Here is a 227264-nt window from a genome sequence, read left to right on the forward strand (position 1 = left end):
TTGGTCCGCTACAACCTGAAGCGCCTCCACAGCTACAACGGTTATCAAACCCCGGTAGCCATGGAGAAAAAGCTCAAGGATGCGGCATGAAACCTTAACTGGTGTCCAAAATAAGTTGACCAGTTCACTATACCGAATCGCGTTCGGAGCATGGCCTTGAATGAACAAAGTGCAGCCCATCCGATAGGCGGTTCAGAGGGCGCGATTGTGGATGGTTGCGCCTGCCCCATGACTTCCATAACGGCTGAGCAACACGTCGCATTTGTGCTACTTGGCCGCCTTATGACTTTAGGTTTAAAGTCAACTTCAAGGTCAATAGATTTTTCAGGGTGGGTTATGAGAATAGGCGAACTGTCGAAAATCAGCGGGTTGGCGCCGTCACGCATCCGGTTCTATGAGGCGAGCGGCCTGATCAGGTCCGTCGAGCGCAAAGCAAATGGCTACAGGGACTATGCGCCTGATACCGAGTGGGTTCTGGAGATCATCACCGGAGCGCAGGCGGCTGGTTTTTCATTGGAAGAAATCCGGCAATTGATGCCAATGAATGCCAGCGGCTGGCAGCACGATGAGTTGCTCAGTGGGCTCAAGCAAAAGGTTGAGGAAATCGGTGTTCTACAGGAACGGCTAGCCCAGAACAAAGCGCAACTTCTGCTCGTCATCAAGGGCATCGAGGGTAAGCCCGAAGGCATGGCGTGTGCGGACAATGCGCAAATGCTGATAAATCGTTTGCGTGAAGAAGGGGGTGGCCAAGCTTCCGGCAAGCGTGCGGTAACGTCTTCCACGAGAAAAAACGCCCGCCAGGCTTCCCGGGCCTGACAGGCGTAACAGGTTTCAGCGCTCGCCAACCAGAGTGGCAAGCGGTTTAGGCGCGTAGAGCGCACTCTGGAACTCAGGCACGTATTCGTACTTCATCATTTTCCCGAGTTTCAGGGCACGGAGGTAATTCGACAGGCTGCCGTCACCCAGGGTAAGGGTGGCCGAATCCGCATCGCGGCTGGAGCCGTGGCTGAGCTGGCGGGAAACAGCGTACCCATAGGCCAGTCGGCCCTGATGATCGAGGTTGGTGAAGCTGCTGGTGACGATATCGACATCATGCGAGAGGCCATTGAGCTTCTTCGCTTTGAAGGACACATCGACCTTGCCGGTCTGGCTGTCGGTGATGTCATAGACTACCGATTGCTCACCTTCTTTGCGGTCAATCCCGGTCAGCCATTTCGGCAGGTTATAGCCGACGACACCACGAACCCGCGCAAGCTCTGTATTGACAGGCAGCTTGAGCACATAGCCCCAGAAATCGCCAGACATCGACTGGCCAATCAGCGTGAACGGCCCCAGATTCGATTTGCCGGGCTTGTTGGTGATAATCGACACGGCCACTTCGTTATAGGCGTCGTTATCGCAATGTTCATACGTGTACGCGGTGAATGCTATCAAACCACGGCCCGGCCAGACTTGTAGGGGTTGCACGGTGGCCATTACTTCCGGAGGCATCAGGGCCCGCAGTGCGTCCAGATCGGCTGTATAGACCGCCGTAACGCGACTGTTCTGGTAGTAAAAGTTCGGGGAGTATGACTCGAAGCCAATGTCGACCTTGTGCTTTTCCAGTCCTTTGAACCAGCTCAAATCAACATCCGGCAGTTCTGCTGCAATCACTGACAAGGGCGGATTCGAGCGATAACGGTCGTACAGGCCGCCCTTGACGACCGGCACTGTGTGGCCTGCGATATCGATTGTGTTGGTTTCAGTCGGGCTGAGCATTTCAGGCGTCCCCGCCAACACAGAGTTGGCAATTGAGCTGAACAGCAATCCTGTTAATACGGCGCTTGCGAGTTTCAATCGGTCTTTCTCCGCGAGGTGGGAACTACTTCAGGGTTCAGCGAGTTACGTTTTCGCCAGAGAGCAACGCCATCACGGCTTCAGCTACAGCTTTGGGCGATTGAGGGTTTTGGCCGGTGACAAGCCTTCCATCCGTGATGGCAAATGACGTGAATGGCAGCCAGCCCTTGCGGTATCGCGCACCCTGGCTCACCAACTTATCCTCAAGGAAGAAGGGAACCTGGCTTTTCATGCCGGAGAACAGCTCTTCGCGATCAGAGAAACCGGTGATGTTCTTGCCCTTGATGATCAACTGGCCTTGTTCATCCTTCAGATCCAACAGACCCGCTACGCCATGGCAGACGGCCGAGACGATGCCACCTTGGTTGTAGATGGTTTCGGCGACACGCCGCAGGTCGGGATTATTGGGGAAGTCCCACATCACTCCATGGCCCCCGGTGAAGTAGATGACGCCGAACTGGGACGGATCGATATCGGCGATCGGCAGCGTGCTTTGCAGGCGAGCGCGAAAGACCGGGGACTGCAAATGCTCTCGGGCGGCCTTGTCCATGTACAGCCAACCTAGGCTGCGCTCGTCCAGTGGCACCGCTCCGCCTTTGGGACTGGCAAAAACTGTGCTGTAGCCAGCCGCCTCCACTACATCGGTGAAATGCGTTAGCTCAGTCAGCCACAACCCCGTGGTATCGGTTCGCGATGGATAGCTGGCGTGATTGGTCAGAATCACCAGAATTTGGCGATTCTTGGCAGTCATTGTGGAAGGGGCGGTGTCAGCATTTGCAAATGTCATGAAAGCGCTACCTATCAATACCAACGCATAAGAAACAAAGGTCTTGAGCATCATCCGGGTTCCATCAATCAAGCAGGTCAGCGCATGCTCACCTTAAACCTCGCTTTAAGGTCAATCCCCACTACTGCAAATAATTTCCGTCCGCAGTTGCTCACTTCCGCTTGACCCTCAACCTGACTTTAACGCTAGCGTCTGACACTGATTGGGCAAGGCAATAACGCACGTCATCAATACCGTCAGGAGCAATGCATGGGTCAGCAAGACAACCTGGATATGTTCAAATGGATGATCTATGGCGCCAATGGCTACACCGGCGAGTTGATCGCTCGTGATGCTGTTAAGCGTGGACTTAAACCTGTGCTGGCGGGACGCAACCGTGACAAGGTCGAAGCCCTGGGTCGGGAGCTGGGCGTTGAAACCCGAGTGTTCGGACTGGACGATGAAGTGCGGTTGCTGGCTCAGATCAAAGGCCATGGCTTGGTTCTGAATTGCGCAGGGCCGTTTTCAGCGACCGCCACCCCTATGATGGAAGCCTGCTTGCGCGCCAATGCCCACTACCTGGACATCACCGGCGAAATTGCCGTATTTGAGCACGCCCAGTCCTTGAGTGAACGGGCGCGCGCGGCGGGTGTGGTCATTTGCCCCGGCGTCGGCTTCGATGTGGTGCCGACTGACTGTGTCGCCGCTGCATTGAAAAACGCACTGCCGGATGCAACGTATCTGGCGCTGGGGTTTGATTCGCGCTCAAGCTTTTCACCCGGTACTGCCAAAACTTCGATTGAAGGCATGGCGCAGGGCGGCAAAGTTCGTCGTGACGGCAAAATCGTCTCAGTACCGCTGGCGTATCGGGTACGGCGTATCGACTTTGGCGCCGGAGAGAAATTGGCCATGACCATTCCTTGGGGCGACGTTTCCACAGCTTGGCATACCACTGGTATTGCCAATATCGAAGTGTTTATTCCAGGCTCTGCGGGGATGATTCGCGGCGCCAAATTCGCCAATTTCATTCGTCCACTGTTGGGTTTGTCCTTCGTGCAGAGCCTGCTGAAGGCGCGCATCGGCAAGACAGTAGTCGGCCCGGATCAGGAAAAGCGTGCCGATCAAGGCACCTATGTATGGGGTGAGGCTAGAAACGCTCGCGGCGAATGCAAAGTCGCACGCGTGCACACCGCAAACGTCTACAGTCTGACGGTCGACGCAGCCTTGGCTGTGGTCGACTACCTGCTACAGATGCGCCCAGCTGGCGGCGCCTACACACCCGCTCGGTTGTTGGGCGCCCATATGGTGACGCGCTTGCCAGGGTCTGGCGCGTTGAACATCGACTGACCTTGAAAAAGGTATTGACCTTAAAGTTTACTTCAAGCTTAAGGTGGCCTCATCTCCAGTTGAGGACTGCTCGATGAATGTGTTCAACACCCTGATGCTTCCCAACGGTTCGACCATCAAGAACCGAATCGCCAAAGCCGCCATGGAAGAGAACATGGCGGATGCTGACCAGGCACCCTCCGAAGAACTCATGCGTCTCTATCAAGCATGGGCCGACGGTGGTGCAGGCCTGATTATCACCGGCAACGTGATGGTCGACGGCCGCGCCATGACCGGGCCGGGTGGCGTGGTGTTGCAGGACGATCAGCAACTGGACAAGTTCAAGCGCTGGGCGCGTATTGGGCGATCTAGCGGTGCGCAGTTCTGGTTGCAGATCAATCACCCAGGTCGGCAGATGCAGTCCAATCTTGGGCAAAAAACCTGGGCACCGTCAGCCGTGCCGCTGGAACTGGGTAAAATGTCCAAGCGTTTTGCCACGCCTCACGCGATGACCGCTGGCGTGATCGAAGAAGTCATTCAGCGCTTTGCGAACACCGCACGTCTGGGCGAACAAGCCGGATTCACCGGCGTGGAAATCCACGCTGCCCATGGCTATTTGTTGAGCCAGTTTCTTTCGCCGTTGACCAACCAAAGGACGGACGAGTGGGGTGGTTCTCTAGAAAACCGGGCACGCCTGTTGCTCGAAATCGTCAAGGCCGTCAGGGCTGTGATTTCTGCGGATTTTGCAGTGGCGGTCAAACTCAACTCCGCCGATTTCCAGCGCGGAGGATTCACCGCCGATGATGCGAAAAAGGTAGTTGAGTTGCTCAACGACCTGGGCGTGGACATGGTGGAGTTGTCGGGAGGCAGCTACGAAGTACCCGCCATGCAGGGTGACGCGCGCGATGGTCGCACCCTCGCTCGCGAAGCTTATTTCCTTGAGTTCGCCCGTGATCTCCAAACCGTCGCCCAAATGCCGGTGATGGTCACCGGCGGTATACGTCGCCGCCCGGTGGCCGAAAGCGTCGTGCAGAGTGGTGTGGACATGGTGGGCATCGGAACGGCGTTAGCCATCAATCCGCACTTGCCTCGTGATTGGTTGCAGGGCAAAGAGAATGCCCCTCAATTGCCGCCGATCACCTGGAAAAACAAAGCCATCGCATCCTTGGCGAACATGGCAGTAGTGAAGTTTCAATTGCGCAAACTCAGCCGGGCTAAAAAGCCCGATCCGAGCGTTTCACCGTTGCGCGCGCTGATCCTGCAACAGCTCTTCATGGCCTTTCGCACTCGCCAGTACCGGAAATGGATTGAAACGTCTGCGCATTACAAAGGCCTGGGAGACGCAAGATGACCGTCGCTGTAGAAGACTCCCCAGTTATCGACATCGCCAATACGCTCGATCAACAAAGAAGGGCATTCCTTAACGACGGGCCACCCGGCCACAAACGACGCAGGGCCAACCTGATCAAATTGCGCGCGGTGGTGCTCGCTCACAGGCGTGAAGTAGAGGATGCGATCAGTACTGATTTCGGCAATCGCTCCAGGCATGAAACCGACATCATGGAACTGCTTGGCGTGGTTCAGTCCATTGACTACTTGTTACGACACCTGCGCCGTTTCATGAAGCCCGAACGTCGTCATGTCGCGGCGTTTCATCGCGCCGGCCGCGCCTATGTGGAGTACCAGCCTAAAGGTGTGATTGGAGTCATGGCGCCTTGGAACTACCCGTTCTCCCTAACCTTCATCCCATTGGCAACTGCGCTCGCGGCTGGCAACCGGGTGATGATCAAACCCTCCGAGCTTACGCCACGCACCAGCGAATTGATTCAGCGCATGCTGGCGAGCTGCTTTTCTGCCGATGAGGTAGCAGTGGTACCCGGCGGCCCTGAGACAGGCGCCTATTTCAGCAGCCTTCCGTTCGATCACCTGCTGTTCACCGGCAGCACTCAGGTAGGTCGAATGGTAATGCGCGCCGCCAGTGACAATCTGGTACCGCTGACCCTTGAACTGGGCGGCAAGAGCCCCGTGGTCTTGGCGCCAGGCCATACAGGGCGTAGCGCATTGGAAAGCATCGTCTTCGGCAAATTATCCAATGCTGGTCAGACCTGCGTTGCACCGGACTACGCCCTGGTTCATGAAGACGACCTGGGCAAGTTCATCACCCAATACCGCGACGCTGTTGCCCGTACTTATCCGCAAGGCCCAGCCAGTCCCGATTACACCTCGATCATCAGCGACAGGCATTACATGCGGTTGCATATGCTCATCAAAGACGCGCGCGCAAAGGGAGCAGACGTGATCGAGGTAGGAGTGACCCCAGAGCGTGCGACAGAGCGAACGCGGACATTGGCTCCGGTGTTGATCGTGGGAGCCGAAGACGATGCATTGGTCATGCAGGAAGAAATCTTCGGCCCACTGCTACCGGTTCGCACCTACCGCTCTCTCGACGAAGTAATTGACTACATCAACGCCAGGCCGCGTCCACTAGCGCTTTACTATTTCGGCAATATGGATGCCGATAGCGAGGCTGTGCTCAAGCGCACCACATCCGGGAATGTCGGCATCAACAACACTCTGCTGCACGTTGCTGTGGATGATCTACCATTCGGCGGCGTAGGGCCGAGCGGTATGGGGGCCTACCACGGTATCGAGGGGTTTCGCTCCATGAGCCATGCCAAGGGAGTATTCGTACAGGGTCGCTGGAGCCTACCTAGCCTGCTCAGAGCACCTTTCGGCAAACTGGCTAAATTCGCCATAGCAATCACGCTTCGGGCGCGGCCATAACTCCGAGTCGAGCGGTAGAGAAGTACACCAGCGCCAAGCTGTTTCAGTCCGTTGGCAGACAAGCTCCGCGACGAGGCATCTGGGCATCGTGGGCAACAACACGCCAGTGTGCTTCATTCGTGATCAGATAAAGCGCACTTTTGGCTGATTTTTGCCTGTCACGAAGGGCCGCTTCTGGCCGATTGCTGCCCTGCACGAAGGGCCGCTATGGGTCGAAAGCGGCCGGTCACCACTGTCCTCTGTCGACCCTAAGCTGCCCTTCACGAAGGGTAGGAGTCGACCCAATGCTGCCCTCTGGGAAAGGTGTCTCCACGCTGATCAATAGTGCATAGTGGCGACAGTGGTTCGGATTCAAAATACCGCCTCCGTCGACAGACTCCGGTGGACACGCAGTCAAATGCATCCACTATTAAATCTCCATGCCCCAATTGCAGAAACTTCTATGCATGAGCCATATTGAGGTGTTAGGTATTGGTTGGCACACTGAAGTGTGCCACTCTGATCATCACCGGCTGATTTCAGACTGTGAGCATAAAGTGCGGGCCAAGTCCATCAACTAAAAATATAATTGACACCTGACATGCGGTGTATGCGTCAGCTTGCTTCATTTGCTCTTTAATTGTGTTGTATACCTGCTCGCTGGCTTCGTGTCGTTGCGCGTCGATGTCACCTTTAGGCAGGGTGAGCGTTCCGCTAAATGCAGTTTCAATCCCTTCGGTTTTTACCCATCCGAGGACATCCATTTCGGCAATTTTTCGACGGCCGCGATCAGCTATCACTCTATCTTCATCTAAATACGCGGTCACGGTATATGTCATCAGAAAATTACGCTTCACGCTCATTTCGCGTTATCTCTTTATATATTCAAAATCTAAAACACTTATTGGCCGAATAGTTTCTACACTCGGATTACCGAATGCCATTAACGCCGACCGGATTGAGTGGGTTCGGCGCTGCCGCAAAGCTACCGTTTAAAGTACCGTTACGTAGCGGCAGCGTCTTTCTCAGCTAGTTTTCTCTTCCGGGGCGTTAAACAACGTACCAAGGCGATTCATGGTTTCCATAGCCGCCTCAACATGAGGTTCAGCTCGGTACCTGCAGTAGCCGGCGGTACTCATAGATTTCAGTTTACGCCCGCGCTCATATGCGATGCTTAGATGTACATCATTCTTTAGGCTCTCGAACTCCTCAGTTGGGACTAATTTGTGCTTATTGTTTAGGTTTCGCAACGTGTCGGTAACGTCTATGGCGAGGCCGGTTTCTTGGACGGCTATCATATCCAGGGCAATTTTTTTGAGCGCGCTATCAAGAAACGCACCTTTCAAGTTTTTCACTTTTCACTCTCCGCGAGGTTCAATGGCTTGTTGTGCTCACGCGTTACCGGTGCGGCCAAGCGCTGGTGACCGCGAGCTGAGGTATGATGCCGCCACCTAGGTAGGTCGTCTCGCCGGATTTTTAAGGAGCCTCTGTCATGGACCGATCGCATACAGCATTCCCCACCATCACCCTTCCCTCAGTGGATGGATTCGTCGAGAGGATCGGCGACATCTTCTGCGTAGGACGCACCCAGTCGGAAAAGCTATCTCTCGCTCGCAGCTACGCCACCAAGCAGGATCGCTATCAAGAGCTGATCAAGGGACGCAATTCGCTTCTTGACGCTATGATCGGACGCTCGATTTACGAGACCGAAGAAAACGTTGAATTAAAAAGCATTCTCGAGCGCCATTTCGGCCACATGCAACAATTGGTATCTTGGATTCGCTCAAGTCCTGTATATGAGAGCGAGACCCAAGGAGAAGTTAACCAACAGCTAACGATTGCGTTTGCAGCTCCTCAACTAGCAATGCTGCTGAGCCAAATTGAGCCCATGCTAAAAGATTTTAGCCCATTAAAACATGTAGGTGATTGTGTTAGCTTAATTGCTCATGCGAACAACGAACCTATTCGAGCCTGCCAGATAGCATTTCGAGATTTGCTAGGCCGTGCACTAAAAGACAAAAAAGCACCAGACCTTAGCATTAGAAAGAGCCTTAACTCTCTTGATTTTAAAACCTCAAAATTCACCGCCACGCAAATTTCCGAACTTATAACACTGGATCGAGAGCTTGTACAAATCTTAGACTCTGAGGAGCGAAAGAAGCTAGTCGACACTTTGGCAGGATTTTACTCAGCAACGATGGCACTGAATCGGCTAAAAAAAATAATGGACGGCTGGTCGCCGGATGCTTTTTCAGAGTTTGTTGCCGAAATGTCTAAGTTTATGTCGATATATAGCAAAATAGACAGTGACAACGTGCTAGCAATTTTCAATGATCAGCTACTCGGTGAGCTCTATGGTGCTGAAGATCCTAGCAAATGTCTGAATTTTACTCCCGAAACGTGCAGCCCTTACATTAATATACTCAGCCTGAGTAGAGCTTTCTCACCACCTAGCGGAATCAGTGGTCTAGTTAAACTCCTAGAGAAAGGAGCTCTAATTTCGGATAGCCGCGAACACTTTAAAAGATTGCAGCTCACCCTGCTTAATCTTAAGCGAAGGCCATTTTTTGAGGGGGCATCTAATTTCTTAGATGGGATATTGGCTTTATATGATGAGGATAGGGAGCGCGCTCAGTCGAGCTTTCAAAATTGCTTAACTGCCGCACGTCGTTGGCCCCTCGGCGTTCTAGAAAACCAGGCGGCGCTTTTTTGTATTGGTCTAGCCATGTCGGATGATCCGGGACGATCAGTAGCAAAAGTAAATCCGCTTCTGGCCATCTATTTGGAAAGTATGCCTCAGCTGTATACCATTCAGTTAGCCAACTTTACGAATGACATTGTTGATTATAATATTAAGAGGGCGCTTACCGAATACAATCGGTACTGTCTCAAGCTAGAGCTTGACCAGGAATTTATCTTCAATCCTTTAGAGAATATTGAAAAATTCTTTAAGAGAATATTTAGCTGGATCGACGAGAAGGGATTGGGCGATGAGGACACTAATATTGTTGAGGCAACTCGGGAAGTCGCTAACAAACGTGACATACAGCGTGTGCGTCCCTATCTGATATCTGAAAATAGTCTTATCGACTGGCTAACCTCCGATTCACCAGCCGGAGCGTTTGATTTTTTTCCGACTCCTGAGTCCCTCGAAATAATCCCTAACGTGTGTCGTTTATTTAGTAGGGGATGCCACTATCCTTCCCTTATTGCTCGCGAGCTCAATAAAAAAATGAGCGAGTAGTCATGCTTTACTTCGAAGGATCTGATCGTTTCTTATTCCGTAGGCGCTTTCGAATGGACACTTCTGGCCATTAGTTGCCAGTCGCGAAAGGCGGCTATGGGTCGATAGCTGACGGCCCGGGTGACGATATCGCCCCATAGCTGCCCTTCACCAAATACAGATGTCGGCCAAAAGCATCCACTTACTTCTCTTGAAGCTGGATCTACTTCCTGATTTTTTTTAGAAACTTAGTAGATACATACCCGTCTACCAGAAATCCTTCATGCTCATATCTGACGTAGAGCCAAGTACGGTCTTCCTTCCCCAAGACAACTACAGGAGCATATTTGGGCAGAGTTAAAATCACATCCGATTTCATCCCGGGTGCTACTCTCAGCCGAACGCTAGAACCCGTGACAAGACGAACATCTCCCGGCTTGCCAGCGAGGTTGGAGCTTATGAAACGCCTTAGGTTGGCGAAAGAATGCGTTTGCGGCATGCGTGCATTTATATCTACCAAGCCCGTTCGTATGGCCTCCCAATTAGCCAGCACAGTCAACATCGGCGCGATGCAAATCAGCCATAAATATAATAGCCAAGTAGGTATCTCAGAAAATTTTCGCCAGGTACTAGTGTCGGGATATATTTCTACGGTAAACAATTCTGCCGTCGATACCGTATTTTCAGTGCCAGCAACAACTGTGCCCGGCCTGCCCGCTGATCCGTGTACATCTTCGTTCTTATTAGAGCGAGCGACAAGCTCGCCTACCAGAACGTCGAAAGTCAGACTTGCAGGTAGCGTCTGTTGAGCGAAGCGGCTCAAATGAATGTTGTTACTCCAAGCTTTGGCCTGTTCAGCGATTTGCTTCAGTTGTGCACTGTCACCGAAAGCCTTAGCCTGTTCGGCGATCTGCTTCAGCTGAGCGCTGCCACCGAAAGCCCTGGCCTGTTCAGCGATCTGCTTCAGTTGAGCACTGTCACCGAAAGCCTTAGCCTGTTCGGCGATCTGCTTCAGTTGAGCGCTGCCACCGAAAGCCCCGGCCTGTTCAGCGATCTCCTCAGTTGAGCACTGTCACCGAAAGCCTTAGCCTGCTCGGCGATCTGCCTCAGTTGAGCGCTGCCAACGAAAGCCCTGGCCTGTTCAGCGATCTGTTTCATTTGAGCGCTGCCAACGAAAGCCCTGGCCTGTTCAGCGATCTGTTTCAGTTGAGCGCTGCCATCGAAAGCCCTGGCCTGTTCAGCGATCTGTTTCAGTTGGGCGCTGCTGCCGAAAGCCTTGGCCTGTTCAGCGATCTGTTTCAATTGAGCGCTGCCATCGAAAGCCCTGGCCTGTTCAGCGAACTGCTTCAGTTGAGCGCTGTCACCGAAAGCATTGGCCTGTTCAGCGAGCTGCTTCAGTTGAGCGCTGTCACCGAAAACCTTGGCCTGTTTAGCGAGCTGCCTCATCTGATCACCGCTAATGGGGTCACCATTTGAACCTGAGGGAGATGTACGCTCATCGACCATTTCGTTCATGCCAAGTCGCTCGTTGGGAGTCGTAAGAGCCTACGGTATCGCAGATCATTCATTTTTCGTAGACGGATATAAAGTGTCCGCTATGGGTCAGAAGCGGCTGGTCGTGAATGACCGCTATCGACCCATAGCGGTCCTTCAGGAAATTGTCTTGGAGAGCCGTAGTACCTTAGTACCCCACCTATGCCGGAAAGGAGAGCTAGCGAGCGAAATCTACGAAGGCAGTACACGCCGAATTTAGCGGCACACAGTTCCGGCTAAGCCACCTGTTGCTGCCATGCCTGAGGCGTTAGGCCTTCGGATTTCATAAACGCTCGGCAGAAATGTGGCTGATCGTAGAAGCCGCACTCTAGGGCGATCTCGGCGAGCATCATCGTCGATGTCTCTAGCAGTTCTTTACTCTTCCTCAGCCGCTGCTCACGCAACCACTGCTGAGGAGAGACCTGTGTGGATTCCTTGAACCTGCGCGAGAAATAGCTGCGCGACAGTCCGCATGCTTCCGCAAGTGCGGTGACCGAAATGCCGATATCCAGATGATCCAACATCAGCTGCTTGGCCGTTTTGACTTGCCATGGTTTAAGCCGCCCCGTCGACTTAATCGCGACGTAGGCTATAACGATGCCTTTAGCACTGTTCATGGAGATCAATTCGTCCTGAAAAAATCTGAAGATGAATTGATCCGGGCGGCACTATTCGGTGAAGCATCTTCTGAAGCTTCAAGCACTCCGTCATGACTGATCGCCCGGATCGGTTCGTTCCGGCCCCGCTTGTTGAGCATAAAATCAACTTTGGGGCTGATCAGGTCTCAGATCGATGCGGCCTCGGGCGCCAAGGTAGGGCCGTGCTGAACACGCTCTGGCGCTTTGTGCACCATGGTGTAGGCGTAGTCGACGCCCATGCCGTAGGCACCCGAATGCTCTTTGACCAGTTCCATGACCGCATCGTAGGTGTCGCGGTTTTTCCAGTCGCGCTGCCACTCCAGCAGCACCTGTTGCCAGGTTACTGGCACTACGCCCGCCTGGATCATGCGCTGCATGGCGTAGTCGTGTGCTTCCTTGGTCGTGCCGCCGGAAGCGTCGGCAACCATGTAGATCTCGTAGCCCGCATCGTGCATGGCGGACAGTGCGAAGGTGGTGTTGCAGACCTCAGTCCACAGGCCCGAAACAATGATCTTGTTCCGACCGTTCTTTTTCAGCGCGTCGCGAACCTTCTGGTCGTCCCAGGAGTTCATGGAGGTGCGCTCCAGCAACGGCGCATCAGGGAATACCGCGAGCAGTTCGGGGTAGGTATGGCCGGAGAAACTCTCGGTTTCGACCGTGGTGAAGATGGTGGGGACATTGAAGATCTTGGCTGCTTTGGCCAGGCCCACGGTATTGTTCTTCAACGTCTGCCGGTCAATGCTTTGTACGCCAAAAGCCATCTGCGGTTGCTGATCGATGAAGATCAGTTGGCTGTTGAGCGGGGTGAGGACTTCAGTGTGTGGATTGCTCATTGTTCTTCCCTTTTGTTGAACGGTGGCGAGAGTTTCCCCGGCGGGTTGTCGCCGAGTGCCAGCACAAGATAGCGAAACACTCAGCGAAACGGTGGCGCATTTTTGCGCTCTTGAGGGAGCATAACTGCACCACAGGTAGCGTCCAATCCGGTGCTAGGATCTCGGCCAGTCGGATCACGTCGATCCATTTTTCGCCAAGGAGAATCCAATGGCCGCTTCACGACCTTTCAACGACGACACCGCCTACTGGGGCGTTCCATGGGAAGAGGGCTACGGCTATCCGCAGGCGCGGCGAGTCGGGAACGAGATTTTCATCTCGGGGCAGTTCAACCATGACGAAGAAGGCAACCTGGTAGCGCCGGCGCCACTGGATGCTGACGGTCGTCCGAGCGATTTTTCGTCAATGGGCGAACAGATGCGGGTTTCCTACGACAACATTGCCAAGTTGCTCGCCCTGTATGGCGCCACGATGCAGGATGTCGTTGAGGAAACGCTGTATGTGCTGGACATGGACGCTGCTTTTGCGGTCGTCGGCAAGGTGCGTAAGGCAGCTTACGGCACAGAACGCCCGCAGGCGGCCAGCAATATCATTGGTGTATCGCGGCTCGCCCAGCGTCCCCAGCTGATTGAGATCGTGTGTCGAGCTGTCATCGGCGCCCACGCCAAATGAACGGTGCTCCCGGTTTCCGCTATGAAACCGGGATGGCCTGCTGACCTTCGACCAGCGGTTTGAGGTCGGCCACGGCAGCGGCGCAGAACGTCATGAATGCTTTCACCCGCCAGGATTTCCTGATGTCCTGGTGGGTAAGCAACCATAGCTCATCCTGAAGCTCCTGAACTACTTGGCCTGCCCGAACCAATCCTGGGGTAATGTCGCCCAGCATGCAGGGGAGGAAGCCAAAACCGAGACCTGCTGCAATAGCCGCGCTCGCAGCCGCCACGGAATCGGTGCGGTAGGAGATGAACTCAGAGGGCACCCGACATTCGACGTAGCTCGTTGCCTTCAATCCGCACAGGCCTCCCGAGTAGGATACCCACGACTGCCCCTCAGCGAAGGGGTCGGCAATCGCTGCCTGCTTGACGCTGCGATACGGCGCCCAGGCGATGTTGGCGAGCTTGCGACCCACTAGGGTATCTGCCGGTTTTTTGGTCGCACGTATCGCAATGTCCGACTCGTCCCTCGCCAAACTCAACGTCTGGTTGCCGACTAATACCTCAACGGTGATCCCCTCATTGAGGGCTTTGAAGTCCGCGATGATAGGCGTTAGAAAGTACAGCAGCAGCGAGTCGCTGGTGGTGATTCGCAGTTTCCCCAGCGGGCCTTGGCCGGCGCGAGAAACCCTGCGGGTGACACTGACGATGTCCAGTTCAACGCGCTCGGCCAGTGCACGCAGTTCGGCACCCTCGGCAGTCAGAAGATACCCCGCCTTACGATGATCGAACAGCGCGACCCCAAGCGTCTTCTCAACCTGCGCGACCCGGCGCGAGACGGTGGACACATTGATGCCGAGCTTCTTGGCCGTGGCCGCGCGGTTGCTACAGTCACTCAGCGTTTTGATGATACGCAAGTCGTCCCAGGAAAGCTGGCTTACAGCTTCTCCGGCATCCCATTTCGGTCCATTAGAATTCGATTGGATCGGCGAGACACTTCCAGGTGAAGGATTCACGAAAATCATTCCAGATGAGGAGGAGCAATGATACGAGAAGGGGATTAGTCTGCCCACCATTCTGGGAGTAAGTCACACTCATTCAATCCGAGACATATGCCAGCTTATTTTGAACGCAGTCAATCGCGAGCGTCCGCCTTCGACCCATTGCGGACGTCCGTCAGAGACTGCTTTCGGCTCATACCCGTCGTTCAGAAGGGGCCGCAAAGGCCTGAAACAGACTGTAGGCAATACTAGGGCGGTCTCTGAAGTACTGCGTTTGCATGTTGAGTCATAGGTCATCACGTTTTAGCGGCAGGTTTGAGTCGGAAGCTGACGCCCATACGGTTAAAAGCGTTCATTGCGGCAATGGCCGCTGTCAGGTCGACAAGGTCCTTTTCGGCAAACATTGCCGATGCTGCTGCGTAAGCTTCGTCGGATACATGTGTCTCGCTTACCCGCGTCACTTCTTCTGCCCAGGCCAATGCTGAGCGCTCCTGATCCGAGAACAAATAGTGCGCTTCATGCCATACTGGTACTAACAGCACTTTGTCCACTGAAATACCTGCTTTGATCAGATCGCGTGAGTGCAGATCGATGCAATGGGCGCAGCCGTTGATTTGAGACACCCTGAGAAACACGAGGTGAATCAACGGGGCTGGCAAATTTGTCGCGGTGGTCACGAAATGATGCAGCCCGCCAAGGGCCTTGGCTGCACCAGGCGAAGCTTCAAACCAATTGAGTCGACTCATGATTTCTTTTCCTGTCTTTGAGCAATGAAGAGGGTGACATGCGGATTGCCGCTTGACGGCACACCGCCCAGCTAATGTGCAAACCTATACGCTTGAATTCGATGATGTTCTTAAAGCGGGCTGCAGACTTGATCCACACCATGGCTATCCCTACCAAAGAACGTCTGCACCTCACCGTACCCTGTTTCCCTCCCAGTATTCAGTGACTCCACACCCTTGGCGGTACCTTCAACGGTGAAGTAGTACACGTGATTGAGACCGATGGTGGCGAGGACGGCGGACAGGTAGGGTCGCAGAAAGTCGGGTTGACGGGCATGCTGGCCGCTGATGTAGCCCCCGCAAGCTATTGCGACGTAAACCGGACGATCCGTCAGCGATCCGACTTTGCCTTTGGCGGTGCCCAGAAACGTTTTGCCCACGCGTACCACCTGGTCGATCCACATCTTGAGTGGGGCGGGCACGCTGTAGTTGTGCATCGGCGTGGCAATCAGCAGTACGTCGCATGCCTGCAGTTGGTCGATCAACTCGTCGGAACGGCTCAACGTACCCTCCTGACCGCTTGCTATGACTACGCGCTGATTGGCTAACGCCTGGGCGTAAGGCGCATCGACTGGGGCCAAGGAGTTGAGGTCTAAATCGGTCAACTGGATACCCCTTCTGCCGGCCTGACTGGCCAAGGCAAACAGGATCTGCTGGGACAGTTTCAGACTTTCCGAATCCTCTGCATTGGGGCTGGCGACCAGGCGAAGAATGCGCAAAGGAGCAAGTGGCTGTTGTGACGATGTCATGAGGTTCGCCTCCTTGGATGTGCGTGCGGGTTATGGCGTATCGAACTGTTTCTGAAAGCGCAGTGCACCCGTCAACAGGCCTTCACGGAAGTAGAAGCGTTGCGCGCGGGCGTTGGCCAAACCCGTGTCGAGCACCAGGCGTGCACAACCGCTGGCGCGGGCCAGTCGCTCCAAGGCTTGCAATAAGCGCGAGCCCCACTGACCTCCCCGCTGAGCCTCGGCGGTTACAAGGTCATCGACATACAGGAATGCGCCGTAGACCAGGTTTTCCTGTAAGCGGTAACCAGCCAGTGCCACAAGAACGCCTAAGTCATAAGCACCAATCAGGCGATAGCCTTCAACGCGCATACGCTCGATGCGGCTGACGAAGTCAGCTTCGCTCGTCAGATGAGGGCGCAATTGCTGCATTACCGGGAATGCGCTGCAGAGGTCATGGGTGCTGTCCAGGGGGCGCAGGGACGTGTCGGCCAGGTCGAGCACGCTGGGTATGAAGTTGTGCAAAGGGGATGTCATGGGAGTTGCCCTCATGAGTAGGTGATGGCGCTATATTGGACTACCATTGACCCACTTGATTGAGCCAAGAAATGGGATATGAACTAGGCCATGATGACCTCCCCTAAGCCGCCTTTTGCTCCCTTGGAAGAGCAGTCTGCCTTGCCTCTGTATCGTCAACTGTACGACCGCGTACTGGCCGCCGTTGCCGCAGGCACGTTGTCCCCCGGTGACCGCTTGCCGTCGGCGCGCGCCATGGCCAAGGAGCTGGGGGTGGCCCGTGGCACCGTCGAATTGGCCTATTCGCTGCTGGCCAGCGAGGGTTACCTCCTGGCGCTCGGGCAGAAAGGCACCGTAATCAATCCTGAACTGCAGAAGCCCGTGTCGGAGGCCACCGCATTACCAGTCAGCAGCCAAGTGATCGAAGACGCACCTGATTCGCTCTGGCGTCCACCGCAGCTGTTGCCGTTCCAGATGGGGGTACCGGCGCTGGATGCATTTCCGCGCAAGATATGGGCGCGTCTCGGTGCTCGGTATCTCCGTGGGATGCGTCTTGGAGATCTGGACTATCCGGCACCCCACGGCCTGGCAGCGTTGCGCAGCGCCATTGCTTCGTATCTGCAGGTGTCCCGAGGTATCGATTGCGGTGCCCATCAGGTGTTTATCACCAGCGGTTGGCGCAATAGCCTGTCCTTAGTCGCACATACCCTGTTGCAGCCAGGCGAGTGCGCCTGGGTGGAAGACCCGGGCTATCCCACTACGCGCCAGGTGCTTCGCCAGTTCGGCCTGGACCTGGAAGCGGTGCCGGTTGATGCCGAAGGCATGAACGTAGAACACGCCATCGCGGGTTCTCGGACTGCTCAGGTCGTCATGGTGACACCAGGGCATCAGAGCCCGCTGTCGATGGCACTGTCGCTGCCACGCCGGCAACTGCTACTCGATTGGGCTGCCCGCACCGGTGGCTGGATTGTCGAGGACGATTACGACGGCGAGTACCGCTACGTCAGCCGTCCACTTCCAGCGCTGGCCAGCTTGGATCGCCATGGGCGCGTGCTGTATGCCGGCACCTTCAGCAAGGTGCTGTTTCCCGGTATTCGCCTGGCTTATCTGGTGGTGCCGCAGGCGCAGGTGGCAGCGTTCGAGCGCGTCGGCCGGGCCTTGTTTGCTGCCGGGTCACCGTCAATTACCCAGGCTTTGGTGGCGGAGTTCGTTGCCGAGGGACACTTCGCTCGGCATATCCAACGCATGCGCCGCCTCTACAACGAGCGACGGGCATTGACCATCGAAGCACTGGACCGGAGTTTGCCGAAGGGTCTGCAGGTGGAACGCTCGCCAGGCGGCATGCACTTAGTACTGCGTTTGCCGGAGGACGTAAGCGACACCGCCCTGGCCGAGCAGGTGCTGGCCAGGGGTATGTCGGTACAAGCGTTGTCGCGCTGGGCTGCGTCATCGCAGCGTCAGTCAGGTCTGCTTCTGAGTTTTACCAACTGCGCCACGACGGCTCCAGGCGAGCAGCTTGGCGCGTTGATCAGCAAGTTACTCAGTTGAGGTTGGCCTTGTTCAGGCCGAACAGCTCATCGGACGAGCCGGGGATCGCCTGGAAGGCCACATTGAGGCGATTCCAGCCATTGATGGCGACGATTAGGAACGACAAATCCGACAGCTCCTGCTCGGAAAACTGCTCAAGCGCACTCGCATACAGGCTGTTGGAGATACCATGAGGCGGCAGTTGGGTTAGGGCTTCAGTCCACTCCAGCGCCGCCCGCTCTACTGGCGAAAACAGCCCTGACTCACGCCATACGGCCACGTGGTGAAGACGCAGCTCGCGCTCGCCATGGATCTTGGCCTCTTTCACATGCATATCCACGCAGAACGCACAGCCGTTGAGCTGCGAAGCGCGCAACATGATCAGGTGGGCAAGATCGGCCAGTGGCGGTTTCTTGCTCAGTTGTAGGGTGAGTTCCACCAGTTTGTTGGACGCTTGGGGAGACAGCTTGAAGTAATCAAGGCGGTTGTTCATGGGTAGTTGCTCGCAGTGGGTGGAGTTTGTTGGAGCCCACTGTAGCAACGCTTGGAATAGCCCCACAGGGCCAAGATGGTAGCTTCGAACTAGGCCATGTCTGTATCGAAGTACGCCATGAACACCCATCGAGCGGTATGGTCGAAGGGGCGCTATAGGCCGTTCATTGCCCTCCGCGAATGGCCGCAATGGGTCGATAGCGGTCTGTCGCGAACGGCAGCTATCGATCCAAAGGGAAGCGGAAATGGATTGGGTGCTCGCGTAATCCTGAAATAGGGTGGACTATTCACACTCAAAATGGCGCACGAGCAGTGAGCAATTCATGGAGCGCAAAGCAATCTCGTCAGCCACCACTGATTGGGTCATACGAAGCACAACACCTGGCAGTGTAGAGCGCATCGAAGCATGGTTTGGCGGCCATGGCTACGACCCGCATCGGCACGATACCTATTCGATAGGCCGTACCCTTGCCGGCGTTCAGAGCTTTCATTACAAGGGCGCGCTGTGCCACGGCATGCCAGGCAACACGCTTGTGCTGCATCCCGACGAAGTGCATGACGGCATGGCTGGCACGGATGTGGGTTTTCGCTACCGGATGGCCTACATCGACCCGTCGCTGATACAGAACGTTCTCGGGGGAGAAGCGCTGCCTTTCATTGCTGGCGGAGTATCCTGCGACCCGCGCCTGTACCACGCCAGCGAGGCTTTCGTGCAGGCACTGGATCATCCTCTGGAAACACTAGAGGAACAGGACGCCGTTTATGACTTGGCAATGGCGCTTCGTGCAGTCGGCGGCAAGCCGCGTGGCCGCAAACGTCTGGATTACCGCTCTGCCGAGCGCGCCAGGGCGTTCATCATGGAGCATCTTCACGTGGGCATCACGCTGGAGATGCTCGAACAGGCGAGTGGGCGTGAGCAATGGAGCTTGTCGCGAGACTTTCGGGCCCTCTATGGCACCAGCCCATACCGTTTTGTCACGCTAAGGCGCTTGGACTGTTTCCGCAGACTGATTCTGGATGGCTTCACACTGGTCGATGCCGCCCTCGCCGCGGGCTTTCACGATCAGAGCCACATGACCCGGCACTTCACGCGCACCTACGGCGTGCCGCCTCTGCGTTGGCTGGAACGCTTACGCACTGTTCGCTAAGTTGCAGGATCGTACAAGAACAGCGCGCTTCCCGTTCGATACGCTGGTCACTCCAATTTAGAGAGGATCAGCTATGTCCAGCATGCATCAGCAATTGACAGCACAGCCTGTGAACCTGACTCAAAAAGCGTCTTTGATCGAGCAGCAATGGAGTCCAAGGGTCGTCGCGGAAATGAACGACTACCAATTCAAGGTGGTACGCATCGAAGGTGAATTTATCTGGCATTCACACCCGGAAACCGATGAAGCTTTTCTTGTGCTCGAAGGCCTCTTGCGCATCGATCTCCCCGAGGGCTGCGTTCATGTGAAACCAGGCGAATTGTATGTCGTACCACGTGGTGTTGAGCACAGAACGGCGGCACAGACGGAAACAAAACTGATGATGATCGAGCCGCGAGGCGTGTTGAATACCGGTCACGAAGGCGGGAAGCGAACAGCGCTGAATGACGTCTGGATCTGAGTCGACATCGACAGCAGTGGCTAGCCTCATCAGGGCGTGAGGCGGACACCTATTCGAGACGGGCCGTGTCATGCCCATATCGATGAGCTGGTCAAGACTGGCACCGCCTCGAATCGAGGTAAGCCGCGGCACTCAAACACCCAGAATCGATAAGCCGTCAGGGCGCTCTACTGGTCCACGTCGGATTTACTAGCGCTGTCAGTATCTGCCCCAGCGCTTGCAACGGTAGCCGGCAAAGTGCCTGCGCAACGCCCGAGCGGTCAGCGCGCTACCGCTGTTTGCGTTGCACGCGTCTGATGAACAGCCCAGCGACGAGCCCCAGCAGTGCCGCGCCGATGATGAGTGGTGCCTTGCTTTTATGGTTTGGCCAACCGCCCATGACACTTGGATCTTGCTCTTCGCGGTGCGTCAGCGCGGTTTCCGGCTCACGCTGCGGCTGGCCGTGCGTAGTCTGACTCGCCAGCGTGGCACGGGCCTCGATCCTTGAAAGATCAAGGCGCGTTCCATCTATCAGGGTCAGCTTCAGGTCGTCGAGGGTCCCGGCTATCCGATCAGGAAAAACCGGGTCTCCCTGGGCATCCAGGCTGTCGTAGATGAACTGCCTACCTTCGAGCCAGCCCACAGCGGTCAGCAGCTCGGGCCCTAGGTAGTACTTGCCGTCTAGGAAGAACCCCGGAAACTGATGGGTGCGCTCGATGTTATCGACGCAGTAGCGCTCCCCTGGTTTCATACCGGTCGCTTTATCGAGCATGGTGCACCCCTCTTCAGTAGGCGGCAGACATTGTTCAGCCCTTGCTGTGTTCATCCGAAGTCGGTCCGGTGCCGCGTTTGATCCCGCGTGGACCGGCGACACCCCAGATACCCAGGCCAACCAGGGGCAGCGCGAGAATCACCAAGGCCCAGAGCGCTTTGGTCGCATCGGATTTGTCGCTTCTGAACACACTGACGATGGCCCACAGGTCAACGAGCAAGACAATTGCCGCGACGGCAATCCAGTAGTACATGGCAAGATCTTTCATCAGCTGATCTCCTATGAGCTTGGCGTTACTGGGACTGCTTGCGGCCTGAAGCTGCGTGCAGCGGGCTGAGCGCGGAACCTGTGCCTTCGCCAGACGCCTGGTAACTCGCGCCCCCTGAACGGAAGGCCAGTGCAAACCGGCGAAAGTTCACACGAGGTTCCAAACGCCCGTCTCAGTCGCACAGGGGGCGAGTCAATCTGGGCTTAGCGCCTAGAGCACCTTGTCGAGGGTGATCGGAAACGCTCTTACCCGTATGCCGGTGGCATGGAAGACAGCATTGGCTATCGCCGCCGCCACGCCCACGATGCCAATTTCGCCCACCCCTTTGGAGCCCAGTTCATTGACGATGTCGTCCTGCTCTTCAACGAATATCACCTCGATCTCACCGCTGTCGGCATTCACCGGAATGTGGTACTCCGCCAGGTTGTGATTGAGAATGCGGCCCAGCCGATGATCGGTTAAGGTTTCTTCGTGCAAGGCCATGCCCAGCCCCCACACCACGCCGCCAAGGATCTGGCTACGTGCGGTCTTTGGATTGACTACACGTCCTGCCGCGATAGCGCTGACCACCCGGGTGACTTTGATCGAACCAAGCTCTTCATCAACCTGAACTTCGACGAATACCGCTGAATGTGTGGCAGTGGCGAACGGCTTGCGCTTGGCGCCCGGCTCGGCATCGACCTGTACTTCGAAAACACCATTGGGGGCGCTGGCGACGATGTCCGCCAGGGCAAAGCGATGATTGCCTGCGTGTAGGTAGCCGTCTGCGAACACGACCTGTTCCAGGGCTGTGCTGGCAACTGCGGGATAGGTCCTGCGCGCGTGTTCCAGCACTTTGCTCCGTAGCTCAAGGCAAGCTTGGCGCACTGCCGAACCGACCGACGACACGGTGAAAGAACCACCCTGAAGCGGCGCTGGAGGCAGCGAAGAGTCACCTAGTACGAACGTGACGTCCTGTAGTCGGGCGCCGGCTGCGTCGGCTGCGATCTGGGTCATGACGGTGTAGGTGCCAGTACCGATGTCGGTGGTGGCGCTACTGACGGTCAGGTGCCCCTGGGCATCGATGCGCGCCTTGGCGCTGGCTTTCATCTGCATCGCTTCCCAGACGCCGCCGGCCATGCCCCAGCCGACCAACTGCGTGCCTTTGCGCATGCTCCTCGGTGCGGCGCTGCGTCGGTCCCAGCCGAAACGCTCGGCGCCTTGGGTATAGCACGCCAGCAGTTGCTTGCTGGAGTAGGGTTTGCCTTCGTTGCCATTGCTGGCGGCAAAATTGCGTCGGCGTAGCTCGACCGGGTCGATCCGGGCGGCCCAGGCGAGTTCATCCAGGGCGCACTCCAGGGCGATCATCCCGGAAGCGGCGCCGGGTGCGCGCATGTCCAGCGGGGTGTACACATCGAGCGGAGCCAGGCGATAGCTCAGGGCAACGTTGTCACACTGATAGAGCATGCCGCTCCACTCGACCAGATGCTCGGTAAAGTCCTCGAAGCGTGATGTTTGGCCAAGTGCATCGTGGGCGATTGCCAACAGCCGGCCGTCCGCGTCTGCACCTAGGCGCAAACGCTGCTCGGTGCGGGGCCGGTAGCCGAAGCTGAACATCTGCTGGCGGGTCAGGGTGACGCGCACCGAACGCTGCAAGTGCAACGCCGCCATTACTGCCAATGGCAGCTGGTACTGCGGGCGCAAGCCTGAGCCGAACGCGCCGCCGACGAAGGCTGCCAGAACCCTGATGTGCTCCTTGGGCAGACCGAAGACCTTGTGCAGGTAGTCCTGGCAATTCTGCGTACCTTGGGTCTTGTCGTGAATGTGCAAGGTGCCGTCGGGGTTGTAGAACACCGTCGATGCATGCGGCTCCATCGGGTTGTGATGCTCGTTGGCCGTCAGGTAGGTGGCATCGATCTGCACTGGCGCGCTGGCGAACTGCCCGGCAAAGTCGCCACGCGGTTCAGGTGTTTCGGCGGGTGCCTGATGGGCTTGGTTGCGTACATTGAGCAAATCCGTCTCGTGGGCCTGTTCGACGTAGTGGATGTCGATCAACGACCCCGCGTACCTTGCCAGCTCGAGGCTTTGCGCGACCACCAGTGCCAAGGGGTGCCCGCTGTACAGCACCTGATCGTTGAACAAGGGCCGAAATGGCGAACCTTCGGCCGAGTCGGCGTCACTGTAATCGTCGTCGTAACTGGAAATGTGCGGACGATGACTATGGTCGAGCACTGCGATCACCCCAGGCACGCGCAGGGCCCGGGAACTGTCGATCCGCAGTACCCGGCCCCGGGCGATGGTACTGGATACCACGCTGCCATGAAGCAGGTCGGCCTCGGGATACTCGCCCGCATAGCGCGCCTGCCCGGTTACCTTGGCTACGCCATCCACGCGGTCCAGAGGTGTTCCGACTAGCACTTTGGTGTTCATGGGCGTGCCCCCCGCGCCGCGGCATCGAGCACAGCATCGCCCAGTGCCCGCACAATGGCCCGCTGCGCCAGCGTCACCTTGAAACCGTTGTGGCTCAACGGCGTTGCACCTTGCAGCATGGTTTGAGCCGCGCGGGTGAACAGCGCTTGTGACGGGGGTTGGCCGATCAGCATCCGTTCCACAGCCAGGTCTCGCCACGGCTTGTGCGCCACGCCGCCCAGCGCCAGGCGGGCGAGCTGGATTACGTTGTTGTCCAGGCGTACGGCAGCCGCCACCGAAACCAGCGCGAAGGCATAGGACGCGCGGTCGCGAATTTTCAAATAACGGTAATGGTCGGCGAAGGCCGGGGGCGGTAACTCAATGGCGACCACCAGTTCATCGACTGCCAACTGATTGTCGCGCTGCGGTGCGTCCTGGGGCAGGCGGTGAAACTCGGCAAAGGCTATCTGGCGTTTACCGGACCGCCCCTCGACATGGACCACAGCCTCCAGCGCTGCCAGCGCCACACACATGTCCGATGGATGGGTGGCGACGCAGGCATCGCTAGCACCGAGGATGGCGTGGATACGGTTCAGCCCTGTTCGCGCCGGGCATCCGCTGCCGGGGTCGCGCTTGTTGCAAGGGGTGCCAGTGTCATAGAAGTAGTAACAGCGGGTGAGTTGCAACAGGTTGCCACCGGTACTGGCCATATTGCGCAGCTGCGGCGATGCCCCCGCCAGGATGGCTTCGGACAACAACGGGTAATGCTGTTCGATTGTCGAATCGGCGGCCAGCTCGGCATTGCTGACCAGCGCGCCTATCAGCACACCGCCGCTCGAGGTTCTCTCAATGCGGTTCAGTCCCAGATGGGTGATATCAATCAGGTGCTCGGGGCGTACCACGTTCTCCTTCATCAAATCGACGAGGTTGGTACCCCCTGCAATGAATCGCGAAGAAGGATCTGCCAGGTTGACGGCTTCGCTGACCGATGCAGGCTTGTGATAGCTGAAAGGCGTCATGGCTGCTGGTCTCCTTGCGCTTGTGGCGCAGCGCGCATCAGCGGCAGCGCTTCTTGCACGGCGGCGACGATATTGCTGTAGGCGCCACAACGGCAGAGATTGCCGCTCATTTGCTCGCGGATGACATCTGGCGTAGCGGCATGGCCTTCACGGGCCAGACCCACCGCGGAGCAAATCTGGCCTGGCGTGCAGTACCCGCATTGAAAGGCATCATGCGTGATGAAGGCGCGCTGCATGGGATGCAGTTGGTCGCCGCTGGCCAGGCCCTCGATGGTCACCAGGTCGGCCCCATCGCACATGATGGCCAAGGTCAGGCAGGCATTGATGCGCTTGCCATCGCGCAACACCGTGCAGGCCCCGCACTGGCCATGGTCGCAACCTTTCTTGGTGCCTATCAGGTCCAGCTGTTCACGCAGCAGGTCGAGCAGGGTGGTCCAGGGATGGACCTGCAGCGATCGGGCTTGAGCGTTTATGGTCAGGTCGATGGGGTGCTGTTGGCCGCCTTCGGGAAAGATCTCGCTCATGGTAGGTTCTCACGGTCAGGGTTGGCACAGTCGGCTGCGTCTCTGTGGTGCGACCGACCCGACTGTGCAAACGTTCAGCCTGTGCGCCGAGGCGTGCATCACTTCTTGCCGGGTAACACCGAACTGAGGACTTGCTTGGCCGTCTGCACGATGACCCCGGCCTGGTCCGGGTCGCCCTTGAGCAAAGTGCCGGCAAATTTCTTCGCCTGCTCCAGCTTGATGTGGGGTGGCAGCGGTGGCACGTTGGGGTCGGTCTTGAACTCGATCAAGACCGGCCTATCGGCGCTCAAGGCGCGTTCCCAGGCCGCGGCGACGTCGTCTTCGCGGTCGACGAAAATGCCCTGCAGGCCGATGGAAATGGCGAACAAGTGGTAAGGCACGTCAGGAATCGTCTGCGACGCCTCGAACTTGGGATCGCCTTCCATCACGCGCTGCTCCCAGGTGACCTGGTTGAGGTCCTCGTTATTGAACACCGCACAGATCCATTGCGGGTTTTCCCATTGCTGCCAGTACTTGGCCACGGTGATCAGCTCGGCCAGGTTGTTCATCTGCATCGCGCCATCACCCACCAACGCGATCACTGCGCGCTGCGGATGGGCAAACTTGGCGGCGATGGCGTAGGGCACGGCAGCCCCCATGCAGGCCAGGCCCCCGGACAATGAGCAGTGCATGCCCCGGCGAATCTGCAGGTCGCGGGCAAACCAGTTGGCGCAGGAGCCGGAGTCGCTGGTCACGATACTGTTGTCGGGCAGGCGAGGGGAGAGCTCGTACACCACACGCTGTGGGTTGATGGGGTCGGCCTTGACCTGCGCACGTTTTGCCAGGGTTTTATCCCAACGTGCGCGCCAGCCTTCGACCTTTTTCCGCCAACGGCGGTCGGTCTTGGACTCGAGTAGAGGCAACAGCGCGCGCAAGGTCTCTGCGGCGTCACCGACCAGGTTTACCTCCATCGGGTAACGTAGGCTGAGCATGTCTGCTTGCAGATCGATCTGCACAGCGCGGGCCTGGCCTTCCTTGGGCAGGAACTCGGAGTAGGGAAAGCCCGAGCCGATCATCAGCAGGGTGTCGCATTCGCTCATCAGCTGATAGCTCGGTTCGGTGCCGAGCAAGCCTATGGCGCCGGTGACCCACGGCAGGTCATCGGGCATGGCGGCCTTGCCCAGTAGAGCCTTGGCCACGCCTGCGCCTAATGTGTCAGCGATGGCGATGACTTCATCGGTGGCCTGCAGGGCGCCGGCGCCTACCAGTATGGCGACTTTGCGCCCGGCATTGAGGACTTCGGCGGCGCGGCGCAGATCGCTGTCATAGGGCACCACCTTGGGCTTGCTGTAGCCAATGCCCGAATGCACCGTGCCGTGGGCATGCGCCGGTTGCTGGTAGGGCAAGTCCTGCAGGTCGTTGGGCAGAATCACTGTGGTTACCCGTCGCTCGCCGATGGCGGTGCGCACCGCGCGGTCAAGCAGGTGGCGCACCTGCGAGGGCGTGGATGCCTGCTGGACAAATGCCCCGGAGACATCCTTGAACATCGACAGCAGGTCTAGCTCCTGCTGGTAGTGCCCGCCCAGTGCGGCCCTGGCTTGCTGGCCGACGATGGCCAGCACTGGCATATGGTCCATACGGGCATCGTAGAGACCGGTGAGCAAGTGCGAAGCGCCAGGGCCGGAGGTCGCGATACAGACGCCCAGCTCACCGGTGAATTTGGCATGGGCACAGGCCATGAATGCAGCCATTTCTTCGTGGCGGGCCTGGATGAATTCAATCTTGCCCTTGGCCCGGCTGAGCGCACCGAATACACCGTTGATACCATCGCCGGGGTAGCCAAAGATGCGCCGTACCCCCCATTGATACAAGCGCTCTACCAGAAAATCGCCTACCGTGCCCGTCATTGCCTTCTCCCGTTGATTGGTCGATAGGGGTCTGGACTTGACGCGGTTTGGGAAAGTTTCAACTATCTGGGTCGGTGGCGGGCTTCACGTCGTCACCGTGTGAGCTTACCCAGTCCATGTGAGCTGTACTGCAATCGAGCATGTCGGGTGAAAAGGCGGCAACGCTTGGAGTTCTTTGATTAGGGAGATAGCAGGCTATGATGCATTCCACCTTGGATCATCTGGTCATTGTGTCACCGACCCTGCCGTTGGGGGCCCAATTCGTCGAGCGTCAACTCGCAGTGCAGTTGCAGCCAGGTGGTAAGCACATGCGCATGAGCACTCACAATCTGCTCCTACGATTAGGAGAGTCGTTTTATCTTGAAGTCATTGCTCCTGACAGTGAGGCTCCTTTGCCTACGCGACCTAGGTGGTTCGGTCTGGATGAGCTAAGTGCGCAATCTTCGCCCTATTTAGCCCACTGGGTGGCGCGTACGGAGCGTCTGGATAGCGCAGACGAGAGCCTCAGGCAGGTTTTTGGAGAGATCGAACCGATGAGCAGGGGAGGTCTGTCGTGGAAAATTTCGATTCAGCCTGACGGGCATCTGCCTCTGCAAGGGGCTGTCCCTAGCCTGATCGATTGGGGCGAGTCGGAGCATCCCGCCAAGAGACTCGATGACAAAGGCTGTCAACTGCAACGTCTGGAAATTGCTCATCCCGAGCCCTGCGTAGTGGAACGCGAACTGCAATCTATCGGCTTTACCGGGCCGGTCAGTGTATTACGCAGTGAGCGATACGCATTGAAGGCCTACATCGCTACACCGCATGGCCTCAGGATTCTGTAGCTCACGCGGTGTGCGATCTGTACTGGGTGAATAGTCACTGACGCGGTAGCAGCCCGTCTTATCGTTTACACCGTCATAGCGCGACTCAGAACAGCCGCTGCACAGCTGGCCTTAGCTCAATGTTGCGGCGATGAGATTGCTTGGACGTTTCCTTGACTAATTTTTCACATCGCTTGGGAGACATTATCACCATCCCTACGTGTGATAGACCTTGCCCGCCTAGCAGCGGGCTTTCTTTTGCCCGCCATCTCACCCCGCCCGCATACCTTGGCCGTAGCTCGTTCACCTCTAGCAAATGCACTTGCACCTGAGTCCGCGGCTGATTGGCTTGGCCGTGCCGAGTAACGACCCTCAGTGCTTACCTCCCAAAAGAGGGAGTAAAACGCGTCGAGAGCAAAGGATGGACAGTGCTACGGCTTCGATGCATGCCCAGTGAGGGGAGGGTAAGAAATAGTCAGTCCCTGGGCAATGGCACTGGCTTCAAGCTTCACACGCTCTGCATCGAGAAAACCATACGTGGCTTGCAGATTGCTGATCTTCACTTGAATTTCAGCCATCTTGCTAGCGACCAAGGCAGCGCCTTGTGCGCAATCGATGGTATTACCCCGTTTGGCCGCGAGGATTTCCCCGATTGCCGAAAGGGAAAAACCCATGCTTTGGGCATTTTGAATAAACCCCAGGTCGACAACGGTCTGATCGCTGTAGCTGCGGTAGTTGTTCGCCTGCCGCTGGGCCACGATAAGCCCGAGTTTCTCGTAATAGCGCAATGCATGGCGGCCAATCCCACTTCGGCGCTCCAACTCTCCAATGTTCACAGTAAATTTCCTTGACTGTAGAGCAGACTCTACACCTTAGCCTGCACCCATCATCCAAACAAGGAGTCAGGCATGAGTGTGGAATGCTTCGTAACCGGCGGCACTGGGTTTGTGGGTCAACATCTGCTGGCCCGTCTCACTGCGACAGGGCACAAGACCTGGGTACTTATGCGCAGCCCTGAAAACATTGGGCGGCTTAGACAACAAGTGGAGCGACTGGGCGGTAACCCTACTTATGTTCATCCCGTTGAAGGCGACATTAGCAGGGAGGAGCTTGGGCTCAGCGAGGCAGACAAGCAGCGCGTGTCTTCGGCCGCAGTTGCCTTCCACCTCGCGGCGCAATTTACCTGGGGGCTAAGCATGGAGCACGCCCGCGCAGTCAATGTGCAGGGGGCGCTGAGGGTCGCCAGGCTTGCGGCAAACCAGCGCATCCGATTACTGATGGTGGGCGGCTACATGCTGCAAAACCTTACCCACCTTGCCAGTATCGGGGTTGATCATGAGCGCCCTGAAAACACAAACTGGCCCGCAGTCTACGACCGTGTGGGTGGCTACGAAGGCAGCAAGCTTGAGTCCCATTTCTCAGTTATGCGCTACATGCAGGAAGCGGGCGCCGATTACACCATCGTTCATCCTGCTACGGTGTGTGGCCACAGTGAGAGTGGGCACATCCTGGAAGGACAACCCCTGGCCGAACTCATTCGAAATCTGGCACAAGGCAGGTTCAAAGCTGTCCCCGGTTCCCCCGAGCACTGGTTGCCAGTGGTCAGTGTCGACTATCTGGTGGCGATGATAACCTGCGTGGCGTTCGACCCCTTGATGGCCAACCAGCAGGTGCTGGCACTCTATGAGCGCACACCAAATCTGCAGGAAATGCTTGGCCAGCTGGCAAACATGCTGGGGGTCAAGGCCCCCCGACGCCATGTAGCGATAGGTCTGCTTAGGTGGCTTTTGTCGATTCCAGGACTGGCGGCCCGATTCGCGATCAGCGCCGAGTCATTGAATTTCATTCAGACGCAGCGCTTCGATATGCGCCATAGCAAGCAACTGGAGCAGAGGTATCAGCTAACGCATCCCGACATGGCGCGAACCTTGGAAAACACAGTGCGATACGTCAAGGGTTACTTCATCAACTGAAACCAATCAATCTTGCAATCTTCGATGAGGTAGCAGGGTCTTATGTTCGCTGAGGTCCAAACCTATCGGTAGCAATCATTTGCAGCGGGAGCTTTTGACCGAGCGAAAACGATGTTGCGATCAGCAGAATTCTTGTGAGCATGTCTTAGGGCATCATGCCGAGTGGTTTCCTTGAAAGCTCAGGGCTTGGGACAGCGCCGAGCTTGATTTATCCTGCGCCGTCTCCATCAGGGTGCACAAGGACGGTCCCATGATTCCTGTCTCCATGCCGGCCATGCTGCTCGGCTACATGATCTACCTCTTTTCCGAAGTCTTTCTCTGGTTGCTCATCGCCTGCCTGCTGGCACTGCTGGTCCCCCGTTGCCGGCGCTATATGCTGGCCAGGCGTTGGCGCTTCGGCGTGCTCGTGGTGCTGCTGGCTGCAGGCAGCGGACTGTATGTCCAGTTCACCTACGAGCAATGGCAGGACTGGCGTGCGCACAATCCCCGCCTCGAGCACGAGGAAGTGCTTGGTGACCTGGTGCTTCCGGCCGGTACGCAGGTCCATTTGCGAAACCTGGAGCCTTTCAACGACCTGTCCGGCGATCCCGTGCCCTATGGCATGCAGAGTCTGGAGCAGGCTGATTTCGAGCGCACGCCAGGTCACATCTTAGGTATGCCCGTGCGTCGTCTGGAACTGGCGCAGGGGCACGGCTTCGCGACGGTCGAGACCCTGTCGGTCCATGCCCTGGCAGGATGGAAATGTGAGCCTGGGGAGGTCGAGTTCGGCTTTCCGTTCGGTGCTCACTTCACCTTTTCCGAATGGAAAATGCGCCGATGCACGCTGGCGCCAGGTACCCAGCTGGGCGGCATTGTCTGGCCTGGCCCGGTAAGGGTGTTCGCCAACACCACTAGCTGGCAGGCCAGGTCCGAGGAAAGCCCGGTCAGGGTACTGGGGATAGAACTGCGTTCACTGATCATGAAAGGTCGCTCGTGGGGAGGCTACTCGAACCAACCCTTCGCGTTCGGTCCTGTTCACTATCCTGCCGACATCCAGGTCAGCCATTATCAAGGCCAGATGCTGTTCAGCCTGCCACCGGACGCACACGCCCAGGATCGTCGTACTGGAACCCCCATCGAGGGCGGGCAGACGGTGGTGCAGAGCATGCAAGGGGAGGTGCTGGGGATACACAGCAACCGTTCAATGGGGGTTTATTTTCCTGATGAAATCATAGTGCGCTGAAATTCAATGAGCGGGGATAGACCGCAAGGCGGCCCCGGCATCTTTCAAGCTTCGTATGGCCGTGCAGCAGTTGAACCGCCCGCGGTTCCCCAACGGGCAGATGTCCACTTGCCGCATCCCCATTATCGCTGCCGGCGCTCGCAGTCAGCTTGCTGTATGAGGTAGTGGCGTCAAGCCGCTATCTTTGATCGCTGCGTCGGCTTCTGGCGATGCCAGATAGTCAAGGAGCGCCTGGGCTGCGGCATGATGCTGGCTCTTGCTGACGACAGCGCCCGAATACATGGTCATTTTCTGCGCTTGAGCCGGGATCAGGCCGACGATGTCGATACCCTTTACTGGCTTAAGCTCACTTAGCTGTTGGAAGCCGATCTGTGCTTGGCCGCGAGCGATCACTGCGCCTACGGGCTCGGCAGGGATCATGTGAGCCTTGGCCACGAACTGGTCGCCGAGTTGCATGCGAGGGAACAGGGTCTTGGAGAGATAGACGCCGCTTGCGCTGTCGGAGTAGGCGACAGACCTGCTGTTTTGCAGCACTGTGCGCAAGGACTGCATAGTGCCTATGTCCGGCTTCGGTTCGCCTTTGCGAACGGCCATGGCAATGAAAGACTTGCCGAGATCTATTCGGCTGGTTTTGTCGGCTAGACCGCTGGCGACCAGGTTGTCGAGCGCCGAACCTACCATCAGAACCACATCCGCCTGCTCACCGCGAGCGAGCCTGTTTGGTACGGCCTGCGGGGTCTCGCCCATCGAAGGTGCTGCGAGTACTTCCAGCTTCACGCCATATTTCTTCTCATAAGCTGGCGCTACTTCCCGGATAGCGCCCATGATTCCGCCGGAACTCAGCACGGTCAGCGTTTGCTCGCCCCCTTGTACAACGTCAGTAGCCGAGCAGGCGAATGAAATGGTCAAGAGGGCAGCACAGGACAGCATTCGAAGCATCGGAGCGTTCTCCACCTGTAAAAGCGCGAAATTTTACCGGGGCGTGGAGCAAGCTAATGGTTAATCAACTATTAAGAATGTTTTACATTTCTGTCCGCAGATGGCAGCGATGGGCTGAAAGCGGCAGAGCGCGACTCACCGCTTACGACGCTTTCTAGCCCTCACGGCGGGGTGGTAAGTCACTCCGAGCCATCACTGTTACTTTGCGCTGAGGGCTGCACGAACGTCGCCATGCCAAATGTCATTTCAACAGATCTATGGAGGGAAGCTAGGGTCCAGCACCGATACGGGTCTAGGCCGTGGACAAAGGCTCGCAACATAGAGCTGATTGATAGGTGGTGACCATATTATAGATTGGTCACTATCTGTCAATCAGCTCGCCACAGAGTTAAGCTTTGGACATGAATGAAGATATGAACACCTCGACCCAACGCGGCCCGCTGGATCATGAGATCCGCGACCAGATCATCAACGCGGCGACGCAGCATTTCGGCCATTACGGTTACGAAAAGACCACTGTCTCGGATCTCGCCAAGGCGATTGGTTTTTCCAAGGCCTATATCTATAAATTCTTCGATTCCAAGCAAGCCATCGGCGGGGTGATATGCAGCAATCGCCTGGCCATGATCATGCAGATCGTCGAAGCCGCCATTGCCGAGGCGCAGACCTCATCCGAGAAGCTAAGGCGGCTTTTCCGCTCCATTTCAAAGGCCGGCAGCGATCTGTTTTTTCACGATCGCAAGCTTTACGACATCGCTGCCGTCGCTTCGCGTGACGAGTGGCCATCGGTCAAGAATCATGAACTGCTTATCCGCCAGCTCATCCAGCGGATTCTCCTCGAAGGCCGGCAGTCTGGGGAATTCGAGCGCAAGACGCCCCTGGATGAAGCCGTCAATGCGATTTTTCTAGTCCTGCGCCCTTACGTCAACGCGGCTCAGTTGCAGTACAACCTCGATACAGCGCCTGAGGCCGCAGTGCTTCTGCCAGCACTGATACTGCGCAGCCTGGCGCCCTAGCCAATTAATTGTGACCATTGACAGATTTGGTCACAGGTCCAAGAATTGGGTTCCTATCTTGCTCTTGAGTAACGGAACCCATGCGCCTCAAGTCCGCCACCTTCGTCTTTTGCTTACTGCCTATCGTCCTGGTGGCGTGTGGCGAATCGTCAGTCAACAAAGACCCCCGCAACAAGCCGCCGCTGATCAGGGCGGCGGCGGTCCAGCAGTCCTCCGAGACGGGCCGTTCATTCACCGGCGTAGTGGTCGCACGTACCCAGAGTGACCTGGGCTTCCGGGTGTCGGGCAAGATTCTCGAGCGTTTGGTTGACACTGGTGAAACGGTCAAGCGCGGCCAGCCGTTGATGCGACTCGATCCCATCGACCTGCAACTGCAGGCGCGTGCGCAATTGCAGACGGTCGCTTCCGCTCGGGCGCTGGCCAAGCAGACGGCTGATGACGAGGCGCGTTATCGCGGGCTTGTAGCCGTCGGCGCGGTATCGGCGTCGCGCTATGATCAGATCAAGGCCGCCGCCGACTCCGCCAAGGCTCAGCTCAGCGCTGCCCAAGCTCAGGCTGATGTGGCGCGCAATGCCACGGGCTACGCGGTGTTGTTGGCTGACGCCAATGGGGTGGTGATGGACACTCTGGCTGAACCCGGCCAGGTGGTCAGTGCCGGCCAGGCGGTGGTGCGACTGGCGCGGGCGGGGCAGCGGGAAGCTGTCGTGCACCTTCCTGAAACCCTGCGCCCGACGCCGGGCTCCACAGCTCAAGCTACTTTGTATGGCAATAGCGGCGCTGCCGTGGCAGCCAAGCTGCGCTTGCTGTCGCAGGCCGCCGATGCCACCACCCGAACCTTCGAAGCCCGGTATGTGCTTGACGGCGCGTTGGCGAACGCGCCGCTGGGCTCCACCATTACCCTGAATATCGCAGAGGACAGGAGCGCCACTCAACTGCTGCAGGTACCTATCGCCGCGCTATACGATCCAGGCAATGGCACAGGGGTGTGGGTAATTGCCGGCGAGCCGGCGAAGGTCTCCTGGCGGCCCGTTCAGGTAATAGGTATCAGTGATGATACGGCGCGTGTCGCTGGCAAGCTCAAGGCTGGCGAGCACGTGGCTGCCCTAGGTGCCCACCTGCTGCGTGATGGCCAGGAAGTACGACTTGCCCAAGCGGCTGTCACGCCCGTAGCCGTGAGTCAGCCATGAGCAAGGGGCGTTTCAACCTGTCCGCCCTCGCGGTTCGCGAGCGCTCTATCACACTGTTCTTGATTTTGCTGATCGCGGTGGCCGGAACACTGGCGTTCTTTCAGTTGGGTCGTGCCGAGGATCCGCCGTTTACCGTCAAGCAGATGACCATTATCACTGCATGGCCAGGCGCTTCCGCCCTGGAAATGCAGGATCAGGTCGCCGAGCCGTTAGAGAAGCGCATGCAGGAGCTGAAGTGGTACGACCGCAGCGAAACCTACACTCGCGCGGGCCTGGCATTCACTATGGTGTCGTTGCGCGACAGCACGCCGCCGTCGCAGGTGCAGGAAGAGTTCTACCAGGCTCGCAAGAAGCTGGGTGATGAAGCCAAAACGTTGCCTGCCGGCGTTATCGGGCCGATGATCAATGACGAGTTCTCCGATGTGACCTTCGCGGTGTATGCCCTGAAGGCAAAGAGTGAACCACAGCGCCAGCTGGTGCGTGACGCCGAATCGCTGCGTCAGCGGCTGCTGCATGTGCCAGGGGTCAAGAAGGTCAACATCATCGGCGAACAGGCCGAGCGCATCTTCGTGTCGTTCTCCCATGACCGGCTGGCAACCCTGGGTGTGACGCCGCAGGATCTTTTTGCTGCACTCAATAGCCAGAACGCCCTGACGCCCGCCGGTTCGGTGGATACCAACGGACCGCAGGTCGTCATGCGCCTGGATGGTGCCTTCGACAAACTGGCAAAGATCCGCGAGACACCGATTGCCGTACAGGGTCGAACGCTGAAGCTGTCCGACGTCGCAACTGTGGAGCGCGGCTACGAGGACCCGGCCACCTTCCTGGTACGCAACGATGGCGAGCCCGCTTTGCTGCTCGGTGTGATCATGCGCGAGGGCTGGAACGGGCTTGACCTCGGCAAGGCGCTAGAGGCAGAAACCGCGAGCATCAACCACGCCATGCCGCTGGGCATGACGCTCAGCAAAGTCACCGATCAGGCCGTCAATATCGCCTCGTCCGTTGACGAGTTCATGGTCAAGTTTTTCGTCGCGTTGCTGGTGGTCATGCTGGTCTGCTTTATTAGCATGGGCTGGCGCGTCGGCGTCGTGGTTGCCGCTGCCGTGCCGCTGACGCTGGCCATCGTCTTTGTGGTGATGGCCGCCACGGGCAAGAACTTCGACCGCATCACCCTGGGCTCGCTTATCCTCGCATTGGGCCTGCTGGTAGACGACGCGATCATCGCCATCGAAATGATGGTGGTGAAGATGGAGGAGGGCTACGACCGCTTCAAGGCGTCGGCCTATGCCTGGAGCCACACCGCCGCGCCGATGCTCTCCGGTACGCTGGTCACCGCCATCGGCTTCATGCCCAACGGCTTTGCCCAGTCCACGGCGGGTGAGTACACCAGCAACATGTTCTGGATTGTCGGCATTGCCCTGATCGCCTCATGGGTGGTGGCAGTGGCGTTTACCCCCTACCTGGGCGTGAAGTTGCTGCCCGATATCAAGCAGGTCGAGGGTGGCCATGCGGCCATCTACAACACCCGCCACTACAACCGTTTCCGCGCGTTGCTGGCGCGAGTCATCGCCCTGAAATGGCTGGTGGCCGGGACGGTCATCAGCTTGTTCGTGGTTTCGGTACTGGGCATGGGGTTGGTAAAGAAGCAGTTCTTCCCGACGTCCGACCGCCCCGAAGTGCTGGTCGAAGTGCAAATGCCGTACGGCACCTCCATCGAGCAGACCAACGCCACGGCGGTCAAGGTTGAGTCATGGCTGCGCGAGCAGGAAGAAGCGAAGATCGTGACCTCCTATGTAGGGCAAGGCCCACCCCGTTTCTTCCTGGCCATGGCGCCGGAACTGCCCGATCCATCGTTTGCCAAGATCGTGGTGCTGACCGATGGCCAGCAGGCTCGTGAGGCCCTCAAGCTGCGTATTCGAGAGGCCGCCTCCGAAGGGCTGGCGCCCGAGGCCAAGGTGCGCGTCACGCAACTGGTCTTCGGCCCGTATTCGCCTTACCCGGTGGCCTATCGGGTGATGGGGCCAGACCCGATGCAGCTGCGCGAAATCGCCACCCGTGTGCAGCGCGTTATGCAAGCCAGCCCGATGATGAGAACCGTGAACAGCGACTGGGGCGCTCTGGTGCCAACGCTGCATTTCTCGCTAGATCAGGATCGCCTGCAGGCCGTTGGCCTGACCTCTAACGCAGTCGCCCAGCAGCTGCAATTCCTGCTCAACGGCGTACCGATCACCACGGTGCGCGAAGACATTCGTGCGGTGCAGGTGGTCGGCCGGGCAGCGGGGGATATCCGTCTCGATCCGTCGAAGATCGAGGGCTTCACACTGGTTGGCTCAGCCGGTCAGCGCATTCCGCTGTCGCAGATCGGCGAGGTCGATGTTCGTATGGAAGATCCGATTCTGCGCCGTCGCGACCGCACACCGACCATCACCGTACGGGGTGATGTTGCCGAAGAGCTGCAGCCGCCAGACGTCTCGGCAGCAGTGTGGAAAGACCTGCAGCCGATCATCGAAACCTTGCCAAATGGTTTTCGCATCGAAATGGCCGGCTCTATCGAGGAATCGGGTAAGGCCAGCCAGGCGATTCTGCCGCTACTGCCGATCATGATCGCCCTGACGCTGCTGATCATCATCCTGCAAGTACGCTCGATCTCGGCGATGGTCATGGTGTTTTTCACCTCGCCGCTGGGTCTGATCGGCGTGGTGCCGGTGCTTCTCATGTTCCATCAACCGTTTGGCATCAACGCTCTGGTCGGGCTGATTGCACTGTCAGGGATCCTGATGCGCAACACGCTGATCCTGATCGGGCAGATCCATCACAACGAGAAAGAGGGCCTGGACCCATTCAATGCGGTGGTCGAAGCCACCGTACAGCGCGCCCGCCCCGTGTTGCTGACGGCACTGGCAGCGATTCTTGCCTTCATTCCACTGACGCACTCGGTGTTCTGGGGAACCCTGGCTTATACCCTTATCGGCGGCACCTTTGTCGGCACCATCATGACCCTGGTGTTTCTCCCGGCGATGTACTCCATCTGGTTCAAGATCCGCCCCAGCCGCCTCGGCGATGATTCGAGCGTCACGGCGAAAGCCTGACGCAGCTCCCGGGCCCGCGTTCTCCTGCGGCCAGGGAGAACGCCGACCGACAAAGAGAGGTTCCAATGAGTAACGTTCAGCAGCAGAGACGCATTGTGGTAACCGGTACTGGCATCGTCGGGCCACTGGGCTGTGGTGTGAGTGAAGTGTGGCGCCGCCTGCTGGCCGGGCGCTCGGGCATTCGCACACTGCCCGCGCACATCACCGAAGGCACAGGCGTGACGGTGGGAGGACAAGTGCCCACGCTCGAAGAAGACGCGCTGGTGGGCTATCAACCCGAACAGATCATCGCGCCGAAAGAACGCAAGAAGATGGACCGCTTTATCGAGTTTGCGCTGATTGCCGCTCATGAAGCGCTGGAGCAGGCAGGCTGGCACCCGAGCAGCGAAGCCAAGAAGGCACGAACCGCAACCATCATCGCGTCCGGCGTGGGCGGGTTCGGAGCCATGGCAGAGGCCGTGCGTACGACCGACTCACGCGGGCCGCGCAGGCTGTCGCCGTTCACCGCCCCCTCATTCCTGGCCAACATGGCAGCGGGGCAGGTGTCCATTCGCAATGGCTTCAAAGGTCCGCTTGGCGCGCCGGTTACCGCCTGCGCCGCGGGTGTTCAAGCGATTGGCGATGCCGCTCGCCTCATCAGATGCGGTGAGGCCGATATCGCCATCTGCGGCGGTACGGAAGCGGCTATCGACCGCGTGACCCTAGGGTGCTTTGCGGCGGCGCGCGCGTTGTCTACCGGTTTCGCCGAGAACCCGCAGCAGGCCTCGCGCCCGTTTGATCGTGACCGTGACGGTTTCGTGATGGCCGAAGGTGCCGGGCTGCTGGTGATCGAATCACTGGAACACGCCCTCGCGCGTGGCGCCACGCCGCTGGCCGAACTGGTGGGCTACGGCACCAGCGCCGATGCCTATCACCTCACCGCCGGGCCCGAGGACGGCAGCGGTGCCCTGCGCGCCATGCAACAAGCGCTGCGACAGGCGGGCCTGAGCCCGGTCGATGTGCAGCACATCAACGCCCACGCCACCTCGACCCAGGTTGGCGACAACGGTGAGCTAACAGCTATTCAGGCGCTATTTGGCGCCGACGCAGGCGTGGCGATCAGCTCGACCAAATCCGCCACCGGCCACTTGCTTGGCGCTGCCGGCGGCATCGAAGCGATCTTCACGGTGCTGGCGCTGCGTGACCAGATTGTGCCGCCGACACTGAACCTGAACACTCCGGACGAAGCAGCGGCGGGTCTAGATCTGGTTGCGCTGAGTGCGCGCAAAATGCCGATCACCCATGCACTCTCCAATGGTTTCGGTTTTGGCGGGGTAAATGCCAGTGTGTTGTTCCGCCGCTGGGAGGCAACGCCGTGAGCGGGCAGCACCAGGCCGCGGGCGACAGCGTGATGCCTACAGAGACCGGCACGCCGCTGACCGGCCAAGTTGTGGCTTTGCTGGCTGCGCTTTCGGCGATCAGCATTTTGTCCACCAACATCATCCTTCCTGCGTTTCCGGACATCGGCCGACAGCTAGGCGTATCGTCCCGCGAGCTGGGCCTGACGCTTTCCAGCTTCTTCATCACCTTTGCGCTCGCGCAATTGGTGGTTGGGCCGCTGGCGGATCATTTCGGCCGCATGCGGCTCGTGCTCGGCGGCCTCTGGCTTTTCGTAGCAGGCACATTGGTCGCAGGCCTTGCCGGCTCACTGGATATGCTGATCGCCGGGCGAGTCATCCAGGCGCTTGGCGTTTGCGCTGCCGCCGTGCTGGCCCGCGCCATTGCACGCGACCTGTTCGAAGGCCAAGCCCTGGCGCGAGCATTGTCGCTGACCATGATCGCCACCGCGACAGCCCCCGGTTTCTCACCGCTGCTCGGCAGCCTGCTGACAACAACGCTGGGTTGGCGAGCGATTTTCGTGATGGTTGGCGTTGCAGCTGTTGTCATCGCGTTTTTCTATGCGCGTGGACTTGGCGAAACGCTGCCGCCAGAACGCCGAACCACCCGATCGGTACCGCAGGTAGTGGGCGCCTACTGGCGGCTGATCGCTGATGAACGCTTCATCTTTCCGGGTACTGCAGTGAGCTTGCTTATGAGTGGGCTGTTCGCATCCTTCGCAGCCGCACCTGCGATCCTGATGAGCGGCATGGGCTTGTCGTCCTTGCAGGCAGGGTTGTACTTCGCTGTCACAGTCTTTGTGGTATTCGCTGCCGGCATGGTCGCGCCGCGTCTGGCACGTCGTTTTGGCAGCCGCACGGTCGCTATCCTGGGTCTGACCACCGCAATGCTAGCCGGCTGCCTTCTGCTGGTCGGGCCGAGCGACCCAGGCCTTGGTTGGTACTCGCTTTCGATGGCGAGTTTTCTCTGGGGTATGGGCCTGGCCAACCCTCTGGGTACGGCCATCACCATGGAGCCATTCGGCAAGCAGGCGGGGCTTGCGTCGGCATTGTTTGGCTTTATGACCATGGGCGCTGCAGCGATCACTACTTGGCTGGTATCGATTCTGGAGTACCCGCCTGTGTCCAGCTTAGGGGTTATCCAGACGTCGGTTTGCTTCGTGGCGCTGACATTGTTCGTTGCGAGTAACCAGATCGAAAGTCGGACGGCCAGATCTTAGAGACTCAGAATTAAGCTCCAGTGGCGTGCTGCAGACCGCTTCTGGGCCGACAGTCAACTTGGACCAGCGGCAGCTATGGGTCGATTGCGGACGGTCGCGACAGACTGCTTTCGACCCGAAGCGGACAGTCACGACAATCAACGTTTGGCTTGCTGGCTGTTGCCGGAGTAGGAGGTTGGCGTAAAATCGCCCCCCCAAAAAAATGACGCGCATGGCGAGAAGGAGCTTCGGTGCAGCGGGTGATGATTATTGGTCAACCTGGGTCGGGCAAAAGCACTTTGGCGCGTGAGCTTGGTCTGCGCACGGGCTTACCTGTCGTTCATATAGACACTATCCACTGGCAGCCAGGGTGGGTTGAACGAAGTCGGGAAGAGAAAACGCGACTTTGTTCCGAGGTCGAGGCTCGTGATCGCTGGATATTCGAAGGCGGCCATTCCGTTACTTGGGCGAATCGGATGGCGCGGGCAGATCTTTTGATATGGATTGATCGTTCGGCGCCGCTTCGATTTTGGCGCGTGCTGCTAAGAACGCTGCTCCAGCGCGGCCGTTCTCGGGCCGATTTGCCGGAGAACTGCCCCGAACTGCTGGCGAATCTGCCAGCGTTTTTAAGATTTATGTGGCGGACGAGAAAATCAGCACGAGTCAATATGCAAAAGCTGGTGGCGACGGCCCCCTCGACATGCCGCGTTGTTCGCCTGCGCTCTAATCGAGATACATACCTGTTTCTTTCGGGGATTGGCCCACGAGATTGATCGACGAGCGGCTGCGCTATCGAAACAAGCGACGGCAATCGGCTAATAGGGGACGGCCAGCAGCAAATAAATCTGCCCCCTTTTCCATGTCCCCTTTCCGGTGGTTGACGCGTTTATGCGGAGCAACTACAGCTAGGCCGTTGGCACTGTCCCGCCGTCAATTACAAACTCGCTCCCCGTAATGGATGCCGCACGAGGCGATGCCAGGAAGGCAATCAGGTCAGCAACTTCTGACGGCGTGGAAGGGCGGCCAAGTGGAATACCACCAAGTGCATCCATGATGATGCGTTTGCCGCCTGCGTAGTCCGTACCGGCTTCCTGCGCCAGCCGCTCGGCCAAGGCGACCGACGCTTGGGTCTCGATCCAGCCCGGCGACACCCGTACAACACGCACGCCTTGTGGCGAGACTTCTTTCGACAGGCTTTTGCTGTAGGTCGACAGCGCCGCCTTGGCCGCTGCGTAAGCCGTAGTGGCTTCGGGCAAGGGCAGGCAGTTCTGAATCGAGGTTACATGGATGATCACGCCGCTCTTGCGCTGCAGCATCGATGGGAGCAGGGCGCGATCCAGGCGCACGGCCGGCATCAGGTTCAGGTCGAGCTCGCGTTGCCACTGCGCGTCATCCAACACCGCGAAGCCGCCGCTAGGTGCCGACGAACCACCCAGGACGTGGACGATGATGTCTATGCTGCCCAGCCGTTGCTTAGCTGCGGCTACCAGTGTTTCGCAGCCTTCTGGGGTCGCGAGGTCAGCCTGCACGAACAGCTCAGCCGGCAGATCGCTGGTTGCCTGCCGAGCCGAGGTCAGCACCTTGGCGCCCTCTGCGAGGAACAGCTCGACGACCGCGCGGCCGACGCCTTTGGTACCGCCGGTGATCAGCACTTGCTTGCCGCCAAGATCAAGGTTCATGGCGCAATCTCCAGTGAGCGGATCTGGCCGTCGTGCAGCAGGAATAGATGATTCAGCTGCAGCGGGCTGCCAGGGAAGTTACCGACCAGACGCGCCGTTACGCTCAGCGAATCGTCATTCTGCGTCGCCGCCAGCGGCTCGACGCTGTAGGTGAATGCCTGGCGGGCCTCCTGTTGCCAGGCTTCGATGGCTGCAATGCCCTGGTGCGTGCGGTTTTCGTCGGTCACCCTGGCGTGCGCCCAGAAGCAGGCGGCAAGGCGCGAGATGTCGCCGCCATTGCTGACATCGAAGTAGGTTTGTACGGCGTCAGGCAGTTGCAGGTTCATGGCCTGATCTCCTCTCACAGTGGGTTGGGGTTTACGACTGTGATCTTGCCGCTCAGTTGATAGTTTGCTCAACTGGGATAGACATTAACGACCTATCCCGAATATGAGGACAATTACGTGGCAGATTCGCGCCTTGCTCTCAATGAGCTGGAAGCTGTACTGGCCGTGGCGCGGAGGGCGTCGTTTCGACAGGCAGCCATTGATCTGGATGTTTCGACCACGGCATTGAGCAACACCATTGCCAAGCTGGAGGCGAGCCTCGAAACGCGGCTGTTCAATCGCACCACCCGCAGCGTGTCTCTGACCGAGGCGGGGGCTATGTACCTGGAGCAGGTCGGTCCGGCTCTGCAGGAAGTGCGAGCGGCGCTGGAAGCGGTGCGTTCGCACAATGCCGGGCCGTCAGGCGTGTTGCGCATCAATGCCTTCGCCAGTGCCGCCCGCGCCGCGTTGCTGCCGCTGGTGCTTGAGTTTCTGCAGCGTTACCCGAAGGTGCATATCGATCTGGTGACCGAAGGCCGCCTGGTGGACATAGTCGCGGACGGTTTCGATCTGGGCGTACGTTCTGCGAATCTTGTGCCCAGCGATATGATCGTTATTCCCCTCGGCCAGCCGCAATGCTATGCCGTGGTCGGCTCCCCTGCCTACTTCGCCAAGCACAGCCGGCCGCGTAGCCCGGTGGATCTGCTCCAGCATCAGTGCATGCGCATCCGCCTACCCAATGGGGCGATCTACCCCTGGCATTTTGAACGCGCGGGGGAGGTGACCCGGCTTGATGTGACTGGCCAGCTCACCCTGGACGAGCCTAGTGTCGCCAAGGCGGTGGTGCAGGAAGGCGTGGGGCTGGGCTTTTTTATGCAGCAGGACGTTCAGGCTGAACTGGACGCCGGACAGTTCGAGCGGGTGCTGGAAGAGTGGACGCCGCCCAGAGACAACCTGTGCCTGTACTACCCGAACCGGCGCAACCCCTCCGCTGCGCTCAAGGCATTCACTGCCCTGGCCCGCGACAATCTGCCGAGCAAAGACCAGCTATGATAATTCACCGACTGCCCCCAAGCGCCTGCTATCAGGCGATCAAGCCCAGGGTCAGCCCCTTCAAGGTGGCGGCCGCGCGGGTGGAGCAACCCAGCTTGCGGAAAATGCTTTCCATGTGGGTGCGTACGGTACTCGGGCTGATCTCCAGTCGCCGCGCCACTTCCTTGTTGCTGGCGCCACGGCTGATCTCCATGAGGATGGAGCACTCGCGGGTGGTGAGCAGCGTGCTTTTCGGCTGAGGCAGTCGGCGTTCGCCACGTGCGGCAGCGATTACCGCTGCGCAGATTTCGGCGTCAAACAGGCCGCGGCTGGCGTCCTGTTTGAGCAGCCGCGCCGCCTCCGATTCGTTATGCGCGGGTCGCCAGGGCCTGGCGCTTCTTAACGCTACCCAGGCGACAGCGCTGGCGAGCAAGCGAAAGGCGGCGCACTGGGCATCGGCCGATGCACCGCGAAAATAGCCGCTGCCGTCGAGCCGTTCGTAGGCATGGGCGGCAATTTCGCCAGGGATGGTCAGCTCAGTGATCTGCCGTGATGCCTTGTGCGTCCAGTAAGGGACGAGGTGGATACGTTCTGTGGCGCCGTAGGGTAGCGGCCCCGCGGTGTTCCACAATTGATTGGAGACGGCTGCACGCCCCAGGCCATGGATCAGCGCGGCTTTGCCAATCTCCGTCTGGTCGGGCTCTGGCAGTCCCCACAAGCGGGCGGCCTCGACGGCAATCTGCGCCACCTGCCGGGAGTAACCTGCCAGCCAGGGCAACTTCAGATCGATCACATCACCCACCAGCGTCAGTGACACGGGACGTTCGAGCCGGGTGTCGTCCAGCCCACCGGGCGTTGTTTCCAGTTCCGCTAACCATACCTTGGCATTGCGCACCAGCAAGGCGGCGAGGGCGGCGGGGTAGCGGCGGTCGGCCTGTTCGTTGATCCAGCTCAGCGCCGTGTCCAGGCCATGGGCGCGGCTGAGGATGTCCAGGTCTCCGGCCAGTACCACTTGGTAGGCCGCGTCCGGAATGTGCACATGGCTCACACCAAGCGGCCTGCCGGTTCCGTCAAAGGTTTCGAATATCCGGCACAAGCCGGCTTCGACCGCTGCGCCAAGTTCGAGCATTTTCGCGATCTGGCCAGACACCTCGCAGTGCACCACGGCGAGCGGTGCCGCTTGATGCACGGCGTTCATCTGTTCGGCGCCCAGGGTCTGGTCGAGCATCGCGCGGCGGCCATCGACATCATTGCCCAGCAGATGGGCGAAGCCATCGGCGTTGGCGGTGCAGCCGGACCAGCGCAGCAAGGCGACCTGCTGCGCTGTCACCAGATGCTCGCCTTCGCCGTGCATGGCGCGGGCTAGCATCTGCGCCAGGCGTGCAACACGTTGGGAGTGGCCAAGGGGCTGGCCCATGCTGAGGTCGCCGACCTGGGAGATAGCCCCCAGTGCGCCGCTCAATGAGATGTCGAATCGTAGCGCGCTATCCATGAAAAAAGCCTCAGGGTCGGATAAATGACCGATACCCGCCAAGCATGTGGGTCCGCAGAATTTGAACTCCCAACACAGGAGTTCAGCCCATGAAAGCATTCAAGTCGCAACTCGTCACCGTCGCCTTCGCCCTGACCAGCACCCTTATGGTGAGTGTCAGCCAGGCTGCCGAGGCAACGCCTTCGGTGGTCATCGTACACGGCGCCTTCGCCGACGGCTCTGACTGGGCCAAGGTAGTGCCGTATTTGCAGGCTGAAGGGGTGGCGGTGACGGTGGTGCAAAACCCGCTGACCTCGCTGGCCGACGACGTTGCCGCCACGCAGCGCGTGCTGAACAACCAGTCAGGCAAGGTGGTGCTGGTCGGCCACTCCTGGGGCGGCACCGTGATCAGCGAAGCCGGCGCCCATGAGAAAGTCAGCGCCCTGGTGTACGTCGCCGCCTTCGCACCTGATGCAGGCCAGTTCAGTGGCGAACAGGGCAAGGGCGCGCCTACCACGCCTGGCATCAGCCAGATCAAGGCAGACGGCAACGGTTTCCTTTACCTGACGGCAGAAGGCATGGCCAAGGACTTCGCCCAGGATCTCCCGGCGGCACAAACCGCAGTGATGACCGCTACCCAAGGCCCGATCAAGGCATCGGCCTTCGATGATCGGACCACGGTCGCTGCCTGGAAGACCAAGCCGTCCTGGTACCTGCTCGCCACTGACGATCGCATGATCCACCCCGACGTCCAGCGCTCCAGTGCCAAGCGGATCGGCGCCACCCTGACCGAACTGCGCGCCAGCCATGTGCCGCAGCAGTCACAGCCTGGCGAAGTGGCCAAGGTGATTCTCAAGGCGGTAAGCAGTGTTGGCGAGCGGTGATCGCGGCTGGCGCACCGCTATGAGCTGGCTGCCCTCAAGCAGCGCCTGTAACGCACCGTTGACGGTGTAATCAATGCAGGGATACCGCCCCACCCAATGGGGTAGATAAAGGCCAGGTGCTCGGCCCAGGTGATGTCGGCCCGGGCCCTGAGCAGATCGGGTACCAGTGGCTGCGCTTGCCGGTAGCCGCTGCGTAGTACCGGGTCAAAGCTCAAAGCATCAAGCCGTAGCACCCTTACATCATGGCCGGCACTTCTGGCCGCCTCGACATAACCCTCGGTCAGCGCTGCGCAGAAACTCTCGCTTGACGGGTGCCCCAGCACCACTAGTACTCGTTTGCTCATCATCACTTCATCCTGAACATGAAGCGTGCAGGGTAAAGCCTGACCATAACGGGAGAGTCAACTGCTCAGGCTGCTCTGGGGCCGTTGCAGTGCTGACGGCAGAATTCAGCTGGATAACCCTACATATTTTCAAACAGGCTGGGTGAGGAGAAGGCAATTCTCCGAAAATGCATTTGTTCTCGAATATCTACTGATCACTCGCCGCTTCCGACGCTTCATTGAAAGGCCTGATTTGATGAAACCTCCTAAATCAAGTGGGTGCATGAAATAAGTCGCAGTGCGATTTGAGTAGACTTTGGCAGTGCTCTCGGAGTCTTCCCTAACGCTATCGGCGTCGTCTAGTTCGCATGGCCAAGACCGCAATCATCAGAGGATGAACTACGCTTTTAGAGCAACACCGCAGATCGAAGAAACATTGCACGCGACCGCTACGGCCAGGTGCTGGTGGTAAGGGAATGCCCATTCTTCGGGATCCGACACCCTCAGCGCCATCAGCCGGGGTACGCACCGTGAGAACTAAACAATCTCTGCTTGCCCTTTTGTTATTCACGTTCCTGTTTGATGGCTGCACCACCCCTAAGGTCTTTCACGAACCGAGTCAGGCCTTGCCTGCCGAAAACTCGGCGTTCGGTCGTTCTATTCAGGCCCAGGTTGCTCCTCATCAAGGCCAATCTGGCTTTCGCTTGTTCTCCGAGAGTGCTGAAGCGTTCGCAGCCCGCGCCGAGCTGATTCGCAATGCTCAAAGCAGCATCGACCTACAGTACTACATCGTCCACGACGGTATCAGCACTCGAATACTGCTGAGCGAGCTGCTCGTCGCTGCCGATCGAGGAGTGCGCGTGAGAATTTTGCTCGATGACACCAGCAGTGATGACTTGGAGGAAACCATCGCGACACTCGCCAGTCATCCGCGTATACAGATCCGTGTTTTCAATCCGCTGAAGTTGGGTCGTAGTACCGTCGTGACGCGTACGATGGGCCGCCTGTTCAACCTGTCGCAGCAGCACCGGCGTATGCATAACAAATTGTGGTTGGTAGACAATAGTGCGGCTATCGTCGGAGGACGTAATTTGGGCGATGAGTACTTCGATGCCGAGCCCAATAGAAATTTTACTGACATCGACATGCTCTGCGTCGGCCCGGTCGCAGAACAGTTGGGACATAGTTTTGACCAGTACTGGAACAGCGCCCTGAGCAAGCCCATCGAGCAGTTCATAGCGTTCAAGCCGACCAGCAGAGACTTGAAAGATCTTCGCAGTCGGCTGGAGAAATCCTTGGAAGAAACGCGTAAACAAAACCATCGACTCTATCAACAGTTGATGACCTATACCTCTCACCCGCGCTTGAACAACTGGCGCCGGGAGTTGATTTGGGCCTGGAATAAAGCGATGTGGGATGCGCCAAGCAAGGTCTTGGCGGATGGCGAACCCGCTGCGTATTTACTGTTGACCACCCAGTTGACACCCGAACTTAACGGCGTCACCAAGGAGCTGATTCTAGTCTCGGCCTATATGGTACCCGGCCAACCAGGGGCGGTGTATTTGACACGTCGTGCCGACGCAGGCGTGTCGGTCAGCTTGCTGACCAATTCACTAGAGGCAAACGATGTTCCTGCTGCACATGGTGCCTACGCGCCTTATCGCAAGACCTTGCTCGAGCATGGTGTGCAATTGTTCGAACTGCGCCGCCAACCCGGTGCAAATAGCGACAGCAAGCCGCGTCTCTTTCACAAAGGATCCTCCAGCAGTTCCGACTCCAGCCTGCATACCAAGGCGATGATTTTCGACCAGCAGAAAGCCTTCATCGGCTCATTCAATTTCGACTCGCGCTCTTTGCTGTGGAACACCGAAGTCGGGGTGCTAGTCGACGATCCGGAGCTCGCCGGGCGGGTGCGTGAACTGGCTTTGGAGGGGATGGCATCAGCCCTCAGTTATCACGTCCGGTTGGAAGATTCGCAGCTAGTATGGGTCACCGAAGAAAATGGTAAACAGCATACGTTGACCAAGGAGCCGGGGAGTTGGTGGCGGCGCTTCAATGCGTGGCTCAGTAGCTCTATTGGACTGGAAAAGATGTTATAGCGTGGGAAACATAAATGATGCGGATGCGGACGAGAGACCCGAGTAGCGGTCAACTGGGTCGCCGTCGGCATCTTCTATGGCCTGCTGACGGCTTTCGCCAGTGAGGAATTCGAAAAGGGTTGAGAGCACCTACGCAGTGAGTGAACAGCGCCATTGCAAACGGCTCAGCAGCCGATCAGCCTCTATCAAGCCTTCCTGTTCTGGGCTTTGGCCGCGATAGTTGCCGTTCGCGGGTGGTTGCCATCGACCCCATGCAGACATGTAGATGTCCGGGCCGATACCGATGCTAGCGCCTTTGAGGGATTAGTTTCGATAGTTGATAACAGCCCTACATTTGATAGGGAAGTTGACCGAGTTGGCAATGAAACACTCGTGGTGAGCATCGTCATGCAAGCGCATTGCAAGATCTCTATCTGATTGCCTACTAATGACGACCTGAGGTCTCAGCTCTGCTTCCTTGAAATGGCCCTTGCGCTGGCCATCGCCTTCGATCATACGGCCCACCGGGTGGTCGACGTATTCCAGCACGCACACGTTGTTAACGGCGCACAGATGAAGATACCAGAGCTTGTGGCAGGCCGAGATCGATGCCAGCAACATGTCTTCAGGGTTCCAGCATTCGGGATTACCCCGAAAAGCAGGGTCGGCGGAACCAGGGATAGGCGCTTTCCCTGGCGACTCGACAGTGAAGTCTCTCTGGTAAGCGGTATAGCTGGCAGTACCCTCGCCGGTGTTGCCTATCCAATTGATGGTGACAGCATAATTGTGTTCTCTCATCGTCACTCCTGTGTTGAAAGATGCCCAGAAGATGATCCGCTCTTCTCGCGTCAGCACTGTAATCTTGCGCGTTAAGTGTGGCTCCCAACCAGCTTCTCTTGTTTGCATTGACGCATGCGTTGGTTGTGCGAAAGCAATGAGCCCGGCCAGCGAGGTAGCCTTATGGCTGGCTGGACAGTGCTTGCTGGCGTGTCGGTTCCACGCCTTACCATTTGCGTGCTCAGGTGATGTAAAGGCCTCATCGCCGGCGTACCGGCTGAGTTATGTCGTCATCTGCATCCAGAGCCGACAGAAATCGCACCTCAACCCAAGTAATCTTGTCATTTGCAATCGCTTAGGGCAGGGTCGATACCACGGACATCTCTGCCAAAGGAGTCACACCATGTCAAAGATCTATCCCGATATTGATCCAGAGGGACTGGTCGAGTACTCGGTGGTTTACACCGACCGCTCGCTCAACCACATGTCGCAGTCGTTTCAAGGTGTGATGAAGAACATTTCCAGCACCCTGAAGCAGGTCTACAACGCTAAGGCGGTTGCGGTAGTCCCCGGCAGTGGCACATTCGGCATGGAAGCGGTGGCGCGCCAGTTCGCCAACGGCCAGCAATGTTTGGTGATACGCAACGGCTGGTTCAGTTACCGCTGGAGCCAGATCCTTGAGATGGGCAACATCGCGGCGGCCACTGCGGTGCTAAAAGCCCGACCGGTCGATACCGAGCGCCAGGCTGCCTACGCTCCGCCCCCTCTGGACGAAGTGCTGGCAGCCATTGAGGCGCACAAGCCGCAGATTGTCTTCGCCCCCCACGTTGAAACGTCATCAGGGATCATCCTGCCCGATGAGTACCTGCGGGCGGTAGGCGACGCGGTGCATGCGCAGGGTGGCCTGTTCGTGCTGGACTGCATCGCCTCAGGCGCGCTTTGGGTTGATATGCACAAATGCGCGGTCGACCTGCTGATCAGCGCACCGCAGAAGGGCTGGAGCGCCTCTCCTTGCTGCGCCCTGGTGATGCTCAGCGCTTTGGCCCTCGAGCGCATCGGGCAGACGCAAAGCAGCAGCTTCGCCTGCGACCTGAAAAAGTGGCTTCAGATCATGCAGGCTTATGAACAGGGTGGACATGCTTACCATGCGACCATGCCCAGCGATTCTCTCGCGCGATTTAACGAAGTGATGAAGGAGATGCAAACCTACGGTTTCGACAAGGTCCGCGACGAACAGCAGGCCCTGGGTGATCGGGTGCGCGCAATGATGGCCGGCAAAGGTATCAAGAGCGTGGCAGCAGTCGGCTTTCAGGCCCCTGGCGTAGTGGTGAGCTACACCGATGATGCCGATATCAAGAGCGGTAAGAAGTTTGCCGACCACAGCCTGCAGATCGCCGCCGGTGTGCCGTTGCAATGTGACGAGCCGGCCGACTTCCAGACCTTCCGCATCGGTCTGTTCGGGCTCGAAAAGCTGCACAACATCGATCGCACAGTCGACATCCTTGAGCAAGCACTGGACGAGGTGATGGTTAACTAGACGCGCAGTTGGAGGACTTGCAATGACGACGAACGCTGTGAAGTCTCGATTCAAAGCAAAGCTTCTTCGTCCGGCAAAGCCCGGTGATGATACGTCGTGGGCCTTCGCAGTCCTTCCAAGAGACGCGAGTGAACGGTTCCCGAGGCGTGGAAGGACGACAGCCGAAGGCACAATCAATGGGCACCCTTTCCGCGCAACCCTTGAGCCCGATGGTCAGCTGAGCCATTGGCTGAAGGTAGGTCGCGAGTTACTCGACGCCGCAGGTGTGGCCGTTGGAGATATCGTTACCCTCGAGTTAACCCCTGTGAAGAAGGAACCTGAGCCTGATATCCCGGCAGATTTTGAGCAAGCACTGGCAGCCTGGCCTGAGGCTCGCAAAGGTTGGAACAACACAACGACCATCGCGCGCGTAGACTGGATCCACTGGATTACTTCAGCGAAGCAACTCAAGACACGCGAAAAGCGAATGGGTGATGCCTGCGATATGCTTGCAACCGGCAAGAAACAGGTTTGCTGTTTCGACCCGTCCGGCTATTACAGTAAAGCCTTCAGTGCGCCGGAGGCAGACAATTAACCCAGCTGATCTCCTGGCACGTCAACCACGTGGTCGTCACCCTCACACGCTGGGGATCAACTGCGAAGAGAATGAACACTCAAGCCACATCGTTGATACGTTGTGCCGATTCAGAGACTGTCCGGGTCGCCGAAGAACATTTTGACTGGGCTCTAGCGCAGTATTTTCAGGGCGGAAAAACTAAAATATGCCCCCAGTTTTGCCCCCAGTAGCGCGGGGATATGCGGGCGATCGAGATTGGCGATCTCTGAGGCGGAGCAGGGTGGTCGTCGATGGTTTTCAGTGTACGTCAGGCTCGGCTTGCACGGGGATGCCTCGAAGATTGGTTGCCCAGGGCAGGGCACCAAGCGCCTGGTAGGACTACACCGCTTCCGTCGTTCGCTGGCAGTTGCATTAATTCAATTTCAACTTGGCCGCTCGGGAAACCCGGACGCTTGGTTTGCGCAAGCCGCAACTTGCCGCGCTCGGCCACATGATGATGGCGCCGTCCACTATCGCCAAGATCGTGATGCCGAGATGGACCGGAAACCGACACCACCCTCGGGCTGCAATCGCCGGGTGGAATGGCCAGAGCCCTGGTGCCGGTGCCCTTTGGCGTGTTGCGTTTCCAGTAGGTCGAAAAATGCATTGAGCTGATATTGTCAGAGGTGCCGAAAACACCCCTTGCATGGGGTGCAAGGGGTCGAGTGTTCGAATCACTCCGTCCCGACCAAAAAACTCCAAAGAATCCAGTCACTTAACGGTGACTGGATTTTTTTATGGCTATGGTTTTTTGCGGTGAATTCATTTTTGCCCCACTTTTTGCCCCACCGCGAAATCTCTTGAGTTTGTTGGCTTGTTATTGGTTCCTCTTAGATTGTCTGACCTTCAGCCAAGTGCTTACTCAGGGTTTCGCGTGAAAATCAGGTGTTACCAGGTGGTGTACGCCTTTCAGGATGCGTCTATCGGCTGCTGACAATGACCGCGTGGCAGTCTGATCAATGCAGTTTTTAGGGCGACAACAAGGCTGGCTTATCCAGTCCGAGTATCCGAGTGCATGTGCCACTGCTTCAGCTCCAGACCCTGCTGAGCAAGCCAGGCTTTGAAGGCGGCATAGTCCTCGTCGAAGTCTGGCTCGTCGGGGTGGCTCCACCATCCGTCTTGGTCGCGCTCGACTGCCACACGTTGGATCAGCTTGATTCTTCAGGCATGACGTTTCCTTAAGCTGATGAATTCAGCTTTCTTTGGGAATAAGACAGGGGGTTTGATGGTCTAGATGGCAGACGGCCAGCAAAACCCTACTTAAACGAAAGTGGGCTGCGCGCGTTATGAGGAAAAATTAAATGCTTAATGCCGACCAGAAATATCGTGCATATCAGCTCCTAAAGGAGCTTGATAAGACGACTTCGTTGCTCATGAATCGTGTGGCGTACAGCCATGGCGCAAAGCTTTGCTGGAGTGAAGATCTCGAGTCTCAACGCAAAGCCTTTGAGGACTGGATGCATTTCGCTAGAACTATAAGCGACGATCTGTAAAGATTTTCGGAGAAAATTGTACAATAATATTAAGATGTACAGATTTTGGCCGATTGTCAGTTTCAGTTCTCAATGTTGCAATTTCCGCTTGTCTGTCGGGATATATTCGTTATTTTTGGTTTCTAGTAAGGAATACAGATCAAATTTAACGGAGGAATTATGAGAACTCGAGGACAAGCGTATTGGGATTGGGCAGACCCGAGTCTTCACCACCGCTCCCATGACGAGATCCTTGACGATGGCACTCAGATTGATGTGCAAGTCAGGTTATCTCGCACAGGCAACACGCAGATGTTCATCGGTGTCTATGCTCAATCAGGTATTGCATTGTACGAACAGGCTTTCGATTCCCGGCCCGGAGAGTCAATGACCAAAGCGCTGGCTTGGGGCGTGGGACGTGCTCGCGTATTCGCTTGTGAGCCATCTTCAACCAAATCTACGTCAGCTTTGGCAAGTGGAAGGTAGCGACAGGACGTTCGGAGGACAGACCAATGTCATCAGCCAACGAAGTGGAAATTCAGCTTGAGCAAGCGTTGCTCTCAGTACTTGCGGCAGCGGACCAGTTGGGGGTGGACCCGGAAGACCTGCGACTCGTAGCCATCGGCGGCATCTTGGGTCACGGCTCGTGGAGCTGGGTGGATAATGACCAGGCGCTAGGTACCGTTGCAGTCCTGAATCGTGCTGCGGAGACTTTGGAGTTACATTAGGTGGCGCATAGATTCCATTTCATGGCAGGAGTACAGATGTGCTCCTGCCAGCATTTTCGCTACAGGATAGCGTGCGGCTGTAGAGCGAGACCCTTCACTGCCTCGCGGTAAATGAATTTGATATTGTCCCAAAGGGATCGTCTGGCGCTGAGCATATTCACCCTCGCCATCGCAGATCTCGCACCCCTCTCTTGGCTCGTCCAGTTCGAGGCATTCAGGGCATTCGCGGGTTACCTTCAGCTTGAACTCGCCAAGCAATAGGGCTTTGGCTCCATTCTCGGCGATGGGCCGCCTGGGCATGATGCAGTACCCTTCAGGAATCAATGCAGCCGGCGCGCTCGATTCCGTCATCGGGCCAAGACCCACGACCGGCAGCCCAGTAGCCGCCGCATCCCTCTCTGCCTGGCGGTGCCGATCAGCAAAACATTACATGAGTGGATGTTGGCCCAGCGCCACCTAGTGCCCGACGGATCAGCCACGGCCAAAGCCCTCAATTACAGCCTGAATCGCTGGGTAGCGCTGACGCGCTACCTGGGCGATGGGGCTGTGCCCATCGACAACAACCAGGTTGAGAACCAGATACGGCCATGGGCGCTCGGACGCTCGAACTGGTTATTTGCCGGGTCGCTACGCAGCGGGAAACGGGCGGCTGCAATCATGAGCCTGATCCAATCGGCGCGAATGAACGGGCACGATCCCTATGCCCAATTGCCAGGATTGGTCTGAGCAGTACCACCTTGATGGCCACGATTGGTTGGGTTGTTAGCCATGATCTTTCACCTCATGTCGTCACACAAGTAAATCTGTGTTCAACTCGGACGTCGCGGCGCGGGGTGTTTGCTCCTTGGGTTTTGGCCAAGGCCGACGGGTTGCGCGAAAGAACCGGTGCAGGCGTGTGTGGCGTCCTTAAGCTTTGTTCGCGAACGTTTGGGAAGGATCAAGCTTGCATCCAGTCTGCAGACGCCGAACCTTCAGCCACGCCGGCGTGGTCAAGCGACCCTCTGGACGCTTCTACGCCGCTGACACCGCTCTACTGAACCTCTTGAATGTTCGTGACTCAACCTTTCATCAGCGTGTGAGGCTTCCTGATGCGAACGTTCGAGAAAAACCTTTGTGCTACCCAATTGCTGAAGCTCAACTGTTTGGCAGCGTGGTACCGCGTGCTGGAAAGTAGGGCTTTACGAATGGACTCGCCGGACGACTATCACGACGAATTGCTTCGCCAGGCGATGAGATGGATCGTCGGGGGATTATCTCCTGGCAGGAATGGCGCGATCTTCGTCTGGAGGCCGACGCTGCTTACCTGAGAGCGGTAGCAGGGGAGGATTATCGTCCGGTAAATCCCACGAATTCGACAGCAGGGTTGGGATCGAACGTGCTCTCGCATGAGACCACGCTCATTTCTCGGTACGCAGACCGTCTCTTGTATCCCTGCGTCGTGAATGCGTGATTGAAAAACCCACAAGGATTCCCAGCGCCGCTGCGCCGATCAGCAGCGGCGTATTGTCTTTCGGCTTTCTCCAACCTCCGTCGATACCCCTCCTGCCACTTGGAGGCAAAGCGGCCTGGGCCCAGCTGATCGTCGCGCTGCCGCTGGTTGGCCTGGGTGTCTGGGGCGTTGCTGGCCCACGCGGTATCAAGCGGCCGGATGTAGCCATGCAAACACGTAGCTCGCCGGTGAACTTGGCATGAGCGCTGGCCATGAAGGCGGCCATTTCCTCATGGCGGGCCTGGATGAATTCGATCTTGCCGTTGGCCCGGCTCAGCGCGCCGAACACGCCATTGATGCCGTCGCCGGGGTAACCGAAGATGCGCCGTACGCCCCATTGATTACAACGGTCCCACCAGAAAGTCGCCTACTGTGCCGGTCATTGCCTGCTCCCGTTCTGTTATCGATGGGTGTCTGGACTTGGCACGTGGCGGGAAATTTTCAACGGTACGTGCACCCGTCTGCCGGCTGGAACCTGGCAACAGCCGACGGGTTCGAAGGTGTACCGATAACCCCATCAGGATATGCATCATGACGCTCATGAATACGGAAGATGCAAGCGTGCAGGCCTTGTATTTCGAAGACGACGGCGCGACGCCAAACAGCCGTTTTCCCGTGCTGTTCTACCGGTTGAAGCTCGATCCGATGGGGGACACTGCCAGCGAATTCGAAGCGATGTTTGCCGCTCATCAATGGACCCCGCTCTGGCGCTTCGGGATTTTCGATTATCACCACTTTCACCCGAACGCTCATGAAGCACTCGGGATTGCCTATGGGCGGGCCCGATTGACGCTTGGCGGAGAATACGGGCAGAGCGTGAGCGTGGAGCGGGGTGATGTGCTGGTGCTGCCAGCAGGCACGGGCCATCGCTGTATCGAGTGCAGCGATAACTTCCTGGTGGTCGGCGCCTATCCCCATGGGCAGGAAGACTACGACATTCAGCGGCCCGACAGAGCAGCACACCCGCGCAATCTAGCGCGCATCGCCCAGGTGCCATGCCCTGAACAAGACCCCGTCTTCGGTATTCGGGGCATGTTGATGACGCAATGGAGTTGAGTGTGGGGCTAGTGAGCCTTACGCTGCGGCGACCTTCTCCGATCACCCCTGTTTTCGCAGGACTTCGACCAACTGGGCCTTGCTCATGCTCGAGCGCCCCTTGATGTCTTCGCTGCGCGCCTCCTTCATAAGGCTTTCTTTGCTTTGCGATTCCAGCGACGCGCGCGAAGAGCGTGAATGCCCCTGGCGAGACTCAGCGGCGCGCTTGGCTGAATCCATGCATGCGGTCTTCTTCTCGCGCGACGGAGGTCCTGCTCCCCGAGTTTCCCGGCTTTTCACCGCCACCGAATTGTTTGTTCACGGTGGCCCAGGCGCGCGCTTCGGCTTCGTCCTTGCCCACGCCCTTGTCCTCATAAAATTGCTCGATGTGCATGGCCCGGCGTTTCAGTTTCGCCATTGATCAAGCAACTCACTCAGGAGTGAATGCCATGCCACGCGGTGACAAAATATACGGACAAGCAGAAACGCAAGAACGGGAGATCCACCGCCATTTGGCCATCCACCTAGCTGCCCGATCCTGCACCTGATCCACTGCCGGTTGAGCCACTCGCCGGATCTGCACCGCTACTATCCCCCCGTTGACGCCGGAGCCCGAGTCAGCATCGGTACCGTACCTCCCGAGTTGTCCGTTCCATTGTCATGGGTACCGCCATTACCCGTGCCCATGCCAACGGCTAATGTTCCTGAGCCTGTCGCACCGCCTTGGCCGTTCATGTGCCCATTGCTGTGCGGTTGCGTTCCCGGGGCGCGCTGATCGTTCAGGTCTGTGGCGGCCAGGGCAAGTGGCGCCGCGCAACCCACGCACATTGCGAGCAGCAACGCGTACGTTTTTTCTGCTTTCATGTGAAACTCTCTGGTCGTTCACCTTGTGTTCGGCCTGCTGTTTACCGAAGGGTGCCCGCAGAGCGACGGAAGGTTCTGATGCAGAAAGGCCGGGTCAGGGTAAGGCCGATCGCGATCGACGGATTGGGAGGATCAAGAGCGCTTACCTCCCGAAGCGGGTGAACAGACGCCCCATTCTGATGAAAGGCGTTCAACTGAAAAGGCCCGACTTCGACGAGCTCGTACGCCACTTGTCTAGCTGCAGGCACTCCTGAGCCTCGCCCGCTTCCCAAGTTTAGGTGCAGATACCATCTGCCTCCGAACGGATAAAGGACATGGTCATTGAAGAAAAACGCTCCCGGTAAGGTATCGCAGCAGGGCAGAATTTTTGAACAGGCATGGGAGTTCAACCTCAAAATTAAAACGCCTGAGGGAATGATCATGGATCTGTATGGGCTATCTAATCTAGAAATTCTCCAGCTGATAGAGCGCGCGTTTCTACCAGATGTCTGCAGGTGCACGTTAGCTGGAGATCTCCTGAGCTTGAGCCTTACGAGCTATCGCGACCCCAAAAAAAGTGTTGTGCTGCAGGCGGTTGATTCACAGGTCCTTAATTCCGCCCGTGAAATTGTCGGTTTGATTGCAGATGCACGGATTCAACTCGCAGGACTGACGGCAGTAGACGTGGTGCACGTAGCTGTTTCTGTAGAAGTGGGGCCACGGCGCGACCCGTAGGCCGCCCTGGCGATAGAGTACGTTGCGGTTCGGCGGTGCTCACGGCTGAGCCTCAGTGGAATAACATATGAATTTACGAAATGCGTAATCCTTCGATAGTTTCTATCAGTACCTCATACTGCACAGGCTTGGTCAGGTGCTGATCAAATCCGGATAGAGTAGAGGATACCTTGTCACCATAGCCCGAAAGAGCGATGGCAGGCGTCTTCTGCAAATGGTTGATCTTGCGCAGTTCACCAACCAGTTGATGTCCATCCATACCCGGCATGCCAATGTCCGAGATAATGACATCGTAGTGGGTAACTTTGGCGTGCTCGACCACTTGCAAGGGATCATGAAATGCCGTCACCACTGCTTCTTCCATCTCAAGTAACTGTTGCATGACGTCCAATATTTCGGTCGAGTCGTCGACGAGCAAAATCTTGATGCCATGCAACCGCGCAGCTTGCACCGGATCCTGGGAAGGCCCATTGACCGATGACTGAGCACAAAGCGGCAAAGTGACGGTGAAGGTACAGCCAAGGCCGATACCTGCCGAAGAGGCCGCAACGCTTCCACCATGGGCTTCAACCAGCTGACGAACCAAAGACAAGCCAATGCCAAGGCCTTCCCGCTTGTGCGTGGAATGCTGATGCGTGGCTTGACTGAACAGGTTGAATACACGATCCAGATCCTGTTTCGTCAGCCCGACCCCGTTATCGACAAATTGCAGTTTCACCGTGTGGTTCACTTGCTTGACAATAATTTGGATGACGGGATGCGCTGCGCTGAATTTCAGGGCATTGTTGAGTAAATTCCAAATCACTTGTTCAAGGCGCGTGACATCGCCGTTCACCCAGCAGTCACCCCTGGCCTCAGGCTCGATCTCGAGCGTGAGGCGGCCTTCGGGAAATTCGCTGGAGGCGACGGCAAAGATTTCTTCCAGGATGGCCGTGATTTCAACCGGCTGCTTTTTGAGTTTCAGTTTGCCTGTGCGAATACGGGCGACGTCCAGCAAGTCGTCAATGATTCGCGCTTGGCTGGCAACCGCATCACTGATGGTATCCACGGCCTTGCTGGCGCGCTCCGCTGCCCGAACTGCGGGTACGCGTCGCAAGATTTCAGCATTGAGCTGTATCAAGTTTAACGGGTGCTTCAGCTCATGAGACATCACGGCGAAAAACTCGTCTTTCATGTGACTGCTGGTCTGGGTTTCTTTAAGGATACGGCTTTGCTGCTCTTGCATGCGCTTGTGCCCAGTGAGGTCGCGGGCGATTTTTACATAACCGGTGAGTGAGTCACTTGTCAAAGTGGCGACTTCGCCACTGCAGTAGAAGCGTTCCCCCCCTTTACGCACATGCCAACGCTCGTCTAAGCAGCGGCCCTCCAGGTGGGCCTTGCGCAGCTCCTCTGCCGGTACGCCGCTGGCGCGGTCTTCGGCGGAGAAGATCAGCTCGAAGTATTTGCCGATAACTTCCTCTTTGACATAACCAAAAATCATCTCTGCGCCCGTGTTCCAGTCGCTGATCATGCCGTGTTCGTCCATGACAATGATGGCGAAATCGTGAGTGCTTTCCGCTACCAAGCGCATGCGTTCCTGCCCCAGTCGCAGGCTTTCTTCAGCGGCGCGGCGCTTGGTAATGTCGATGAACGTCAGGACCGTCCCATTGATCAGGTTTTCGTTTGACCGGTACGGCAGCAAGCGGGCGATATACCAGCGCTGGTTGTTGCTGGGGACTTCGCGTTCGATGATATTCAACGTTTCAAATACAGCCGCCGCATCGTCGGTCAGCTGCGGATAATCCAGCCGGTGGGTAATGTCTAGCAAGGAGCGGCCCGTGTCGCTGGTCAACATGTTAAAAATATCGGTAGTACGAGGCGTGAACCAACGAATGCGCATACTTTTATCGACAAAGATGGTCGCGATGTCGGTGGACGCTATCAAATTGCTAAGGTAGTCGTTGACTTTGTCGGTTTCTTCGATTTTGGTCTTCAGCTCGTAGTTGACGGTCAAGAGTTCTTCATTGATCGACTGCAGCTCTTCCTTGCTGGTTTCCAATTCCTCCGTGGCTGAGCGCAGCTCTTCGTTGATGGCTTGGGCTTCCTCGTTCGAGGCTTTGAGCTCCTCACTCGAGACTTCCGACTGTTCAATGGTCTCCTGAAGTTGAAGTTTGGTTTGATGCAGTTCCTTTTCCAGCACGGTCAAGGCAGGGTCGCCCGCGCTCGACGATGCCTCTTGCCGCTCAGGCGAAGACGGCGGGCTAACCTGAAAGACGACCAGGAACACGTCATGATCGGTGGCTTCGTCGCGGTATGGCTCAATGAGCACGCGTACACGTTCGTTGCTGAGTGTCGCCACGCGCGAGCTCGCCCGCTTACCGCTTTGCTGGGCCTGGTAAAGCGTTGTGCGCAACTCCAGACGCAGTGCAGGGTCGATCAAATTGACCAGATTACGGTTAACTTCACCGGCGACATACCGCAGAAAACGCCCCACCCCGTTGTCCAGGTGCAGAATATCCAAATTGCCGTCGACCACCAGGCTGGGCGGCTGGATGCTTTCCAGTGCACGCCGATGGATATCGGCGAAGGAGATTTTCCCGGCACGTTTGGGCACTACGGGTACAGACTCATCGGTGCCGCTGCGCACATAGCCTGCGCGTGGAATCGTAGGCGAACGCCGTTCCGTACTGCTGAGCTTCGCGCGATAAATACGATTGCGCTTATCAATGGCGACAAACAGTTCAGGACACACATCGGCGGACTCGGATGAGCCCAGAAACAGGTAGCCACCGGTGCGAAGCGCGAAATGGAACATTTGAAGGATTTCACGTTGAACTTCGCGGTCCAGGTAAATCATCAAGTTGCGGCAGACAATCAAGTCGATTTGCGAGAACGGCGGATCCGCCAGGATGTTGTGCTTGGCAAACAATACGGCATCGCGCACTTCCTTGTTGATCCGGTAGTGCGATCCTTCCTTGACGAAGTAGTGGCGTAAACGGGTAGGTGGGACGTCGGTCAAAATGGCTTCGGAGAACTGCCCGGCGCGGCCTTTGGCAATGGCGCGCTCATCCACATCGGTGGCGAACAGCTGAATTTTGCGCTCGCTGTTTTCCAGCGACTGATGCTCCATTGCCAAGATCGCGAGGCTATAGGCTTCTTCACCGCTCGAACAACCTGCCGACCAGATGCGAATCTCTTCTCGCTGGGAAGGGTTCTGAGGCTTTCGTGCGAAAATTTCACCGAGAACGCTTCGTTCCAAGGCTTCAAATGCTTCGCGATCGCGGAAGAAATTGGTGACGCCAATCAACATGTCGCCTAGTAGCGCCTTGGCTTCTTCGGCATGGGTTTCAATGTAGTTGAGGTAGGCGGCCAGGTCAGCTTGCGTCGTCACCTGCAGGCGACGCTCGAGTCGCCTCAGCACTGTCGCGCGCTTGTAGTGTTTGAAATCATGCCCGGTACGGTTACGCAGCACAGCGAGTATTTGCCCCAGCAGGTGTTCATCGTCATATTCGGGTGAAACCGCGACGGCGTCGCAAGGCTGGAAGGCATTGGAGGCGGGGAGTCGAATCGTTTGAGCGTTGCGCCACAGATCGAGGAGTTTTTGTGGCATCTCGGCAACTGGCAATATCACATCCACCAACTGCGTTTCGATAGCAGCCCGTGGCATACCATCGAATTCCGCATCCTCCGGGTTTTGCACAAGCGTCACGCCGCCTTGCTCTTTGATTCGCGACAAACCCACCGCGCCGTCCGAACCAGTTCCCGATAGCACCAAACAAAATGCGCGGTGCTTGTGAACGTCTGCCAGGTCTCGAAAGAACAAATCGATGGCAACATGAGTCCCCTGAGGCCGGGTTGCAACATTGGCCTGCAGGTAGCCATCGTTCATCGCCAATTGCCTGGCGGGCGACAACACGTACACGTGATTAGGCTTGATCTCGCAGCGCCCGGTCACCTGTTGAACGGGCATTTTGGTGCTCGAAGCGAGAATTCTGTCAATGACGCTTTCGTGATCGGGCGAGAGATGTAGCACCACCACGAATGCCATACCGTTATCGGCTGGCATGTTCTCGAGAAATTTTTTGAGCGCCTGGATGCCCCCCGCCGACGCACCGATGCCAACCACCGGAAATGGCAGCTCGCTTGGCACTACGTCTTTGCGCTGCGGTAATACGGTTTTGTTATCGTCAGCGCTCATAGCAGGATTCTCATCGGAAGGACAAAAGCGGCCAGTCTAGTTCAGCCCGACGCGCAAAAAAACAGGCGTGTAAGGACGGCCCTTGTTCAATCGTTGAACGCGAGCGTACGCACGTGATTCTGCGCGTCGTTCGTGGCGGCCGGTGCCGGCGCCAGGGTGTGCGCAACGTCGTTGCTGGCCGGGGGCTCAGGAAAGTCCCTGTCGATAATAGCGAGGTGTTCTAGTGCTTCTGCGTAGCAGTGCAGGGCTGAAGCTTTCAGTCTTTTATAGCGTTCGAACTGCTCCGCATCCAATTGGGGGTGAGTCAACATTTGTTCCGCTTGCTGGATGCGTCGATGCGCCTCGCCGAGCAGCCGTTGATTCTGTTCAAGAGCAAGGGCTCGGCATCGTTTCAGTTCATTCGCTTCATCAGACTGCATCGCGGCGTTCTCCACAGAATACCCTTTAACTTGTGACTGGGTACGCATCAGTTGGGTGCTATGGAATGTGTTCGAAAATCTGCTACGTGTGAGCGCTTAATACATCGATTTTTTCAACCGATAAGCCGCCTATGGCTTGAGCATGCAAGTGAGCGAACAGGCGACGGAATATCCCTCGAATCGGATGCCGACGGATCAGGTACCTGCTGCAGCCGTTTGTCCATTTTTCGGCACTCTGCCGAAGGGCAGGTGTTCAACCGTTCACTTAGAGCCTTTCAGGAGTGACGGTCATGCCCCGTGGAGACAAAGACAAATACACCGAGAAGCAAAAACGCAAAGCTGAACACATCGAAGAAAGCTATGAGCACAAAGGCGTTTCCAAAGATGAAGCAGAGTCCCGCGCTTGGGCCACTGTCAACAAACACTCCGGTGGCGGAGAGAAAAAGGGCGGTTCGGGCAAGCAGACGCCGGCGAGCGAGAAGAAAACAGCGCGCTCCGATTCGGCCAGGCGCACAGCTAAAACCCGAGAGGGCCACCCACGCACATCGGGATCTTCGCTGCAAACCCAGACCAAGGAAAGCCTGATGAAGGAAGCCCGCAGCAAAAACATCAAGGGGCGCTCGAGCATGTCCAAGGCGCAATTGATAGACGCGCTGCAAAAACACGGCTGAATCGCCAGCAGGGATTGCTGCAAGGAGTTTGCATGACGGGCGCCGTTCGCTCACCGTGGTGAAAGCATGCAGTAAATTGCCTGCTTGAACGGGTTGTTGCGCGGGGCCTTCCATTTGCCCGGTCCAAGCGTCCCGTGCCAGCTTGCGATCTAGCAGCGCAGGAAAGAAGAGCGTGCCTATTTAATTGCAAGGCTCCAGCGCGTCGATGAGAGAGGGCACTGATCAGCCCACGCCAACGACCCGAGCTGATCAGCCATGCCAGCGTGAAGCCAGGTCAGCATGCTGACCTGGCCTCGGTCACGCGAGGTTATTCACTCTTGCGACCACCACCGTGGCTGTGCTGGCCGCCAACGCGGCCGGCTTCGGATGCACGTTCACGGTCATTGGCGAAATTGCCGCCTGAAGCTTGCCCCCCTTTGCGCCCGGCCTCGGACGCCTTCTCCCGATCATTTGCGAAATTGCCTGGGTTGTTTTGAGCAGTGCCGCCTTGATTGCCACGGTTACTTTGATTGTTAGCCATGATCTTTCACCTCATGTCAGCACACAGGAAAGTCTGTGTTCAACTAGGACGGTAGGCGCGGCGCGATTGTCTCGGGTGATGTGGACATTTGCCGATGAGTTGCACTAAAGATAAAGTCGGCAATGTGTTGCGCTCAAATGCTTTGGCATAAAGGTATTAGACAACGTCAACACGCTATTGGCTTGAACCTGCGCGGTGAGGAACCAGTCCATCGTAATATGAGAATGGTGAAAGGAGGTGGGCATGTCCAAGCCAGGCAAGCTCAGATCAAGAGCAACAGTGTTGTGCTTTCGCGGGGCCAGGGTATTGCTGGTGCGCCGCAAATCGCGCAAATGGAATTTTCCAGGGGGCGGCCTCAAGCCGCACGAGGCCCCGTTGAATGCAGCCATTCGCGAACTCCAAGAGGAAACTGGCATTTGCCGGGAGCGCCTGGTCCCGCTGTGTACCCTTCGTGCGGGCGATATTGTTCATCACATCTTCACGATGCAGATCAATGAGCGAGACCACCCTGAGCCGCAAAACGAGATCGTGGCGTGTAAATGGGTACAGCGCGACAAATTGGCACCGTCCCTGCTCAAGCCCGCTGCTGCCGCACTGCTGGCACGAGAGCTACCGGCACTGATCGCCTGACACGGCTCAAGGACTTGAGCGGCTGTTGGCATCGTTTGGCGTCGGGGATGCGGCAGGGCTATGCACATGCTGGCCGGTCGGGTCAGTGAGCTGAATGATTGTGCCATGCTCCCAGCCGTTGGCTGCGGGGTCGACAGGGGGGGTCGGTATATCCGCTCGTTGGGCCTTGCTCCTGCGAGTATCCAGCTGCAGTCGCTGGTTACGTTGCCGAACCATGGCTGGGTCGGCCTGCCCATCTGCGGTGAACCCCATCATCAATTGCGGCACACCCAAGGGCAGGCGCTTGTCCTGATCGGTATGCCAGGTATGCCAGGTCTTGCCATACGTATGGGCCAGCCGCGCCATCAAAGCGTGTTCGGCGCTTGCAGGGATGTTGGGTGCGCTCAACTGCCCGGATGACACTTCATAACCGTGGCTGTGCCACATGGCCTTTTCAGCAGCAGGCAGTTTGGCGAACAGGCTGGCATCGATGATGTACTCCACGCCCATGATCTTCGCGTCTTTGGTGGTGCCATCGTAGATCACGCATTGAATGACATCCTCGTTGAGGACAGCGCAGTAATGATGAGCCTCCATTTGTGCGTCTGGCTGGCCATTATAGAAATGAAACCCGTTGAGGTAGGCATTGAGGGCATCGATCGGGGGCTTGGCCTGAAGCAACCCAGCGCCTGCTTCAAGCAGCTGGGTGCCAGCGGTTTCCGGCCTTCCAGGTGCCTCTACGGGGGACTGCGTGGCGACACTGCTGCAGCCCCAGACAAACAGGCTGCAGGCAACAGGAAGGACAGCGCGGAAGGCTTGGATTGCGTGCATGAGACGTGTTCCAGGGCAGTGCGCGTCTCGCCGGGCCGAGACGCGTGAGAGTCAATGGGCGTTATCGTTCAGTGCGGTTGCGCAGCAGTGCGCAGGCGCAGGCGCCCACCAGCAACGACACGGCGACACCCACTAATACGGGTGCTTTTTGCTGGCCTTCACGCCATCCGCCATGTACCTGGCGCTCGCCGCTTGGCGGGGCGAACAGGTTTCCCGATGAAACACCGGCGGCGGGGCTGCGGCTCAATCCGAGACGCGCCAGCCAGCCTGCCATATGGCCAAGCCGTGGAACGATATAGCTGGCCAGGTGCGCTACGCGGGCTGCGCTTCCCACCGTCGTGGAAGCCCTCGGTGTGATCGCACAGTTCACCATCGCCTTGGCTACGCGCTCGGGGTCATAGATTGGCCCTGGCGGCTTGAGTGCATGGCCGGTGTAGTTGCCACCGTCACGAAACCCCGGGGTATCCATCACGGCGGGGTAGATATCGCAGACATGAATATCTGCAAACTCGGCGAGCTCGCCGCGCAGGGCTTCGGTCAGGCCACGCAAGCCAAACTTGCTGGCGGAATAAGCAGCCGCATAGGGTTGAGCGACCCAGCTTCCCAGCGACAAGGTATTGATCAAGATGCCACTTCGCTGCGCCTTGAAGTAAGGCAAGGCAACGTAGGCGCCGCGCAAGTAGCCGATCAGATCGGTCTGAATCACTTGCTCGTGGGCTTCAAGGGGTGTTTGGTCGAAACGCCCCACGGCACCCACACCTGCATTGTTGATCCATATATCGATGCGGCCTTTGCCGAATTCGGCGGCGCGCGCTGCCAACGCCTGCATATCCGCGCTTCGGGTAACGTCGGTGGTCACCGCAACGGCATCGGTACCGCACTCGGTGCATTCATCGAGTACTTCGAACAGGGCGTTTTCATCGCGTGCAGCGAGGACCAGGCGTGCCCCTTTGCAGGCAAACGCATGCGCTGCAGCGCGGCCGATGCCACTGGATGCACCGGTGATAACCACCACTTTTCCACGCAGTGGTCCCGTGAACGTTTTGCCGTTTGGCTCGCTCAAGGGTTGATCAGCCTCCGGCAATTCATCGTCCACACTGGAAGCAGGCACATCAGCCTCGATTCGCGACAGTTCGAGTGACGTCCCGTCGACCAGCTTCAACGTGAGGTTTTCAATGCGACCGGCAACCCGATCGGGGAAAACCGGTTCACCCTCGGCATCCAGGCTGTCATAGATGAACCGCTGCCCGTCGAGCCAGCCAACGGCGTTCAGCAGTTCGGGCCCCAGATAATACTTGCCGTCCAGAAAAAAGCCTGCAAATTGATGCGCACGTTCAACGTTCTCGACGCAATAGCGTTCCCCTGGCTTCATACCCGTTGCTTTATCGATCATGGCTGACACCTCTGCCTGGTTTCAATGGGTTATGGCGTGGGCATTGCCCAAGCGCATCAGCCATCGGATTGCTCTTCGGGGGGCACCTGATCGTCAGGCCAATCGGGAGCCTGTTGGCCAGGGTCGGGCTTGGGCGCGGGTTCACCTGGGTTCTCAGGGACATCATCGACATACGGGTCGTGTTCGTTGGGGGCTGCCATGGGGTGGCTCCTATGCAGTAGGTTTGCCTTCCATTAGGCAGCCGTTATGCCCTGGCTGTTCCATCTGATTGTTCGGCAATTCAACGGTTGCCGACCTCCGCGGTGGGCATGTGCAACGCGCAGGCCACCGGTTGTCATTTTTACCGATCGTTCTTCTTGGTCGGGCAGTCAATGGAAAGAACCCCTGGTGATGGTGACTGAATGGACCCAATTTCTGACAATGATCTGTCGACGCGCAGCCACGTGGTCCGGCAACTGATTGTCGTGTTTACCGGCCTGTTGATGGTGGTACTGATTGTCGGGTTGGGGGCTCTCTACCGGATTGCCGGGTCACTTGATCAACGCGAAATGGCGCAAAGCCGTTTTCATGCTGAGTCTGCAATGGCCCAGCTACAAAAAAATGAGCGCAGCTATGTCCTTACCCACGCCATCTGGCAATCTGCATTTGACCATCTAGGCCGCGGGGTGGATGTGCAGTGGGCTTTTGATGAAGATAACGTTGGCCCCACGCTGTTTACCGCTGACGGTTATGTGGGCGTGTTCGTACTCGATGATGACGGCAGCCGCTACGCCATGGTCGATGGCCAATTGAGCGATGCATCATTCGCCCACTACAGCCCCCAGGCTGACCTGATCCTCAGCCAGGCGCGGCAGGTTGCTGCCAAGCAACAAGCCACTTCAGGCTATTTCCAATTTGGTGGGCAGCCGGCACTGTACACGGCTGCGGTAATCCAGCCACCCTCGATGCCGCATCATCTACCGGCGCCCCGTGCGGTACTGGTATTTGTCCGGCGTCTCGATACCAGCCTGCTCGAGCCTTTGGGCCGTGCTGCTGGCCTGTCTGGCTTCGCCGTCGCGGATCGCATGGCCGCGGACGGGGCGAAGGGTACGCTGCCGCTTGAGGGCAGTGGTCATACGCTGACATGGCACATCGAACGCCCGGGCAGTGAGCTGGTTTCCACCGTGGTGCCTGCGCTGACCTTGGCGGGAGTGCTCATTGGCTTATTGATGACGCTGTTTGCCCGTTATGCCATCCGCGCCAGCACGGGCATGGACCGCAGCCATGAACAACTCGCGGCGTCCAAAGCGGCGCTCGAGACCAGCGAGGAGCGGTTTCGGGCTGTGGCCGAAGCGTCATCCGACTGGATCTGGGAAACCGATGCCGACTTGCACCTGAGCTATCTGTCGGCGCGGTTCGCTGAACTCACCGGGCACAAGGCAGACGCTTGGCTGCATCGACCGATTACCGAGCTGCTCGATTGCGACACCGCGCAGCTTGAAAACTGGCTGCACGGCCTGGCTGTCAGCCACGCTACGGGCAGCTTGCGCTGCCAGTATCATGATCACCTGGGGCAGCAGCGTATTTGCCGCATTGCGGCACGGGCAAGTTTCGATCGTGGTGTCTGCAAAGGGTTTCGTGGCACCAGCAGCGATATCACCGACGAGGTTGCCGCCCATGCACAGATACAACACCTGTCGCTTCACGACGCCCTCACGGGGTTGCCAAACCGCAACAAGCTCTTTCGATTCCTGGAACAAGCGGGGCAAGGCGCTGTGCCCCAAGCCATCGCGCTGATCTTGCTGGACCTCGACAATTTCAAGCCCATCAATGACAGCTTGGGCCACCCGGCCGGTGACGCTGTGCTGATCGAAGTGGCGAGGCGCCTGGGTGAGATAACGCGCGACACTGACTTGGTAGCACGCTCGGGGGGAGACGAATTCATCATCGTGCTCTCGCACCCCGGGCAGCGCGGCGACATGGACCGCTTTTGTGCTCGCGCCGTGGAGTCGTTGCAACAACCCATATTGGCTGAGGGCCATTCGGTGCAGATCGGGGTCAGCCTGGGGGTGGCACTGTCAGCGGAGTACCCGGGCACCCCCAGTGACCTGATCCGATACGCAGACATTGCGCTGTACAGCGCCAAGTCTGCTGGCAAACACACCTGGCGTTACTTTTCTGCGCAGATGAACGAGGCGCTGCTGGAAAAGCGCGTGCTTGAACGCGATTTGCGCGAAGGCATCGGCCGTGATGAGCTCGTGTTGCATTTCCAGCCGCGCTACAAGGTCGATGGCTCAACGGTCGCCTCGGTAGAAGCGCTGGTGCGTTGGCAGCATCCGCGTCAAGGTTTGTTACGCCCTGATCGCTTTATTGCCTTGGCCGAAGAATCCGACCTGATCGTGCAGTTGGGCAACTGGGTGATCCACGACGCATGCGCCCAGGCCAAGGCCTGGCCAGTGGCAATCATGGTCTCGGTCAACATGTCACCCGCGCAGTTCAGCCGTAGTGACGTGGTACGCGATGTCGCCGAGGCACTGCGCCAGACAGGGTTACCTGCCCATCGCCTGGAACTGGAGATCACCGAAAACGTGATGCTCAATGACGTCGAGGGGGCCTTGCAGACCATGAACGCGCTGAAGGAGTTGGGCGTTCGGTTGAACATGGATGACTTCGGCACCGGTTACTCTTCGCTGGGCTATCTGCGAACTTACCCGTTCGACAGTATCAAGATCGACAAACGTTTCGTTCAATCCTTAGGCAAGAGCGCGAGTGACCGCAGCGTGGTTCAGGCCATCATCAATCTGGGCAATGCCATGGGCATGACGGTAACCGCCGAGGGCGTTGAAACCGCCGAGCAACTGGCCCTGCTCAGCGATGATCAGTGCCATGAAGTGCAAGGTTTTCTGCTCAGCAAACCGGTCGACAACGACGCCCTGATACGGCTCATGCTCGCTCGACAGCCGAGCGCCGAAATGCCCCGCTCAGGTTGAACGTAAAACCTTCCGGCAGGGGGGCCTTCAGCCACTGAGCCATTGCTTCTTATCTGAGGATGGATCTGTATGCTGGCGCGGTTTGAATCAGGCCGGCGGGGAGGGTGCCGGATACCCCCTCACACCATCTTTCAAGCGCCACTGAGGCCGCGCCCTTCGCGGCCTTGACCCAGCCGGCTGGCTTCCTCTGGCAATGCGGTAACTTTGATTGCGCGTACCGGCACGGCGAATTTGGCCCCTATCGCGGAGAAGCGCTCCAGCAGCCGAAAGTTGATGGCTTGCTGAATGTCCATGTAAAGGTTGTAGCCTGGGTCCTTGACGATATAGACACATTCGAACTCCAGCGCTTCCTTGCCGAAGCCGCGCAGATGTGCGCGGTCGAAGCGTACCTGCTCTTGGCCCTTGATGGCTTCTTCGACGATGGCAGGCGCCTTTTTCACTGCCTCGGTAGGCGTGTCATAAGACAGGCCGAACTCGAACACGATCCGCCGTTCTAGCAGGCGCTTGTAGTTCTGGATCGTGCTGCTGATCATGCTGGCGTTGGCCATCACGATCTGCTCGCCACCGAGGCTGCGGATGCGCGTGGTTTTAAGGCCGACGTGCTCGACGGTGCCAGCCAGCGGGCCGATGACGATGAAGTCCCCGACCTCGAAGGGCTTGTCCACCGCAATCGACAGCGAGGCGAACAGATCGCCGAGGATGTTTTGCACGGCCAAGGCTACCGCGATGCCGCCCACGCCCAGGCTGGCGACAAAGGCGGTGATGTTCACCCCCAGGTTCGACAGCATTGCCAGCAGCACCACGGACCATAGCAGCACCCGCGCGCCCCAGGCCGAAAGGGTGGCCAACGCACTGCCTTGGTTCAGGCCGGTGGCATTGTGGCGGGCGAAATAGCGGCTCAACCCCAGGCCAATGGCGCGGTTGGCCCACAGGCCGATCTGCAAGGCGGCAACCACGAACCACAGGCTGCTGACCCGAGTCAGCCAGCGCTCCGGCAGGTCGAGCATGCTCAGGCCCACCAGCAACGAGGCGAGGAACAGCAAAAAGTTGCTGGTGCCTGACAACACCTTGGCCAGTACCTGGCTCAACGCGCCATCGTGCTCGGACCAGTGCCGGACCCGGCGCAACAGAAAACTGATGGCAGCGCGGGCTACCAGAAACGTAAGCAGTGCCACGCACAGTGCTACAAGTACATTGAGAATGGAGATACCGAATACGGTGGTGTCGGTGAACAATGCGATGAGTCGATCATTCATTGGCGGTTAGCCTCCTTGGTTGCCCTGGAGTGATAAGCAGGTCATGTGCTTGGACGTCAATGAGGCGCCGCAGGTCGATCGGATTTCACAAACCCTGCATGTTGTAATGCACGTAGTACATGATCCACAGCGAGAGCCCCACCAGCAGCACGATGATCACGACCGTAAACACCAGGGCTACCAAGCTCCAGCGTTGCTCCACGGTGCGGCGTTGGCCAACCCGCTGACGCGTCGGGCGAGTTGGCCGTTGAGGCAAACGGAACAAACTTTTTGCCTGCCTTCGGGTTCTTCTGAAATGACTTCAACAGTATGAGGAAATCCCAATGAAGCGCACCGATGACAACACAGGCGACAAGGTCCCTCAGCCGCTTGCTTCTGAACAGGCGCAACGCGGCGAACAGGTGCCAGGCCCGGTGCTCAAACAGCCGGAGCCGGAAACCGAGGCGGTGGACAAAGTCATAACGCCTACCTCGATCAAGGAGCAGGCGCAACAGACCCAGCACATCAAACAGCGTCTGGCTGAGGTCGAGGAAAAGAAACAGTCCTGATCGCCACGACCTGGGACCGGGTGTCTAGCCCGGCTTCATGGCGAGCTTCGCGAAGGCATAGCGCCTTCGCGATCGCAATGCGAAACGCGTAATGACCAGTCAGTCAAAATTTCTGAATTTTTTTTGCTTTCGCCCGCTCCATTAGCCTGAACAATGGAGGAGAGTCCCATGGCAGGACCGCAACTGTATGTAATCGAATATGAGCTACATGGAGAATTCCGCACCTTCATCATCCGGCTTGAGTGTATGGACAACGCTGAAGCCTGGCACTGGGCGAGCTGCGATGCGGGGGTAGGTATCATTCCCAGGTTTGGTCAGCACAAGATAAAGAAGGTCAGCCGGCCCATGGCGGAGCGTTACGGTATTGCCAATGTACGTTGGCGGCCATCAGGGCAAGGGCCCGAATTTGTCGCGCTGCCTATCGATGTCAAGAAATTCTCTAACAGCGGCACAAGCAGCGCCTGAGGCGTTGCTTGCTGGCAGGCAAGGCCAGGGTCGTCGCCCTGGCTATTTCAAAAGACAGAGGTAGCCCCATGGAAATCATGCCGCTGCTAGAAGCCTTGTTACTGGCCCGCGGCCCAGGCGGCCAAGAAGATGAAGTGCGGGCGGTATGTCGCGATGCGCTTGGGGCGTACTGCGACGATGTGCATACCGACAACGCCGGCAACCTGCTCGGGGTGATCCGCGCCGCTGGCGATGCCAAGCCCGACGCGTCGATCAAGGTCATGGCTCACCTGGACGAAATTGCCATGATCGTAAAGAACGTCAGGCCGGACGGCACGCTCGAAGTGCTGGCACTCGGCGGCGCGCAGCCAATCAGCTTTGGCGTCTGCCCTGTGGACATCCTGGGTGATCGACAGATGCTTCCCGGCGTCCTGTCTTTCGGGTCGATGCACAGCAGTGGGCAGACCGCCAGCGGGCGTGACGTGTTGGCTGGAGCGGTGCAGTGGTCTGACCTCCATGTGGTCACGCGCAAACCCAAGAAGGCGTTGGAGGCAGTCGGCGTACGGCCAGGTACGCGGGTGGTGCTGAGCCGCCATTGGCGGCAACCGTTCAAGGTCCACGACAGCATTGCGGCGCATTTTCTTGACGATCGCGCGCCCTTGGCTGCGGTGATCCATTGTGCTCATCAGCTACAGCTAAGGCGCAGCGAATTGCGCCAGGATGTGTGGTTCGTATTGACGACGTTGGAGGAAGAATCCAACGCGGGCGCTATGTATGCGGCGTCCAGGCTGCCGGGCGATACCACCATTGCCGTCGAGGTCGGTCCGGTGCTGGAGGAGTACGGAACCAGGCTGTCTGCCGACCCGATCATCAACACGGGTGACCAGAAGGGCTATTACTCCCGCCAAGTGGTACAGGCCCTGATCGCGGCCACGCACCGGGCTGGTTACACCCCCCAAGTCGCACTGCTGGTTGATTTTGCGTCCGATGCAAGCGCGGTGCTCAGTACCGGTACGGACGCCCGAGCCGGCTGCATCGCCATACCCACAGAAAACACCCATGGTTTCGAGATGGTGGTGCAGGAAGGCATTAACGCCTGTGCAAGCAGCCTGCTGGAATACCTGCTGCAACCAGAGCAGATCATTCCTGAGGTATGATCGAGATCTTGCCATTGCGCTCGACGATGGCGAATTTGATTTGCTCGACGGTCTCGATGCCTTGGCTGTCGCGTGCAGATTCGAGGATATCGTCCTCGGTCAGCCGTGCCCGGCGCATGCGTTGGTGAAGAAAGCGTCCGTGTTCCACCACCAGCGTTGCATGGCCGTCGAGCAGACGTGCCAAAGGTCTGGAATTCAACTTGGCCAACGACAGACCAACATCCAGCACTATCAGCGTGGCAATCACCAGAACAGCGTTGGTAAAGGAAAAGTCTTCACCCAACAAAGCCTGCTGAGTCGCTTCGCCAATGATCAATAACAGCACGAAGTCGAACGTGGTCAGGTCGGCCAACGAGCGCCTGCCAGCCACACGAAACAGCAACATCAGGACAACGTACATGCCTGCCGCACGAAGGATGGAGTCCATGTCACGCTCCTAGGGGTACAGGAAGGTAGTGAAATGTACCGCGCTGCTCGGGCCTGCCCTGACACTGCCTTCAAGGGGGCCGACATAGTCGCTGCGCAGCGTCAGGTAGAGGGTGGCCACACCGTCTTCGCTGGTGCCAAGTTCCAGCAGCAGTGCCTCGCCATGAGACCGCGACACCTGCGGCTCGGGCTGCAGGGTCTCGATACTGGCCTCCTGCAGCAAGGTTCCGCCCAGCAGCAGTATGACCGGCTTCCCGGGGGGGCCGCGAACTGTGATTCGCATGTTATCGGTACTGCCTGTACGGCTGAGCCGCTGATACTCGACCCGTACACGGCCGTCGCTACTCACGGCCTGGGCGTCACTGAGCGGACCATTGCCAAACAATCCGGCCAGGGCAAGCAACACGATCAGCACCAGCGAGTACCATCCAACCCGCTCGAAGCGCCATACACGGCGCTGCATGGGCATGTCTTCCTCGACCGGGTGATGCCTTGAGATCAGCTCGTCTTCGCTCACGGCCTTAGCCCTCAGGCGCGCTCACCGCGCAGCCAGCGTTGATGGTAACGCTCCAGGTGTGACAACCCGAACAATGCCCCCTGGCGGATGATGTCTGCGCGGTCACCAAAGAAACGCTGCGTCCGGGTGAAAACGGCATGTGGCTCGCCGGCGAAGGCCCAGGCAAAGCAGACAGTGCCCGGTGCAATGCCGTCTTGCGGCTCCGGCCCTGCGACACCGGTGCTGGCGATGGCAACTGTGGCGTCGCTGTCCTTCAACGCACCCAATGCCATTTCCCAGGCCACAGCCTCGCTAGTAAGCCCGTAGCGTTCAATGGTTTGTTGGCTAACGCCTAAAAGCCTTCTTTTGGCGCTGGGCGAATAAACGACGTAACCGCTTTCAAGTACTTCGCCGGTACCCGGTACTGCCGCCAGCAATGAGACCATGGCGCCAGCTGTGCATGATTCGGCAGTCGTCAGGACCAGATTGTGGGTCCTTAGGTAGAAAAGCGCCTCGAATACTGGATCTTTAGACATAGCGGGCCATCCGAGTGCTGTTTTGCGATGGACGTGTTGCGGGCAAAGTTGGTTCAGTGTGCGTGGCGTCCATTCATCTACGCCGGATAAAGCTGCCTGAACTTTGAACGGCACGCAGGCTTCCCTTTTATACGAGGCCATGATTTTCGTGGCCTGTCATTTGGAATAGGAGAGGCGGTCATGACCGAGCCTGTGACGTATTTCTGGATCGCCGTGGCGGTGATCATTCTACTTGTCGATCTGTGGGCCATTGTCAGTGTCTTTCGCAGTGACAAAGCCGATGCGACCAAAGCGCTGTGGGCGCTGTTACTACTGGCACTGCCCATCGTCGGCCTGGCTATCTGGGGCATCATGGGGCCGCGTGGCATCAAGCGCGGGACGGGACCGTCATCCCCCGAACATAGTAAGGGGTGAAGCCAAACAGACGGCTTCGCAATGCGTTGTGTCTCAGCCAAATTTCACGAAAGAGGCTAATATTCGCAGGGAAACTAGGCTGGGCATGGTAATGGACAAGCGTACTTTCGTAGGAATGGTTGAGGCCGGCGAGCCGCTGATCCAGCAGGCAGTGGACGCATTCCGTGCCTACCACGAGGCTCAGGATTGTAGCGCTCCACCAGAGGAGGTTGAACGGCTCCGCCTGCTGGCTGAATCTCTGTTCCAGGCGGTCTCCGACTACCAGTTCCGGGTCATAGCCAAGGCTCGTGGCAAGGATTTGCCACCATTGTACTGACCTGCTGATCGGCAATTCCCCGTACCGGGTTTCGCCTATAAGATACTGTATTTTTGTACAGTTTTGGTGCCCTATGTATTTCCTCCTCGTTCGCCGCCGCGTGAATGGCGTGGCCATCCCCACCAGTCAGCTCAGGAAGATCACGCCGCTCCGGGCAGACATCCACATCGGCGACAATCACAGTGAGCCACTGGGCCGGGTCGCTACTCAGGCCTGGGTATTCAACCCGACCTCTGGGCCTGACGTGATACCCCGGCTGCACGATGCCAAGGTCAACGGCATGGCACAACTCGGCATGAACATAAACGGCATCGAGGAGATCGGCGGCGTGGTGTACGCGCAGTCGTGGTGGTGCAAGGCAGAATGATGAGCCGACTACCGCGGGCCTGGCTGGACGAGCTCAACGACCAGTTCGCCCTGACCACCGATCCAGATAACCGAGCTGCCGTCCTGGCTGAGATGGCCATGGCCGCCCACCGGCGGGGGGAAGTGGACGCCGACCAGCTGTGCGAGATGCTCGAGTTTGCCGAGGCGGCTCGGCTCTATGGCCTGAACGAGCACGAAGACATGTACGCCTGCGGCCTGCTCGGCTACCACGATCCTCTGCCGGAGTGGGGTGTCGAGGTGATCAAGGGGCAGTGCAGGGATCCGCCTCTCTGTGGATAGCTATACAAAGGAAGGGAATCGGTCGTCAGAGTGCCGGGGAGACCTGGCCAGGGCCATGACTTTTGAAGTGACGTTTGCCAGGATGCGTCCGTACGGGTGAAGCTTCGTTGCAGCGAAAGCAGGGCCGGAAGACCTGTGTTATCAAGCCATTACCGTGGTTTGTTATGTATGGGGTGCAAGGGGTCGAGTGTTCGAATCACTCCTTCCCCACCATATAACTCCAAAGAATCCAGTCACTTAGCGGCGACTGGTTTTTTTTATGGTTGTCGGATTTTACGTGGTTAGCAATTTTGCCCCACTTTTTGCCCCACCGAATTTCAGCTGCCCGGTTCTCGAAAATTCTGAATCGGCAGAATCTTAGGCATTTGCACCCGCTTATGCAGAAGGCCGTCGAGCCGATAAGCGGAGGCGACTTGATGGTTCGAATTCCTACGCTTCCGCCACTAATTCTCATTAAAGCCCTGATTTTTCAGGGTTTTTTTGTGCCTATGTGTTTTTGGTCCCCCATCTGGTCCCCCATAATTAGTTTGGCTTTTGCTGGCTTACCGCGGATTGTGATGGACTGCTGTTTTCATGGGACCTAATGATTCACGCTAGGACGAGGCGATTTTTCGAAGGCAGCGGAGGAGGGCGATATGCTTGGGTCTTGCCTGCAGCTATCGACCCGGCACCTGACCATAGGGGCCGCTTCGCGACCCCATCGCTAACACGCGCGGCTCCCAAGGGAGGAGGCGGAAGTCTACTTAGATGGTGACATCCACTGCGCATTTGGGGATCCTGAAGCTTGGATCGGGCGTGTGGGACCGGTTCAACTTGGCTAGGAAACGGTCTTCGAGGGCGGCTGGACTATTAGCCGAGCCGGCCATGGCGTTCGAGTATTCGCATCAAAACGCTGTTCGCATGACTGAAGTTCTCGCGCTGATCGCGAAGCTCATAGGCCCATTTTGCGCCGTGGAAGAGATTGTTGCGTAGGCGCCAGACGATCATCAGGAGAGCCAACATTCGGTCGCGTGGGGTGTCGTTCACCCCTTCAATAACCGCCTGAACGAGATCACGGTGGTCTGAGGGCCGGAGTTGCAGGTGAGGGAAATGGTGAGTAAGTTCACCATCGGCATAGTAACGACTCCGAAAGTAGGCAAGCTCCGCCTTGTAGAGCTCAGCTCCTAGCGTTCCGTCCAAAGTCCAGGCATCGATTCGTTCGCGGATGCGATCAGACCGGGCATAGTTCTCCATGATCTGTGCCTCGAAAAGACTCCAAAGAAAGGCGAAGTCGAATATGACGCGGCGATCAAGATCTGGTAGACGCTGAAAGCCGGGGGCCCGGGCTTCAAGCCATTGTTCACTTACACTAAGTTCCCTGTCAGTCATTGCTCAGTCGTCCAAGTCTTCGTTGCGTGGGTCCAAGTCCGAGAAGTCCGTTAGCGTGTCGCAATTCAGACAGTGATACATCTGCGATGCATCTTGAAAGTGCATGCCGCACAGGCAGCCGCAGAAGGGGCAGCAATCATAGATTTCAAGGTCGCCCCATTCCCATACCTCAAGATACTCCGGCACAGCCTCACGGTCATAGCCAATGACCTGAAACGCATCCGCGTTCTTGGCGACAAATCCGTCTCGGCCAGCGCGCATAAGAATGGGCAAAATATCTGAAGGTTTGATCGCGAACCACTCGCCGCGCGTGTGGGCCGATTTGAAATGTTGATGGAGCTGGCGTTCCAGCTCAAAGGCGTTGGCGACCTCGATCCATCCGAGCAGTTTCAAATAAAGAGGGTTACCGGTCTGGAGATTGCGCTTACGCTCTGCAATGTTCTTCGCCACTCCTATCTTGATAGGAGAGCATCCGTTTTCATCTTCGCCAATGAAATAGACCGGCAAATTCTTTCCCCTAGGCTTTCAATCGAGCCGGTCGAGCAGCATGTCGACAATTTCTTTGTTCGAGCAGGCGACAATGTCGAGCGGACGGTTTTCCTGCCGCATGAGCGCGATTAGGATACAGGCTGTGAAGGCCCAGAATGATGAATCGGCTGGCAAGCTGTAGCCACGGATCATTGCTGTGAGCCGTTCGGAAATCGGTGGGTAATCGCTATTGCCCCAACGTGCATGGGACGGCGTCATCGCATGAACGATGACGGCGGCGAGCGTGATGCCCATCGCACGCTTCCGCTGGACCTGGGCGAAGTCGTGTCCGTGTGTCTTCGCATAGGCGGCGAGCTCGCTCATCATGAAGGTGCGGGCATAGGTGTCACAGGCGATTTCCTCTTCAGGTCGTGAGGAGGGCGCACTTTTATCGGCGCAGAACATGACGTGCTGGAATTCGTGTAGCAGCGCGAAGGCCAAGGCGAGCGCAACAACGTCGAATGCCGCCATGTGCTGAATGTTGTCCAAGCCATCACGGTCGGCGCTCGGCATGGGGATGTCCGACGGCCACACTATGTCGGAGGTCTGTTCGGCTGTGATGAGCGACTGGGCGGCGGCGATGAGCTGCTTGTAGTCAAATTCATACTGGCCGCGTTCTTCATCGACACTGAGGGTTTGGTCGAGCGGTAACCCGCTGGATGTCGCGACAACCAGTGCCGGTGCGTAGACTTCGATGGCCCGCCACGAGCTGAAGCCAAGCAGCCAGAACAGGTCGATCGTCTTAGTGTCGAGCTGAATACGTTTCCCGTTGGCATTCATCGTCACGCCCTTTCTACTTGGCGCGATCTCGACGGCATGGCCGTATTGGCTCCAAAGACCGCTGATTTCATCGGCCCGTTCAGGCACGGCGCCGCGGAGGAGATGTAGGATGATCGTCCGATCAGATGGCTCATTCGTCATTGTCAATGTCTATTCTGTGCTCGTGTAGGGCAGGTGGTTGACGACGGTCACGCGGCTTGCTCGTCACAGCGGGTTTGCCGTCCATCTGTAGATGAGTGGTCGATGAGATGACTGAGTTCGCCCAAATGGTGCTGCATTCGATTTCGCCATTGCGCTCAAACCAGTGGGTCGCGCCGGGGATAAGTTCAAACGGGATGGGATGTGTTGCCAATGGGTTGTGAAACACTTCCAGTTCCTGACACCAAGCTTCGCCCCACGGCCAGAGTGCTTGGTATTCGGCACTGTCGACGGCCAGGTTGAAATCGATAGGCTCCAATGCGCCTGGAGTCCGGTCGAATAGAATGCCGCGCCTGATTATGGTCAGCCCGGGCGGTCGCCATCCTGCCAAGAAACCCATGCGGTTGAATTTGGCGAGCGTTGCAGAATTACTGAAGATGACGGCTGAGAGGTGTGCGAAATTTGGGTCGCGGAAGAGCCCAGCAGGAATGCTGTGTTGGCCCGTCAGATTTGCGATCGGCACTCCAATCGCGCGACGATCAGTGCCATCTCCGGTGACGTCCGCGCGTAAGCCGTAAAGGTAGGTGGGAAGAGCTTCGCGGCTCCAAACCATGGAGCCGAAATCATGGAAGTCGGCGATCGCTAAGGCGAACGGCTGGCCTTTTACATGGTCCAGTTCATGGTAGTTGCGCTGGAGCTTGCCGCGCAGTGTCTTTGCGAATCGTTCCGCCGGGTTGCCTGTCAGCCGTTCAATACGATCCTTTGGGGCATGAACCCATTTTCCGATGCCGCCGGCGCGTGGCAGCATGGAGTTTGCTGTAACTGCCTCAATCCAGCATGCGTTACCTTCCTTCTCGATCAAGAAGTCGGGAGAGGCATGGTCTTGTCGGACGTTCAAACCCTGCTCACGAAAGCAGCTGAAAAGGTAGAGCTCGAACAGACGGGACGCGAAGTTGTTGGTTTGAAAATCCGAGACGAAATTAGCGTCGGGGTTGGGAAGCGCGAGGTAGCATTCTCCGACCGCCATGAGCGCCGGCAGATGGTTGGCCGTGGTTGTCAGCAGCTGGAACTCTGGAGAAGTGCCACGCGGCCCCGGCTTCAGCAAATGCGGGCGACGTCTGACTCCTGGCGGTAATGGTTCCGGTGGATCACTGGCATGCATAGCGACGGTGAGTCGCTCAAGTGCAGCCTCGGGTGTGGAGTAGGGCCCGCTTTCATCTACTTTGACCCAACAGTGGTCGATGCGGCGGCGCATGGCCAAATATGTGAAAGCTCCTGTGTCCGGATCAAGAAGAATGCAGCCAGTTACACCACCAATTGCGGCCTGATAGGCACTGAAAATATGTGCTGGGTCGAAATTGGGACCGTGTTCGAGCGAGAGGGCATAGAGCTCGAATTGGCGCTGGCTGATTAAGGTGAAAAGTCGAGTTTCGCCGGTTGCGGACATGGTCGGCGTCTTAGCCCTGGAGGTAGCAGATGCGCGAATTCAAGTTCCTCTTCACATTGACTCCGTTGCGGCAAGGATGTGGGTGCACTTTCAGTTGTCGATCTGGCGGATGGTCACGAACTCATGGTCGCAGACGCCTCAATTTACGTTCAATGGCGCCTATGCCGCCTGCATGCGGCCGTCTGGTAGAAGAGTGTGGTTCATCCTTGATCCTATGCATAGGGCTGTTGCTGCTGGTATGGCAGAGTAATAGTCCGCCTTGGTGGCGGCAATCTACCAAGCGATGTGTAACCTTCACACCGACAGTTACCAGCACAATTCACAGGAGTGGCCTCACTTGTTTGTTCGCCCTGATCAGTACCAGTCAGTAGTAGCCACGGTAGTCGCCCAAGAGCCGCGCTTGGACGTCGCGGTAGCGTTCTGGGGAGATGGCGCCGATGTGCACATCCACCCTCAGATCTCCAAGCCCATCCGGATGATCGTTAACTTGCGCAGCGGGGGTACGAACCCTTGGATGATCAAGGACCTGCTTAAAAGGGCGAAGAAGAATCCTCATATCGAGATTCAACAGTGCGACCGCCTGCATGCCAAGGTGATCGTAGGTGAAGAAAACCTGGTTGTAGGTAGTGCCAACCTCAGCCGAAATGGCCTTGGTTTGGAGGGGCAGGAGCTTGCTCACTGGCTGGAGGCGGGGATCCACACCACCACGGCTATAGAAGTGCGTGCGGCTCAACAATGGTTCGAGCAGCTTTGGACATCAGCTGAGACTCGGATCATCACCGACGATGACCTCAAATCCGCTATCGTCGCCTATAACCGCAATCGGAACGCAAGACCTGACTACTCACCTAAAGGACCTTTCACGTTTGCCAAATATCTGCCGCACGAGCTCGAGGTGCGTGATGCCTATGCTCTGATTTACAACTCTCGACCCTGCGAAGAGGCCGATGAGGCCGGTGATCGGTACCACCAGCAGATTGTCGCAGAGCAGGGGGGCGAGAAAGGCCGTAGACCCAGAAAGCACTGGAATTTCGAGTCCTGGCCCAAGGCGCTCGACACTACGGGGAAGTACGAGTACCTGTGCCTTTTCCTTGAGAATAACGGGGAGCTGGTGGTTGATGGAGTGTGCAGGATGACCGGCCTGAAAATTCCATTTGAGTACGGTGATGAGGGTGGTGAAGGGTGGGTCGACCTGGCCAGGCCAACATCGACCTTAATGGGGCATAGCCTGAAGCGGGCTCAGTGTGAGGCGCTCGCGCTCGAATTGGGGCCCAGCATCAGCGATATTTGGGAGGAGGCTGAAATACTCGAGGAGGGCGCCCGCAGAATTCACTTGAGCGAGATTGCACGGATCCTGGCACGGCACTCCGCCCAATGACTCCAGCTACCCGACCCGGGCCCAGCATCTTGTATCATGTCGGGCTCGATTGAGCCTGGCCCGTCCCCACATGACCATTGCCCCACTTGACCGCCTCATAACGACCGGCACTACTGCTGATGAAGCGAGAGACGTTCGGCCGCTGAGCAGCCTGCTCAGCGAGCCATTCATTGTGCTCCTCGGTGCCCCTGGTATGGGTAAGTCCGTGGCGCTCAGCCAGCTGGCACAGCTGGAGGGGGAAACCTGCCACCCAGCATTCGCCGTGGTTGAGCAGCAATTTACACCCGGTTCGACAATCTACATCGATGCCCTTGATGAGATTCCGGTGGACGAGGCCAGGAGCATCGCAAGGGCATTACAGCGCACTCCGGACGTCAGGTGGCGGGTAAGTTGCCGGGCTGAAAGCTGGAATGAAGGCGGGCGCCTGAGTCAGGCTTTCGGTGATAAGGGGGCTTCAACTGGTGTGTGCCCTGCAGTTGCCCAATTGCTTCCTTTAACGGACCAAGAGGCAGTCAGAGTGCTTCACGCGTTCGGCTGCGCAGATCCGACAGCACTCCTCGCCAAGCTGGAGGTGATACGTTCGACGGCCTTCGCGATGACGCCTCTGGGTTTGAAATTCCTCACAAAGGCCAACATAGAGGCACCCACCGAGTTGACGCGATTCGAGCTCTACCGGTCTGGCGTTGAGCATTTGGCGTTTGAGCACAACAATACCAAACTGGAAGATGGCCAGCGTGCCACCCTCACGATGGACGCCAGGCTCGACATTGCCGGCCGCGTCGGCCTGGCACTGCTGTTGTCAGGCAAGCATCGGATCAAGCTTTCCGTTTTTACAGATGACGCCGCGGTCACTTGTGACGACTTGAGGCTTGACCGCACTGCATTGACAGCAGTGTTGGACACCGCGTTGTTTATCAAAGCCGGGGACGGGTTCCAGCCGCTTCACCGCAGCATTCAGGAATTCCTCGCGGGACGCTTTCTCGCAAGGCTTGTCACTAACGGGGTTGGCAATTCGAAGCTCCCGGCTGAACGCGCGCTGGCGCTCATCGTGTCTGCAGACGGCTTACCTGCTGACGGAATGCGTCCCCTCTACGCGTGGTATGCAGGACACCTGGTCAGCTTCGGACACCCAGATGAAGCGATGAGACTGGCACAACTAGACCCGGATTCATTGCTTCTGCACGGCGACACGGCAAAATTGCCCGTCGAGGCGAGGTTAACGGTTCTCAGGGACGTGGGTTCCAGAGACCCATTCTTCCGGTGGGCGCCTAACCAGTGGGCACCAGCAGAGATCACGACGGTGGGCCTCATCACTGAGGAAATGCTTAGCCAGGTGATAGGGATGCTGGCCGGCGAGACGTCAGGCTACCGCATCAATATGCTTTTGGAGGCGCTGTCTGTAGGTAAGCCTCATGCCAAAGCAGCTGATGCCTGCTGGAGGATGGTAGTGAGTCAATCCGGGGTTGAGTGGTGCCGTCGCGCAGCGGTCAAAGCCTGGCTCCACTGTGCCCAGCCCACCATTGTCGCGGTTTGGGCGAAAATTAATTACCTCTGCCATATGGCGGAGCATGATTACGGCAACCTGCGCTCGATGGCCCAGCTGTTCTGCGCTATCCCGTCAGAGCACCTGGAAGTGACCGATGTAGATCGGCTTCTGAAAATGCTGATGGCGGTTCACAGCGCTCTCTATGACACATCGAAAAAGGTGGGTGGCCCGACCCCCACTATCACCTACGCCCTACGAGATGCTGCATGGCATGTAGCACCGCGATCATGGCGCGATTTGATTACTGAAGACCCGAAAAACTGGCGAGTTGCTAGAGGTAAGGGGTCGATACAGCAAGCTTTTGCCTCGCACCTCGGCATTGCCGTCGTTACGCAGTTTGAGCCAACTGTGGAAGAATTCACCTGCCTGTTGATCGCAACAGGTTTGATTGTTGGTGATGACTCCTCCTTCAGCCGTGCCGCGCGGGAGTACATTGAATCGCGGGGTGTGGCTGATGACCTAGTGGCTGAAATCGCCGCTGTTACTGACCTTGAGATTGCTGATTGCGGCTCGATTGGCATGGGGTTGCGGATCCTCGGCATTCCACCCTCTGCAGCGTCGGTGAGCTTGCTCCTGAATTCAAGTCAGCTACTGGCCAAGACAGAGGGCACTTATGTTGGACGGCAGGTGGTGGCTTGGGTTCTGCGGCAGGGTGAGGCAACGCCTGACTGGTTACCAGCCTTGCTTACGGCCCGCCTAGACCGAGAAGTGGTATCTACGGTCAGGGCCGCTATCACTGCACATGAGGTGGAGCTTTCGATCCTGCAAGCACGTGCAGTTGATAGTGTGGAGGCCCAGCTACAACGAAGAATCAAGGCTTGCCAGACAGCTGAAACAATTACCGATGACCAATTAAGCGAGCTCTTCTATTGGGGGGCAGAGATTTACTCTGGAAATACGCCCCTGCCTCTTGTGGCTTGCAACGGAACAGAAGCACTGAATGAAGCATTCGGCGAGACTCTTGCTGGTGTATTAGTCGACGGGATTGTCGATGATCGGTGTCCTCCTGCACGCGTTCATCTCGCAGCTCAGGCATCATTGCGAATTGACAATGGCCTTGACCTCATTGGGTTGTCGACAGCTGAAATCATCAGGGTGTACTTGTCTGCCGAGTACCTCAGAAGCTCATACCTCAGAGATAGGCTAGAGAACCAATGCATTTCTTTGCTTGAAAGCGCTTTCCGCACAGAGCCAGAAATGCTCGCTCAGTTCTCCCGTACAAATGACGGATCTTGGCGCACCCTATTGAAAAGGCTCGGAGAGAAGCCGCGAGCTGGTGATTTGCAGGCGTGGGCCGTAAAAACACTTGTACTGCAACCAGACATGGTCGACAGTGGCTTGGTGGACGCGGCACATAACCTAGCCTGGCTGAACCTTGACCATGGTGAGCTAGTCTCCGTCGCTCGAACCTTCATTGACCGCTTGGTCGAGCAGTGCAAACAGGAGCCTGAGGGTAGGCTCTATTCCACCATCATCTCGGATCGACTTCAGTGGGCATACTTCGGTGTTTGCATTGAGCCGGGCTTGTTCAGTGATGACTTCACCCGAGCATTGGAGATGGCCGATGACCATACGATCCACCGTTTGATCGTCGACGACTACCCTCTCAAAGGCTTCAGTACTGAGCCTTCTACTACTATCAGCATCAGCACCCTCCTGATGCAGTTTTTCATCGCCCGATCGCCATCAATGGAAGGGCACTACGATCGCATTAGGGTCGACACCGCAAAGGTGATGAAATCGATCAGGCTGTCGGGTGAGAGACAGGCGGAAAGTGTCCTCAAGTCGCTGGTTGCCGCTGCGGAGGGAACAGCTTGGGAGCTGCTGCTCAGGCATGACCTCGAGGTGTATCGCCGCGATGCACGGGCTCTGGATTATTCGTTGATTACCCCGGCTGATTTAGCCAAGGTGATTGATAGCAAAGGCCCCATCAGTGTCCGTGATCTGCGAGCTCTGACCCTTATGGAGCTGCGCAAAGTTGCAGCAGAAATCCAGTCTTCGCCACTGAACATCTGGAGCCTTTATTGGAATGAAGGTGTGCCTAAGCCAGAGAACGATTGCCGCGATATTTTAGCCGACAAACTTCGTGATCGACTGAGGGTTTATGGTGACTTCGAGGTATCTCCAGAGGTGGCCTCAGCAGGAGGAACTCGGGCTGACATGGTGGTCACGCACGGGACCTTGTCTTTACCGTTCGAGGCAAAGCGTTCAGGCCACAGTCACCTTTGGTACGGGCATAGCGGTCAGCTTCAAACCTATACACAGGCGCCGAGCACTGAAGGGCAGGGGATCTACATTGTCTTTTGGTTTGGAAAAGGGCTGAAGATCCCGGCACCGCCGGAGGGCACCACGCCTGACACACCTGATGCACTGAAGGTCGCACTTGAGGGGCAGTTGCCGGCAGAGCTAAGGGCCATAACATCTGTTGTTGTCCTGGACCTTACTGACGCAGGCGCCGCTGCGAAAGTACGGAAAGAGTCCGGTTATGAGCAGGGAAAAGCGGAAAAACGGGAGAGCCGCGCGAGCAGCAGAGCCAAAAAATAGGATTTGGATGAGCCCGCCATAAAAGGCGAGCTGGTTCTGGGGCGTTTGCCGTAGCGATTGCTTACTGGGTGTCCTGCCTTCTCGGCCAGTCCAGCGGGATAAGCGCATCGCCCGAAATCTTGTTCCAACGCTTACGAGTGGCAGCGACATACCGTGGATCATCACCGAAGTACGCATGCTCAATCAGCAACACCTGCAGTCCCTCTTGCGCAGATGTTGTATTGAACAGGAAGTCCAGGTGTTTACGCATGGCCGAAACTTCCTCGTTTTCACCTATGTCCGACTCGTCATCGCCACGTTGCGGATAGTAGGGTCGGCTGATCTGGTCGAAAGCGAGGAACCCTGGAACCGGCGCGTTCACCTTGGCCAGGTACTTCTGAAGCGCGAACGACAAGGCAATGTGGATGGCCAGGTAGTTTTCATCCGAGCCCGCATCCGGTAGTCTCAAAACCGCACCGGAATTCTGCTCGATGATCGCGATATCTGGCGGTTTGGCGGAAAACTCCAGCTCGGCACCGATACAAGGTTGGACAGTGGGCAAATCTGCGAACGCTTCGGAGAGATACTGGGAAATCTTGCGCTCCGCGCGAGAAAGCAGGATCTGCTTGGCGTCACTGTCGACAAGGGCTTCCAAGCCCTGGATCTGCTCACGCAAGACGTCCAGGTCGGGGCCTGGCAACGGCGTCGTAGGGTTCATTTCCAGGAACTGATGAACCTTGCCCAACAGCAATGTGCGGTGCTGAGCGGCGGTTTCGAACTGCCTGGCTTCCTCACTTTGTCGAACCCACGTCTTGATACGCTCATCGACACCGTTGAGCGTCAGATTCAGACGAGAAAGCTCCAATTGCAGGGAGTCCTCATGCTCTACGAAACGTGGTCGCACATTCTCAACGGCCACGGTTTCAGAGCGAATGATATTCATGGAGCGGTGGATGGCCTCGGCGATCTCGATGCCACGCTCGCTAGGCGTATCACACAGCGGGCAGGCAGTCGCCGCAGGCTGAAGGTGCTCGGCGATCTTCAGCTTCTCGTATTGCCGTCGCACGGAACCTTCGAACGCAGTAATATCCTGTAGCGTCTTCCGGGTCGCGCGGGACTTTCGGCGCACATTCTCAATATCGGTGAGCAGGCTGCGGCGCTGCGCATGAAGATTCGCCAGCTCACTTTCTTCAGGGTTCTTACCGGTGCCTGGCTTGGCTTGCCTAACGACAGTCAAGACCCCTTGTAGATCAGCCTCAGATGCAGAGTCTGATGGTAAATCGCACAAGCCAATACGGTGAGCATCCATCAACAGACGCATGGCGAATTTCTTGTAGTCACTACCCGCCGCCTGACGCGTTTTGAGCTTGCGTTCTTCGCCCTCAAGCTTCTTGCGAAGGTCGCGCAGGCGCCGCTCTTGCAGCACAGTGTCTTCATTTACCACGCCCAAGAAGTACGGCATGGTTTCGATGATGGCAGGTGCTTCATCTGCCTGATCAAGCCCATGAAGCAGCGCTGTTTCATTGTAGATCACGTCCTTGGGAACGAACATGTAAGCCGTGGCGTGACGCAGAGTCGGGCGCCATTTGCGCGCCGCGGTGTCTTCGGGGGTTTCCTGTACTGCGCTGATGCCAAATGCTCGCTCAATATAGGCTTTACCCGCTAGCAAGGTAGTGGCGCCTTGAAAGTCCTCCACAGAGCTCGGGATGGGAAGATCGCGCCCGTTGCTCACGAACATCCGGGTACTTGTACCTTGACCCACAGGTGGAACGAGACGACCAGTGATCATCTGCGCGTCACCCATCACCCATTTAACTCCCACCGCCAAACTGTGCCTTCTGACATGTGCGGCCAGCTCACACTGGCGCGACCCGAGGCAATAATCGATGGCCTTGATCAGGGTCGATTTTCCGGTACCAGACGCACCGGTGATGATATTCACCTCTCCTGGCTTCAGGTCGAGAACTCGAACCCTTCCGCCTTCGCCGATGAAGAAGATGTCAGAAATATTCCAGCGGCTCATAGCTCCAGGCCCATCATGTCGAATGCCGTCCTTGTGGACCCTGCCAAAGCTAGCCAGCAGCCCAGGCGATCAATGTTCTTAAAAATTATCTGAGTCTCTTCGCTGAACTGCTTCGCGAACTGCTTCGGCAAAGGTGATCCGCCAGCAACCAGACGACCTTCTGTATCGATCGTCAGCAGTTGGCTGAAGCAGGCAAAGCGGATTGCCTCGGTGACAATATCCAGCGAGCCATTCACACGATCTGCCAGGCGGATCTGAATGGCGGGGCTTCGCCGTAGCCATTCCAGCAGGCCGGTACGCCGGTCTGTGCGATCAAATGACGAAGCGAGGTCTCCCGACAGCGCCAGTGGCAGAGCGGCGTAGCAGAGCGAGATGTCCGGATTGACATCGTTACGGCTTCGGTAGGCCTCAACGAAGGTGGCCAGAAGCGCAGCACAGTAGCCTGGGTTCGTTTCGGCATAGATATCATGTGCGATCACCATGCCTTATTTCCCTAAACGCTTGCGGTAGTCAGCATGCCAACCCACCATTAGATCTATCGCAAGCACTTGGTAGGTACCACGGACGTAGTAGTGCCCATTCCAGCTTCGAGAAATTGGCTCGACTTGAATGGGTGCGTCCTTGTGCGACCAGCGCAACAGTTCCAGGCCCTTTGCTTCGATCTCACCTTCATCGAGACCTTCGCAATCTTCAGCCATTTCCAGGTGTCGATCTGACCATTGTTCGGTCAGTTTGGAGTCGTAGCCCGCGATCTTCGAGCGCATGCTGGGGTTATCTACGATCCATTTCGCGCGTTGCATTTTTGCCCGCCACTCCTCTCGAACTGCTTTCTGCACATCAGAAGGCTTACCGCCAACCAGTTCGATCTGGCGATAAAGCATGCCGTCCGCTTGATAATCCTCCGGATGGGCCACTGAGTCGAAATCGGCAATCAGCTCCTCGTCCTCCAGTTGCGCGATAATCGAAGAGATGCAGTGCTCCATCTCACTGCGCTGAATGACACGCTCACGTTTGCCGCACAGCGTGTAAACGACCTGCTGATCCCACCATGCCAGCAGGTGCTCGGCGACCTGGGCACGTTGCGCCTTGGGAATGATGTGGAGTCGCTTTGCAACCTCAATCGGGATTTGCCCGATGGTGACGCTTTCCTGTTGAATGCGGATGCGCTTTAGCAGGCTCAGGCGGGCAGTAGTAGTCATCTTGAGGAATGCTTCGCAACCCGCAGCGCGGGCTGCATGCGGCATTTTGCTGCCAGCAGCTTTTGCAGCGACCCGTTCCTCGACCACTCGGGTCGCTTCTTCATTCATCGCCTTGAGCAGCGCTTGTCGACTTTTAACTGGATCGCACAGCGCAATCAAAGGCGAGTCGCTCGGCACTTTTCCTACCGCTACGAGGTGGAAGGTAGTGTCGGCGAGCGATACCAACGGTAAGGCGTCGATCCAAACGCGCAACGTTTTCCATAGCGCTACACAGGCAAGCGTGACAGGCGGCGGGCTGGCCTGCACAGAGTGCTTAAGCTGATAAAGCAGCTTGCCGCCATTCGCAGTGATTTCAACATCGTCGAGTCGCTCGATGGCCACAGCGGCATCATCAGCGAACTGAGAAATCAACGTGAGCAAGGCAAACTGGCTCTGGTAATAAAATCCCAACGCAGATGCCGTTGCTTCATGAACCGCGTTCGAGTCCGTGCTTCCCATCCCTTACAGCGCCTCCGACTGCAGCATGTGATCCATTTTACGGCGCAAAATGATAGCAGAGTGCTATTGCTGGGTGGGAGGCTATGCAGCAGATGCTCGATATGAATAGAAGCTACTTATCTGACCAGCATCAGGTATGGGTTATCCGCTGGCGGATGAGCGAAAATATCCGCAGAGCCATGCAGTAGATAGCCATTCAGAACGCTTGTTTTGCGAGGGCCTTTCACCGCGCACGTCCAAATATTTTGCCCATTAGCTCGTTTTTGATGAATGCCCAGCTTCTCAAAATGACGTTGAATCCGCCGCCAAGGTTCTTTCTGGGCGGCTCCCTCAGATCGCTCTAGATGCTCGGCTGCATAACGCTGGAAAATACCTGGCGTGACCAGGAAGAACGTGCCCTCCACCGTGTGGACCTTGGCCTTGCTGTCGTTGACCACCAAGCGATGAGTATGGATTCCGTCGCGCAGCCACTCTAGAAAGGCAAGCCCCGCGGCATCCTGAGGTGCCGCAGCGGCGAATTGAAGGCTTCCCGTACTTGATACAGTATTCAGCTCGCTTGGCACTTTCAACATGTCCAGCAAATCGTCGAGGCTGTCGAAATCCCGATTCAATTGATCGAGAGCGGGTTGTTTATCTTCTGGGGCTGTTTGAAGGTGATCCGAGGCTGACTCGCTGGTTTCACTAATCGGCAGAAAAGCGTCCGTCATCGGCTCAACCGTTCCGTTAAAGCAGTCTGGCCGGAGGGCATCGGCCCATATCAGGCTTGGCTGCAGGCGGAGAAAGGTAAAGCGATGTCGCCAACCATCTTCTGCTACGGTGGCGCTCCAGACTGCTTTGCCTTCCGGTGTCGCGTCCACCAATCCATGTGACTGCAGCTCATCGAACAAGGCGATATTGGAGGAGGGGATACCATCGACAGCTTGAGCCAGCAGGTAGGCGCGCAGTTTGTCAGTCGCAGTTTTGCTGACCAACCATAGGTGGTCCTCGGTGAGCCAGCCGGCGGCGCCGGGCTGGTTGAGCTTGAATTCGTTTTTGATCAGGTGGCGTAGACCTGTGAGCAGATGATGTTGCAGCGAGTGCTTGGGTGCCTGCAAGGCTTTAGCAGGATTGGCCCCGATGTTCTGTGCCGTGGACACCCGGTCGGCTTGCAGCACCAATTCCCCGAGCGTGCCGGCGAGTTCATAGTGGTCAGCCAGCAAGGACAGCAATTGCCCCCATAAGACGGGGTAGCTGCTGAGCCAGTCGAGCAGGGCGGGGGTCAGGATCTGCGTATACAACAGCCCAGCGGCGGCACCGTGTAGTTGGTAATCCCGGTCGGGGTGGTAGCGGAAGCGGTATGGCTGGTTCAGGGGGCCGTGCCAGGGGTGCCAGCGTCCACCATTCTGGTACTCCACCTGGAGATCGACGGCAATTTTACCAACGTCATGGAGCAGGGCGCCGTAGGCAATGGCGGCGCTCCAAGCATCAGCCTGCGCGGCCTGGTCTTCCGGTGCAGCACCACTGGGAAGGAGGTAGGACTGGCGTAACTTCAGGCTGCACGCCACCAGTTCCAAGCCGTGGTCGAGCATACCCCCAGCATAGGCATGATGATGGCTTTCACTGGCCGGTAGTTGCTGCACATAGCTGGCGTAGCGACGAATAGGTTCAAGGTAGAGTTGTTCGAACTGTAGCGGGGAGAGGGCCGTGTATTGCCAGATGCGTTCGAGCAGCTTTTTCCGGTGGCTGACAGTGAGCAATGATTCCGCCGACAGTGGTTGATGAAAGCCCACGTGGGCGGGGGCGGTCTCTTCGGGAAGGCCTTTTTGAGGTTTGAACCACCAGCGTTTCATCGCAGTACCTGCCTTGTGTTCAAAAGGTCCTTTTGCCTTTTCGGATAAGCCTCTTACCCTTGCGCCCCCTTCCATTGACACCATTACCCTTTACCGCCTTGGCCTTTTTCGCGAGTGCGATAATCCGAAGTCTGGCGCGTCGGGTTAGCCGGCCGAATCGGCATAGCCGACCCTTTCGAGTGGAGGTAGACTGCCCGGCATCATGTTTCTGAGCTGGGGCGCTGATGACGCTGAGTGATGCTGTATTGATCGTGCTGCTGGCAGACCGAATTCATGGCACAGATGCTGCCATTCGGTCTGCCGCCAAGCGCTGTGCGAAAAAGTTACCGCGCAGCCAGCGCGACATCTTGTTCAAGATTGGCAGCAGCGCGGCGCCTCGCGAAGTGGTGGCGCATCTCTGTCAGAACTTGGCTGACTGATCTGTCACAGAGTTTTGCAATTAATGAGCATGAAATGACTCTTAGATTGGGAATTAATACTCGGATATTGAGTGTGTCTCAGTTAGTATTCCTACATGTGTCTCATACCTAGGAAAGATTTCTCATGTCCAAACTTGCCGAATTCAAAGCACTGGAAGCGCAGCTGGCCGCTCAACTTCAACAGCTGGATGCGATGAAAAACGATTCTGGCCTGAAGCAGGAAATCGAGTTTGAACAGAAGCTGAAGGCCTTGCTGGAAGAGTAGGGCATGAGCCTGCGTCAGGTGATCACCATTCTGGATCCGTCCAAAGGCGTGAGCGTGAGTGCCGCAAGCGTGTCGAGCAGTGCTCAGCGCAAGCCGCGCGAGGTCAAGCGCTACAAGAACCCGCACAGCGGTGAGGTCGTGGAAACCAAGGGTGGCAATCACAAGATCCTGAAACAGTGGAAGCAGGAACACGGCTCGGATACCGTTGAGAGCTGGTTGGAGTAATCGACTCCGCATTAGCGGTCGATGCTGACCCGGCAGAAAAACAAAGGCCCCGAATTGGGGCCTTTCTGCTGGTTGAGGGAAATCACGCCGTGAGTCGCTCCGGCGCTTCTGTGGTGTGGTCTGCCTGCAGTGCCAGCAGGTACTCCGAGGCCTCACGGGCCTGGCCACTGGCGCGGAAGATCGCGCGCTTGTCTTCCTTGAGGATCTTCAGCCAGGAGGCTAGATACTCCTCGTGGCGCAACTCTCCCTGGGTTCCGGTCAGCGCGCAGAGAAACGCTGCACCCATTTCCGCGACCAGTTCCTCGAAGGCATAGGCTGCGGAACCGAACGCGTGCCCGCCGGTGATGCCATCGCGATTCAGGCGCGACCGGTGACCCGACCAGTGAGTCAGCTCATGCAGGGCAGTCGCATAGTAGCTGCCGACGTCCTCGAACTGGGCCTTGGTGGGTAGTTGGATGCGATCGCTCAGCGGCTGATAGAACGCGCTATCGCCGTAGCAATGCTCGATCTGCGCGCCGCTGGCTAGCAGCAGTTGCTCGGCCGGGCCATGGTCGATAAACGCGGGCGGCTCGATGTGCTCAGCTGGGTCTGATTCCTCGTCAGGCAAGCCCTCGGTCTGCTCGATGTTGAACAGGCAGTGCGTTCGCAAGAGGGCAAACTGCACCATCTTGATATTGCCTTGGTCATCGCGAACGACCTGGCCGTCCTCGTCATGCGCCTCCTTGCTCATCGGTTTGTACAGTACCGCGAGGATGGATTGCTCGCCCTTGCGTACATGGCCACCACCTTTGCGCGCCTGGTTGAAGGTCAGCCAGCGATCCTGGGTGAAACCTCGCAGGCGCGCCTCGGCCCACAGCAGTGGAATGTTGATGCCGGCGTAGGGCCGCCGGGTGATGGCGTTGATGGGAAAAGGGGAGTCAGCACTTGAACCGGTAGTGGTCCACGGTTTGATCCAGGGGATCACGCCTTGGCTCAAGGCGCTGACGATCTTGTTGGTGACATCCAGGTAGATATCGGACATGGCGTTCTCCGGGCGTGTAGGGGGAACGCTGCCCGGCCGGGAAGGGTTCCCGGTGGGGTAAGTGAGGCAGTAGCGGTGCTGACAGGGTCAGAGGGCGGCGATATCTACTACGATCTCGCCGGGTAGCCGGATAAGCAGAAAAGCCGGGCCGCTGCGTGGCGTGATGCGAGCCAGCTGAAGCTGCGGCTGGTGAGCAGGCACTGAAGTGCCGTTGCTCCGCGAACGGTCGAGTTCCAGCTCGGTGGGGCAGTGTGAGGTACGCGGTGCCGAAGTCAGCACGCTGTTGAGCAGGTTTGCCAGGCGCAGGCCTGACTGTCCAATCGGTTCCTCGCCTGTGGCAGGTTCAATGAACTGCTGCCAAACGCCTGGGCTCAGCACCACCGCATCGGAAAAGCGCTTCATCCTGGACATTGGGACCTCCGCGTAGCTAATCGCGCGACACCTCATGTGAGGTACGTGCGTGGACCTGCTCAATCTGAACAAGGCATTGAGCAGGGTGCGTCCATGTATTAAACGGCGCTTGGACGTGAGGTCAATCTCCGACCTACACCTCATATGGAGGGCTCTATCCAGGGAGTTCCAGCGAAGACCTCCGGCCTTGGATTCCTGACAAACGGCGATCTTTAACCGACTGAAGAAGGATGCGAGAGGCGCCCAGAGAGGCCCGGTTAAGGTGCCGCTCTGGGTACGCGTGGAGCTCGCTTCTGCGTTCAAGATTTGCCTGCCGGATCAACCTCGGCGGCCAAGTACAGGTGGGTGGAGGTGGCCTCTACCACCAGCGATCCTGCAGTGCCGCGAAGGCTGGCGAGGACAGGATCATCGATGTCGAAGTACTCGGCAAAATCATCGCCGCCGAATTCATCGAGGGCGCGATTCCACCAGGTGTCGAAGTCGTCGACGTTGGGGTTGCAGCCAGTGGCATAGGCCACGCGTTTGCGGCCACCGCCATCCGGTTTGCTTTCGCCGATCTCGGACATGAGGTAAACACCGTGGTCCTTGACCAGTATCAGTCTGCAACCATTGATACCGGCCTCGGCCAACACGGCGTGAAGTTCAGTGCCTGTGAAACGCAGCATGATGAGATCCTCCAGAGGGTGCGGAGGAACGCCATCCCGTGAGGGAGAGTTCCCTGCACTGGAATGGATGTGAGTAGGGTGCAACGAGGACGCAGGTTCAGTGAACCCGGGGGAGTAGAAAGCGTTCATCACCGGGGAACGGTGACCATGCGAGCTGCCGAACGCGAATCGCATTTTGGGGTAACCATCACATGCGTGACGTAGCCTCAAAGGTTATGGCTACCTGGGGTGCTGGATAACCAGCTATTGCAAAATTGGTTTACCAAGCGAACCGATGTAGCGTCAATGGCGCTTTTCGGTGGAGGCAAATGTTCGCGATCCAATGAGCGCCACCGGCGATAATCCGGGTTATCCAAGTGATCAACGGTCATGGATTTTAGCGACGGAGGAGTAAGCTAGAGCTTGGATCCAAATTGACGGTAGCGTCTTGGCCGCGATCGCAGTGGACGGGTATCGGAGGCAATCAAATGTCGACTTCAGCATCTTCGACTTCTGGCCGGACCGGCATCGGCAGACATCTCATCAGTGCTGCGGTTGGTGCTGGTCGGATGGCGCGCCGCCTCGAATTATCAGTTTTGCACTCCAACATATTGGCTTCAGTGCCGTTCAAATATCGGCAAATCGCTTTGCAGATTTTCAAGCTGCTCATGTTGCTCGCTGTTGCGTCATTTGCGTTGGTCATAGCAATCGGAATGATTGCTTTGTGGACCATAGCGGTACTGCCTATTTCTGCACCCGATAATGAGCCCGACGTCTTTGAGGTAAGCCATCCTCGTCATCGTTTCAAGTATCCTGAAATGTACGATGATCACGGATCACTTCGCTAATTTTTATTACTTAAGCTTTTGGGCGCCTCCAACGATTTGGGACGATCCTTTTCCTGCTTGGAGTTTGGCGCTTTCTGCGCCTTGAGTTAGCAAGCTTTGAACGTTGCTGCCAACGTTGTATCCCGCCCAGCCCATTGCGCCGAGAAAAAACATCGGCAGTACCAAAAACATTGCGCCCATGACGTATTCAATCACCTGAGCCGTAACTGTCCCATCCATGAACCCTGCTGTCGGCAACGACAACAGTGTCTGGTCTGTAGCCGATACCTGGTTGTAAAGCGTTTCCAGCATGCTCGAGTCGATCCATCGTGCGAGCTCCCACCAGAAGGTGAGCATGTGCAGGGTGAACAGCGCGAATGTGATCGTCATGAGTGCCTTGAGCTGGTAGGTGCTGATCAGTAGCACCAGCGGCAGGCTGATGATCGTGCCCATGATCAAAAAAGCCTGGACCATCGGCAGTGCAGCACGCAGCGCATTCATCGCCGGGAAGTTACTGAATGAGCCTAGGGCCAGGCCGGTGTTGGTGGCCAGGTTGTTTAGCCCTTGTGTCAGCGAACCGCCGCGGGCGCTGCTCCCGTAGTCCTGGAACACCTGCCCAGGCGCCATACTCAGTGACTGCTGCCGTGGGCTCACCAGCTCGCGCAAGGTGGCGTCTTCGACCTCCGCAGAGGTGTGCCCCGTCAGCCAGCCGCGCAGCTGCGATAGCAGCGATGGATCAACCTCGGCCACCAAACGATCACGCAGTCCGATCGTGCCGTCGCCCCACCACTGCTTGCAGGTGGGGTAGCCGGCGCCGTTGTCGAGCCGGGGCAGGGAGGTATCCCGCGTCTCGTCGTACGGCCAGTCGACTCTGGGCATTCGCGAGCGGTCGGTATCGTAGTAGCCCGGCGTGTTGAGCAGGTACGTCGAGCCAATCCAGGACGCGTCGTAGCTCTGCGAATCGTCCAGCTCGGGGCGATTGGTGAACAGCCGCGAGCGCGAAAAACCGTAGCAATCCCGGGTGAAGTCGGCGACTTCCTGCAGCAGCACCTGGTCGTTGATCCGCGAACTGTCGATCTCCATGCGCATCGCCCGGATGTCGGGCGCACAGGGAATCGCCGCGGTGGCAGCGGCGGTGATGCCTTTGCTTATGGCATGCACGAGGAACCACCACACCGGCACGTTCGCTGACTTCTCGCCGATGGTGTTGAAAGTCGTGGCCCAGGCCGTGTCGGCGGGCCTGGCCATTGTGACCCCACAGCGCTGGCTCGCGGCATCGTCAAACGTCACGGAGGACAGGTTCAGCGGGAAGAACGGCATGCAGCCGAACATAATGACCACGTAGCTCATCCACAGCCGGTTCTCGACGCGAGGGATCGACAGTAGGCCCTTGTTGCCTTCGTCAGCACCCTGTTGGCGGGCCGACAGCCATTCCTGCAGGATGACCGCACCGAAGGGAGCGGCGAACAGCCCGGTGTCAACCAGCGTGTTCCAGATGCCGTTGTTGATGATCCAGGCCAGCAGCGACAGGTAGTACTCAAGGTAGCTGTTGGTGCTCATGTTCATGGCCGCACCTCACACGCGAGACAGTTCGACCAGGATGATCGAGCTGAAGCCGATCAACCCCAGACGCTTTAGCCGTTGATGGTCCGCAGGCGCAGTCCGCATGCGCAACGCTGCGGCCCAACCGGCGAAGATCAGGGTGTACAGCAGGACGCGCCACCACGCGAAGTAGGCGGCGGGCGCCCGCGTTGGTGCGAGCCAATCCAGTTGGGCGGCGGGCAGTTGTAGTGCCATCCAGGCAATCAGCAACATGATCAGCATGGTGCCGAGGATCAGCAGCATGTGGACGATCAGTGATCTCATAGATGACGTGATCATGGCGTGCTCCTCTCCTGCTCAGCCCGGCGCAGTCGGTCCGGCACCGGGTCGCGCTGATCGATGCTACGCGAGGCGTCGGCGCCGCCGGCGTGGCGATCGAGGACCAGGCTGGCGGTATTGGTGGCCAGCGACTGGCGTACCTGCAGCTCGGTTTGCAGCAGGCGGATCTCCCGTTCCAGGGTTTCGACGTTGCTTTTGAGGGCAGTCGTGGCAGGCTGGGCGGAAGCCACGTTTGGCTCGTGGCTGCCGGCGAACAGCGTGCGCTGCAGCAGCATCGCCTTGTAGATCACGCTGGACAGTGCGGTCTCACTGGCCAGACGCCGGGCCAGCAGGTTCTGATCAGGGTCATCGCGCAGCCCCTCAATGACGCCGCGCGAGACCTGCAGCAAGGGGCTGGAGACCTTGCTGAGGTTCTCTGGGGTAGGCTGGTCGGCGTCCGAGACCATGCGCTGCAGGCCTTCCAAGTGTTCCGTGTAGGTTTCCTGAATCAGCGGCGACAGGCCCGTACCGGCGGTGACGCGCAGCGTCTCGCAGTCATCGCAGGTTTCCACCTCGGTTTCACCGAGCACCCGTGTCGCCCATTCCGAGGCCTCCTCGGGGCTCGACCAGGCTTGGCAGATGGCGCCATTCTGGCAAGCCGAACCGACGGCCGAGGTGTCCTCGACGGATCGGTTGTGCAGCAGGTTGTAGCCGGCCTTTACCACATCCGAAGTCACCCGGATGGGTTGCTGTCCGTTACCTCCGGCTTTCTGCCCACCGATCCAGCTGACGCCGTTGTTGCCGTTGTTCGACTCGGTATCCTTGACCGCCATTACGGCATCGCCGCCGGACTGCTCAAGGTTGTGCTGCATCTCCTGGTTCTGGGCCAGCGCACCCCATCCGGCCTGGTCGACCTTGTCGGCCATTTTTGCCGCCATCGCCTGGCAGGTGAGCTTGGAACGATCGAAGTCGATGCGTCCCTGCAGCACGCCATTACTCAGCAGCTCATACAGCCCAGGGTTGGCGCGCTGGATGATCATCGCCGGCAGCGACATCACCGCTTGTGTGGCGTTCTGGATGACGTTGCCCATGATCTGCTGGAAGCCCTGGGTGGCACCATTGAGCTGGTTCTGCAGGGTGTTCGAGAGGTTCATGTTTCCGCACATCATGTTGGCCCGCCAGGACATGCCGACGCCGAGGCCGTTTGGACGGTAAAGCGAGGAGGGCGCTCCTGCTGCGGAACCGCCGCCGATGGTGTACATCACGCGGTCATCCAGGACCTGGGCTTGGTCACCGAGGTGGTAGCCGTTCTCTGCGGCATGGCCTGTGGCAGACACAAGGAAGCACACCAACCCGAGCGCGAGGTTTTTCATCACTGGCCTCCATCAAAGTCGATGCTGAACAGAAACGTCTGACCCATACGCTGGCAGCAGCGGTAGGGCCGCCACATCGACCAGGCATAGGCGCCGTCGGCGCTCTGGATCGTTGGGCTGGGGAAGATGGCGCAGGTGTTCTGTATTACCGGGACCAGCAACTGCCAGCGGTGGTTGTTGACGTTGTTATCCATCACCGGCCGCGGCGGCCAGTAGCCGGGAGCCGGCATCGGCTGCAGAGGTAGATAAACGTGCGGCTGGCCGACGCGGGTGATGAAGTCGCTGGCGCGCTGGGCCATTACGGCAGCTGCCTTGAAATCATCAGGCTGCACCAGAAAGCCGTGTCGCGGATACACGCTGCCCCACATGTCTCCGAGTGCCTGGTTGCCGATCTCGCGCATCCCCGGGACCAGTGCCTGTGGGTAGACGGACTCGGGGATCGCCTGGCGCCACGCCAACGGGTCGAGCGTGCTGAGGTAGTAGGGCGCAAACGGCAGCGCCCCGCTTGGGCACGCATAACCGAATGTATGCGCGAGAGCTGTGAGGGCTGCCCCGCCGGGATGGCCAATGCCGTCGACATTTTTGAAGCGGGGCAGGTTGTCGCGCTGTGGCGAGGGCGTAATCAGGTTGCCACCCCCTTGTGACGCCGGCGTCGGCGTCGACAGCGCCGACATCTCGCTCCAGGGATTGGCGCCGGTGTCGGCATAGCTCGATACCACCAACTCGGGAATGAAGTGACGGATCTTCGGTGAGGTTCGCACCGTGCAGCCGAATGGTGTGCACAGCAGCCAGTAGCAGATCCCGACGACCCGATACTCCAGGCACTGCAGCGAAGAGACGGAGGCGATGAGGGTTGGCGTGGTCAATGCCAGACACTGCTCGGCGGCCACCAGGAGAGCAGCGGCGGTGAAGACTCGGCCACGGCGAGCATTTCTGGATTTCGGCGCTTTGCTTCGGATGAAGGTGGTGACGTTCATGGGCAACGCTCGGCAGGTGGCAGCGGTGTGCATCCGTGCGCCAAGTTTCAGCATCGTGTATCCGAGGCAGGTGGTGGATGGACAAACCGCGACCAGGACGATCGTATTAGTAAGTGGCCAGTAAACGGGGCTGATAAGGCAGCATGGCCGGAGTACAAATGTACTCCTGTATCGCGTTATCGAATGCTGAGCGCAATGAGGCGGAGGTGGTCGTCCGGCGTTTTAGCAATAGGAGCAGGATATGGGCGAGCGTACTTTTTGGGGATGCTAGACGCCGGTGGAGCGCTCACCCAGCAGGCAGTTGATGTTTGGCGAGAGTTCCGCGCCGCTGAGGCAGGCCCGGCATCTGAGGAGGAGGTTGTCCGGCAGCGATTTTTGGCCCATACCCTCTATCATGCAGCGGTGCACTTTCAGCTGATCAAGTCAGGCCAAGCCGTCCATACTTTCATTGAACAGCCAAAACTGAGGATGCTTTGTGATGGGGAATAGACCGCCGATTTTGTATCCAGACCATCCAATGTACACCGATGCGGTAGAAGCGCTGAAGAATTATCACGAGGCCCAGGCCGTTGGTGCGCCACCCCTTGAAGTCGAGCGGCTCCGCCAGATCGCCGAGTCGCAGTATCAGGCTGTGAATGAATACCAACTCAAAGCTCTAGGTCGCCTTGGCGGCCGTGGTGGCCCTGCTCATTAACCGGCGCAATCAGCTCTGGCCCTTGATTGCGCACGTTACCGACAGCTTTGCCGACCGGATACCATCGAAAATCCCCTGCCGGGCGGCATCCCGTCTCTATGATCGCCGCAGCGCGTTCGGGCGATGTGCCTGGGTCCAACCATTCCCTTGCCACCTCAGGTGAAAGCACCAGGGGTTTCCTGTCGTGGATGTCGACCAAGCCTTGATCTGCAGCTGCAGTGATAACCACGAATCCATCGCGGTCGTCCGGTTCGATTTCCTGGTGCACCTGCGCAAGTGCGCCGAAGAAAAGCGTGCCGCCGTCGGCTCTCGTGATGTAGTACGGCTGCTTTTGCTTGGGGTCTGCTGGGTCCGGGATCCATTCGAACCAGCCATTTGCAGGGGCTAGCGCTCTACCGACTGGCCACAACCCCTTGAAGAACCTCCCCGTCATCACCGTTTCTGCTCGAGCATTGATCGGGTCGGGACGTTTCCCCTTCGCCCAAAATGGCGACCATCCCCATTTGACGCGATCCACACTCAGGCCTTCACCGATCTGGCGAATGATTTCGACACGCGTCGAAGGCGCCACGTTGAAGCGATCGATTGGCTCGTGGTCGTATCCATTGACCACCACCAGGTCCAGCGATAGCTGACGCAGGTAGTGATCCATCGACTCATATATCGAGTACCGTCCGCACATAACCCGCCTCTCGCTTGTCAGAATTTTCATCGGCCAGGATTGACCGGGCACCCAATGCCATATCTACTGTATATGCATACAGTTTGCATTGGACCTTCCATCATGACCATCACATTCTTGGGCGTGCCCACCGGCGGCACTGAACCCTTACCCCTGTATTCGTTTCACGTCCCTGCCGGCTTCCCGTCGCCTGCAGCGGATCACTTGGAAGGCCATATTTCACTCGATGAGCTATTCGACCTCCGCGCGCCGCATGTGTATCTGGTGAAAGTGGAGGGCGATAGCATGCAGGGCGCCGGTATCTATTCCGGGGATATCGTCATCGTAGACCGGGGGCGAGAAGCGGAGCACGGCGATATCGTCATTGCGGCCGTCAACAGCGAGCCGGTATGCAAACGGCTTCACCGTCGTGACGGGGTGGTGATCCTCAAGTCGGAAAACACAGCGTATCCCCCACGCTACATCATGGAAGGTGACGACCTGGTCGTTTGGGGTGTGGTCCGGTACAGCGTCCGTGATCATGCGCAGTGACCCGGTATTCGCGCTCATTGATTGCAATAGCTTTTACGCAAGCTGTGAGCGCGTGTTCCGGCCGGATCTGGCCAAGACGCCGATTGTCGTACTGAGCAACAACGACGGCTGTGTGATCGCCAGGTCTTACGACGCGAAGCCCTACGTGAAGATGGGGGAGCCTTATTTTCAGGCGAAGGACAAGCTCCGCCGGCACGGCGTCGTGGCGTTCAGCAGCAACTACGCCTTGTACGGCGACATGAGCGAGCGGGTTATGACGCTGATCGAATCAATGGTGCCGGCGACTGAGGTCTATAGCATCGATGAATGCTTCGCTGACCTATCCGGCATTCCTGAAAACCTGACCGAGTTCGGGCGAAAGGTTCGATCGAGAATTTTCCAGTGCACGGGCATCCCGGTCGGTGTAGGTATCGCCAGCACAAAGACGCTCGCCAAGCTGGCTAACCATACGGCTAAACGCCTCCAGGCGCAGACCGGCGGAGTGGTGGACATCACTGATCCGTTTAAGCGCGATTGGGTGCTGCGCAATACCGAGGTGAAAGAGGTGTGGGGCATTGGCCGGCGGATGACGGCTCATCTCGAGGCGATGGGCATCCGGACGGCCATGGACTTGGCCAAGGCCGACCCGTGGACACTTCGGCAGAAGTTCAGTGTGGTGGTGGAAAAGACTGCCCGCGAGCTGGCCGGCACGCCCTGCCTTGAACTTGATGAGGTCGAACCGCCTAAACAAGAGATCTGCTGCAGCCGGATGTTTGGCAAGCGGCTAACCGAGCTGGCGCCAATCAAGCAAGCCGTGGCCACCTACGTCGGGCGAGCGGCGGAGAAGCTCCGCTCCCAAGGTTCGGTGTGCAAGCGCATGCGTGTGAGCATCCGCACGGCGATGTTCAATCCGGATGAGGCCCATCACGCCCAGGGCGCTCTGGTGGAGCTGCCATACCCAACCTGCGACACGCTACTGATAACCAGACTGGCCACCGACGCAGTCGCGCGGGTCTTTCGGCAAGGGTTCCGGTACAGCAAAGCAGAGGTCCTGCTGATGGATCTACGGCAGCCCGGCGAGTTTTCGGAGGATTTGTTTGCGCTCAAGCAGTCAGTTGCATGTGACAGGTTGATGCAGGTGATGGACGACATCAACGAGCGCTGGGGAAGGGGAACGATGCGCGCCGGTAGTGTACCGGTGGCGCCAGAGTGGGGGATGAGAAGGGAAATGATGAGCCAATCCTTTACGACCAGGATCGATCAGTTGTGGACGGTCAAATGCTGAACCTTCCTGCGGCGTGGCTGGCTGAACTGAATGATCAGACGGAGCTTCAAGCTGATCCGTACGGCCGTGCGTTGGTGCTGAACGAGATGGCGTATGCCGCCCATCGCCGTCAGGAGATCAGCGATGAAGATTTGACGGAGATGCTCGAGCTTGCGGATGCAGGCAGAGAATGGGCATTGCTCGAGGATTAGGAAGATTGGCTCGGGACGGCATGGGGAGAGTGGAGGTGGCAGTCGGTATCAAGGTAGGACGGCGCTCATATCAGCGCACGGAATCCTCACTGAGATGCACGGCGCAGACCATCACCTTACCTTCGCGTAAAAGTGGCCTCAACGGTGAACGCTAAGGTTTAAGCCTGTTTTGCGCGATCGGTGCGGAAGCGGCCAAATCCTAAGACTGTCCAAGAGGGCCGCACGAACTTGAGTTGCGACTCATATCACTGTAGGACTGGGCCGGTGGATACGGGCCGAAAATCCATGTATCAAAAAACGAGCTGACGACACTTCTGCAAGCCGGTGGTGCTGGAACAATTATGACATGCCCCGCAGATGATCGATCTCCGCCGCGACCTGCAGGGCGGCTTCAAGCTCTGACTGTTGATGCTCCTCCATCAATCGCCAGCGCTGGGCTTTCTCCTCGGGCTCGGTCATGGCCAAAGCGAGGTACAGGCTCGGCGGCACTGCGCGGAATAGTGTCTCCAGGTTCTTCGACAGGACCACGCCCTCGGTGTACTTGCCCGAGGCCTTGCTCGCGGAGAGCAGCAACGCTTTCTGCGCCGGCGTGAGTTTCTTGAATCGGGCTATCTCCTCGATTTCCGCTGGCGGCATGTTCAAGCAGATCCACCACTCGATCATGTTGAGCATGGTCTGCGCCGCATCGGGCAAGTCGGCCATGTTCTGCGTTGCCAGCCAGAACCAGGCGCCGAGCTTGCGCCACATCTTCGTGCCCTTGACCACAAAGGGGGCCAGCAGCGGGTTTTTGGTGATGATGTGGCCTTCGTCGGTGACCATGATGATCGGTCGCCCCAGGTACTGATCGCGCTCGGCGATGTTGTTCACCGTGTTCATCAGGCTGATGTAGCTGATGGACATCTGCGCCTCGTAGCCCTCACGGGCATAGGTGGCGAGGTCGACGATCGTCACGTCGCTCTCCGGCCAGGGTGTGCCGGGCCGGTCGAACAATGCACCTTCGAAACCCTGGCAGAACAGGTCGATGGACTCGGCCATCTCCTGCGCACGCTCACGGCGCTTGTCGGGCAGGTGGGTGTCGCTGGCGACCTTGCGCAGGGCATCGCGGACATGGCGGGTCAGCACCTGCTGCTCAGTCGTCGCGCAGTACCGGGCGGCATCGAGGATGCACTCGCGGATTAGACTGCGGTCCGCCCGGGTCAGGCGCGCCTCTTCCTTGGCTTCGCCGCCGGTGATCATCAGCCGAGCGGTGATCTCCAACTCGCCCAGCACATCGCGCTGCTCGTCACTGTCCGGCGTGGACTCATCCAGGTCTTCGGTCGACAAACTGGCGACCTGGTCCGGATGCTCGATCAGGCGCCGGGCATGGGCGAACGGCGCCAGGCTCACATCACTGCCCGGTTTGAGCTGAACCTTGTTGACGGTTAGGCCGAGGGTGGCGAAATAGTCGCCCTGCAGGCCGAAGGAGTTGCCCGCTTCGACGATGAACAGCCGCGGCCGGTACACGGCCATGACCTGCATGAGGATCGAGACCAGGGTGGCCGACTTGCCGGCGCCGGTCGGGCCGAACAACAGCAGGTGGCCATTCATCGAGCGGTCGAAGCGTGACAGCGGATCGAACGACAGCGGCGCACCGCCACGGTTGAAAAAGGTGATGCCCGGGTTGCCGGTACCGATGCTGCGTCCCCAGAGCGGCAGCAGGTTGGCGACGTGCTGGGCAAACAGCAGTCGGGTATACCAGTTGCGTGTGTCCCGCGCCGGGTTGTAGACCATCGGCAACCAGCGCAGGTAGCTGTTGCACGCGGCCACTTCATCGCCCTCGCGCACCGGTTGTAGGCCGGCGCCGAGCAGCACATTGGCGGCCTGGACCGAACGCTGGCGCAGCTGCTGTTCATCGCCGCCGCGCAAGTACAGCGCCAAGGTTCCGCGGTACAGCTTGTGCTGGCGGCCAATCAGCGCGCGGGCCTCTTCCACGTCCTGGCGGGTCTGGGTGGAGGCGAGGTTCTCGCCGATGGCTTTTCGCGCCAGGCGATTGAGCTGCTCCTCGAGCACATCCTGGGGCGTGATCACCAAGGTCAGGCTCATGACCGACCGCTCGGGCAACTGATCGAACAAGGCGTTCAACGCTTCGCCCTTGCGTGTTTCACCGGTCAGCTGGCCGATATGCGGTGGCCTGCGCAACTTGTCGACCACCATCACGGCGTGAGGCTTTTGATCGAAGTACCACAGGCCCTGCTCGCTATCGGAGCGCGGCTCTTGAAAGAACAGCCGCTCGGCGAAATCGTGGTCGAACGGCAGCGGCAGCTCCTCGCCGTCATCCACGTCCGGGTAGGGCACACGTCGATAGAACGCGGCGGGGAACTCGCCAGTGAGGGCTGGGGCCGGGTTGAACCAAGGCAACAACCAGGCGTAAAAGTCGCGCCCGGTCAGCCGCCGAGGGCTGACCCCGCAGGCCTGCAGCGAGGCCACCAGGCGGTCGCAGGTGCGGTTCAACAGCTGAACCGGGCTCTGCCCATCCTCGTCGGCCTGCTCTCCGAGCCAGCGGTAAACCACCAGGCGAATCCGCCGGTTGCTGCCGCGCCACGGCAGGTGGGACACCACATGGTCGTCGAACAGCCCACCCGGTTTGCCGACGGCTTCAAGATGGCGGCGCATCGACGCGAGGAAAGCCTCGGTGAACGGCGTACCTCGCGCGCGCGGCGCGATGTAGCGCTCCAGGCGTTCAAGGTACGGGGCGAAGTCACTGTCGTCCTGGCAGAAGAACTGCACCACCCAGGGCGCCTGGTCGAACTCGTCGAAGCTGTCCTGCAACGCATCTTCCAGCGCATCGCGTGCCGCCATCAGCCATTCGGGCTCACGACCCTCGGTACCGATCGGCTGCAGCTCGAACACGGCGCCCACGGAACGGTTGTCGTCGAGCAGAAAGCACTGCGCATCTTCGAGGTATTCGACCCAGGGCAAGTGGTCGGTGAAGCTGGGGTTGTGCGCGTACTGGGCGGCCTCGTCGGCCAGCGTGGCGCGCCGACGTTGCACTGCACGCCAAGACTTCCAACATGGTGGTTCGCGACTCGTGTCATCGGCCATCACAGATCGTCCAGGCGCTCGCCGGGCAGCGCGTACTGGACCTTCTCGTACAGTGGGAACACGGTCGAGTAGCCTGGCACCGGCGTCTGTTGGGTACCGGCCAGATGCGGGTAGACGTACATGACCAGGTCTGGGTTAGGTAGACGCGGGAACTGGGCACGGATTTCGTTGGCCGCCGTGCGCGTGTAGGCGCTCTGGTCCTTGCTCAGGCGCTCAGGATCCAGCACCGGGCGACGTAGTTCTCCACGCGCCTCAACTAGCTGTTGCTGAGTTCCGACCGAGCCACCGCCGTTCCAGATATCCAGCATGGTGTGATCGCCGTGGGGCAGCATTTCCTCCTTGCTGGTGGAGCAACCGGCCAGGTGCAGGCCGAGCAACAGGCTAATCCAGATCCAGTACCGAGACGGATGCGCTTTCATGGTTCACTCTCCGGCCTTTGGGTTCGTAGTCGATGCTGATTTCGTGGTCCAGGTGCAAGGCCACCTTAGCCCCAGGGGGCACGTAGATGGCGGCGAAGGCTTCGCCGTAGAGCTTGTTGATCCACTCACGGATGTCGCCAATGCCCCCGCTAATCACCGAGTTCAGCGCGCTGTTACCGTTGTTCTGGGATAGGCCAAGGCTGCCGCTGGCCGAGTTGATGAACGAGGTGTTGTTCTGCTCGCTGCCCAGGGCTGCAGCAAAGCCGGCGCCGGCCGCAGTGATCAGACTCTGGCTGCCCAGGTACTGCTGGGCGTTGGAGCGGCGCTCACCGGAAATGCAGGGGATGCCGTAGGGGTCAGAAATGTAGCCCAGGCCGCCGCGGATCTTCTCGGTGTCCGAGGTCTGGGTGCTGCTGCGATTGCGGCTGACGACCTTCTGCGGCTGCGGCACCGTGCGGACGGTGCCGTCGCCGAAGACAAAAGTGATCGACTCGACCTGGCCGCGCACGCAGGACAATGTCCAGTCACCAGCGGCGGTGCCGCTCATTACCGCGCCGACCACGTCCGGCAGGTCGATGCCGTTGGCAGTGAGGTTGTCCGGCCCCACCAGCACCTTGAACGGATAGGGGTCATTCACCGTTCCGTCTACCGGTACCCGGCCAATGAGCGCGGTCATGGCGATCGAACCCATCAACGTCGAGTTCTCGGGAATGGTGTAGACGGGGCGGGCGCCTTCGGTACGGTCCTGGGCGTTCTCCAGGTCACGTTCGCCTTTAGCGACGGCCCGTAAGCGATCTTGGCCACGGTCGATGGCGTTGTCGTCCAGACCGTGCAGATCCTTGAACTTCGAGGTCAACGACGACAGCGGTCCCTCGGCTTTGCCGGTGTTCTCTTGGCCGGCGCGGGCATTCGATGGTTCGATCCACTGCACCGCATCTGCCGGTGCCTGAGGGCCTGCAAACTGCTGCTCGTCGCCTGGCTCAAGACCGAATCCCGCAGGAACATCCGACTTTGCGGCGGGCTTACCGGTGAGCTGGTCCTTGAGCCTGGAGAGCAGCCCTTGGGTCTCGCGATGCTGCTGCTCGGCCTTCTGCCGAGCATCGTTGGCCTGCTGGCGCTGTTCGGTAACCTGTTGGGTGACACTGCTCAGCGTGCTCTGGATGCGCGTATCGATATTGCCTTCGCGCGTGCGCAGCCGGTTGTTCTCGGTCTGCAGGGCATCGTTGCCTTTCTTCAGCGTCTGCATCTCGCTGCGCATCGCCTTGACCTGGCCGATCAAAGTGGCCACGGTGTCGCGCGGAGTGTCGCCGGCGATGCCCAAGGCCTTGGCCTGTTCCGCGCTGAGCGTGGCATTCTCCGGATCGTGAGTGGGCTGGCCATCTGGGGTGGTCACCCAGGACTTGATGATGATCAGCACGATGCCTAGCAGGACCGCAGGCACAAACCATTTCAGCAGGCTGTTAGCTTTCATGATCGGCAGCCTCCGGTTTTGCCGGGGGCAACAGCAGGGCGTGCTTCAGGTCGCCGCCACGGGTAACGAGATAAGCCACGGTGGTGTCTTCAGGCGTACCGGTGAGACCTAAGTCCGCGTGCTGGAACGTCGCGGCATACAGCGTGGCTTGCAGGTGGCGCGGGTCGAGCACCACATTGCCAGGGCCGCGATTCACGATCTTCACCGCTGTCACCCAGTAGTCGCCCAGCCGCCAGGCTGCGAGGGCCTTGATCGAAACCCGCTCGGTGGGCAGCAAGGTGCTGAACGCGGTGGAGTCGCTCAGCGGCACCCGCCGCACACCGGGTAGCGGTGCCACGGTACGCAGGGGCGCATAGAGGTTCTGCGCCGCATAGCGGGTGAGCACCACCGGTACCGGGGTTGCTGCAGGTGACGTGTCCTTCGCCGCTTCCACGTTCGGTGCCTGAGCCTGGGCCACGATCTTGACCGGCTCCAGTGCCTCGCTGCCTTCAAGCGCTTCGATGTCGATCAAGATGATGTCGCCTGACTTCACCGACTGCAGCTGCAGCCGGGTAGGGGGAAGGGTTTCAGCGGCGCGCAGATACACCGTGCCTCCGACGGACTGGACGCGCAGCTTGGCAGCGATCGCACCCGGCACCCCTACGCGGACATCCTCATCGAGCATCAGGACTCGTTCCTGGCCCACCGTAAGTGGAACGGCCAGCGGCAGGCGATCCCAGTATTTCACCTCGACCGCACCGACCGCAGAACACCAGCCTGCGGCAACCGCCAGAATCATGATCAAGACACGCATCATCCCGCACCTCCAGGCAGCGTCAGTTTCTGCGGTGTGCCTTCGTAGCAGTCCAGGGCCAGGCCCCACTTGTTGTGCTCGGGGTCGACGTCGAAGCGCACCACGCGAAGCGGGTAGCGCACCACCACGCGTTTCACCGGCTCGGCGGCGTAGTACTCGTCAGCATTGAGGTCGAGTTTGACCAGCCAGCTGTGCTTATCCAGCTGCTTCACCCGTAAGTCGGGATCGTCGCTGTAGCCGCGGCCCAGCACCTCGTACACCCCGCGCACCCGGCCGCGCAGTTCGCCGGCGGCTTTGCGGTACTCGAAGTCGCCGTCGAAGAAGGTCTTGCACGCTGGGGTCAGGTAGGGCTGCAAAGCAAAGATGGCACGGTGGTAATCGACCTCGCCGTCGGTGGGCCAGCGGTTGAGCTGGCCGAAGATGTACAGCGCGAAGGCGTAGATGTTTTCTGGCGGTACATCCCACCATTTACGTGTGCTGCCGGAACGTAGATCGGGCGGCACATGGATGGTCAGCTCGGAGGGCGCGGACTGCCAGCCATACCACAGCCCGCAGCACAGCAGTGCCAGAATCGAAACGGCCAGCCGCAGGCTGAAGATATGCGCCTGCTGCGCATCCACCTTGTTGCGGAAGCGGCTCATGGCGTCGACCTCGCATGTCGACGCGTGCGGCGCACTGTCCAAGGCCCCGAGTGCAGGATCAACTGATGAGTGCCGACACCCCAGTGCACTGCCAGGTGCCACTGCAGACGGCGGTACAGCCAGGTTTCGGGGCGGGCGCGCTTGGCCCGACGCAGCAGCTTGCCTCCCCTAAGCAACACCAGCGCCATGCAGATGAACATGCAGGTGGGGAGGGTGGCGATGGACGTGGTAACCACCGCCAGCGGTGCACCGAGGATCGCACCCAGGCCGGCGCCAACGATCAGCGCGACCCACATCTCGTCATTGGTGAGCCCGCGCAGCACGGCCGGGTCACGATTGAGGCGCTCCGGGAGGAAGGTCAGCGTGCCGTCAGGCAGGGTAGCGAGGGCATCGGACATGGTGACCTCACAGGATCGTGGCGGCTTTGGTGAGGAACCACAGGATCACCACCACCAGAAGAGCGCCGACGCCGACCACGGCGCCGAGGTCCTTCCAGGTCTTGCGCTGGTTCTGCACGTCGGCGTAGACGGTGAGCGAATGCCACGCCACGCCGAGGAAGGCGAGGGTGGCGATCAGCAGGCCGAGGAGGATGCCGCCGTCGTAGGCGTAGTTCTTGATGGTGTCGATCAGCCCAGAGCCTTCGCCACGAGAGGGCGCTTCCATGGTCGGCAGGTCAGCCCAAGCCAGCGTCGAGCTCAGAAGCACCAGGCTACCGAACAGGACTTGTGAACAAGATTCCCGCAACAGCGCGAGCGGGCGATGGCAACGACGGGAGAGGTTCATGGCAGGGTCTCCTGGTTACGACAGCATGAAAAACATCAACACGATCAGGGCGAGGGCCAGGCGCAGTGTGCTGCCGCCGAGCGCACCGAAATTGAGGTTGCCGGCCGCCCAGCCGCGGTAGCCGGTCCACAGGGCCCAGCTACACCAGAGCAATGCGAGCACGAGCACCAATGAGCGCCACAGCACCGAGCTGAGCTGCGGTGTGAACCCGGCAACGGCCGAGAACGCGCTGAGCTGGGCGTCAGTCATGCTCATGAGAGGGACTCGAGTGAGGCGGTTCAGCACGGTAATCACCGGTCAGCTCGACCAGATCAGCTGGCTGCGCACGCGAGGGCGAAAGGTAGTTGTGGATGCCTTGACGCATACGTCCAAGGTCTGCTGCGAACCTCGAGTAGTCGAAGCGATAGCGGGCGCCTGCGGCATCGACTGAGCCGCTGTTGGCACGGTCGGCCAACAGTTCGATGGCAGTGATCTGTCGCTGCACCAGGCCGAGATCTGATCGCTCCGGCGCGTCTTGAGCGACGGTACCGAGAGACACCAGGCAAGCAAGAAATAGGACGGAGGAGGTAGTTTTCATGGTGAATTCCAGCCTTAGATCTGGCATTCACCCTGAGGAATTAGGACGTTTTTGGCATGGATTAAAGGGATCTTTGATCCTTCACTTTAGAGTCTAAGACTTCAGTGAGTACGTCGTGAGTCACTGGCGCAAGTGTGTTGGATCGGCTACGCATTACTCTCCAATGACCGCAATCGACCCTAGACGCTCATACCCGGTCTCTAGCTCGCGGCGCGCTCCGTCACCAATCGCTACGTTTAATGGGCTAGCCGCTCGACAATCCAGTCTACGAAGCCACGAACACACGCATTCAACTGCTTGTTTGATGGGTAAATCGCAGAAATGGGTATCGTTGCGCACGTGTGTTTTTCAAGGATGGGTACGAGTACACCGGACTCAAACAGTCGCCCAAAACCTGGAAAGCTGCCCTGCACAATTCCATGACAAGCATGGAGTACATGGGCGGACGTAAAGGTTTGCGTGAGATGGTAACGAAGAAGGGGTTCAAGCTGCTTTAGGAATGAGCCCGCGACCGCTTCTGGCCGTTCGCCGCCCGTCCCGAACGACGGGTATCGGTCGATCGCAGCCCTTTGCGACATGTAACTGGCCGATTTCTTCGGGCCAGAGTCGGAGCGTGGGCAGGTCAAATCCGACGCAAACGACCGGTCAAGTCGAATGCAAATGGGGGTCAAGTACATACATTTACTCAGCTAGAGGCGCGAGGGAAACAACGGCACGATAACTGTCTAAATATCGTTGGTCGCCTCCCACAAATCCGCCATTGCTCGGCTACAGCAGATGGGTAATAACCCACCCTTGCGCAGCTAACGCCGCTTTACACTCTTCTGAAACCCGTTCTGCGTTGACTGCCAGGCAAAGAAAACTGGTAGGTCGTGACATTCCGACATACAGATTGCGGTACTGAGATAGCTGGCTCTCAGGCGTTTTTTTAGCTCGAGTACCGATCCCTGCAATGATGGGCAGCGCGAGCTCCAGATCGAAACGACGACTTGGATGACCTAGAGACTCCATGACGAGGGTTGCCAAGTGCGTTTCACCTTTCATCGAGGCGAGTGTGCCGATGTGAATGTTTAAGCTGCGACCTTTTTTTTCGACTGAGCAAATCGATCGGTGAAGCCCGTGAATAGCCATGGGCGCTGGCCGTTGAAAAACCGGAAGCTCGGTGAACATCTGCAGTGTCAGATGATCTGGGAGCAGCGAGCGCAGCTTTACGTAAAGCGTATTCACGATACGGACGCGCCTTTCTTCATCTGCTTCCGCCACGTTTGCCATGCATAGATTACGAATCAGCAACCGGAAAGCCGACACGTCCTTATCAGCATCGCGCAATTTGCGAATCAGCTGATGATCAGCTTTCAAGCCTTCGACAATCTCCGCTTTGGCAGCGCGCAGCACCAGAAATAACGCTCTGCGGATCTCTTCAAATCGTGATGAAAACGATGCGTTTACGGCAGGTTTTGACCCACCGAGAAGTGCCCAAAATCGCACAAGCTTGAGCCCAGGCAGTTGGTCGCCAGTGGAAGCAGGCCAGTAGTCCAGTAGGGTACGCCCAGCTATCTGTTTTGCGGCATCGCCCTGTTTCCGAGCGCAAAGAGCTTTGACTTTCCCTTTGGTCAGGTCGGTATCGCTGAAGCGGTCTAAGACATGCTCTCCAAACGTCGAGATCACATCTTGTACACGCTCGGTGCTGTAGACGATCAACATGGAGGCGTGACGGTCTTCGCTCTCTCCAGTTACAGCGGCACCCGTCAGCTGTGTTCTGGACACGGACTGAGCGATGTGAGGACCGAAGCGTTTGCTGGAGGATATCGGCAGCGCGTCGCCTCGTGGGAACGTCAAGTGTTCCGCTCCTTCCGAACTACCTAGGATTCGCTGATTGATATCGCCGAAGCGCTGAATGATGACGGTGTCGTCGAACATCAACTGCAACAAACGCTCTTGCTCCCAGGACGTATCCTGCATTTCGTCGATGAAGACGACAGGGAACCTACGGGATAGCTGGGCCCGAACCTTGGGGAATTGAGTTAACAGGCACTCCGCGTACGCGAACATGTCCGCGTGCCGGAAAACTCCCTCGGCGGCGAGTGTTTGTTTGATACCGACAATTGTCGGATAGGTTTTCGCGCTTGGCTTGGGGAGTGAGCCGGATTCACTGGCTAGGTCCAGAGATGATCCTTTGTAGACCAGCCCCTCTAGCATGGGCGCAACACCTGGGTTCATTTCCATATAGCGCCGCAAGCTGTAATTGGCATTGGCTAAACCTAGTGCTCGACGGGCAAAGATGTCGTTGTCGATCACATCGACGGTCATCCCCTTGCTTCGCAGGTACGGCAGAGCCAGAAACTGATTCACCATGGCGTGAATCGTCCCTATGAAGTGAGGATGCGTGAGTAGGCGACTCCCGTCATGGCTTGTACCTAACCGGCGCTGAATTTCATCACGGGCAACATTTGTATGACTGAGTACACAAACACCTGCGCGGCTTGAGGTCCATCTGCGGCTTAGCATCAACAGCTTCGCTGCAAGCACTGTGGTCTTACCACTACCTGGCGCGGCGTTGATGTCACGAGACTGGTTCTCCAGTAGCACCGTACGCCGCTCGTGATCATTGAAGTTCAAGTCGGGAGTCAGGTCGTGTAGAGCATCAAGATCTCCAGCGCCGATCACAGGGACGGTCATGGCTCCGTCCTACCAGTCAGATGACGCAGCGCCTGCTGTAGATAAGGCGGCAGATTGTTGAACAGCTCATCTCCTTTCCCATAATCGCCTGTTGAAATCAGGTGAGCCGCGTATTGGGCGGTGATGGCTTTTGATGCTTCTTTCTCTACGAGCGGTTGATAGATGATGGACGCCAGCTCCGCTTTCGAATGCCCGGCATTCGAGAGTTTTTCCCAGAACGCTGCTGATTCGACAATGGCTTTCTTCTCATCTTCCTCCGTCAGCCGTTCACCCCTCGAGTTTGCCTTCTTAGCCAGATGAATCGCGTCATGCATCAACCGGTCGCATCCGTAAAAGGCGAGATCGTATTCGAATGTCCATTTGTTGGAGACACAGACAATTGTGCTGCCGCCCTGGGCACGGTCGATCTTTGTCTTGACCAACGCCTCGGCCTCCTCCGGCGTATAGTCTTTTTCGAATCGCTTACCTTTCTTGGGAGCGGATACGTAAGTGGCCTCGTCAGGAACGATGTCACGATCCGTGATGCAGGCGACAGGAATGGGAGTCGCCGAACCATCACTCGGCTGGAGGATTCGAGCGTAGTGATAAAGCCCAACCCCGCCGACGTTTACACAAGAGATCCCGTGTTCGTTGAAAGAGTATCCTGCGGCCGCCGCCAAGGCGGGCAAAAGTAGCGATTCTGCTGGCCCCTCTACGATCGCAACACCGCGAGCGAAGAACAGGTTCGCTTTGGTGGCATCAATAAAACGTCTCAAGAACTCGTAATCGCTTTTCAGCAGCTTGGTCTTCCCGTGAGCCAAGCTGAACAGCTGAGCACGGTTCACCAAGGTGAGGCTCGCGATGTCGGCGCCCGCCGCCAGAGATGGGCTGTGGGTGGTCATCACGATCTGAACAGGTCGGCTATCTTGCTCAACTGCCTTGGCGGTGCGCTCCAGAAGCTGCTGAACGCGCTCCTGCAACTGCGGGTGGAGATGGGCCTCAGGCTCCTCGATCAACAGTAATCCGAGCTCCTCACCGTCACGCAGAAGAACCAGTTCAGTTGCCATGAACAGAGCGTTGTTATAGCCGAGCCCGCGAATGCATCGCTCACCTGGATCGATGGTGGAGGATGGCAGCAGCGCCAACTCAAAACGCTCCAGAATGGGCTGCAGGCCCAGCTCCGGAGCGATCTGGATACGTGAGGACAGGGCATCGCCAGCAAACGCAAACTTGTTCAGGTAGTTGTCATTGACGTCGTCCTGAACATCCTTGATGACCTGATGCTCGCCCAGATGGTGCTGAGCAAACGCCATCAACCCTACCAGGTTGCTGGGGACGGTAGCTGGAGCAGCGACGTCGAAGTCATTTTTCTCCTGCCCATCAATACGCTTATGAGCGCCCAGAATTTGCGATAAGCGAGATTGACGACCCGGGCGTAGCTCGGCTTCGGCATCTCGAAGGGGACGCAAGTAGGTGGCCCGGATGAGTTCACGAACCGCCGTACCAATCTCGGGCCCCGTGCCATTCGGACCTGAGCAGGTGATTGCCTCGACTCGCCCACGCTTGTTGGCCTTGGGTGGTATCCAACGCGCTTGCAGATAGACGACCAAGCTATGAGACCCGTCCGCTTCGTGGGTCATCCATTCGAGAACGGAAGCCTCTTGCGCCGGGTCGAGGTCCACAAGGGTGGCCTCAATGAACAAAGAACAGGCTCGGGTCTTACCCTTGATGTGAAAATCTGTTTCGAAGAGGCGGACGAACTCATAGCTGGTTGTCCAGAGCACGTAGCGGATCGCATCAACTACCGAGGTCTTGCCTGAATCGTTTTCCCCAACAAGGATGTTGAGGCCGGGGGCGAGCTCCCAATCAAGTGCTGGCGCCGCCGTACCATCGCCAAACGCCCTAAAATTCGACGCCCTGATCCGCTTCAAATGCATCTTGCTTCTCCGTCCTGTTGGAAAGCCTGTCCCGGATGGCGTAACGCACTCCGTGCACTCTGTGTGCTGTAAATGGCTTTTATCACGGGAGCAAGCGCGTCGGAAGGGTAATTTAGTAGCAGGAGGCCATTACGGAGCAACGAATGAGAGCCTGAAAGCCAGCCACAAAAAAACCGCCTGGACGGGCGGTCTTTAGGTGCGCTACGAATGGACGTTCGTTTTTCAGGTCGCTGAAAAACATCAACGACCGCATAGTAGCTATGCGTGTTCACACAGTGCAACAGAGTCAAAATTGCCTCTATATTGCATAGATCGTAGGCGAAGTCGTAAAAATGCGGTCGTGTCGAAGGGCTGATCTTATGGGAAATTAAATGTAGTTAACACACACGAACACGCATCGAAATTTTTGACTACAGTTAATCTCCAGTATTTTTTATAATCCATTCTGCAAAGCTTCGGTCATGAGGGTCAGGTTCATAAATATCCCTTAGATCTGACTCATACATCTTTGTTGGAATGTCTAGGTGGATATCTACTTGATTTGAAAGCCGGTGATCCAAAAGCTCTTCTAGCAGATAGTCTATATACATTTCTGCTTGCTCAAAATCGACCCTAAACCATTCAGAATTTGTGTCCTCGTGATTGGTGATTCTATAGTCTTTAAAATCATAGTGAATGCTCGACTCAATCTTTGAGATTGGAGCCAATCTTTTGGGTACATAGTATGCTACGTGCAACCCTAGATTGGGATCGCCAGTTCTAAGATTCCTGAACCTTATTAAAGGATTTCCATCAGTTCGACCTATCTTGCAGCGAGTGTAATCCGAAGAGCTAAGCAGTATATATATCCAGCTGCCAGGAAGTGTTATCATGAACATGATTTGCTTTTAGTTGGTGAGTCGCTCATTATAGCTCATTATGAAAACTTTGAGTTTTTTTCTGCTCGTGCCCGCTAAACGGCGACCCAGGTTATGCGGACATCTAAATAGGATATACGGTTATGCGGGACTGACCTTCGATTTTTGAGAGCAGTGAGCTTTCGCTTTGATTGAGAACTCGTTTGGCGCGATCGAGGCAGGCAACCAGATCCCGCCACGCGAAGGAGTGAAAAAGACGCCCTACGGAAACACCGGGCGTCTTTATTCACGGCTGAACCTTCACGCTCAAATCACGGCAGGCTCGCCGAGGTTGCAATATTGCCCTTTGAAATTCAGCAGTGGTTTCCTGAAGGTTCAACGCCTTCACTTCACCGATAACGATCACATGGTCGCCTGCAACATGCTCGCGTGAATCTCGCATTCCAGCCAATGCGGGCTGCCAGCAATGACCGGATTGCTCAGCGGCTGGGTAATTGCACTGAGTTGACGACCTATTTGCATTCGACTTGACCAGCCATTTGCATCGGACGTGACCAGCGCACGGGTACGTCTTGACCGGCAGGAATCGATCCATTGCGGGTGCTGAACTACAGCGCGACGCGGACTCTGTGGGAGCGGGTTTACCCGCGAAGCAGGCGCCGCGGTGGATGGCACCGGCTGTGCCGGTGTTCGCGGGTAAACCCGCTCCCACAAAGATTGATGTTCGGCTCACCGGCGGCTATGGGTGTCGATAGCAGTCAGTCGCGAACGGCTGCAATCTACCCAGGCTGTGTGAAAACACCTGCGATTGTCTAACCTTCTGATCGTCGAGATCGTGGCGGGGACGATCATGAAACGGTTCATTGAAGGTGAAGCCCGGACGCAAGTCACGCTGCTGCCGGAGTGCCTGGATGATTACATCACCGAAGAAAACCCAGTTCGGGTGGTCGACGTTTTCGTCGATGAACTCGACCTCGGAGCACTCGGGTTCGAGGGTGTCGATCCGGCTGCAACGGGGCGTCCGGCCTACCATCCAGCAGTCCTGCTAAAAATCTACATCTATGGCTACCTCAATCGGATTCAGTCCAGCCGCCGGCTTGAACGCGAGGCAGCGCGCAATGTCGAGCTGATGTGGTTAGCGGGCCGGTTGGCGCCTGACTTCAAAACGATTTCCGACTTTCGCCGAGACAACGGCAAAGCCATTCGCAGCGTCTGCCGGCAATTCGTAGTGCTTTGCCGCAACCTCAATCTTTTTTCCCAGTCGATCATTGCCATCGACGGCAGCAAATTCAAAGCCGTAAATAACCGCGACCGCAACTTTACCCAGGGCAAGATCAAGGCGCGCATGCAGCAGATCGAGCAGAGCATTGACCGCTATCTGGCGGCGATGGATTCGGCGGATCGGGCAGCGCCCGAGGTCGCCGAGGCTAAGACTGAACGGTTGAGCGAAAAAATAGAAAAGCTGAAACAGCAGATGACGAAGCTCAAGGACATTGAAGCGCAGCTTCGCGCCAGCCCAGATCAGCAAATCTCTCTTACCGATCCTGATGCACGCTCAATGGCCACGAGTGGCCGAGGTACTGGCACGGTTGGCTACAACGTACAAACAGCAGTCGATGACAAACACCATCTGATCATTGCTCATGAAGTCACCAATGTTGGCAATGACCGAACGCAGCTGAGCAATATGGCGAATCAGGCGCGTGAAGAGATCGGCGCTGAGTCGCTGACAGTGGTCGCCGACCGAGGCTATTACAAAGGTCCGGAGATCCTTGCTTGCGAGCAGGCCGGGATCACCACTTTTGTCCCGAAGCCGCTGACATCAAGCAGCAAAGCGGAAGGCCGATTCGGCAAGCAGGACTTCATCTACATTGCTACAACGGATGAATACAGATGCCCAGCGGATCAGCTACTGACCCGCAGGCATTCTTCAGTGGAAGACGGCATGTTGCTGCACTCCTACTGGTTCTCTGGCTGCCAAAGTTGCTCTATGCAGAAGCAGTGTACGACGGGTAAGGAACGCCGGCTAAAGCGCTGGGAGCACGAAGCGGTAGTTGAAGCGGTGCAGATCCGATTGCAGCATGACCCAGGAAAGATGAAGGTTCGCCGGCAGACGGTGGAGCATCCCTTCGGAACGCTCAAATACTGGATGGGAAGCACTCACTTCCTGACCAAAACTCTGCCGAGGGTAAGCACCGAAATGAGCCTTCACGTGTTTGCCTACAATCTCAAACGAATGATGAGCATCTTTGGCATCGCTGGGCTGATTGAAGCGATCAGGACATGAGTCCAAGCGTTTTATGCGTCCGTATACGGCTATCTGGGCCGCTGCCGCGGCCCAGATAGCACAGGCAGCGCCTGGCGCCCGACTGAGTGAGACCTGCACTTAGATCTGCTGAATTTACAGGCTGACCCAGCTTCTTTCGCTCCTCGACGTACTTACTTGCGTTTTCACACAGCCTGGGTCGATAGCGGACGGTCAAAGGTATTTTTTGAAAGTCGCAGCCGTAATTGCCACCATCCATCCAAGCACTGCAGCGCATGGCAGTAGGACCCAAATGGGATTCACCGATAAGGGCAGGGTGAGGTAGATCACCCAAGGGCTTACCATCAGCGGCAGCAACAACCGCTTCGCTCGATGGTAGACAAAGCTGCTCTCCCGGCCCGCTCCAAACTTGCGCAGGTCGCGACGCATCAAACCATCGATCGCGCCGGTGATCACCGCGAGCAGGAACAGAGGCATAGATAGTGTGAGTACGGCCAGTCGCACCACGAAGGTGAAAGTAGTGAACAGGGCCGCTAGTAGGTAGTCCTGCGTCAAAACGTAGACCTGCGCGAACTCCCCCTGCTTTGAAGGTTCTCGGCTGAGCAATCTCAGCTGGGTATCGGAATGCGCCCATCCGGTGCGCACTACGACCCAGTCGTTCAGGTGTTCGAGTACCTTGGCCGTCGCTTGTGCCGGTTCATGCACCAGCAGCGAGTTTTTGAAGTGGTTGCTGAGCCAGCCGAGCTCACTCAGCCACATGGCTTGGCTGTGATGCCAGCCCTGCTCGGGCCAAAACCATAGCATGCCCACGAACTCCAGCACGATGGAGAAGATCAGCGAAGCGAACAGCAGGCCGAGCAGTCGCAGACACAGCTCGAGCATGCCGATAATGAGCCCCGGACTTCGCTGTGGAGGAGGTGAGCTGGCTGGGGTGGTAGGCATACGGGCTCCGCATACTCGGTTGCTGACGGCGCGCTTACGGGGTGTGTCTGCGCCCGGGAGGAGGCATCTCGGGATCGAAATCGATCGTCGGTGCACCGCCAGCGCTGCTCCACCAACTCCCCGCATTGACGTTGTAGGACTCGCGCATGCGCGCAGCCAGGGTCTGGAGATCCGCCGGCATCGCATCGTCGCTAGCCGGCTTCGGTAGCGGCATGCGTACTTTCCACAGTTGCCCACCTTCCTGGAACGAGAACATCTGCCCCTTGGGCAAGGCGATGATGTGTGCGGGTTCGATCAGTGGCACGGCGGTGGTGGTGACTCGGTCTTGCGAGGAGGAGGTGAAGTCAGTACGGGCATCAGGATCGGCGGTGTCCGTCGCGCCGGAGACCAGGGTGCGTGTCTGCACGTTGACCTTGGGCAACTGGTTGGTCAGCAGTTCGGCGGTGGCGGTCTCCCGTACCCGCAGCATCTGCAGGGTGTTGAAGTTGCCGATGACCTGACCGGCCTTGGCCCGGTTGCCGATCCGCGCCTCGATGTCGCTCAAGGTCTGGGTATAGGCGGTGACCTGAATACCGGCACCACCACCCTTGTTGATCAGCGGAATGAACTCGTCGCCCATCAGCTCGTTGAACTCATCGGCGTGCAGGTTGATGGGCACTTTGTCCGCAGCGCTGGAGGAGCCTGGCAGGCCGTGGTCGATACCGTGTTTGTAGATGTGGCCAGCGACGGAGACCAGGTCGGCGAACATCGAATTGCCGACAGCAGCCGCCACCTCAGCATCGGACAGCGCGTCTAGACCGACGTAGACGATGCCGCGTTTACGGATGACCTGCAGCCAGTCGAAGATCGGCCGCGGATCGTCAAGGTCGGTGTAGTTGGGGGCGAGCAGTTGCGCTGTCTTGCCGCTGGTAAGTTTTTCCAGCAACGGCAGCAGTGAAGCCACGATTTTGTCGAAGTAGGTGCGGTCGTAGCGCACGGCCGAACGCAGACCGTCCATGACTGGGTCGAAGATGCGCTTGGCGGTCAAGTACTGTTCGATGGCGACCACGCGCTTTTCCCTGCCGATCATGTGCCGCGGGATGTTCTTCTCGTTCAAGCGACCCTCGATTTGCACGATCGCTTCCCAGGCCTGCGGATCATGGCGGGCGAAGAAGTGCTGGGCGTATTCGATGAACAGCGCATCGATGTTGACCACGTGCCGCTGGATTTGCAGGTAGTCGGGGCGCCGGCCGAGCTCGATCAGGGCCCGGGCGATGATGTTGACGAAGCGCCAGGCAAACTCGCGAAACGCCGCAGAGTTGCCTTCGCCGCTGAGCTGGCCAGCGATGCGAGTGGCGACTTCGGAAATGCGGCCGAAGCGGCCGATGGCGTTGTAGCGGGCGGAGATCTCTGGCCAGCCCAAGTGGAACACGTAGAACTCATGCTCGCGCCCGGCGCGGCGTGCTTCCACGTACATGCGCTTGAGCAGGTCGGCATCACCCTTGGGGTCGAAGACGATGACCACCTCCTGGCTGGAACGGTGGATGTCCTGGGTGATGTAGACCTCGGCCAGGCGCGTCTTGCCGACCCGGGTGGTGCCCAGCACCAAGGTGTGCCCGACGCGTTCGCCCAGCGGTAAGCTGGCTTCTTGTTCCTTCGGCTCGACGCCATGCAGTAGTGGCGAGCCACCCACCGGTGGCAGCGGGCGAACGGGGTTTAATGGGCTGTCCCAGGCGGTCAGGTGGGGCAGCAGCGACAGACCGGGTGGGGCTTTTTCTAGCAGTTGCTCCATTCGCCGCGCCCACTGGTGGGCAGTCGATTGATTGACGTAGCGGGCCAGCGCCGGGTCCTGCGCCTCGAGCAGACGCTGGGTGTGCAGGCGGGTCCAGCGAAAGCCGCGGCCCATGAACAGGCGCTTGCCGCTCACCGGAATCTGGCGACTGGTTAGCGAATAGCGCGGCAGGCGGCGTATGTTGCGCCGGTAGCGCAGGACGATCCGTGCCTCGTTAAGCCGCTTCAGGCCGAATGCGGTATAGGCCAGGGCCATGCCTGCCCCAACCTCGGGCGACAGGGCTACCGCCCAGGGCGAGTGCAGGCACAGGGCGCCGGCACCGGCGCAGATGCCCACGGTGTACAGCTCCACCGCAGGGCGTAGCAGGGACTCCATCGTATGCTCGCCCATGATGAGCCCTCACTGTTCCAGGCCGGTGGGCGTGATCAGCACCGGGTAGTGCTGCAGCTCCAGGCGTTCGGCGATGTCGTCGCCACTCACCGGCCAGATGTCCAGTCCCGGGGCTGTCGCCTGGATACGTCGCAGCGCCTGGACGTCGGCAACTTCAACGGCCAGACCGCTGGCGCCCAGGTTCTGCAGCCTCTGAGCATACTGGGCCAACCATTCCAGAGATGCGGCGTCGTGCCCGACCAGGAACAGCGGCGTGAACCCGGGCAGCTTCAACGACCTTGGCGGCACGGCACCGGGTGATAGGCGTGTGCTGTGCACGGGCAGGGCCCAATTCAGCGCTCGGGGATCGGGCAGTTGGCTTGGGGCCGGGAGCGCACCACCCGTCCACCACAGGCAAGTACACAGCGTTACCCAGCACAGACGGTTCATGGCTGTAGCCCTCGCGGAGATGCCACTACCGCCTGGATACGCTGCCAGTGCTGGCTGAACTGTCGGCGGTAGCGCGCTGCAGGCGCCCCTCCAGCAGGCCGGTGATAGCGGCCCGCCGCCACGACCCAGTCACCGCTGTCGGCGTAGTGGGCGCGCAGCAGCTCGGCAGTCACAGCCAGGTTGGCGCGCGGATCAAGAGCCTCGCAGGCGCTGTGGTAGCGGTCCGGGTGGTAGCCGATGTTGGTCTGGCCCAACCCGACATCAATGCGCTTGGGATCGTGGCGGGCCAGTGCCTGTTTGAGGGCGGCACACGCCTCATCACGGCGGGCGAAACGCAGCGGTGTGCCCGCGATATTCAGGGTCCAGGGCCAGGGCATGAGGTGACCTCGTAGTGGCGTACCGCTCTCCTGCAGGGCGATGGCGAACAGCACGGACGCCGGGATGCCGGCGCGTGCGGCGGCCAGTTGATACGCAGGCGGCGGTAGCGCGTCCGCGTGAATGGCCGTGGAGCCGGTCAAGGCCAGCGCCAGGATCAGTCGATGCGCTGCCATTTCCCGTCCACCTGCTGGTAGCGCGCCGGCAAGGGGCGGCTGGCGCCCAGGGCGAACCAGCGGCCGCGGTCATGGTTGAGGGTGACCTGGCCACTTCTGACCTGGGCGGAGGTAATGCCGGCGCCCCGCGCCCATTGGCGTAGACGTCCGTCATCACCCTGGCTGCCGACCAGGTACACATCGAGGTGCGCGCCGCCTTGCAGCCATTGCTGGGTGTAGGAGACGCAGGGCGGGCAGCGTTCCTCCACAAACAGGGCAAAGCGGTCGGCAGGGGTAGCTTCTGGATTGTCGGCTATGGCCTCCACGGGCAGCATTCCCGGGAACAGTCGCGCCCAGGCGGCGGTATAGGCTTTTTGGTAGGCCAGTTCGCGCTCGGCGCGTTTGGCTTCGAGACGGACCTGCAGCTCGGCGTAGCGTTGCCGTTCCTGGTCCGAGTCGGCTTCCACCCCGAGGGTGGTGAGTGGGTCGAGCTGCGGCGACCAGTAGTGGCGGGGGCCAGCCTGCAGGCGCTCGAACTTGCCCCACTCAACCGCCGTCAGCCCCCAGGCCTTTGCCCGAGTTGCGTCAGATGCCTGCCGACCCAGTGGCGTCTGTTCGCTGAACTGCGGAGCCGAGTCGACAAGCTTTGGCGCGCTCAACGCCAGTCCTGCGAACAGGCAGCTGGGAACCAGGATAAGCGAGAGAATGGAGAACCGAGCCATACGCACCTCTTCACGGCAGGGGCAGTGTGTGGTCGCCATGCCCTGCGACATGGAACACCACCTGGTCCGCGCGGATCGCGCGCAGCTGCCAGCTGTTCAAGCTGTCGCCGGGCTGCAGCAGGTGCACGGTCGTCAGCGAATGCGCACCCGCGGGCAGGGCTGCCACAAACCTGACGTCACCTCGAGTCTCGATACCCAGCAGGGTGAAGGGCGGTGTCAGCGCCTTGGCCTTGGCTTTTCCATCCGTGGAGGCCTTTGGCTGGGTGTTGGCGGCCGCAGGCACAGAAGGACGGGTCGACAGTTTCTCGAGCTTGGCCTCTGCCGCAGCCAGCCGTCGTTCCAGTGCCGTCAGATCGCTGCTGCTTGGACCTGGCAGTGCCGCCTCGAGCGCCTTGAGCGAGACGGCCAGTTCATCCTGCTGCTGGCCGAGCGCGGCCTGCGCCGCAGTGTGTCGACCTTGCGCCTCGCCCAACGCCACGACCTGCGGCTGCAGCGTAGTAAGCCTGGCACCCAATGCATCGATATCACGGCGCAGGGCCGGCGCTGGATCGGCTGGAGCATTGCGGGCGTCAGCCTGGAGCTCGGCCAGTTGTTGATGATGGTTGTAGGCCTCGGCGGCGAGCACGGCGGCGCCCAGGCACAGGGCACCGACCACCAAGGCCTGAAAATGGAGGACCTTCATGGGGTGAGCTCCAGAGTCGAGAAGGGGGGAGTGGGCGACGGCACGCGCAGGGCATAGCACACGGTCCGATCGACCGGATCGATGTCGAGTCGCCAGGCCGGGGCGCCGATGATGGTTAAGGCGTCCAGCAGCGAGATCGGTCCGAGCTGGTGCTGTACTGCGGGCAGAGGGCGACGGAACAAGCGATCCACCGCTGCGCTATCGGCACACAGCGCGTAGCCCGAGCGTTTCAGCACGTGACGCAGGGCTTCACCGACGGTGGCGTTCAGAGCTGGCGCGATCTGCACGTTGACCAATTGATACAGCGGCTGGCGCTGCTCCAGCGTCGGTCGTGTAGTGACCAGGGTGTAGCGGTCTTGGCGCACCCAGGCCGGAAGTGGGGTTTTCGGCTTAAGCGATGCCGCCGGCAATGCGGGAGGTGCTGCGGGAGCCGAGGCCGGAGGCGGTGGCGGCGTGCTGCAGCCCGCCAGGGCGATCATCAGTCCGAGGGTGGAAAGTAGGGATGTGTGCATGACCGGGTCTCGACAAATGTTGCCGATACCATGGCGAAGGCGCGAGGCGAGTCCCCACTGGAAAACCGAATCTGGCGAGCTAGCTTTTCAGTCGGCCCCCACAAAAAAGGCGCCCGGGAGGGCGCCTTGGTCATTCTTCGGTGAATAGCGGTAGCTGCGAGAGCGGTGCCGCGTCAGGGTCAAAGATCAGCAGGCGGATGTCCGCCTGGCCTGCCAGTAGGAGCAGCTTGAGTAACACTGGGGGGACACGGTCAGCGAGCATCCGCGCACTGACCTCGTCGGCGCTGCAGGTGCTGTCCCGGGCTTCAGCTTCTGTTGCCCAAGGCGTCGAATAGAGTTTGCAGCCGACGGCATGGCTGGCGTTGAGTTCGAAGCACTCGAAGAAGCCCGCCGGTGAATTGCACCAAGCGCGCACCTGCAGGTACTCGAAGTCGTCTGCGGGCAGGTGGGCGCTGCTGATTTCCCAACTGCGACTGTAGTGCCCGGTGCTGAAGGACAGTTGTTCGACCAGGTGTTGCGCCGCCTCGACATTGCCGAGGTCGCCGACATGCATCGGGCGTCCGAGCTGATTGCCCATGATCTGGTAGAGCACCGTGTTCACCAGACCGTCGGCCGGGCAGCGCATGCGCAGAAACTCGGGTACGCACACGCCGTCGGTGATCACCGCGACGTCGTCATCGAACAGGCACGGCTGCAGGCTGATAGCCTCATCGGGCAGCTCGTTCTGAGCCGGGTGCAGCGCGCGGTAGCACGGTGGGCAATCGTCGGCATAGCTGATCTGCAGGACACGCTCATAGCGCAGGTCTTGGAAACCGCGAAGAAACGGATTGGGCAGGGAAGGGTGCATGGTGATTCTCCGAAAGCGCCGAGGCCACCCCGAACGGGCGGTGACCTCAAAGGCAAGGTGGGCTGTCACATCCAGCCGTACTCGGCCAACGAAAGCGGGATGCCTTCGCCGACGATGATGTGGTCCAGGACGCGTACCTCGACCAGGGCCAAAGCCTCGGTCAGGCGGCTGGTGAGCACCCGATCGGCGCCGCTCGGTTCCGAGCAGCCGGAGGGGTGGTTGTGGCTGAAGATCACTGCGGCGGCATTGTGTTCGAGTGCCTTGATGACCACTTGGCGTGGATACACGGAGGCACCGTCAATGCTGCCGGTGAACAGGATGTCGAAGCTCAGCACACGGTGGCGCGAGTCGAGGCAGAGCAGGGCGAACACCTCGTGGTGGTAGGGGGCAAGTTGCAGTTTCAAGTAGGCTGCAGCATCGGCGGGGGTTATCAGCACCTCGCCGCGCTGGAAGTGACGCTGGTCCAGCAACTGCAGGGCCTCGGTGATCAGCGCATCCTCACGGGCGCGTTGGGCCAGTACCGAATCGAGCGGGTCAACCAGGTTCAAGGCGGTGTTCATGGGCAATTCCTCGTGAGAGATGGAGCGCCCCCCTGAGGGCGTGCCCCAGGCTGGTTTAGGTGTGTGATCAAAGGCGCGTAAAGCGATGTCGAGTGCCGTGCAGCGGGCTTTGGCAGCCCTCGCACGGTTGCGTGGAGAAGGCCTCGATACCGGCGCCGGTCTGCGGATCGAAATCGGCGCTCAGGGGTAGCAGGGCTTGCAGTTGGGTGCGCATGTGGGTGATGCGTTGCTCGACTTCAGCCTCGCTGTAGTACAGCGACAGCCCGCTGAAGTCGTCGTAGGCGACCGCCTGCAGGCAGTCCTCGCAGAGCCAGAAGCTTTCCATGGCGACCTCCGACATAAAGGAACAACAGGCGCTCATAAGAGCGCCTGCTGCGGGCGGCCAAGCTGCCTTAGGCAGATTGGCGAGCGGCTGTGGATTTACATGCAACGGGTGGGGTTGGCTGGCCTTGGTCAGCCTCACCGTCCGCTTGTTCCGACTCTGCTTCTTCAGCTGCCTCAGAGGCGGCGGCAGCGTCGGTCCGAGCCGGCGCACGGTAGCTGAACTGGCCGTCGACCTTGATCCACTCGATGAAGATCAGTCGGCCTTTGAGGCTGGCGCCGGGTTGCCCCTTGCGTTCGCCTTTCTCGAACATGAACGGATCGACCCAGATGTCGCCGATGCGAAACGCGATGAGGACCTTGCGTTCAGCGCGGACGTCTTCCAGGTGTTCACGGATCAGCCGGTCGGCTTCTCCGCTGGCGACCTTGCAGTCGAAGCGGGTGTACTCGACGTCGTCCGAGGCACCGTGCAGGGCAGCGATGTCACAGGCCATGAACGCTTGGCCGCGGCGAACCGGGACTTCGCGAACACGGTTGAGGTAACCGATGCCTTGGGTGTGCAGGTTGAAGTAGGTGGTGGGGGCGTTATTGCTTGCAGTAGTCATGATGGAGCTCCTGTTCAGCAGAACGCGGACATCCACCGGCCCTGGCGGCTGGTGAGTTCCGCAAGGGGAGGTGCAAACACATGATCGGTCGAGCAGGCGCTCATCACCGATGGGGCGGTGACCGTGCGAGCTGCCGAGCGCGAGTCGCACTTTGGGGGAGAACCACCCGAAGTGGGCGTAGCCTTGAAGGTCCTGGCTACCTGGGGTGCTGTCAACGACAGCGGTGTGCAGCCCATCTATAAAACGCCGCAAAAGGCCCGTCAACCGTGATCTTCAGGCGGTCTGAACGCGCGGAATTGGGTGGCTTTCGGTGGAATCTCGGCGGCGAAAAAATAGCCCGACGGTCATCAGGCTAGGAGGAGTTGGACCACCCTTGACCCGGCGATGTGACACCGGAGTCCGTCGCAGAGCTCCACTGCCGATCCACCTGGATCAACCGACCCTTGTCGTGGCCTGGGTCGGAATCAACTGGCACGCATCCGCGCACAAAAGGTGCCCAGTGTTTCGCCGGCGGGCACCGGAGCTGAGCATCGTCGCCGAAGCGGATGACCCCTATGGCCTGGTACAAGCCGCACGGGTCATCCACCTGGAAGACTTGGAACGCTGAGAAGTCATCCGCGGATGCGCTGAAGTGTGGCTCCGAACTCTAGGAGTCTGACCGAGCCACCCGGAGCGAATCGGTCTTGGTCGCCAAGCGGCGAGGGGCCAGATCACTACACCAGCGCTGCGGTGTGCCGTCAAGTCATGCGTTTTTCGCCCGCTTGGTTTTTGCCACCGGTTTGGTGCCCTTGCACTCGGGGTAGCGGATGCACGACCAGAAGGTGCCGGTGCGACCTTTGCGCTGGCGCATGGCGCTGCGGCAAACCGGGCATAACGGCCCTTTGCTGGGGGGCGGCCGCAGGGTGAGCGTGGCCCTACTGCGCACCAGTCGAGTCAGCCATTCTGCCTGTTTGGCGAGAAAGGTCTCGACGCTCAGCTGGCCCGATTCGATGCGGTCTAGCGCCTGCTCCCACAGCGCGGTCATGACCGGGTCGGCTACTTCTGGCGGCACCGCTTCGATTAAGGTATGCGCTGCGGCTGAGGCGGCCAGGCTGCGTTTCGTCTTGGTCAGGTAACCGTGGTCGATCAGGCCCTGGATGATGGCTGCGCGGGTGGCCTCGGTACCGAGTCCGCAGCTGTCCTTGAGCTTCTGCTTCAGGCGCGGATCGGCCACCTGGTTGGCGATGGTCTTCATCGCTTTGACCAGCGTGCCTTCGGTATACGCCTTGGGCGGTTGTGTGCGCTGTGCGTTGAGCGTGGCGTCGATCAGCGCCACCGTCGCGGAGTCACGCAACGTCGGCAATCGCTGCGCCTGTTCGGCCGGCTCGTTACCATCGGCCTCGTTGATCACTGCCTTCCAGCCGCGGACCAGGATCTGTTTACCGCGCGCCGCCAGTTGGTCTGCCTGATTGTGCAGCAGTGCCTGGGTTTTCAGGTACTCATGCTCGGGCATGAACTGCGCGAGATAGCGAGCGCGAATCAGCGTGTAAACCGCCCGCTCGCGCTCGGACAGCTGCGCCAAATCCAGGGTTACAGCAGTAGGAATGATGCCGTGGTGCGCAGTGATCTTGCTGCTGTTCCAGGCGCGTGAGCGGCGGCTGGGGTCAACTTCCTTGAGAACCGCCCCCAACGTAGGCGCGGCGCCGACCAGGGCCTGGAGCACGCCTGGAACCTCATCGAGCATGCTCTCCGGCAAATAGCCGCAGTCGCTACGCGGGTAGGTCGTTGCCTTGTGGGTTTCATACAGGGCCTGGGCGATGGCTAGGGTCTCCTGTGCACCGAGCCCGAGCTTGGCCGAGCAAATCTCCTGCAGTGTACCCAGGTCGAATGGCAGCGGTGGACCTTCACGCACGCGCTCGACCTCGACGCTGTCGATCTGCGCGTTGCGGGCTTGGGTGAGGCGCCTGAGCGCCTTCTGCGCGGCGGTTTCGTCGATACAGCGTCCAACCGTATCGCTGACCTCGGCCGGGGGCTGCCAGCGCGCGTGAAAAAGGATCCCGTCCTGTTCCAGGTGCGCATCGACGGTCCAGAATGGCTGCGTCACAAAGCTCGCGATCGCTCGGTCGCGCTCGACCACCAAGCGCAGGGTGGGCGTCTGCACGCGCCCCACTGGTAGCAGGCCATCGAAACCGGCGCGGCGACCGAGTAGGGTGAACAGCCGGCTCAGGTTGATGCCGACCAGCCAATCGGCACGGGAGCGGGCGAGGGCACAGTGGTACAGCGGCAGGGTCTGCTGTCCCGGACGCAAGGCGCCCAAGGCTCGACGGATCGACGCTTCATCCAGCGCGGAAAGCCACAGGCGCAAAATCGGCCCCTGGTACTGACAGCGCTCGAGAACCTCCCGGGCAATCATCTCGCCCTCGCGGTCGGCGTCGGTGGCGATCACCACTTCGCTGCATGTATGTAACAGCTGGCTAATCACCTTGAGCTGGCCAGCGACCTTGGGCTTGGCCACCAATTGCCAGCGGCTGGGAATGATCGGCAGATCGTCCAGCGACCAGCGTTTGTAATCGCCATAGGTTTCAGGCGGTGCGGTTTCCAGCAGATGGCCGACGCACCAGGTGACGGTAAGGTTCTGGCCCTTCAAGCAGCCATCACCGCTGCGGCTGGCCTGCAGCACCCGGGCGATGTCGCGGGCTTGGGATGGCTTCTCGCAGATGAACAGGCGCATACACGGGTCCTCTCGGTGGGTACCGACAGGGTGGGGAAATGGTCGCGAAGCGCCAGGATAAAGCTGAAGGTGCCGCGTTCATATCGACTGGCGGGTATTACTTGCGTTGCGCGAGGTGTTTCGCCAGCGCTTTCAGGAACTCCAGGGCGAACTGCTTATCGGCCTCATTGAGCTCCTTGATAATGGAGTTTATCTGCACGCCCAAGTCCTGCGGCCGAGGGCTGATCGCCAGGAGTAGCTCGTCTGCAGGACAGCCGTACAAGTCGGCCAATTGCAGCAGCTTGGACACCGAGAGCTCAGCGAAGCCTCGCTCCAAGCGCGATACCGCTTCGCCGGAGATCTGCAGGTGCTCGCCGACCTGCGCCTGGGTCAAATGCCGGGCACGACGATACTTCGCCAGCTGGCGACCAATGTGATGTGGGCTAGGCTCTTTGATGGGCAATGGGGGCGCTCTCCGATTCGACCTATATGGTCGAACAGCACCTCAAGGATATGAACGACCCAAAAGGCTGACTAACAGCCCTATGAGGCGTAACACCGAAAATAGGCGCATAACTTACCCGTCACGACGGAGGCTGCAACTTGCACGGAACCCACCAGATTGAGGCGGATGCGTTAGCGATCAAGGCTTATGAGCTGTTCATGGCCACCCATCTGGAACCGGGCAAGGATCAGGCACGCGCCCAGCTGATTGCCTGGGTTCAGGAGAGTCCGCTGCACTGGCGGGCATTCCTTGCCCTTGACCAGTGCCTGGCGGAAGTGAAGCAAATGTTGGAACATGAGCGGCGCAGGAGTGCCCGGCGAGGATGAACCAACGGCAGCACCCAGTGTTGCCCGCTGAGCTGCCTGCATGGTTCCAGTGATATCGCGCTGCAGGCGGCGATTCCATTGAGTACCACGCAATTATCCGGACTTGCGTGGTGCTTTCTTGCCACCTCCCTTGCGCGAAGTGCTGGCGTTATCGCTGGCTTTCTCGCGCATGGTTACCGAGGCCAGGCGGTGCGGCAGAATACCGATGCGCCGCGCCTCCACCTTGAACGTCACGCGCGCGTTGTCCTCGCTGTCTTCCCACTCCTCCTTGACCGTGCGCCCCTCGACCAGGACGCGCATACCCTTCTGGTACAGCGTGGCCCAGTGTTCGGCGTCGCGGTTCCACAGCTCTACGGGTGCCCAATAGCCGCCGCGATCCTCGTAGCCGCCTTCACGCGGTACCGGGTTGTCGAAATAGACATTCAGCCGCAGCAATCGCCGCGGCTCATCGGGGTTGGTGTTGAACTCCTGATACTCCGGAACGCTGCCGATATTGCCTTCACCAACAAACAAAGTACTCATGCGGGTTACTCCTCGGTGGGGAAACGGGTAAGGGTGAGCTCGGCAGCCTCGAGCTTGCTTGCACCAGTGATGGCCTGGCGATACAGCGACTGCAGGCTGCTCATCTGCAGGTTCAGCACCACACGGTTGGTCTCCAGCTGGTACAACGCCTGCCGCAGTTCCGGGTGTAGGCGAGGCTGTACCACCGTCTCCTGCCACACCTGCACGCCCATGCGCAGAAAATCCGGGCTGCGCCAGCGTAGGAAATCGGTGCCCGTCGCGCTGTGCTGGACGACCAGGCGCAGCTCCAGCAACGAGAAGGGTGGCTGGGCCATGATCGCCAGCATCACCGCCATCAACTCGGCGACCTGGGTGCGTAGGCGCAGGATCGTATTGGCGAACTGCTGCAGTTCCCCCTTACCCTTAAAAGGCTTTAAAAGGCCTTTTAGGGAGGCACCCTGTGCGAACTCGCGATAGGCATCTGCTGACAAACGCCGGGCAATGGCTTCGGCCAGGGTCATGCCTCACCCCCGTCGTTCGGGGTTTCGGCTGTGGGCTGCTCCTCGGCTTCCGGCGGATTCGGGCTTTCGAGCTCGGAACGCGCGTGGCTACGGGCGATCGGTGGGGCGAACTGGGAGCGACGCGTTCCTTCGAGAATGTCCTGCGGCAGGATGCCGAACTTGTCGATGGCCTCACGGGCACGGGCATTGTTGGCGGCCATGTCGTCCCGACTCACCCCGGCCAGGCGGTAGCGCTGCGCCAGACCAAACAGGCTGCGCAGCAGATGCGCACCGCCATCGATCCAGGACTCCATGTCGCCCCGGCCGATCAGCGCCGTGTGGTGGGCAAGCAGCACTCGCCGGACCAAGGTGTCGTAGTCGGTAAGCAGGTAGATCGCGAGAAAGCCCAGCTGGCTGCCAATGAACAGCGGCAGGGTGACGGGATGGATGTTGAGGTTGTCGCCGACATCGACTTGCGTGGGCAGAGCCCGTTCCACTCGGCTCATTTGCTGCGTCAGCGTGGCCATGTCGAGCCTGGCCTGCAGCAGCTTTTCCTCCAGTTGCAGCATGAACCAGTCCGCGTAAGGATCACCCTGGCTGCTGGCGTGCTTGAGCAGGTTGGTGACGCTGATGTAACCGGGCATGCCCAGGATCGGATGTACCCCATCGCGACCGCTGCGCCCCTGCCACAGCCGCGCCGCATGGTGGGTGTGCAGGGTCAGGGTGATGCTGCTGCGCAGGGAGCCCAGGTTGAGTTGGTAGTGATCGACCATCGCCAGTACCTCGCCGTCGGAATGACGCCGACGATGGGCCGATCTTTGGCTGGCGATGCGGATCAACCTGAAGGTGGATTGCTCGCATTTTCCCGAGAGTGGATGTCCCTGGAAACGATGGCATAGGCATTAAATCCACCGAGTTCCAGCCCTATGTCGCTGCAGTGATGCCCCGGCAACGTTGTTTCAGTTCCTCCAGGCAGGAGAGGGCAAGTGGCGAGGCGGTGCGCTGACCGCTGCGCTTCGGTCGTTCGCGGGGTGATTCCTCCGGCACAGGCTTCGCTGGGCGTGAAGGAGGGTTTGAGGATTTCTCTTGCTCGGCACGGGCGGCCCACAGGGTGAATTCGCCTTGGCAGGCGCGCTTGATCAAGCCCATCAGATAGGCGACGGGTTTTCGGATCTCACCGCGGGCGCAGCGCACCGCTGCTTCATTGATCACCGCTTGTTGCTGCTCCGGTTCGAGCTGACGCATTGCCTGGGAGGCCATGCGCCGCTCGTTCGGGTTCAGCGGTAAATCTTCGGGCCACCGTGCTCGACCGAACTCCACCTGCCCCAGTACCGTACTTTTTTTGCTTTGGTTTTTCTGTACTGTACAGCCAGCGTCGGTATTCCGAACCACAGGCAAATCCGATGCATTGCCGCAGGGTTCGGGATTGGTTGCGCCAGCCGAATAATTCCGAACGGGGCTATGTGCACTAGGTTCGGAACTCTGTGAATCTGCTGCTTCGCTGATCAACGGCAGCGTTTGCTGTTGGGCTGGCGGCAGTGATCCGAGCCTGTCCTTGTCAAGCTGGGCCACCTGCGGGTCCGCCTGGATTTCCGCGATCACATGCTGCGTCACGTCTCGGACACCTTTGGTGGCATGTGAGAGGTTCTGGCGCAGCAGCGCCGCATAGTCGCTGTCCAGCTCCAGTTGCTCGGCTGCGGTCAACGGATCGCCGTGCAGCACGTAGACGCACCCACGCAGGCAACCGTTGGCATCACGTGAGCGTTCCACCAGGCTGAGCCAGCGAGTGGTGCGCAAGACATTGAGTGCTCGGGCGATGGTTTCGCGGGAAGCCTGAGCGCCGCAGGGACTGGTCGCCAGGTAGGGCTGCAGGTCTTGGTACCGTGGCGTCTTGACCTTACGCTCGGTGATCAGCCAGTGTAATACCTGCCAGGTATTGCGCTCCAGTGGCGTCAGTCGGTGGTCAAGCAGCAAGGTCTGCGGCAGCGGGTTGTTGTCGCCGTAATAGATCGTCCGCACCGCAGGTTCCTCGGCAGAGACAGCCAATTTCCCCCGCGCCGCGTACCATTCATTTCGGAGCCGAAGGGCGCCGTAGCATTGACGCACCACGTCTTGCCAGTCTACCTCGTAGAAGCTCAGCATGGTGTGCCTCCGTACAGTTCGACCTGTTGCCAGACTAGGGTCAGGCTGATGTGTTGCTCCTCGGCCAGCATCATCATGGTGTCCAGCGGATCGTTGTCCGGATCCTCTGTGCGCAACTGGCTCCAGCGATTCCACACCGCATGCTCCTGCGCTTCACTGAGCTGGACCGGCCGACCGCGGTGCGTCTCGATCTTCAGCACACGGCGGCGCAACGCGGTTTCCGAATGGTCCAGGCCGAAGCAGCGGTACATGATGTTGGAGCTCGCACCGAGCTTGAGCGCACGATTTATCAAGCGATCGCTCTGTTCGTCGCGCTCGGCCTGGAGGATCAGGCGGCGCAACACGGTGATGTCGACCTTCACTTCGACCCAGGCGATCGACGAGTGCGCCAGGTGAGACAAGGTGGCCGGCGGCAGTGACTGCAGCACCTCGATGTCCTCATCGGCCAGACCCAGGGCCTTGCAGCGCTGTAAGCGGCCATGACGCAGCTCATGCAGCACCTGGTTCAACATGGCATGGTTCAACAGATTGAAAGTCGTGCTCATCAGGTGGCTCCTCACGTTATCGAGTGGACGACAGCGTCAGTTCGATCAACTGCCGGGCGTGGCGAATCAGCGTGAACAGCTGCTCCAGCTGAGCATCAGGCAGTCGTTCAAGGCCCACCGTCAGGGCTGGGCGGTCGGTGAAAGGCAGGTCGTAGACGCCGGTCAGCAACTGACCAAACAGCGCTGCCGGCAACTGCTGGCGTTCCTTCCAGGTGACGTCGTCCTGCAGGCGTAGCAAGGCCGAGAGCAGCAGCTGGATACCGGTTTGCCGGGGGTTGAAACGCTCGCCATGCTCCGGTGAAAGGGTGAAGCCCAAGTCGTCCGCGAGCGGACTGACCATGTCGCCAGCGTCAGCGTAGACGGCAAGTTCGGCGGCCAGGGCGGCGCAGCTCGCGCGTAGGGTGCTGCTTGTGTACAGTGACGCTGGGGCTGGTGGTGCCGCGCCGACCAGAATCCGAGCATCCTTGAATTCTTCCAGAGGCTTGTTTGGCAACGGCTCGTCACCCAGCGCCTGGCGTATTCCGGGTAAGCGTGGAGCTTGCTGCGGCAGTTGAGTTTCACCAGCTTGCTCTGGCTCAGGCTTTGACCCCGCAGTCGACGTCTCCGGTGGATGTTCCGGTATCGACGGCGGTACTGGAGGCTCGCCAGCTGGATTGTTTGGAGGGACATGGGTGCTGTCCGCTGGAGGCCGTGAAGGACGATGCCCCTGGTGCAGCTCTAGAGCCAGTAGCCGAGGTGTCTGCTCCAGGCTCACTGCCATCCTGGCAATCAATTCGTCCTGCAGCTCACCCTGATCCAGCTCGGGCTTTTCACCGTCGAACGCTGACAGCACTTCAAACCACAGCAGCGGGAACTGGTCGGGGCTGCCGAGGTACTGGTTCCAGATCGCCTCCGCCCGTCGTCGCAAGCTGATGAGGCGTCCGATGGCGGGTTTGCCCAACCCCGCGTACAGCACCTGCGGGATAACGGGTAGCAGGTGCTCGAGCGCGTCGAACATGCGGCTGATGTGTGACTGCGAGATGGGATAGCCACCTTCACTCAAGCGCGTTGCGAGCTCGCGCTGGGTGAGGTGGGTATCGGCGTGCTGAAACATATCCTGCAGCTTCGCGACCGCGAGGGCCCGCTCGATAAACGTCAACTGGCCGTGCAGGTCACTCTCGGCCAGGTGCCCAAGTAAGGCATGCGCTTCCGATTGCCAAGGGCGGAACAGGCAATGGATACGGAAGAACCGCTCTTCGCGCGTTTCCTGCCACAGCTCGTTAAGAATGCTCAGACGGGTGTTACCGCCGTTGCGAATGATGAAGTGCGCTTCATTGGGACGGCGGGTAATGGAGGGTGGTTGATCGAGGCCGCGCTCGCGGATCGAGGCCTTGATGTCGTCATACAACGGGTTGCGAACCACACGCGGGTTTAGCTCGTATGGCCGCAGTTGCTCAAGGCTGACCACCATCGGTGTGTCGCCGGCGGGGGCCGCTGCGAGGTCACGGCTATAGGTTTGCGGAAAGTGCGCTTGCTGCAGTTGACGCGAAATGTGTTCGGAGGTCGGCGGCTTCATCACTCATCCTCCGATCCGCCGCGACGGATCCTGCGCTCGGCAGTGGCCGGGTGGCAAGGCGTAGGCGTGGCGAGACCACCGATCTGCTCAGCCCATTGCGGAAACAGCTCGCTGGCTAAGCCGCGCATCACCTCAGCGGCGCAGGGACTACGACTGCCGTGCGGAGCAGAGGCCTCCACGCGATGCACAGGTAGACCGAGTGAGGCAGCATTGGGATAGGCCACGCGGTCGGGGATCACCATGCTGCAGATACCGACATGAGGATCAGCCCGGAAAGAGGCTTGCAGGCTCTGCATAATCAAGCGCGTATCGCGGCGATTGGCGTTGACTTGGTTGAGCAGCAACTTTACCGACGGCAGGGCAACGCCCAAGTAGCGGTAGGGCTCCATCTCTTCAACCAGGCCCAGCGTGCCCCGGCGCAGCTCGCGCGCGGCAAGCATTTCCGGTGGCACCGGACACAATGCACAGTCAGAGGCGAGAATGACCATCTCCACGACCACGCTGCGCGCGCCTTGGGTATCGATGATCACCACATCATAGTGATCTTCGAAGGCGGGCAGCAGGTTGCGCAGGCGCAGACGGCCATCGGCCGCGTGGAGCAGCAGCGTGCTGATGTGTCCGGCGCGATCATTCGAGACGATTAGGTCGAGGTGCTGGATCACGGTGGTAGAGATCACAAGGTCGGGCGCCGTCATCCGCTGGGCAATGAGTTCATAGCTGCCAGCCTCCCTGGGCTCTTCCAGGGCGAAGTAGCTGGACAGTGTCGGTTGGCTGTCCAAGTCCAGCAGCAGGACGCGGAGGCCGGCATCCGCGAGCACACCGCCCAGGTTGGCGGCGATAGTGGTCTTGCCCGCGCCGCCCTTGGTCGAGATCAGCGAGAGGACGTTCATGGTCAGTCCCTCATGGACAGTCGGTCATGGACCCACTGTTCGATTTCCATTGAGTCCCAGCCGACGGCACGTGTGCCGATGCGCCGGCATTGAGGAAACTGGCCGGCCTTCATCAGGTTGTAGATGTGCGAGCGTTTGAAGCCGGTTTTCTGCTCCACTTCATCGCGACGCATGATGTGGCGGTCGGCTGGCAGAGGGGCAAGGCTGGTGGGTTGCATGATGTCACTCCTTAGCGCCGGGTGGCGTGTGCTGGGATGTCCCCCCGAGTGAAGCCGGCACCGAGATAGAAATCATTGCCAGGCAATGGCGAATATGGCCTGGCAATGCGGTTTTATTGCCGCAAGGCTTGATCGAGATGACGCCGAGCCTCGGCAAATTTCCGATCAAGGGTTCGCTTACTGAGACCTGGCGTTTGAGCGAACTCTAACGTGATCGCATCGACTAAAGCTGCCTGGTTTTTATAAATGGACTGCACTCGGCCATTTTTAGACTTGCCCACGCATACGGCTAGAAGTGAGCCAATTATTCTATAAAGTATCGCGGGGTCAGTGTCGCGTATAGTGTTTGTCTCGCTATGGGATCTTGCGCTATTTTTATTCGGCTTTCTGTGGGGGGAGATCTCTTGTTCAAGTGATGCTAAATGGCGTCGTAGAATCTCAAGTTCGTTTAATGCGAAGTCAAGGTGGGCTTTTTGCGTTAGGAATGTTGCTAGTGAAATACATGTTGCATGCTTATCGGAACTAGTGGAGAGGAATGCTGGCTTATCGTCCGGATAGAATTTTTCAATCCAGATTCGGAAGTCGGAATGCCGGATAGTTATGTAGGGCTTTGTACTTTCATCAAAACGCTCTAAAGGCTGTCCAAGATAACTGGCTGGTAGTTCTTGGCGTGCTACGGCGTCATATATTCGTTCGGTATATATTTGTAGATCTGGCCATTGAGGAAAATGCTTTTTTAGTTCGTGAGGAGTGTGGGGCGACAACTCGGTTATTTGCACGTAATACTCCTGCAAGTTGCTCCAAAGAATAGCCGCGTCAAGGGGGTTGTAGTAATTTTTAGAGGCCATCACCTTGAACCTCGCAGCTCTTCCATGAAATAATTGCGCTACCCCATACATGACTCTTCTCGGTGCGAGGAGAAGTGGGTATGTCATAGGTATGGAGTCAAAGACATTAAATTATCTTTAAGGTTCAAGGAGCGGTGTAATGTATTAGACTAAGCTTAGATTTGCTGGGCATGAATTGTTGCATGCGAAATTTTGATCCGGTTTAGGTTGATTCTCACGTTATTGATATGATGTTCGTCTCGTGGTACGGGTGGCGTCTAAATGGCGCAGATAGCCAATCCGAGCATATGTTTTGGTGTTTTTTATAGTCACTGCTGTTTCATATAAGTTAATGTAACCCTGAGTAGGCCCCGGATCCCTACCGCCAGCGCCCCGTCATCCACCTGAAACCCCGGCGAATGGGTCGGCCAAACCGGCTTGTCCGCCAGCGCCTTCGGCGTCACTCCCATGCGCATGAAGATCGCCGGAACCAGCCGCGCATACTCGGCGAAGTCATCCGCACCATAGGTCCCGCTGTCCACCTTCACCGGCACGGTCGACACCTGCTCCAGCACCGGGAGCAAGCGGTCCACCAGCGCCGTGTCGTTATAACCGGCGCGGTAGTTGCTTGGCAGATAGTCCACTTCGGCTCTGGCCCCGGACGCTTCGGCGATCTTTTCCGCGGTCCGGCGCATCCGTTCCAGCACATCCTCGCGCTGCTCGTCGCTGACCGTCCTGATCGAGCCTTCCAGGCGCACTTCGGCAGGAATGATGTTGTGCCGGTCGCCCGCCTCGATCCGCCCCACGGAAATCACCGGCGCCGGCAACACGCTGAGGTTCGACTGGCGGCTGGGAATGGTCTGCCAGGCGAGGATCGTCTGCGCCGCCACCGGCACCGGGTCGATGCCGGTCCAGGGGAAGGCGGCATGGGTCTGGCGGCCCTTGATCCGGGCGACGAAGGTGTCCGCCGCCGCCGTGGTGCGGGTGCGGCTCAAGGTGAAACCACCGGAGCTGCCAGCCGTGACATGAATCCCGAAAATCACCGCCGGCGCCGGGTTTTGCAGCACGCCTTCTTCGATCATCTGCTTCGCCCCACCGGATTCGCCCAGTGGCGGGCCTTCCTCGGCGGGCTGGAAGATCAGCTTCAACGTGCCCGGCAATTCGTCGCGACGCGCGGCCAGCACCTCGGCCACGCCCAGGGCTATGGCCATATGGGCATCATGCCCGCAGGCATGCATCACCCCGACCTCCTTGCCCCGGGTGCGGAAATCACCACCTTCGTCCTTGGTGCGCACGCTGGAGGCATAGGGCAGGCCGGTCTGCTCGGTCAGTGGCAGGGCATCCAGCTCGGCGCGGATCGCCACCACCGGCCCCGGCTTGCCGCCGCGCAGGATACCGACCACGCCGGTATGGGCGATCCCGGTCTGCACCTCCAGCCCCAGCTCGCGCAGGCGATGGGCAATACGCTCGGCGGTCTGCACTTCGCGGTTGCCCAGTTCAGGGTGCTGATGGATCTGGTGGCGGAGCTCGATCACCCCGGGCAAGGCCTTGGCGATCCGCGCATCCAGATCGCCCCAATCCTCGGCGGCAACGGTTCCCGACACCAGTAAAAATGCGATCCCCGCAAGACGAAACGGCAGCATCCCGGCTCCTCAGTAGGTGAAGGCGATCGGCGGATAGTTGCCGTTCACCAGGTAGTCGCCGATGGCCTTGTACTTGTAGGCCACCGCGTCGTGGGTGGTATGGGTACGGGCGTTGCGCCAGTGGCGGTCGAAGTTGTAGCGCGACTGGGTGGTGGCCGCGCCGCCGACTTCGTAGAGCCGTTCGCAGACATGCAGGGCGGCGCGGGTCGAGGCGATCTTGGCTTCGGCCACGGCGATGGAGGAACGGGCGAGCAGGGCGTCGAGTGCTTCACCTTCCAGCAAGCCCTGCAACTGGGTGCGAGCGGCCAGATCGACAGTCAGCGCGGCCTTTTCCACCAGCGCCTCGGCGCCATGGATCGCCGCCGCCAGATCACCCACGGTATGCAGGATGTACGGGTCGTTGCGCGCCTGGTCGACCCCGCTTTCCCGCACCGGCCGCGCCCCGGTACGTGACCATTCCACGGCATCGTCCAGCGCCGCCAGGCCGATGCCGATATCGATGGCGCAGTGGATCAGCTGGGCGCTGGCCCCGATGTAGTTGCGCCGCTGGTACCACTGGGCGAGGGGAATGACCTGCTCGGGCAGTACCGGCACATCCTGGAGCAGGGTGGTGCCGCTGGCCGTGATGCGCTGGCCCATGCCGTCCCAGTCGTCCAGCAGGGTGATGCCGGGGGTGTTGGCCGGGAGCATGACGTACACCGCATTGCCGGCCTCGTCCACCGCCTGGATCTTCAGCAGGTCGGCGAACAGGCAGCCGGTGCTGTAGAACTTGCTGCCGTTGAGCACCAGGCGATCGCCGTCGCGCGCCAGGCGGGTATGGATCTCGCCGCGAAACTTGCCGCTGCGCTCGGCAATCGCGCCCGAGGACAGTTGCCGTTCGGCAAAGGCCCCGAGGTAGTGGCGCTGCTGGTCGTCAGTGGCGATCAGGCGCAGGTGTTCCACCGTGGCGAAATGCGGGAACAGCGCCTGGGCCACGCTCGGGTCGGCCTTGGCCAGGGTGATGAAGATCCGCGCGACGTCGAGCTGGCTGACATCGCCGCCACCCAGTTCGACAGGGACGCGGGCGGCACCCAGGCCGGACTCGCGGATCAGGTCCAGTTGCTCATGGGGCAGGATGCGCCGGGCATCGCGCTCGGCGGCGCCGGGTTGGATATGGGTGGCCAGTTCATTGGCCAGTGCCAGGTAATCGGTCATGGGCATGTCTCGAAAAAGGGATCAGGGTGCATCGCGCAAGGCCTGGCGCGGAACGCCGAGCAAAAGGATCAGGGTGCCGCAGGTGACGAGCCCCGCGACGATGTACAGCGCCAGGCTGATATCGCCCGTGTTGGTCTTGATGCTGCCGATCATGATCGGCGTCAGCAGGCTGCTGATCTGCCCGCAGCAGTTGACCAGCGCCAGGCCGGCGGCCCGGGCGCGGTCGGAGAGGTAATAGGTGGGGATGGTCCAGAACACCGCCGTTGCCACCAGGTAGCCGCTGGTCATCAGGGTCAGCAGGGCGATGGCCGACCAAGGCCCGGCGATCAGCTTGGGCAGCAGGGTCATGGCCAGCGCTGCGGTCAGCCCGCCCAGGGCGAAGTGCCAACGGCGCTCCTGATGCAGGTCGGAATGCCGGCAGGCCCAGAGCATCACGCCGACCCCGACCACATAGGGCAGGGCCGAGAACAGGCCGAGCTGGCCAAGGTTGCTCACCCCCGAATCGCGGATGATCGACGGCGCCCAGATATTGGTGACGTTGCCGGTGCACATGATGGTCAGGCAGTAGGCCAGGGTGATGAACCAGACCTTGCGGTCCTTCAGTGCCTCGACGAAGCGCTGGTGACCGCCCGGCTTGCGCTTGGCCTTCTCGTCCGCCAGGGCCTGCTCGATGGCTAGCTTCTCCGCGTCGCTCAGCCATGTCGCCTTGGCCGGCTTGTCGTCCAGCCAGTACCAGGCGAACAGCCCGGCCAGCACCGGCGGGATGCCGGTGAGCACGAACAGCCATTGCCAGCCGCTGAACCCGCCCACGCCGCCGAAGTGCCCCATGATCCAGGTCGACAACGGCCCGCCGACGATGCCGCACACGGCGATGGCCATGATGAAGCGCGAGGTGATGCGCGCCCGGTAGGCCGCCGGGAACCAGTAGGTCAGGTACAGGATCACCCCCGGGAAGAACCCGGCCTCGGCCGCCCCCAGCAGCACCCGCAGCACATAGAACTGCGCCGGGGTCTGGGCGAAGGCGGTGGCGATGGTGACCAGGCCCCAGAGGATCATGATCCGGGTCATGGTCTTCTTCGCCCCGAACTTCTCCAGCAGCAGGTTGCTGGGGATCTCGAACAGCAGGTAGCCGATGGAGAACACCCCGACGATGATGCCGAAGGTGTCGTCGCTGATATTCAGGTCGGCCTTGAACTGCAGGTGGGCGAAGCTGATGTTGACCCGGTCCAGCCAGTTGAGCACGAAGCACAGGAACAGGAACGGCATGATGCGCCAGGCCAGCTTGCGGTACAGGCGCTGGTCGAATGCGACGGCTGGCACGGCGTCAGGGGTTGCGGACAGGCTGCTCATCGCGGATTACCAGCTCACGTCGACTTTGCCGAAGAAGTACGCGCCTTCCAGCCCGTACGGCGAGTACCAACTGTAGGTCGGGTCGTCGGTGGGGAAGAAGTAGAAGCGCTTGGCTTCGGCGTTGAGCTGCTGCGGCCGGCGGTCGAAGATGTTTTCCCCGCCGACGGTGACCTTCACCGAGTCGCTCAGCCAGTAGCCCAGGCTCAGGTCGGTGATGAAGGCCGGGCGGATTTCCTCGTCGCGGCTGGCGGAGATCTGGTTGCGTCCGGTGACCTTGGAGTAGCGGGTGCCCTTGAGGGTCACGTCGAAGTCGCCCAGTTGCCAGGCGGCGGTCAGCGAGGTGACGTTCTTCGGATAGGCCGTGGTCAGGTTGCCCTGGCGGTCGCGGCCGACGGCGGTTACGCCGGTACCGGCGAGGGCATCGGGTTCCTTGATCTTCTCGATGGTCTGCAGGCTCTGGTTGCTCAGCAGGGTCCACTTGGTCTTGCCGTACTCGCCGAGGTCGTAGCGGTAGTCGGCGACCAGGTCGATGCCGCGGGTGCGGGTGTCGGCCAGGTTGCCGAAGTACGAAACGATCTGGTTCGGGTCCAGGCCGTTGGCGGCGAGGAGGTTGGAGACGGCGGTGCCTTGCAGGTTGCTGGTCTGCAGGATGCGATCCTTGATGTCGATCTGGTACAGGTCGACGGTGACGTTGAGGTTCTCGGTCGGCGTGGCGACGAAGCCGAGGCTGTAGTTCATCGACTTTTCAGGCTTGAGCTGCTTGGCGCCGAGTGCCTGCCCGGCAGCATCGTCTACCGTCACATAGCGCGTGGTTGCTTGTTCCAGCACCCCGGTCAACGGGCTGGTGCGCCACGCGGTCAGCGACGACGAGTAGTACTGCTGTTGCAGCGACGGTGCGCGGAAGCCGTTGCTGATGGTGCCGCGCACGGCGAACTGCGGGGTGAAGGCGTAGCGGGTGGAGAACTTGCCGCTGGCGGTGTCGCCGAAGTCGCTGTAGTGCTCGAAGCGGCCGGCCAGGCTGACGTCCCATTGCTCGGTGAGGCTCTGGCTCAGGTCGATATAGCCGGCGGTGTTGGTCCGCGAATAGTTGTGCGCATCGGCCGGGGTGAAGCCCACCAGGCCCGGGGCACCAGGGTTCGGGCGCTGGCCGGCGAGCGGGTGGCCGGCGGGGAACACGTAGCCGCCGTCGGCATAGGAGGCGTACTCGCCATCCTCGATCTCGAAGCCGTCGCGGCGGAATTCCAGGCCGGTGGAGACGTTCAGCGGTTTGGCGAACAGCCCGGTATCGAAGGCCCGGGTCAGGTCGAGGTTGTTGGTCCACTGGCTGGCGATCAGGTGCCCGCCGTCCATGTTGCGCGGGCTGTCCGGGCCCAGGGACGGGTTCAGCGACTTCTCGTTGCGGGTGTTGGCGTCGTTGTAGCCGTAGCTGGTGCTCAGGTCCAGCTTCCAGCCCAGCACGTCCTCGTTGCGCAGGCCGATCACGGTCTGGAAGTCATCCTCCTCCACCACGAAGCGCGGCGAGAAACCGTCCGGGTACACCGAGACGATGTTCTGCGGCGAGTTGGCGGTGCGGTAGGTGCCCCAGCTGGTGGAGTTGCGGTGGCTGAGGGTGGAGAAGGAATACAGGCTGACCTGGTCGTTCAGCGGCAGCTCAGCGTTGTAAGCGAAGTTGTAGGTTTGCGAGCGGGGCTGGCCGAGCTGCTGGCGATAGCGGCTTTCGCTGTTCTCGCGCGGGTCGGCGCCGCCGTTTACCGGGAAGTAGATGCGCGTACGGTCCGGCACGGCGCCGGCGACGTTGGAGCTTTCCTGGATGCCGATATCGGCGCTGAGGCTGAAAAAGCCGTCGTTGGGCAAGGCAAAGCCCTGGTTGATCTGCCCTTGGCCGCGGGCGCCGAAGTTGCCCTTGCCGCCGATACGGTTCTCGTACTGGCCGTACAGTGCACTGGCGTCGCCCCCCGAGTCGTTGTGCTTGAGGATGATGTTGATCACCCCGGCGATGGCATCCGAGCCGTATTGGGCGGCAGCGCCGTCACGCAGGACTTCGATATGGTCTACGGCGCTCACCGGGATCAGGTCGAGGTCGGCCGGGGATTGCCCGCTGGACGTGGCGGCGGTCTGCACGAAGATCAGCGACGTGTTGTGCCGGCGCTTGCCATTGACCAGCACCAGTACATGGTTGCCACCCAGGCCGCGCAGGGTCGCCGATTTTACCGACAGGCCGGTGCCGCCGGTGAAGCCGGCGGCATTGGTGTAGGAGGGCACGCTGGCCGCGAGGGCATCGCGCAGGTTTTGCTTGCCAGAGCGGGCCAGGTCGTCGGCGCTGATCACATCGATCGGTGCCAGGCTGTTGGCCACGGTACGGCCACTGTCACGGGCGCCGGTAACCACGACGGTCTGCAAGGCGGCATCGCTGTTGCCGGTGTCGGCTGCACTGGCCAGTTGCGTAACGCACAAGCCGAGGATGCCTGCGGTAAGCAGGTTGCGCCTGGGCTGGAAAACATTGGGGCGAGACATGGTGAGGCTCCGGGTTCGGGGGCCGCTATCCATTCCTGGTGGTGGGTGTTCCTGACAGTACTGGCGAGGCTTTCAAGTGTTGGGCTTTTAGTTATCGGTACAGCATGACGTCCTGTCGGGCCTGGTCGACCAGCGCCATGTGTTGTTGCAGGCGCCGTTTGCGGTCGGCCAGCAGCAGGGTCTTGCTCCATTCCATGGCCTTGGCCGAATGGCCGGCCAGTTGCGTCGCCAGTTCGAGGGCGGCGGCGTGCGGGTCCTGCGCGATACGGTTGATCAGGCCCAGGGCCAGGGCCTCTTCGGCATCGAAGCTGCGGGCGCTGAGCATGATGTCCAGGGCCGCCGCTTCACCGATCAGGCTGGGCAGGGTGATCGCGCTGAAGCCGGAGAGCATGCCGTGGCGCACTTCCGGGAAGCTGAAGCGGGTGTCCGGGCGGGCGATGCGGAAGTCGCAGTGAATCGCGAGGCTGATGCCCAGGCCCAGGGTGTGGCCGTGCAAGGCGGCGACCACCGGCTTGTTCAGGTCGAGGCCGACATCCGGCAGGGCGCGGGCGAGCAGGGCGCTGGCCACGGCCTCGCCGGTGGCCTGGATTTCCTTGAGGTCGGAGCCGGCGCAGAACGCCTTGTCGCCAGCGCCGCGCAAGACGATGGCGCGGGCTTCGCTGTCTGCGGCGGCACGTGCCCAGGCCTCGGCCAGCTCGCGCTTGGCCTGGCCATCCAGGGCATTGAGACGCTCGGGGCGGTTCAGGGTGATCTGCACCACGCCATCGCCAAGGGATTGATAGTCGACTGTCATCACGGTTTTTCGCTGCGGGGGAAAGAAAGACGTTTTGCCTCTTGCGGCATCGCGTCGAAGTGGGGAAAACTTAAAGGATGTTCATAATGCAAACAACATGTTTGTTATACGAACATGTTTTGTGTTCCTCACTATTGGTTATAAAAAATGAAAGCGATAGTACTGAAAGCCTTTGGCGGGCCGGAGCAACTGCTACTGGAAGAGGTGCCCACGCCTCAGGCCGGGCCGGGTGAAGTGCTGGTGCGGGTGCGTGCCGCCGGGGTTTGTCACCACGATCTGCTGCACCGTGCCGGGCAATTGCCCGGCGCCCATACCGGGGTGGTGCTGGGGCACGAGGTGGCCGGGGAGGTGGTCGAGGTGGGCGCTGGCGTGTTGCAACTGAAGGTCGGGGCGCGGGTGGTGGTCTATCAGCGGCGCTTCTGCGGGCAATGCCGGGATTGCCTGCGCGGGCGCCAGGACCTGTGCCGGGCGCTGGGATTGCCGTCGGTGGATACCGAGGGGGCGTATGCCGAGTACCTGCGGATTCCGGCGATTTCCGCCGTCGAACTGCCCGAGGGGCTGGATTACAGCCTGGCGGCGCTGGCATCCTGCCCGATCGCTACTAGCGTTCGCGCCCTGTATGGCGAGGCCGGATTGCAGCCGGGGGAAACGGTGCTGATCAATGGCGCCAGTGGCGGGCTGGGGGCGCACCAGATCCAGCTGGCCCGGGCCCTGGGCGCGCGGGTGATCGCGGTGACCGGCAGTGACGCCAAGCGCGAGTTCCTGCATGAGCTCGGGGCCCATGAGGTGGTGGTCGCTGCCGGCAGCTATAGCGCCGAGGTGTGGAAGCTCACCGGCAAGCGTGGCGTCGATGTGGCCATGGAAAACCTCGGGCATACCCTTGAAGACACCCTGCGCAGCATGACCCTGGGCGGTCGCGTGGTGGTGCTGGGCAATGTCGAGCCGGGCAGCGTGCCGGTGAATCCGGGGCTGCTGATCGGGCGCCGGTTGAAGCTGCAAGGCTCGGGCAGTGCGACCCTGGAGCAGTTGCGCACGGCGCTGGCGCTGATCCATGGCGGGCAGGTGCGGCCGTTGATCGATCGGGTCATGCCCTTCCCGCAGGCGGCTGAAGCCCATGCCTTGCTGGAGTCGCGGCAGGTCAGCGGACGTATCGTCCTGAGCGGGTGGTGAGCATGGATATCAGTACCCTGTTGGGCCAGGCGGCGCGCAAATGGCCGCAGGCGTCGGCGCTGCACGAGCCGGCTACCGGGCGGCGCTTGTCCTTCGCCCAACTGGACCAGGCGCTGACGGCGTTCGGCGTGGCGCTGGATGAGCTGGGTGTCGAGCCTGGGGCACGGGTGGCGCTGCTGGCCGATGCCAGTGTCGATTACCTGATCGCCGATTATGGCTGCATGGCCAATGGACGGGTGCGGGTGCCGCTGGATCCGGCGTTGTCCCAGGGCGAATTGCTGGCCCAGTTGCGCGATGCCGGGGCTGCGTTGCTGCTGTTTTCCTCGGCGTATGCAGAGGTGGCCGAGGCGTTGCGCGGGGAGGGCATCGAGTGTCGGCACCTGGCTTCGCTGACGGTCGGTTCACCGTCGCCGTTGCCTGTCCGTGCTGCCCGGCCGGCACAGTCCTTGGCGTCACTCAACTACACCGGTGGCACCACCGGCGTGCCCAAGGCGGTGATGCACCGGCACGCCAGCCTCTGCGCGGTATTGCAGAACGTGGTCATGGGGCGTGGTGCGCTGCCGGGGGATGTGCTGCTGAATGTGCGGCCGCTGTGGCCGATCGCGGCGGTGGCGGTACTGGCGCATTTGCTTGCCGGTGGCGAGGTGGTGCTGGGAGGGCGGTTCGACAGCAGGTTGTTCCTGGATTCGCTGCGTGAGTATCGGGTGGCGTTCAGTTCGCTGGTGCCGACCCAGTTGCTGCGCTTATTGCGCGAGAGCGGTAGTGCGCCGGCGGATCTGTCCTGGTTCAAGAGCCTTGATATCGGGGCCGCAGCCTTGACCGGTGAAGTGCTCGAGGGCTCGTTCAGCCTGTTCGGCGGGCGGATTGCGGTGCTTTATGGCATGACCGAGGCGCCGTGGAGTTGCTATCTGCCTGCCGGGCAGATGGCTGCACTGCGTGGTGCCGGGGAAAGCGCCGAAGGCGTGGTCGGGCGGTCGCTGTTCTCGGCAGCGGTAATGATCGACCGGGTGGATGAGCGCGGTATCGGCGAGATCCTGCTGGCCGGGCCGCAGCTGATGGCCGGCTACTGGCAGCAGCCGGGTCTGACCGGCGAGGTGCTGGTGGACGGCTGGTTGCGCAGTGGCGACCTGGGACGAATCCGCCCTGACGGGCTGCTGGAAGTGCTCGGGCGCTGCAAGGACATCATCCGCAGCGGCGGCAAATCGGTGCAGCCGGGCGAGGTGGAGCAGGCATTGCTCGGCCATGCCGCGGTGCGCGAGGCCCATGTGTTCGGCAGGGCGGACCTGGAGTGGGGGGAGCAGGTGTGCGCGGCGGTGGTGCTGGAGCCTGGTGCTGTGGTGACGGTGGAGGAGCTTCTGGAGCACTGTCGCGGTTTGCTATCACGCTACAAGGTGCCGAGGCAGGTGGACCTCATCGAGGAACTGCCGCGCTCGCATTATGGGAAGGTGCAGCGCAACCGGTTGTTGGCAATGCTGGGGGCTGGCATGCGTTGATCTATCGGCCCCATCGCTGGCTTGCCAGCGATGGGGCCAGTTAGGTCTCTAGAGATTCCCGAGCTGTGCCGCAATCCCCTCGCAAGCCCGCCGCACATGGGCTGCCAGCGCTGACCCCGGATGGGTCTCTTCCTCCATATCCAGTCCGGCCACCACCACCGCTCCCAGCGCCTGCCCGCCCGCGACCCGGATCGGAAACGCCACCGACGACAGCCCCGGCTTGAACTCGCCATGCCCGAATGCGAAGTCCTGCTGGCTGTGAATTAACTGCAACCCTGGCAGCGCCTTGGCATAGCGCTCTTCCCCGAGCACCCCCAGCGCCATCGCCTCGCTGTAGGTCGCCAGCACCGCCCGCCCGCTGGGGCTGCCCTCGATCGGAAACTGATCCGCCAGGTCTACGATCACATTCAACGGCGTGACCGGCGTCCACATGCGCTCGATCAGCACCACCTGGTCCCCTACCGGCACCGACAGCGAGACGATCGCCGGCCGCTCGCCGATCACCCGCTGCAATTCGATTGCATAGGGCAGGGCCAGGCGGCGCAGGTTCAGGCGGTTCAGGTAGGCGGCGGAATAGATCAGGCTTTCCGGGCCGATATGGTAGGTGGCCCCGCGGGATTCGATCAGGCCCCAATAGGTGAGGGTCTTGAGCAGGCGGTGGATGGTGGAGCGTTCGATGCCGGTCTGTCGTGCCAGGTCCAGGGCGCTGGCACCATGCTTGAGGTTGGCGAGGGCACGCAGGAGGACGATCGAGCGGTCGATGACCTGGACGCGTCCGCCAGCGTTGTCCTTGCCGTTGGCCGCAGATTGAGAGGCAGAGATTTCCATCGTGACAGGGGATTCCAAAAGACCGGTCGCCAAGGTTAGCCGTGATCCGCCAGTGGGTGAAGAGCCGTCACCGGCGATTATTTCACGGCGGCTTAGAATGAATATGCATGGCGATTATGAGCATGGATCATCTGGCGATATCCATTGCGTCGTTTTCCGAGTCTCGATGCCATTTCTAGCTGCAATGTTATACAGATCGTCATCATTGCACCGGATGAAATTGCCAAAACGCCCGGTTTGCGTGTCGCCGCACCGCCAGCCGCTGTTTTTCCGCCATCTTGCCGCCTCGCCGCCGATCCCTAGAATCCGCATCCATCTCCTCTCGTCACTTTGAACAAGGACTTCACCATGATGAACGCAATGCAGATGCCGATGATGAACGCCACCATGCCGATGATGCCAATGCCCGGCACGCCGATGATGATGGCCACAATGACCTGCAAGATGGTCGACGACGGCCTGATGTGCACCATGAAGCCAGCCGCCGGCATGGACATGGCGATGTTTCGCAACAGCGCGGAAATGATGCAGATGATGATGAACTGCGGCATGCCGATGATGATGCAGTGCGGCAACCTGATGCTGATGGGCTGCAATCAGATGACCATGCCGATGATGCCCATGAACGGCATGATCATGCCGATGATGAAATGCATGATGGAATGCACCGTCATGGCCGACGGCATGACCTGTAAGATGATGCCGATGGCCGGCATGAGCCTGGAGATGATGAACAGCTGCTGCATGCTGATGACGAAGATGATGAACGACTGCAGCATGCCGATGATGATGAGCTGCAACGGCATGCCGATGATGTGCTGCACCTGCTGATGCGCGGGTGACTCAGTCCCGGCTTTCGGGATGGCTCACCACCAGGTATGCCACCGCTTCGCTGTCCACCGGATTGCGATAGCGGTGGGGCTGGTCGGCGTAGAAGACGATGGAATCGCCGGTCGACAGCAGGAAGCGCTCGTCATTGACACTGATCTCCAGCGCCCCCTGGGCCACCACCAGGTTCTCCCGCACCCCCGGGCCATGTCCGGCGGAATGCTCCTCACCCAGCGGACTGATCCGCAACTCGTAAAATTCGTTTTGATGCGCTACATCCACCGGATACAGCGCACGGCTGACGAAGGCCCCCGTTGCACTGACCAGACGCTTGCTTTCGCGCGCTGGCAATAGCGTCACCCCGGCGCATTCGCGCTGATCGAGAAATGCCGCCACTGACACCTTAAGCCCACAGGCAATCTTGCACAGCACGCGAATCGACGGCACGCTGCGCCCTGACTCTATCTGCGCCAGCATTGCCCGGCTGACCCCGCTGGCACGACCCAGGGCATCAAGGGACAAGTGGCGTTTGGAGCGCAGGCGCCGAAGATTATTGGCCACCCTAGGGGCGATATCGTCATCCTCTTCAGCGCTGGCTTCAGGCAGGGAGAGCTGTGCCTCTTCGGACGTGACCAGGAAACGCTTGGGTGTGTTCATGACGCTCATGCCTGGCGCGGGGCTTTAGTCGTGTTGAGATCGGCGCTTGCCGGATGCGCCGCAAAGCCGGCCTGGTGTGCGTACATTACCCAAAGTAGGCGACCTTGTTGCTGGGCCAACTTGCGTTTGCGGTACAGGCTGAAGTTGATGACGGTGGCAGCTTGGCTCATGGGGATTCCTTGTCTGGACGACCATGAGTTGAGAGTAAGGATGATTTTTTATAATCTGAAATACTTGATTTACATTTATTAATTCATTTTTGGAATAAATGAATAGTCGGTCGATACCTTCTGATGCTTCATCCAGATCCATTCAGATCCCAGCGCTGCCCCGTAACATCATATAGGCCTTGCGCACCAGCGGGTTGACCGTATTTGCCCGCACCCATAAATGATAGGTAACGTCCGGCAGCGGCGGCAGGCCATCGCTCTGCCCGAGTACGCGCATGTCCGGACCGACCATTTCCTGGCTGCGCGCAGTGATGCCCAGGCCTGCGCGTACCGCCGCCTTGACGCCAATCAGATTGGACGCCAGATAGGCCTGGCGCCAGGCGATGCCGGCCTGCTCCAGCGCCTCTAGTGCAAGCTTGCGATACAGGCTGGGCTCATCCACCAGCACCAGTGGCAGAGGCTCGCCGGGCAGGTGCTGGTACTGCGCTGCGCAAACCCACCACACCGGCGAAGTGCGCAAGGCAAAACCCTCAAGCCCAGGCGCTGTGCGGGTCGAGATGACCATGTCGATCTTGCCGCGTTGCAGGTCGTCCATCAGGAACGGGCTACGACCGACGTCGATCTCCAGGCGCAACTTGGGCGCCGAGCGGGCGATATGGCTGAGCAGCGGAGGCAGGATGGTGTCGGCGATGTCGTGCGGCGAGCCGATCCGCAACACGCCGCTTGGCCCGTCCTGGCGCAGGCCGGCCAGGGCTTCGTCGTTTAGCGCGAGCATTTGCCGGGCATGGCGCAGCAGTTGCCGGCCAGCATCGGTCAGCGACTTGTGGCGGCCTTGCTTGCGCAACAGCGCTACGCCCACCTGTTGCTCCAGGCGCTGCATGTGCTGGCTCACCGAGGCCTGGGTGCGCGCCAGATGGCGGCCGGCTTCGGCAAAGCTTGGGTGGTCGGCGATGGCCACAAAGGTGCGTAACAGCTCAAGGTCCAGGGCGGGTTCAGTCATTGAGTGGGGCCTGTGGTGGTTTTGGCTCGCTATCGCGGGGCAAGCCCGCTCCCACGTGTTACATCACGGGGTAGTGCTAAAGCATAAAGGGTTGTTATGTGTTTGTCGGTGCTTGTGGAATGTTTCAACAATGAAAGCCTTTATTTACTGGCTTATAACCGGATTTTTTAATGGCTATAACCGGTAAGTTATAACGTTAGTCGTTATTTGAATTTCCCCTCGCCCTGGCGACTTTCTAGGATGCGCCCTCATTGGCCGGGTGTTCCGGCTGCCGGGATGAGGAATCTCACCATGTCGCTGTCCACCGTTGCCCGTCGCGGGCTGTTCGCCATGTTGCTCGCCAGCACTACCCTGGCCGCCAGCGGCCTGGCCCAGGCCGATGCCACCCTGGACAAGATCCAGCAGCGTCACAAATTGTCGGTGGGCGTGGTGCTGTCGGGTGGGCCGTTCGGTGCCATTGACCCGGCCACCCGCGAGCCTGTCGGCTTCAGCGTCGACCTGGCCCGCGACCTGGCCCGCCAGCTGGGCGTACCGGTGGACCTGATTGCCGTGCAGCCGGCCAACCGCGTGCAGTTTTTGCAGCAGGGCAAGGTCGATCTGCTGATCGCCAACATGGAATGGACGCCCGAGCGCGACAAGCTGCTCGGCCATGTGCCCACGCCGTTCTACCGCGTCGGCGGCACCGCCGCGCTGGCCAAGGACAGCCCGGTGAAAACCTGGGCTGATCTCAAAGGCCAGCCGGTGTGCACCTCCCAGGGCAGCAGCTACACCCAGGCGCTGGTCGACCTGGGCGCGGACCTGAAAGCCTTCAAAACCTCCGCCGAATCGCTGCTGGCCCTGCGCGGCAACAACTGCGTGGCCGCCGTGCACGATGCCACGCTGATCAACCCGCTGCTGGCCAAGCGCGGCGAGTGGAGCGGCTACCGCGCCCTGGCCCCTGACCTCAACCCGGCGCCGTCGGTGATCTGGACCCGCCTGGGCGAAACCGACACTCAGCAGCGCCTGGACCCGTTCGTCAAACAGTGGCACCGCAGCGGCTGGCTGATCGAGCGTGAACAGGCCAACCACATCACCCCGGCCTCGCCTGCGCTGGTTGAACTGCGCGCCAAGCTGCAGGGCGAAGGCGCCTGATGAGCGAGCTTTTGCACGGTCTGGTCGGGCAGTTGGCCCGGCTCGGCCTGAACTACAGCTTTGTGCTCGACAGCTATGCCCGCGGCAAGCTGCTGGACGGTGCACTGACCACGCTGTGGCTGTGCCTGTTTAGTATCGCCGGCAGCCTGCTGGTGGGAGTGCTGCTGGCGGGGGCCGTGACCTCGACCCGGCGTTGGTTGAAATGGCCGGCGCGGGCGTTTATCGAGGTCACGCGCAATACGCCGACACTGGTGCAGCTGTACTGCGCGTTTCTGGTGTTGAACATGCTGATCAACCAGAGCCTGGGCAACGCCAACCCGATGACCCCGTTTGCCTGGGTGGTGCTGGTGATCTCACTGCACAAGGGCGCGTTTCATGCCGAAGCCCTGCGCGCGGGCATCGAGGCGGTGCCGGCGGTAACCCTGGAAGCCGCCAGCTCACTGGCGTTCAGCCGCCGCCAGCAACTGCTGCAGGTGCAATTGCCGCTGGCGGTGCGCTTCGCCTTGCCGGCGCTGGTCAACAACCTGATCGACCTGGTGAAGATGACCGCGGTGGCCTCGGCGATTGCTGTCAACGACATCACCTATGCCTCGATCATGATTTGGACCCAGGGCGACAACGTCATCGAACTGATGATTCTGATCCTGGCGTTTTTCGGGCTGCTGAGCTTTGCAGTCAACTGTGCTGGCCGCGCCCTGGAAGCGCGCCTGAGGATGCCGGGCTATGGCCACTGAACACCTCGCCACCTTGTGGCACTGGTCACCGACCCTGGGCCTGGGCCTTTTGCAGAACATTCAGATGAGCATCGGCGCCATTGGCCTGGGCACCTTGCTGGGGCTGCTGGTGGGCCTGCTGTTGCTGTCGCCGCTGGCGCCGGTGCGCGGGTTGGCGCGGCTGTGGGTGCAGGTGTTTCGCAATGCGCCGTGGCTGGTGCTGATCTATTTCACGTCTTACGTGTTCCCGTTCGATATCCAGGTCGGCAGCACCTGGGTCGCCTTTCCTGATTGGCTCAAGGTCACCGTGGGCCTCGCGTTGCCAGCCAGCGCCAATGTGGCGGAGATCTTCCGGGGCGCGGTGGCGTCGATCCCGGCCACCCAGTGGGAGGCTGCGCGTTCGCTGGCGTTCAGCCGTGGGCAGATCTTGCGCTCGATCATTTTGCCGCAGTGCCTGCGGCACATGTTGCCTGCGTGGATGAACCTGTACGCGGTGGTGACCATGGGTACCGCGCTGGCTTCGCTGGTGGGGGTACATGACCTGATCGACAGCGCGCAGATTGCCGCCAACACCGTCAACCGCAGCGGTTTCACGGTGCTGGTGTACTTCAGCGTCCTGGCGTTGTTCTTTGCCTATTGCTACCCGATTGCCCGCCTGACCCAACGCCTGGAGCGCCGCTATGCCTTCTGAACCTTTGATCCAGCTGCGCGACGTGCACCTGGCATTTGCCGACAACCCGGTGCTGCGCGGCATCGACCTTGAGGTGCAACGCGGCCAGGCGGTGTCGATCATCGGCCCGTCGGGCTCGGGCAAGTCGACCATCCTGCGCTGCCTCACCGGCCTGCTGCGCCCCCAGCGCGGCAGCATCCGCATTGGCGACACCCAGGTCGACCAGTTGCGTGGCGAGGCCGAACTGATCGCCTTGCGCAAGCAGGTCGGCTTTGTGTTCCAGCAGTACAACCTGTTCCCGCACCTGAGCGTGCTCGATAACTTGCTGATCGCCCCGACCCAGGTGCTCGGCCGCAAGCGTAGCGAGGCCCGCGAGCAAGCGTTGGTGTTGCTCGACAAGGTGCGCCTGGGCCACAAGGCGGCGGCCTTTCCTGGTGAGCTGTCCGGCGGGCAGCAGCAGCGGGTGGCAATTGCCCGTGCGTTGGCGATGCGGCCAGAGCTGATTCTGTTCGACGAGGTCACCTCGGCGCTGGACCCGGAGATGGTCGGCGAGGTGCTGGCGGTGATCCGCGAGCTTACCGAGGAGGGCATGACCTGCGTGCTGGTCACCCATGAGATGCGTTTTGCCGAAGAGATCAGCGACCAGGTGTATTTCACCGAGCACGGCCGCATCGTCGAGCACGGCAGCGCCGAGCAGGTGTTCCGCGACCCCACCCACGAACGCACCCGCAGCTTTTTGCAGCATGCGCTGGGCGAGGGCGGCCAACGCCCCAGCCGTCCGGCGCCGGATGTGTACAGCAACCTGGGGCGCTACAGCCTCAGCGTATGACCCATAACCAGAGAGCCCTGATATGTTCCGTGATTCCGTGATTCAGCCGTTTCTGGCGCAGGTGCGCGCCATTCATGAGCGTGGCGTCGACCGCGCGGCCCTGCAGCAGATTGTCAGCCTGCTCGAAGCCCTGGCCGAGCGCCGCGAGCTGTTCAACTTCGAACGTTTTCCGGCGCCGGATGCGGCCACCGGCGAGACGCAGTTCCGCTATCGGCTGAACGACGACGGCGAGTCGCCGACGCTGTACGTCAACTCGCTGCTGCCGGGCAAGGCGACCTTGCCGCACAACCATGAAACCTGGGCGATTATCGTCGCCGTCGAAGGTCAGGAGCTGAACCGCGTGTACCGCCGCGAAGACGATGGCCGCGACCCGGCCCGCGCAAGCCTTGTGCTGGAGCGCGAGGTGGTGGTGCAGCCGGGCACGCCGGTGGCGTTTCTCGGTGAAGACCTGCACGGTATTCGCGTGGAAGGCCACAGCCCGACCTTGCACTTTCACCTGTACGGGCGGCCGCTGGAGTCGCTGGAAAACCGCTACGGGGTCAAGGACGACGGCAGCGTGGTGAACTACAACAAGTCGCAGATGGCGCCTTCGATTGCCGCCTACGGGCTTTGACCCCATCGCGGGCAAGCCCGCTCCCACAGGATTACACACAGCCTGATCCCAGCGCTGTACCTGTAGGAGCGCGCTTGCCCCGCGAAGAAGCCCGCACAGCTAACCCCCGACCCAGCTAAAACCCCATCCCCCAACGACCACGGACTGCGTCCCATGACCTCCAGCATCACCCCCTCGCTGCTGCACACTTGGCTGTTCGACGGCGAGGAAATCGCCCTGTTTGACCTGCGCGAGCACGGCCAATACGGCGAGGCCCACCTGTTCTACGCCGTCAATCTGCCCTACAGCCGCCTGGAACTCGAAGCCCCGCGCCTGGCGCCAAACCCGGCGGTGCGGGTGGTGGTCTACGACGCTACCGGCGGCGAACTGGTCCAACGCGGGGCGCAGCGCCTGCAGGCACTCGGCTACCGCGCTGTGCATTGGCTCGAAGGCGGCAGCCTGGGCTGGCAGGGCGCAGGCTTTGAGCTGTTCGCCGGGGTGCACCTGCCGTCCAAAGCCTTTGGCGAGCTGGTCGAGCATGTCTGCCACACGCCACGCATCAGCGCGTCGCAACTGGCCGAGTGGCAGCGCCAGGGCAAGCCACTGGTGCTGCTCGACGGTCGGCCGCTGGAGGAGTTCGCCAAAATGAACATTCCCGGCGCCACCTGTTGCCCCAACGGCGAGCTGGGCTACCGCCTGGAAGACCTGGTCAGCGACCCGCATACCCCGGTGGTGATCAACTGCGCCGGGCGTACCCGCAGCATCATCGGCGCGCAGACGCTGATCAACCTGGGCATCGACAACCCGGTGTACGCGCTGGAAAACGGCACCCAGGGCTGGTACCTGGTCGACCTGCCGCTGGAGCACGGCGGCCAGCAGGGCTATGCGCCGCACAGCGGCAAGGCGCTGGCTCAGCAGCGGGCGCGAGCGGCCACGTTGGCGCGCAAGGCGCAGGTACAGTGGGTGACGGCGGCGCAAGTGAGTGAATGGCAGCAGGACACGCAGCGTTCGCTGTTCCTGTGCGATGTGCGCACCCCCGAGGAATTCGCCGCCGGCAGCCTGCCCGGTGCGCAGCATTGCCCCGGCGGCCAACTGGTGCAAGGTACAGATTTATATGTGGGTGTGCGCAAGGCGCGGGTGGTGGTGTTTGACAACGACGGCGTACGTGCCCCGGTGGTGGCCAGCTGGTTGCGGCAGATGGGCCACGAGGCGTATGTGCTTGAAGGGGGGCTGGGCAGCGGGCTTGCTTTGCCGACCCCGCCCGCGCTGGCGGTGACATTGGTCGAAGCCAGCGCCGCCGAACTGGACGGCGCCGTACTGCTGGACCTGCGCCCGAGCACGGCCTATCGCAAGCGTCATTTGCAGGGCGCGCAGTGGTCGATCCGCCCGCAGTTGGCCGCGCAGGTCAGCGCAGAATCACGGCGCCTGGTGCTGATTGCCGATGACCCGCGTATCGCTGAGCTGGCCATCAGCGAGCTGCCTGACGCACAGCGCCAGGCAGTGCGGCTGTTCCCTCAAGCACTGCTGGCCGAATGGCCGCAGGTTGAGGGCGACGAGTCACTGTCAGACGCCGCCTGCATCGACTTTCTGTTTTTTGTACACGACCGCCACGCCGGTAACAAAGACGCCGCGCGTCGCTACCTCGCCTGGGAAACCGGCCTGATCGCGCAAATGAACGCAGCAGAAACCGCCAGTTTCACCCCGCTGACCGCCATAGACCCAGTCGAAACCCGGCTGGTGCATGGCGGGCGTGGCGAGCCACGGCAGGGCGCCCAGGGTGTCAACCCGCCGGTCAGCCGCCTGAGCACGGTGTTGTTCGACAGCGTCGCCGACCTGCGCACCGCCCGCAGCAGCCGCGACCAGCAGCGGGTGCTGAGCTACGGCGCCCGGGGCAACCCCACGGCCTTTGCGTTGGAGGACCTGGTCAGCGAGCTGGAAGGCGGTTACCGCACCAAGCTGTTTGCCACCGGCTTGCAGGCAATCACCCAGACGTTTTTGGCCTACCTGCGCCCAGGCGACCATCTGTTGCTCAGCGATGGCGTGTACGGCCCGGTGCGACGTCTGGCCCGCGAACTGCTGCAACCATTTGGCGTGCAGGTGGAGTATTTTGCGGCCGACGGCCAGGGCTTGGAGGCGGCACTGCGCGCCAACACCCGCATGGTCTACAGCGAAAGCCCGAGTTCCTTGCTGTACGAGCTCAACGACCTGCCGGCCATGGCCGCGCTGTGCAAGGCGCGCGGGGTGCTGCTGGCGGTCGACAACACCTGGGGCTCGGGCTATCTGTACCAGCCGCTGGCCTTGGGTGCGGATATTTCGGTCATGGCGCTGACCAAATACCTGGGCGGGCACAGCGATGTGATGATGGGCAGCGTGTGCACCACCCGCGAGGCTTTTGCCGCGCTATCGCGCAGCAGCGACACCTGCGGCTGCACGGTCAGCCCCGACGATGCCTGGCTGGTGCTGCGCGGTGCGCGCAGCCTGGCCAGCCGCATGACGGTGCACGAGCAGCAGGGGCTGGAGATCGCCCGCTGGTTGCAAGGGCACGAGGCGGTGGCGCGTGTGTATCACCCGGCTTTGGCGCAGCACCCTGGGCATGCACTGTGGCAGCGGGATTTCAAGGGCAGCAACGGGCTGGTGAGTTTTGAACTGGCGAATGCCGCTCCCGGCCGGGCCGAGGCCTTCGCTGACGGCCTGCGGCTGTTCGGCATTGGTGCGTCGTGGGGTGGCTTCGAGAGTTTGGTGACCTTGGGCGAACTAGGTGATCGGCACTTCGCCCCGTTGGTCCGAGGACAGCTGCTGCGATTGCATGTTGGCTTGGAAAACGTGTCCGCATTGCGGCGGGATCTGCAGCAAGCCCTGCACATCTCATCGTGAGTTCGCGCAACTGCGATCCGTTACCTTGAGCCAGGAGCAGCCTCGTTCATCGCTGCCAATGACGATGATTTAAGTACGCTAACGTACTTTATCGGATTGATCTCATCGCTGAGTTAGCAGGCTTATGGTCCTGATAGTCCTATTCTGGCTTGGTTAAGAGATCTGGTTAGGGTGCGGCGGGCATGTGCTAAAAAATGCAATGAACGTCCTATTGCTAAATGACATCCCGCCAATAATAATGAATGTCATTTCCATTGGTGACGAGTACGCTTTCTGTGATTCCTGCCTCGCAAAGTGACCTGAGCAATCTCTACCTTCAGCACAATTCGTGGCTGCGAGGCTGGTTACGAAAGCGTACTGGGTGTAGCGCTGATGCGGCTGATCTGGCGCAGGACACCTTTCTGAAGGTTTTGAAAGCACATGACATTCTGGTGATCCAGAGACCCCGGCAGTTTTTGTCGACGATTGCCAAGGGTCTGATGATTGACCAATCTCGTCGCCGTGCATTGGAGCGCGCTTATCTCGCAACGCTCGCCGTGGCGCCTTCAGAGGAAGTACCGAGCCTGGAAGTGCAGGCTTTGCTTTTCGAAGCCCTGCTCGAGGTCGATCGGGTTTTGCGCGGGCTGGGTGAAAAAGTCCGATGCGTTTTCTTGCTATCCCAAGTGGATGGCCTCACCTATCCGCAAATTGCTGAGCAAATGAGTATTTCAGCCCGCACGGTCAGTAACTACATGGCCAAGGCGATGGAGCATTGTTGCATCGCACGCTGGGAGGCGGCGCAGTGAAAGGTACCCTGAGCGCTGAGCATCGGCAGGCTATTCACGAGGCTGCTCGGTGGTACGCCCGCATTTGCTCGGACACTTTTACCGCTGAGTGTCGCGGACAATGGGCGGAGTGGTATGCGCAGAGCGCTCTGAACCGAATTGCTTGGGGCGAAGTGGAGTCGATGGGAAATCTGGCTAAAGGTCTGCCTGCCCCTGTTTCATCCGCAACATTTGGCGCTCAGGTAACACGGCGGCAGGTTCTCTCCGGTTTTCTTGCCTTTACAGCGATTGCTGGCTTCGCCAGTGCATCGTGGCGCAGTGAGGCCAGAAGAGCCTGGATGGCTGATTATTCGACCGAGGTGGGCAGGCGACGTGAGGTGCAGCTCAAGGACGGTTCACGCGTCCTTATGGACGCGCACAGTTCGCTCGATTTCCGTTTCAACGAGCACGCGCGCGCCCTGGTTCTGCAGCGTGGGCAAATCCTTGTCACTACAGCACTGGATCCTGCTGGTCGACCCTTCACTGTTGAAACTGCTCATGGTCAGCTTCTGGCGTTAGGTACGCGGTTTGTGGTGAGCCAAGAGGGCGACACTACAGAGATTGCTGTGCTGGAGAGTGCGGTTCGGATCACACTTCCCACGAATCTTACTCAAGTCATAAACGCGGGGGAGCGTGCTCGTTTTACGCGCTCCGTTATTGGCCCAACCCGAGCAAATGATGCTTCCGTAGGTTCATGGGCTCTAGGTAGGTATGTGGCTGTTGATCAGCCTCTGCGGGATTTGTTGACGCAGTTGGCGCGGTATAGGTCCGGGCCGATGACATGCGATGACACCGTGGCGGGCATCAGGGTGTCCGGGACTTTTCCTCTGGATGATCCGGGCAAAGCGCTGACAGCGTTGGAGACCGCTTTGCCGGTGCAGGCTGTCCAATATTCTTCCTACTGGGTCCATATTCAGCCCAGACGTTGAAAGTTTGCTTTGTCGTTGCAAGATTTCTGTTCCTCGTTCGGCCCTTTATCCAAATCACATGAGCATCTGGGTTCGAGGAAAGAATAATGCGTGTTTCGTATAGGCCGACTGCCGCCCTCGCGCTGGCGATCAACGCTGCTATTTGTGCGGCATCCATTTGGCCGGCCATTGTCGAGGCAAGCGCAGAAGCGCGCGTTTATGAGATACCGCCCAGTCCCTTGTCAGAGGCGCTGGCTCGCTTTGCAGATCAGGCGGGAGTGACCTTGACCTTTGATACGTCGCTGACCCAAGGGCGGATGTCTTCGGGGCTGGTGGGCGCATACACGGTGGAAAGCGGTTTCAGTGCATTGCTGGCTCAGAGCGGTTTGCAAGCGGCCGAGCAGTCCAACGGCGTCACTATTTTGCGTGCAGGGGAGGAGGGCGCGGTAACGTTGGGGATAACGCAGATCGAAGGGGCTGCCTATGGCGCGTTCGAGCCCCCAGCGGCGTACGATGGGGGGCAAGTGGCCACGGGCGCGCGCGTGGGCATGTTGGGCAACAAGTCCATCATGGATACACCCTTCAGCATCACGTCCTATACCGCCCAACATATGGAAAATCAGCAAGCCAATACCGTGGCGTCCGTGCTCAGAAGCGACGCCTCGGTGAGGATTCGAACCAGCGAAGGTCACACTCAGGAGAATTTCATGATTCGCGGGTTCCGCGTCGATTCTGCGGATCTTGCTATTGATGGCCTCTTCGGATTGGCCCCCGATGGTCATGTTCCTACCGAATTCCTGGAGAGAGTCGAGGTGCTCAAGGGCCCTGGCGCGATGCTCACCGGTATGCCTCCAGCCGGTGGTGTGGGCGGCGTCATCAATCTTGTGCCCAAGCGTGCACTGGACACCCCGCTCACCCGGCTTACCACCAGCTTTGTTTCAGACAGCTATGTGGCGGAGCACCTCGATATAAGTCGCCGTTTTGGCGCCGAGGAGAGGTTCGGGATTCGTTTCAACGGCGTCTCCGGAGATGGCGAAACGGGGGTCGATGATCAGTCCAAAGAGCGAGCGCTCTGGTCGCTGGCGGCTGATTATCGTGGCGATGGCTGGAGGCTGGGGGTGGACGGTTACGAAAACCGCGAACGGACCGATGACGGCAGTCCGATCATGATCGGCTTCACCAATATTGGTACGGTACCGCGTGCACCCGACCCATCCACTAATCTGCTTAAGGGTGTCTACGTCAAGCAAGAAAACAGCATGGTCAAACTGCGTGGGGAATACGATTTCACAGATCATTGGACCGGCTTTGCCAGCATTGGGAGTGCGCGCACGCGCTATGACGGTTATCTGCGAGGTACAGCGTTGCGGTTGAGTAATGTGAACGGTGACGGTTTTGGCGATACCATCAATCAAAAAGGCTACTCCGACAGCCTGTCGAGCGAGTTCGGGCTGCGCGGGCACTTCGAGACGGGCTCAGTCACTCATCAGCTGGTCATGGTTAGTACTCGACTGCATCAGGAAATTGGCAGGGCGCCGGCTGTAAGAAGTGCGCGATACCCCACCAACCTCTATCATCCCTCCACACCGACGCTGGCGGGGCCTGTGGGAGCGCAGGAGAAAGCGGAAGACAACACGTTAACGAGTTTTGCGATTGCGGACACGTTGGGCTTCTTTGATGAGAAGCTGCTGGTCACCGTAGGTGTACGGTCGCAACGCGTGGAGCAGGCGATGAGCACGCCGAGCCGTTATGACGAGAAAAAAGTGACGCCCGCCGTTGCGCTGCTGGTCAAACCTTGGGATGCACCGGTTTCCTTGTATGCGAACTACATTGAAGGCCTTAGTCAGGGGGAGTCTATTGGCGATATCAGAGCCCCTAACTATGGTGAGCAATTTGCACCCCATCAGACTCGCCAGATAGAGGCAGGTGTCAAATGGGATCTCGGTGCTTTTACACACACTGTCAGCGTGTTCGAGCTGGAAAACACCAGCGTTGTCCAAGACCCCTTAACCCTGCGCTATAGCGATGATGGCGAACAAGCCAACCGCGGCGTTGAATGGTCGATGTTTGGTGCCTTGACACCGAGTCTGAGGGTGTTGGGCGGTGTGACTTACACCCGTGCGGTGCTGGAAAAGTCCGCCGGTGGCCTGTTCGATGAAAATACGGCCCGGGGTGTACCGAAGTGGAACGCTAATCTGTCGGCAGAGTGGGATGTGGCAGGGGTCAGCGGATTAACACTGTCCACTCTTGTGATGCACAGCTCGTCTCAGTATTTGGACAGTGCCAACAATCTCAAAGCACCCAAGTTCACTCGATATGATCTAGGGATTCGGTATGGTATGAGCATTTACGAGAGGGACGTGACGCTTCGTGCCAGCCTGGAAAACGTTGAAAATCGCGCCTACTGGGCAGGTTCTTTCAATGAAGGGTTTGCATCTATCGGCCAGCCGAGAACTTTGAAGGTATCCGCTACCATCGATTTTTGATTCGCATGACGTGAGCGTTGCCCGTCCAGAGGAATCGGCAAGGCTTGCAGAGCTGCTGGTAGGCAAGTTTTTCCTGAGTGCGGCTCCACGCCGCACACGGTGCTGTCTGTGGTCAGAGGGCTACCTGATTTTCTTCTTCAGTGGTAAACCTCGGCAGGTCAAACGCGTTGCCCCCAGGGTCGGCTTCGTTTTTTTCGACTTGAACAAGAACGGTCTGAGCCACTGAACCCTACCCGAGTTGAGGGTGCCTTTGTCCAGGGTGACGACGTTCGGGTTTCCTGTGCTGAGAGGCGCAGCACTTCCTTGCCTTTTTTCTTGAACTGCACGCTCCGGGAGCTTGGGTCCAACTGGCTATGTAGCTTGCCTGCGTGCAGCCTAGGACGCACAAAGTATCGGCCTGCATCGAATTTTGAGCCAGCGAAGGCCGCGTGGCGTGTTCCGTATCGTAAGTGGTTAAAACAAGTGTGCTCTTTTAGGCGGTCGGTTTGATAGAACTCCAGGCTTTTAGTAAGGGATATGAAATCAGCGAGGATCTGCTATAAGCGGATCCTTCGTGATTTAATTTAACGGTTGTCGTTAAATATCTGATCGAGGTATTATATATGGTATGCAAAATGCTGTCACAGGCAAATCGCCACTGAATTTTTCGATTTGAACGAGTGCAGTTTGAGCAATAGAGCCCTGGGCCAGCTGTGATGTGCCATTGTCTAGCGTTACGACATTCGGGTTGCCATGCTTGTCGATAGAATCAGGCATTGCCGGATCGGCTGGATCAAACCAAGCACCTGTGGGAATTGATGCAACCCCGCCTAGGATGTTCTCTGTCACATTGGCGCACGCAAGGAATGCCCCGCGATCGTTGAAGACTATGATGATATCCCCGGAGTTAATATTTCGCACACCGGCGTCCATTGGCGAAATTTTTAATACCTCTTTGCCTTTCCGCTTAAAACTTACGCTTAGATCGCTAGGATCAAGCTGGCTGTGAAGCTTTCCGGCTGGTTGATTTGTGAGTAAGTGGATTGGGTACTTTTTGGCGATAGGGCTTTTGATCCACTCTGCCGGCTCTAACCAGGATGGATGGGGAGGGCAGTCAAGATAGTTGTATTCAGCGATCGCCTCAGAAAAAATTTCAATTTTCCCCGATCTGGTATTAAGCGGGTATTTTTCTGGCTCGTTCCAGTAATCCGAGAGTAGCGGCTTTTCCCTGTTGGCAGTTGAAACGGGAAACTCGTACAGCCCAGAAACCCAAAACTCCTCGAAAGGTGGAGGCGCATACCCGACGTTTAGTGCTTTTTCACGTGCACCGTTGTACATGTGCTCAAGCCAGCCAGACTCATCGCGCCCTTCCGTGTAGGCTTCCCCGAAGCCGAGGCGATCAGCCAGTTCAGCAAAAATGTCAAAGTCATTACGTGATTGAGCAACGGGTGGAATTACCTGATGCATGGCGATCCAGTGTCGTTGAAACTCAGTCGCCAAGATGTCGTTGCGTTCCATGGAGGTGGTCGCCGGCAAAACAATATCGGCAAATTTGGCAGGCGGGCTCCACCACGGCTCATGAACGACCACCAAGTCTGGCCGCCGCCATCCATCGAGGAAGCGATTTAAGTTTGCATTGTGATGAAAAGGGTTTCCGCCAGCTGAATAGATCAGTTTGATATCTGGCATGCGTAGCGTCGAGCCGTTGTAATTTAATTCCATGCCTGGGTTTAAGAGCATGTCAGTGACTCTGCCCACAGGGATTGCGATATCGACCGGGTTGCACCCCAGCGACATTGTGGGCCGTGGAACCTTTTCAGGGCGCTCAACGCCTATCCCCGAAACGCCCCCTGGGCCCAGGCTGAAGCCGCCGCCCTTTGTATTGATCTGGCCAAGAAGACATGCCAAAACGATGGTCATCCATACGGGTTGCTCTCCATGATCGGCCCGCTGTACAGACCACGCCGTGGTGATCACCGTGCGTTTAGATGCCATTTCTCTCGCGAGAGAAATTATGGCCTCTGGCAGCACTCCGCATATCTCCGATGCCCAGGATGGATTTTTGGGCACGCCATCAGTTATGCCTAAGAGGTAATCCCTGAACGGCGCGAAGCCTTCACAGAATTTATCAATGAAATGTTGAGCATGAAGACCCTCCTGCACCAGCACGTGGGCAAGACCCAGCATCAAAGCGGTGTCAGTGTTGGGGACGATCGGCCACCATTGCCCGTTAATCTGATGAGGGGTGTCATCGCGACTAGGACTGATGTTCAAAAAGCGTACCTGCCGTTTGGCTATGGCACTAAGAAGGCCGTCCGTTTCATGCATAACGGCACCACCCGTATCAATCTGCATATTCTTGGAATGCGAACCTCCGAACATGACAACCAATTCTGTATGCTCAGCGATCTCCCTCCATGGAACAACCATTGAGGTCACATCAGACGAGCCGACCACGTAAGGTGCTATGTGCATTGCAGCGCCAAAGCTGTGGTTGCCAGTTTTGTCTACATAGCCTCCGAATTGACCCAGGAAGCGTTTCAATACGCTGGGCGAATGATGAAGGCGACCCGCACTGGCCCAGCCATATGAGCCGCCATAGATGGATTCATTGCCGTATTGAGCCTTGACCCGGCGCAGACCTTCTTCCACCAAATCGAGCGCTTCCTCCCAGCTTACTGGCACGAATGCGTCGCAGCCTCGAAGGTGCCTGGAATGCTGCCTGCGGGTTAGGTAGCTTGCTCTTACGTAGGGTTTGTCAATACGTAAAGGACTTCTGACCATTTGCGGGAGAGATCCCATCATTGGGATGGGGGCAGGGTCATGTGCAAAAGGACTAACGTCTACGATATGACCATCCATCAAGCCGACGTTATAGACCCCCCAGTGGGAAGCTGTTTGAATTCTTCTATAGTCAGACATATTCAGGCCTCACCTTGGATCTGCTCTGCAAGCAGCCATCAGTAGTTCATGGCGAAAGAGCGGCATTGCACCGCTCATCCTTCTCGGCTAGCGCTAACGAACGTTCCTTTCGACGAGGGCCAAAACCCTACATGGGCTGCCGGAGCCTTGTTTGATCTTCAGGGGAGGAGTGATCAGCACTGAGCCGGTTGGAGGTAGCAAGTGAAGGTTGGCCAGGCTGGAAAGACCGAACTTATTGCTTCCATGCATATCATGATGGCATGGAAAGGGTTTAGCTAAAGCGTGAGCTTGGCCAGCATCCGTGCCCACAGGTTCAGAACCCCAGCCGATAACATTGCGCTCATTGGCTAGCCACAGTGGCAGTTGAGAGTCAGGGCCTGGTGAGTGTCCGCCATCGGATTTTTGATTCAAGAATGCGTCGGTGTATTGTCGGGAAGACCAGCCTGTGCGCATGAGTACACCCATGAGCCCTCAGGGATCCTGCCATGCTTTTCCTCCCATGCTTCAACATCGGCGATTGTCAGCAGATAGTCCTCATCATCTCGAACTTCGTCGGATACATCGATAACGCATGCAGGCGCCAAGAATTTCTGCACTGAGATAGTATCGGTCGCTCCGTCTGGATAATCCTTACCAGTGATCCAGTGAATGGGTGCATCGAAGTGCGTGCCAGTGTGCTCTCCGCAGGAAAAATTGTTCCAATACCAAAGCGGGCCGCGCTTATCAAAACGGCTGATTTCTTCGATTTTGAACGGTGCAGACTGTTTAAATTCGGCGGGTAGCTGGATTACGGGTGTCCGGGTTTCCAGCGTGTGGGTTAAATCTATGATCTCGATAGTTTGATCAGCGAGTGCTTTCGCCAGCTGCTGCAGAATAGCCATTTTTATCTCCCTTATTAGTTAAATGGCAGGTCAGGAATCAAGCATATATACTGGAGTTATTAACTGCTGTAAGTGGGCGTGCGCTCGGTTTTTGTGCAGAACTAGACGATTTCTAAAGGCGCCGCACCAAGTTTATACAAGCGAGCGCTCAACATTAAGATTGATAGGTAACCGAATGCAATCTAGAATGTACGTATACGTCTAATTTTTGGAGGTTATTTCTTGGCTCTAGGGCTGTCAAGCGCTAATGAATTCGATGAATGATGTAAGTCCTCAAGGTCAATGCAGCGTTCCAGCCTAAATTATTTGTAAACTCCTTAGAAAACAATTTGTTGTACGGGTACGTAGGTGCTGGCTATGCGTCACATGCCTCTCCCCAAGAAACGTTTCGTGAGAACAATTCCACGAATCGAAATCGACCTTGACCTATTTGGATATTGCCGACGACAGATCCGAGTGGAGATACCCCTTCCTCTGTTCAGTCAATGGCGTCCACTGCGCCTAGAGCATTCCAGGGTGTAGTCATGCACCGGTGCGTAAGCCGTTGTTAAGGAGCGCGATCTGAGGTCTGCGGACTGCGATGTGTGCGACATTCTCCAACCTTCGCATTTGACGTTGTGCTCGGGAGAGCAAGCAGTCACCAAAAGCAGCTTTAGACACATGTATGTACAGGGCGGATGTCGTATATGCGGACAGCACAGAAATCAGTGCCGACGGAGTTTGCTGGGGTCAAGCCGATGGGTGACGCACTTCGCAAATCCACCGTGTGGCTGAGTCTTCGACGGTTGAAAGAGGTGATTTTGTGAATGCCAAACCCGTTGCCTGGATGAAGGTAATGTCCGACAGGCCTATTACACTGAGAATGGCTTTGAGGTAGGGACGGAAAAAATCTGGTTGACGAGGTGGATCCTCGAACATTGCACCGCCTGAAGTGACCGCCACGAAGGTGGGGCGGTCACGCAATAGCCCTTTTTTCCCTTCTTTAGTCGAAACAAATGTCACATCTCGACGGACAACGTAGTCAATCCAATTTTTAAGTGTTGCAGGGATGGTGAAATTATGAACAGGTGTCGAGATCCAGAGGACATCGCACTCATCTAGCTCTTTAATGAGTTCGTCCGATAGGGCTAATGAAGTAGCGAATTTTTGCTGAGCGTCTTCGAGCAGTAGTAGAACGGATTCTGCGTAGTCAGCAGTCATTGCTGGAAGCGGTTCTGATCCTAAGCTTCTGCGCTTAAGCTCAACATCCGAGCTTCCAGCTTCGGCCAGTTTAGGGATTAAAAGATCAGTGAAGTAGCGGCTGGCCGAACCTTCGAGCTTAGGGCTGCAGTCAAGCAATAGAATCTTAATTTTTGACATTTTATCTACCCTCAAAATGGAGCAGAGGAGGCTCCGGTTGCACGCTAATGTTAGGTGGATTAGCGGCCTTTACTTCTCTGCTCCGTGACTGACCTGAATGCTGGCTTAGTTAATTGAATTCTTAAGAACTTAGCGGGTGAGCCAGGTAGGTACGATCTGAGTACCCATGCCAGCACCGTACCCAAAATAGATATTCAGTCCAGCAAGCGGCTCAAGATAACGTGCGTTCTTAACGCCGCCGGCGTCCATAGTGTTCCAACCGAACGACTGCGCTAAGGCTTTCACTGTCAGCTTGGCGGGTTGGTCATCGCCAGCAATGAGAACGTTGGCAGTCTGATCATCTGCATAGGCCGGGCCGTCAGCCAACACCTGCGCGAAGATGGTGTTAAAGGCCTTCACAACGTGAGCAGCGGGAAACGCCTGCGCAATTTCTTCAGCAGCGCTTGTTGTGTGACCGATAGTCAGGCCCATGAAGTCTGCAGTAAGAGGGTTGGTCACATCTACAATGATCTTGCCGTCCAGATTCCCCAAGGACTTCAAGGCCAGAACCGCATCAGCGAAAGCTGTAGCCACTATCACGATCTGACTATCACCCAGAGCTTCAGCAGCAGGGTAGGCTGTCACACCTTGATATTGAGCCGCGAGTCTTTGCGCTTTGCTCATGTCGCGTCCGGTCACACGGACTTCATGGCCTGCTCCTGAAAACTGCTTGGCGAAAGCAGAGCCCATATTGCCAGTACCGACGAGAGTAATGTTCATCTGTTGATCCTTTAGGGATGTTGTGAAGGTCTCAGTCTATACCTTAGAAAATTTGAATAAACGTGCTAGGATTGAATGGATTGTTGATCTGAGAGAAACAATATGGATCGAGCGCTTGAGATGAAGGTGTTCTGTACGGTGGTGGATCGCGGAAGTTTTGTCGCTGCATCCGAGGTTCTGGGCGTCTCAAACGGTGCTGTTTCCCGTCGCATCAGCATGCTTGAAGATCGCCTTGGCGTTCGGCTGCTCCACCGAACAACACGGCGCCTTGCGCTCACAGAGGAAGGGAGGCTGTTTTACCAACAAGCTCGCGATGTGCTGAGCAGGATTGATGAGGCTGAAAGCTCGGTCTCTCACGGGGCGGGGGAGCCTTTGGGAACCTTGCGTATCAATGCCCCATTCAGTTTTGGCATCTTGCACCTGGCTTCTCGATGGGCCCATTTTTTGGAGCGCTACCCTAAAATAGAACTCGATATCAATCTGAACGACCGTCAGGTTGATCTAATTGAAGAAGGGTATGACGTTGCTATTCGAGTGGCAAAACTTCAGGACTCATCTCTAATAGGTCGACAGATCGCAAGCACTAGGATGCGACTGTGCGCCGCCCCGCGTTATCTAGAGAACTGCCCTTTATTAAATGACCCCGCTGATCTGCTGTCTCACCGCGTGATAGCCTATACCAACTTTGCAATGGGTAATGATTGGCGCTACATTGGGCCTGATGGGGAAGGCGTGATTTCTACCCGCCCGGTTGTGCGGTCTAATAACGGTGATACGTGTAGATCCATTGCGCTCGCCGGTGGTGGAGTTTTACTACATCCCAGTTTTATGATTGGGCAGGATATTGAGGAAGGAAGATTGGTAGAGATCCTTCCTGACTATAAGTTTGTGGAGCTTGGTATTTTTGTAATTTACCCAACACGTAAATACCTTCCTCCTAAGGTTCAGGTACTCATACATTTTTTGACGAGTGAATTTAAAGGTGTCTCGTGGGATTAAAATTGTAAAACTCCAAAGGTGATAAATGGCATCTAGCAATGAGGTCTCGGAGACCTCGCCATAGCTTGAGAACAGAAACCACCCCCCGGCCTTTCTGCAATCTCCGATTTAGGTGCGGAAAGTGCATGTGCCCGATGTGTCCCGGGTTGCTGACTGGAGTCATCTAAAGTGAAATTAGGCAATTAAACAAGTTGGCATGTTAGGCGGGTTTGGATTTCGAGTTTGTTAATTGACTATGGCGACTCATGCCAATAGAGATTGGTGAGTTATGAATCGGAGCGAAGGGTGTAACGGGAGAGGACAATTGTAGATGCCACGGTTTTTTTTAAAAAAGAGCAAAAAAAACCGCCCGGGGACAGGCGGTAAATCAAAGGGCCGACGTGCAGGGGCGGGAGGGGAGCCCCTTGCGCCATCGGGGTTAACAATAATGGAGCAGCAGATCTTAGTAAAATCGATCTGGGTAATAAGCTTCATCAACCATTCATTAGGTTTTGATTTCTGTAGTTTGGGCATGGTGTGCTGTCAAGAAGGCTTTCACGCGCCATTTGTGAGTCAATTTGTGATTTCTCTGACAATTTAATTGACAGTTCCATTCCAAGTGCTCTGGAAAGGTGATTAAAGGCGGGGGCGCTCTGTTGTTGATACCTGGGAGGACAGTGCGCGCGTCAGTTCATCAAGTGCTGGCGAGAGTTCTTGATAGATGTGGCAGGCCTTGGACGTGGGTTCGATACTGCGACCATTCAGGATAAAAAGCGGATCCTCCAAGCTCCGGCGCAGCTTGTTGAGGGCGGCGGTTACCGTAGGTTGGCTCACGCCGAGGGATTTAGCTGCGCGTGTCACGTTCAACTCTTCCATCACACGTTCAAAAATGACCATTATGTTTAGGTCTAGTTTTCGCAGTTCTTGTCTGTTCATTTCTCACCCAAGACTTGCTAGGAGATCGGGGTTATCTCCTAATGATTTACTTCGAATCCAAAACTCAAAAAGGCCTAATGTCGAATCTAGCATCGCACTAAAAAGATGGTGATCCAAACCGTGGAGAAATAAGCCACCCAGGGCGCATTGTAACCACTTTGTGGGTTGTTCGATGTTTAGAGTTGAATCTAGTTCTCCATTTTTCTGTGCATCATGTAGCATAGAGCGGACTTTAATGGTTAGTCTTTCCTGAAGTTCTTTGTTGCGCCGATTGATTTGTGGTTGCCATTTGCACGTTAATACCGCCTTAGTTAATAGTAGGAACTCTTTATTGCTGACAGTCTCTATAATCGCGTTTTTCAGGTGGGCGAGTCCACTTGATAAGGCCTCAGGCTTTTCGAGATATCTCTCAAGAGGTGTTTGGTATTCTGTAAGAATTTGTTCAAGAAGATTTATTTTTCCATTATGGTGCCAGTATATAGCCCCCCGGGATACGCGAGCCTCCTTGGCAATCGCATCCAGAGTGGCGGCTTCATAGCCATCTCGAACAAATACTGATAGTCCGGCTTTAAGAATGTTTTGGCGCGTTTTTTCTGCGTCATCGCGAGACTTTCTAGCCATTGATAACCTCCCCGCTGGAGAGGTGTATATTGCATCCGCCGCTTCGTTCTATCTTGTTTTTAGTCGCCTTCAAGGCCTCAATCAGCTGTGCTTCACGCCTTACGGCTCTTGAGACAGGTGCTATCACAGATATTGCATAATTTCCGTGTTGAGAGTTAATTTCTACAGAAACTGAATAAACCCCTTCGATAAATTGCTCTGACTCAATTGCATGACCAAGCTCTCGGATCTCCCTCAAGTTGTCCATTAGCTCGTTGCGTCTTAACGTGAGGGGAGTGTGTTGAGGTAAAGAGTGCGGAATTATTTTTTCAAGCATGTCGTCCGGCTGCTTTGACAAAAATAGCCTTCCGACCGAAGTGGAATAGATGCAGCCATATACACCTAGCGGAAAAACTATGCGTAGCTCTTTTTTTGCGACCGCGCAGTATACCGTAAGAATTTTCTCGCCCATGAGTGACGACAATGCCACTGACTCTTGGATTTGCTCTGATAGCTCATCAATCACCGGCCCCGCTTTGGAAACGATGTCGAATTGAGTGAGGGTCATTAACTCTCCCAGCGCTGGGCCTAGCCGAAAGCCGTTTCCTACTCCCAACTGCTCAACAAGCTGCTCGTCCTGTAGGGCAGTGACGATTCGTTGAACGGTCGATCTAGGCAAACTTACTTGCTTTGCGATACCCGCCAAGCTGAGCCCTTTGGGGTGGTAGCCCAATGTCCGCATGATCGACGCTGCTTTGGCGATCACCTGTATACCCGGATGTCGATCGTGTTCTTCCACGAAGTTGCCCTCTCAAGACTGAATGGCTGATCCAGAGGCCCTAAGGAGGGGGCCCCCCGACCCGCGGTGAAAAAAGATCGTTGCGGGCCAGTGATGCCATGATGGTACACTGTTCCGCATAACGGTACACGCCATTGAGCTTTTTTCTTAAGGAGAACGTCGTGCGAAGGTTCAGAACCCGTTGGATTCCTTACCTTTTTCCGGTATCGGGCTTGCTTCTCGGTGGATGCAACGCCGAAGCCCCTCAGGCGGTGGCTCAGCCCATTGAAGTGGGTGTTTACACTGTCCAGTCTGCACCATTAACACTCACTACCGATTTACCTGGGCGCACAGCTGCTTTTCGCGTAGCGGAAGTGAGGCCCCAAGTGAGTGGAATTCTCCAGCAGCGTCTTTTCATGGAAGGCTCAGAAGTAAAGAAAGGACAGCAGCTGTATCAGATTGATGCGCGCACCTATCTCGCTCAACAGGCCCGTGCCGAGGCAAATCTTCGTAGCGCCAAGAACTTGGCTGACCGCTATGAGCGATTATTGCAAACCAAGGCTATCAGTCAGCAGCAGCGAGATGATGCAGTGTCTGCATGGAAACAAGCAGAAGCAGATAAGCGCGTCGCGGATATTAATGTTCAGTACACGAGGGTGTTATCGCCCATCACGGGACGCATTGGTCGATCGGCGGTTACAGAAGGCGCGCTTATGACGGAAGGTCAAACTTCATCCATGGCCACAGTGAATCAACTTGACCCTATCTATGTAGATGTCACACAACCAATCACCCGAATTCTTGCTCTAAAACGCGCGTTGAAGTCTGGTGACTTGATCAACGCCGGTGATGATCAGGCACAGGTAGGCCTTACTCTGGATGATGGTAGCGTCTATCCGCTACAGGGAACGTTAAAGTTTTCTGAGGTGAGCGTTGACCAGGGTACCGGTTCAGTAACGTTGAGAGCCGTTTTTCCAAACCCTGATCGCGCCCTGCTTCCGGGAATGTTCGTTCACGCTCAGTTGAAGGAGGGTGTGAAAGAGGAGGCGATGATTGTCCCTCAGCAAGCGATAACTCGAGACAGCAGAGGTATCGCAACTGTATGGGTTGTCAAACCGGATGGCCATTTAGAGCATCGAGACCTCTCGACTTTGAGAACTGTTGGAAACGGGTGGTTGATCAACGGTGGTCTCAAACCCGGTGAGAGAATTATTACTGAAGGACTGCAGCGCATCAATGCCGACAGCGTGGTTAAGGCGTCGCCAGCCCGTAATGTCGATCTTGGCGCGTTGGCCGCGTCAAGGTAAGGATTAGAAGACCATGTCTCGTTTTTTTATTGACCGCCCTATCTTTGCTTGGGTTATTGCCTTGGTGATCATGTTGGCAGGTGCACTTGCCATCAAAAGCCTACCTGTCAACCAATATCCCAATATCGCAGCGCCGGCTATCCAGATCAGTGTGACGTACCCCGGCGCCTCTGCCCAGACTGTGCAAGACACGGTCGTCCAGGTGATTGAGCAGCAACTGAGCGGGCTGGATGGCCTCCGGTATATCAGCTCGGCATCCAACTCCGACGGTAGCTTGCAGATCACGGTTACCTTCGATCAAGGTACCAACCCTGACATCGCGCAAGTCCAAGTGCAGAACAAACTGCAGCTTGCGACACCTCAACTGCCGGAAGAAGTTCAGAGGCAAGGAATTCGGGTCGTAAAATTCCAGATCAATTTCATGCTTGTCCTTGCTCTGGTCTCTACCGATGGACGTCTGTCAAATTTCGATTTGGGCAACCTGATCGTATCTCAGCTTCAAGACCCCATCTCGCGCACCAAGGGCGTTGGCGATTACCTTGTGCTGGGCGCTCAAAACGCGATGCGTATCTGGCTGGATCCGGCCAAGCTGAATGGATATCAGCTTGAACCGTCAGATGTGGTGTCGGCGATTTCAGCACAAAACGTACAGGTCTCCAACGGCTCGATTGGTGGGTTGCCGACGCGTAAGGGCGTGCAGTTGAATGCCACCGTAATCGGCAAAACGCGCATGCGTACGGTCGATGAGTTCAAGGAAATTTTGGTCAAGGTACAACCTGACGGTTCTCAAGTACGTCTGAAAGATATCGCTGACGTGACCTTGGGTAGCGAAAACTATTCCATTAGTGCCGAATATAACGGTAAGCCATCTGCTGGTATCGCCCTGCGTCTTGCCACAGGCGCGAACCTTCTCGACAGCGTTGCAGCAGTAAAGGCAGCAGCCGAGAATATTAAGCCTTACCTCCCAGCGGGTGTGGAGATTGAGTACCCGTACGAAACAAGCCCGGTCGTGAGCGCTTCCATTGAGGCGGTAGTTCACACCTTGTTCGAAGCGATCATCCTTGTCTTCGTGGTTATGCTTCTCTTCCTGCAGAACCTTCGCGCGACCCTTATCCCAACCTTGGCTGTGCCAGTTGTACTGCTTGGTACGTTCGGAATCTTGTTCGCCTGCGGCTTTACCATCAACGTCATGACGATGTTCGCCATGGTTCTAGCCATCGGCCTGCTGGTCGATGACGCAATCGTGGTGGTGGAGAACGTTGAACGTTTGATGACAGAGGAACATCTGTCTCCTAAAGACGCTACCTACAAGTCTATGGAGCAGATTTCCGGAGCTTTGGTCGGTATCGGCCTGGTAATTAGTGCCGTGTTCCTGCCGATGGCTTTCTTTGGTGGTTCGGCGGGGATCATCTATCGTCAGTTCGCAATCACGATCATCTCTGCGATGGGCCTGTCAGTGCTGATTGCGCTGATCTTCACGCCTGCGCTCTGTGCCACATTGCTGAAGCCGCATGTACCAAAACCGGGCGGTAAGAGAGGCTTCTTCGGATGGTTTAACCGGATGTTTGAAACTAACACCGACCGTTACGAGGGCGGTGTCAAGCGACTGCTACGCAATCCGAAGCGTTCGTTGATTGTTTACTTGCTCTTAATTGCCGGTGTTGCGTTCCTGTTCCGTCAGCTGCCCAGTGCATTTCTTCCTGGTGAAGACCAAGGAACGATGATGGTGCAGATTCAGACGCCTCCCAATAGCAGCGCGGGGCGAACCCAGCAAGCTCTCGATCAGGTTCGTGATTACGTGTTGGAGAATGAGAAAGACACCGTGGATTCGGCATTTGCTGTGAATGGCTTCAACTTCGCAGGCCGTGGTCAGAGCTCAGGTATCGTGTTTCTGGGGCTCAAGCCCTTCGACGACAGAAAGACAGAGGCTCAAAGTGTCTTTGCCTTAGCAGAGCGGATTGGTCGGTTCATTCCAACGGTGAAGGACGCTGTAGTGATTCCTATTGTCCCGCCCGCGATCATGGAAATGGGTAACGGGGTTGGATTTGACGTCTACCTCCAAGATAACAGCGCCTTGGGGCACGAGGCCCTGATTGCAGCCCGCAATCAATTCCTTGGTCTTGCAGCCCAGGAGCCTTCGCTGCAGCTGGTACGTCCGAATGGACTCAATGATGAGGCCCAATACCAAGTCACTGTTGATGACGAAAAAGCGCGTGCTTTGCAGGTGTCGATCGAGTCTATCAACGACACCATGTCGGTTGCGTGGGGTTCAGCCTATGTCAACGACTTCATCGACAAAGGCCGCGTTAAAAAAGTGTACGTCCAAGGTGAGCAGGACGGACGGATTTCACCAGAAGACTTTGACAAATGGTACGTGCGCAACGCGGTGGGGCAGATGGTGCCATTCTCGGCCTTTGCTACGGGCTCTTGGATCTATGGGTCACCAAAACTGGAACGCTATGGGGGCATTTCAGCTGTAGAAATTCTCGGTGAGCCGGCCCCAGGCTACAGCTCTGGAGATGCAATGGCTGCTGTCGAGCGCATCGCCTCCCAGCTTCCTAATGGTATCGGGATTTCCTGGACAGGTTTGTCCTATGAAGAGCGTGCTGCAGGTTCTCAAGCACCAATGCTCTACGCTCTCTCGCTGATCATGGTCTTCCTTTGTCTTGCTGCGATGTATGAGAGTTGGTCTGTGCCAGTGTCGGTCATGCTGGTGGTGCCACTCGGAGTGCTCGGCGCTGTAGCAGCAACGCTTGGCCGTGGCCTCTCCAATGACGTGTTCTTCCAAGTCGGCATGCTGACGACCATGGGCTTGGCGGCTAAGAACGCCATCCTTATCGTCGAGTTCGCCAAGGAGCTGTACGAAAATCAGGGGCGTAGCTTAACGCAGGCCGCTGTGGAGGCTGCGCGACTCAGGTTGCGTCCGATCATTATGACTTCGATTGCATTCGTGATGGGAACTCTGCCGCTGGCCAGGGCACATGGCCCAGGTAGTGGTAGTCAACACTCGATTGGTACGGGCGTAGTTGGGGGCACCTTGGCTGCCACCTTCCTAGCGATTTTCTTCGTACCGCTGTTCTACGTTGTGGTCATGAAAATTTTCAACTACAGACGCTCCAAGAAATCCGAGCAATTGAGAGGAGTTGGTGATGAAGCGTGAACTCTTGCTGCTCTCACTCGTGGCGGCACTGGGAGGGTGTAGCCTTATTCCTCAGTATGAGAAGCCAGCTTTGCCTGTACCTGTGGTCTGGCCTGAAGGAGACGCTTACAAATCCCCCGCGGGTGGAAATGCATCACTCATGGGCTGGCAAACCTTTTTCAAAGATCAAGATCTTCACCGGCTCATTGACGTTGCGTTGGACAACAACCGAGACCTGCGCAAAGCGGCGTTGAATGTCGCTGCGTACCGTGCTCAGTATCAGATTCAGCGCTCGGAGATTGTGCCTGAAATCGGGATTGACGGAAAAACAGGCCGCTCAAGAGTGCCTGCCGATTTGTCGCCCACTAATCGGCACATGACAAGCGGAGACAACAGTGTAGGTATCGGCCTGACAAGTTATGAGTTGGATGTATGGGGGCGGATCCGCAGTCTGTCAGCCAGCGCGCTGGAGACCTACCTCGCTAGCGAGGAGACGGAGCGCAGCGTCCTGATCGGCTTGGTAGCTGATGTCTCGACGGCCTATCTCACCTGGCAGACCGACAATCAGCTGTTGGCTGTCACACGTGATACGTTGACGAACTACAGTCACAATCTGGATTTGATAGAGGAGAGCAGCTCGGTCGGTACCGCTTCTGACCTGGACGTGCGCCAGGCAAGAACGCTTGTCGACAGTGCACGGGGCCAGGTACAGGTCTACAAGCGCCAGGTTGCCCAGGACAGGAATGCCCTGCGATTGTTGATTGGAGCCGATATCCCGTCCGATTTGAGGATGAAGGAACTGGAAGGCCAGATCCTGGCTCCGTTACCTGTGGGGCTACCCTCGGACTTGTTGCAGCAGCGTCCGGACATCCGAGCCGCTGAACATGCGCTTCAAGCTGCCAATGCCAATGTAGGAGCTGCGAGAGCTGCTTTCTTCCCGAGTGTAACCCTCACAGCGAACGCCGGTACCGCAAGCAATCAGTTGAGCGGCCTGTTCGACAACGGTTCTGAAAGCTGGAGCTTCGTGCCACAGATTCACGTGCCCATCTTTACAGGCGGACGGCTGAAAGCGAGCCTGGATTACGCCAAAATCCAGAAGGACATTAACGTTACGAACTACGAGCAAGCAATTCAGGTTGCATTTAGGGAAGTCTCCGACGGCCTTGCAGCAACTGGCACGTGGGGCGAGCAGATGCAGAGCCAACGGGATCTCGTCCAGTCTACGGACGAGTACACGCAGATGGCTCAGCAGCGGTATGACGAAGGGGTAGATAACTACCTCACATTGCTTGACGCGCAGCGTCAGCAGCTGTCTGCAAGGCAAAAATTGCTGACCGATCACCTTGAGCAGCTCATAGCTCAGATCCAGATGTACAAAGCTTTAGGAGGCGGGTGGAGTTCGATGAATATCGCTAGCGCACGCTAACGCTAGATCAAGTAGCGATGACGGGTCAGGATGGCCCGTTGTCGTTTCCGCATGTCATCATGGGTAAATATGAGCGCGTTTCTATTGAGGGCGTGTGTCGCCAGCTATCGCGCTTTTTTCAGCGCACCTTTACTTACGGCAATGCGCGTGTGCCCATCCAGCTACTCGTTGTCGCTCGACTCGTGAATTTTATGCGTTGCAATGGCGCTGCGCAAACCGACTTCGTCCGCAGCTCAAGCAATCGGGCAAGCAATTGCTACGACTGATCTGCAGGCGACGCCAACGGCTTGCCTCTCATCCGAGCGCACTTGATACACTTGGGGGTAATCCGCTCGATTGAGTGAAATTTGATGACGTGTGGAATAGGGACGGCAATGCTCGAGCAAGAAAAATCTGGTGGGATACAAGTCATAGCCCGTGCTGCTGCCATCATGCGTACGTTAGGGGATCACCCAAAAGGGCTAAGTCTGGCTGGCATTTCGCGAGAGGTTGATTTGGCTCGCTCAACCGTCCAGCGAATTATCAATGCGTTGGTGGAGGAGCGACTCGTTGAGCCGCTTGGCCCAGGTGGAGGCTTTAGGTTGGGTTCTGCACTCGGTCAGCTTCTTAACCGAACCCAGTCAGACATCATCTCTGTGGTAGGCCCCATTATTGAGGCCGCATCGGAGCGACTGCAGGAAACCGTAATCTTGGCATCGTTGGTGGGTGACAAGGTATTCATCTCGTACTGCGCGGTCGCTCAAAGAGAATTGAGGATTGTCTTCCCTGTCGGCATGCATGCTCCAGCCCATGCCACCGCGGTAGGAAAAATCTTCTTGGCGCAGTTTCCTGATGAGGTGCTCGACGGCTTGTTACCTTTGGAGCTGGAGGTGCATACGCCGATGACTCTGGATAGAGAATCGCTTTTGCGTGAAATCGTTCAGGTACGCACTGATCATTTCGCTATGGACGAAGAGGAATACATCGAAGGAATATCAGCTCTGGCGTTGCCAGTATTCACCTATCTGGGAACATATGCGATCGCAATCTTAGCTCCCTCAACTCGGGCAAGTCGGCGAGAACAGGAATATTTGCAATCGCTACAAGCGGTGAAGCTAGAGATTGAGAAAAACATTGGTACTGCGCTGTCTTGATCGATGAAGCGCCCATCGACGAGGACTATCAGGAGCTCTTTGTATTCTGGAAGGTTGCACGCTATGACAGTTCAGAATGTTCAACCTTCCAATTGCCGTCAGATGAGGGGCGCATCCTTCAGCAACGGGGTTGTTAGCGAATTCCGCCGGAGGCGTAGAGGATTTCGCCCGTAAGCCATCGGGCATCCTCGGATGCCAAGAACAGGGCCAACGGCGTGATGTCTGCAGGCACACCTACACGCCTAAGTGGCGTACGTTCAACAAAGCTTTGCTCAATGTCGCCCCCGATAATGCCCAGTGTGTTCGTGCCCTCTGTCACGATGAGTCCAGGATTGATCGAGTTGACCCGAACGCCGTGGGGGCCGAGTTCTTTGGAAAGCGTTCGCGTGATCATGTCTACGGCTCCTTTGGAGGCGGTATACACCAAGGAGCCCTCTGGGGTTTCTGCCGTAGCGGTCGAGCTGATGTTGATGATGCAACCCATGCGCTCAATGAGCGATTCGCGTGCCAGCTGGCAGCAGTGGATGACTCCTAGAACATTGAGATTAAACATCGTGTGGAAGCTTTCTTCAGTGATCTCCTCAAGCTGATCGAACCCATACACTCCCGCATTATTGACCAAAATATCGACCTGCCCGAACGCTTGATTACAGTCCATGAACATTGCTTCGACCTCGCTCCGAGCCGCGATGTTGGCTTTTACGCAGATAGCCTGGCCGCCATAGGATTTGATGGTATCCACGACTCGTCGAGCTGCTTTGACGTCAGAGGCATAGTTGACAACCACGTTGGCCCCTTCGCGGCCAAATCCTAGAGCAATGTCTGCACCCATGCCTTTAGATGCGCCGGTGACGATAACTGTTTTGTTTTCAAACCTTCTCATACTGTTCGATCTCTTCGAATAGGAACGCGGGAGCGGCAAGCTGCACACAGCATGCGGCTCGTAGAGGCCGTTCATCCCAACACCTTCTAGTTACCCAGTTGGTAGGTGATTAGGGGCGGGTGGAGATCGATTTTGCGCTTCGCCGTACATGCAAGGGTTGCGATTGGCGCAAGCCATGATTCCACTTACCGGAAGGGTGAGGTTCGCAGAGCTCAGGTAAAGTGGAAAATCATGGGTGTGGATGCGGGAGTGCGCTGCGCGGCCAAGGGCGCCATACGATGGCAATCCATCAGTGGTCTGCAATTTTTCCCGGTTTTGAGAGGCGTAAGGCAGGAAACGTAGGCTCGTCAGTACCAACGCACCGCTGAGTATTCAAAATGAGGTAGACGCTGACATGAAGCTTCAATCAGCGCCGTTGAGCATAAGCTTCAAGCATTTCAAAAACAGGGGGCGGTACTCTTCCGGGAGTGTTTCCAGCAGGCGCTGTTCAACCTCTACGTCCTTAGGAAGGACGCGTTCTAACAATCTCGCCCCAGCAGGTGCCAGGTGCAGTTGATAAGCCCTCGCATCTTCTTTTGCCGTGCTCCGTACGATGAGCTTGTTCGCGCAAAGCCGTTTAACCATGTCAGCGATGGTGTTGCGATCCATGAAGAGTTGAGAGGCGAGCGCGTTCTGGGTAAGGCCAGGTGTTTGCGATATGACCACGAGCGCAGCTTTTTGCCGCGGAGTGATGGACTCAGAACCAAACGCTTCGCTGAACATCTCCTCTGCCCGGAAATGTGCACGCCTTAAGAGGTGCGAGGGGATGTCCTGGAGTTGAAAGCGGTCAACGAGTAATTGCACCTCTGGAGAAAGGATTGCGAGTTCGTCCTTTGTAGGCGGGGCGGCTTTGGGGCTAGGGGTCATGAGCCTGTCATCATTACGGTGCCGAGTGGCAAGTGAATTATGCGGGGAGGCGTACTAAACCTCCCCTGATCAATGGAGAGTAGGGCTGATTGCATTGACTTGCAAGGCATCGGCCCGGATTTCAGTTATAAAAACGTACGAATACATACAAAAAATAGCTTTGACAGAGCGCCTTTGGCGAAATACGATCGCTCCATATAGGACGTACACGTACATAGCGAGAACAAGAAATGCCTAGCAATCCGTCCGTAGCTGTGAAATCTCTCTGGTCGCCGGTTCCCGTTAAGGCGCTCCCTGCACCGCATTTTCGGTATAGCCCAATCGTCAGGTCTGGCCCGTTTCTGTTCATCTCTGGGATGGTAGGCCTCGATCCTGAAACGGGCGGGCTGGTGAAGGGTGGCCTTGAGATTGAGACGAGGACGATCTTCCATAACCTTCAGAAAGCTTGCGATGAGTTGGCCATCCAGGCTCAGCAGCTCATGCTCGTTCGAGTCTACTGTTCCGATTTCAGCGCGTTCGGCGACTTCAATGGTGTGTGGAATGAATTTTTTAAAGACGTGACGCCTCCGGCGCGGACGTCTATCGGAGTATCGGCGCTCCCGTTAGGGGCGGTGATTGAAATGGAGTTCCAATTCGCAATCGAATGATCCTGCCTTTAAAAAAACAAATACTAGGAGAAACGATATGGCACAAGGCGAAATTGTAAGCGGTTTTCTAGCGCCGCATCCGCCTCATATGGTCTACGCGGAAAACCCGCATCAGAATGAGCCCAAATCGACTGGCGGTTGGGAGCAACTACGCTGGGCATACGAGCGAGCTCGGGCGAGCATTGAAGAACTCAAGCCCGATGTGTTACTCGTGCACTCACCTCATTGGATTACCTCGGTTGGTCATCACTTCATTGGTGCAGAGCATCTTGAAGGTAGGTCAGTTGATCCTATTTTCCCGAACCTGTTCCGTTACGATTATTCCATAAAGTTTGACGTCGAGTTGGCTGAGGCCTGCTGTGAAGAGGGGCGCAAGGCTGGTCTTGTGACCAAAATGATGCGTAATCCTCGATTCCGGCCCGACTATGGGACTATCACGACGTTGCACATGATCAGGCCTCAGTGGGATATCCCGGTCGTCTCGATTTCCGCCAATAACACTCCCTATTACCTGAGCATGCAAGAGGGTCTCGGTGAGATGGATATCCTCGGGAAGGCGACTCTTGAGGCCATCAAAAAATCCGGTAAGCGAGCGGTGCTGCTTGCTTCCAATACCATGTCGCATTGGCACTTCCACGAGGAACCCGTCCCACCAGAAGACATGTCCAAGGAACATCCTCAGACCAGGATTGGGTATGAGTGGGACATGCGTATGATCGATCTAATGCGCCAAGGTCGGATGGAAGAGTTCTTCCGGATATTGCCAGAGTTTATTGTAGAGGCTTTCGCGGAAATGAAATCCGGTGCCTTTACCTGGATGCATTCTGCGATGCAGTATCCGACGATGCCTGCAGAGCTACACGGCTATGGGACAGTTATCGGAACAGGTAACGCGGTAGTGGAATGGAATTTGGTTAAGGCTGGTCTTTCCAGAGCTGCGGCTCAATCCGTCTAATCATTCCCATCTTCGTTAGGTATTCAGCTATGACCATTGTATCCGCATTCCTTGTTCCTGGCAGCCCACTGCCACACCTTCGTTCTGATGTCCCAAGCTGGAATAAATTCAAGCTTGCGATGGAAAACGTTGGGCAGGCCCTGCGTGCTTCAAAACCTGATGTCGTACTGATCTATTCTACCCAATGGTTTGCCGTGCTTGACGAGATTTGGCTTACTCGGCAACGAAGCACCGATGTCCATGTCGATGAAAATTGGCACGAATTCGGTGAGCTTCCATATGACATCTATTCAGACGTTGAGCTTGCGAATGCTTGTATTGATGCCTGCCGGTCTGCGGGTGTCAACGCGCGTGGCGCCGACTATGAAAGCTTTCCCATCGACACTGGAACTATCGTAACGTGCAATGCGTTGAAGATCGGCACCCCTGATTTACCAGTAGTGGTGGCGTCTAACAACCTCTATGACGATCCGACTGCAACTAGGAAGCTCGCCGGTCTCGCGGTGTCACGATTGTCGGAAAAAGGTAAGCGCATTGCGGTCGTAGGTGTCGGCGGACTTTCGGGCAGCGTGTTCACGACGACGATCGAACCCTCTGACGATCATATCGTTAAAGAAACTGAAGATGAGTGGAATCGTAAGATTCTAGATTTGATTCAGGAAGGTAGTAAAGGTGAGCTTTTAGAAGTACTGAAAACGTACGCGAAAGAAGCCAGGGTGGAGATGGGGTTCAAACATTTCCATTGGCTTTTGGGTGCGTTAGGCGAGCGTTTCAAAGGCGCAAATGTTCATCATTATGGTGCGATCTATGGTAGCGGCGCAGCTGTAGTGGAACTGCTCATCTGAATCAGTGATTTGATGCGGGTTTGCCGCCCGCAATTTAGCTAAAGTTTTAAATTTCATTGTCCCTTGAAGTTGGGATGACGGGCGCTTGCATTCTCTATTTGGGCGTCCGTCTGTATTTAAGTTTAGATGTATTCGCGTTTTATCGAGGTAGTCTATGAAGCAATACCGAAACTTTGTTAACGGCAAGTGGGTTGAAAGCCCCAAGACCTTCGAAGATGTAACCCCTATTGACGGCTCCGTGATTGCCGTTGTGCACGAGGCAGATCGCAATCTGGTTGATGAGGCAGTTCAAGCAGGTCATCGAGCACTTGAAGGGGAGTGGGGTCGAACTACAGCGGCGCAGCGGGTAGATTTGCTTCGTCGGATTGCCGATGAAATGGAGCGTAGGCAGCAAGACTTCCTTGAAGCTGAAATGGCTGATACAGGTAAGCCTCTGGCCATGGCCTCCACGATCGACGTTCCTCGCGGGATCGCAAATTTCCGTACCTTTGCCGATATTCTGGCAACGGCGCCTTTGGATAGTCATCGTCTGGATCTGCCGGAAGGCGCCTACGCGCTGAATTATGCAGCCCGCAAGCCGCTGGGTGTCGTAGGCATTATTTCTCCGTGGAACCTGCCACTCCTACTGCTGACTTGGAAAGTCGCGCCGGCACTAGCCTGTGGTAACGCGGTCATCGTCAAGCCTTCGGAGGATACGCCCGGTACTGCAACCCTGCTAGCCGAGGTCATGGAGGCAGTGGGTGTTCCTCCGGGCGTGTTCAACCTGGTTCACGGGTTCGGCCCCAATTCTGCCGGCGAGTTTATCTCGCAGCATCCCGATATCAGTGCCATCACATTTACCGGTGAATCGAAAACCGGCAGTACGATCATGCGTGCCGCTGCTGAGGGTGTAAAACCCGTTTCCTTCGAACTCGGAGGAAAGAACGCGGCTGTCATTTTCGCCGACTGCGATTTTGACAAGATGCTGGACGGCATGATGCGTGCCCTGTTCCTTAACAGTGGTCAAGTATGCCTGTGCTCGGAGCGTGTCTACGTTGAGCGTCCAATCTTTGACCGTTTCTGTGAAGCGCTAACCGCACGTATCAAAGCACTGAAAGTCGATTGGCCACATCAGGCCGATACCCAGATGGGCCCGCTGATTTCGGCGAAGCATCGAGACAAGGTATTGAGCTATTTCGAACTGGCTCGGCAAGAAGGTGCCACGTTCCTGGCTGGTGGTGGTGTGCCTCGCTTTGGTGACGCACGTGACAATGGTGCTTGGGTCGAGCCTACCGTGATCGCAGGGCTGACGGATGAGGCTCGCGTCGTGCGTGAGGAAGTGTTTGGGCCGATTTGCCACGTCGCGCCGTTTGACACAGAAAAAGAGGTCATCCAACGGGCGAATGACACCCGCTACGGACTGGCGGCGACCATTTGGACGACCAATTTGAGTCGTGCTCATCGCGTCAGTGAGTCGATGCGGGTCGGTATCAGTTGGGTCAATACTTGGTTCCTTCGTGACCTGCGTACCCCGTTTGGTGGTGCAGGGTTGTCCGGTATTGGGCGAGAGGGCGGCATGCACTCCCTCAATTTCTATTCGGAATTGACAAACGTCTGTGTCCGCATCGACCAGGAGACCGGTGATGTCTGAAGTAAATGAAAAACTTGCCGCACTGCTTGATGAAGCTGAGAAGTCTCGACTTCCAGTTGAACCCCTGCGCGGGCATATCTCAGGCGGAATCGCCCAAGCCTATGAGATCCAGCAACTCAATGTTCAGCGTCAGGTAGCAGCAGGTCGCAGAATCACTGGCCGCAAGATTGGGCTGACGTCTGCTGCGGTGCAGAAGCAACTCGGCGTGGATCAGCCTGACTTCGGCACTCTGTTCGACTCGATGGCGGTGAATGATGGCGAAGAAATCATTTGGTCTCGGACACTGCAGCCTAAGTGTGAAGCCGAGGTAGCGCTTGTTATCGAGCGCGATCTGGTGCACGAGAACATCACTCTGACCGATCTGATTGCAGCCACTGCTTATGCTTTGCCTGCGATTGAAGTGGTCGGTAGCCGTATCGCCAATTGGGACATCAATATCCTGGATACGGTCGCAGATAACGCATCGGCGGGTCTTTACGTCCTTGGACACACCCCCGTGAAACTCGACGGCCTGGACTTGCGATTGGCAGGAATGGTCATGGAGCGCGCTGGACACCAAGTCTCTCTGGGCATCGGAGCTGCATGCCTTGGGCATCCGCTAAACGCCGCTCTGTGGCTCGCCCGTACCCTGGTTGAGCAAGGTACCCCGCTAAGGGCGGGAGACGTAGTACTCAGCGGTGCTCTCGGCCCACTCGTCCCCGCCCACCCGGGTGATGTTTTTGAAGCTCGTATTCATGGTCTCGGCAGCGTGCGCGCTTGCTTCGGCCCTGATCTCTGAGGAGTAGTTATGAAGATCATCGAAATCGCCAAGCGCCTTGACCAGGCCGCTGTGACCGCGACTGCCACTCCTCAGCTCACTGGCGCCGACTCCATCACTGTTCGAGAGGCCGCCGAAATCCAACGGTTGCTGATTGCCCATCGGATTGAGCGTGGCGCGCGTCAGGTTGGGTTGAAAATGGGTTTCACCAGCCGTGCCAAAATGGCTCAAATGGGCGTATCTGATCTGATTTGGGGTCGGCTGACCTCGGATATGTGGGTAGAAGAGGGTGGAGAGATCAATCTCGCCGATTATGTTCATCCGCGCGTAGAGCCAGAGATCTGCTACTTGCTGGGCAAGCGTCTTGAAGGGAATGTAACCCCCCTTCAAGCATTGGCGGCTGTTGAAGCAGTAGCGCCTGCTATGGAGATCATCGATTCCCGCTATCGTGATTTCAAATTTTCTCTGCCCGATGTTATTGCAGACAACGCATCGTCCTCAGGATTCGTGGTGGGGGCATGGCATAAGCCCGATACTGATGTCAGCAACCTCGGCATGATCATGAGCTTTGACGGTCGCTCGGTAGAGCTAGGGACATCGGCAGCGATCTTGGGCTCGCCAATTCGTGCCCTCGTTTCCGCGGCCCGGCTCGCAGCCGAACAGGGTGAGGTGTTGGAACCAGGAAGCTTGATCCTAGCGGGGGCTGCAACGGCAGCGGTTGCATTGAGACCCGGTACCTCTGTTCGTTGTGAGGTGCAGAATCTCGGCAGCCTCTCGTTCTCCACGGCAAAGGGAGAGTGAGCATCATGGCTACCGACGTAAATACAACTGCTAAATTGGTCGATGGTAAAGCCAAACCGATGGGTGCCTTTCCGCACGTCAAGCGCGCAGGGGATTTTCTGTTCGTCTCTGGTACTAGTTCGCGCAGGCCTGATAACACCTTTGCCGGTGCAGAGCCCGACGAGAACGGGCGCCCGAGATTGGATATCGAAGTCCAAACACGAGAAGTGATCAACAATATTCGCGATATTCTTCAGAGCGTAGGTGCTGATCTAGAGGATGTCGTAGAAGTTTGTAGCTATCTCGTTAACATGAATGACTTCGCTATTTACAACAAAGTATACACAGAGTTCTTTAGCGCAGCAGGCCCTGCCCGAACCACTGTTGCAGTTCATCAGCTGCCTCATCCTCAGCTTGTCATTGAAATCAAAGTTGTAGCCTATAAGCCGCTTTGAAAGGCACTGATAAATGTGATTCGGCACAATGCGTAGATTGGAAATGCGCATTTGTCGAATCCGGAGAATCCCTATGTCACAAGATACTGTTTCGGTCGCAATTATTGGGTCAGGCAACATCGGCACCGACTTGATGATCAAGATCATGCGCAACTCTAAAACCCTAAAGGTCGGGGCGATGGTCGGTATTGATCCGAAGTCTGACGGCCTCGCGCGGGCCCAACGGCTTGGGGTAGCGACGACTGCTGATGGTGTAGATGGTCTGATTGATATGCCTGGCTTCAAGGACATCAAGATCGCTTTTGATGCGACCTCGGCTGGTGCCCATGCGGTGCATAACCAGAAACTTCAAGCTCATGGTGTACGCGTTATCGATCTGACGCCTGCCGCCATTGGCCCCTATGTCATTCCCGTGGTCAACTTCGAGCAGCACACGGCGGCTCCAAACATCAATATGGTCACCTGCGGAGGACAAGCGACGATTCCGATCGTGCATGCCGTTTCGCGAGTCAGCCCGGTGCACTACGCAGAGATCGTAGCCTCGATTTCCAGCAAATCCGCTGGCCCAGGCACTCGTGCCAACATCGACGAATTTACTGAAACTACCTCTAAGGCGATTCTCGAGGTAGGAGGCGCAGCAGAGGGGCGGGCAATCATCATCTTGAACCCTGCCGAACCTCCTCTAATCATGCGCGATACCGTGTACTGCTTTGTATCCGACGACGCAGATGAAAAGGCCATCAGCGATTCGGTTGAAAAGATGATTCAGTCGGTGCAGGAGTACGTGCCAGGATATCGGCTCAAGCAGCAGGTTCAATTCGAGAAAATCACTGAAGAGAATAAGCAAAACATTCCGGGGCTCGGTTGGGCTACGGGCTTGAAAGTGTCAGTGTTTCTTGAGGTTGAAGGGGCGGGGCATTACCTGCCTTCGTACGCTGGCAACTTGGACATCATGACGAGTGCGGCTTTGACCGTGGCTGAGCGAATCGCTGTCGCCGGCGCCAAGGGAGTTTGAGATGATCGATCGCGAAAAACAAATCTATGTTTCAGACGTTACCCTTCGTGATGGGATGCATGCAATCCGTCATCGCTACAGCGTCGAACAGGTAGCTCAGATCGCAAGCGCCCTCGACGAAGCCGGCGTTGACAGTATCGAAGTCGCTCATGGTGATGGACTCAAGGGATCGAGTTTTAACTACGGCTTCGGTGCCCACAGCGACCTGGATTGGATTTCAGCCGCCGCAGAGGCAGTCAAACACGCACAGATCGCCACATTGTTGCTGCCTGGCATCGGGACTGTCCATGACCTGAAAGATGCCTATGACGCCGGTGCGCGCATTGTTCGCGTTGCGACTCACTGTACGGAAGCGGACGTGTCTCGGCAGCACATTGAATATGCCCGCAAACTCGGTATGGATACGGTCGGGTTCTTGATGATGAGTCATATGCAGACTCCGGAAGGCCTCGCTCAGCAAGGGAAGCTGATGGAAAGCTACGGCGCTCAATGCATTTATGTCGTCGACTCAGGTGGGGCGATGAACATGTGGGACATCGCTGATCGCTTCAAGGCACTCAAGGACGTTTTGGATTCCAGCACTCAGACTGGCATGCACGCTCACCATAACTTGAGCCTTGGTGTTGCAAATAGCCTAGTAGCGCTCGAGAACGGGTGCGACCGGATTGATGCGAGCCTCACTGGGATGGGCGCCGGCGCCGGTAACGCGCCGCTTGAAGTGTTCATCGCTGCAGCGGAGCGTATGGGCCTCAACCACGGCTGCGATGTGAAAAAGCTCATTGATGCAGCCGAAGACATTGTTCGTCCTCTCCAAGAAAGGCCAGTGCGCGTAGACCGCGAAACGCTTGCCCTTGGTTACGCCGGTGTCTACTCGAGCTTTCTTCGCCATGCTGAAGCAGCAGCCAAAAAATATGGCATTTCCGCTTTCGACATTCTTGTTGAACTGGGCAAGCGCCGCATGATTGGCGGGCAGGAGGACATGATCGTCGATGTTGCTCTTGACATGCTGAAAGAGCGTGCATGAAAGAATTACGCCGGTTTTAAAGTGTTAAGTATCGCTTTTGAAAGTTAAACCCGCTCCAATCGGATCGAGTGACGGCTGCACGCAATTGTGCAGCTGTCGTCAATAAAAACTATAAGCTCGGTGGTCAAGTATGGGTATCAGCAGAAACTCTGTGCGTGCATCATTTTTCCCAAACCTAAAAAAAGCTTTGGGTATGACAACTATTGCTGTTGCACAATGCGCGAATGCAACAGAGGGAGGTGGTTCTATCTATCCTCCCGGGGTGGAGTCATGGATGTCCGGCGCAATGCCGCCTCCAGGAGCCTACGGAATAGTTTATGCGCAAGACTATCGCGCCGATAGGTTGCGAGGTAATGACGGAAAATCGGTTCCGATTGATTTCGATTTACGGGCAAATGTCATCGCTCCAAGATTTATTTGGGTGACGGACACCGAGGTTCTCGGCGGACAGCTGGCTTTCCACACTATCATACCCCTGGTAGACCTACGTGTTTCGGTGGGAAATGAGCATGATCGTGAGCGTGGGCTGGGCGACATAACGATTGGGCCTGGCTTAGGGTACCACTACAGCGAAAATTTCCATGTCATCTACGGTATCGATTTCTATGCGCCGACAGGACGTTATGATCGAGACAGTATCGCCAATATAGGACGAAATTACTGGACGGCCCAAGGAGTGGTGGCGATGACATATGCTAACCCTGTAGGGCTAAATGCAGATGCAAAAATTATGTACGGTGTTAATTCAGAGAATCCTGACACAGACTATAAGTCGGGTCAGGAATTTGTAGTTGACTATGCAATCGGCTGGGCAGTAGCGCCAGGCTGGGTAGTGGGCGTGGGAGGTTACTACTATCAGCAAACGACCGATGACCGTCAGGATGGAGACCGGCTTTCGGATAACAAAGGTAAGGCGTTTGCCATTGGCCCTGCAGTGAAATACAGCAATGCCCAAGGGTGGTCACTGACCGCTAAATGGCAGCGCGAGGACTATGTAAAAAATAGGCCTGAAGGTGATGCATTCTGGCTCAAGCTTGCTTTCGCGTTTTGATCACGCAACCTTGTCTCATGAGTACTTCAAATATGACAACGCCCCTTTATCGAAATTTTACGACCCGCCAGGCCTTGGATGAGCAGTACGACGTTGAACAGACCGTACCTGATTTTGGCCAATATGTCTCGCACTATGTAGAGAGCAGCGCTATAGCAAGAGAGCAGTTAACATGTTCTCTTGATATACGCTATGGTGCATCGGTAGAAGAAACGGTCGATATTTTTTATCCCTCTGATGCCACAGCCTCTGTTTTAAAACCAGCGGTCTTCTTCATCCACGGCGGGTTTTGGAAGGCAACAACGAGCAAGGAATGGAGTTTTGTGGCTCAGGGCCTCGCGAAGTTGGGTGTTGTCACCGTCGTAGAAAATTATACGCTATGCCCTAAGGTTTCAGTCGCAGAAATTATCAGACAGCATCGAGCAGCGTATGCCTATGTCTGGAACAACGCCGCACGGTTCGGTATAGACCGTAACAGAATTGTACTTGTCGGGCATTCGGTTGGCGGGCACGGAGTTGCAGAATTACTTGCAACTCAACTATGGGGTGATTACGGATTAGCTCCGACGCCATATAAAGCAGCAATTGCCGTGAGCGGATTGTTTGATGTGCGTCCTATTCCTCACACATTCGCAGGCCCTATCCTTGGTTTAAGCGTAAGCGACGCAGAATCATTGAGCCCGTATTTACGGATCTCCAATAATCGAGTTCCGCTCCAGGTTGTAGTCGGCGAGCAGGAAACAGATGAGTTCATCCGTCAGTCGCTTGACTACATCACGGCATGCTCCGAACAGGGTTGGGAGGTAGAGAAGTATATAGCCGAGAAAAATCATTTTGATATTTTGGACGAATTCTTCCATGGCGAGGGCGTCATGATTGACTACCTTTGCCATCATCTAGCATTGACAACGCCTGAAAATGCCAATGTTAGAGAGGATTGCTGAAGGAATGGCGGTCTTAAGAAGAAGGCCGGTATGGATGGTCAACGAAATGACCACCAGCCGAAGTCTCAGAGCGTCATTATTAAATTACATAGGTGTGCGCAATGAATAACCTACCTGCAAAACAACGAGATACTGACTGGTCTATTTGGTCTCTTGCCTATTGTCAAGTCGATATGGCTAAGGACTTTTTCGGTGGTGCAGGAATTTTCAGTAATTCTGGCACTTGTTTGAATCCAATGATCTATACGCTCCTCGTCGGGGGAGAGGTTGGAGGGAAACAGCATGTCGTCCTTGTCGATTGCGGTTTCCAAAATGATCACTGGTTGACTCGTTACGCATTTTCCAGCTGGGAAGATCCAAAGGACGTACTTGGTCGTGTTGGTTTTGCTCCCGAGGATGTCGATACAATTTTGGTCACGCATATGCACTTTGACCACATGGGGAACTTTGAGGCTTTCCCTAATGCTAAGCTATTCATCCAGCTTGACGAGTACACAGGTTGGTCGAAGGCTGTATGTTCGTCCCATCAGCATGAAACACCCGAAGAAACTGAGTGGGTATTTACTTCGTTCGATCCAGTTGATTTGATGCGTGCTGCTCAAGGCGTGGCGGATGGTCGGGTTAAGTTCATTACGGGTGATGAAGAAATTCTGCCTGGTATTACTGCGCGATTGGCGAAAGACAGCCATACCTTCGGCTCACAATGGTTCGAAATTAGCACCCGTAATGGCCCCTTCATCGCCGCTGGTGATATCGTATATTGGTATTCCAATATTGAGCGCATGTGGCCACCAGGCTACCACCAAGGTAATGCATTTAATCAGATTGATGTGTACCGGGAAATGCGGAAAATAGTGAAGGATAAGTTTGAGCGTGTTATTCCGGGTCATGATGCTGAGATTTGGAATCGGCACCTGACATGGCTTGCGCCGAGCGGTAACCAAATCGCGGAGTTGAATTTGAAAGACGGCGACACTTCAAGGAGGCCAGCGGTCTCCAATCAAAAGATCATGTTTACCTGATGCTTATGCCCGGCGGAGTGACCACGACTCTCCGCCGGGCATTATTTTTATAGCCAAATGATGGACTAATTCCATGAATCGCCGAAAATTTTTGGGTTTCAGTGCCATTGGCGCCTGCTTCGGGATGCTGCAGGGGTGCACATCTTTCAGAGGCTCGGATCATAAGGTTTTTCTGAATTACACCCAGGGCGAACTAGATGACGCTTACAATCAGGACGTTTGGGCACATCCAGGATTTGAAAAAACGATCAAATCCTATGGTGAAATAAGTGAGCTAGTTAAGAAACAGTTCAAATTTATAACGCTGCAGTACGGCAACAAGAAGTCTGAAGTGATGGACGTTTTTACGGTCGATACCGAGCGGCCTGCGCCGATTCACGTATTTATCCACGGCGGCGCATGGCGATCGCTGTCGAAGGACTCCAGCGCCGGGCCTGCTCCTGTTTTTGTTGACAGAGGCGGAATTTACATTGCTTTGAATTTTGATAACATCCCGGATACCACGCTGTCGGGCATGATAGAACAGTGCAGAATGGCATTGTCATGGATCTATAATAATGCTGAGACATTTGGTGGTGACCGCGATCAAATCACTCTCTCAGGGCATTCATCTGGCGCGCACCTGGTAGGGGTAATGCTTACCACCGACTGGTCGCGTTATGGGGCGCCCAAAGAGTTGGTAAAGGGGGCTGTTGTCATCAGCGGAATGTGTGATCTGACAGCGCCCATGTTGTCTTTTCGAGGAAAATACCTAAACCTCACAGCAGCACAAGCCTATGCATACAGTCCGATCAATTTTGTATCTGAGATTACATGTCCAGTATTTGTGGCGTGGGGTGAACATGAAAGTCCCGAATTCAAGCGTCAATCCTTGGCATTTGCACAAGCTTTGAAGACTTCCGGTGTTTTACAAGGTCAGCTGCAGTTTCGCGGCCTTGACCATTTGCAGGCTGCTTTGGAGCTGAATGACCCGCGGTCTCGCGTTTCTGAGGTTACTCTCTCCCAGATGGGATTACACTCATAGGGGAGTGGTGCGAATTTCACGGTGAAAAAATCAGACCGGCTCCTAAGACCGGTCTGAAGTTTTCATTTTCCGTATTTTGCTTTTGAGCCTGTCCATCCGCCACCGAGAGCTTTGTATAGCCTAACCGCGGCGAGAGATTGAGCGGCCTTGCTAGATGCGAGCGCTGACTCATTAGCCAACAGCGAATTTTGTACAGAAAGCACGTTCAGGTAGTCAGTCGTGCCTTGTTTATACTGAGACTGAGCGCTTGCCAAGGCTTTCTTGCTCTGAGATACAGCCTCGTCAAGATGTGCCTCTCTTCTTTCCTGATTACCGAGCCCTGAAACCGCATCATCAACTTCATGCCATGCGGCGAGAACAACCTGTTGGTAGTTCAGTCCGGCCTCCCTCTGTTTGCCCTCACTCAGCTTCAACATAGCCTTAAGCCGTCCGCCTTCAAAAATGGGAATGCTGACCGACGGCCCAAAGGAGAATCGATGAGTATTCCAACTGCCTAGATCAGACAATTGATTCGCTTGGAATCCGACGCTGCCTGATAGCGTAATGGAAGGGTAAAAATTTGCTTTGGCGACGCCGATCGAAGCTGTAGCAGCATGCAATTCTGCCTCGGCTCGACGGATATCTGGGCGCCGTTTGGCCAGTTCGCTGGGCACGCCCATTTCAATCTTGTGAGACAGCGACGGTATCGGCGCATTTTTTTCTAACAAAGCATTCAGGCTTGCGGGTGGTTGTGCCGTAAGGAGGCTCAAAGCATTCATCGTTTCAGATGCTTGCTGCTGTAAAGCAGGAATTCTTGCTTGGATCGAAGATCGCAGGGCTGCTGCTTGGGAAACGTCGAGATCTGTGGCGACCCCCTGCTCAAACTTGATTTGAGTAAGGTCTACTGCCTTGTTGGCCGTTTCAAGGTTTTGTCGAGTTACGTCAAGAAGCTCTTGTATTCCTCGCAATCGGATATAGCTTGAGGCGGCTCCTCCCATCAGTGAGAGGTAAACGGCCTGCCGGTCTGCGTCGGCCACAGCCACTTTTGCGTCGGCGGCTTCAACTGCTCGCTTCACACGCCCCCACAGATCTAACTCCCAGGTGCTGTCGAGCCCCGTGTCCCATACGTTGAAATTATCCTTGCCATCAAGCCCTGCAATGTCCGCCAGTCCCTTTTCGCTGCTTCTGCCCCGGGTGTAGCTGATGCCTCCGTCTACGGTAGGCAGGCGTTCTGAAGCAATGCTCTGGAAAATTGCCCTGGTTTGGTTAAGGCGTTCGACGGCCATCTTGAGGTCGAGATTCGACTCCGATACCTGCTTGATGAGCTGGCTCAAAATGGGATCGTGAAACTCATCCCACCAACTCGCGGCTATAACGCCTTCGGAAACCAGGTGCGACGAAGATTCCTGTTGCCACGTTGGGGGCAACCTTGATTCTGGCGTTTGAAAGTCCGGCCCAGCCATGCAACCAGTAAGCAGTAAAATGCCGGCACTCGCTACTGATTGAGCGAGAGTGGAAAATCTAGGGATTGTCTTCATTGGGTAGCCTCCACTGCATCACTTCCGTGGATAGAGGCTTCTACAGACATGCCCACTTTGAGTTTGGCTATCAAAGGTTGACCAGGTTCCAGCATGATTTTTACAGGGATGCGCTGAACGACCTTTGTAAAGTTACCCGTGGCATTGTCAGGTGCGATGGGAGCAAACGTTACGCCTGTCGCCGGCGCGAGGCTTTCAACTGTGCCAACCAAGGTTTGACCTGGAAAGGTGTCTACCTGGATCTCAGCACGCTGACCAGGATGCATACTGGTGAGCTGTACCTCGCGGAAGTTCGCTGTTATATAGAATTTATCCATGGGGACGACTGCCATCAACATCGCACCAGGCTTTACAAAGGCGCCTACGCGCACACTGCGTCGACCGATCACTCCATCGAATGGAGCCTTGAGCTCAGTGTAAGAGACGTTGAGCTCAGCCTTATCAAGCATGGCTTTGGCATGATCAAGCTCAGCGCTTGCAGATTGCTGGGATGCTTCAAGTACTTCGACTTGGGTTCGGGCAGCGTCGAGCATCGCATTACGGTTGTTCAGCTGAGCAGTTGCCTTTGCGAGGCGCGCCCGAGCTTGTTGAGAGTTCTGAAGGGTACCCGCTCCTTGATTCGCGAGATTTGTATACCGTTCGAATTCATGTTGTGCAAAGTTAACTTCTGCTTTGTCGGCAGCCAGCCCCGCTTCAACTTGCCGAATTTCGGCTTCTTGGCGTTTGAGCAATGCGGCGGCGTTTCGCAATTTTGCGTCGCTAGTCGCTACTTTGGCTTTAGCTGCTGCGAATTCCACACGGTAGTCATCGTCATCAATCCGAGCAAGCACATCGCCCGCGCGCACTATTTGATTGTCTTCTACAAGTACATCGCGGATAAAGCCCTCTACCTTCGGGGCGATCAGTGTAAAGTCAGCATTCACGTAAGCATCGTCGGTAGTTTCAGTGCCTCCAGACGATGCATATAAAAATCCTGTTATGGTTACGGCTATGGCTAAAAACGCAAGCGCCATGGCTCCAGTATGTTTTGGTAAGCTCTTCATGCTGTATGTCCGAAATTATTTTATGATTACGGGGGGGTAGATGCGAGTCGGCAATATGGCGATCAGAGGAATCATTGCCACACAGGCGATGCCTACAAAGGTGTACAAGTCAGCAGACGTCAGCGTAATTACTTGCTCATGTAGACGGTGAGCCATTTCACCCATGCTGACCGCTGCCTGATGCAGAGGGCGGTTCCCAAGTTGATCCACCAACGCAGTTGAATGAAAATGTTCGCGGTGAATGCTCATGACTTCAATTCCACAGGCCGCTGCCACGCCGGCGAAACCTTTAAGCGTGTTGAACCAGGCAGAGGCAAAGGGCCCGTCTTTAGCATCCAAGCCTGTGACAGAAAGCATGATCACAGGAATAACCGCCATTGGTTGAGCGAAAGCCTGAATGATCTGGATAATATAAAAATTATCTCTGATCCATTCGCTTGTCATGTGTGACCCGAGGTAGCAAGCGAAGGCTAAAAGTGCGAATCCAGCCGCGAGCACGTATCTGCAGTCAACAAAGCGGTTGTTCAGGACTGCCACCACTAACGGCAAAATTATGAACTGCGGCAACGCCACAATGAGCAGTGCTGGCGTTGTATCCAGGGGGCGATAGGCATGAACAGCTGCTAAGTAGCTGGATGGAATATTGATGGTCGCGCCCATGATGAAAAGGATGCCGCCCAGCGTTATTAATGAATGGGCGAGATTACGTCTCTTTAAAAGCTGAACTTTGAAAAAAGGATTGGGATGGTTCCACTCATTGGCCATGAACAAGGTCAGTACAGTAAGGCCTCCAATGAGAAGAAACTTGATAAGGTCGGAGTTGAACCAGTCAAGCCGCTGACCCTGTTCAAGTCCAAGCACAATCATGATAATTGCTGGCGCGCCCAGGATAAAGCCACGCACATTGAATTCTTTAAAGCGTTCAAGCCTCATTGGATCCTCAGGCATGCCCCAAGAAACCAACGCCATGCTCAAAAGGCACATTGGAATTACTTGCCAGAAAGCGAACTCCCAACCGAGGTAATCGACGCTCCAGCCTGCGAGCGGAGTGCCGAAACTTGGGCCAAAAGTTGCAGTCAGAGCGTAGGCGCCCAAACCGTATAATTTCACGTTGGGCGGTAAATATCGCAGAGCGACAGACATCAACATGGGCGGCATTGCGCCACCCATGATGCCTTGAACTGCCCTAAGCCCGAGCAACGTTTCGTAGTTTGGAGCAAACGGACATAAAAAAGCGATGAGTGAATATACACCCATTGCAAAGATCACAAACCTTCGAAACGTAAAAGTCACCGCACACCAGGGGGCAAATGCCATCGCTGTAACTGAGGTCGCCGCATAAGTCGCTATCAGCCACGTCCCTTGGTCATAATCAAAACCCATTGCCCCCCTGATATCCGCCATCGCAACCTTTGTTACGCTTTCGTTGAAACCGGCGATTAAAACGGCGAGCAGGATGCCAATCAAACCGGTGGCAATCTGGATTCCGAAACTAAATTTGGGTGGCGTCACAGTTGGCGAGGGAAGTGGGTGTGTTATTGCGTTCATGTGGCTATTCCCCAGGCAGGTGGCCACATGAGTGCCGGGAAATTCATCGCCGGTTTCTCCATTAGTGGTTAATGAGTGCTGTCACTTTAACCACTCATGATGAATAACAAAATTGCTAATGGTTTAATGATGGATTCCGGTTAGCGGAATCCGCCCTGATTGCTACATTTCTGCGCTTACTTCCTTCACCAGCCTGCGAAACCATTGGTGGCCAGGGTCATTGTCTAGGCGTGGATGCCATGCCTGTACCACCTCTACTGAGTCTACTTCTACTGGAAGTTCGAACGTTTTTAGTTTCAAACCCATACGGTTGACCATGCTGAGCATGTGGTTGGGCATTGTTGGAAGGATCAGATCGGTGTCCATCAAATAGAATAGCGAGGCCAGTAAAGAGGGGGAGACGAAGGAGACGTGCCTGCTTAGTCCTAACGTCTGCAGTTGCTGGTCTATCGGGCCGCGCGCACGACCACGGCGCGAGATGCTGATTTGACCATAAGAAGCAAACGTGGCGGGGGTTATCACTGAACTGAAAAGAGGATGGTCTTCGCGTGCTATGCCGACGAAGGTAGTGAAAAATAGCTGCTGGAGTTTTGTATCAGGAGAGAAATCTCTTCTTCTGCTCACATAGAGATCGATTCTCCCTTCGGCTAGGGCGTGATCGTCCATTGTTCCTTCCGGAACGATGCACAAGCTGCACATGGGGGCTTGAACCTGGAGTGCCAGATTCAGTTTGCGCACGATCTCGCCAAAGGAAAAGTCGTTTGTACGTACGTAGAAGGTGCGGCTCAGCTTGGAGGGATCAACCAAATCGGCGGGAGTGAAGACCTGCTGGGCCATTTCAACGGCTGCTTTCACAGAATCGCGTAACTCCAGTGCCCGGGGGGTGGGAACCAGATTACGGCCAGACCTCACCAGAACAGGGTCGCCTACTAATTCCCTAATTTTTGCTAACGCTCGACTCATAGCGGGAGGGCTTAGATGCAGTCGCTCCGCTGCCCGTGTCACCGAGGACTCGTCCAGCAAGATATCGAGCGCAATCAAGAGGTTCAGATCTGGTATAGCCATTTATCACTCCAAGGTGGAACTAAAGCTTCTGTACTGGCTCGTTAGCTGGATGGGCTTTCGAGGCCAGCAACATCTGCGTTAGCCCGCCATTGCACGCCCGCATGGCTGGCGCAGCCTTCAGAAACTTTGTTACGCCGCTAGAGATGGGGTAGCTAGCAGCGCTTCGTTGAGTATCCGTTCAGATGCCTACTCCGAGGCAGCATAGCGTGCCAGCCAATGCGCGTACGGGGCCGGCAGCACCCAAGAGGCGCTTTCCTCGCCAAGCGCTTTAGCGGCTTGGTATGCCCAGTGCGGATTCGCCAGATGCGCTCTGCCGACCATCACCAGGTCTATCTGCTCGTTTTTCAGGACTGACTCACACAACTCTGGAGAGTCAATGCCCCCGGCAGCTGCGACCGGAAGATTCGCCTCATTGCGGACGCGTTGAGCAATCGGTGCCAGGAATGCGGGGCCCCACGGAACATTAGCGTCGGGGATATTGAAGTTCACGCTCACGTTAAGCATGTCCAGCCCCAGCGCTTTCATATCGCGAACCAGATCAATCGACTCGCTAAGGGTCTTCTCGTCCATGCCGTCAAACTCAATGACACCTAAGCGTGCCGTGAGGGGCAGGTTAGGCGGCCACACTTCGCGGACGGCTTCCAAGGTTTCGAGAATGAAGCGGCCACGTTGCGAACCTCCGTATTCATCGGAGCGAGCATTGGCATACTCTGAGAAGAAGCTTTGTGCCAAATATCCGTGGGCGAAGTGAAGCTCCAGCCACTCGAACCCCGCTGCACGTGCGCGCTGGGCGGCCTCGATGAAATCAGCTTGAACGCGTTGGATCTCGTCCTTGCTCATTTCCTGGGGCACCTTAGGTAAATGAGCACCGAAAGGAATTGCCGAGGGAGCAATCGTTACCCAGCCTTCGGAATCTTGCTCTTTTATGTGATCGTCACCTTCCCAGGGCCGATTGGCGCTGGCTTTTCTCCCCGCATGAGCGATCTGAATGCCAGGGACTGCTCCACCGCGCTTGATTGCTGAAGCAACGTCAGCCATTCCACGTACATGATCATCAGACCACAGACCCGTGCAACCGGGGGTAATCCGGCCCTCGGGTGACACGGCTGTAGCTTCAACAATGACCAGACCAGCTCCGCCTCGACCCAGCGCAGCATAGTGGTTGATGTGCCATTCGTTAACGGATCCTTCTACTGCCGAGTATTGGCACATAGGTGGTACGGCGATCCGGTTTCGAAGGGTGACGGATTTCAGGGAAAAAGGGGAAAACAGTTTTGACATTCGGGTTAACTTCGCTGGATACGATGAATAAAATAAGAGGCCTAAATGAAGAGGATTTGGCCTGGACATGCGTAGAATCAATGACTTAACGTTGTCCCAAATGGCGCGTATTTCATTCTGTTGAAGGTGCGGCGCGCATTGATTTTGATAAACGCACTAGTCTAGTTTCCAGGAATTTTTGGTACATGCCGCTTACAGAAATCCAGCTTTCCGCTGAGCGGAATCATCAGCGCCAATTTTCCATATCCAAAGGAGTACTCAGTGAGCGCTTACGTATTGGTTGAACTTCAAGTGATTGATGCACAGGCGAAAGCTAAGTATTCAAGCGTCGCCGGCGCAACGGTCAGGTCATACGGAGGTGAATTCATCGCCGGTGGGGAGTGGGAGCTGCTGGCAGGTGATCCTGGTTTACCGGTCGGCATAATTATCCGGTTCCCAGATCGCCAGAGTGCGGTGAACTGGTACAACTCTAGCGAATACCAGGGGATTGTTGCGCAAAGGTCTGAGGCAATGGTCTGCCGATTCAGGCTGCTCAGCTGATCGTCGTGATCGACCTTAGCCACCAATATCTAACGGGATCATCGCAGGCTCGCGATAGCGGCAATCACCAGCCCACCTGAAAGGGCAAAATGCTCAAGGGCGATCTGCAGATGTTGCGCCCGTTGAGGCTCCTCGAACTGCCAGAAGGGATGTCCGAAAGGAATGCAGAGCAGAGTGAAAACCGCCAGCATGATCGCACCCAGCCAGCTCAGCCCCAACACATTGGTGATTAGCAAAACCGAGCCAATCAACTGAGTTGCTACGGTGGCCACCGCCAGGAGCTTAGGCGCCGATAGAGACGCGTCGGTCATCTCCTGCACAACGGCGGGGAAATTGAAGATTCCGAAAATTCCCGCGGCCAGGAAGAATGACGCCAGCACTGCCCGGGCGACAATCATCAGGATAGGACTACTCAAAAGCGATGCTGCGAATTCAGTCATTTGTGACTCCAGGCTGATCAAAAAATGATCGGTAATTTGAATTACCGCGATGTCGATGCTACCCCAGTGGATGGTAATTTGAAATACCATCACTAAACGCGGCATCATGCGAAGGAGTCGGACGCCGAGCATGAGATACGAATGAGTAAGCTGAATCCTACCCCATCCATTGGCAACGAACGCACCGCGGAGATGCTCAAAGCGGCTACGGAGCTTTTTCTGGAAAAGGGTTTTTCAGGTGTGTCGATCGATGCCGTCATGAGTCGAGCGGGCGGCTCAAAACGTGATCTTTACACCGCCTTCGGTGACAAGGAAGGTCTGTTTCGCACGGTGATAGCGCGCATTTGCGATGACATCATGACACCCCTCAGAGCCATCCAGGCCCAGGGCACCACACTTGAAGAAGCGCTGTATTCGTTCGGTATGACTTTCCTGACGTTTCTGTTGAAGCCCGAAGTCATTGCTCTGCAGCGCTTAGTGATGAGTGAAGCCCAGCGTTATCCTGATTTTGCCCAGGCATTTGTCAGGCTGGGGCCTGTGAGGGCATACGAGACGATGCAGCAGTTGCTGGAGCAGCGGGAGAAGGGGGATCGTCTGGCGTTGTCATCGTCTCGGGTATGCGCCGCAGTTTTCTGCGACTCATTGATAGCCGATCTTCAGTTTCGAGCTGTTGCCGGGATGACTGTCACCGACAGGGATATTGAAGAAAGGGTTAGCACAGCGGTCACCATTTTCCTCAACGGGATAACGCGGTAGCACTGTTGAGCATTGCCGGGCCTGCGCATGCGAAGTGAGTTGACACCATAAAGTTGTCGTCAGCTCCTTTTTGAAGCATGTCGGGGGACATTTTCCTGTTTAGGCCAGCTACGCTTGGTAAAGCAGCTCTGCCGAAATGCAGGGGTTTCCATGCGCAGGGTCTAGGCGGCCACTCTACTCGTGAGACTGAACTGCGCAAGTTATGTATCTGATCGCTTACGGTAGGTCTCATCCATCCCCACTGCAGAAATAAACCTAGACATTGCCGGTAGAAGACATTGATGAAAGTTTTTCAGATAGAGCTCAGCTTCCGGAGCATACAGTTTCTTAGGTTTGTCTGATGCAGGTGATTGCAGCTCGCAATCGCGTGCTCAGCGGCTAGAGATGCGAATTGGTGAATTGCTATCTTGAGCAAGAGCGCCAGGCAGGATAGATTCTATGGATCCAAGCCATGATCACATCTCAACGACCGACGTCTGGCGGTATCCAAGACGATGGCTGTCGCGATAGATCTCGTTAGCACTAGCTGAGCCGACAACATGCCCATTGCCATGCTACACATCGCTGCAGGCCGTAGCGAAGAACAGAAACATGCATTGCTCGTCAACGTTACCCAAGCGATCGCCGCCTCGCTAGACGCTCCGCTTGAAAGTATCAGGGTCGTGATTCAAGAAGTTCCGGAAACTCATTGGGCAGCAGGAGGCGTCACTCTGGCGGAGCGTCGCGCCGCTAAAAAATCCTAGTTGAGAGCGGCACGTCGTCAAAGCGGTTCCCTGCGAGCGAATCCCTGGCCTCCAGAGTTCAGTGTAAGGTTCTCGGCGGGCCTGTTCGGATGGGTTGATGCGAGGTCAACGACTACTCACTTTGGCCTAAGTTTATGGCAATTGGCACGAGCTAGCGGTATAGATCCTGGGTAAATATTCTAAGTTAACGCGCTCCGAATAAGGGCACTGGTGCAGTCGTAAGAAGCTTTAGGGATGGCTACCCTGGTCTCCATTTGGATTTGAACTTAATTTGCGTTAGGCTGCTCTACAGATGATCCATCCCATTTCGGAGTATTTACATGTCCCGCCTGGCAGAATTTAGACAGCTTGAGCAAAAACTCGCCGCCCAATTGGCCGAATTGGAGGCTATGAAAGGCAGCAGCGAGCTTCAGAAAGAAATCGAATTTGAAACCAAATTGCGCGATTTGCTTGCAAAGTACGGTTGCAGCCTGAGGGATATCATCAACCTGCTAGATCCACAGTCGGGTCGTCGTGCCGCACCCGCAGCTGTCGAGAAAGCACCTCGCCGAGCCCGTCAGGTCAAGCAGTACAAAAATCCGCACAATGGGGAAATCATCGAAACAAAAGGCGGGAACCATAAGCTTTTGAAAGAGTGGAAAGCTGAGTATGGTTCAGAAGAGGTTGAGTCCTGGGTATCGTAATTTGTCGCATGCGCAGGTTGATCCATAAAATTTAGCCCACAAAAGCTACAGAAGGGCTGCACTATGGCGATTTGATGCTGACAGCCCGCGAGGCGGATGATCTGCGGGCACTCGTCAAAGAACTATAGCGCAGCGGTACTGTAGTTAGGCGATTCCTACCACATGCTCGCCTCATACGCCAAGGCCGGAGGAGGTTCACTCGACCTCCTGCTATCTCAGAACTTGAAGAAATAGCTGAGGATCAGTCGATTCTCGTCTGCGCTATCGGTGTAGGTCGATCTATACGTCGCATTCCGCCAGCGGATAGAAAAGTCTTTCAAAGGCCCCGACTGCACCACGTAAGTGATGTCTGTTGAACGCTCCCATTCAGCGCCGTCGTCATTCGATCTGCGCAGGTTGGTTGCTTTGCTTCCGGCGATTTGTTCGGGATCTACCTGATCGCCATGGACGTATCTTGCCGTAAAGGAAAGGCCTGGGATGCCAAACGCTGCAAGATCGAGGTCATACCTCACATGCCAGGCCCGCTCATTCTCCATGCCGAATGTGCTGACCAGCATTTCGCTGAATAGGTAGGTGTCACTGCCGGCGAGATAGGGGTACGCCGAAGCCCCACGGCTCTTTTGATACCCACCGCTGATTGTGTGCGGGCCCAGCTTGTAACCCAGGTTTGTGCTTAGCGTTCTGTTATCCACGTTCCCGGCTATGGCTCGTCCTTCATTACCGGCGTCGAAATAGCGGATTTCAGTAAAGGCCTTTCCTGGGCCGATCGGCAGACCGTACTGCAGCCCGAGATAGCTTTTGCGATAGATGTCTTCGAGGGTGGCGTGGTGGGCGCTCAGAGCGAGGCTTGGCCCGAATTTGTAATCAAGTCCGAAGTAGTCCATGCCGCCGCTGCTCGCAGAGCTGGAAAACGCTCCCGACATGGATGTGAGGGTCATGTCTTCGAAGTTCGAGGAATCGCGGGCTTTTACATTTTCGATTCGGCCTACGGATGCGGTGAGGTTTTTGATGTCGCTTGATGTCAGCATCGCGCCATTGAACACTTGGGGTACGAGTCGGCTGTAATTGGCCGCAAGCAGCGGTAATGTAGGCGTCAGGGCGCCTACCTTAAGCTCAGTAGCTGAGATCTTCACTTTGGCGGTTGGGGCCAGAGTTGAGAACTCATCGGCTGCGCGTCCATTGCCATGTTTTGGCAGCAAGCCAGTCCCCGTGCGATCCGGACTTGAGTCGAGCTTTATGCCCAGCATGGCAATCGCATCCATACCGAATCCCACATCGCCTTCTGTATAGCCGCTCTGACTGCGAAGGATGAAGCCTTGGGCCCATTCTTCACGCTTGGATTGAGCAGAGGTGCCGCTGCGAAAGTCCCTGCTGAAATAGAAGTTTCTGGCTTCAAGCGTGGTTTTGCTATCGCTTAAGAATTCAGCCTGAGTAACCCCAGGGAACGCGCCCCCCAGAAGGGGTACGAGAATCGTGCCAGAGCATTTTCTTATCATTGTTATCTCCAGTCGCACACACGGCCAAGCGCGGCACGCGGCGCTTGGGCTCGCGTGCTGAGCAGTTCGCAAAGGTGATGGGTGCCAGGTCGAGCACCCAAAGCATCAAGCGATCTTGCGGTCGTTCGGAATGCCCCAAAGGATCACGGCTACACAGATGAAGCAGAAGGGCGCCAATGCCAGCATGCCCATGTAGGTATTGCCAGTGAGGTCATTGATGTAGCCGACCAGTAATGGCGCCACCATGCCACTCAACTGTCCGACGGTGTTGATAGCCGCGATACCGCCGGCAATGGCCAGCCCAGCGAACGCTGTCTGTGGAATAGTCCAGAAGATTGGAATGGCAATGAACACACCAGCGGTGGCGAGCACCAGGAAAGCGGTCAACAAGTAGTAATTGCCATTGAAATAGCACGCCGCGAAATAGCCGATTCCACCCACCAACATGCATTGCCACAGATACCGTTTACGCTCGCCGCTTGCATCCGAGCGACGTGTGACGATTATCATGCCAATGGCCGCGACGAGGTAGGGGAGAGCGGTGAGAAAGCCGACCGCCATTTGGTTCTTGACCCCGGATGAGCCTATCAGATGCGGCATCCAGAAGTTCAGGCCGTACCCGGTCAACTTGACCATGAAGTAGATCGCCGACAGGATCGCGACTTCGCGGGTCAGGATAACCTTGAGCAAGGAGGCATGGATCGGTTTCGAGTCCTTCTTGTCGTTATCTAGATTGCGTTGCAGGAGGTCTTTTTCCGGCTGAGTGAGCCATTTTGCCGACTGGATGTCGCGATCAAGCTTGAACAGCACGATCACGCCCAGCACCGCACATGGCAGGCCCGACAATACGAACAACCAATGCCACCCAGCGAGTCCTAGGAAGCCGTTCATGTACTCCAAGATGACGCCGGAAACCGGGGCTCCCAGCACACCGGAAAGCGGAATGGACAGGAACCAGATGCCGTTCATGCTCGCGAGATTCTTTTTAGGGAACCAACAGGCAAGATAGAACAACAACGCCGGGCCGAAGCCGGCCTCCATGACACCGATCAGAAAACGCAGGAAGTAGAGGGTGTACTCGTTGTAGGCGAACACCAGGCAGGCGGTTGCGATGCCCCACGACACCATAATGCGGCAGATCCAGCTGGGCGCCCCGTACTTCTTCAGCCCAAAGCTGCTTGGAACCTCAAACAATACATAGCCGAAGAAGAAAATGCTCGCAGCAAAACCGTAAGCGGCGTCACTCAAGCCCAGCTCCGCCTGCATTTGGGTTTTCGCAAAGCTGATATTGATGCGGTCAAAATAGGAGAAGAGGAAACAAACGATCGTCAACGGCAAGATACGCCAGGCAATGCGACGGTAGAGCAGCAGCTCTTGCACATCCGAAGCAACGTGAGTTGCTCCCTGGGTCAGGGTAGCCATACGTATTCTCCATAGTTGTATTTGTCGGAGATGTAGTTAGCTGATGAGGCTATCATCAGCCGCCAATCAGGCACTCAAACTCACGGTCACAGTAGGCAGCACCAAGAGCTTCAGCTTGACTTCAATTTACTCTTGCTTAGTACGACGCCATCCTCGTCGGCATAGATCCAGTCGCCGGGAGAGAGGCATGTGCCACCTATTGCCAGGGGCGCTTCAATCTGTCCCCCGCGTTCGTTCATTGATCGCTGCGGCCAAGCTCCGTTAGCGAGCACTGGGAGGGCGATGGCAGCCAAGGCGGTGCAGTCGCGCACGTTGCCGTTTACCAATATGCCACCCCAGCCGTTGCGTAACGCCTGGTTGGCCAAATTCTCACCCAGCAGCGCTCCTGGATCGCTACCCGCATCGATTACCAGTATTCTCGCATCACCTTGCTGCGCCAACAGGTCACGAAGTTCGGCATTACAACCCCGAGCCTCTAAGGTCATGATTTGTCCTTCAAAAGCGCGGATGTTGCTGAACCAGCGCCAGGCGCCCTGTAGGATTTGCACGTCGCCGGAGGCGAAAAGCCCGGTATACAGATCGCACAGGTCGGCAGTAGAAGTCATGCGCTAGTCACTTCAGAGGCCACGACCTCTTGCAGTGTCTCAAAGCTGGCGAGCTTTCCAAGCAGGGCGCTTGCCACCACGGTATAGGGGCTGGCAAGCCAAACCTGGCCTGGGCCTGAACGCCCTGGGAAGTTGCGGTTGATAGCACTGACGGTAACTTGATCAGCCCGTGTCGATGACCCCGGGCCACAATTCGCGCAAGCTCCGCAACCAGGCATGATGAGCTCAACCCCAGCCTGCTCGAAGGTCTCGAGATACCCCTGCTGCTTGCAGTAATCCCGAACGGCGAGTGTACCGAACTGCAGGTAGAGCTTGGTGTGCTCAGGGATGCGCAAGCCGCGCTCGATACCCCAGGCAAGCACCTCATGATAGTAATCAAAGTCTTCTCGTTTACCTGCGGTACAGGAACCACCGTAGGCGATGTCAATGGACACTTCTCCGTCGAGGTCACTGATCGCCATGCCATTTCCTGGGTCACCTGGCGCAGCAACGAGCGGAGCCAGAGCGCTACAGTCGATTCTAATCTGCTCTTTGTATTCAGCATCTGGATCGCTGAATAACCATTCTTCCAGATTGATCTCCACACCGCGGCGCTCACGGATAAACTCCACCGCCTTCTGATCAGGGATCACGATGCCGGTGAATCCACCCAGTTCGGCCACCATGTTGGTCAACGTTGCGCGTTCGTCGATCGACAGCGTGGCTACAGCTTCGCCGGAGTATTCGAATACGGCGCCAATCGCCTGGCCTTGTCGGATTGGCTCGCTGCGCAGCAACTCTAGGACGATATCCTTAGCCGTTACACCTGGTCGCAATTTACCGACCAGTTCAACCTTGATGACTTCGGGCATGCGGCAGCGAATGAAGCCAGTGGCCCAACTGTTGGCGATATCCGTGGCACCGGCACCGAAGGCAAGGCAGCCCAATGCACCTGAGTGCGGCGTATGCGAGTCGGTACCAACCACAACCTGGCCGGGCAGCGCGTATTTCTCGGTCAAGAGTGCATGGCAGATACCTTCGGATCCACTTTGCCCAGCCAAGGCGCCATGGGCGCGAACGGGATAGCGACGTACAAACTCGTCATGAGCCGAAGCGAGTCCCCCCACAGCTGCCAATAGGTTGTCGCGCACATGGGGGAAGCTCTGGTTGGCCAGGATCAGGTGATCCTGGAACGCAATGATTTCACCTGGTCGTACCAGTTCTAGCGCCTGGCCAAATGCGCCGTGCATCAGGTGTGCGCACATGCCTGTGAAATAGTCATGGCTGAAGCGCCAATCGGCGGACAAGAACACACCGTCACCGCGCGCAAGCTCCCCTTCAGGAGCAACACGTCGTCGCTCAATGATCTTCTCTACAAGCGTCATCGGGCGACGGTTGGTCGCGAGCGGTTTAAAAATTTTCTCGGGATTGCGTGGCAAGTGCTGCTTGCTGTACGGCAGCAGACCACCAGCGCGAATCACTGCTTTAGTAACCTCATCGCGACCGACCAAGAACTCTTCGAGGTCAATTTCTTCGCCTGCACGAATGCGATCAATGAGGGTGAAATCGGTCGAGGTGTAGATACCGATATTGTCGCAATTCTGCCGATAGATCCGCTCAAAGCTCTCAGCAATGATCAGACGAATGCCAGCGGATTTCTCGGCCAGTGGGCTGGACTCACGGGAAGAGCCCTTGCCGTAGCGCTTGCCGGCGACGGTAATCTCGAAGCCACCATTCTTTACCGCGTCGTTGCCGATGGGTAGCTGTCCCTCTGTCTTAAAGCCAACATAAGGGTAGGTGCCCAGGCGCTCGTCGTACGTCATCATGATGACGACGGGGGTAATTTCGTCCGTTGAAATGTTGTCCCGGAGCGGCAGCGCTGCTTGCAGATCCAAGTCAACGCCTTCAATTTGGCGTTGCACTACGTCACTGTCGCAGGATAAAAAAAGGAATCGGCCAGCAAAGCGTATTTTTTTTGTCATGATCATCTCCTCAACGAGGATCATGATAGGAAGCTATGCCTTGGGCTTGCCGCGATATTTCTTCCTGCCTGCCACGATAAAAATTCCGGTTACCTATGCACATGACTTGGCGTTACGACCCGACCACCCTGAGACTGTTCATCGCGACCTGCGAAGAGGGCAGCTTTGCCAAGGCCGCTGAACGTGAATGCATGGGCGCCTCTGCAGTCAGCAAACGCATTGCCGAGCTGGAAGAAGCCATCGGCTCACCGCTCTTGTATCGATTCAATAAAGGGGTTAAGCCTACGCCAGCCGGTACATGCCTGTTGGAGCATGCACAGCGACTGCTGGCGGAGTTGCTCAAGCTCAGTGCCGACCTTTCGCGTTTTACCAGTGGTGAGCGAGGACATGTGAGGATTCATGCGAACCGCTCGAGCATCATCCAGTTCTTGCCCGATGACTTGAGTAACTTCCTGTCTGCTCATCCCCACGTGGATGTCGAGCTTGAAGAGCGTACTAGCGAGCAGGTGGTTGAGAACATTCTGGGAAACCAGTGTGATCTTGGAATCGGCGCTGGCCTCGAGTCGGCTGTGCAGGTTGGGCTGACTGTGCAGAACTACCACGTCGATCGCCTGGCGCTGGTGGTACGGGAAGATCATGCATTAGCCAAGCGTGACAGCATCGAGTTCGGTGAAAGCCTCACCTACCGGCATATTGCGCTGCACCGGGACAGCCCGCTGTACCAGACCCTGGATAAAGCGGCCAAGGCCGCACAAGCGACAATCAACTATGGCGTGCATCTGCAAAGCTTTGACGCCGTCTGCAGGATGATTCAGGGCGGGCTAGGCATCGCTGTCATTCCCGAACGAGCTGTCTGCGAGTCGCCAGAAGGGCCCGCGCTCGTCAGAATCCCTCTGAAGGATGCGTGGGCAAGCCGGCAGTTTCATGTAGTAGCCCACCCACGGGAAATGCGCAGCGCTACCACCCAAAGCTTCCTGGATTTTTTGCAGATTTTCGTATGAGTGCAGCTTGGTAGCGCTAGCCCAAGGGCTAGAGCTCGTTGGCCGAAATCAGAAACTGCTGAAATGCTGACGCCACTGCACTCAGTTCTCCTGCCCGCCAGATCAGGCCGAGCTCCATCGGTGGAATTACATCCGTGATGGGGCGTGCCTCGATTTTTCGGCCCTCCAATGACCAGGGTCGGTAGAGCATGTCCGACAGGATGGTGACACCGAATCCGTGAGCGACAAGTCCCCGTAATGCTTCCATCGAAGATGTGCGAAACGCAACCTTGGGCTCCAGGCCAACTGAGCGCCAATAACGCATGGCTGAGGTTTCGCCTTCGTCAACCTTGGCCAGGATGTAGGCATGGTCAGCGATGTCGGAAAGCGAGATGGCTTGCGCGCTCATCAACGGATGCTCGGTGGCCAGCCACAATTGCCGGCGGGAGCGCATGAGTACATGGCGCTCGAATGGCAGGGTGGTGCCAGCGTTGGAGATGATGGTGAGACCTAAGTCCAGAGACGTGTCGACGATGCCTTGCTCGATAGTCGGGCGATCCATGTCCACCAGGTCAATCTCGACCTGGGGGTAGCTGCGCTTGAAGCGGGCGAGCAGAGCAGGCAAGTAATATCCCAGTACCGTGTAGGAGGCGCCTATACGAACGGTACCGTGAAGTGAGTGACTGAGAAACGACGGCTGACTGACTGCATCTTGAAGTGTGTCGAGTATGTGGCGTGCGTGCTGATGAAACTTGTGCCCTTCGGCAGTCAGTTTCACCCCATGAGGCTGACGTTCAAAAAGCTGAACACCCAGCAGTGCTTCAAGCTGGCTTACAGCTGTGGTAATCGCCGACTGGGAGACGTGAACCTTGATTGCAGCTTGTGAAAATTGGCCGTGCTCCGCTGCCGCCACAAAGTAACGAAGCTGTCGCATGGATATGTCGTTTCTCGCTGACATTAGCTTTTCAGATACCTGATCGCTGTTTTTATAAATTTACGATACCTGACGCGCTTCATAGACTCCAGTCAAAACCGGGCAGCACCTCCTCAAGACGACTGCATCGGATAACAAAACTGGAGGTTTCACCGTGAGCGCACCTGTTCCGTCGCTGGACGACAAGTACACCCTGGATACCGGCAAAGTGCTGATGTCCGGGATTCAGGCGTTGGTTCGATTACCAATGATGCAACGCCAGAAAGACCTGGCTGCTGGCTTGAACACTGCCGGTTTTGTCACTGGCTATCGTGGTTCACCTCTCGGTGGTTTCGACCAAGCGCTTTGGAAAGCCCGGGATCATCTCAAGTCCCAGCACATCAAGTTTCATCCTGGTCTGAACGAAGACCTGGCCGCCACTTCGGTGTGGGGTACGCAACAGGTCAACATGTTTGAGGGCGCAACTTACGATGGCGTCTTCGGCATCTGGTACGGTAAGGGCCCCGGCGTGGATCGTTGCGGGGACGTGTTCCGCCATGCCAATGCTGCCGGGACTTCGCGGTTTGGTGGTGTCCTTGCTATCGCTGGTGACGATCATGGTGCTCGATCCTCGTCACTTCCTCACCAGACAGAGCACATTTTCAAAGCCGTGATGATGCCGGTACTGGCGCCGTCGGGTGTCCAGGAATATCTGGATTACGGCCTTCATGGATTTGCCATGTCGAGGTACTCCGGCTGCTGGGTTGCCATGAAGGCTGTGGCTGATACCGTCGAAAGTGGCGCGGTTGTCGACATTAGCCTGGCGCGCGTAAACCCGGTCATTCCCGATTTCCCGGTACCGGAAGGAGGGCTGAACATCCGTTGGCCAGACCCGCCTCTGGCCCAGGAAAAGCGTCTGCTTGAACACAAGCTCTATGCAGCCGCCGCCTATGCTCGTGCCAATGGTCTGGACAAGGTGGTAATGGATGCGAAGGACGCGCGGATCGGCATTGTCACCTCAGGAAAATCCTACCTCGACGTCTGTCAGGCCCTGAAAATCCTGGGCATCGATGAAGCTCGGGCCGCCCAGATCGGCTTACGTGTGTACAAGGTGGGCATGGTCTGGCCGCTCGATGCCGAAGGCGTCAGGCAATTCGCTGAAGGGCTCGATGAGATCATAGTGGTCGAAGAAAAGCGGCACTTGCTCGAGTACCAGCTCAAGGAAGAGCTCTATAACTGGCGCGAGGACGTGCGGCCACGCATCGTTGGCAAGTTCGACGACAAAGGCGAGTGGACGCGACCGCATACTGACTGGCTGTTGCCAGCAACCAGTGACCTCACCCCAGCGCAGATTGCGCGAGCGATCGCCAAACGCATCGTTCAGCACAAGCCCTTGGGCGAACTGCAGGTAGCGCTGGCTGTGCTGGAAGCGCAACTTTCGACTCAACACAGCTTTGCGACATTGATGGATCGTGTCCCACACTACTGTTCTGGATGCCCGCATAACAGCTCCACAAAGGTGCCTGAAGGGAGTAGGGCGCTGGCAGGTATCGGCTGCCATTACATGGCCGCCTGGATTTACCCTGAAACCAAAACCTTTAGCCAGATGGGTGGTGAAGGGGTGGCCTGGATTGGTCAGGCGCCGTTCACTGACACCAAGCATGTCTTCGCTAACCTGGGTGATGGCACCTACTTCCATTCCGGGCTTCTGGCTATCCGAGCTGCCGTTGCGGCGAATGTGCCCATTACCTACAAGATCCTGTACAACGATGCCGTGGCGATGACCGGCGGGCAGCCCGTAGATGGTGTCATCACCGTGCCGCAGATTTCTCGCCAGCTTGCAGCGGAGGGTGTGAGCAAGATTGTTGTGGTGACCGAAGATACCCAGCGCTACGCCGGTGTTGTGGATCTTGCTGCGGGAGTACCTGTACTGCGTCGGGACAAGATGGATGATGTCCAGCGTGAGCTTCGAGCTTTCAAGGGAGTATCGGCGATCATCTACGACCAGACCTGTGCGGCGGAGAAGCGACGTCGACGCAAGCGTGGAAAATTCGCCGATCCTGCCCGTCGTGTGTTCATCAACGAGGCGGTTTGTGAGGGCTGCGGCGACTGCAGCAGCAAATCCAACTGCATGTCGGTCACAAATGTCGACACCGAGTTTGGCAGCAAGCGCCAGATCGATCAGTCGTCGTGCAACAAGGACTTCACTTGCCTTGACGGCTTCTGTCCGAGCTTCGTGACGATCGAAGGCGGTTCAATCAAGAAGCCCAAGGCGTTAGGGGGTGACACAGATGAGCAATGGATGCTTCCTGAGCCCATCGTTGCCTCGGTCGGTCAGCCATACAGCATTCTGATTACCGGGGTAGGGGGGACGGGTGTAGTCACCATTGGCGCGCTGCTCGGCATGGCAGCCTTCCTGGAGGGTAAAGGTGCGCTCAGTCTGGATATGGCGGGGATGGCTCAAAAAGGGGGAGCGGTCTGGTCGCATGTTCGAATCGCACGGACGCAAGAAGACCTCCACGCCCCGCGCATTGCTGAAGGCGAAACCAGCCTGCTGCTGGGTTGTGATCTGGTGGTGAGCGCAAACGCAGAAACCCTCTCCAAATTGCGCCATGGGGTCACTCAGGTAATCATCAACAGTGAGGAAAGCCTCACGAGCGCCTTTGTGCGCCGGTACGCAGCGCAAGCTGAGAGCGGTGACCTGGCCAGGAACCCTGATCCGTCGTTCAGGACTGAAGAAATGACTGCCCAGATCCTGGACGCCGTTGGCCAGGAAAATGCGTCGTTTCTGGCGGGGTCGAAGCTGGCAACTGCCTTGATGGGAGATTCGATTGCAACCAACACCTTCATGCTTGGCTATGCCTGTCAAAAAGGCTTGTTGCCGGTCAGTGAAGCCTCACTTCTGAAAGCCATCGAGCTGAATGGAACAGCGGTTGCGTTCAACAAGTCGGCCTTTCTCTGGGGACGGCGCGCTGCGGTTGACATTAGCCGAGTGGAAGCCAAAGTCAGCAATAAACCGACGCGCAAAGCACGCAGTTCAACGCTGAATGAGGTGATTCTTCACCGGGTTGAGCAATTGACCCGGTATCAGAACAGGGCACTTGCTGGCCGGTATGAGATGCGGGTGAACACCTTTGCTCAAGCAGAGACCAAGTTGTTTGGTCAGGCCGGAGCGTTGACCGAGGCAGTCGCGCGATTCTACTTCAAAGTGCTTGCGATTAAGGATGAGTACGAGGTTGCAAGGCTATTCAGTGATCAGGCGTTCATGACGCAATTGGCCGACAATTTTGAAGGTGATTACAAGATCCAGTTCCACCTCGCCCCTCCTGTGCTCAACAAACGAGCGACCGGCGGCAAGATCCGCAAGTCGAGCTACGGCCCTTGGATGCTAAAGGGATTTCGACTCCTTGCACGGATGAAATTCGTCAGAAATACCTGGCTTGACCCCTTTGCGTACTCCCATGAACGAAAGGTTGAAATGGGCTGGTTACGGGAATATGAGCTGTTGATGGATGAATTGTTGGCTGGACTTGACGCTAATAACCGTGAGTTGGCGGTGACCATCGCTTCCATCCCGGATTCTGTCCGTGGCTACGGCGCCGTCAAAGACCGCTACCTTGCCAGCGCTAGGCACACGCTCGGTCAGTTGCTGCAGGGATGGCGAGCGAAAGACGACCAGTTCTTTGAAGCAAGCCTCAAAAGCAACCGCATCCCAGCGGCTCTGCTTTGAGTTTGAGGATTCAGTCGTGGATCACTTCGACGGTGAGCCAACTCATGTTGGCCATCTTGCCGAACGGTATCTGTATGGAGTGCGAGGGGTCGAGTGTTCATCTCGACCAAGAAACACAAAGAAATCCAGTCACATAGCGGTGGCTGGATTTTTTATGGCTGTCTACTTTTTCGTGGTTAGCGCTTTTGCCCCACTTTTGGCCCACCGAATTTCAGCTACCCGCTTCGCAAATTCTGAGTTGGCAGAAACTTAGACTTTTGCACCCGCTCATGCAGAATGGCGTCTAGCCGACAAAGGGGGCGACTTGATGGTTCTTATCCAAGGTCAATCCCAGCTGCATGCTTCAGTCAGTAAGGGGCCTGCAGGAACCGCGACACCACTGTCTCGGCCGCAGTCGAGGCGGAGTGACCACAAAGATACACCTATCCTGGGATAGCCACGGCGTCCAGCTGGCTGTTGTGTTGCCGTCTGTTGGAGATGCCGACTCGAGTACTCCATGCCGCTGGTGGAGCAGATCAGCCTGCCAGGCAGCCAAGGTCGCCCGCGCAAGCGCTGTTGGTTTGTACTGGCGGATAACGGTTATGACAGCCAGATGCCGCGTCAATACTATGATCGCTACGGCATGCAGCCGATCACTACCTTGCGCAAGATGCATCGCAAGCCTAGGCCAGGCCTACCTCGACTGTTCGACAGGCCGCAGCATAAAAAGCGCAACGTAATCGAACGGTTGTTCAGTTGGCTCAAGGAAAACGTCGACTCTTTACGCGATACGTCAAGCTGGCGAGCAGCTTCAAAGCCTTGGTCACACTAGCTTGCATCGAGAAGTGCTTGCGGGCTGACTTTTCTGACAAACCCTAGTGCTAAACGCCTGTCAGCAGCATGCCTAGTATCATTGATGTTTAATTCGTATGAAAACCCTCAGACCACTGCGGATGCAGCGATCCTCGGGTGATATCAGTCAACTATTTAAGCGCCAGCTCCACCATCGATCGTGTGCATTGCTCCCGTCACGAATGAAGCTTCTGGCCCCGCGAGCCAGGCCACCATGCCGGCGACTTCTTCCGGTCGGCCATGGCGTCTGATGGCCATGAACCCATGCATCACGTCTTTCATGGGGCCGTCGGCAGGGTTTGCGTCGGTGTCGATGGGGCCGGGTTGCACCACGTTTACGGTAATCCCCCGAGGCCCAAAATCACGGGCGAGGCCGCGTGCCAAACCCTGCATGGCAGACTTGCTTACCGCGTAAGCTGCCATCCCAGGCATTGGCATCCGGTCTCCATTTACCGAACCGATCACAATGATCCTCCCGCCATCAGGCATCTGACGAGCAGCTTCCACCGCAGCATGGTAGGGGGCATGGACATTCACTTGCAGAAGTCTGTCGACGTCGTCGGGGTTGATATCTAGAGCGTCTCCGTGGAGCGCAAAACCGGCGTTTACCACCAATACGTCAAGTGGGCCGCTTTCTCGAACCCTGGCGATCAAGGCATCGCGGTCGGCACTGTCGGTGGCAACCGACGTGGTTCCCGTTTCCGAGGCCAACTGAGCTGCGGCGGCGGGCGATGATGCATAGGTGAAGGTGACACGAGCCCCGTCCGCTGCAAAACGACGCACAATCGCTGCGCCTATTCCACGGCTACCGCCAAGCACAAGAACGGACTTCTGATGAAACGAGGTCATTGCATACTCCTGAGAATGATCGAGTGAAAAGCATCACACACTTCATACGCCAGAGCGTTTGCGCTAACCAATCAGACCTTTGCTGCAGCCAAAATATTGAGGTATGTGTGGAACAGCTATCGCAGGCGAGTCATGCCCTCAGTAACAGACAGCTAACGGCCTGCCTTCGATAACGTGAACAGCAATATCGATGCCATAGATTGTCTTCAAAACGTCCGGCTGGATGATGGATGAGGGAGCCCCTTGAGCGACGACACGTCCGTCGCGCATGGCGACGATATGGTCGGAGTAACTGGAAGCAAAATTGATGTCATGCAGCACGGCCACTACGGTTTTCCCCAGGGTATCTGCGGCGTGCCTAAGCTGGCGCATCATTGCGATGGCGTGGGGCATGTCGAGGCTGTTGAGTGGCTCATCCAACAACACATAGTCAGTGTCCTGGCACAACACCATTGCCACGAACGCGCGTTGTCGTTGCCCTCCGGACAGTTCATCGAGGTATCGGTTCGCGTACGGTTGCAGGTTCAGATACTCGATGGCCTGCTGTACCTTGGCCTTATCGATTGTGCTGAGACGCCCCTTGCTATGGGGATAGCGCCCGAAGGCGACAAGGTCCCACACACTCAGGCGCGATTCGATGTGATTATCCTGGCGCAGGATGGAAAGCCGCCGCGCCAGCACATCACCGGGCGTGCGCGTGACGTCCATGCCGTCGACCCAGGCCGAGCCAGCGCTCATACGGGCAAGGCGACTGACCATCGACAGCAAGCTTGACTTGCCTGCGCCATTGGGTCCGATGATGGAAACGATACCCTGCGCCGGAAGTTGCAGGCTTACATCGTCCACTACCAGCTGTTCACCGTAGCGCTTGCTGATGTTGCGGGTTTCTATCATCGGGAGGTGCGCCGCATGAGGAGAAGGATGAAGGTCAATCCGCCCACGAAATCAATGATCACACGCAGGTTGGTATCGAATGCGAACAGCCGCTCGAGTACGAGTTGCCCACCTACCAGACACAGGATGCCGATCAATACTGCGGCAGGGAGCAGCAGGGCGTGACGAAACGTCGGCAGCAGGGTGTAGGCCAGATGAGACACCAACAGCCCGAAGAAAGTGACCGGCCCCACTAGAGCCGTCGAGATCGAGGTCAAGATGGCTACCACGATCAGAATGCGTAATACAACGCGTTGATGATCAATGCCCAGATTGATCGCGGGTTCGCGCCCCAGGGCGAGCACGTCGCAAGTCCTGACCCAGCGCAGTGCCCAGATCGAGGCGACAAAAATCATGGCTGTGGACATCAACAGCAGGGTTTCGTCTGGATTATTGAAGCTTGCGAACAGGCGATCCTGCAGGAAAGCGAATTCATTAGGGTTGATGATCCGCTGGATAAAAGATGACAGACTCCGAAACAGCACACCGAGGACGATGCCCGCGAGCACCAGTTGATGCAGGCTGCGGTGGCCGCCATGAAACAACGTCCGATATAGCAGCGCGGATGCTCCGACCATGATGCCGATCTGCACGATGAACAGTATCCGCTCATCAAGAATCAACGATGCCTGGGCGCCGACCATAAAGACCAGACAGCTTTGAATCAGCACGTACAGGGCATCGAAACCCATCACCGCCGGCGTGAGGATTCGGTTACCCGTTGCCGTCTGGAATAACACCGTCGAGAAGCCGATCGCGTAAGCGACCAGAACCAAGGTCGCGAGCTTGCGCAGGCGTAATGGCAGTATGAAGTCCCAATTGCCGTTGGCGCCGAGCGTCATGAATAGGGTGACGCAGACGCCGACCGCCATTGCCAGGATCAATAGCCAGGTCAAGGGATGCAGGCCTTGATGGTTCCGGACCATTGGCTGCTCTGTCGCTGCCGCTTGTCGCAAGGTGAGATCAGCCATGACGAGCCCCCGGTCGCAACACCAGCGTGAGAAAGACCACGCAGCCGATCACTCCGGCAATGGTGCCTGCGGGAATCTCGTAGGGATAGCGCACCAAGCGGCCAATGACGTCACAGAGCAGCGCCAGACCGGCCCCGCAGACCGCCACCCAGGGGATTGCACGTCGCGCATTGTCACCGATGAACATGCTTACCAGGTTGGGAACGATCAGGCCGAGAAACGGGATGATGCCCACGGTGCTGACGATGACTGCCGTGATCGTGGCAACAAGCAGCAGGCCAAGGGTGATCACCTTGGCGTAGTTGATCCCCAGGTTTGTAGTGAACGTATCGCCCAAGCCGGCAACAGTGAAGCGGTCGGCAACGACATAGGCCGCTACCGCCAGCACGAATGCGACCCACAGCAACTCGTAGCGTCCCTTGAGTACGCTGGAGAAGTCCCCGGTATTCCAGACTCCGAGCGCTTGAAGCAGATCATTGCGGTAGGCCAGGAAGGTGGCTACCGAGTCGACGACACCTGCGAGCATCAGACCTACGAGGGGGACGACCAGCACTGACCGCAGCGGGATGCGGCGCAGGATCCAAAGAAAGAGCAGGGTGCCTGCCAGCGCGCAGGCGGTAGCGACAAGCATCTTCGAGGCCAGCGCCATCTGTGGTGCGATCAGCGTGGCCAGCAGCAGGCCGAGACTGGCTGACTCCGCAGTGCCTGCGGTGGACGGCTCGACAAAGCGGTTGCGTGTGATCATCTGCATGATCAGACCCGCGATGCTTAAGGCTGTGCCACTGAGAATCAGCGCGGCCGTGCGCGGCAGGCGGCTGGCAGTCAATACCAACGCGCAATCCTCGTTACCCTGGCAGGACATCAGCCTTTGCCAAGATATTTCACCGGCGCCGATCATCACACTTGCCAGGCTCAACACAACGACGGCAAGCAGTAAGAGGATGAACGGCAAGGATCGCCGCGGGCCGGTCTGGGTGAAGTGCTTTGCGGTCAGTCTGGATAGACGTTTATCCGCCTCAGTGCCTTGCACGCTCATACCCTTCCTGGATCTGAGCAATCATTCGGCTCATAGCCTGGATGCCGCCGCCGGCCAGATACCACACAGCGGGATCCAGATACACCACATTGCCTTTTTGCCAGGCGCTGGTCTGACGCACTAACGGGTTGTCCAGTACCTGTTGAGCGGCACCGGTGGCACCTACCGCCACATCACGGTCGATCACGAACAACCAGTCCGGGTTGGTCTTGAGGATGAATTCGGAGCTTATCGCTTCGCCATGTAGCGATACAGCCAGGTGCGGGGCGGCAGCAGGGACACCGAAGTCGCTGTGGATCACGCCGAAGCGGGAACCCGGGCCATAAGCGCTCATCCTTCCACCCGAGACAAGCACGATAAGACCTTTTCCACCGGTTGCTGTCCCGCTGCGCAGGCGGTCGACGTCCTGCTGGATCTTTTCACTGAGTGCCTTCACGCGTTGTTCGGCGCCGAACAGCGTGCCGAGCAGTCGAGCATTGTCCAGGGTGACTTTCAGTGGCTGCAGGTCATTGGTGGGCATGTCGATGGTGGGTGCCAGACGCGCGAGCTCTTTATATTTGGAGCTGGAGCGCAGGCCAGTAATGATCAGGTCGGGCTGCGCTGCGTTGACCGCTTCGTAGTCCGGCTCGAACAACGTGCCGAGGTTGCGGTAGCGACTGTTTAGATAGCCTTGCAGGTAAGATGGGAATGGTTTGCCTGGCACACCCATTACCTCTACGCCCAAGGCATCGAGCGTATCAAGAGCGCCGATGTCGAAGACGGCGACCCGCTGTGGGTTGAGGGGGGCGCTCGTCTCCCCTTGTGCATGCACCACAACACGGCGTGAATCTGCCGTAGGAGTGGCATCCGCGGCGTCTGTCGCAACCTTGGGATCAATCCACCTGGATGAACCAATTTGAAGCAACGCAACGACGGCAAGCGAGGCCGCACCGATCGCTGAGAGTTTCCAGATATCCTGTTTGGTCATTGATCGGAACTCCCGAAACCTAGCCGGGTGGCGTCAGAGGCCGTTCGTGCCCAGGAAAGCGTGCTCTGCTGACCGGGGGAAAAGAACCGCTGAAGATGCTCTTCGACGACCCGTTCAAGGTTGTTTATCTCTGCCGCAGGAGCGTGGAGGGCAAGCGTCAATGTCGAGTCTGTGGCCTGCAGTCGCAGCGTCGCACTGCCTGTATCTATGCATCCGTGGTGATCATCGAACGTGACCGCAAAGCGGTGCTTCCAGTGGTTGCACAGGCGCGTAAGGTATCGGCTGGCAGTAAGGGTTTGGTGCGTCGCAAGTGATTGAATCATGACGTCTTCTGATTGAGAGCAATTGATGCAGGGGGAGCCCGGTCGGAGGAAAAGTCTCACACAATTCATTCGCCGGGACGTTTGAGCAATCGAGCAATAGCTTTGTCGAACCTAGAAGTTGGCAGGCCGACAATCCAGTCCTCTCAATCAGAACGATGTCGTTGCACTCACAAAGACTGTACGACCCGGTTCGTTGTAGGTGTAAGCGCCGGCGTCCTGTGCATTGCCTTCTCGGTACAAGCGTTTATCGAAGAGGTTGTTCACGCCGGTGCCGATACTCAGGTTTTTGCTGATGTCGTAAGTGGCGCTTAGCCCGACCAGCGCATATGGCGAGATCTCGCGGCGGGCCTCGCCCGTCAGCACGTTGCCTTGGTAGCCATACTTGCCAGGGGTCTGCCGACCGTACCAAACGATCGACGCTCTCAAGGACAACGGATCATTGACCTGCCAATCGAGGTTGGAATTGATCGTGTAGCGGGGAATGATCGATAGCGGCTCGCCGCTCTGCTTGTTTTTCGATTGAATCATGTAGGTGAAGTTGGTACTCCACTCGACTGACTCGCCCAGAGGAAGGTTCAGTGTCCCTTCCAGGCCTTCGACCACTGCCTTTGGCACATTTTCCCAAGGTACGATATTGGCGTTTGCAAGTGGGGCAACTGCACCGCCGACGGCTCGACCCACGGGCTCACGACTGGCTTCGATCTTGTTACGGTAATCATTGCGGAAGTAAGTGATCCCTGCGATTACCCCGTCCCGACTGAATTCGACACCGAGTTCCTTGTTGATGCTGGTCTCTGCGTCGAGCTTGTCATTGCCCTGCAGGTAGCAGGATCCGCCGCCCCAGCACCCTTGGCCGCGGCTGTAGAGAACGTAATTGGGGTTCAGCTGGTAGAGGTTCGGTGCCTTATAGGCCCGCGCGATGCCGGCCTTGAGGGTGTACCCATCACCCAGGGACTGGGACAGATTCAGCGAGGGGCTCCAGTTATTACCCACGATACTGTGGCGATCGAACCTCAACCCTGGTGTGATGATCGTACCGGGCCGCAGTTCGATATTGTCCTCCGCGAACAGCGATGCGATGCGCGCGGACGATCTGGTCGAGCGGTTACTGGAGCTGACCCCAGGCAGGTCGCCGGCCTCGGTAGTCGTTTGCAGATTAGAAAATGGATCATCCATACGCTGTTCGACCCACTCGGCGCCCAGCGTCAGTACATGTTCCAAAGTCCCCGATAGAGGCAGATTCACCTCACTGTGTGCCGTGGTGTTCTTCAAGGTTGTCGTGCCGAACTCTCCAGCACTGGTGAAGCTCCCTTCGGTTGCTCCTGACAGTCCTTCCTGAAGGCGCCGGTTGCGCGTGTGCTCATATTGCAGGTAGTTGAGGGTTGTACCAAACTCCCAATCGCCCCGATGGGTCACAGCAAAAGTCTGACGGTAGAGTGTGTTGGTTTCTCGACCCAGCCACGGGCTAACGCCCGACGCGATAAATGCCGCGCCCACGTTGTTCATCGTGTCATTTGTATAGATATTGCCTTGGCGGCTGAACCCTGACTCGACGTCGATGGTCTGGCGATCGTCCAGCTTCCACGACAGCAAGCCATTGAGATCTTTGTTGCGCACCCCTTCGCGTCCGGCAGGTGTTGACTGTGGATTTACCGCGTGGTCCAGGTTGATGTCTTCATCGTCGGCATCGGTCTTGTTCAGATTACCGTACACCCGATAAGACAGACGCTCGCCAAGCGGGCCACTGAGGCCAAAGTTGATACGCTTACTGGCCCCTTCCTCGCTGTGCGTCGGAGCATTCATGAACACGGTTGCGGTGCCGTGGGTAACGTCGGTGGCCGGCTTGGTGATGATATTGATCACTCCGCCCGCCGCACCATTTCCGTAGCGTGCCGCAGCGGGGCCGCGCAGTACTTCGATACGTTCGACTTGATCGGCGGGTACCCAGTTGCTATCTCCCCGCGTATCCCGGTCGCCGCGCCAGCCGTATCGCACGGAGTTACGTGAGCTCGTTGGCTTTCCGTCGATGAGGATCAGAGTGTTTTCCGGACCCATGCCACGTATGTCGATCTGTCGGTTATTGCCCCGAGCGCCTGAGCTGCTGTTGCCGGTAAGGTTGACACCGGGCTGTTTTCGAATGATTTCAGAAAGGTCGTTGGCGGGAGGCGATTTTCGGATATCTTCAGCGGTGATAATTGAAACCCCCGGCGCCTGCTTCAATTCTTGTTCAGCGGTGCCCAGTACATGCGTCTCCTCAAGCTCCAGCACCTTGTCTTCACCCCACGCAATGGGTGTCATGCTCAATGCGCAGGCCGCTGCACTCGAGAGGGCCAGATAGAGGGGTTTAAGTCGAAACTGCATAGTCTTCCCTTACGAACCAAATTGATGGAGTTAATGAGAGGCGTTTCTATTTGGTCGGTTGACTGGTAGTCTTTCACAAGCTTTCCGGGAGCGTGTTTGCCTCCCGCAACATCTTCTTTGCGGCACCATCATTGATTGGAAGAAACCTCATGCAGCAACCCACGACCATACTGCGCGGTAATAATCTGTCGGAGTTCAGTGGCGGGCGTACGCGGCTGATCGACCAGAGTGACGGCGATACTGCGCTTTTCGAGGGCCGGATAAGTTGGTCGCACCTGCGTGATGGACTGATGCTTCAATGCACTGACTGTACTGAGTTGGAAAACGTTGTTACGGAGTGCTACTTGGAACCCCACCTGGTTCTGGTGGTGCTGCTAGAGGGCAGCAACCAGTTGCACTACGACAAGCAGCGCGTTGACTTTCATGCTCCGCCATCCCTGGCCGGGCAGCCTCAAGGGCTGGCCGTGGTCGGTACTGAGCCAATGGTGTTTCGGGGGTTCTCGAAGAAAGGGCGGCGCGTGCGCAGGGTGGCTATCAATATTGGTGCGCAGTGGTTCGACTCTGCGGGGCTGGATAGCAAGATGCTCGATGAGCTATTGCACATTTCAGCAACCCCGCTGGCTGCGCACCAATGGACACCATCGGTTCGTCTTCAGGCCACAGTCGCGCAACTGCTGAACCCGCCTGATTACACGCCCATCCTGCAGCGTTTCTACCTGGAAAGCCGAGTGCTGGATGTCGCCGTCGAGGCCCTGGCTTCTTTCACCCCCTCACAGGGCAGCTCCAGCCTTAAGCCGCATGAGCATCGGCGCATGCAGCAGCTTCTGGCCTTGCTGGATAGCGGTGACGCAGATGAATGGTCACTGGAACAGATCGCTCGAAGCGTAGGCGTCAATATGTGCTCGCTACAGAAGCACTTCCGCCACCTGACCGGCACCACCGTATTCGACTACCAACGTAATCGCCGGCTGGCAGTCGCTCGGCGCGCGTTGGAGAGGGAAGGTGCAACTGTGAGCCAGGCGGCATGGCTGGCCGGCTATAGCAGCGCAGCCAATTTTGCCACCGCATTCAAACGCAGGTTCGGGATTACGCCAAAGCAGGTAGTGGGGCGAATCTGAAAGAGCAATCTTGGTGCAGTCATCCAGCGTTTTGACAAGCTCAATGGTGAGCTCGGGCCAAGCACTCAGATGCCGCCCATACGTGGCGACGAGTCGAGGCAAGTCTCAGTGGGCCGAAATGGCTGCTAGGTCAGGCTTGACGGCGAAAATTCTAGGAGTTGGCACTGGGATCGTCCTGACAACGAGTTCGCCCAAGTGTGGTGACCAGCATGCTTACAAAGAGCATTGGTACAAGCTCTAGGGCAATGTCGTACATAATAGTAGCTGACGACTCAGATTATTCTACTGGCTCGAGCTGAGCATTCTTGCGCAATTGGTCTAGATAATCCGCCCACAATTGCGCTGCCTCCCGACGCTGACTGAGTAATTGCGCCCGTGCGTAAACGGCCCCCAACGCACCCGGCATGCGGTGCGACAGCGACAACTCCAAAACGATTGGGTCAACGCCCAAATGCTCATGTGCGATGGTTCTGTAGGTGGCGCGAAATCCATGGGCTGTGATGTCGTACTCCGGCCAGATGCGCTGAAAGGACTTGAGCATGGAGGTCGGATTGATTGGGCGTCCGGGATAAACGGGCGAAATGAAGACCCAACCCTTACCCTCTGCATCCACGACGCGACTATTATGAAGGTCGCGAAGTAGCGCGATAGCTTGCTGAGGCAAGGGCACAATGTGCTTGCTCTTGTCCAGATGCCTGGTCTTGCTAACTACGTAGCGCCAATCAGCGCTTGCCAGGTCCACGTCCTCCCAGCGCATCTGTACCAGTTCTCCAGGGCGGACTGGTAGCATGACCAGCAAGCGCATAGCCGCTGTCACGCTCCCGTCGCTGCAGTCATCCAGACGCAACAGCAACTTCCCCAGATCGGCTGGCCTCTCGATCGCCGGGTTGCTGCTGACGACGTGGCGGATTTTGAGTTCTTCAATATTGCTAAGTGCCACGTTTCGCTCCACCCAACCGCGCCCCTCTGCAAATCCCAGGATGGCACGGATGATGGTTCGTACGCGTCTACCCATGGCCATAAGGCGCTTGCGACGCAGTTGGGTAATGATCACGGTGATGTGGTCCAGCTTGATCTCACTAACCGGTTTTTTGCCGATCGCGGGCAAAATGTGGTTGTTGAGGGCTCCGCGAAACCCGGCGATGGATCTGGTCACTAGTTCGGCAGACTTGAAGGTTAGCCATTGCTCCGCAACAAACTCGAAGGTGCGGACCTCATTGAGAAGCTGTGCCTCGATCTTGGCGGTCTTGGCTCTGAGTGGGGCGACATTGTTGGCCACGTCGTTGCGTGCGCCTCGAGCAATGTCGCGCGCCTCTTTTAAGCCGATGTCGGGATATGCACCGATCGAAAAGCGGTTTTCTTTACCGTGTAGTCGGTACTTAAGGCGCCAGAACTTGGAAGGTGGTTTGCCGAGCTTGCTTGACGCCTTCACTTCCAAATACAGACCAGGGACTTCGCCGTCGGCGTACTTGCCGGGGGCTGTCAGTGAGCGGATGAAAGCGTCGCTGAGCTTGCGTCTTAATGGAGGTAGCGATTCTGTAGGCATCGGTGGGGGCACCGTTTTTTTGACTTCACAATGTGCCCCCAATTATGCCCCCACCAGTCCCGGAAACCAGTGGAATTCGATGAACGGCCCTGGAGCATTAACATTGATAAACATTTGATTTCAATTAATATTTTGGACGTCTATGGAGCTCGGTCACAGGCTATCCGGATCCCCGAAGAACATCTGAATCCTCGAACGCAACCAACGCTCCGCCGGATCATTATCCTGTGCCCCACGCCAGGCCATATGCAGCTCAAAGCTACGCACTTCAATCGGCAGATCCTCCGCCCGCAAACCGCCGCCAGCGGTGAGGGCCGCTGCGGTGTAGTCCGGCACCGTGGCGACGATATCGGTCCCCGCCAGCAGGCTGCCCAGGCCGTTGAACTGGGGCACCGCCAGCACCACATGGCGCTTGCGGCCGATCTCGTCCAGCGCTTCGTCGATGAAACCGGACAAATCGCCAGCAAACGACACCAGCGCATGCGGGCGGGCGCAGAAGTCGTCCAGGGTGATGCTGCCGGGCATGCTGTCGGCGCGCAGCAGCTTGGGCTTGCTGCGGCGCAGCACCTTGCGCTTGGCGTTGGCAGGCAGGTCGCTGGTGTAGCTGACGCCCACCGAGATCTCGCCCGAGGCGAGCAGGGTGGGCATCAGCAGGTAGTTGACCCGGCGCACCACCAGGACGATGCCGGGCGCTTCGGCGCGGATGCGTTTGAGCAACTGCGGCAGCAGGGCGAATTCGGCGTCATCCGACAGGCCGATGCGAAACACCGAGGTGCTGGTGGCGGGATCGAACTCGGCAGCGCGGCTGACGGCGGTGGAGATCGAGTCCAGCGCGGGCGACAGCAGGGCGAAGATTTCATGGGCGCGGGCCGAGGGCTCCATGCTGCGCCCGGTCCGCACGAACAGCGGGTCGTCGAACAGGTTGCGCAGGCGCGACAAGGCGGCGCTGATCGCCGGCTGGCCGAGAAACAGCTTCTCGGCGGCGCGGGTCACGCTGCGCTCGTGCATCAGGGTTTCGAACACGATCAGCAGGTTGAGGTCTACGCGACGCAGGTCGTTACGGTTCATCGATGCGCTTAGCCTATTCGCCAAAGGTGGGGCAGGGGTGAATCTTAAGGCCAAAGGCTGTTACCCTGCACCGATTTCCGGGGGCCAATGTGCGAAATTGCCAGGGGCCCAATCAATGACAAGCATGTCGACTATTAACGGCCACTGATGGTCTAACGCTCAAAGCCCGGATAAAGTCCATGGTAATACGAGGTTCACACAGGCGAGGTATGCGATGTCCCGCATGATCCGATTCCATACGTTCGGCGCGGCCGATGTGCTCCGTTGCGAGGAGCAGGGCGAGCCGTCGCCCGCCGCCGGCGAGCTGCAGATCCGCGTCGAGGCGATCGGCGTCAGCTGGTACGACGTGCTCTGGCGACAGAACCTGGCACCGTCCAAGGCGCGCCTGCCAGCGGGCATCGGCCATGAAATGGCCGGTGTAGTGACGGCAGTCGGCGAAGGTGTCGACGATATTGCTGTCGGCGATCGGGTGGCCAGCTTCCCGGCCACCAGCGCCAATGATCACCCGGTCTATGGCGATGTCATCGTCTTGCCGCGCACGGCCATTACCCGTTACCCCGATAACCTGACGCCGATCGAGGCCAGCGTTCACTACACGCCGCTGCTGATCGCCTATTTCGCCTATGTCGACCTGGCCCGGGCCAAGGCCGGGCAGACTGCATTGGTGACCGATGCCAGCCACTGCGCAGGGCCGGCCTTCGTGCAGCTGGGCAAGGCCTTGGGGCTGAAGGTATTTGCCGCCACCAAAGAGCCGGAGCAGCGTGATTACCTGCTGAGCCTGGGCGCTGACAAGGTCATCGTCACCGAAGAGCAGGACCTGCTCATGCAGATCGGTAAATACACCGATGGGCGTGGCGTCGATATGGTCCTGGACGGCCTCGGTGGCCCGCAGATGTCGCTGCTTGGCGATGTCCTGGCGCCACGTGGCAGCCTGGTGCTGTACGGGCTGCAGGGCGGCAACCAGACGCCATTCCCGGCGTGCGCTGCGTTCCAGAAGAATATTCAGTTCTACGTGCACTGCATCGGCAATTTCACCGGTAAGCCCGAGCTGGGCATCAGCCAGGACCAGGTGGCGCTGCAACGGGCGCTGCGCGATATCAACCAGTTCACCGCCGACAAGCTGCTGACGCCGCAGATCATCAAGGTCTACCCGTTCGAGCAGGTGGTCGAGGCGCACCGTTACATGGACGAGTGCCCATGCGGTGGTCGTGTGGTGTTGGACATGGGGCATGCCTGAGTGCTGTCTATCTAGTTCAAACTAGGCCTTAAACCTCAACGCCCGGTGCATCGCATCGGGCGTTTTGCTTTTATGGGACTATGAGGCCGATCTGAGGTGTTGATTCACCCTTGCCTTGGCAACCCTTAGCCAGACCTGCTGACGACCCACAGGGCTGCTCAGCCGCCGTTTTACCTAAGGTATGTCCTGGACCCGCAGGACCTGCGTTCATTCAGCAGCGATGACCCTGCGTCAGGCAGCCTCTGCCTCCCAAGCCACACACCGTAATGACAACGTCGCTACAGCAGCGGGTGCGGCTGACGACCTGCGCTTTGCTACCCATAAAAAAGCCCCGCGGACCAAGGCCAGCGGGGCAAACGGTTGGGGGAGGAGCCAACCAAAGGAGTCGTTAAATCAGTATCAAGAATCAGCGCACACTGGCCACCGTCTCAGGCTGCCAGCCACCGCCCAAGGCCTTGTAGATCGCGACGATCCCGCGATACAGCTCGACCTCGCCCTGGGCCTGGGCATCCTCGGCACTGAGCCGTTCGCGCTCGGCGTCCAGCAGCACCAGGTAATCCACCGTGCCTTCGCGGTAGCGCACTGAAGCCAGCTCTGCGGCTTTGCGGCTGGCATCGCTCTGGCGCATCAACGCCTGCAAGCGTTGCTGGGTCTTGCCGTAATCGCTGAAGGCATTGGACGATTCTTCCAGCGCCAGCAATACCTGCTGCTCATAGTTGGCCAGCGCGCCATCGGCATCGGCCTTGGCCCCGCGCAGGCGGGCACGCACGCTGCCTAGATCGAACGCTGCCCACGTGATGCTCGGGCCAAGCGCCCAGGCGTTGGCGGCGGACGAGCCGATCTGCGAGCCGCGGGCGGCGGTGAAGCCGAGAAAACCACTGAGGCTGACCCGGGGGAACAAGTCGGCGGTGGCCACGCCGACGTTGGCTGTGGCCGCTGCCAGCTGCCGTTCGGCGCTACGAATGTCTGGGCGACGACGCAGCAGCTCACCTGGATCACCCACTGGCAGGGCCTTGGCAATCGCCGGCAACTGCTTGGGCGACAGGTCCACGCTCAGCGCGTCGGGCCGCTGCCCAAGCAGGGTGGCGATGCGGTTGCGGGCACGTACTTGCTCGGCCTGCAGCTGCGGCACCGTGGCTTCGACGGCTGCCAACCGGGCATCGGCGCGGACCACGTCCAGCTCGTTGCCCACGCCAGCATCGCGCAGGGTCTCGGTGATGCTGCGTGAGTCCTGCTGGGTCTTGAGGTTGGCCAGGGCGATCTTCTCGCGCAGTTGCGCACCGCGCAGTTGCCCATAGGCATCGACCAGCTCGGCGATCAGGCTGACCTGCAATTGTTGCAGGTCGGCTTCAGCTGCCGCTTCCTGGGCTTCGCTGGCTTCGATCTGGCGGGCAATGCGGCCGAACAAGTCAAGCTCCCAGGCCATGTCCAGGCCCAGGTCATAGCGTTCGCTATTGACCCGGCGCTCGGTCTGACCAGGAATCTGGCCCTTGCCCAGCTCGCTGCTGGCGCGGCTGCTGACCACCGGCAAGTTGTCGTTCTCGGCATCTTCGCGAATCGCCCGGGCGGCCTTGAGGCGGGCAAACGCCACGCGCAGGTCACGGTTGCCTTGCAGCGAGGCCTGCACCAACTGGTTCAGCGCCGGGTCGTCGAATTGCTTCCACCACACGCTCTCAAAGCGGCTGCGATCGAACGCCTTGGCCTGTACGTCAGTGTCCAGCCTTGCCGGTTCGGTGTTCGGCGCCTGGTAGTCCGGGCCCACTGCGCAGGCCGCCAAGGCCAACGCCAGCAGGCTTGGGGTCAGGGGTTTGAGCAGCTTCATGCATGGTTCTCCAGCGGCTTGGCGTGCGCAGCCTTGCGGGCCTGGCGACGCTCGACGAATCGGCGGATCAGGAAGAAGAACACCGGGGTCAGGAACAAGCCGAACAGCGTCACCCCGATCATCCCCGAGAACACCGCAACACCCATGGCATGACGCATCTCGCTACCGGCACCGGAGGAGAACACCAGTGGCACCACACCCATGATGAAGGCAATCGAGGTCATCAGGATCGGACGCAGGCGCAGACGGCACGCCTCCAATACCGCAGCCAGCGGATCCAGGCCTTCGGCCTGTTTATCCTTGGCGAACTCGACGATCAGGATGGCGTTCTTGCACGCAAGGCCCACCAGTACGATCAAGCCGATCTGGGTGAAGATGTTGTTGTCGCCCCCGGAGATGATCACCCCGGTAATCGCCGACAGCAGGGTCATCGGTACGATCAGGATCACCGCCAGCGGCAGGCTCCAGCTTTCGTACTGGGCCGCCAGTACCAGGAAGGCCAGCAAGACGCAGAGCGGGAATACCAGCAGTGCGGTGTTGCCGGACAGGATCTGCTGGTAGGTCAGGTCGGTCCATTCGAAGGTCATGCCGTTGGGCAGTTCCTCTTTGATCAGTTTCTCGATGGCCGCCTCGGCCTGTCCGGAGCTGTAGCCGGGGGCCGCAGCACCGTTGATTTCGGCGGTAATGAAGCCGTTGTAATGCATCACCCGATCAGGCCCGGAGGTGTCGCTGACCTTGAGGAAGGTTGCCAGCGGAATCATCTCGCCGAGGTTGTTGCGCACCTTCAACTGGCCGATCTGCTCGGCGTCGAGGCGGAACTGCTGCTCGGCCTGGACGTTGACCTGGTAAGTGCGGCCAAAGCGGTTGAAGT

Annotated in this window: 210 protein-coding genes and 12 pseudogenes (1 of these 222 running past the window's edge); 92 read left to right on the forward strand and 130 right to left on the reverse strand. The window is 57.8% G+C overall.

Going from position 1 to position 227264, the window contains the following annotated elements:
• The first annotated feature begins 336 nt into the window (after positions 1–336).
• On the forward strand, positions 337–816 hold the full coding sequence (locus tag AAZU54_RS04730) for a MerR family transcriptional regulator (protein ID WP_238215091.1): 480 nt from the start codon (positions 337–339) through the stop codon (positions 814–816).
• 15 nt (positions 817–831) lie between these two features.
• Here the strand turns inward: AAZU54_RS04730 and AAZU54_RS04735 are convergent, their stop codons facing one another.
• Together AAZU54_RS04735 and AAZU54_RS04740 are read right to left on the reverse strand one after the other, a co-directional pair.
• Positions 832–1758: an acetoacetate decarboxylase (ADC) gene (locus tag AAZU54_RS04735; RefSeq protein ID WP_405128995.1), complete on the reverse strand. Its 927-nt coding sequence runs from the start codon at positions 1756–1758 to the stop codon at positions 832–834.
• Positions 1759–1873: 115 nt separating this feature from the next.
• A complete protein-coding gene (locus AAZU54_RS04740; protein ID WP_434726663.1) occupies positions 1874–2677 on the reverse strand; it encodes a type 1 glutamine amidotransferase domain-containing protein in 804 nt (267 codons plus the stop codon).
• 195 nt (positions 2678–2872) lie between these two features.
• Between AAZU54_RS04740 and AAZU54_RS04745 the strand changes: the two genes are divergently transcribed.
• The 3 genes from AAZU54_RS04745 to AAZU54_RS04755 all read left to right on the forward strand — a co-directional run bounded on the left by AAZU54_RS04745 (position 2873) and on the right by AAZU54_RS04755 (position 6712).
• Entirely contained in the window at positions 2873–3949 is a 1077-nt protein-coding gene (locus tag AAZU54_RS04745) for a saccharopine dehydrogenase family protein (protein WP_434726664.1), read from the forward strand.
• Positions 3950–4022: 73 nt separating this feature from the next.
• Complete coding sequence (locus AAZU54_RS04750) at positions 4023–5279, forward strand: NADH:flavin oxidoreductase/NADH oxidase family protein (RefSeq protein ID WP_434726665.1); 1257 nt, start codon at positions 4023–4025, stop codon at positions 5277–5279.
• Entirely contained in the window at positions 5276–6712 is a 1437-nt protein-coding gene (locus tag AAZU54_RS04755) for a coniferyl aldehyde dehydrogenase (RefSeq protein WP_434726666.1), read from the forward strand. The genes AAZU54_RS04750 and AAZU54_RS04755 overlap by 4 nt, the downstream gene beginning before the upstream one ends.
• 518 nt (positions 6713–7230) lie before the next feature.
• On the opposite strand, the gene AAZU54_RS04760 is transcribed toward AAZU54_RS04755, so the two are convergent.
• Positions 7231–7554 (reverse strand): hypothetical protein, encoded by a 324-nt coding sequence (locus tag AAZU54_RS04760; protein ID WP_405128870.1) that lies wholly within the window; start codon positions 7552–7554, stop codon positions 7231–7233.
• A gap of 162 nt (positions 7555–7716) precedes the next feature.
• A complete protein-coding gene (locus AAZU54_RS04765) occupies positions 7717–8046 on the reverse strand; it encodes a hypothetical protein (RefSeq protein WP_129933803.1) in 330 nt (109 codons plus the stop codon).
• Between the two features lie 137 nt (positions 8047–8183).
• On the opposite strand from AAZU54_RS04765, the gene AAZU54_RS04770 reads away from it, so the two are divergent.
• Positions 8184–9935 (forward strand): hypothetical protein, encoded by a 1752-nt coding sequence (locus AAZU54_RS04770; protein ID WP_434726667.1) that lies wholly within the window; start codon positions 8184–8186, stop codon positions 9933–9935.
• Between the two features lie 202 nt (positions 9936–10137).
• Here the strand turns inward: AAZU54_RS04770 and AAZU54_RS04775 are convergent, their stop codons facing one another.
• Positions 10138–10476 carry an SH3 domain-containing protein gene (locus AAZU54_RS04775; protein WP_434726811.1) on the reverse strand — a complete coding sequence of 113 codons (339 nt, stop codon included), beginning with the start codon at positions 10474–10476 and terminating at the stop codon, positions 10138–10140.
• A gap of 261 nt (positions 10477–10737) precedes the next feature.
• Between AAZU54_RS04775 and AAZU54_RS04780 the strand changes: the two genes are divergently transcribed.
• Positions 10738–10980, forward strand: coding sequence for a hypothetical protein (locus AAZU54_RS04780; protein ID WP_434726668.1), 243 nt, complete (start codon positions 10738–10740; stop codon positions 10978–10980).
• The gene (locus AAZU54_RS04785) at positions 10977–11390 is read left to right on the forward strand and encodes a hypothetical protein (RefSeq protein WP_434726669.1); all 414 of its coding nucleotides are present in this window, start codon (positions 10977–10979) and stop codon (positions 11388–11390) included. Before AAZU54_RS04780 ends, AAZU54_RS04785 begins: the two co-directional genes overlap by 4 nt.
• A gap of 293 nt (positions 11391–11683) precedes the next feature.
• On the opposite strand, the gene AAZU54_RS04790 is transcribed toward AAZU54_RS04785, so the two are convergent.
• Positions 11684–12064, reverse strand: a complete 381-nt coding sequence (locus AAZU54_RS04790; RefSeq protein ID WP_089230371.1) for a helix-turn-helix domain-containing protein — start codon at positions 12062–12064, stop codon at positions 11684–11686.
• Between the two features lie 167 nt (positions 12065–12231).
• On the reverse strand, positions 12232–12918 hold the full coding sequence (locus tag AAZU54_RS04795) for a hydrolase (protein WP_084296595.1): 687 nt from the start codon (positions 12916–12918) through the stop codon (positions 12232–12234).
• A 208-nt stretch (positions 12919–13126) separates the two neighbouring features.
• On the opposite strand from AAZU54_RS04795, the gene AAZU54_RS04800 reads away from it, so the two are divergent.
• On the forward strand, positions 13127–13588 hold the full coding sequence (locus tag AAZU54_RS04800; protein WP_058133611.1) for a RidA family protein: 462 nt from the start codon (positions 13127–13129) through the stop codon (positions 13586–13588).
• Positions 13589–13607: 19 nt separating this feature from the next.
• Here AAZU54_RS04800 and AAZU54_RS04805 read toward each other — a convergent pair whose 3' ends face one another.
• The 4 genes from AAZU54_RS04805 to AAZU54_RS04820 all read right to left on the reverse strand — a co-directional run bounded on the left by AAZU54_RS04805 (position 13608) and on the right by AAZU54_RS04820 (position 16617).
• Complete coding sequence (locus tag AAZU54_RS04805; protein WP_177408881.1) at positions 13608–14594, reverse strand: LysR family transcriptional regulator; 987 nt, start codon at positions 14592–14594, stop codon at positions 13608–13610.
• 272 nt (positions 14595–14866) lie between these two features.
• On the reverse strand, positions 14867–15316 hold the full coding sequence (locus AAZU54_RS04810; RefSeq protein WP_023532827.1) for a carboxymuconolactone decarboxylase family protein: 450 nt from the start codon (positions 15314–15316) through the stop codon (positions 14867–14869).
• Between the two features lie 110 nt (positions 15317–15426).
• On the reverse strand, positions 15427–16104 hold the full coding sequence (locus AAZU54_RS04815; protein ID WP_023532703.1) for an FMN-dependent NADH-azoreductase: 678 nt from the start codon (positions 16102–16104) through the stop codon (positions 15427–15429).
• Positions 16105–16134: 30 nt separating this feature from the next.
• On the reverse strand, positions 16135–16617 hold the full coding sequence (locus AAZU54_RS04820; RefSeq protein ID WP_023532427.1) for a GNAT family N-acetyltransferase: 483 nt from the start codon (positions 16615–16617) through the stop codon (positions 16135–16137).
• Between the two features lie 90 nt (positions 16618–16707).
• Between AAZU54_RS04820 and AAZU54_RS04825 the strand changes: the two genes are divergently transcribed.
• Entirely contained in the window at positions 16708–18144 is a 1437-nt protein-coding gene (locus tag AAZU54_RS04825; RefSeq protein WP_033728313.1) for a PLP-dependent aminotransferase family protein, read from the forward strand.
• Here the strand turns inward: AAZU54_RS04825 and AAZU54_RS04830 are convergent.
• Positions 18137–18616 carry a carboxymuconolactone decarboxylase family protein gene (locus AAZU54_RS04830; protein ID WP_023532684.1) on the reverse strand — a complete coding sequence of 160 codons (480 nt, stop codon included), beginning with the start codon at positions 18614–18616 and terminating at the stop codon, positions 18137–18139. The genes AAZU54_RS04825 and AAZU54_RS04830 overlap by 8 nt on opposite strands.
• 322 nt (positions 18617–18938) lie before the next feature.
• Between AAZU54_RS04830 and AAZU54_RS04835 the strand changes: the two genes are divergently transcribed.
• Together AAZU54_RS04835 and AAZU54_RS04840 are read left to right on the forward strand one after the other, a co-directional pair.
• Positions 18939–19763, forward strand: coding sequence for an AraC family transcriptional regulator (locus AAZU54_RS04835; RefSeq protein ID WP_186553326.1), 825 nt, complete (start codon positions 18939–18941; stop codon positions 19761–19763).
• Positions 19764–19836: 73 nt separating this feature from the next.
• Positions 19837–20223, forward strand: a complete 387-nt coding sequence (locus AAZU54_RS04840; RefSeq protein WP_186553325.1) for a cupin domain-containing protein — start codon at positions 19837–19839, stop codon at positions 20221–20223.
• A 424-nt stretch (positions 20224–20647) separates the two neighbouring features.
• Here the strand turns inward: AAZU54_RS04840 and AAZU54_RS04845 are convergent.
• The 6 genes and pseudogenes from AAZU54_RS04845 to AAZU54_RS04870 form a co-directional block, all read right to left on the reverse strand.
• Positions 20648–20974: pseudogene (locus tag AAZU54_RS04845) on the reverse strand (SDR family oxidoreductase); the annotation flags it as partial.
• Positions 20975–21008: 34 nt separating this feature from the next.
• Positions 21009–21242 (reverse strand): PLD nuclease N-terminal domain-containing protein, encoded by a 234-nt coding sequence (locus AAZU54_RS04850; RefSeq protein WP_186553324.1) that lies wholly within the window; start codon positions 21240–21242, stop codon positions 21009–21011.
• 210 nt (positions 21243–21452) lie between these two features.
• Positions 21453–23651: a xanthine dehydrogenase family protein molybdopterin-binding subunit gene (locus AAZU54_RS04855; protein ID WP_186553323.1), complete on the reverse strand. Its 2199-nt coding sequence runs from the start codon at positions 23649–23651 to the stop codon at positions 21453–21455.
• A complete protein-coding gene (locus AAZU54_RS04860) occupies positions 23648–24649 on the reverse strand; it encodes an FAD binding domain-containing protein (protein ID WP_434726670.1) in 1002 nt (333 codons plus the stop codon). Before AAZU54_RS04860 ends, AAZU54_RS04855 begins: the two co-directional genes overlap by 4 nt.
• Positions 24646–25173, reverse strand: coding sequence for a (2Fe-2S)-binding protein (locus AAZU54_RS04865; protein WP_186553321.1), 528 nt, complete (start codon positions 25171–25173; stop codon positions 24646–24648). Before AAZU54_RS04865 ends, AAZU54_RS04860 begins: the two co-directional genes overlap by 4 nt.
• 98 nt (positions 25174–25271) lie before the next feature.
• Entirely contained in the window at positions 25272–27059 is a 1788-nt protein-coding gene (locus tag AAZU54_RS04870; protein ID WP_312153692.1) for a thiamine pyrophosphate-requiring protein, read from the reverse strand.
• Between the two features lie 197 nt (positions 27060–27256).
• Between AAZU54_RS04870 and AAZU54_RS04875 the strand changes: the two genes are divergently transcribed.
• A complete protein-coding gene (locus AAZU54_RS04875; protein WP_312153690.1) occupies positions 27257–27883 on the forward strand; it encodes a VOC family protein in 627 nt (208 codons plus the stop codon).
• A gap of 410 nt (positions 27884–28293) precedes the next feature.
• Here AAZU54_RS04875 and AAZU54_RS04880 read toward each other — a convergent pair whose 3' ends face one another.
• Positions 28294–28698, reverse strand: a complete 405-nt coding sequence (locus tag AAZU54_RS04880; protein ID WP_186553318.1) for a MerR family transcriptional regulator — start codon at positions 28696–28698, stop codon at positions 28294–28296.
• Positions 28699–28770: 72 nt separating this feature from the next.
• Here AAZU54_RS04880 and AAZU54_RS04885 point away from each other — a divergent pair, with 72 nt between their 5' ends.
• Positions 28771–29835, forward strand: coding sequence for an SDR family oxidoreductase (locus AAZU54_RS04885; RefSeq protein ID WP_434726671.1), 1065 nt, complete (start codon positions 28771–28773; stop codon positions 29833–29835).
• A 250-nt stretch (positions 29836–30085) separates the two neighbouring features.
• Positions 30086–31057, forward strand: coding sequence for a hypothetical protein (locus tag AAZU54_RS04890; protein ID WP_434726672.1), 972 nt, complete (start codon positions 30086–30088; stop codon positions 31055–31057).
• 144 nt (positions 31058–31201) lie between these two features.
• Here the strand turns inward: AAZU54_RS04890 and AAZU54_RS04895 are convergent, their stop codons facing one another.
• A complete protein-coding gene (locus AAZU54_RS04895) occupies positions 31202–31996 on the reverse strand; it encodes a substrate-binding domain-containing protein (protein WP_368971446.1) in 795 nt (264 codons plus the stop codon).
• A 401-nt stretch (positions 31997–32397) separates the two neighbouring features.
• Here AAZU54_RS04895 and AAZU54_RS04900 point away from each other — a divergent pair, with 401 nt between their 5' ends.
• The 6 genes from AAZU54_RS04900 (at position 32398) to AAZU54_RS04925 (ending at position 40636) form a co-directional block, all read left to right on the forward strand.
• Positions 32398–33012 (forward strand): TetR/AcrR family transcriptional regulator, encoded by a 615-nt coding sequence (locus tag AAZU54_RS04900; protein ID WP_312155977.1) that lies wholly within the window; start codon positions 32398–32400, stop codon positions 33010–33012.
• A gap of 80 nt (positions 33013–33092) precedes the next feature.
• Positions 33093–34199, forward strand: a complete 1107-nt coding sequence (locus AAZU54_RS04905) for an efflux RND transporter periplasmic adaptor subunit (protein WP_312155975.1) — start codon at positions 33093–33095, stop codon at positions 34197–34199.
• Complete coding sequence (locus AAZU54_RS04910) at positions 34196–37288, forward strand: efflux RND transporter permease subunit (protein ID WP_434726673.1); 3093 nt, start codon at positions 34196–34198, stop codon at positions 37286–37288. The genes AAZU54_RS04905 and AAZU54_RS04910 overlap by 4 nt, the downstream gene beginning before the upstream one ends.
• A gap of 65 nt (positions 37289–37353) precedes the next feature.
• Positions 37354–38646 carry a beta-ketoacyl-ACP synthase II gene (gene fabF, locus AAZU54_RS04915; RefSeq protein ID WP_434726674.1) on the forward strand — a complete coding sequence of 431 codons (1293 nt, stop codon included), beginning with the start codon at positions 37354–37356 and terminating at the stop codon, positions 38644–38646.
• Between the two features lie 32 nt (positions 38647–38678).
• Complete coding sequence (locus tag AAZU54_RS04920) at positions 38679–39884, forward strand: multidrug effflux MFS transporter (RefSeq protein WP_405128994.1); 1206 nt, start codon at positions 38679–38681, stop codon at positions 39882–39884.
• A 230-nt stretch (positions 39885–40114) separates the two neighbouring features.
• Positions 40115–40636, forward strand: coding sequence for an AAA family ATPase (locus tag AAZU54_RS04925; protein ID WP_264234576.1), 522 nt, complete (start codon positions 40115–40117; stop codon positions 40634–40636).
• Positions 40637–40768: 132 nt separating this feature from the next.
• Here AAZU54_RS04925 and AAZU54_RS04930 read toward each other — a convergent pair whose 3' ends face one another.
• Positions 40769–41542, reverse strand: coding sequence for an SDR family oxidoreductase (locus tag AAZU54_RS04930; RefSeq protein ID WP_312154785.1), 774 nt, complete (start codon positions 41540–41542; stop codon positions 40769–40771).
• The gene (locus AAZU54_RS04935) at positions 41539–41868 is read right to left on the reverse strand and encodes a nuclear transport factor 2 family protein (protein WP_368971448.1); all 330 of its coding nucleotides are present in this window, start codon (positions 41866–41868) and stop codon (positions 41539–41541) included. Before AAZU54_RS04935 ends, AAZU54_RS04930 begins: the two co-directional genes overlap by 4 nt.
• Before the next feature lie 117 nt (positions 41869–41985).
• Between AAZU54_RS04935 and AAZU54_RS04940 the strand changes: the two genes are divergently transcribed.
• Positions 41986–42900 carry a LysR family transcriptional regulator gene (locus AAZU54_RS04940; protein ID WP_434726675.1) on the forward strand — a complete coding sequence of 305 codons (915 nt, stop codon included), beginning with the start codon at positions 41986–41988 and terminating at the stop codon, positions 42898–42900.
• 31 nt (positions 42901–42931) lie between these two features.
• Here AAZU54_RS04940 and AAZU54_RS04945 read toward each other — a convergent pair whose 3' ends face one another.
• The gene (locus AAZU54_RS04945) at positions 42932–44371 is read right to left on the reverse strand and encodes an HD domain-containing phosphohydrolase (protein WP_434726676.1); all 1440 of its coding nucleotides are present in this window, start codon (positions 44369–44371) and stop codon (positions 42932–42934) included.
• A gap of 89 nt (positions 44372–44460) precedes the next feature.
• Here AAZU54_RS04945 and AAZU54_RS04950 point away from each other — a divergent pair, with 89 nt between their 5' ends.
• Complete coding sequence (locus tag AAZU54_RS04950) at positions 44461–45234, forward strand: alpha/beta hydrolase (RefSeq protein ID WP_434726677.1); 774 nt, start codon at positions 44461–44463, stop codon at positions 45232–45234.
• A gap of 68 nt (positions 45235–45302) precedes the next feature.
• Here AAZU54_RS04950 and AAZU54_RS04955 read toward each other — a convergent pair.
• Positions 45303–45581 (reverse strand): annotated as a pseudogene (locus tag AAZU54_RS04955) (NAD(P)H-dependent oxidoreductase); the annotation flags it as partial.
• A gap of 506 nt (positions 45582–46087) precedes the next feature.
• Here AAZU54_RS04955 and AAZU54_RS04960 point away from each other — a divergent pair.
• Entirely contained in the window at positions 46088–47656 is a 1569-nt protein-coding gene (locus AAZU54_RS04960; protein ID WP_405129918.1) for a phospholipase D family protein, read from the forward strand.
• A gap of 303 nt (positions 47657–47959) precedes the next feature.
• Here the strand turns inward: AAZU54_RS04960 and AAZU54_RS04965 are convergent, their stop codons facing one another.
• A complete protein-coding gene (locus tag AAZU54_RS04965) occupies positions 47960–48433 on the reverse strand; it encodes an OsmC family protein (RefSeq protein WP_264234582.1) in 474 nt (157 codons plus the stop codon).
• 382 nt (positions 48434–48815) lie between these two features.
• Between AAZU54_RS04965 and AAZU54_RS04970 the strand changes: the two genes are divergently transcribed.
• The 6 genes and pseudogenes from AAZU54_RS04970 to AAZU54_RS04995 form a co-directional block, all read left to right on the forward strand.
• Positions 48816–49949, forward strand: coding sequence for an alanine--glyoxylate aminotransferase family protein (locus AAZU54_RS04970; RefSeq protein WP_434726678.1), 1134 nt, complete (start codon positions 48816–48818; stop codon positions 49947–49949).
• A gap of 22 nt (positions 49950–49971) precedes the next feature.
• Entirely contained in the window at positions 49972–50523 is a 552-nt protein-coding gene (locus AAZU54_RS04975; RefSeq protein ID WP_434726679.1) for a YdeI/OmpD-associated family protein, read from the forward strand.
• A 1673-nt stretch (positions 50524–52196) separates the two neighbouring features.
• Positions 52197–52502, forward strand: coding sequence for a hypothetical protein (locus AAZU54_RS04980; protein WP_081273274.1), 306 nt, complete (start codon positions 52197–52199; stop codon positions 52500–52502).
• Positions 52503–52528: 26 nt separating this feature from the next.
• On the forward strand, positions 52529–52744 hold the full coding sequence (locus AAZU54_RS04985; RefSeq protein WP_086975761.1) for a hypothetical protein: 216 nt from the start codon (positions 52529–52531) through the stop codon (positions 52742–52744).
• 402 nt (positions 52745–53146) lie between these two features.
• Positions 53147–53455, forward strand: a pseudogene (locus tag AAZU54_RS04990) (IS66 family transposase); the annotation flags it as partial.
• Positions 53456–53832: 377 nt separating this feature from the next.
• Positions 53833–54104, forward strand: a pseudogene (locus tag AAZU54_RS04995) (hypothetical protein); the annotation flags it as partial.
• Between the two features lie 283 nt (positions 54105–54387).
• On the opposite strand, the pseudogene AAZU54_RS05000 reads toward AAZU54_RS04995, so the two are convergent.
• A pseudogene (locus tag AAZU54_RS05000) lies at positions 54388–54775 on the reverse strand (thiamine pyrophosphate-binding protein); the annotation flags it as partial.
• On the opposite strand from AAZU54_RS05000, the gene AAZU54_RS05005 reads away from it, so the two are divergent.
• On the forward strand, positions 54765–55289 hold the full coding sequence (locus AAZU54_RS05005) for a cupin domain-containing protein (protein WP_434726680.1): 525 nt from the start codon (positions 54765–54767) through the stop codon (positions 55287–55289). The pseudogene AAZU54_RS05000 and the gene AAZU54_RS05005 sit on opposite strands and share 11 nt — an antisense overlap.
• A gap of 42 nt (positions 55290–55331) precedes the next feature.
• On the opposite strand, the pseudogene AAZU54_RS05010 reads toward AAZU54_RS05005, so the two are convergent.
• Positions 55332–55686, reverse strand: a pseudogene (locus tag AAZU54_RS05010) (termination factor Rho).
• Between the two features lie 767 nt (positions 55687–56453).
• Between AAZU54_RS05010 and AAZU54_RS05015 the strand changes: the two are divergent.
• Positions 56454–56846: a DUF1652 domain-containing protein gene (locus AAZU54_RS05015; protein WP_434519468.1), complete on the forward strand. Its 393-nt coding sequence runs from the start codon at positions 56454–56456 to the stop codon at positions 56844–56846.
• 73 nt (positions 56847–56919) lie between these two features.
• On the opposite strand, the gene AAZU54_RS05020 is transcribed toward AAZU54_RS05015, so the two are convergent.
• Positions 56920–61023 (reverse strand): CheR family methyltransferase, encoded by a 4104-nt coding sequence (locus AAZU54_RS05020; protein WP_434726681.1) that lies wholly within the window; start codon positions 61021–61023, stop codon positions 56920–56922.
• An 86-nt stretch (positions 61024–61109) separates the two neighbouring features.
• Positions 61110–61442: a hypothetical protein gene (locus AAZU54_RS05025; RefSeq protein WP_434726682.1), complete on the reverse strand. Its 333-nt coding sequence runs from the start codon at positions 61440–61442 to the stop codon at positions 61110–61112.
• 290 nt (positions 61443–61732) lie between these two features.
• On the opposite strand from AAZU54_RS05025, the gene AAZU54_RS05030 reads away from it, so the two are divergent.
• On the forward strand, positions 61733–62113 hold the full coding sequence (locus tag AAZU54_RS05030; protein WP_434726683.1) for a termination factor Rho: 381 nt from the start codon (positions 61733–61735) through the stop codon (positions 62111–62113).
• Between the two features lie 307 nt (positions 62114–62420).
• Here the strand turns inward: AAZU54_RS05030 and AAZU54_RS05035 are convergent.
• Positions 62421–62609: pseudogene (locus AAZU54_RS05035) on the reverse strand (general stress protein); the annotation flags it as partial.
• Positions 62610–62876: 267 nt separating this feature from the next.
• Between AAZU54_RS05035 and AAZU54_RS05040 the strand changes: the two are divergent.
• Positions 62877–63263: an NUDIX domain-containing protein gene (locus AAZU54_RS05040; RefSeq protein WP_064492746.1), complete on the forward strand. Its 387-nt coding sequence runs from the start codon at positions 62877–62879 to the stop codon at positions 63261–63263.
• A 6-nt stretch (positions 63264–63269) separates the two neighbouring features.
• Here AAZU54_RS05040 and AAZU54_RS05045 read toward each other — a convergent pair whose 3' ends face one another.
• From AAZU54_RS05045 to AAZU54_RS05055, 3 genes are all read right to left on the reverse strand, one after another.
• A complete protein-coding gene (locus AAZU54_RS05045; protein ID WP_405124562.1) occupies positions 63270–64073 on the reverse strand; it encodes an OBAP family protein in 804 nt (267 codons plus the stop codon).
• 61 nt (positions 64074–64134) lie between these two features.
• Positions 64135–65466, reverse strand: coding sequence for an SDR family oxidoreductase (locus tag AAZU54_RS05050; RefSeq protein ID WP_434726684.1), 1332 nt, complete (start codon positions 65464–65466; stop codon positions 64135–64137).
• A 56-nt stretch (positions 65467–65522) separates the two neighbouring features.
• On the reverse strand, positions 65523–65666 hold the full coding sequence (locus tag AAZU54_RS05055) for a hypothetical protein (protein WP_155741824.1): 144 nt from the start codon (positions 65664–65666) through the stop codon (positions 65523–65525).
• Positions 65667–65867: 201 nt separating this feature from the next.
• Here AAZU54_RS05055 and AAZU54_RS05060 point away from each other — a divergent pair, with 201 nt between their 5' ends.
• Complete coding sequence (locus AAZU54_RS05060) at positions 65868–68435, forward strand: bifunctional diguanylate cyclase/phosphodiesterase (RefSeq protein WP_434726685.1); 2568 nt, start codon at positions 65868–65870, stop codon at positions 68433–68435.
• 131 nt (positions 68436–68566) lie between these two features.
• Here the strand turns inward: AAZU54_RS05060 and AAZU54_RS05065 are convergent, their stop codons facing one another.
• Positions 68567–69691, reverse strand: coding sequence for a mechanosensitive ion channel family protein (locus tag AAZU54_RS05065; RefSeq protein WP_434726686.1), 1125 nt, complete (start codon positions 69689–69691; stop codon positions 68567–68569).
• Between the two features lie 85 nt (positions 69692–69776).
• Positions 69777–69890: pseudogene (locus AAZU54_RS05070) on the reverse strand (cytochrome o ubiquinol oxidase subunit IV); the annotation flags it as partial.
• 124 nt (positions 69891–70014) lie between these two features.
• On the opposite strand from AAZU54_RS05070, the gene AAZU54_RS05075 reads away from it, so the two are divergent.
• The 3 genes from AAZU54_RS05075 to AAZU54_RS05085 all read left to right on the forward strand — a co-directional run bounded on the left by AAZU54_RS05075 (position 70015) and on the right by AAZU54_RS05085 (position 71840).
• Positions 70015–70239 carry a hypothetical protein gene (locus AAZU54_RS05075; RefSeq protein WP_064492742.1) on the forward strand — a complete coding sequence of 75 codons (225 nt, stop codon included), beginning with the start codon at positions 70015–70017 and terminating at the stop codon, positions 70237–70239.
• Between the two features lie 168 nt (positions 70240–70407).
• Positions 70408–70704 carry a DUF6555 family protein gene (locus AAZU54_RS05080; RefSeq protein ID WP_064492741.1) on the forward strand — a complete coding sequence of 99 codons (297 nt, stop codon included), beginning with the start codon at positions 70408–70410 and terminating at the stop codon, positions 70702–70704.
• A gap of 68 nt (positions 70705–70772) precedes the next feature.
• Positions 70773–71840, forward strand: a complete 1068-nt coding sequence (locus tag AAZU54_RS05085; RefSeq protein ID WP_064492740.1) for a peptidase M42 — start codon at positions 70773–70775, stop codon at positions 71838–71840.
• Here the strand turns inward: AAZU54_RS05085 and AAZU54_RS05090 are convergent.
• The 3 genes from AAZU54_RS05090 to AAZU54_RS05100 form a co-directional block, all read right to left on the reverse strand.
• Positions 71824–72267 carry a DUF421 domain-containing protein gene (locus AAZU54_RS05090; protein ID WP_434726687.1) on the reverse strand — a complete coding sequence of 148 codons (444 nt, stop codon included), beginning with the start codon at positions 72265–72267 and terminating at the stop codon, positions 71824–71826. The genes AAZU54_RS05085 and AAZU54_RS05090 overlap by 17 nt on opposite strands.
• A gap of 9 nt (positions 72268–72276) precedes the next feature.
• Positions 72277–72729 carry a hypothetical protein gene (locus AAZU54_RS05095; RefSeq protein ID WP_434726812.1) on the reverse strand — a complete coding sequence of 151 codons (453 nt, stop codon included), beginning with the start codon at positions 72727–72729 and terminating at the stop codon, positions 72277–72279.
• A gap of 65 nt (positions 72730–72794) precedes the next feature.
• Positions 72795–73298 carry a CinA family protein gene (locus tag AAZU54_RS05100; protein WP_434726813.1) on the reverse strand — a complete coding sequence of 168 codons (504 nt, stop codon included), beginning with the start codon at positions 73296–73298 and terminating at the stop codon, positions 72795–72797.
• A gap of 180 nt (positions 73299–73478) precedes the next feature.
• On the opposite strand from AAZU54_RS05100, the gene AAZU54_RS05105 reads away from it, so the two are divergent.
• The 4 genes from AAZU54_RS05105 (at position 73479) to AAZU54_RS05120 (ending at position 74694) form a co-directional block, all read left to right on the forward strand.
• On the forward strand, positions 73479–73712 hold the full coding sequence (locus tag AAZU54_RS05105) for a PLDc N-terminal domain-containing protein (RefSeq protein WP_064492737.1): 234 nt from the start codon (positions 73479–73481) through the stop codon (positions 73710–73712).
• Positions 73713–73803: 91 nt separating this feature from the next.
• Entirely contained in the window at positions 73804–74028 is a 225-nt protein-coding gene (locus AAZU54_RS05110; RefSeq protein ID WP_434726688.1) for a hypothetical protein, read from the forward strand.
• 73 nt (positions 74029–74101) lie between these two features.
• Entirely contained in the window at positions 74102–74395 is a 294-nt protein-coding gene (locus AAZU54_RS05115) for a hypothetical protein (RefSeq protein WP_434726689.1), read from the forward strand.
• The gene (locus AAZU54_RS05120) at positions 74392–74694 is read left to right on the forward strand and encodes a hypothetical protein (protein ID WP_434726690.1); all 303 of its coding nucleotides are present in this window, start codon (positions 74392–74394) and stop codon (positions 74692–74694) included. Before AAZU54_RS05115 ends, AAZU54_RS05120 begins: the two co-directional genes overlap by 4 nt.
• Before the next feature lie 849 nt (positions 74695–75543).
• Here AAZU54_RS05120 and AAZU54_RS05125 read toward each other — a convergent pair.
• Genes AAZU54_RS05125 through AAZU54_RS05140 form a run of 4 tightly spaced genes read right to left on the reverse strand, consistent with a single transcriptional unit; the run spans position 75544 to position 78955 of the window.
• Entirely contained in the window at positions 75544–76062 is a 519-nt protein-coding gene (locus tag AAZU54_RS05125) for a hypothetical protein (RefSeq protein WP_349975064.1), read from the reverse strand.
• Between the two features lie 3 nt (positions 76063–76065).
• Positions 76066–76569: a GIY-YIG nuclease family protein gene (locus AAZU54_RS05130; protein WP_434726691.1), complete on the reverse strand. Its 504-nt coding sequence runs from the start codon at positions 76567–76569 to the stop codon at positions 76066–76068.
• 18 nt (positions 76570–76587) lie between these two features.
• Entirely contained in the window at positions 76588–77511 is a 924-nt protein-coding gene (locus AAZU54_RS05135) for a phage exclusion protein Lit family protein (RefSeq protein WP_434726692.1), read from the reverse strand.
• The gene (locus AAZU54_RS05140) at positions 77501–78955 is read right to left on the reverse strand and encodes a hypothetical protein (RefSeq protein ID WP_434726693.1); all 1455 of its coding nucleotides are present in this window, start codon (positions 78953–78955) and stop codon (positions 77501–77503) included. The genes AAZU54_RS05135 and AAZU54_RS05140 overlap by 11 nt, the downstream gene beginning before the upstream one ends.
• 400 nt (positions 78956–79355) lie before the next feature.
• Here AAZU54_RS05140 and AAZU54_RS05145 point away from each other — a divergent pair, with 400 nt between their 5' ends.
• Together AAZU54_RS05145 and AAZU54_RS05150 are read left to right on the forward strand one after the other, a co-directional pair.
• A complete protein-coding gene (locus AAZU54_RS05145) occupies positions 79356–80333 on the forward strand; it encodes a phospholipase D family protein (RefSeq protein WP_434726694.1) in 978 nt (325 codons plus the stop codon).
• Between the two features lie 70 nt (positions 80334–80403).
• Positions 80404–84423: an NACHT domain-containing protein gene (locus AAZU54_RS05150; RefSeq protein WP_434726695.1), complete on the forward strand. Its 4020-nt coding sequence runs from the start codon at positions 80404–80406 to the stop codon at positions 84421–84423.
• A 61-nt stretch (positions 84424–84484) separates the two neighbouring features.
• On the opposite strand, the gene AAZU54_RS05155 is transcribed toward AAZU54_RS05150, so the two are convergent.
• The 4 genes from AAZU54_RS05155 to mobH form a co-directional block, all read right to left on the reverse strand.
• Entirely contained in the window at positions 84485–86425 is a 1941-nt protein-coding gene (locus AAZU54_RS05155) for a DUF3732 domain-containing protein (RefSeq protein ID WP_434726696.1), read from the reverse strand.
• Positions 86422–86907, reverse strand: a complete 486-nt coding sequence (locus AAZU54_RS05160) for a three component ABC system middle component (protein WP_434726697.1) — start codon at positions 86905–86907, stop codon at positions 86422–86424. The genes AAZU54_RS05155 and AAZU54_RS05160 overlap by 4 nt, the downstream gene beginning before the upstream one ends.
• 3 nt (positions 86908–86910) lie before the next feature.
• Positions 86911–88122: an ABC-three component system protein gene (locus AAZU54_RS05165; RefSeq protein WP_434726698.1), complete on the reverse strand. Its 1212-nt coding sequence runs from the start codon at positions 88120–88122 to the stop codon at positions 86911–86913.
• 116 nt (positions 88123–88238) lie between these two features.
• The gene (gene mobH / locus AAZU54_RS05170) at positions 88239–89951 is read right to left on the reverse strand and encodes a MobH family relaxase (RefSeq protein WP_434726699.1); all 1713 of its coding nucleotides are present in this window, start codon (positions 89949–89951) and stop codon (positions 88239–88241) included.
• A 224-nt stretch (positions 89952–90175) separates the two neighbouring features.
• Here mobH and AAZU54_RS05175 point away from each other — a divergent pair, with 224 nt between their 5' ends.
• Both AAZU54_RS05175 and AAZU54_RS05180 read left to right on the forward strand, forming a co-directional pair.
• Positions 90176–90370, forward strand: coding sequence for a DUF7740 domain-containing protein (locus AAZU54_RS05175; RefSeq protein WP_182375187.1), 195 nt, complete (start codon positions 90176–90178; stop codon positions 90368–90370).
• A 124-nt stretch (positions 90371–90494) separates the two neighbouring features.
• Positions 90495–90860: pseudogene (locus tag AAZU54_RS05180) on the forward strand (histone-like nucleoid-structuring protein, MvaT/MvaU family).
• Positions 90861–90942: 82 nt separating this feature from the next.
• Here the strand turns inward: AAZU54_RS05180 and AAZU54_RS05185 are convergent.
• From AAZU54_RS05185 to AAZU54_RS05195, 3 genes are all read right to left on the reverse strand, one after another.
• Positions 90943–91881 (reverse strand): ArdC family protein, encoded by a 939-nt coding sequence (locus AAZU54_RS05185; RefSeq protein WP_434726700.1) that lies wholly within the window; start codon positions 91879–91881, stop codon positions 90943–90945.
• Positions 91882–91968: 87 nt separating this feature from the next.
• Positions 91969–92292, reverse strand: coding sequence for a hypothetical protein (locus AAZU54_RS05190; protein ID WP_434726701.1), 324 nt, complete (start codon positions 92290–92292; stop codon positions 91969–91971).
• 299 nt (positions 92293–92591) lie between these two features.
• Positions 92592–92957 carry a DUF3085 domain-containing protein gene (locus tag AAZU54_RS05195; protein ID WP_182375184.1) on the reverse strand — a complete coding sequence of 122 codons (366 nt, stop codon included), beginning with the start codon at positions 92955–92957 and terminating at the stop codon, positions 92592–92594.
• Positions 92958–93424: 467 nt separating this feature from the next.
• Between AAZU54_RS05195 and AAZU54_RS05200 the strand changes: the two genes are divergently transcribed.
• Positions 93425–93784: a hypothetical protein gene (locus AAZU54_RS05200; protein WP_434726702.1), complete on the forward strand. Its 360-nt coding sequence runs from the start codon at positions 93425–93427 to the stop codon at positions 93782–93784.
• 6 nt (positions 93785–93790) lie between these two features.
• Here AAZU54_RS05200 and AAZU54_RS05205 read toward each other — a convergent pair whose 3' ends face one another.
• Genes AAZU54_RS05205 through AAZU54_RS05220 form a run of 4 tightly spaced genes read right to left on the reverse strand, consistent with a single transcriptional unit; the run spans position 93791 to position 97973 of the window.
• The gene (locus AAZU54_RS05205) at positions 93791–95329 is read right to left on the reverse strand and encodes a conjugal transfer protein TraG N-terminal domain-containing protein (RefSeq protein ID WP_434726703.1); all 1539 of its coding nucleotides are present in this window, start codon (positions 95327–95329) and stop codon (positions 93791–93793) included.
• Between the two features lie 9 nt (positions 95330–95338).
• Complete coding sequence (locus tag AAZU54_RS05210; RefSeq protein ID WP_086974469.1) at positions 95339–95644, reverse strand: hypothetical protein; 306 nt, start codon at positions 95642–95644, stop codon at positions 95339–95341.
• Positions 95641–96996: an integrating conjugative element protein gene (locus tag AAZU54_RS05215; protein ID WP_434726704.1), complete on the reverse strand. Its 1356-nt coding sequence runs from the start codon at positions 96994–96996 to the stop codon at positions 95641–95643. Before AAZU54_RS05215 ends, AAZU54_RS05210 begins: the two co-directional genes overlap by 4 nt.
• Positions 96996–97973: a TIGR03756 family integrating conjugative element protein gene (locus AAZU54_RS05220; protein WP_434726705.1), complete on the reverse strand. Its 978-nt coding sequence runs from the start codon at positions 97971–97973 to the stop codon at positions 96996–96998. Before AAZU54_RS05220 ends, AAZU54_RS05215 begins: the two co-directional genes overlap by 1 nt.
• Before the next feature lie 478 nt (positions 97974–98451).
• Between AAZU54_RS05220 and AAZU54_RS05225 the strand changes: the two genes are divergently transcribed.
• Positions 98452–98667 carry a hypothetical protein gene (locus AAZU54_RS05225; protein ID WP_230381067.1) on the forward strand — a complete coding sequence of 72 codons (216 nt, stop codon included), beginning with the start codon at positions 98452–98454 and terminating at the stop codon, positions 98665–98667.
• Here the strand turns inward: AAZU54_RS05225 and AAZU54_RS05230 are convergent.
• A complete protein-coding gene (locus AAZU54_RS05230; protein WP_434726814.1) occupies positions 98621–99349 on the reverse strand; it encodes an SOS response-associated peptidase family protein in 729 nt (242 codons plus the stop codon). The genes AAZU54_RS05225 and AAZU54_RS05230 overlap by 47 nt on opposite strands.
• A 102-nt stretch (positions 99350–99451) precedes the next feature.
• Between AAZU54_RS05230 and AAZU54_RS05235 the strand changes: the two genes are divergently transcribed.
• From AAZU54_RS05235 to AAZU54_RS05245, 3 genes are read left to right on the forward strand one after another with little or no spacing between them, the layout of a single operon-like run.
• The gene (locus AAZU54_RS05235; RefSeq protein WP_182375179.1) at positions 99452–99880 is read left to right on the forward strand and encodes a LexA family protein; all 429 of its coding nucleotides are present in this window, start codon (positions 99452–99454) and stop codon (positions 99878–99880) included.
• Complete coding sequence (locus AAZU54_RS05240; protein ID WP_434726815.1) at positions 99870–101144, forward strand: Y-family DNA polymerase; 1275 nt, start codon at positions 99870–99872, stop codon at positions 101142–101144. Before AAZU54_RS05235 ends, AAZU54_RS05240 begins: the two co-directional genes overlap by 11 nt.
• Positions 101138–101335 carry a hypothetical protein gene (locus AAZU54_RS05245; RefSeq protein WP_014861272.1) on the forward strand — a complete coding sequence of 66 codons (198 nt, stop codon included), beginning with the start codon at positions 101138–101140 and terminating at the stop codon, positions 101333–101335. Before AAZU54_RS05240 ends, AAZU54_RS05245 begins: the two co-directional genes overlap by 7 nt.
• 339 nt (positions 101336–101674) lie before the next feature.
• On the opposite strand, the gene AAZU54_RS05250 is transcribed toward AAZU54_RS05245, so the two are convergent.
• The 13 genes and pseudogenes from AAZU54_RS05250 to AAZU54_RS05310 form a co-directional block, all read right to left on the reverse strand.
• Positions 101675–104416 carry a conjugative transfer ATPase gene (locus tag AAZU54_RS05250; protein WP_212627780.1) on the reverse strand — a complete coding sequence of 914 codons (2742 nt, stop codon included), beginning with the start codon at positions 104414–104416 and terminating at the stop codon, positions 101675–101677.
• Positions 104416–104835, reverse strand: coding sequence for a TIGR03751 family conjugal transfer lipoprotein (locus AAZU54_RS05255; RefSeq protein WP_070095662.1), 420 nt, complete (start codon positions 104833–104835; stop codon positions 104416–104418). The genes AAZU54_RS05250 and AAZU54_RS05255 overlap by 1 nt, the downstream gene beginning before the upstream one ends.
• Complete coding sequence (locus AAZU54_RS05260) at positions 104798–106306, reverse strand: TIGR03752 family integrating conjugative element protein (RefSeq protein WP_182375177.1); 1509 nt, start codon at positions 106304–106306, stop codon at positions 104798–104800. The genes AAZU54_RS05255 and AAZU54_RS05260 overlap by 38 nt, the downstream gene beginning before the upstream one ends.
• On the reverse strand, positions 106296–107102 hold the full coding sequence (locus tag AAZU54_RS05265) for a TIGR03749 family integrating conjugative element protein (protein ID WP_182375176.1): 807 nt from the start codon (positions 107100–107102) through the stop codon (positions 106296–106298). Before AAZU54_RS05265 ends, AAZU54_RS05260 begins: the two co-directional genes overlap by 11 nt.
• Entirely contained in the window at positions 107099–107740 is a 642-nt protein-coding gene (locus AAZU54_RS05270; protein WP_172219062.1) for a PFL_4703 family integrating conjugative element protein, read from the reverse strand. The genes AAZU54_RS05265 and AAZU54_RS05270 overlap by 4 nt, the downstream gene beginning before the upstream one ends.
• Positions 107737–108138 carry a TIGR03750 family conjugal transfer protein gene (locus tag AAZU54_RS05275; protein WP_434726706.1) on the reverse strand — a complete coding sequence of 134 codons (402 nt, stop codon included), beginning with the start codon at positions 108136–108138 and terminating at the stop codon, positions 107737–107739. Before AAZU54_RS05275 ends, AAZU54_RS05270 begins: the two co-directional genes overlap by 4 nt.
• A gap of 7 nt (positions 108139–108145) precedes the next feature.
• Positions 108146–108523, reverse strand: a complete 378-nt coding sequence (locus AAZU54_RS05280; protein WP_182375174.1) for a TIGR03745 family integrating conjugative element membrane protein — start codon at positions 108521–108523, stop codon at positions 108146–108148.
• 15 nt (positions 108524–108538) lie between these two features.
• Positions 108539–108778, reverse strand: coding sequence for a TIGR03758 family integrating conjugative element protein (locus tag AAZU54_RS05285; protein WP_434726707.1), 240 nt, complete (start codon positions 108776–108778; stop codon positions 108539–108541).
• Positions 108765–109100 (reverse strand): RAQPRD family integrative conjugative element protein, encoded by a 336-nt coding sequence (locus tag AAZU54_RS05290; protein ID WP_182375173.1) that lies wholly within the window; start codon positions 109098–109100, stop codon positions 108765–108767. The genes AAZU54_RS05285 and AAZU54_RS05290 overlap by 14 nt, the downstream gene beginning before the upstream one ends.
• Before the next feature lie 768 nt (positions 109101–109868).
• On the reverse strand, positions 109869–111779 hold the full coding sequence (locus AAZU54_RS05295) for a UvrD-helicase domain-containing protein (protein WP_182375172.1): 1911 nt from the start codon (positions 111777–111779) through the stop codon (positions 109869–109871).
• The gene (locus AAZU54_RS05300) at positions 111776–113695 is read right to left on the reverse strand and encodes an ATP-dependent nuclease (protein ID WP_434726708.1); all 1920 of its coding nucleotides are present in this window, start codon (positions 113693–113695) and stop codon (positions 111776–111778) included. Before AAZU54_RS05300 ends, AAZU54_RS05295 begins: the two co-directional genes overlap by 4 nt.
• A 416-nt stretch (positions 113696–114111) precedes the next feature.
• Positions 114112–114573 (reverse strand): GIY-YIG nuclease family protein, encoded by a 462-nt coding sequence (locus AAZU54_RS05305; protein WP_434726709.1) that lies wholly within the window; start codon positions 114571–114573, stop codon positions 114112–114114.
• Positions 114574–114858: 285 nt separating this feature from the next.
• A pseudogene (locus AAZU54_RS05310) lies at positions 114859–115038 on the reverse strand (flavin reductase family protein); the annotation flags it as partial.
• A gap of 364 nt (positions 115039–115402) precedes the next feature.
• Here AAZU54_RS05310 and AAZU54_RS05315 point away from each other — a divergent pair.
• Positions 115403–116839, forward strand: coding sequence for an IS1182 family transposase (locus AAZU54_RS05315; RefSeq protein ID WP_434726710.1), 1437 nt, complete (start codon positions 115403–115405; stop codon positions 116837–116839).
• Positions 116840–117031: 192 nt separating this feature from the next.
• Here the strand turns inward: AAZU54_RS05315 and AAZU54_RS05320 are convergent, their stop codons facing one another.
• From AAZU54_RS05320 to AAZU54_RS05380, 13 genes are all read right to left on the reverse strand, one after another.
• Positions 117032–117760, reverse strand: a complete 729-nt coding sequence (locus tag AAZU54_RS05320) for a TIGR03747 family integrating conjugative element membrane protein (protein WP_434726711.1) — start codon at positions 117758–117760, stop codon at positions 117032–117034.
• Between the two features lie 34 nt (positions 117761–117794).
• Positions 117795–119921, reverse strand: a complete 2127-nt coding sequence (gene traD / locus AAZU54_RS05325) for a type IV conjugative transfer system coupling protein TraD (RefSeq protein WP_434726712.1) — start codon at positions 119919–119921, stop codon at positions 117795–117797.
• Positions 119922–119930: 9 nt separating this feature from the next.
• Positions 119931–120350, reverse strand: a complete 420-nt coding sequence (locus AAZU54_RS05330) for an integrating conjugative element protein (RefSeq protein WP_434726713.1) — start codon at positions 120348–120350, stop codon at positions 119931–119933.
• On the reverse strand, positions 120347–120901 hold the full coding sequence (locus AAZU54_RS05335) for a transglycosylase (protein ID WP_286901132.1): 555 nt from the start codon (positions 120899–120901) through the stop codon (positions 120347–120349). The genes AAZU54_RS05330 and AAZU54_RS05335 overlap by 4 nt, the downstream gene beginning before the upstream one ends.
• Positions 120883–121602, reverse strand: a complete 720-nt coding sequence (locus tag AAZU54_RS05340) for a TIGR03759 family integrating conjugative element protein (RefSeq protein ID WP_434726714.1) — start codon at positions 121600–121602, stop codon at positions 120883–120885. Before AAZU54_RS05340 ends, AAZU54_RS05335 begins: the two co-directional genes overlap by 19 nt.
• A gap of 10 nt (positions 121603–121612) precedes the next feature.
• Positions 121613–122284 (reverse strand): hypothetical protein, encoded by a 672-nt coding sequence (locus AAZU54_RS05345; protein ID WP_434726715.1) that lies wholly within the window; start codon positions 122282–122284, stop codon positions 121613–121615.
• Complete coding sequence (locus tag AAZU54_RS05350) at positions 122281–122796, reverse strand: PilL N-terminal domain-containing protein (protein ID WP_434726716.1); 516 nt, start codon at positions 122794–122796, stop codon at positions 122281–122283. Before AAZU54_RS05350 ends, AAZU54_RS05345 begins: the two co-directional genes overlap by 4 nt.
• Before the next feature lie 130 nt (positions 122797–122926).
• Positions 122927–123643 (reverse strand): hypothetical protein, encoded by a 717-nt coding sequence (locus tag AAZU54_RS05355; protein WP_434726717.1) that lies wholly within the window; start codon positions 123641–123643, stop codon positions 122927–122929.
• A gap of 65 nt (positions 123644–123708) precedes the next feature.
• Positions 123709–124203, reverse strand: a complete 495-nt coding sequence (locus tag AAZU54_RS05360; protein ID WP_434726718.1) for a JAB domain-containing protein — start codon at positions 124201–124203, stop codon at positions 123709–123711.
• Positions 124204–124270: 67 nt separating this feature from the next.
• Positions 124271–124528 (reverse strand): hypothetical protein, encoded by a 258-nt coding sequence (locus AAZU54_RS05365; protein ID WP_053867982.1) that lies wholly within the window; start codon positions 124526–124528, stop codon positions 124271–124273.
• A gap of 67 nt (positions 124529–124595) precedes the next feature.
• Positions 124596–125129 (reverse strand): STY4534 family ICE replication protein, encoded by a 534-nt coding sequence (locus tag AAZU54_RS05370; protein ID WP_434726719.1) that lies wholly within the window; start codon positions 125127–125129, stop codon positions 124596–124598.
• 742 nt (positions 125130–125871) lie between these two features.
• Entirely contained in the window at positions 125872–127839 is a 1968-nt protein-coding gene (locus AAZU54_RS05375) for a DNA topoisomerase III (RefSeq protein ID WP_434726720.1), read from the reverse strand.
• A gap of 97 nt (positions 127840–127936) precedes the next feature.
• Positions 127937–128281 carry a helix-turn-helix domain-containing protein gene (locus AAZU54_RS05380; protein WP_434726721.1) on the reverse strand — a complete coding sequence of 115 codons (345 nt, stop codon included), beginning with the start codon at positions 128279–128281 and terminating at the stop codon, positions 127937–127939.
• Positions 128282–128421: 140 nt separating this feature from the next.
• On the opposite strand from AAZU54_RS05380, the gene AAZU54_RS05385 reads away from it, so the two are divergent.
• A complete protein-coding gene (locus AAZU54_RS05385) occupies positions 128422–128649 on the forward strand; it encodes a hypothetical protein (RefSeq protein ID WP_434726722.1) in 228 nt (75 codons plus the stop codon).
• A 93-nt stretch (positions 128650–128742) separates the two neighbouring features.
• Here AAZU54_RS05385 and AAZU54_RS05390 read toward each other — a convergent pair whose 3' ends face one another.
• From AAZU54_RS05390 to AAZU54_RS05455, 14 genes are all read right to left on the reverse strand, one after another.
• Complete coding sequence (locus AAZU54_RS05390; protein ID WP_064492701.1) at positions 128743–129171, reverse strand: single-stranded DNA-binding protein; 429 nt, start codon at positions 129169–129171, stop codon at positions 128743–128745.
• Positions 129172–129176: 5 nt separating this feature from the next.
• Positions 129177–129671 (reverse strand): DUF3158 family protein, encoded by a 495-nt coding sequence (locus AAZU54_RS05395; protein WP_434726723.1) that lies wholly within the window; start codon positions 129669–129671, stop codon positions 129177–129179.
• Positions 129668–130423, reverse strand: a complete 756-nt coding sequence (locus AAZU54_RS05400; protein WP_434726724.1) for a PFL_4669 family integrating conjugative element protein — start codon at positions 130421–130423, stop codon at positions 129668–129670. Before AAZU54_RS05400 ends, AAZU54_RS05395 begins: the two co-directional genes overlap by 4 nt.
• 151 nt (positions 130424–130574) lie before the next feature.
• Positions 130575–131792 (reverse strand): STY4528 family pathogenicity island replication protein, encoded by a 1218-nt coding sequence (locus tag AAZU54_RS05405; protein WP_434726725.1) that lies wholly within the window; start codon positions 131790–131792, stop codon positions 130575–130577.
• Positions 131786–132337, reverse strand: a complete 552-nt coding sequence (locus AAZU54_RS05410; RefSeq protein ID WP_434726726.1) for a DUF2857 domain-containing protein — start codon at positions 132335–132337, stop codon at positions 131786–131788. The genes AAZU54_RS05405 and AAZU54_RS05410 overlap by 7 nt, the downstream gene beginning before the upstream one ends.
• Before the next feature lie 16 nt (positions 132338–132353).
• Positions 132354–133892 (reverse strand): ParB family protein, encoded by a 1539-nt coding sequence (locus AAZU54_RS05415; RefSeq protein ID WP_434726727.1) that lies wholly within the window; start codon positions 133890–133892, stop codon positions 132354–132356.
• Complete coding sequence (locus AAZU54_RS05420; RefSeq protein ID WP_434726728.1) at positions 133892–134782, reverse strand: ParA family protein; 891 nt, start codon at positions 134780–134782, stop codon at positions 133892–133894. The genes AAZU54_RS05415 and AAZU54_RS05420 overlap by 1 nt, the downstream gene beginning before the upstream one ends.
• Before the next feature lie 2 nt (positions 134783–134784).
• A complete protein-coding gene (locus AAZU54_RS05425) occupies positions 134785–135000 on the reverse strand; it encodes an AlpA family transcriptional regulator (RefSeq protein WP_434726729.1) in 216 nt (71 codons plus the stop codon).
• Positions 135001–135113: 113 nt separating this feature from the next.
• Positions 135114–135899, reverse strand: coding sequence for a hypothetical protein (locus tag AAZU54_RS05430; protein ID WP_434726730.1), 786 nt, complete (start codon positions 135897–135899; stop codon positions 135114–135116).
• Between the two features lie 257 nt (positions 135900–136156).
• On the reverse strand, positions 136157–137470 hold the full coding sequence (locus tag AAZU54_RS05435) for an amidohydrolase (RefSeq protein WP_434726731.1): 1314 nt from the start codon (positions 137468–137470) through the stop codon (positions 136157–136159).
• 9 nt (positions 137471–137479) lie between these two features.
• A complete protein-coding gene (locus tag AAZU54_RS05440) occupies positions 137480–138664 on the reverse strand; it encodes an acyl-CoA dehydrogenase family protein (RefSeq protein WP_434726732.1) in 1185 nt (394 codons plus the stop codon).
• Between the two features lie 21 nt (positions 138665–138685).
• Positions 138686–140014 carry an MFS transporter gene (locus tag AAZU54_RS05445; protein ID WP_434726733.1) on the reverse strand — a complete coding sequence of 443 codons (1329 nt, stop codon included), beginning with the start codon at positions 140012–140014 and terminating at the stop codon, positions 138686–138688.
• A 6-nt stretch (positions 140015–140020) separates the two neighbouring features.
• Complete coding sequence (locus AAZU54_RS05450; RefSeq protein WP_434726734.1) at positions 140021–142528, reverse strand: TonB-dependent receptor plug domain-containing protein; 2508 nt, start codon at positions 142526–142528, stop codon at positions 140021–140023.
• 91 nt (positions 142529–142619) lie between these two features.
• A complete protein-coding gene (locus AAZU54_RS05455; protein WP_434726735.1) occupies positions 142620–143321 on the reverse strand; it encodes an enoyl-CoA hydratase/isomerase family protein in 702 nt (233 codons plus the stop codon).
• A gap of 147 nt (positions 143322–143468) precedes the next feature.
• On the opposite strand from AAZU54_RS05455, the gene AAZU54_RS05460 reads away from it, so the two are divergent.
• Positions 143469–144491, forward strand: a complete 1023-nt coding sequence (locus AAZU54_RS05460) for an alcohol dehydrogenase catalytic domain-containing protein (protein ID WP_434726736.1) — start codon at positions 143469–143471, stop codon at positions 144489–144491.
• A gap of 2 nt (positions 144492–144493) precedes the next feature.
• Positions 144494–145984, forward strand: a complete 1491-nt coding sequence (locus AAZU54_RS05465; protein ID WP_434726737.1) for a class I adenylate-forming enzyme family protein — start codon at positions 144494–144496, stop codon at positions 145982–145984.
• A 48-nt stretch (positions 145985–146032) separates the two neighbouring features.
• Here the strand turns inward: AAZU54_RS05465 and AAZU54_RS05470 are convergent, their stop codons facing one another.
• Positions 146033–146812, reverse strand: a complete 780-nt coding sequence (locus AAZU54_RS05470; RefSeq protein WP_434726738.1) for an IclR family transcriptional regulator — start codon at positions 146810–146812, stop codon at positions 146033–146035.
• A gap of 348 nt (positions 146813–147160) precedes the next feature.
• Between AAZU54_RS05470 and AAZU54_RS05475 the strand changes: the two genes are divergently transcribed.
• Positions 147161–147643 (forward strand): hypothetical protein, encoded by a 483-nt coding sequence (locus AAZU54_RS05475; RefSeq protein WP_434726739.1) that lies wholly within the window; start codon positions 147161–147163, stop codon positions 147641–147643.
• Between the two features lie 12 nt (positions 147644–147655).
• Here the strand turns inward: AAZU54_RS05475 and AAZU54_RS05480 are convergent, their stop codons facing one another.
• The 3 genes from AAZU54_RS05480 to AAZU54_RS05490 all read right to left on the reverse strand — a co-directional run bounded on the left by AAZU54_RS05480 (position 147656) and on the right by AAZU54_RS05490 (position 149467).
• A complete protein-coding gene (locus AAZU54_RS05480; protein WP_434726740.1) occupies positions 147656–148297 on the reverse strand; it encodes a helix-turn-helix domain-containing protein in 642 nt (213 codons plus the stop codon).
• 5 nt (positions 148298–148302) lie between these two features.
• Positions 148303–148467, reverse strand: a complete 165-nt coding sequence (locus AAZU54_RS05485) for a hypothetical protein (RefSeq protein ID WP_434726741.1) — start codon at positions 148465–148467, stop codon at positions 148303–148305.
• Between the two features lie 142 nt (positions 148468–148609).
• Positions 148610–149467, reverse strand: a complete 858-nt coding sequence (locus tag AAZU54_RS05490) for a LysR substrate-binding domain-containing protein (RefSeq protein ID WP_434726742.1) — start codon at positions 149465–149467, stop codon at positions 148610–148612.
• Positions 149468–149758: 291 nt separating this feature from the next.
• On the opposite strand from AAZU54_RS05490, the gene AAZU54_RS05495 reads away from it, so the two are divergent.
• The 9 genes from AAZU54_RS05495 to AAZU54_RS05535 all read left to right on the forward strand — a co-directional run bounded on the left by AAZU54_RS05495 (position 149759) and on the right by AAZU54_RS05535 (position 160473).
• Positions 149759–150598 carry a transporter substrate-binding domain-containing protein gene (locus tag AAZU54_RS05495; protein ID WP_434726743.1) on the forward strand — a complete coding sequence of 280 codons (840 nt, stop codon included), beginning with the start codon at positions 149759–149761 and terminating at the stop codon, positions 150596–150598.
• Positions 150598–151332, forward strand: coding sequence for an amino acid ABC transporter permease (locus AAZU54_RS05500; protein ID WP_434726744.1), 735 nt, complete (start codon positions 150598–150600; stop codon positions 151330–151332). Before AAZU54_RS05495 ends, AAZU54_RS05500 begins: the two co-directional genes overlap by 1 nt.
• On the forward strand, positions 151322–152002 hold the full coding sequence (locus AAZU54_RS05505) for an amino acid ABC transporter permease (RefSeq protein WP_434726745.1): 681 nt from the start codon (positions 151322–151324) through the stop codon (positions 152000–152002). Before AAZU54_RS05500 ends, AAZU54_RS05505 begins: the two co-directional genes overlap by 11 nt.
• A complete protein-coding gene (locus AAZU54_RS05510; RefSeq protein WP_434726746.1) occupies positions 151992–152810 on the forward strand; it encodes an amino acid ABC transporter ATP-binding protein in 819 nt (272 codons plus the stop codon). The genes AAZU54_RS05505 and AAZU54_RS05510 overlap by 11 nt, the downstream gene beginning before the upstream one ends.
• Before the next feature lie 22 nt (positions 152811–152832).
• A complete protein-coding gene (locus tag AAZU54_RS05515; protein WP_434726747.1) occupies positions 152833–153423 on the forward strand; it encodes a cysteine dioxygenase in 591 nt (196 codons plus the stop codon).
• Positions 153424–153576: 153 nt separating this feature from the next.
• Entirely contained in the window at positions 153577–156276 is a 2700-nt protein-coding gene (gene metC, locus AAZU54_RS05520; RefSeq protein ID WP_434726748.1) for a cystathionine beta-lyase, read from the forward strand.
• Positions 156277–156518: 242 nt separating this feature from the next.
• Positions 156519–157061 (forward strand): sigma-70 family RNA polymerase sigma factor, encoded by a 543-nt coding sequence (locus AAZU54_RS05525; protein ID WP_434726749.1) that lies wholly within the window; start codon positions 156519–156521, stop codon positions 157059–157061.
• Positions 157058–158008 carry a FecR domain-containing protein gene (locus AAZU54_RS05530; protein WP_434726750.1) on the forward strand — a complete coding sequence of 317 codons (951 nt, stop codon included), beginning with the start codon at positions 157058–157060 and terminating at the stop codon, positions 158006–158008. The genes AAZU54_RS05525 and AAZU54_RS05530 overlap by 4 nt, the downstream gene beginning before the upstream one ends.
• Positions 158009–158094: 86 nt before the next feature.
• Positions 158095–160473, forward strand: coding sequence for a TonB-dependent siderophore receptor (locus tag AAZU54_RS05535; protein ID WP_434726751.1), 2379 nt, complete (start codon positions 158095–158097; stop codon positions 160471–160473).
• A gap of 576 nt (positions 160474–161049) precedes the next feature.
• Here AAZU54_RS05535 and AAZU54_RS05540 read toward each other — a convergent pair.
• The 5 genes from AAZU54_RS05540 to AAZU54_RS05560 all read right to left on the reverse strand — a co-directional run bounded on the left by AAZU54_RS05540 (position 161050) and on the right by AAZU54_RS05560 (position 166373).
• Positions 161050–163374, reverse strand: coding sequence for a molybdopterin-dependent oxidoreductase (locus AAZU54_RS05540; protein ID WP_434726752.1), 2325 nt, complete (start codon positions 163372–163374; stop codon positions 161050–161052).
• Between the two features lie 93 nt (positions 163375–163467).
• Positions 163468–163839, reverse strand: a complete 372-nt coding sequence (locus AAZU54_RS05545; protein WP_434726753.1) for a cyclase family protein — start codon at positions 163837–163839, stop codon at positions 163468–163470.
• Complete coding sequence (locus AAZU54_RS05550) at positions 163782–164255, reverse strand: cyclase family protein (RefSeq protein ID WP_434726754.1); 474 nt, start codon at positions 164253–164255, stop codon at positions 163782–163784. Before AAZU54_RS05550 ends, AAZU54_RS05545 begins: the two co-directional genes overlap by 58 nt.
• Before the next feature lie 729 nt (positions 164256–164984).
• Positions 164985–165614 carry an FMN-dependent NADH-azoreductase gene (locus tag AAZU54_RS05555; protein ID WP_434726755.1) on the reverse strand — a complete coding sequence of 210 codons (630 nt, stop codon included), beginning with the start codon at positions 165612–165614 and terminating at the stop codon, positions 164985–164987.
• Positions 165615–165743: 129 nt separating this feature from the next.
• Positions 165744–166373, reverse strand: coding sequence for an NADPH-dependent F420 reductase (locus AAZU54_RS05560; protein WP_434726756.1), 630 nt, complete (start codon positions 166371–166373; stop codon positions 165744–165746).
• 102 nt (positions 166374–166475) lie between these two features.
• On the opposite strand from AAZU54_RS05560, the gene AAZU54_RS05565 reads away from it, so the two are divergent.
• On the forward strand, positions 166476–167372 hold the full coding sequence (locus AAZU54_RS05565; RefSeq protein ID WP_434726757.1) for a LysR family transcriptional regulator: 897 nt from the start codon (positions 166476–166478) through the stop codon (positions 167370–167372).
• Between the two features lie 615 nt (positions 167373–167987).
• Here the strand turns inward: AAZU54_RS05565 and AAZU54_RS05570 are convergent.
• From AAZU54_RS05570 to AAZU54_RS05580, 3 genes are read right to left on the reverse strand one after another with little or no spacing between them, the layout of a single operon-like run.
• Positions 167988–168287, reverse strand: coding sequence for a LysR family transcriptional regulator (locus AAZU54_RS05570; RefSeq protein ID WP_434726758.1), 300 nt, complete (start codon positions 168285–168287; stop codon positions 167988–167990).
• 3 nt (positions 168288–168290) lie between these two features.
• Complete coding sequence (locus tag AAZU54_RS05575) at positions 168291–168908, reverse strand: TetR/AcrR family transcriptional regulator (protein WP_434726759.1); 618 nt, start codon at positions 168906–168908, stop codon at positions 168291–168293.
• Positions 168901–169686 (reverse strand): IclR family transcriptional regulator, encoded by a 786-nt coding sequence (locus AAZU54_RS05580; protein WP_434726760.1) that lies wholly within the window; start codon positions 169684–169686, stop codon positions 168901–168903. Before AAZU54_RS05580 ends, AAZU54_RS05575 begins: the two co-directional genes overlap by 8 nt.
• Before the next feature lie 161 nt (positions 169687–169847).
• On the opposite strand from AAZU54_RS05580, the gene AAZU54_RS05585 reads away from it, so the two are divergent.
• The 4 genes from AAZU54_RS05585 (at position 169848) to AAZU54_RS05600 (ending at position 176670) form a co-directional block, all read left to right on the forward strand.
• Positions 169848–170972, forward strand: coding sequence for an efflux RND transporter periplasmic adaptor subunit (locus tag AAZU54_RS05585; RefSeq protein ID WP_434726761.1), 1125 nt, complete (start codon positions 169848–169850; stop codon positions 170970–170972).
• 13 nt (positions 170973–170985) lie between these two features.
• A complete protein-coding gene (locus AAZU54_RS05590) occupies positions 170986–174132 on the forward strand; it encodes an efflux RND transporter permease subunit (RefSeq protein WP_434726762.1) in 3147 nt (1048 codons plus the stop codon).
• Positions 174122–175537 (forward strand): efflux transporter outer membrane subunit, encoded by a 1416-nt coding sequence (locus tag AAZU54_RS05595; protein ID WP_434726763.1) that lies wholly within the window; start codon positions 174122–174124, stop codon positions 175535–175537. Before AAZU54_RS05590 ends, AAZU54_RS05595 begins: the two co-directional genes overlap by 11 nt.
• Positions 175538–175911: 374 nt before the next feature.
• The gene (locus tag AAZU54_RS05600) at positions 175912–176670 is read left to right on the forward strand and encodes an IclR family transcriptional regulator (protein ID WP_434726764.1); all 759 of its coding nucleotides are present in this window, start codon (positions 175912–175914) and stop codon (positions 176668–176670) included.
• Positions 176671–176803: 133 nt separating this feature from the next.
• On the opposite strand, the gene AAZU54_RS05605 is transcribed toward AAZU54_RS05600, so the two are convergent.
• Positions 176804–177628: an SDR family NAD(P)-dependent oxidoreductase gene (locus AAZU54_RS05605; RefSeq protein WP_434726765.1), complete on the reverse strand. Its 825-nt coding sequence runs from the start codon at positions 177626–177628 to the stop codon at positions 176804–176806.
• Positions 177629–177955: 327 nt separating this feature from the next.
• The gene (locus AAZU54_RS05610; protein WP_434726766.1) at positions 177956–178459 is read right to left on the reverse strand and encodes a MarR family winged helix-turn-helix transcriptional regulator; all 504 of its coding nucleotides are present in this window, start codon (positions 178457–178459) and stop codon (positions 177956–177958) included.
• 230 nt (positions 178460–178689) lie between these two features.
• Between AAZU54_RS05610 and AAZU54_RS05615 the strand changes: the two genes are divergently transcribed.
• The 13 genes from AAZU54_RS05615 to AAZU54_RS05675 all read left to right on the forward strand — a co-directional run bounded on the left by AAZU54_RS05615 (position 178690) and on the right by AAZU54_RS05675 (position 190608).
• On the forward strand, positions 178690–179106 hold the full coding sequence (locus AAZU54_RS05615; RefSeq protein ID WP_434726767.1) for a RidA family protein: 417 nt from the start codon (positions 178690–178692) through the stop codon (positions 179104–179106).
• Positions 179107–179143: 37 nt separating this feature from the next.
• The gene (locus AAZU54_RS05620; RefSeq protein ID WP_434726768.1) at positions 179144–180061 is read left to right on the forward strand and encodes a tRNA U-34 5-methylaminomethyl-2-thiouridine biosynthesis protein; all 918 of its coding nucleotides are present in this window, start codon (positions 179144–179146) and stop codon (positions 180059–180061) included.
• Between the two features lie 29 nt (positions 180062–180090).
• Positions 180091–180906, forward strand: a complete 816-nt coding sequence (locus tag AAZU54_RS05625; protein WP_434726769.1) for a tRNA U-34 5-methylaminomethyl-2-thiouridine biosynthesis protein — start codon at positions 180091–180093, stop codon at positions 180904–180906.
• 154 nt (positions 180907–181060) lie between these two features.
• A complete protein-coding gene (locus tag AAZU54_RS05630; RefSeq protein WP_434726770.1) occupies positions 181061–182536 on the forward strand; it encodes a 2-hydroxymuconic semialdehyde dehydrogenase in 1476 nt (491 codons plus the stop codon).
• Positions 182529–183314 (forward strand): 2-keto-4-pentenoate hydratase, encoded by a 786-nt coding sequence (locus AAZU54_RS05635; protein ID WP_434726771.1) that lies wholly within the window; start codon positions 182529–182531, stop codon positions 183312–183314. The genes AAZU54_RS05630 and AAZU54_RS05635 overlap by 8 nt, the downstream gene beginning before the upstream one ends.
• A gap of 9 nt (positions 183315–183323) precedes the next feature.
• Entirely contained in the window at positions 183324–184094 is a 771-nt protein-coding gene (locus AAZU54_RS05640) for a 2-keto-4-pentenoate hydratase (protein WP_434726772.1), read from the forward strand.
• A gap of 5 nt (positions 184095–184099) precedes the next feature.
• Positions 184100–184528, forward strand: a complete 429-nt coding sequence (locus AAZU54_RS05645; RefSeq protein WP_434726773.1) for a RidA family protein — start codon at positions 184100–184102, stop codon at positions 184526–184528.
• 73 nt (positions 184529–184601) lie between these two features.
• A complete protein-coding gene (locus AAZU54_RS05650; protein WP_434726774.1) occupies positions 184602–185543 on the forward strand; it encodes an acetaldehyde dehydrogenase (acetylating) in 942 nt (313 codons plus the stop codon).
• A 1-nt stretch (position 185544) separates the two neighbouring features.
• Positions 185545–186567: a 4-hydroxy-2-oxovalerate aldolase gene (dmpG, locus tag AAZU54_RS05655; RefSeq protein WP_434726775.1), complete on the forward strand. Its 1023-nt coding sequence runs from the start codon at positions 185545–185547 to the stop codon at positions 186565–186567.
• A 130-nt stretch (positions 186568–186697) separates the two neighbouring features.
• Positions 186698–187618, forward strand: a complete 921-nt coding sequence (locus AAZU54_RS05660; RefSeq protein ID WP_434726776.1) for a SphA family protein — start codon at positions 186698–186700, stop codon at positions 187616–187618.
• Between the two features lie 32 nt (positions 187619–187650).
• On the forward strand, positions 187651–188562 hold the full coding sequence (locus tag AAZU54_RS05665) for an alpha/beta hydrolase (protein WP_434726777.1): 912 nt from the start codon (positions 187651–187653) through the stop codon (positions 188560–188562).
• 101 nt (positions 188563–188663) lie between these two features.
• Positions 188664–189584, forward strand: a complete 921-nt coding sequence (locus tag AAZU54_RS05670) for an N-acyl homoserine lactonase family protein (RefSeq protein WP_434726778.1) — start codon at positions 188664–188666, stop codon at positions 189582–189584.
• A 73-nt stretch (positions 189585–189657) separates the two neighbouring features.
• On the forward strand, positions 189658–190608 hold the full coding sequence (locus tag AAZU54_RS05675) for an alpha/beta hydrolase (RefSeq protein ID WP_434726779.1): 951 nt from the start codon (positions 189658–189660) through the stop codon (positions 190606–190608).
• A gap of 62 nt (positions 190609–190670) precedes the next feature.
• Here AAZU54_RS05675 and AAZU54_RS05680 read toward each other — a convergent pair whose 3' ends face one another.
• The 5 genes from AAZU54_RS05680 to AAZU54_RS05700 form a co-directional block, all read right to left on the reverse strand.
• Positions 190671–192125, reverse strand: a complete 1455-nt coding sequence (locus AAZU54_RS05680; protein ID WP_434726780.1) for an efflux transporter outer membrane subunit — start codon at positions 192123–192125, stop codon at positions 190671–190673.
• Positions 192122–193168 carry an HlyD family secretion protein gene (locus AAZU54_RS05685; protein ID WP_434726781.1) on the reverse strand — a complete coding sequence of 349 codons (1047 nt, stop codon included), beginning with the start codon at positions 193166–193168 and terminating at the stop codon, positions 192122–192124. The genes AAZU54_RS05680 and AAZU54_RS05685 overlap by 4 nt, the downstream gene beginning before the upstream one ends.
• A gap of 15 nt (positions 193169–193183) precedes the next feature.
• Positions 193184–194716: an MFS transporter gene (locus tag AAZU54_RS05690; protein WP_434726782.1), complete on the reverse strand. Its 1533-nt coding sequence runs from the start codon at positions 194714–194716 to the stop codon at positions 193184–193186.
• Between the two features lie 162 nt (positions 194717–194878).
• Positions 194879–195781 carry a LysR family transcriptional regulator gene (locus AAZU54_RS05695; protein WP_434726783.1) on the reverse strand — a complete coding sequence of 301 codons (903 nt, stop codon included), beginning with the start codon at positions 195779–195781 and terminating at the stop codon, positions 194879–194881.
• A 186-nt stretch (positions 195782–195967) separates the two neighbouring features.
• Positions 195968–197062 carry an NADH:flavin oxidoreductase/NADH oxidase gene (locus AAZU54_RS05700; protein ID WP_434726784.1) on the reverse strand — a complete coding sequence of 365 codons (1095 nt, stop codon included), beginning with the start codon at positions 197060–197062 and terminating at the stop codon, positions 195968–195970.
• Between the two features lie 261 nt (positions 197063–197323).
• On the opposite strand from AAZU54_RS05700, the gene AAZU54_RS05705 reads away from it, so the two are divergent.
• The gene (locus tag AAZU54_RS05705) at positions 197324–197602 is read left to right on the forward strand and encodes a DUF1330 domain-containing protein (RefSeq protein WP_434726785.1); all 279 of its coding nucleotides are present in this window, start codon (positions 197324–197326) and stop codon (positions 197600–197602) included.
• 38 nt (positions 197603–197640) lie between these two features.
• On the opposite strand, the gene AAZU54_RS05710 is transcribed toward AAZU54_RS05705, so the two are convergent.
• A complete protein-coding gene (locus AAZU54_RS05710) occupies positions 197641–198150 on the reverse strand; it encodes a DoxX family protein (RefSeq protein WP_434726786.1) in 510 nt (169 codons plus the stop codon).
• A 33-nt stretch (positions 198151–198183) separates the two neighbouring features.
• Between AAZU54_RS05710 and AAZU54_RS05715 the strand changes: the two genes are divergently transcribed.
• From AAZU54_RS05715 to AAZU54_RS05725, 3 genes are all read left to right on the forward strand, one after another.
• Positions 198184–198798, forward strand: coding sequence for a TetR/AcrR family transcriptional regulator (locus AAZU54_RS05715; RefSeq protein WP_434726787.1), 615 nt, complete (start codon positions 198184–198186; stop codon positions 198796–198798).
• A 551-nt stretch (positions 198799–199349) separates the two neighbouring features.
• Complete coding sequence (locus AAZU54_RS05720; protein WP_434726816.1) at positions 199350–199541, forward strand: tautomerase family protein; 192 nt, start codon at positions 199350–199352, stop codon at positions 199539–199541.
• Positions 199542–199861: 320 nt separating this feature from the next.
• Positions 199862–200224: a histone-like nucleoid-structuring protein, MvaT/MvaU family gene (locus AAZU54_RS05725; RefSeq protein WP_434726788.1), complete on the forward strand. Its 363-nt coding sequence runs from the start codon at positions 199862–199864 to the stop codon at positions 200222–200224.
• Positions 200225–200439: 215 nt separating this feature from the next.
• On the opposite strand, the gene AAZU54_RS05730 is transcribed toward AAZU54_RS05725, so the two are convergent.
• The 4 genes from AAZU54_RS05730 to AAZU54_RS05745 all read right to left on the reverse strand — a co-directional run bounded on the left by AAZU54_RS05730 (position 200440) and on the right by AAZU54_RS05745 (position 205732).
• Positions 200440–201720, reverse strand: a complete 1281-nt coding sequence (locus tag AAZU54_RS05730) for an OprD family porin (RefSeq protein ID WP_434726789.1) — start codon at positions 201718–201720, stop codon at positions 200440–200442.
• A 105-nt stretch (positions 201721–201825) separates the two neighbouring features.
• Positions 201826–203142: an MFS transporter gene (locus tag AAZU54_RS05735; protein ID WP_434726790.1), complete on the reverse strand. Its 1317-nt coding sequence runs from the start codon at positions 203140–203142 to the stop codon at positions 201826–201828.
• Positions 203143–203252: 110 nt separating this feature from the next.
• On the reverse strand, positions 203253–203747 hold the full coding sequence (locus AAZU54_RS05740) for a hypothetical protein (RefSeq protein ID WP_434726791.1): 495 nt from the start codon (positions 203745–203747) through the stop codon (positions 203253–203255).
• Positions 203744–205732 (reverse strand): aconitase family protein, encoded by a 1989-nt coding sequence (locus tag AAZU54_RS05745; RefSeq protein ID WP_434726792.1) that lies wholly within the window; start codon positions 205730–205732, stop codon positions 203744–203746. The genes AAZU54_RS05740 and AAZU54_RS05745 overlap by 4 nt, the downstream gene beginning before the upstream one ends.
• A 77-nt stretch (positions 205733–205809) precedes the next feature.
• Between AAZU54_RS05745 and AAZU54_RS05750 the strand changes: the two genes are divergently transcribed.
• Positions 205810–206709, forward strand: coding sequence for a LysR substrate-binding domain-containing protein (locus tag AAZU54_RS05750; RefSeq protein WP_434726793.1), 900 nt, complete (start codon positions 205810–205812; stop codon positions 206707–206709).
• A gap of 28 nt (positions 206710–206737) precedes the next feature.
• Here the strand turns inward: AAZU54_RS05750 and AAZU54_RS05755 are convergent, their stop codons facing one another.
• Positions 206738–207646 carry a LysR family transcriptional regulator gene (locus AAZU54_RS05755; RefSeq protein ID WP_434726794.1) on the reverse strand — a complete coding sequence of 303 codons (909 nt, stop codon included), beginning with the start codon at positions 207644–207646 and terminating at the stop codon, positions 206738–206740.
• A gap of 130 nt (positions 207647–207776) precedes the next feature.
• Here AAZU54_RS05755 and AAZU54_RS05760 point away from each other — a divergent pair, with 130 nt between their 5' ends.
• The 3 genes and pseudogenes from AAZU54_RS05760 to AAZU54_RS05770 form a co-directional block, all read left to right on the forward strand.
• Entirely contained in the window at positions 207777–211331 is a 3555-nt protein-coding gene (locus AAZU54_RS05760; RefSeq protein ID WP_434726795.1) for an indolepyruvate ferredoxin oxidoreductase family protein, read from the forward strand.
• Positions 211332–211687: 356 nt separating this feature from the next.
• Positions 211688–211787, forward strand: a pseudogene (locus AAZU54_RS05765) (IS5/IS1182 family transposase); the annotation flags it as partial.
• A gap of 70 nt (positions 211788–211857) precedes the next feature.
• A pseudogene (locus AAZU54_RS05770) lies at positions 211858–212189 on the forward strand (transposase); the annotation flags it as partial.
• Between the two features lie 108 nt (positions 212190–212297).
• Here AAZU54_RS05770 and bdcA read toward each other — a convergent pair.
• From bdcA to AAZU54_RS05805, 7 genes are all read right to left on the reverse strand, one after another.
• Entirely contained in the window at positions 212298–213011 is a 714-nt protein-coding gene (gene bdcA / locus AAZU54_RS05775; RefSeq protein ID WP_434726796.1) for an SDR family oxidoreductase, read from the reverse strand.
• A gap of 138 nt (positions 213012–213149) precedes the next feature.
• A complete protein-coding gene (locus AAZU54_RS05780; RefSeq protein WP_434726797.1) occupies positions 213150–213905 on the reverse strand; it encodes an iron ABC transporter ATP-binding protein in 756 nt (251 codons plus the stop codon).
• Positions 213902–214915, reverse strand: a complete 1014-nt coding sequence (locus AAZU54_RS05785) for an iron chelate uptake ABC transporter family permease subunit (protein ID WP_434726798.1) — start codon at positions 214913–214915, stop codon at positions 213902–213904. The genes AAZU54_RS05780 and AAZU54_RS05785 overlap by 4 nt, the downstream gene beginning before the upstream one ends.
• Positions 214908–215951, reverse strand: coding sequence for an ABC transporter permease (locus AAZU54_RS05790; protein ID WP_434726799.1), 1044 nt, complete (start codon positions 215949–215951; stop codon positions 214908–214910). Before AAZU54_RS05790 ends, AAZU54_RS05785 begins: the two co-directional genes overlap by 8 nt.
• Positions 215932–216918 (reverse strand): siderophore ABC transporter substrate-binding protein, encoded by a 987-nt coding sequence (locus AAZU54_RS05795; protein WP_434726800.1) that lies wholly within the window; start codon positions 216916–216918, stop codon positions 215932–215934. The genes AAZU54_RS05790 and AAZU54_RS05795 overlap by 20 nt, the downstream gene beginning before the upstream one ends.
• On the reverse strand, positions 216915–217310 hold the full coding sequence (locus tag AAZU54_RS05800; protein ID WP_434726801.1) for a DUF2218 domain-containing protein: 396 nt from the start codon (positions 217308–217310) through the stop codon (positions 216915–216917). The genes AAZU54_RS05795 and AAZU54_RS05800 overlap by 4 nt, the downstream gene beginning before the upstream one ends.
• 78 nt (positions 217311–217388) lie before the next feature.
• A complete protein-coding gene (locus AAZU54_RS05805; protein ID WP_434726802.1) occupies positions 217389–219602 on the reverse strand; it encodes a TonB-dependent siderophore receptor in 2214 nt (737 codons plus the stop codon).
• 149 nt (positions 219603–219751) lie between these two features.
• On the opposite strand from AAZU54_RS05805, the gene AAZU54_RS05810 reads away from it, so the two are divergent.
• Positions 219752–220720: a helix-turn-helix transcriptional regulator gene (locus tag AAZU54_RS05810; protein WP_434726803.1), complete on the forward strand. Its 969-nt coding sequence runs from the start codon at positions 219752–219754 to the stop codon at positions 220718–220720.
• A 277-nt stretch (positions 220721–220997) separates the two neighbouring features.
• Here AAZU54_RS05810 and AAZU54_RS05815 read toward each other — a convergent pair whose 3' ends face one another.
• Both AAZU54_RS05815 and AAZU54_RS05820 read right to left on the reverse strand, forming a co-directional pair.
• Complete coding sequence (locus AAZU54_RS05815) at positions 220998–222266, reverse strand: tyrosine-type recombinase/integrase (protein WP_434726804.1); 1269 nt, start codon at positions 222264–222266, stop codon at positions 220998–221000.
• 153 nt (positions 222267–222419) lie between these two features.
• A complete protein-coding gene (locus tag AAZU54_RS05820; RefSeq protein ID WP_225915595.1) occupies positions 222420–223334 on the reverse strand; it encodes a LysR family transcriptional regulator in 915 nt (304 codons plus the stop codon).
• 214 nt (positions 223335–223548) lie between these two features.
• Between AAZU54_RS05820 and AAZU54_RS05825 the strand changes: the two genes are divergently transcribed.
• On the forward strand, positions 223549–224571 hold the full coding sequence (locus AAZU54_RS05825; RefSeq protein ID WP_434726805.1) for a zinc-dependent alcohol dehydrogenase family protein: 1023 nt from the start codon (positions 223549–223551) through the stop codon (positions 224569–224571).
• Positions 224572–224977: 406 nt separating this feature from the next.
• Here the strand turns inward: AAZU54_RS05825 and AAZU54_RS05830 are convergent, their stop codons facing one another.
• Positions 224978–226393: an efflux transporter outer membrane subunit gene (locus tag AAZU54_RS05830; RefSeq protein WP_186553309.1), complete on the reverse strand. Its 1416-nt coding sequence runs from the start codon at positions 226391–226393 to the stop codon at positions 224978–224980.
• On the reverse strand, positions 226390–227264 hold the final stretch of the coding sequence (locus tag AAZU54_RS05835) for an efflux RND transporter permease subunit (RefSeq protein ID WP_434726806.1). 2305 nt of this gene lie beyond the right edge of the window; only the last 875 of its 3180 coding nucleotides appear in the window; the start codon falls outside the window, past its right edge; its stop codon occupies positions 226390–226392. The genes AAZU54_RS05830 and AAZU54_RS05835 overlap by 4 nt, the downstream gene beginning before the upstream one ends.

It is taken from the genome of Pseudomonas sp. Je.1.5.c (assembly GCF_051129895.1).
Classification (GTDB): domain Bacteria; phylum Pseudomonadota; class Gammaproteobacteria; order Pseudomonadales; family Pseudomonadaceae; genus Aquipseudomonas; species Aquipseudomonas urmiensis.

Coding starts and splice junctions, on each gene's coding strand:
- AAZU54_RS04870 (WP_312153692.1), bottom strand. CDS start 27,059: ATGACGGGCACGGTAGGCGATTTTCTGGTAGAGCGCTTGTATCAATGG.
- AAZU54_RS04890 (WP_434726672.1), top strand. CDS start 30,086: ATGATTCCTGTCTCCATGCCGGCCATGCTGCTCGGCTACATGATCTAC.
- AAZU54_RS05475 (WP_434726739.1), top strand. CDS start 147,161: ATGATGAACGCAATGCAGATGCCGATGATGAACGCCACCATGCCGATG.
- AAZU54_RS04755 (WP_434726666.1), top strand. CDS start 5,276: ATGACCGTCGCTGTAGAAGACTCCCCAGTTATCGACATCGCCAATACG.
- dmpG (WP_434726775.1), top strand. CDS start 185,545: ATGATCGATCGCGAAAAACAAATCTATGTTTCAGACGTTACCCTTCGT.
- AAZU54_RS05605 (WP_434726765.1), bottom strand. CDS start 177,628: ATGAACGGCCTCTACGAGCCGCATGCTGTGTGCAGCTTGCCGCTCCCG.
- AAZU54_RS05440 (WP_434726732.1), bottom strand. CDS start 138,664: ATGACCGATTACCTGGCACTGGCCAATGAACTGGCCACCCATATCCAA.
- AAZU54_RS04850 (WP_186553324.1), bottom strand. CDS start 21,242: ATGAAAGATCTTGCCATGTACTACTGGATTGCCGTCGCGGCAATTGTC.
- AAZU54_RS05355 (WP_434726717.1), bottom strand. CDS start 123,643: ATGCACCCTTCCCTGCCCAATCCGTTTCTTCGCGGTTTCCAAGACCTG.
- AAZU54_RS05335 (WP_286901132.1), bottom strand. CDS start 120,901: ATGGCAGCGCATCGACTGATCCTGGCGCTGGCCTTGACCGGCTCCACG.
- AAZU54_RS05185 (WP_434726700.1), bottom strand. CDS start 91,881: ATGTCCGATATCTACCTGGATGTCACCAACAAGATCGTCAGCGCCTTG.
- AAZU54_RS05040 (WP_064492746.1), top strand. CDS start 62,877: ATGTCCAAGCCAGGCAAGCTCAGATCAAGAGCAACAGTGTTGTGCTTT.
- AAZU54_RS04795 (WP_084296595.1), bottom strand. CDS start 12,918: ATGAGCAATCCACACACTGAAGTCCTCACCCCGCTCAACAGCCAACTG.
- AAZU54_RS04800 (WP_058133611.1), top strand. CDS start 13,127: ATGGCCGCTTCACGACCTTTCAACGACGACACCGCCTACTGGGGCGTT.
- AAZU54_RS05800 (WP_434726801.1), bottom strand. CDS start 217,310: ATGAATTGTGTGAGACTTTTCCTCCGACCGGGCTCCCCCTGCATCAAT.
- AAZU54_RS05805 (WP_434726802.1), bottom strand. CDS start 219,602: ATGCAGTTTCGACTTAAACCCCTCTATCTGGCCCTCTCGAGTGCAGCG.
- AAZU54_RS04905 (WP_312155975.1), top strand. CDS start 33,093: ATGCGCCTCAAGTCCGCCACCTTCGTCTTTTGCTTACTGCCTATCGTC.
- AAZU54_RS05665 (WP_434726777.1), top strand. CDS start 187,651: ATGACAACGCCCCTTTATCGAAATTTTACGACCCGCCAGGCCTTGGAT.
- AAZU54_RS05150 (WP_434726695.1), top strand. CDS start 80,404: ATGACCATTGCCCCACTTGACCGCCTCATAACGACCGGCACTACTGCT.
- AAZU54_RS05450 (WP_434726734.1), bottom strand. CDS start 142,528: ATGTCTCGCCCCAATGTTTTCCAGCCCAGGCGCAACCTGCTTACCGCA.
- AAZU54_RS05235 (WP_182375179.1), top strand. CDS start 99,452: ATGACCATCACATTCTTGGGCGTGCCCACCGGCGGCACTGAACCCTTA.
- AAZU54_RS05350 (WP_434726716.1), bottom strand. CDS start 122,796: ATGCACACATCCCTACTTTCCACCCTCGGACTGATGATCGCCCTGGCG.
- AAZU54_RS05755 (WP_434726794.1), bottom strand. CDS start 207,646: ATGTCAGCGAGAAACGACATATCCATGCGACAGCTTCGTTACTTTGTG.
- AAZU54_RS04775 (WP_434726811.1), bottom strand. CDS start 10,476: ATGTTGACTGTGCTGGCTAATTGGGAGGCCATACGAACGGGCTTGGTA.
- AAZU54_RS05825 (WP_434726805.1), top strand. CDS start 223,549: ATGTCCCGCATGATCCGATTCCATACGTTCGGCGCGGCCGATGTGCTC.
- AAZU54_RS05175 (WP_182375187.1), top strand. CDS start 90,176: ATGACGCTGAGTGATGCTGTATTGATCGTGCTGCTGGCAGACCGAATT.
- AAZU54_RS05785 (WP_434726798.1), bottom strand. CDS start 214,915: ATGGCTGATCTCACCTTGCGACAAGCGGCAGCGACAGAGCAGCCAATG.
- AAZU54_RS05120 (WP_434726690.1), top strand. CDS start 74,392: ATGATGAGCCGACTACCGCGGGCCTGGCTGGACGAGCTCAACGACCAG.
- AAZU54_RS05410 (WP_434726726.1), bottom strand. CDS start 132,337: ATGAGCACGACTTTCAATCTGTTGAACCATGCCATGTTGAACCAGGTG.
- AAZU54_RS05495 (WP_434726743.1), top strand. CDS start 149,759: ATGTCGCTGTCCACCGTTGCCCGTCGCGGGCTGTTCGCCATGTTGCTC.
- AAZU54_RS05710 (WP_434726786.1), bottom strand. CDS start 198,150: ATGATGCCGCGTTTAGTGATGGTATTTCAAATTACCATCCACTGGGGT.
- AAZU54_RS05030 (WP_434726683.1), top strand. CDS start 61,733: ATGCCCCGTGGAGACAAAGACAAATACACCGAGAAGCAAAAACGCAAA.
- AAZU54_RS05620 (WP_434726768.1), top strand. CDS start 179,144: ATGGCACAAGGCGAAATTGTAAGCGGTTTTCTAGCGCCGCATCCGCCT.
- AAZU54_RS04805 (WP_177408881.1), bottom strand. CDS start 14,594: ATGATTTTCGTGAATCCTTCACCTGGAAGTGTCTCGCCGATCCAATCG.
- AAZU54_RS05555 (WP_434726755.1), bottom strand. CDS start 165,614: ATGTCAAAAATTAAGATTCTATTGCTTGACTGCAGCCCTAAGCTCGAA.
- AAZU54_RS04745 (WP_434726664.1), top strand. CDS start 2,873: ATGGGTCAGCAAGACAACCTGGATATGTTCAAATGGATGATCTATGGC.
- AAZU54_RS04735 (WP_405128995.1), bottom strand. CDS start 1,758: ATGCTCAGCCCGACTGAAACCAACACAATCGATATCGCAGGCCACACA.
- AAZU54_RS05670 (WP_434726778.1), top strand. CDS start 188,664: ATGAATAACCTACCTGCAAAACAACGAGATACTGACTGGTCTATTTGG.
- AAZU54_RS05525 (WP_434726749.1), top strand. CDS start 156,519: ATGTCATTTCCATTGGTGACGAGTACGCTTTCTGTGATTCCTGCCTCG.
- AAZU54_RS05330 (WP_434726713.1), bottom strand. CDS start 120,350: ATGAACCGTCTGTGCTGGGTAACGCTGTGTACTTGCCTGTGGTGGACG.
- AAZU54_RS05395 (WP_434726723.1), bottom strand. CDS start 129,671: ATGACCCTGGCCGAAGCCATTGCCCGGCGTTTGTCAGCAGATGCCTAT.
- AAZU54_RS04895 (WP_368971446.1), bottom strand. CDS start 31,996: ATGCTTCGAATGCTGTCCTGTGCTGCCCTCTTGACCATTTCATTCGCC.
- AAZU54_RS05195 (WP_182375184.1), bottom strand. CDS start 92,957: ATGCTGCGTTTCACAGGCACTGAACTTCACGCCGTGTTGGCCGAGGCC.
- AAZU54_RS05690 (WP_434726782.1), bottom strand. CDS start 194,716: ATGAACGCAATAACACACCCACTTCCCTCGCCAACTGTGACGCCACCC.
- AAZU54_RS05685 (WP_434726781.1), bottom strand. CDS start 193,168: ATGAAGAGCTTACCAAAACATACTGGAGCCATGGCGCTTGCGTTTTTA.
- AAZU54_RS04935 (WP_368971448.1), bottom strand. CDS start 41,868: ATGAACCTGCAACTGCCTGACGCCGTACAAACCTACTTCGATGTCAGC.
- AAZU54_RS05055 (WP_155741824.1), bottom strand. CDS start 65,666: ATGGCAGCCCCCAACGAACACGACCCGTATGTCGATGATGTCCCTGAG.
- AAZU54_RS05815 (WP_434726804.1), bottom strand. CDS start 222,266: ATGCCTACAGAATCGCTACCTCCATTAAGACGCAAGCTCAGCGACGCT.
- AAZU54_RS05400 (WP_434726724.1), bottom strand. CDS start 130,423: ATGGTCGATCACTACCAACTCAACCTGGGCTCCCTGCGCAGCAGCATC.
- AAZU54_RS05460 (WP_434726736.1), top strand. CDS start 143,469: ATGAAAGCGATAGTACTGAAAGCCTTTGGCGGGCCGGAGCAACTGCTA.
- AAZU54_RS05575 (WP_434726759.1), bottom strand. CDS start 168,908: ATGGCTAGAAAGTCTCGCGATGACGCAGAAAAAACGCGCCAAAACATT.
- AAZU54_RS04910 (WP_434726673.1), top strand. CDS start 34,196: ATGAGCAAGGGGCGTTTCAACCTGTCCGCCCTCGCGGTTCGCGAGCGC.
- AAZU54_RS05370 (WP_434726719.1), bottom strand. CDS start 125,129: ATGACTACTGCAAGCAATAACGCCCCCACCACCTACTTCAACCTGCAC.
- AAZU54_RS04810 (WP_023532827.1), bottom strand. CDS start 15,316: ATGAGTCGACTCAATTGGTTTGAAGCTTCGCCTGGTGCAGCCAAGGCC.
- AAZU54_RS05105 (WP_064492737.1), top strand. CDS start 73,479: ATGACCGAGCCTGTGACGTATTTCTGGATCGCCGTGGCGGTGATCATT.
- AAZU54_RS05290 (WP_182375173.1), bottom strand. CDS start 109,100: ATGAAAACTACCTCCTCCGTCCTATTTCTTGCTTGCCTGGTGTCTCTC.
- AAZU54_RS05240 (WP_434726815.1), top strand. CDS start 99,870: ATGCGCAGTGACCCGGTATTCGCGCTCATTGATTGCAATAGCTTTTAC.
- AAZU54_RS05680 (WP_434726780.1), bottom strand. CDS start 192,125: ATGAAGACAATCCCTAGATTTTCCACTCTCGCTCAATCAGTAGCGAGT.
- AAZU54_RS05165 (WP_434726698.1), bottom strand. CDS start 88,122: ATGGGAAGCACGGACTCGAACGCGGTTCATGAAGCAACGGCATCTGCG.
- metC (WP_434726748.1), top strand. CDS start 153,577: ATGACCTCCAGCATCACCCCCTCGCTGCTGCACACTTGGCTGTTCGAC.
- AAZU54_RS04900 (WP_312155977.1), top strand. CDS start 32,398: ATGAATGAAGATATGAACACCTCGACCCAACGCGGCCCGCTGGATCAT.
- AAZU54_RS04920 (WP_405128994.1), top strand. CDS start 38,679: ATGCCTACAGAGACCGGCACGCCGCTGACCGGCCAAGTTGTGGCTTTG.
- AAZU54_RS05790 (WP_434726799.1), bottom strand. CDS start 215,951: ATGAGCGTGCAAGGCACTGAGGCGGATAAACGTCTATCCAGACTGACC.
- AAZU54_RS05590 (WP_434726762.1), top strand. CDS start 170,986: ATGTCTCGTTTTTTTATTGACCGCCCTATCTTTGCTTGGGTTATTGCC.
- AAZU54_RS05405 (WP_434726725.1), bottom strand. CDS start 131,792: ATGCTGAGCTTCTACGAGGTAGACTGGCAAGACGTGGTGCGTCAATGC.
- AAZU54_RS04860 (WP_434726670.1), bottom strand. CDS start 24,649: ATGACGCCTTTCAGCTATCACAAGCCTGCATCGGTCAGCGAAGCCGTC.
- AAZU54_RS05005 (WP_434726680.1), top strand. CDS start 54,765: ATGACGCTCATGAATACGGAAGATGCAAGCGTGCAGGCCTTGTATTTC.
- AAZU54_RS05200 (WP_434726702.1), top strand. CDS start 93,425: ATGTCGACTTCAGCATCTTCGACTTCTGGCCGGACCGGCATCGGCAGA.
- AAZU54_RS05695 (WP_434726783.1), bottom strand. CDS start 195,781: ATGGCTATACCAGATCTGAACCTCTTGATTGCGCTCGATATCTTGCTG.
- AAZU54_RS04750 (WP_434726665.1), top strand. CDS start 4,023: ATGAATGTGTTCAACACCCTGATGCTTCCCAACGGTTCGACCATCAAG.
- AAZU54_RS04740 (WP_434726663.1), bottom strand. CDS start 2,677: ATGATGCTCAAGACCTTTGTTTCTTATGCGTTGGTATTGATAGGTAGC.
- AAZU54_RS05225 (WP_230381067.1), top strand. CDS start 98,452: ATGGGGAATAGACCGCCGATTTTGTATCCAGACCATCCAATGTACACC.
- AAZU54_RS04885 (WP_434726671.1), top strand. CDS start 28,771: ATGAGTGTGGAATGCTTCGTAACCGGCGGCACTGGGTTTGTGGGTCAA.
- AAZU54_RS05375 (WP_434726720.1), bottom strand. CDS start 127,839: ATGCGCCTGTTCATCTGCGAGAAGCCATCCCAAGCCCGCGACATCGCC.
- AAZU54_RS05060 (WP_434726685.1), top strand. CDS start 65,868: ATGGACCCAATTTCTGACAATGATCTGTCGACGCGCAGCCACGTGGTC.
- AAZU54_RS05600 (WP_434726764.1), top strand. CDS start 175,912: ATGCTCGAGCAAGAAAAATCTGGTGGGATACAAGTCATAGCCCGTGCT.
- AAZU54_RS05730 (WP_434726789.1), bottom strand. CDS start 201,720: ATGATAAGAAAATGCTCTGGCACGATTCTCGTACCCCTTCTGGGGGGC.
- AAZU54_RS05505 (WP_434726745.1), top strand. CDS start 151,322: ATGGCCACTGAACACCTCGCCACCTTGTGGCACTGGTCACCGACCCTG.
- AAZU54_RS05265 (WP_182375176.1), bottom strand. CDS start 107,102: ATGATGCGTGTCTTGATCATGATTCTGGCGGTTGCCGCAGGCTGGTGT.
- AAZU54_RS05025 (WP_434726682.1), bottom strand. CDS start 61,442: ATGCAGTCTGATGAAGCGAATGAACTGAAACGATGCCGAGCCCTTGCT.
- AAZU54_RS05140 (WP_434726693.1), bottom strand. CDS start 78,955: ATGTCCGCAACCGGCGAAACTCGACTTTTCACCTTAATCAGCCAGCGC.
- AAZU54_RS04980 (WP_081273274.1), top strand. CDS start 52,197: ATGAGAACTCGAGGACAAGCGTATTGGGATTGGGCAGACCCGAGTCTT.
- AAZU54_RS04815 (WP_023532703.1), bottom strand. CDS start 16,104: ATGACATCGTCACAACAGCCACTTGCTCCTTTGCGCATTCTTCGCCTG.
- AAZU54_RS05480 (WP_434726740.1), bottom strand. CDS start 148,297: ATGAACACACCCAAGCGTTTCCTGGTCACGTCCGAAGAGGCACAGCTC.
- AAZU54_RS05160 (WP_434726697.1), bottom strand. CDS start 86,907: ATGGTGATCGCACATGATATCTATGCCGAAACGAACCCAGGCTACTGT.
- AAZU54_RS04730 (WP_238215091.1), top strand. CDS start 337: ATGAGAATAGGCGAACTGTCGAAAATCAGCGGGTTGGCGCCGTCACGC.
- AAZU54_RS05230 (WP_434726814.1), bottom strand. CDS start 99,349: ATGTGCGGACGGTACTCGATATATGAGTCGATGGATCACTACCTGCGT.
- AAZU54_RS05220 (WP_434726705.1), bottom strand. CDS start 97,973: ATGAACGTCACCACCTTCATCCGAAGCAAAGCGCCGAAATCCAGAAAT.
- AAZU54_RS05435 (WP_434726731.1), bottom strand. CDS start 137,470: ATGCTGCCGTTTCGTCTTGCGGGGATCGCATTTTTACTGGTGTCGGGA.
- AAZU54_RS04975 (WP_434726679.1), top strand. CDS start 49,972: ATGACGACGAACGCTGTGAAGTCTCGATTCAAAGCAAAGCTTCTTCGT.
- AAZU54_RS05645 (WP_434726773.1), top strand. CDS start 184,100: ATGGCTACCGACGTAAATACAACTGCTAAATTGGTCGATGGTAAAGCC.
- AAZU54_RS05115 (WP_434726689.1), top strand. CDS start 74,102: ATGTATTTCCTCCTCGTTCGCCGCCGCGTGAATGGCGTGGCCATCCCC.
- AAZU54_RS05640 (WP_434726772.1), top strand. CDS start 183,324: ATGAAGATCATCGAAATCGCCAAGCGCCTTGACCAGGCCGCTGTGACC.
- mobH (WP_434726699.1), bottom strand. CDS start 89,951: ATGAAACGCTGGTGGTTCAAACCTCAAAAAGGCCTTCCCGAAGAGACC.
- AAZU54_RS05510 (WP_434726746.1), top strand. CDS start 151,992: ATGCCTTCTGAACCTTTGATCCAGCTGCGCGACGTGCACCTGGCATTT.
- AAZU54_RS04780 (WP_434726668.1), top strand. CDS start 10,738: ATGAATGTTGTTACTCCAAGCTTTGGCCTGTTCAGCGATTTGCTTCAG.
- AAZU54_RS05445 (WP_434726733.1), bottom strand. CDS start 140,014: ATGAGCAGCCTGTCCGCAACCCCTGACGCCGTGCCAGCCGTCGCATTC.
- AAZU54_RS05390 (WP_064492701.1), bottom strand. CDS start 129,171: ATGAGTACTTTGTTTGTTGGTGAAGGCAATATCGGCAGCGTTCCGGAG.
- AAZU54_RS05595 (WP_434726763.1), top strand. CDS start 174,122: ATGAAGCGTGAACTCTTGCTGCTCTCACTCGTGGCGGCACTGGGAGGG.
- fabF (WP_434726674.1), top strand. CDS start 37,354: ATGAGTAACGTTCAGCAGCAGAGACGCATTGTGGTAACCGGTACTGGC.
- AAZU54_RS05745 (WP_434726792.1), bottom strand. CDS start 205,732: ATGATCCTCGTTGAGGAGATGATCATGACAAAAAAAATACGCTTTGCT.
- AAZU54_RS05135 (WP_434726692.1), bottom strand. CDS start 77,511: ATGACGAATGAGCCATCTGATCGGACGATCATCCTACATCTCCTCCGC.
- AAZU54_RS05660 (WP_434726776.1), top strand. CDS start 186,698: ATGGGTATCAGCAGAAACTCTGTGCGTGCATCATTTTTCCCAAACCTA.
- AAZU54_RS05190 (WP_434726701.1), bottom strand. CDS start 92,292: ATGTCCAGGATGAAGCGCTTTTCCGATGCGGTGGTGCTGAGCCCAGGC.
- AAZU54_RS05280 (WP_182375174.1), bottom strand. CDS start 108,523: ATGAACCTCTCCCGTCGTTGCCATCGCCCGCTCGCGCTGTTGCGGGAA.
- AAZU54_RS05500 (WP_434726744.1), top strand. CDS start 150,598: ATGAGCGAGCTTTTGCACGGTCTGGTCGGGCAGTTGGCCCGGCTCGGC.
- AAZU54_RS05515 (WP_434726747.1), top strand. CDS start 152,833: ATGTTCCGTGATTCCGTGATTCAGCCGTTTCTGGCGCAGGTGCGCGCC.
- AAZU54_RS05540 (WP_434726752.1), bottom strand. CDS start 163,374: ATGTCTGACTATAGAAGAATTCAAACAGCTTCCCACTGGGGGGTCTAT.
- AAZU54_RS05650 (WP_434726774.1), top strand. CDS start 184,602: ATGTCACAAGATACTGTTTCGGTCGCAATTATTGGGTCAGGCAACATC.
- AAZU54_RS05275 (WP_434726706.1), bottom strand. CDS start 108,138: ATGTCCGATGCCCTCGCTACCCTGCCTGACGGCACGCTGACCTTCCTC.
- AAZU54_RS04820 (WP_023532427.1), bottom strand. CDS start 16,617: ATGACATCCCCTTTGCACAACTTCATACCCAGCGTGCTCGACCTGGCC.
- AAZU54_RS05535 (WP_434726751.1), top strand. CDS start 158,095: ATGCGTGTTTCGTATAGGCCGACTGCCGCCCTCGCGCTGGCGATCAAC.
- AAZU54_RS05550 (WP_434726754.1), bottom strand. CDS start 164,255: ATGGCTATTCTGCAGCAGCTGGCGAAAGCACTCGCTGATCAAACTATC.
- AAZU54_RS05750 (WP_434726793.1), top strand. CDS start 205,810: ATGACTTGGCGTTACGACCCGACCACCCTGAGACTGTTCATCGCGACC.
- AAZU54_RS04760 (WP_405128870.1), bottom strand. CDS start 7,554: ATGAGCGTGAAGCGTAATTTTCTGATGACATATACCGTGACCGCGTAT.
- AAZU54_RS05065 (WP_434726686.1), bottom strand. CDS start 69,691: ATGAATGATCGACTCATCGCATTGTTCACCGACACCACCGTATTCGGT.
- AAZU54_RS05735 (WP_434726790.1), bottom strand. CDS start 203,142: ATGGCTACCCTGACCCAGGGAGCAACTCACGTTGCTTCGGATGTGCAA.
- AAZU54_RS05255 (WP_070095662.1), bottom strand. CDS start 104,835: ATGAAAGCGCATCCGTCTCGGTACTGGATCTGGATTAGCCTGTTGCTC.
- AAZU54_RS05570 (WP_434726758.1), bottom strand. CDS start 168,287: ATGAACAGACAAGAACTGCGAAAACTAGACCTAAACATAATGGTCATT.
- AAZU54_RS05830 (WP_186553309.1), bottom strand. CDS start 226,393: ATGAAGCTGCTCAAACCCCTGACCCCAAGCCTGCTGGCGTTGGCCTTG.
- AAZU54_RS04985 (WP_086975761.1), top strand. CDS start 52,529: ATGTCATCAGCCAACGAAGTGGAAATTCAGCTTGAGCAAGCGTTGCTC.
- AAZU54_RS04965 (WP_264234582.1), bottom strand. CDS start 48,433: ATGAGAGAACACAATTATGCTGTCACCATCAATTGGATAGGCAACACC.
- AAZU54_RS05560 (WP_434726756.1), bottom strand. CDS start 166,373: ATGAACATTACTCTCGTCGGTACTGGCAATATGGGCTCTGCTTTCGCC.
- AAZU54_RS05415 (WP_434726727.1), bottom strand. CDS start 133,892: ATGAAGCCGCCGACCTCCGAACACATTTCGCGTCAACTGCAGCAAGCG.
- AAZU54_RS05315 (WP_434726710.1), top strand. CDS start 115,403: ATGAAACGGTTCATTGAAGGTGAAGCCCGGACGCAAGTCACGCTGCTG.
- AAZU54_RS05565 (WP_434726757.1), top strand. CDS start 166,476: ATGGATCGAGCGCTTGAGATGAAGGTGTTCTGTACGGTGGTGGATCGC.
- AAZU54_RS05090 (WP_434726687.1), bottom strand. CDS start 72,267: ATGGACTCCATCCTTCGTGCGGCAGGCATGTACGTTGTCCTGATGTTG.
- AAZU54_RS04825 (WP_033728313.1), top strand. CDS start 16,708: ATGATGACCTCCCCTAAGCCGCCTTTTGCTCCCTTGGAAGAGCAGTCT.
- AAZU54_RS05125 (WP_349975064.1), bottom strand. CDS start 76,062: ATGACTGACAGGGAACTTAGTGTAAGTGAACAATGGCTTGAAGCCCGG.
- AAZU54_RS05470 (WP_434726738.1), bottom strand. CDS start 146,812: ATGGAAATCTCTGCCTCTCAATCTGCGGCCAACGGCAAGGACAACGCT.
- AAZU54_RS04830 (WP_023532684.1), bottom strand. CDS start 18,616: ATGAACAACCGCCTTGATTACTTCAAGCTGTCTCCCCAAGCGTCCAAC.
- AAZU54_RS05345 (WP_434726715.1), bottom strand. CDS start 122,284: ATGAAGGTCCTCCATTTTCAGGCCTTGGTGGTCGGTGCCCTGTGCCTG.
- AAZU54_RS04840 (WP_186553325.1), top strand. CDS start 19,837: ATGTCCAGCATGCATCAGCAATTGACAGCACAGCCTGTGAACCTGACT.
- AAZU54_RS05205 (WP_434726703.1), bottom strand. CDS start 95,329: ATGAACATGAGCACCAACAGCTACCTTGAGTACTACCTGTCGCTGCTG.
- AAZU54_RS05740 (WP_434726791.1), bottom strand. CDS start 203,747: ATGACTTCTACTGCCGACCTGTGCGATCTGTATACCGGGCTTTTCGCC.
- AAZU54_RS05360 (WP_434726718.1), bottom strand. CDS start 124,203: ATGAACACCGCCTTGAACCTGGTTGACCCGCTCGATTCGGTACTGGCC.
- AAZU54_RS05365 (WP_053867982.1), bottom strand. CDS start 124,528: ATGGAAAGCTTCTGGCTCTGCGAGGACTGCCTGCAGGCGGTCGCCTAC.
- AAZU54_RS05720 (WP_434726816.1), top strand. CDS start 199,350: ATGCTACACATCGCTGCAGGCCGTAGCGAAGAACAGAAACATGCATTG.
- AAZU54_RS05110 (WP_434726688.1), top strand. CDS start 73,804: ATGGACAAGCGTACTTTCGTAGGAATGGTTGAGGCCGGCGAGCCGCTG.
- AAZU54_RS05630 (WP_434726770.1), top strand. CDS start 181,061: ATGAAGCAATACCGAAACTTTGTTAACGGCAAGTGGGTTGAAAGCCCC.
- AAZU54_RS05465 (WP_434726737.1), top strand. CDS start 144,494: ATGGATATCAGTACCCTGTTGGGCCAGGCGGCGCGCAAATGGCCGCAG.
- AAZU54_RS05095 (WP_434726812.1), bottom strand. CDS start 72,729: ATGCAGCGCCGTGTATGGCGCTTCGAGCGGGTTGGATGGTACTCGCTG.
- AAZU54_RS05295 (WP_182375172.1), bottom strand. CDS start 111,779: ATGACCGTCCCTGTGATCGGCGCTGGAGATCTTGATGCTCTACACGAC.
- AAZU54_RS04865 (WP_186553321.1), bottom strand. CDS start 25,173: ATGAGCGAGATCTTTCCCGAAGGCGGCCAACAGCACCCCATCGACCTG.
- AAZU54_RS05725 (WP_434726788.1), top strand. CDS start 199,862: ATGTCCCGCCTGGCAGAATTTAGACAGCTTGAGCAAAAACTCGCCGCC.
- AAZU54_RS04790 (WP_089230371.1), bottom strand. CDS start 12,064: ATGAACAGTGCTAAAGGCATCGTTATAGCCTACGTCGCGATTAAGTCG.
- AAZU54_RS05780 (WP_434726797.1), bottom strand. CDS start 213,905: ATGATAGAAACCCGCAACATCAGCAAGCGCTACGGTGAACAGCTGGTA.
- AAZU54_RS05210 (WP_086974469.1), bottom strand. CDS start 95,644: ATGATCACGTCATCTATGAGATCACTGATCGTCCACATGCTGCTGATC.
- AAZU54_RS05080 (WP_064492741.1), top strand. CDS start 70,408: ATGGCAGGACCGCAACTGTATGTAATCGAATATGAGCTACATGGAGAA.
- AAZU54_RS05795 (WP_434726800.1), bottom strand. CDS start 216,918: ATGACCAAACAGGATATCTGGAAACTCTCAGCGATCGGTGCGGCCTCG.
- AAZU54_RS05270 (WP_172219062.1), bottom strand. CDS start 107,740: ATGAGCCGCTTCCGCAACAAGGTGGATGCGCAGCAGGCGCATATCTTC.
- AAZU54_RS05715 (WP_434726787.1), top strand. CDS start 198,184: ATGAGTAAGCTGAATCCTACCCCATCCATTGGCAACGAACGCACCGCG.
- AAZU54_RS05075 (WP_064492742.1), top strand. CDS start 70,015: ATGAAGCGCACCGATGACAACACAGGCGACAAGGTCCCTCAGCCGCTT.
- AAZU54_RS05320 (WP_434726711.1), bottom strand. CDS start 117,760: ATGCCTACCACCCCAGCCAGCTCACCTCCTCCACAGCGAAGTCCGGGG.
- AAZU54_RS05340 (WP_434726714.1), bottom strand. CDS start 121,602: ATGGCTCGGTTCTCCATTCTCTCGCTTATCCTGGTTCCCAGCTGCCTG.
- AAZU54_RS05425 (WP_434726729.1), bottom strand. CDS start 135,000: ATGCAACCCACCAGCCTTGCCCCTCTGCCAGCCGACCGCCACATCATG.
- AAZU54_RS05420 (WP_434726728.1), bottom strand. CDS start 134,782: ATGAACGTCCTCTCGCTGATCTCGACCAAGGGCGGCGCGGGCAAGACC.
- AAZU54_RS05820 (WP_225915595.1), bottom strand. CDS start 223,334: ATGAACCGTAACGACCTGCGTCGCGTAGACCTCAACCTGCTGATCGTG.
- AAZU54_RS05050 (WP_434726684.1), bottom strand. CDS start 65,466: ATGATCGATAAAGCAACGGGTATGAAGCCAGGGGAACGCTATTGCGTC.
- AAZU54_RS05155 (WP_434726696.1), bottom strand. CDS start 86,425: ATGAGCCGCTGGAATATTTCTGACATCTTCTTCATCGGCGAAGGCGGA.
- AAZU54_RS05675 (WP_434726779.1), top strand. CDS start 189,658: ATGAATCGCCGAAAATTTTTGGGTTTCAGTGCCATTGGCGCCTGCTTC.
- AAZU54_RS05625 (WP_434726769.1), top strand. CDS start 180,091: ATGACCATTGTATCCGCATTCCTTGTTCCTGGCAGCCCACTGCCACAC.
- AAZU54_RS04770 (WP_434726667.1), top strand. CDS start 8,184: ATGGACCGATCGCATACAGCATTCCCCACCATCACCCTTCCCTCAGTG.
- AAZU54_RS05045 (WP_405124562.1), bottom strand. CDS start 64,073: ATGCACGCAATCCAAGCCTTCCGCGCTGTCCTTCCTGTTGCCTGCAGC.
- AAZU54_RS05260 (WP_182375177.1), bottom strand. CDS start 106,306: ATGAAAGCTAACAGCCTGCTGAAATGGTTTGTGCCTGCGGTCCTGCTA.
- AAZU54_RS05430 (WP_434726730.1), bottom strand. CDS start 135,899: ATGTATGGGGTAGCGCAATTATTTCATGGAAGAGCTGCGAGGTTCAAG.
- AAZU54_RS04875 (WP_312153690.1), top strand. CDS start 27,257: ATGATGCATTCCACCTTGGATCATCTGGTCATTGTGTCACCGACCCTG.
- AAZU54_RS05285 (WP_434726707.1), bottom strand. CDS start 108,778: ATGAGCATGACTGACGCCCAGCTCAGCGCGTTCTCGGCCGTTGCCGGG.
- AAZU54_RS05300 (WP_434726708.1), bottom strand. CDS start 113,695: ATGCATTTGAAGCGGATCAGGGCGTCGAATTTTAGGGCGTTTGGCGAT.
- AAZU54_RS05250 (WP_212627780.1), bottom strand. CDS start 104,416: ATGGCCGATGACACGAGTCGCGAACCACCATGTTGGAAGTCTTGGCGT.
- AAZU54_RS04950 (WP_434726677.1), top strand. CDS start 44,461: ATGAAAGCATTCAAGTCGCAACTCGTCACCGTCGCCTTCGCCCTGACC.
- AAZU54_RS04970 (WP_434726678.1), top strand. CDS start 48,816: ATGTCAAAGATCTATCCCGATATTGATCCAGAGGGACTGGTCGAGTAC.
- bdcA (WP_434726796.1), bottom strand. CDS start 213,011: ATGACCTCGTTTCATCAGAAGTCCGTTCTTGTGCTTGGCGGTAGCCGT.
- AAZU54_RS04930 (WP_312154785.1), bottom strand. CDS start 41,542: ATGAACCTTGATCTTGGCGGCAAGCAAGTGCTGATCACCGGCGGTACC.
- AAZU54_RS05635 (WP_434726771.1), top strand. CDS start 182,529: ATGTCTGAAGTAAATGAAAAACTTGCCGCACTGCTTGATGAAGCTGAG.
- AAZU54_RS04855 (WP_186553323.1), bottom strand. CDS start 23,651: ATGAACACCAAAGTGCTAGTCGGAACACCTCTGGACCGCGTGGATGGC.
- AAZU54_RS05810 (WP_434726803.1), top strand. CDS start 219,752: ATGCAGCAACCCACGACCATACTGCGCGGTAATAATCTGTCGGAGTTC.
- AAZU54_RS05245 (WP_014861272.1), top strand. CDS start 101,138: ATGCTGAACCTTCCTGCGGCGTGGCTGGCTGAACTGAATGATCAGACG.
- AAZU54_RS04835 (WP_186553326.1), top strand. CDS start 18,939: ATGGAGCGCAAAGCAATCTCGTCAGCCACCACTGATTGGGTCATACGA.
- AAZU54_RS05215 (WP_434726704.1), bottom strand. CDS start 96,996: ATGAAAAACCTCGCGCTCGGGTTGGTGTGCTTCCTTGTGTCTGCCACA.
- AAZU54_RS05100 (WP_434726813.1), bottom strand. CDS start 73,298: ATGTCTAAAGATCCAGTATTCGAGGCGCTTTTCTACCTAAGGACCCAC.
- AAZU54_RS05485 (WP_434726741.1), bottom strand. CDS start 148,467: ATGAGCCAAGCTGCCACCGTCATCAACTTCAGCCTGTACCGCAAACGC.
- AAZU54_RS05085 (WP_064492740.1), top strand. CDS start 70,773: ATGGAAATCATGCCGCTGCTAGAAGCCTTGTTACTGGCCCGCGGCCCA.
- AAZU54_RS05615 (WP_434726767.1), top strand. CDS start 178,690: ATGCCTAGCAATCCGTCCGTAGCTGTGAAATCTCTCTGGTCGCCGGTT.
- AAZU54_RS04945 (WP_434726676.1), bottom strand. CDS start 44,371: ATGGATAGCGCGCTACGATTCGACATCTCATTGAGCGGCGCACTGGGG.
- AAZU54_RS05490 (WP_434726742.1), bottom strand. CDS start 149,467: ATGACTGAACCCGCCCTGGACCTTGAGCTGTTACGCACCTTTGTGGCC.
- AAZU54_RS05455 (WP_434726735.1), bottom strand. CDS start 143,321: ATGACAGTCGACTATCAATCCCTTGGCGATGGCGTGGTGCAGATCACC.
- AAZU54_RS05545 (WP_434726753.1), bottom strand. CDS start 163,839: ATGGGTGTACTCATGCGCACAGGCTGGTCTTCCCGACAATACACCGAC.
- AAZU54_RS05610 (WP_434726766.1), bottom strand. CDS start 178,459: ATGACCCCTAGCCCCAAAGCCGCCCCGCCTACAAAGGACGAACTCGCA.
- AAZU54_RS05020 (WP_434726681.1), bottom strand. CDS start 61,023: ATGAGCGCTGACGATAACAAAACCGTATTACCGCAGCGCAAAGACGTA.
- traD (WP_434726712.1), bottom strand. CDS start 119,921: ATGGGCGAGCATACGATGGAGTCCCTGCTACGCCCTGCGGTGGAGCTG.
- AAZU54_RS05700 (WP_434726784.1), bottom strand. CDS start 197,062: ATGTCAAAACTGTTTTCCCCTTTTTCCCTGAAATCCGTCACCCTTCGA.
- AAZU54_RS05305 (WP_434726709.1), bottom strand. CDS start 114,573: ATGTTCATGATAACACTTCCTGGCAGCTGGATATATATACTGCTTAGC.